The organism is Pectobacterium parvum, assembly GCF_020971565.1.
Taxonomy (GTDB): Bacteria; Pseudomonadota; Gammaproteobacteria; order Enterobacterales; family Enterobacteriaceae; genus Pectobacterium; species Pectobacterium polare.
The window spans coordinates 4,380,924-4,611,609 of the sequence record NZ_CP087392.1; the positions used below are offsets into that span (position 1 = coordinate 4,380,924).

The 230,686-nt window shown below is 51.1% G+C and carries 210 protein-coding genes, 1 tRNA gene, 3 rRNA genes, 1 other RNA gene, 4 pseudogenes, 1 CRISPR repeat array and 1 riboswitch (1 of these 221 running past the window's edge); of the genes and pseudogenes, 99 read left to right on the forward strand and 120 right to left on the reverse strand.

Features of this window, described 5'->3' with window-relative positions:
* The first annotated feature begins 385 nt into the window (after window positions 1–385).
* The 4 genes from mgtA to LOZ86_RS19755 all read left to right on the forward strand — a co-directional run bounded on the left by mgtA (window position 386) and on the right by LOZ86_RS19755 (window position 8,281).
* A complete protein-coding gene (gene mgtA / locus LOZ86_RS19740) occupies window positions 386–3,097 on the forward strand; it encodes a magnesium-translocating P-type ATPase (protein ID WP_039482041.1) in 2,712 nt (903 codons plus the stop codon).
* 438 nt (window positions 3,098–3,535) lie between these two features.
* Window positions 3,536–5,485, forward strand: coding sequence for a methyl-accepting chemotaxis protein (locus LOZ86_RS19745; protein WP_039482045.1), 1,950 nt, complete (start codon window positions 3,536–3,538; stop codon window positions 5,483–5,485).
* Between the two features lie 661 nt (window positions 5,486–6,146).
* Window positions 6,147–6,815 (forward strand): carbonic anhydrase, encoded by a 669-nt coding sequence (locus LOZ86_RS19750; protein ID WP_072012355.1) that lies wholly within the window; start codon window positions 6,147–6,149, stop codon window positions 6,813–6,815.
* On the forward strand, window positions 6,812–8,281 hold the full coding sequence (locus LOZ86_RS19755; protein ID WP_230242656.1) for a SulP family inorganic anion transporter: 1,470 nt from the start codon (window positions 6,812–6,814) through the stop codon (window positions 8,279–8,281). The genes LOZ86_RS19750 and LOZ86_RS19755 overlap by 4 nt, the downstream gene beginning before the upstream one ends.
* Before the next feature lie 49 nt (window positions 8,282–8,330).
* Here the strand turns inward: LOZ86_RS19755 and LOZ86_RS19760 are convergent.
* Window positions 8,331–8,933: pseudogene (locus LOZ86_RS19760) on the reverse strand (DUF1615 family protein); the annotation flags it as partial.
* Here LOZ86_RS19760 and LOZ86_RS19765 point away from each other — a divergent pair.
* A pseudogene (locus tag LOZ86_RS19765) lies at window positions 8,917–9,219 on the forward strand (HNH endonuclease); the annotation flags it as partial. The pseudogenes LOZ86_RS19760 and LOZ86_RS19765 overlap by 17 nt on opposite strands.
* A 25-nt stretch (window positions 9,220–9,244) precedes the next feature.
* Here the strand turns inward: LOZ86_RS19765 and LOZ86_RS19770 are convergent.
* The 3 genes from LOZ86_RS19770 to LOZ86_RS19780 are packed head-to-tail and all read right to left on the reverse strand — an operon-like array spanning window position 9,245 to window position 12,658.
* On the reverse strand, window positions 9,245–10,588 hold the full coding sequence (locus LOZ86_RS19770) for a HEAT repeat domain-containing protein (RefSeq protein WP_039482054.1): 1,344 nt from the start codon (window positions 10,586–10,588) through the stop codon (window positions 9,245–9,247).
* 38 nt (window positions 10,589–10,626) lie between these two features.
* Complete coding sequence (locus LOZ86_RS19775; RefSeq protein ID WP_039482057.1) at window positions 10,627–11,418, reverse strand: nucleotidyltransferase domain-containing protein; 792 nt, start codon at window positions 11,416–11,418, stop codon at window positions 10,627–10,629.
* Window positions 11,419–11,422: 4 nt separating this feature from the next.
* On the reverse strand, window positions 11,423–12,658 hold the full coding sequence (locus LOZ86_RS19780; RefSeq protein WP_106389044.1) for an RtcB family protein: 1,236 nt from the start codon (window positions 12,656–12,658) through the stop codon (window positions 11,423–11,425).
* A 191-nt stretch (window positions 12,659–12,849) separates the two neighbouring features.
* Here LOZ86_RS19780 and rtcR point away from each other — a divergent pair, with 191 nt between their 5' ends.
* Window positions 12,850–14,436 carry an RNA repair transcriptional activator RtcR gene (gene rtcR / locus LOZ86_RS19785; RefSeq protein ID WP_039482060.1) on the forward strand — a complete coding sequence of 529 codons (1,587 nt, stop codon included), beginning with the start codon at window positions 12,850–12,852 and terminating at the stop codon, window positions 14,434–14,436.
* Between the two features lie 228 nt (window positions 14,437–14,664).
* On the opposite strand, the gene LOZ86_RS21370 is transcribed toward rtcR, so the two are convergent.
* The 5 genes from LOZ86_RS21370 to LOZ86_RS19805 all read right to left on the reverse strand — a co-directional run bounded on the left by LOZ86_RS21370 (window position 14,665) and on the right by LOZ86_RS19805 (window position 20,342).
* Complete coding sequence (locus LOZ86_RS21370) at window positions 14,665–14,799, reverse strand: hypothetical protein (protein WP_258210425.1); 135 nt, start codon at window positions 14,797–14,799, stop codon at window positions 14,665–14,667.
* Between the two features lie 60 nt (window positions 14,800–14,859).
* Window positions 14,860–16,473 carry a methyl-accepting chemotaxis protein gene (locus LOZ86_RS19790; RefSeq protein ID WP_039482063.1) on the reverse strand — a complete coding sequence of 538 codons (1,614 nt, stop codon included), beginning with the start codon at window positions 16,471–16,473 and terminating at the stop codon, window positions 14,860–14,862.
* 214 nt (window positions 16,474–16,687) lie between these two features.
* Window positions 16,688–17,767, reverse strand: coding sequence for an alpha/beta fold hydrolase (locus LOZ86_RS19795; RefSeq protein ID WP_039482479.1), 1,080 nt, complete (start codon window positions 17,765–17,767; stop codon window positions 16,688–16,690).
* Between the two features lie 349 nt (window positions 17,768–18,116).
* Window positions 18,117–19,154 (reverse strand): M48 family metallopeptidase, encoded by a 1,038-nt coding sequence (locus LOZ86_RS19800; protein WP_039482066.1) that lies wholly within the window; start codon window positions 19,152–19,154, stop codon window positions 18,117–18,119.
* 9 nt (window positions 19,155–19,163) lie between these two features.
* On the reverse strand, window positions 19,164–20,342 hold the full coding sequence (locus tag LOZ86_RS19805) for a YjgN family protein (RefSeq protein WP_039482069.1): 1,179 nt from the start codon (window positions 20,340–20,342) through the stop codon (window positions 19,164–19,166).
* Window positions 20,343–20,636: 294 nt separating this feature from the next.
* Between LOZ86_RS19805 and LOZ86_RS19810 the strand changes: the two genes are divergently transcribed.
* On the forward strand, window positions 20,637–21,140 hold the full coding sequence (locus LOZ86_RS19810; RefSeq protein WP_039482073.1) for a GNAT family N-acetyltransferase: 504 nt from the start codon (window positions 20,637–20,639) through the stop codon (window positions 21,138–21,140).
* Window positions 21,141–21,241: 101 nt separating this feature from the next.
* Here the strand turns inward: LOZ86_RS19810 and rraB are convergent, their stop codons facing one another.
* The gene (rraB, locus tag LOZ86_RS19815) at window positions 21,242–21,667 is read right to left on the reverse strand and encodes a ribonuclease E inhibitor RraB (RefSeq protein WP_039482075.1); all 426 of its coding nucleotides are present in this window, start codon (window positions 21,665–21,667) and stop codon (window positions 21,242–21,244) included.
* 91 nt (window positions 21,668–21,758) lie between these two features.
* Between rraB and argL the strand changes: the two genes are divergently transcribed.
* Window positions 21,759–21,809 carry a putative translational regulatory protein ArgL gene (argL, locus tag LOZ86_RS21600; protein WP_373425776.1) on the forward strand — a complete coding sequence of 17 codons (51 nt, stop codon included), beginning with the start codon at window positions 21,759–21,761 and terminating at the stop codon, window positions 21,807–21,809.
* Between the two features lie 233 nt (window positions 21,810–22,042).
* Window positions 22,043–23,050, forward strand: coding sequence for an ornithine carbamoyltransferase (gene argF, locus LOZ86_RS19820; RefSeq protein WP_230242658.1), 1,008 nt, complete (start codon window positions 22,043–22,045; stop codon window positions 23,048–23,050).
* 163 nt (window positions 23,051–23,213) lie between these two features.
* On the opposite strand, the gene LOZ86_RS19825 is transcribed toward argF, so the two are convergent.
* The 3 genes from LOZ86_RS19825 to LOZ86_RS19835 form a co-directional block, all read right to left on the reverse strand.
* The gene (locus LOZ86_RS19825) at window positions 23,214–23,879 is read right to left on the reverse strand and encodes a PAS domain-containing protein (RefSeq protein WP_230242660.1); all 666 of its coding nucleotides are present in this window, start codon (window positions 23,877–23,879) and stop codon (window positions 23,214–23,216) included.
* Between the two features lie 4 nt (window positions 23,880–23,883).
* The gene (locus LOZ86_RS19830) at window positions 23,884–24,567 is read right to left on the reverse strand and encodes a helix-turn-helix transcriptional regulator (protein WP_230242662.1); all 684 of its coding nucleotides are present in this window, start codon (window positions 24,565–24,567) and stop codon (window positions 23,884–23,886) included.
* A 295-nt stretch (window positions 24,568–24,862) separates the two neighbouring features.
* Window positions 24,863–25,330, reverse strand: coding sequence for a NanQ anomerase/TabA/YiaL family protein (locus tag LOZ86_RS19835; RefSeq protein ID WP_230242664.1), 468 nt, complete (start codon window positions 25,328–25,330; stop codon window positions 24,863–24,865).
* A gap of 252 nt (window positions 25,331–25,582) precedes the next feature.
* Here LOZ86_RS19835 and LOZ86_RS21375 point away from each other — a divergent pair, with 252 nt between their 5' ends.
* The 6 genes from LOZ86_RS21375 (at window position 25,583) to nrdG (ending at window position 30,766) form a co-directional block, all read left to right on the forward strand.
* On the forward strand, window positions 25,583–25,705 hold the full coding sequence (locus LOZ86_RS21375) for a hypothetical protein (protein WP_258210297.1): 123 nt from the start codon (window positions 25,583–25,585) through the stop codon (window positions 25,703–25,705).
* Window positions 25,706–25,779: 74 nt separating this feature from the next.
* Window positions 25,780–26,715, forward strand: a complete 936-nt coding sequence (gene pyrB / locus LOZ86_RS19840) for an aspartate carbamoyltransferase (protein WP_039482087.1) — start codon at window positions 25,780–25,782, stop codon at window positions 26,713–26,715.
* Between the two features lie 15 nt (window positions 26,716–26,730).
* Window positions 26,731–27,195 (forward strand): aspartate carbamoyltransferase regulatory subunit, encoded by a 465-nt coding sequence (pyrI, locus tag LOZ86_RS19845; protein ID WP_039482089.1) that lies wholly within the window; start codon window positions 26,731–26,733, stop codon window positions 27,193–27,195.
* A 98-nt stretch (window positions 27,196–27,293) separates the two neighbouring features.
* Window positions 27,294–27,680 carry a 2-iminobutanoate/2-iminopropanoate deaminase gene (gene ridA, locus LOZ86_RS19850; protein ID WP_039354809.1) on the forward strand — a complete coding sequence of 129 codons (387 nt, stop codon included), beginning with the start codon at window positions 27,294–27,296 and terminating at the stop codon, window positions 27,678–27,680.
* A 401-nt stretch (window positions 27,681–28,081) separates the two neighbouring features.
* A complete protein-coding gene (gene nrdD, locus LOZ86_RS19855) occupies window positions 28,082–30,220 on the forward strand; it encodes an anaerobic ribonucleoside-triphosphate reductase (RefSeq protein ID WP_111778761.1) in 2,139 nt (712 codons plus the stop codon).
* A gap of 81 nt (window positions 30,221–30,301) precedes the next feature.
* Entirely contained in the window at window positions 30,302–30,766 is a 465-nt protein-coding gene (gene nrdG, locus LOZ86_RS19860) for an anaerobic ribonucleoside-triphosphate reductase-activating protein (protein WP_039482094.1), read from the forward strand.
* Between the two features lie 11 nt (window positions 30,767–30,777).
* Here the strand turns inward: nrdG and LOZ86_RS19865 are convergent, their stop codons facing one another.
* The 3 genes from LOZ86_RS19865 to LOZ86_RS19875 all read right to left on the reverse strand — a co-directional run bounded on the left by LOZ86_RS19865 (window position 30,778) and on the right by LOZ86_RS19875 (window position 32,442).
* Entirely contained in the window at window positions 30,778–31,431 is a 654-nt protein-coding gene (locus LOZ86_RS19865) for a Rossmann-fold NAD(P)-binding domain-containing protein (RefSeq protein ID WP_039482096.1), read from the reverse strand.
* A 93-nt stretch (window positions 31,432–31,524) separates the two neighbouring features.
* Window positions 31,525–31,986 (reverse strand): YhbP family protein, encoded by a 462-nt coding sequence (locus LOZ86_RS19870; protein ID WP_039482099.1) that lies wholly within the window; start codon window positions 31,984–31,986, stop codon window positions 31,525–31,527.
* A 9-nt stretch (window positions 31,987–31,995) separates the two neighbouring features.
* Complete coding sequence (locus LOZ86_RS19875) at window positions 31,996–32,442, reverse strand: winged helix-turn-helix transcriptional regulator (protein WP_039482100.1); 447 nt, start codon at window positions 32,440–32,442, stop codon at window positions 31,996–31,998.
* 153 nt (window positions 32,443–32,595) lie between these two features.
* Here LOZ86_RS19875 and LOZ86_RS19880 point away from each other — a divergent pair, with 153 nt between their 5' ends.
* Together LOZ86_RS19880 and LOZ86_RS19885 are read left to right on the forward strand one after the other, a co-directional pair.
* On the forward strand, window positions 32,596–33,909 hold the full coding sequence (locus LOZ86_RS19880) for an MFS transporter (RefSeq protein WP_225969787.1): 1,314 nt from the start codon (window positions 32,596–32,598) through the stop codon (window positions 33,907–33,909).
* Window positions 33,906–35,258, forward strand: coding sequence for a pyridoxal phosphate-dependent decarboxylase family protein (locus tag LOZ86_RS19885; RefSeq protein ID WP_039512786.1), 1,353 nt, complete (start codon window positions 33,906–33,908; stop codon window positions 35,256–35,258). The genes LOZ86_RS19880 and LOZ86_RS19885 overlap by 4 nt, the downstream gene beginning before the upstream one ends.
* 93 nt (window positions 35,259–35,351) lie before the next feature.
* On the opposite strand, the gene LOZ86_RS19890 is transcribed toward LOZ86_RS19885, so the two are convergent.
* A complete protein-coding gene (locus LOZ86_RS19890; protein WP_010286715.1) occupies window positions 35,352–35,810 on the reverse strand; it encodes a hypothetical protein in 459 nt (152 codons plus the stop codon).
* Between the two features lie 427 nt (window positions 35,811–36,237).
* On the opposite strand from LOZ86_RS19890, the gene LOZ86_RS19895 reads away from it, so the two are divergent.
* Together LOZ86_RS19895 and LOZ86_RS19900 are read left to right on the forward strand one after the other, a co-directional pair.
* Entirely contained in the window at window positions 36,238–36,498 is a 261-nt protein-coding gene (locus LOZ86_RS19895) for a type II toxin-antitoxin system RelE family toxin (RefSeq protein ID WP_039482487.1), read from the forward strand.
* A gap of 73 nt (window positions 36,499–36,571) precedes the next feature.
* Window positions 36,572–36,943, forward strand: coding sequence for a helix-turn-helix domain-containing protein (locus LOZ86_RS19900; RefSeq protein WP_039482489.1), 372 nt, complete (start codon window positions 36,572–36,574; stop codon window positions 36,941–36,943).
* 158 nt (window positions 36,944–37,101) lie between these two features.
* Here the strand turns inward: LOZ86_RS19900 and LOZ86_RS19905 are convergent, their stop codons facing one another.
* The 9 genes from LOZ86_RS19905 to casA all read right to left on the reverse strand — a co-directional run bounded on the left by LOZ86_RS19905 (window position 37,102) and on the right by casA (window position 44,304).
* Complete coding sequence (locus tag LOZ86_RS19905) at window positions 37,102–37,518, reverse strand: helix-turn-helix domain-containing protein (protein WP_039482106.1); 417 nt, start codon at window positions 37,516–37,518, stop codon at window positions 37,102–37,104.
* Window positions 37,515–37,826 (reverse strand): type II toxin-antitoxin system HigB family toxin, encoded by a 312-nt coding sequence (locus LOZ86_RS19910; protein ID WP_039482109.1) that lies wholly within the window; start codon window positions 37,824–37,826, stop codon window positions 37,515–37,517. Before LOZ86_RS19910 ends, LOZ86_RS19905 begins: the two co-directional genes overlap by 4 nt.
* Window positions 37,827–37,921: 95 nt before the next feature.
* A CRISPR array of direct repeats spans window positions 37,922–38,316; the repeat unit is 29 nt; unit sequence CGGTTTATCCCCGCTGGCGCGGGGAACAC.
* Between the two features lie 84 nt (window positions 38,317–38,400).
* Window positions 38,401–38,694, reverse strand: coding sequence for a type I-E CRISPR-associated endoribonuclease Cas2e (gene cas2e, locus LOZ86_RS19915; protein WP_039482111.1), 294 nt, complete (start codon window positions 38,692–38,694; stop codon window positions 38,401–38,403).
* The gene (gene cas1e / locus LOZ86_RS19920) at window positions 38,695–39,615 is read right to left on the reverse strand and encodes a type I-E CRISPR-associated endonuclease Cas1e (protein WP_039482113.1); all 921 of its coding nucleotides are present in this window, start codon (window positions 39,613–39,615) and stop codon (window positions 38,695–38,697) included.
* A 24-nt stretch (window positions 39,616–39,639) separates the two neighbouring features.
* Window positions 39,640–40,287, reverse strand: a complete 648-nt coding sequence (gene cas6e, locus LOZ86_RS19925) for a type I-E CRISPR-associated protein Cas6/Cse3/CasE (protein ID WP_039482116.1) — start codon at window positions 40,285–40,287, stop codon at window positions 39,640–39,642.
* Complete coding sequence (gene cas5e, locus LOZ86_RS19930; protein ID WP_111778762.1) at window positions 40,287–41,021, reverse strand: type I-E CRISPR-associated protein Cas5/CasD; 735 nt, start codon at window positions 41,019–41,021, stop codon at window positions 40,287–40,289. Before cas5e ends, cas6e begins: the two co-directional genes overlap by 1 nt.
* A gap of 9 nt (window positions 41,022–41,030) precedes the next feature.
* Window positions 41,031–42,098, reverse strand: coding sequence for a type I-E CRISPR-associated protein Cas7/Cse4/CasC (cas7e, locus tag LOZ86_RS19935; RefSeq protein ID WP_039482121.1), 1,068 nt, complete (start codon window positions 42,096–42,098; stop codon window positions 41,031–41,033).
* Between the two features lie 3 nt (window positions 42,099–42,101).
* Window positions 42,102–42,749 (reverse strand): type I-E CRISPR-associated protein Cse2/CasB, encoded by a 648-nt coding sequence (gene casB, locus LOZ86_RS19940; protein ID WP_039482124.1) that lies wholly within the window; start codon window positions 42,747–42,749, stop codon window positions 42,102–42,104.
* Window positions 42,742–44,304, reverse strand: a complete 1,563-nt coding sequence (gene casA, locus LOZ86_RS19945) for a type I-E CRISPR-associated protein Cse1/CasA (protein ID WP_039482127.1) — start codon at window positions 44,302–44,304, stop codon at window positions 42,742–42,744. Before casA ends, casB begins: the two co-directional genes overlap by 8 nt.
* 614 nt (window positions 44,305–44,918) lie before the next feature.
* Here casA and LOZ86_RS19950 point away from each other — a divergent pair.
* Both LOZ86_RS19950 and LOZ86_RS19955 read left to right on the forward strand, forming a co-directional pair.
* Window positions 44,919–45,281 carry a type II toxin-antitoxin system HigB family toxin gene (locus LOZ86_RS19950; protein ID WP_039482128.1) on the forward strand — a complete coding sequence of 121 codons (363 nt, stop codon included), beginning with the start codon at window positions 44,919–44,921 and terminating at the stop codon, window positions 45,279–45,281.
* Window positions 45,282–45,284: 3 nt separating this feature from the next.
* Window positions 45,285–45,758 carry a helix-turn-helix domain-containing protein gene (locus LOZ86_RS19955; RefSeq protein ID WP_039482130.1) on the forward strand — a complete coding sequence of 158 codons (474 nt, stop codon included), beginning with the start codon at window positions 45,285–45,287 and terminating at the stop codon, window positions 45,756–45,758.
* On the opposite strand, the gene LOZ86_RS19960 is transcribed toward LOZ86_RS19955, so the two are convergent.
* The 3 genes from LOZ86_RS19960 to LOZ86_RS19970 all read right to left on the reverse strand — a co-directional run bounded on the left by LOZ86_RS19960 (window position 45,748) and on the right by LOZ86_RS19970 (window position 49,406).
* Window positions 45,748–48,465, reverse strand: coding sequence for a CRISPR-associated helicase/endonuclease Cas3 (locus tag LOZ86_RS19960; RefSeq protein WP_052012030.1), 2,718 nt, complete (start codon window positions 48,463–48,465; stop codon window positions 45,748–45,750). The genes LOZ86_RS19955 and LOZ86_RS19960 overlap by 11 nt on opposite strands.
* Before the next feature lie 31 nt (window positions 48,466–48,496).
* Window positions 48,497–49,048 carry a bactofilin family protein gene (locus LOZ86_RS19965; protein WP_039482132.1) on the reverse strand — a complete coding sequence of 184 codons (552 nt, stop codon included), beginning with the start codon at window positions 49,046–49,048 and terminating at the stop codon, window positions 48,497–48,499.
* A gap of 169 nt (window positions 49,049–49,217) precedes the next feature.
* On the reverse strand, window positions 49,218–49,406 hold the full coding sequence (locus tag LOZ86_RS19970; RefSeq protein WP_039482134.1) for a hypothetical protein: 189 nt from the start codon (window positions 49,404–49,406) through the stop codon (window positions 49,218–49,220).
* Window positions 49,407–49,729: 323 nt separating this feature from the next.
* On the opposite strand from LOZ86_RS19970, the gene cscK reads away from it, so the two are divergent.
* From cscK to LOZ86_RS19995, 5 genes are all read left to right on the forward strand, one after another.
* The gene (cscK, locus tag LOZ86_RS19975; protein ID WP_039482136.1) at window positions 49,730–50,653 is read left to right on the forward strand and encodes a fructokinase; all 924 of its coding nucleotides are present in this window, start codon (window positions 49,730–49,732) and stop codon (window positions 50,651–50,653) included.
* A 198-nt stretch (window positions 50,654–50,851) separates the two neighbouring features.
* Complete coding sequence (locus LOZ86_RS19980; protein WP_039462746.1) at window positions 50,852–52,387, forward strand: carbohydrate porin; 1,536 nt, start codon at window positions 50,852–50,854, stop codon at window positions 52,385–52,387.
* Window positions 52,388–52,466: 79 nt separating this feature from the next.
* The gene (locus LOZ86_RS19985; RefSeq protein ID WP_039482139.1) at window positions 52,467–53,837 is read left to right on the forward strand and encodes a sucrose-specific PTS transporter subunit IIBC; all 1,371 of its coding nucleotides are present in this window, start codon (window positions 52,467–52,469) and stop codon (window positions 53,835–53,837) included.
* Window positions 53,837–55,246, forward strand: coding sequence for a glycoside hydrolase family 32 protein (locus LOZ86_RS19990; protein ID WP_039482141.1), 1,410 nt, complete (start codon window positions 53,837–53,839; stop codon window positions 55,244–55,246). Before LOZ86_RS19985 ends, LOZ86_RS19990 begins: the two co-directional genes overlap by 1 nt.
* 30 nt (window positions 55,247–55,276) lie before the next feature.
* Window positions 55,277–56,296 (forward strand): LacI family DNA-binding transcriptional regulator, encoded by a 1,020-nt coding sequence (locus LOZ86_RS19995; protein ID WP_039482144.1) that lies wholly within the window; start codon window positions 55,277–55,279, stop codon window positions 56,294–56,296.
* Between the two features lie 106 nt (window positions 56,297–56,402).
* Here the strand turns inward: LOZ86_RS19995 and exbD are convergent, their stop codons facing one another.
* Together exbD and exbB are read right to left on the reverse strand one after the other, a co-directional pair.
* The gene (gene exbD, locus LOZ86_RS20000; protein WP_010280259.1) at window positions 56,403–56,828 is read right to left on the reverse strand and encodes a TonB system transport protein ExbD; all 426 of its coding nucleotides are present in this window, start codon (window positions 56,826–56,828) and stop codon (window positions 56,403–56,405) included.
* Between the two features lie 2 nt (window positions 56,829–56,830).
* Window positions 56,831–57,841 carry a tol-pal system-associated acyl-CoA thioesterase gene (exbB, locus tag LOZ86_RS20005; protein ID WP_230242666.1) on the reverse strand — a complete coding sequence of 337 codons (1,011 nt, stop codon included), beginning with the start codon at window positions 57,839–57,841 and terminating at the stop codon, window positions 56,831–56,833.
* Between the two features lie 704 nt (window positions 57,842–58,545).
* Between exbB and LOZ86_RS20010 the strand changes: the two genes are divergently transcribed.
* From LOZ86_RS20010 to LOZ86_RS20030, 5 genes are all read left to right on the forward strand, one after another.
* Window positions 58,546–59,523 carry a TRAP transporter substrate-binding protein gene (locus tag LOZ86_RS20010; protein WP_039482146.1) on the forward strand — a complete coding sequence of 326 codons (978 nt, stop codon included), beginning with the start codon at window positions 58,546–58,548 and terminating at the stop codon, window positions 59,521–59,523.
* 238 nt (window positions 59,524–59,761) lie between these two features.
* The gene (locus tag LOZ86_RS20015) at window positions 59,762–60,268 is read left to right on the forward strand and encodes a TRAP transporter small permease (protein ID WP_230242673.1); all 507 of its coding nucleotides are present in this window, start codon (window positions 59,762–59,764) and stop codon (window positions 60,266–60,268) included.
* A 15-nt stretch (window positions 60,269–60,283) separates the two neighbouring features.
* On the forward strand, window positions 60,284–61,576 hold the full coding sequence (locus LOZ86_RS20020; protein ID WP_039482152.1) for a TRAP transporter large permease: 1,293 nt from the start codon (window positions 60,284–60,286) through the stop codon (window positions 61,574–61,576).
* Window positions 61,577–61,956: 380 nt separating this feature from the next.
* Window positions 61,957–63,147 carry a cystathionine beta-lyase gene (gene metC, locus LOZ86_RS20025; protein ID WP_039482155.1) on the forward strand — a complete coding sequence of 397 codons (1,191 nt, stop codon included), beginning with the start codon at window positions 61,957–61,959 and terminating at the stop codon, window positions 63,145–63,147.
* Between the two features lie 464 nt (window positions 63,148–63,611).
* Complete coding sequence (locus tag LOZ86_RS20030; RefSeq protein ID WP_039482158.1) at window positions 63,612–64,271, forward strand: DedA family protein; 660 nt, start codon at window positions 63,612–63,614, stop codon at window positions 64,269–64,271.
* 29 nt (window positions 64,272–64,300) lie between these two features.
* Here LOZ86_RS20030 and LOZ86_RS20035 read toward each other — a convergent pair whose 3' ends face one another.
* Window positions 64,301–65,290, reverse strand: a complete 990-nt coding sequence (locus LOZ86_RS20035) for an AraC family transcriptional regulator (RefSeq protein WP_039482161.1) — start codon at window positions 65,288–65,290, stop codon at window positions 64,301–64,303.
* 232 nt (window positions 65,291–65,522) lie between these two features.
* Between LOZ86_RS20035 and LOZ86_RS20040 the strand changes: the two genes are divergently transcribed.
* The 3 genes from LOZ86_RS20040 to dkgA all read left to right on the forward strand — a co-directional run bounded on the left by LOZ86_RS20040 (window position 65,523) and on the right by dkgA (window position 68,653).
* Complete coding sequence (locus LOZ86_RS20040; protein WP_039482164.1) at window positions 65,523–66,263, forward strand: NADPH-dependent oxidoreductase; 741 nt, start codon at window positions 65,523–65,525, stop codon at window positions 66,261–66,263.
* Between the two features lie 3 nt (window positions 66,264–66,266).
* Complete coding sequence (gene yqhD / locus LOZ86_RS20045) at window positions 66,267–67,430, forward strand: alcohol dehydrogenase (protein WP_039482167.1); 1,164 nt, start codon at window positions 66,267–66,269, stop codon at window positions 67,428–67,430.
* A gap of 395 nt (window positions 67,431–67,825) precedes the next feature.
* A complete protein-coding gene (gene dkgA, locus LOZ86_RS20050) occupies window positions 67,826–68,653 on the forward strand; it encodes a 2,5-didehydrogluconate reductase DkgA (protein ID WP_039482169.1) in 828 nt (275 codons plus the stop codon).
* Between the two features lie 47 nt (window positions 68,654–68,700).
* On the opposite strand, the gene LOZ86_RS20055 is transcribed toward dkgA, so the two are convergent.
* From LOZ86_RS20055 to LOZ86_RS20080, 6 genes are all read right to left on the reverse strand, one after another.
* Window positions 68,701–69,438, reverse strand: a complete 738-nt coding sequence (locus LOZ86_RS20055) for a GntR family transcriptional regulator (RefSeq protein ID WP_039482172.1) — start codon at window positions 69,436–69,438, stop codon at window positions 68,701–68,703.
* Between the two features lie 384 nt (window positions 69,439–69,822).
* The gene (ftsP, locus tag LOZ86_RS20060) at window positions 69,823–71,238 is read right to left on the reverse strand and encodes a cell division protein FtsP (RefSeq protein WP_039482173.1); all 1,416 of its coding nucleotides are present in this window, start codon (window positions 71,236–71,238) and stop codon (window positions 69,823–69,825) included.
* Window positions 71,239–71,340: 102 nt separating this feature from the next.
* Window positions 71,341–72,078 carry a 1-acylglycerol-3-phosphate O-acyltransferase gene (locus LOZ86_RS20065; RefSeq protein ID WP_230242682.1) on the reverse strand — a complete coding sequence of 246 codons (738 nt, stop codon included), beginning with the start codon at window positions 72,076–72,078 and terminating at the stop codon, window positions 71,341–71,343.
* Window positions 72,079–72,228: 150 nt separating this feature from the next.
* The gene (parC, locus tag LOZ86_RS20070; RefSeq protein ID WP_161546688.1) at window positions 72,229–74,499 is read right to left on the reverse strand and encodes a DNA topoisomerase IV subunit A; all 2,271 of its coding nucleotides are present in this window, start codon (window positions 74,497–74,499) and stop codon (window positions 72,229–72,231) included.
* Between the two features lie 278 nt (window positions 74,500–74,777).
* Complete coding sequence (locus LOZ86_RS20075; RefSeq protein ID WP_039482180.1) at window positions 74,778–75,215, reverse strand: SUKH-3 domain-containing protein; 438 nt, start codon at window positions 75,213–75,215, stop codon at window positions 74,778–74,780.
* A 36-nt stretch (window positions 75,216–75,251) separates the two neighbouring features.
* Window positions 75,252–75,902: a hypothetical protein gene (locus LOZ86_RS20080; RefSeq protein WP_039482183.1), complete on the reverse strand. Its 651-nt coding sequence runs from the start codon at window positions 75,900–75,902 to the stop codon at window positions 75,252–75,254.
* A gap of 301 nt (window positions 75,903–76,203) precedes the next feature.
* Here LOZ86_RS20080 and LOZ86_RS20085 point away from each other — a divergent pair, with 301 nt between their 5' ends.
* On the forward strand, window positions 76,204–78,606 hold the full coding sequence (locus LOZ86_RS20085) for a TonB-dependent receptor domain-containing protein (RefSeq protein WP_230242684.1): 2,403 nt from the start codon (window positions 76,204–76,206) through the stop codon (window positions 78,604–78,606).
* Window positions 78,607–78,904: 298 nt separating this feature from the next.
* Here LOZ86_RS20085 and LOZ86_RS20090 read toward each other — a convergent pair whose 3' ends face one another.
* The 12 genes and pseudogenes from LOZ86_RS20090 to LOZ86_RS20145 form a co-directional block, all read right to left on the reverse strand.
* Window positions 78,905–80,125, reverse strand: a complete 1,221-nt coding sequence (locus tag LOZ86_RS20090; protein WP_161546691.1) for a hypothetical protein — start codon at window positions 80,123–80,125, stop codon at window positions 78,905–78,907.
* 884 nt (window positions 80,126–81,009) lie between these two features.
* Window positions 81,010–81,111 (reverse strand): annotated as a pseudogene (locus LOZ86_RS20095) (LysR family transcriptional regulator); the annotation flags it as partial.
* A gap of 15 nt (window positions 81,112–81,126) precedes the next feature.
* On the reverse strand, window positions 81,127–81,690 hold the full coding sequence (locus tag LOZ86_RS20100) for an LOG family protein (RefSeq protein WP_039482188.1): 564 nt from the start codon (window positions 81,688–81,690) through the stop codon (window positions 81,127–81,129).
* Between the two features lie 294 nt (window positions 81,691–81,984).
* The gene (locus LOZ86_RS20105) at window positions 81,985–82,437 is read right to left on the reverse strand and encodes a DMT family transporter (protein ID WP_039482190.1); all 453 of its coding nucleotides are present in this window, start codon (window positions 82,435–82,437) and stop codon (window positions 81,985–81,987) included.
* 300 nt (window positions 82,438–82,737) lie between these two features.
* Window positions 82,738–83,391 carry an orotate phosphoribosyltransferase gene (gene pyrE / locus LOZ86_RS20110; RefSeq protein ID WP_039482192.1) on the reverse strand — a complete coding sequence of 218 codons (654 nt, stop codon included), beginning with the start codon at window positions 83,389–83,391 and terminating at the stop codon, window positions 82,738–82,740.
* On the reverse strand, window positions 83,372–84,427 hold the full coding sequence (locus tag LOZ86_RS20115; protein ID WP_052012032.1) for a quinone-dependent dihydroorotate dehydrogenase: 1,056 nt from the start codon (window positions 84,425–84,427) through the stop codon (window positions 83,372–83,374). The genes pyrE and LOZ86_RS20115 overlap by 20 nt, the downstream gene beginning before the upstream one ends.
* Complete coding sequence (locus LOZ86_RS20120; RefSeq protein WP_039482194.1) at window positions 84,424–85,443, reverse strand: cysteine synthase family protein; 1,020 nt, start codon at window positions 85,441–85,443, stop codon at window positions 84,424–84,426. The genes LOZ86_RS20115 and LOZ86_RS20120 overlap by 4 nt, the downstream gene beginning before the upstream one ends.
* A 12-nt stretch (window positions 85,444–85,455) precedes the next feature.
* Window positions 85,456–86,661: a M24 family metallopeptidase gene (locus LOZ86_RS20125; RefSeq protein WP_039482195.1), complete on the reverse strand. Its 1,206-nt coding sequence runs from the start codon at window positions 86,659–86,661 to the stop codon at window positions 85,456–85,458.
* Window positions 86,651–87,028, reverse strand: a complete 378-nt coding sequence (locus LOZ86_RS20130; protein ID WP_039482197.1) for an NUDIX hydrolase — start codon at window positions 87,026–87,028, stop codon at window positions 86,651–86,653. Before LOZ86_RS20130 ends, LOZ86_RS20125 begins: the two co-directional genes overlap by 11 nt.
* A complete protein-coding gene (locus tag LOZ86_RS20135) occupies window positions 87,012–88,448 on the reverse strand; it encodes a 4-hydroxyphenylacetate 3-hydroxylase family protein (RefSeq protein WP_039482199.1) in 1,437 nt (478 codons plus the stop codon). The genes LOZ86_RS20130 and LOZ86_RS20135 overlap by 17 nt, the downstream gene beginning before the upstream one ends.
* A 13-nt stretch (window positions 88,449–88,461) precedes the next feature.
* The gene (locus LOZ86_RS20140) at window positions 88,462–89,172 is read right to left on the reverse strand and encodes a ferredoxin reductase domain-containing protein (RefSeq protein ID WP_039482201.1); all 711 of its coding nucleotides are present in this window, start codon (window positions 89,170–89,172) and stop codon (window positions 88,462–88,464) included.
* A 531-nt stretch (window positions 89,173–89,703) separates the two neighbouring features.
* On the reverse strand, window positions 89,704–90,444 hold the full coding sequence (locus LOZ86_RS20145) for a 3-oxoacyl-ACP reductase family protein (protein WP_039512766.1): 741 nt from the start codon (window positions 90,442–90,444) through the stop codon (window positions 89,704–89,706).
* Window positions 90,445–90,526: 82 nt separating this feature from the next.
* Here LOZ86_RS20145 and LOZ86_RS20150 point away from each other — a divergent pair, with 82 nt between their 5' ends.
* Window positions 90,527–91,180: a TetR/AcrR family transcriptional regulator gene (locus tag LOZ86_RS20150; protein ID WP_230242685.1), complete on the forward strand. Its 654-nt coding sequence runs from the start codon at window positions 90,527–90,529 to the stop codon at window positions 91,178–91,180.
* A 74-nt stretch (window positions 91,181–91,254) separates the two neighbouring features.
* Here LOZ86_RS20150 and LOZ86_RS20155 read toward each other — a convergent pair whose 3' ends face one another.
* From LOZ86_RS20155 to LOZ86_RS20180, 6 genes are all read right to left on the reverse strand, one after another.
* On the reverse strand, window positions 91,255–92,226 hold the full coding sequence (locus LOZ86_RS20155; RefSeq protein WP_039482210.1) for a quinone oxidoreductase family protein: 972 nt from the start codon (window positions 92,224–92,226) through the stop codon (window positions 91,255–91,257).
* A 65-nt stretch (window positions 92,227–92,291) separates the two neighbouring features.
* Window positions 92,292–92,669: an MBL fold metallo-hydrolase gene (locus tag LOZ86_RS20160; RefSeq protein ID WP_207783030.1), complete on the reverse strand. Its 378-nt coding sequence runs from the start codon at window positions 92,667–92,669 to the stop codon at window positions 92,292–92,294.
* Window positions 92,632–93,417: an MBL fold metallo-hydrolase gene (locus LOZ86_RS20165; protein ID WP_207783029.1), complete on the reverse strand. Its 786-nt coding sequence runs from the start codon at window positions 93,415–93,417 to the stop codon at window positions 92,632–92,634. Before LOZ86_RS20165 ends, LOZ86_RS20160 begins: the two co-directional genes overlap by 38 nt.
* Window positions 93,418–93,532: 115 nt before the next feature.
* Window positions 93,533–94,255 (reverse strand): dihydrofolate reductase family protein, encoded by a 723-nt coding sequence (locus tag LOZ86_RS20170; protein WP_222850893.1) that lies wholly within the window; start codon window positions 94,253–94,255, stop codon window positions 93,533–93,535.
* A gap of 31 nt (window positions 94,256–94,286) precedes the next feature.
* Window positions 94,287–95,507, reverse strand: a complete 1,221-nt coding sequence (locus tag LOZ86_RS20175) for an MFS transporter (RefSeq protein WP_052012033.1) — start codon at window positions 95,505–95,507, stop codon at window positions 94,287–94,289.
* A 372-nt stretch (window positions 95,508–95,879) separates the two neighbouring features.
* Complete coding sequence (locus LOZ86_RS20180) at window positions 95,880–96,131, reverse strand: YdgH/BhsA/McbA-like domain containing protein (RefSeq protein WP_039482212.1); 252 nt, start codon at window positions 96,129–96,131, stop codon at window positions 95,880–95,882.
* Between the two features lie 671 nt (window positions 96,132–96,802).
* On the opposite strand from LOZ86_RS20180, the gene LOZ86_RS20185 reads away from it, so the two are divergent.
* Window positions 96,803–97,702 carry an AraC family transcriptional regulator gene (locus LOZ86_RS20185; protein WP_039482215.1) on the forward strand — a complete coding sequence of 300 codons (900 nt, stop codon included), beginning with the start codon at window positions 96,803–96,805 and terminating at the stop codon, window positions 97,700–97,702.
* A gap of 142 nt (window positions 97,703–97,844) precedes the next feature.
* Window positions 97,845–98,729, forward strand: a complete 885-nt coding sequence (locus LOZ86_RS20190; RefSeq protein WP_095993479.1) for a LysR family transcriptional regulator — start codon at window positions 97,845–97,847, stop codon at window positions 98,727–98,729.
* A gap of 84 nt (window positions 98,730–98,813) precedes the next feature.
* On the opposite strand, the gene LOZ86_RS20195 is transcribed toward LOZ86_RS20190, so the two are convergent.
* The 3 genes from LOZ86_RS20195 to LOZ86_RS20205 all read right to left on the reverse strand — a co-directional run bounded on the left by LOZ86_RS20195 (window position 98,814) and on the right by LOZ86_RS20205 (window position 101,534).
* Window positions 98,814–99,533 carry an NADPH-dependent F420 reductase gene (locus LOZ86_RS20195; RefSeq protein WP_230242687.1) on the reverse strand — a complete coding sequence of 240 codons (720 nt, stop codon included), beginning with the start codon at window positions 99,531–99,533 and terminating at the stop codon, window positions 98,814–98,816.
* Between the two features lie 69 nt (window positions 99,534–99,602).
* The gene (locus LOZ86_RS20200; protein WP_039482223.1) at window positions 99,603–100,049 is read right to left on the reverse strand and encodes a hypothetical protein; all 447 of its coding nucleotides are present in this window, start codon (window positions 100,047–100,049) and stop codon (window positions 99,603–99,605) included.
* A 351-nt stretch (window positions 100,050–100,400) separates the two neighbouring features.
* Window positions 100,401–101,534, reverse strand: coding sequence for an alpha/beta hydrolase (locus tag LOZ86_RS20205; protein WP_039482226.1), 1,134 nt, complete (start codon window positions 101,532–101,534; stop codon window positions 100,401–100,403).
* 633 nt (window positions 101,535–102,167) lie between these two features.
* Here LOZ86_RS20205 and LOZ86_RS20210 point away from each other — a divergent pair.
* On the forward strand, window positions 102,168–102,683 hold the full coding sequence (locus tag LOZ86_RS20210; protein ID WP_106389052.1) for a YbhB/YbcL family Raf kinase inhibitor-like protein: 516 nt from the start codon (window positions 102,168–102,170) through the stop codon (window positions 102,681–102,683).
* Between the two features lie 540 nt (window positions 102,684–103,223).
* Window positions 103,224–104,234, forward strand: a complete 1,011-nt coding sequence (locus LOZ86_RS20215; RefSeq protein ID WP_230242688.1) for an alpha/beta hydrolase — start codon at window positions 103,224–103,226, stop codon at window positions 104,232–104,234.
* A 211-nt stretch (window positions 104,235–104,445) separates the two neighbouring features.
* Here the strand turns inward: LOZ86_RS20215 and parE are convergent, their stop codons facing one another.
* The 5 genes from parE to nudF all read right to left on the reverse strand — a co-directional run bounded on the left by parE (window position 104,446) and on the right by nudF (window position 109,136).
* Window positions 104,446–106,341 carry a DNA topoisomerase IV subunit B gene (parE, locus tag LOZ86_RS20220; RefSeq protein ID WP_039482235.1) on the reverse strand — a complete coding sequence of 632 codons (1,896 nt, stop codon included), beginning with the start codon at window positions 106,339–106,341 and terminating at the stop codon, window positions 104,446–104,448.
* An 86-nt stretch (window positions 106,342–106,427) separates the two neighbouring features.
* Entirely contained in the window at window positions 106,428–107,009 is a 582-nt protein-coding gene (yqiA, locus tag LOZ86_RS20225) for an esterase YqiA (protein ID WP_039482239.1), read from the reverse strand.
* Window positions 107,009–107,836 carry a 3',5'-cyclic-AMP phosphodiesterase gene (gene cpdA, locus LOZ86_RS20230; protein ID WP_039482241.1) on the reverse strand — a complete coding sequence of 276 codons (828 nt, stop codon included), beginning with the start codon at window positions 107,834–107,836 and terminating at the stop codon, window positions 107,009–107,011. The genes yqiA and cpdA overlap by 1 nt, the downstream gene beginning before the upstream one ends.
* Before the next feature lie 231 nt (window positions 107,837–108,067).
* Entirely contained in the window at window positions 108,068–108,499 is a 432-nt protein-coding gene (locus LOZ86_RS20235) for a DUF1249 family protein (RefSeq protein WP_039482244.1), read from the reverse strand.
* 4 nt (window positions 108,500–108,503) lie between these two features.
* Window positions 108,504–109,136 (reverse strand): ADP-ribose diphosphatase, encoded by a 633-nt coding sequence (nudF, locus tag LOZ86_RS20240; RefSeq protein WP_039482247.1) that lies wholly within the window; start codon window positions 109,134–109,136, stop codon window positions 108,504–108,506.
* 336 nt (window positions 109,137–109,472) lie between these two features.
* On the opposite strand from nudF, the gene tolC reads away from it, so the two are divergent.
* The 3 genes from tolC (at window position 109,473) to LOZ86_RS20255 (ending at window position 112,983) form a co-directional block, all read left to right on the forward strand.
* Window positions 109,473–110,867 (forward strand): outer membrane channel protein TolC, encoded by a 1,395-nt coding sequence (gene tolC, locus LOZ86_RS20245; RefSeq protein ID WP_161546700.1) that lies wholly within the window; start codon window positions 109,473–109,475, stop codon window positions 110,865–110,867.
* 269 nt (window positions 110,868–111,136) lie between these two features.
* On the forward strand, window positions 111,137–111,811 hold the full coding sequence (locus LOZ86_RS20250) for a DUF1190 family protein (protein ID WP_230242690.1): 675 nt from the start codon (window positions 111,137–111,139) through the stop codon (window positions 111,809–111,811).
* An 11-nt stretch (window positions 111,812–111,822) separates the two neighbouring features.
* Window positions 111,823–112,983 carry a glutathionylspermidine synthase family protein gene (locus LOZ86_RS20255; protein ID WP_039482257.1) on the forward strand — a complete coding sequence of 387 codons (1,161 nt, stop codon included), beginning with the start codon at window positions 111,823–111,825 and terminating at the stop codon, window positions 112,981–112,983.
* Window positions 112,984–113,168: 185 nt separating this feature from the next.
* Here LOZ86_RS20255 and ygiD read toward each other — a convergent pair whose 3' ends face one another.
* From ygiD to rsmI, 3 genes are all read right to left on the reverse strand, one after another.
* Window positions 113,169–113,954, reverse strand: coding sequence for a 4,5-DOPA-extradiol-dioxygenase (gene ygiD / locus LOZ86_RS20260; protein WP_039482260.1), 786 nt, complete (start codon window positions 113,952–113,954; stop codon window positions 113,169–113,171).
* A gap of 251 nt (window positions 113,955–114,205) precedes the next feature.
* An RNA gene (rnpB, locus tag LOZ86_RS20265) (RNase P RNA component class A) lies at window positions 114,206–114,584 on the reverse strand.
* Between the two features lie 25 nt (window positions 114,585–114,609).
* On the reverse strand, window positions 114,610–115,497 hold the full coding sequence (rsmI, locus tag LOZ86_RS20270) for a 16S rRNA (cytidine(1402)-2'-O)-methyltransferase (RefSeq protein ID WP_230242692.1): 888 nt from the start codon (window positions 115,495–115,497) through the stop codon (window positions 114,610–114,612).
* 61 nt (window positions 115,498–115,558) lie between these two features.
* Here rsmI and LOZ86_RS20275 point away from each other — a divergent pair, with 61 nt between their 5' ends.
* From LOZ86_RS20275 to dolP, 4 genes are all read left to right on the forward strand, one after another.
* Complete coding sequence (locus LOZ86_RS20275; protein WP_039482265.1) at window positions 115,559–117,577, forward strand: penicillin-binding protein activator; 2,019 nt, start codon at window positions 115,559–115,561, stop codon at window positions 117,575–117,577.
* Complete coding sequence (locus LOZ86_RS20280) at window positions 117,574–117,930, forward strand: YraN family protein (RefSeq protein WP_039279491.1); 357 nt, start codon at window positions 117,574–117,576, stop codon at window positions 117,928–117,930. The genes LOZ86_RS20275 and LOZ86_RS20280 overlap by 4 nt, the downstream gene beginning before the upstream one ends.
* Window positions 117,931–118,118: 188 nt before the next feature.
* Entirely contained in the window at window positions 118,119–118,709 is a 591-nt protein-coding gene (gene diaA / locus LOZ86_RS20285) for a DnaA initiator-associating protein DiaA (protein ID WP_005975525.1), read from the forward strand.
* An 11-nt stretch (window positions 118,710–118,720) separates the two neighbouring features.
* On the forward strand, window positions 118,721–119,293 hold the full coding sequence (gene dolP / locus LOZ86_RS20290; protein WP_010296714.1) for a division/outer membrane stress-associated lipid-binding lipoprotein: 573 nt from the start codon (window positions 118,721–118,723) through the stop codon (window positions 119,291–119,293).
* A gap of 125 nt (window positions 119,294–119,418) precedes the next feature.
* On the opposite strand, the gene LOZ86_RS20295 is transcribed toward dolP, so the two are convergent.
* The 5 genes from LOZ86_RS20295 to mnmL all read right to left on the reverse strand — a co-directional run bounded on the left by LOZ86_RS20295 (window position 119,419) and on the right by mnmL (window position 126,110).
* Window positions 119,419–120,714, reverse strand: coding sequence for an alginate lyase family protein (locus LOZ86_RS20295; protein ID WP_039512760.1), 1,296 nt, complete (start codon window positions 120,712–120,714; stop codon window positions 119,419–119,421).
* An 89-nt stretch (window positions 120,715–120,803) separates the two neighbouring features.
* Window positions 120,804–121,538, reverse strand: coding sequence for a monofunctional biosynthetic peptidoglycan transglycosylase (gene mtgA / locus LOZ86_RS20300; RefSeq protein ID WP_039482271.1), 735 nt, complete (start codon window positions 121,536–121,538; stop codon window positions 120,804–120,806).
* Complete coding sequence (gene elbB, locus LOZ86_RS20305) at window positions 121,535–122,188, reverse strand: isoprenoid biosynthesis glyoxalase ElbB (protein WP_039482274.1); 654 nt, start codon at window positions 122,186–122,188, stop codon at window positions 121,535–121,537. The genes mtgA and elbB overlap by 4 nt, the downstream gene beginning before the upstream one ends.
* A 504-nt stretch (window positions 122,189–122,692) precedes the next feature.
* A complete protein-coding gene (arcB, locus tag LOZ86_RS20310) occupies window positions 122,693–125,062 on the reverse strand; it encodes an aerobic respiration two-component sensor histidine kinase ArcB (RefSeq protein WP_230242693.1) in 2,370 nt (789 codons plus the stop codon).
* A gap of 109 nt (window positions 125,063–125,171) precedes the next feature.
* Window positions 125,172–126,110, reverse strand: a complete 939-nt coding sequence (gene mnmL / locus LOZ86_RS20315) for a tRNA modification radical SAM protein MnmL/YtqA (RefSeq protein ID WP_230242695.1) — start codon at window positions 126,108–126,110, stop codon at window positions 125,172–125,174.
* 651 nt (window positions 126,111–126,761) lie between these two features.
* Between mnmL and gltB the strand changes: the two genes are divergently transcribed.
* Together gltB and LOZ86_RS20325 are read left to right on the forward strand one after the other, a co-directional pair.
* Window positions 126,762–131,222, forward strand: a complete 4,461-nt coding sequence (gene gltB / locus LOZ86_RS20320; protein WP_230242697.1) for a glutamate synthase large subunit — start codon at window positions 126,762–126,764, stop codon at window positions 131,220–131,222.
* Window positions 131,223–131,231: 9 nt separating this feature from the next.
* A complete protein-coding gene (locus LOZ86_RS20325; RefSeq protein ID WP_039482283.1) occupies window positions 131,232–132,650 on the forward strand; it encodes a glutamate synthase small subunit in 1,419 nt (472 codons plus the stop codon).
* Between the two features lie 82 nt (window positions 132,651–132,732).
* Here the strand turns inward: LOZ86_RS20325 and LOZ86_RS20330 are convergent, their stop codons facing one another.
* A complete protein-coding gene (locus LOZ86_RS20330) occupies window positions 132,733–133,146 on the reverse strand; it encodes a GFA family protein (protein WP_039482285.1) in 414 nt (137 codons plus the stop codon).
* A 377-nt stretch (window positions 133,147–133,523) separates the two neighbouring features.
* Between LOZ86_RS20330 and LOZ86_RS20335 the strand changes: the two genes are divergently transcribed.
* Window positions 133,524–134,297, forward strand: coding sequence for a (S)-acetoin forming diacetyl reductase (locus LOZ86_RS20335; RefSeq protein WP_039482288.1), 774 nt, complete (start codon window positions 133,524–133,526; stop codon window positions 134,295–134,297).
* Between the two features lie 58 nt (window positions 134,298–134,355).
* Here the strand turns inward: LOZ86_RS20335 and sspB are convergent, their stop codons facing one another.
* The 4 genes from sspB to LOZ86_RS20355 form a co-directional block, all read right to left on the reverse strand.
* Window positions 134,356–134,859: a ClpXP protease specificity-enhancing factor gene (gene sspB, locus LOZ86_RS20340; protein WP_039512754.1), complete on the reverse strand. Its 504-nt coding sequence runs from the start codon at window positions 134,857–134,859 to the stop codon at window positions 134,356–134,358.
* A 5-nt stretch (window positions 134,860–134,864) separates the two neighbouring features.
* Entirely contained in the window at window positions 134,865–135,506 is a 642-nt protein-coding gene (gene sspA, locus LOZ86_RS20345; RefSeq protein ID WP_005975503.1) for a stringent starvation protein SspA, read from the reverse strand.
* Between the two features lie 418 nt (window positions 135,507–135,924).
* The gene (locus LOZ86_RS20350) at window positions 135,925–137,169 is read right to left on the reverse strand and encodes an enolase C-terminal domain-like protein (RefSeq protein WP_039482294.1); all 1,245 of its coding nucleotides are present in this window, start codon (window positions 137,167–137,169) and stop codon (window positions 135,925–135,927) included.
* 337 nt (window positions 137,170–137,506) lie between these two features.
* Entirely contained in the window at window positions 137,507–138,211 is a 705-nt protein-coding gene (locus tag LOZ86_RS20355; protein ID WP_039482295.1) for a FadR/GntR family transcriptional regulator, read from the reverse strand.
* Between the two features lie 180 nt (window positions 138,212–138,391).
* Here LOZ86_RS20355 and LOZ86_RS20360 point away from each other — a divergent pair, with 180 nt between their 5' ends.
* From LOZ86_RS20360 to LOZ86_RS20370, 3 genes are all read left to right on the forward strand, one after another.
* Window positions 138,392–139,165 carry an SDR family oxidoreductase gene (locus LOZ86_RS20360; RefSeq protein WP_010296684.1) on the forward strand — a complete coding sequence of 258 codons (774 nt, stop codon included), beginning with the start codon at window positions 138,392–138,394 and terminating at the stop codon, window positions 139,163–139,165.
* Window positions 139,166–139,273: 108 nt separating this feature from the next.
* Window positions 139,274–140,320, forward strand: coding sequence for an L-idonate 5-dehydrogenase (idnD, locus tag LOZ86_RS20365; RefSeq protein ID WP_039482298.1), 1,047 nt, complete (start codon window positions 139,274–139,276; stop codon window positions 140,318–140,320).
* A 213-nt stretch (window positions 140,321–140,533) separates the two neighbouring features.
* Entirely contained in the window at window positions 140,534–141,862 is a 1,329-nt protein-coding gene (locus LOZ86_RS20370) for an MFS transporter (protein WP_039482301.1), read from the forward strand.
* 168 nt (window positions 141,863–142,030) lie between these two features.
* On the opposite strand, the gene rpsI is transcribed toward LOZ86_RS20370, so the two are convergent.
* The 3 genes from rpsI to zapE form a co-directional block, all read right to left on the reverse strand.
* Window positions 142,031–142,423 (reverse strand): 30S ribosomal protein S9, encoded by a 393-nt coding sequence (gene rpsI / locus LOZ86_RS20375; protein ID WP_010280182.1) that lies wholly within the window; start codon window positions 142,421–142,423, stop codon window positions 142,031–142,033.
* Between the two features lie 15 nt (window positions 142,424–142,438).
* Complete coding sequence (gene rplM / locus LOZ86_RS20380; protein ID WP_005975488.1) at window positions 142,439–142,867, reverse strand: 50S ribosomal protein L13; 429 nt, start codon at window positions 142,865–142,867, stop codon at window positions 142,439–142,441.
* 236 nt (window positions 142,868–143,103) lie between these two features.
* On the reverse strand, window positions 143,104–144,246 hold the full coding sequence (gene zapE / locus LOZ86_RS20385) for a cell division protein ZapE (RefSeq protein ID WP_161546703.1): 1,143 nt from the start codon (window positions 144,244–144,246) through the stop codon (window positions 143,104–143,106).
* A gap of 215 nt (window positions 144,247–144,461) precedes the next feature.
* Between zapE and zapG the strand changes: the two genes are divergently transcribed.
* The 3 genes from zapG to degS all read left to right on the forward strand — a co-directional run bounded on the left by zapG (window position 144,462) and on the right by degS (window position 147,998).
* Window positions 144,462–144,866: a Z-ring associated protein ZapG gene (zapG, locus tag LOZ86_RS20390; protein ID WP_111778773.1), complete on the forward strand. Its 405-nt coding sequence runs from the start codon at window positions 144,462–144,464 to the stop codon at window positions 144,864–144,866.
* Window positions 144,867–145,396: 530 nt separating this feature from the next.
* The gene (gene degQ, locus LOZ86_RS20395; protein WP_039512752.1) at window positions 145,397–146,767 is read left to right on the forward strand and encodes a serine endoprotease DegQ; all 1,371 of its coding nucleotides are present in this window, start codon (window positions 145,397–145,399) and stop codon (window positions 146,765–146,767) included.
* Window positions 146,768–146,903: 136 nt separating this feature from the next.
* On the forward strand, window positions 146,904–147,998 hold the full coding sequence (gene degS, locus LOZ86_RS20400; protein WP_039512751.1) for an outer membrane-stress sensor serine endopeptidase DegS: 1,095 nt from the start codon (window positions 146,904–146,906) through the stop codon (window positions 147,996–147,998).
* A 99-nt stretch (window positions 147,999–148,097) separates the two neighbouring features.
* Here the strand turns inward: degS and murA are convergent, their stop codons facing one another.
* The 7 genes from murA to mlaF form a co-directional block, all read right to left on the reverse strand.
* Window positions 148,098–149,360 carry a UDP-N-acetylglucosamine 1-carboxyvinyltransferase gene (murA, locus tag LOZ86_RS20405; RefSeq protein WP_039512749.1) on the reverse strand — a complete coding sequence of 421 codons (1,263 nt, stop codon included), beginning with the start codon at window positions 149,358–149,360 and terminating at the stop codon, window positions 148,098–148,100.
* A gap of 83 nt (window positions 149,361–149,443) precedes the next feature.
* A complete protein-coding gene (gene ibaG / locus LOZ86_RS20410; protein WP_010280170.1) occupies window positions 149,444–149,698 on the reverse strand; it encodes a BolA family iron metabolism protein IbaG in 255 nt (84 codons plus the stop codon).
* Window positions 149,699–149,832: 134 nt separating this feature from the next.
* Window positions 149,833–150,123, reverse strand: coding sequence for a lipid asymmetry maintenance protein MlaB (mlaB, locus tag LOZ86_RS20415; RefSeq protein WP_039482510.1), 291 nt, complete (start codon window positions 150,121–150,123; stop codon window positions 149,833–149,835).
* A gap of 13 nt (window positions 150,124–150,136) precedes the next feature.
* Window positions 150,137–150,766: a phospholipid-binding protein MlaC gene (gene mlaC, locus LOZ86_RS20420; protein WP_039482310.1), complete on the reverse strand. Its 630-nt coding sequence runs from the start codon at window positions 150,764–150,766 to the stop codon at window positions 150,137–150,139.
* A 12-nt stretch (window positions 150,767–150,778) separates the two neighbouring features.
* Window positions 150,779–151,345, reverse strand: coding sequence for an outer membrane lipid asymmetry maintenance protein MlaD (mlaD, locus tag LOZ86_RS20425; RefSeq protein ID WP_039482312.1), 567 nt, complete (start codon window positions 151,343–151,345; stop codon window positions 150,779–150,781).
* A 4-nt stretch (window positions 151,346–151,349) separates the two neighbouring features.
* Window positions 151,350–152,132, reverse strand: a complete 783-nt coding sequence (gene mlaE, locus LOZ86_RS20430) for a lipid asymmetry maintenance ABC transporter permease subunit MlaE (protein WP_010296655.1) — start codon at window positions 152,130–152,132, stop codon at window positions 151,350–151,352.
* 7 nt (window positions 152,133–152,139) lie between these two features.
* Window positions 152,140–152,952, reverse strand: coding sequence for a phospholipid ABC transporter ATP-binding protein MlaF (gene mlaF / locus LOZ86_RS20435; protein ID WP_039482315.1), 813 nt, complete (start codon window positions 152,950–152,952; stop codon window positions 152,140–152,142).
* A gap of 485 nt (window positions 152,953–153,437) precedes the next feature.
* On the opposite strand from mlaF, the gene LOZ86_RS20440 reads away from it, so the two are divergent.
* From LOZ86_RS20440 to rnk, 12 genes are all read left to right on the forward strand, one after another.
* Window positions 153,438–154,403, forward strand: a complete 966-nt coding sequence (locus LOZ86_RS20440) for a calcium/sodium antiporter (protein WP_039482317.1) — start codon at window positions 153,438–153,440, stop codon at window positions 154,401–154,403.
* A gap of 74 nt (window positions 154,404–154,477) precedes the next feature.
* Window positions 154,478–155,551, forward strand: a complete 1,074-nt coding sequence (kdsD, locus tag LOZ86_RS20445) for an arabinose-5-phosphate isomerase KdsD (protein ID WP_230242700.1) — start codon at window positions 154,478–154,480, stop codon at window positions 155,549–155,551.
* Window positions 155,552–155,570: 19 nt separating this feature from the next.
* Window positions 155,571–156,137, forward strand: a complete 567-nt coding sequence (kdsC, locus tag LOZ86_RS20450) for a 3-deoxy-manno-octulosonate-8-phosphatase KdsC (RefSeq protein WP_230242702.1) — start codon at window positions 155,571–155,573, stop codon at window positions 156,135–156,137.
* Entirely contained in the window at window positions 156,134–156,700 is a 567-nt protein-coding gene (gene lptC, locus LOZ86_RS20455) for an LPS export ABC transporter periplasmic protein LptC (protein WP_039512744.1), read from the forward strand. Before kdsC ends, lptC begins: the two co-directional genes overlap by 4 nt.
* Window positions 156,681–157,253 carry a lipopolysaccharide ABC transporter substrate-binding protein LptA gene (gene lptA / locus LOZ86_RS20460; RefSeq protein WP_039512741.1) on the forward strand — a complete coding sequence of 191 codons (573 nt, stop codon included), beginning with the start codon at window positions 156,681–156,683 and terminating at the stop codon, window positions 157,251–157,253. Before lptC ends, lptA begins: the two co-directional genes overlap by 20 nt.
* 3 nt (window positions 157,254–157,256) lie before the next feature.
* Window positions 157,257–157,982 carry an LPS export ABC transporter ATP-binding protein gene (lptB, locus tag LOZ86_RS20465; protein ID WP_010296638.1) on the forward strand — a complete coding sequence of 242 codons (726 nt, stop codon included), beginning with the start codon at window positions 157,257–157,259 and terminating at the stop codon, window positions 157,980–157,982.
* 49 nt (window positions 157,983–158,031) lie between these two features.
* Complete coding sequence (gene rpoN / locus LOZ86_RS20470; RefSeq protein ID WP_039512739.1) at window positions 158,032–159,465, forward strand: RNA polymerase factor sigma-54; 1,434 nt, start codon at window positions 158,032–158,034, stop codon at window positions 159,463–159,465.
* 23 nt (window positions 159,466–159,488) lie between these two features.
* Window positions 159,489–159,776: a ribosome hibernation promoting factor gene (gene hpf, locus LOZ86_RS20475; RefSeq protein ID WP_010296634.1), complete on the forward strand. Its 288-nt coding sequence runs from the start codon at window positions 159,489–159,491 to the stop codon at window positions 159,774–159,776.
* Window positions 159,777–159,872: 96 nt separating this feature from the next.
* Window positions 159,873–160,346 (forward strand): PTS IIA-like nitrogen regulatory protein PtsN, encoded by a 474-nt coding sequence (ptsN, locus tag LOZ86_RS20480; RefSeq protein WP_039512737.1) that lies wholly within the window; start codon window positions 159,873–159,875, stop codon window positions 160,344–160,346.
* Between the two features lie 154 nt (window positions 160,347–160,500).
* Complete coding sequence (rapZ, locus tag LOZ86_RS20485) at window positions 160,501–161,358, forward strand: RNase adapter RapZ (RefSeq protein ID WP_230242704.1); 858 nt, start codon at window positions 160,501–160,503, stop codon at window positions 161,356–161,358.
* Between the two features lie 31 nt (window positions 161,359–161,389).
* On the forward strand, window positions 161,390–161,662 hold the full coding sequence (gene npr / locus LOZ86_RS20490; protein WP_039512734.1) for a PTS phosphocarrier protein NPr: 273 nt from the start codon (window positions 161,390–161,392) through the stop codon (window positions 161,660–161,662).
* A gap of 171 nt (window positions 161,663–161,833) precedes the next feature.
* Window positions 161,834–162,244 (forward strand): nucleoside diphosphate kinase regulator, encoded by a 411-nt coding sequence (gene rnk / locus LOZ86_RS20495; protein ID WP_039512732.1) that lies wholly within the window; start codon window positions 161,834–161,836, stop codon window positions 162,242–162,244.
* A gap of 64 nt (window positions 162,245–162,308) precedes the next feature.
* Here the strand turns inward: rnk and pmbA are convergent, their stop codons facing one another.
* Window positions 162,309–163,649, reverse strand: a complete 1,341-nt coding sequence (gene pmbA / locus LOZ86_RS20500) for a metalloprotease PmbA (protein WP_039512730.1) — start codon at window positions 163,647–163,649, stop codon at window positions 162,309–162,311.
* Window positions 163,650–164,015: 366 nt separating this feature from the next.
* Between pmbA and yjgA the strand changes: the two genes are divergently transcribed.
* Window positions 164,016–164,567, forward strand: a complete 552-nt coding sequence (gene yjgA / locus LOZ86_RS20505) for a ribosome biogenesis factor YjgA (protein ID WP_039482337.1) — start codon at window positions 164,016–164,018, stop codon at window positions 164,565–164,567.
* A gap of 110 nt (window positions 164,568–164,677) precedes the next feature.
* Here the strand turns inward: yjgA and LOZ86_RS20510 are convergent, their stop codons facing one another.
* The 4 genes from LOZ86_RS20510 to aaeX form a co-directional block, all read right to left on the reverse strand.
* Window positions 164,678–166,132 carry an NAD-dependent succinate-semialdehyde dehydrogenase gene (locus tag LOZ86_RS20510; protein ID WP_039512727.1) on the reverse strand — a complete coding sequence of 485 codons (1,455 nt, stop codon included), beginning with the start codon at window positions 166,130–166,132 and terminating at the stop codon, window positions 164,678–164,680.
* 139 nt (window positions 166,133–166,271) lie between these two features.
* Window positions 166,272–168,260 (reverse strand): p-hydroxybenzoic acid efflux pump subunit AaeB, encoded by a 1,989-nt coding sequence (gene aaeB, locus LOZ86_RS20515; protein ID WP_039482342.1) that lies wholly within the window; start codon window positions 168,258–168,260, stop codon window positions 166,272–166,274.
* Between the two features lie 11 nt (window positions 168,261–168,271).
* On the reverse strand, window positions 168,272–169,237 hold the full coding sequence (aaeA, locus tag LOZ86_RS20520) for a p-hydroxybenzoic acid efflux pump subunit AaeA (RefSeq protein ID WP_039482345.1): 966 nt from the start codon (window positions 169,235–169,237) through the stop codon (window positions 168,272–168,274).
* Between the two features lie 7 nt (window positions 169,238–169,244).
* Window positions 169,245–169,448: a p-hydroxybenzoic acid efflux pump operon protein AaeX gene (gene aaeX, locus LOZ86_RS20525; RefSeq protein ID WP_005975424.1), complete on the reverse strand. Its 204-nt coding sequence runs from the start codon at window positions 169,446–169,448 to the stop codon at window positions 169,245–169,247.
* 334 nt (window positions 169,449–169,782) lie between these two features.
* Here aaeX and aaeR point away from each other — a divergent pair, with 334 nt between their 5' ends.
* The 3 genes from aaeR to LOZ86_RS20540 all read left to right on the forward strand — a co-directional run bounded on the left by aaeR (window position 169,783) and on the right by LOZ86_RS20540 (window position 171,769).
* Window positions 169,783–170,718, forward strand: coding sequence for an HTH-type transcriptional activator AaeR (aaeR, locus tag LOZ86_RS20530; protein ID WP_039482347.1), 936 nt, complete (start codon window positions 169,783–169,785; stop codon window positions 170,716–170,718).
* A 109-nt stretch (window positions 170,719–170,827) separates the two neighbouring features.
* Window positions 170,828–171,166: a hypothetical protein gene (locus LOZ86_RS20535; protein WP_080728041.1), complete on the forward strand. Its 339-nt coding sequence runs from the start codon at window positions 170,828–170,830 to the stop codon at window positions 171,164–171,166.
* Between the two features lie 9 nt (window positions 171,167–171,175).
* Window positions 171,176–171,769 (forward strand): hypothetical protein, encoded by a 594-nt coding sequence (locus tag LOZ86_RS20540; RefSeq protein WP_039482350.1) that lies wholly within the window; start codon window positions 171,176–171,178, stop codon window positions 171,767–171,769.
* Window positions 171,770–171,854: 85 nt separating this feature from the next.
* On the opposite strand, the gene tldD is transcribed toward LOZ86_RS20540, so the two are convergent.
* The 9 genes from tldD to csrD form a co-directional block, all read right to left on the reverse strand.
* Window positions 171,855–173,300, reverse strand: coding sequence for a metalloprotease TldD (tldD, locus tag LOZ86_RS20545; RefSeq protein ID WP_039482353.1), 1,446 nt, complete (start codon window positions 173,298–173,300; stop codon window positions 171,855–171,857).
* 56 nt (window positions 173,301–173,356) lie between these two features.
* The gene (yhdP, locus tag LOZ86_RS20550; RefSeq protein ID WP_039482356.1) at window positions 173,357–177,187 is read right to left on the reverse strand and encodes an AsmA2 domain-containing protein YhdP; all 3,831 of its coding nucleotides are present in this window, start codon (window positions 177,185–177,187) and stop codon (window positions 173,357–173,359) included.
* A gap of 41 nt (window positions 177,188–177,228) precedes the next feature.
* On the reverse strand, window positions 177,229–178,698 hold the full coding sequence (gene rng, locus LOZ86_RS20555; protein WP_039482359.1) for a ribonuclease G: 1,470 nt from the start codon (window positions 178,696–178,698) through the stop codon (window positions 177,229–177,231).
* Window positions 178,688–179,281 carry a Maf family protein gene (locus LOZ86_RS20560; RefSeq protein ID WP_039482362.1) on the reverse strand — a complete coding sequence of 198 codons (594 nt, stop codon included), beginning with the start codon at window positions 179,279–179,281 and terminating at the stop codon, window positions 178,688–178,690. Before LOZ86_RS20560 ends, rng begins: the two co-directional genes overlap by 11 nt.
* 8 nt (window positions 179,282–179,289) lie before the next feature.
* Entirely contained in the window at window positions 179,290–179,778 is a 489-nt protein-coding gene (gene mreD / locus LOZ86_RS20565) for a rod shape-determining protein MreD (RefSeq protein WP_039482366.1), read from the reverse strand.
* Window positions 179,775–180,758, reverse strand: coding sequence for a rod shape-determining protein MreC (gene mreC, locus LOZ86_RS20570; RefSeq protein ID WP_039482369.1), 984 nt, complete (start codon window positions 180,756–180,758; stop codon window positions 179,775–179,777). Before mreC ends, mreD begins: the two co-directional genes overlap by 4 nt.
* A gap of 173 nt (window positions 180,759–180,931) precedes the next feature.
* Window positions 180,932–181,975, reverse strand: coding sequence for a rod shape-determining protein MreB (mreB, locus tag LOZ86_RS20575; protein ID WP_010300322.1), 1,044 nt, complete (start codon window positions 181,973–181,975; stop codon window positions 180,932–180,934).
* Complete coding sequence (locus LOZ86_RS20580; protein ID WP_156890158.1) at window positions 181,968–182,126, reverse strand: hypothetical protein; 159 nt, start codon at window positions 182,124–182,126, stop codon at window positions 181,968–181,970. Before LOZ86_RS20580 ends, mreB begins: the two co-directional genes overlap by 8 nt.
* A gap of 165 nt (window positions 182,127–182,291) precedes the next feature.
* On the reverse strand, window positions 182,292–184,229 hold the full coding sequence (gene csrD, locus LOZ86_RS20585) for an RNase E specificity factor CsrD (RefSeq protein ID WP_039482372.1): 1,938 nt from the start codon (window positions 184,227–184,229) through the stop codon (window positions 182,292–182,294).
* A gap of 164 nt (window positions 184,230–184,393) precedes the next feature.
* Between csrD and acuI the strand changes: the two genes are divergently transcribed.
* The 7 genes from acuI (at window position 184,394) to LOZ86_RS20620 (ending at window position 190,872) form a co-directional block, all read left to right on the forward strand.
* Window positions 184,394–185,371 (forward strand): acrylyl-CoA reductase (NADPH), encoded by a 978-nt coding sequence (gene acuI / locus LOZ86_RS20590; protein WP_039482376.1) that lies wholly within the window; start codon window positions 184,394–184,396, stop codon window positions 185,369–185,371.
* A 379-nt stretch (window positions 185,372–185,750) separates the two neighbouring features.
* Entirely contained in the window at window positions 185,751–186,752 is a 1,002-nt protein-coding gene (gene msrP / locus LOZ86_RS20595; RefSeq protein ID WP_230242706.1) for a protein-methionine-sulfoxide reductase catalytic subunit MsrP, read from the forward strand.
* 47 nt (window positions 186,753–186,799) lie between these two features.
* Complete coding sequence (gene msrQ / locus LOZ86_RS20600; protein ID WP_039482382.1) at window positions 186,800–187,399, forward strand: protein-methionine-sulfoxide reductase heme-binding subunit MsrQ; 600 nt, start codon at window positions 186,800–186,802, stop codon at window positions 187,397–187,399.
* Between the two features lie 254 nt (window positions 187,400–187,653).
* Window positions 187,654–188,106 (forward strand): type II 3-dehydroquinate dehydratase, encoded by a 453-nt coding sequence (gene aroQ, locus LOZ86_RS20605; protein WP_039482384.1) that lies wholly within the window; start codon window positions 187,654–187,656, stop codon window positions 188,104–188,106.
* Between the two features lie 24 nt (window positions 188,107–188,130).
* Window positions 188,131–188,598, forward strand: a complete 468-nt coding sequence (gene accB, locus LOZ86_RS20610; protein ID WP_039482387.1) for an acetyl-CoA carboxylase biotin carboxyl carrier protein — start codon at window positions 188,131–188,133, stop codon at window positions 188,596–188,598.
* 11 nt (window positions 188,599–188,609) lie between these two features.
* Window positions 188,610–189,953 (forward strand): acetyl-CoA carboxylase biotin carboxylase subunit, encoded by a 1,344-nt coding sequence (accC, locus tag LOZ86_RS20615; RefSeq protein WP_039482389.1) that lies wholly within the window; start codon window positions 188,610–188,612, stop codon window positions 189,951–189,953.
* Window positions 189,954–190,110: 157 nt separating this feature from the next.
* Window positions 190,111–190,872 (forward strand): AraC family transcriptional regulator, encoded by a 762-nt coding sequence (locus LOZ86_RS20620; protein ID WP_039482392.1) that lies wholly within the window; start codon window positions 190,111–190,113, stop codon window positions 190,870–190,872.
* Here LOZ86_RS20620 and leuA read toward each other — a convergent pair.
* Both leuA and LOZ86_RS20630 read right to left on the reverse strand, forming a co-directional pair.
* Window positions 190,862–192,532 (reverse strand): 2-isopropylmalate synthase, encoded by a 1,671-nt coding sequence (gene leuA / locus LOZ86_RS20625; RefSeq protein ID WP_039482395.1) that lies wholly within the window; start codon window positions 192,530–192,532, stop codon window positions 190,862–190,864. The two genes, LOZ86_RS20620 and leuA, sit on opposite strands and share 11 nt — an antisense overlap.
* A 470-nt stretch (window positions 192,533–193,002) precedes the next feature.
* The gene (locus LOZ86_RS20630; protein WP_039482399.1) at window positions 193,003–193,431 is read right to left on the reverse strand and encodes a TOBE domain-containing protein; all 429 of its coding nucleotides are present in this window, start codon (window positions 193,429–193,431) and stop codon (window positions 193,003–193,005) included.
* Window positions 193,432–193,958: 527 nt separating this feature from the next.
* On the opposite strand from LOZ86_RS20630, the gene LOZ86_RS20635 reads away from it, so the two are divergent.
* From LOZ86_RS20635 to fis, 6 genes are all read left to right on the forward strand, one after another.
* Window positions 193,959–194,201, forward strand: coding sequence for a YhdT family protein (locus tag LOZ86_RS20635; RefSeq protein ID WP_039482401.1), 243 nt, complete (start codon window positions 193,959–193,961; stop codon window positions 194,199–194,201).
* Window positions 194,191–195,642 carry a sodium/pantothenate symporter gene (gene panF, locus LOZ86_RS20640; RefSeq protein WP_039482403.1) on the forward strand — a complete coding sequence of 484 codons (1,452 nt, stop codon included), beginning with the start codon at window positions 194,191–194,193 and terminating at the stop codon, window positions 195,640–195,642. Before LOZ86_RS20635 ends, panF begins: the two co-directional genes overlap by 11 nt.
* A 17-nt stretch (window positions 195,643–195,659) precedes the next feature.
* Window positions 195,660–196,547, forward strand: coding sequence for a 50S ribosomal protein L11 methyltransferase (prmA, locus tag LOZ86_RS20645; protein WP_230242708.1), 888 nt, complete (start codon window positions 195,660–195,662; stop codon window positions 196,545–196,547).
* Window positions 196,548–196,722: 175 nt separating this feature from the next.
* Window positions 196,723–197,457, forward strand: coding sequence for a carbonic anhydrase (locus tag LOZ86_RS20650; RefSeq protein WP_039482408.1), 735 nt, complete (start codon window positions 196,723–196,725; stop codon window positions 197,455–197,457).
* A 358-nt stretch (window positions 197,458–197,815) separates the two neighbouring features.
* Window positions 197,816–198,781, forward strand: a complete 966-nt coding sequence (gene dusB, locus LOZ86_RS20655) for a tRNA dihydrouridine synthase DusB (RefSeq protein WP_010300275.1) — start codon at window positions 197,816–197,818, stop codon at window positions 198,779–198,781.
* Window positions 198,782–198,804: 23 nt separating this feature from the next.
* On the forward strand, window positions 198,805–199,101 hold the full coding sequence (fis, locus tag LOZ86_RS20660; RefSeq protein ID WP_005975342.1) for a DNA-binding transcriptional regulator Fis: 297 nt from the start codon (window positions 198,805–198,807) through the stop codon (window positions 199,099–199,101).
* A 138-nt stretch (window positions 199,102–199,239) separates the two neighbouring features.
* Here fis and LOZ86_RS20665 read toward each other — a convergent pair whose 3' ends face one another.
* Entirely contained in the window at window positions 199,240–199,431 is a 192-nt protein-coding gene (locus LOZ86_RS20665; protein ID WP_226297028.1) for a hypothetical protein, read from the reverse strand.
* Window positions 199,424–199,612 (reverse strand): host cell division inhibitor Icd-like protein, encoded by a 189-nt coding sequence (locus tag LOZ86_RS20670; protein WP_230242715.1) that lies wholly within the window; start codon window positions 199,610–199,612, stop codon window positions 199,424–199,426. Before LOZ86_RS20670 ends, LOZ86_RS20665 begins: the two co-directional genes overlap by 8 nt.
* Window positions 199,613–199,798: 186 nt before the next feature.
* On the opposite strand from LOZ86_RS20670, the gene LOZ86_RS20675 reads away from it, so the two are divergent.
* The 3 genes from LOZ86_RS20675 (at window position 199,799) to LOZ86_RS20685 (ending at window position 202,166) form a co-directional block, all read left to right on the forward strand.
* Entirely contained in the window at window positions 199,799–199,984 is a 186-nt protein-coding gene (locus LOZ86_RS20675) for a YlcI/YnfO family protein (protein ID WP_039507245.1), read from the forward strand.
* An 846-nt stretch (window positions 199,985–200,830) separates the two neighbouring features.
* A complete protein-coding gene (locus LOZ86_RS20680; RefSeq protein WP_039507244.1) occupies window positions 200,831–201,466 on the forward strand; it encodes a hypothetical protein in 636 nt (211 codons plus the stop codon).
* Entirely contained in the window at window positions 201,459–202,166 is a 708-nt protein-coding gene (locus LOZ86_RS20685; protein WP_039507243.1) for a class I SAM-dependent methyltransferase, read from the forward strand. The genes LOZ86_RS20680 and LOZ86_RS20685 overlap by 8 nt, the downstream gene beginning before the upstream one ends.
* A gap of 149 nt (window positions 202,167–202,315) precedes the next feature.
* On the opposite strand, the gene LOZ86_RS20690 is transcribed toward LOZ86_RS20685, so the two are convergent.
* The 4 genes from LOZ86_RS20690 to LOZ86_RS20705 form a co-directional block, all read right to left on the reverse strand.
* Window positions 202,316–202,720: an ASCH domain-containing protein gene (locus tag LOZ86_RS20690; protein WP_039514218.1), complete on the reverse strand. Its 405-nt coding sequence runs from the start codon at window positions 202,718–202,720 to the stop codon at window positions 202,316–202,318.
* Between the two features lie 24 nt (window positions 202,721–202,744).
* Window positions 202,745–203,890 (reverse strand): endonuclease/exonuclease/phosphatase family protein, encoded by a 1,146-nt coding sequence (locus LOZ86_RS20695; RefSeq protein WP_039482417.1) that lies wholly within the window; start codon window positions 203,888–203,890, stop codon window positions 202,745–202,747.
* Window positions 203,891–204,149: 259 nt separating this feature from the next.
* Window positions 204,150–205,340 (reverse strand): aldo/keto reductase, encoded by a 1,191-nt coding sequence (locus LOZ86_RS20700; RefSeq protein WP_230242717.1) that lies wholly within the window; start codon window positions 205,338–205,340, stop codon window positions 204,150–204,152.
* An 84-nt stretch (window positions 205,341–205,424) separates the two neighbouring features.
* A complete protein-coding gene (locus LOZ86_RS20705; RefSeq protein ID WP_181892579.1) occupies window positions 205,425–205,937 on the reverse strand; it encodes a nuclear transport factor 2 family protein in 513 nt (170 codons plus the stop codon).
* A gap of 136 nt (window positions 205,938–206,073) precedes the next feature.
* Here LOZ86_RS20705 and LOZ86_RS20710 point away from each other — a divergent pair, with 136 nt between their 5' ends.
* From LOZ86_RS20710 to LOZ86_RS20740, 7 genes are all read left to right on the forward strand, one after another.
* A complete protein-coding gene (locus tag LOZ86_RS20710; RefSeq protein ID WP_230242719.1) occupies window positions 206,074–206,472 on the forward strand; it encodes a winged helix-turn-helix transcriptional regulator in 399 nt (132 codons plus the stop codon).
* A 156-nt stretch (window positions 206,473–206,628) separates the two neighbouring features.
* Window positions 206,629–207,396: an amino acid ABC transporter substrate-binding protein gene (locus tag LOZ86_RS20715; RefSeq protein ID WP_039482424.1), complete on the forward strand. Its 768-nt coding sequence runs from the start codon at window positions 206,629–206,631 to the stop codon at window positions 207,394–207,396.
* An 89-nt stretch (window positions 207,397–207,485) separates the two neighbouring features.
* Window positions 207,486–208,151 (forward strand): amino acid ABC transporter permease, encoded by a 666-nt coding sequence (locus LOZ86_RS20720; RefSeq protein ID WP_039482427.1) that lies wholly within the window; start codon window positions 207,486–207,488, stop codon window positions 208,149–208,151.
* Window positions 208,152–208,531: 380 nt separating this feature from the next.
* Window positions 208,532–209,557, forward strand: coding sequence for an amino acid ABC transporter substrate-binding protein (locus LOZ86_RS20725; protein WP_230242720.1), 1,026 nt, complete (start codon window positions 208,532–208,534; stop codon window positions 209,555–209,557).
* A 66-nt stretch (window positions 209,558–209,623) separates the two neighbouring features.
* On the forward strand, window positions 209,624–210,802 hold the full coding sequence (locus LOZ86_RS20730; RefSeq protein WP_039482432.1) for an amino acid ABC transporter permease: 1,179 nt from the start codon (window positions 209,624–209,626) through the stop codon (window positions 210,800–210,802).
* A 9-nt stretch (window positions 210,803–210,811) separates the two neighbouring features.
* Window positions 210,812–211,906, forward strand: coding sequence for an amino acid ABC transporter permease (locus tag LOZ86_RS20735; protein WP_106389046.1), 1,095 nt, complete (start codon window positions 210,812–210,814; stop codon window positions 211,904–211,906).
* Between the two features lie 8 nt (window positions 211,907–211,914).
* On the forward strand, window positions 211,915–212,676 hold the full coding sequence (locus LOZ86_RS20740) for an amino acid ABC transporter ATP-binding protein (protein ID WP_039482435.1): 762 nt from the start codon (window positions 211,915–211,917) through the stop codon (window positions 212,674–212,676).
* Window positions 212,677–212,954: 278 nt separating this feature from the next.
* Here LOZ86_RS20740 and rrf read toward each other — a convergent pair.
* The 6 genes from rrf to btuB form a co-directional block, all read right to left on the reverse strand.
* Window positions 212,955–213,070, reverse strand: a 5S ribosomal RNA gene (rrf, locus tag LOZ86_RS20745).
* A gap of 124 nt (window positions 213,071–213,194) precedes the next feature.
* Window positions 213,195–216,104 (reverse strand): 23S ribosomal RNA (locus LOZ86_RS20750).
* Window positions 216,105–216,336: 232 nt separating this feature from the next.
* Window positions 216,337–216,412, reverse strand: a tRNA-Glu gene (locus LOZ86_RS20755).
* A gap of 141 nt (window positions 216,413–216,553) precedes the next feature.
* Window positions 216,554–218,095: ribosomal RNA gene (locus tag LOZ86_RS20760) — 16S ribosomal RNA — on the reverse strand.
* Together the 16S, 23S and 5S rRNA genes with 1 tRNA gene alongside form the textbook arrangement of a ribosomal RNA operon.
* A 379-nt stretch (window positions 218,096–218,474) precedes the next feature.
* Window positions 218,475–219,335, reverse strand: coding sequence for a glutamate racemase (gene murI / locus LOZ86_RS20765; protein WP_039486835.1), 861 nt, complete (start codon window positions 219,333–219,335; stop codon window positions 218,475–218,477).
* Window positions 219,280–221,157, reverse strand: coding sequence for a TonB-dependent vitamin B12 receptor BtuB (gene btuB, locus LOZ86_RS20770; RefSeq protein ID WP_039486834.1), 1,878 nt, complete (start codon window positions 221,155–221,157; stop codon window positions 219,280–219,282). The genes murI and btuB overlap by 56 nt, the downstream gene beginning before the upstream one ends.
* 66 nt (window positions 221,158–221,223) lie before the next feature.
* Window positions 221,224–221,569: riboswitch (cobalamin riboswitch) on the reverse strand.
* A 133-nt stretch (window positions 221,570–221,702) separates the two neighbouring features.
* On the opposite strand from btuB, the gene trmA reads away from it, so the two are divergent.
* Together trmA and LOZ86_RS20780 are read left to right on the forward strand one after the other, a co-directional pair.
* Entirely contained in the window at window positions 221,703–222,815 is a 1,113-nt protein-coding gene (gene trmA, locus LOZ86_RS20775; protein ID WP_230242722.1) for a tRNA (uridine(54)-C5)-methyltransferase TrmA, read from the forward strand.
* Window positions 222,816–222,933: 118 nt separating this feature from the next.
* Window positions 222,934–224,499 carry a DNA cytosine methyltransferase gene (locus LOZ86_RS20780; protein WP_116587063.1) on the forward strand — a complete coding sequence of 522 codons (1,566 nt, stop codon included), beginning with the start codon at window positions 222,934–222,936 and terminating at the stop codon, window positions 224,497–224,499.
* 65 nt (window positions 224,500–224,564) lie between these two features.
* Here LOZ86_RS20780 and LOZ86_RS20785 read toward each other — a convergent pair whose 3' ends face one another.
* Both LOZ86_RS20785 and LOZ86_RS20790 read right to left on the reverse strand, forming a co-directional pair.
* A complete protein-coding gene (locus tag LOZ86_RS20785; protein WP_116586401.1) occupies window positions 224,565–225,056 on the reverse strand; it encodes a HEPN domain-containing protein in 492 nt (163 codons plus the stop codon).
* Window position 225,057: 1 nt separating this feature from the next.
* Complete coding sequence (locus LOZ86_RS20790) at window positions 225,058–226,632, reverse strand: DUF262 domain-containing protein (protein WP_230242723.1); 1,575 nt, start codon at window positions 226,630–226,632, stop codon at window positions 225,058–225,060.
* A 268-nt stretch (window positions 226,633–226,900) separates the two neighbouring features.
* Between LOZ86_RS20790 and LOZ86_RS20795 the strand changes: the two are divergent.
* Window positions 226,901–227,152: pseudogene (locus LOZ86_RS20795) on the forward strand (tRNA (uridine(54)-C5)-methyltransferase TrmA); the annotation flags it as partial.
* 40 nt (window positions 227,153–227,192) lie between these two features.
* Here LOZ86_RS20795 and LOZ86_RS20800 read toward each other — a convergent pair.
* A complete protein-coding gene (locus LOZ86_RS20800) occupies window positions 227,193–227,579 on the reverse strand; it encodes a YijD family membrane protein (protein WP_039486832.1) in 387 nt (128 codons plus the stop codon).
* Window positions 227,580–227,611: 32 nt separating this feature from the next.
* Window positions 227,612–228,241, reverse strand: a complete 630-nt coding sequence (gene fabR / locus LOZ86_RS20805; RefSeq protein ID WP_039486831.1) for an HTH-type transcriptional repressor FabR — start codon at window positions 228,239–228,241, stop codon at window positions 227,612–227,614.
* Between the two features lie 211 nt (window positions 228,242–228,452).
* On the opposite strand from fabR, the gene sthA reads away from it, so the two are divergent.
* On the forward strand, window positions 228,453–229,859 hold the full coding sequence (gene sthA, locus LOZ86_RS20810) for a Si-specific NAD(P)(+) transhydrogenase (protein WP_012772922.1): 1,407 nt from the start codon (window positions 228,453–228,455) through the stop codon (window positions 229,857–229,859).
* Here sthA and oxyR read toward each other — a convergent pair.
* Window positions 229,851–230,686, reverse strand: partial view of a DNA-binding transcriptional regulator OxyR gene (gene oxyR / locus LOZ86_RS20815; RefSeq protein ID WP_230242725.1) — the 3' portion only. The gene runs 73 nt beyond the window's last position; only the last 836 of its 909 coding nucleotides appear in the window; the start codon falls outside the window, past its right edge — the gene reads right to left on this strand; the stop codon is at window positions 229,851–229,853. The two genes, sthA and oxyR, sit on opposite strands and share 9 nt — an antisense overlap.

The window sequence follows — 230,686 nt, forward strand, 5'->3', positions numbered from 1 at the left end:
AAGTCTCTCGCCTATAACGACACAATACGCCGCAGGGACACCTGCTGTCTCGCCCTGTTTGATTCATGAACAAACGTTGACGTCTGGTTTAGGCAAACAGGGTTATAATAGCAGTACTACACTACGCTGTGTTTCTACGTAATGGGCTTCGTCAGCTGACGACTATTTTTTACATCTCGCCGCACGGCGATAAGGAGACAACATGGACGAGCACCCTCGATGGCCCGGTAAACCGCATCCGTTAGAATAAGGACCGTCTTCTTCCTCGACCTCTCTGTTCTCTCCGTCTGCGCCGTTTACCTCCCTTAATACCTTCATTTTTTTCCGCTTTACGTCCCTTTATCCGGGATGCGCGGCGGACAGGCAACATTAAGAGAGCAGCATCATGACCGATATGATCACGCAAACGGGGTATCGCCGCGCCCGTAAGACACCCACGACCACCTTTGCGATTGCCCGCGAGGCACAAAACAGCCTCGATCAAACACTGGCTAACCTGAACACGCATCTGCACGGCTTAAGCCATGATGACGTCATTGAGCGCCAGCAAATCTATGGCGAAAACCGCGTCGCTCATGAAAAAGCGCCGCACGCGCTGGTGCAATTGGCCGCCGCGTTTAATAACCCGTTTATTTACGTACTGATGGCGCTGGCCGCTATCAGTTTTTTCACCGACTACTGGCTACCGCTGCGCCATAACGAAGAGACATCGCTCACTGGCGTGCTCATCATTCTGGTGATGGTGAGTCTGAGCGGCCTGCTGCGTTTCTGGCAGGAGTTTCGGACCAATAAAGCCGCTGAAGCACTGAAATCGATGGTGCGGACAACGGCCACCGTGCTGCGCCGCCCTCACGCCAGCGCCACTGCCGTCATGCAGGAAATTCCGCTTCAGCAGTTGGTTCCCGGCGATATTTTGACGCTCTCCGCCGGCGATATGGTGCCAGCGGATGTTCGACTGGTGGAATCTCGCGATCTGTTCGTCAGTCAGGCCGTCCTGACCGGTGAGTCGCTGCCGATCGAAAAATACGACGTATTCAGCGATATCAGTGCCAAAGGCTGTCAGCCTGCAAGCTGTGTAGGCGAAAGCGATCTGCTGGCACTCTCCAACGTCTGCCTGATGGGAACCAACATTTCCAGCGGCACGGCAACGGCCATCGTCGTGGCGACCGGCAGCCATACCTACTTTGGATCGCTGGCAAAATCGATTGTCGGCACCCGTTCCCAAACCGCCTTCGATCGCGGCGTGAACAGCGTAAGCTGGCTGCTGATCCGCTTTATGATTGTGATGGTGCCTGTCGTGCTGCTGATTAACGGCTTCACCAAAGGCGACTGGATGGAGGCTAGCCTGTTTGCACTGGCGGTCGCCGTCGGACTGACGCCGGAAATGCTGCCGATGATTGTCTCTTCGAATCTGGCAAAAGGCGCGATCGCCATGGCGCGGCGTAAAGTGGTGGTCAAACGACTGAACGCGATTCAGAACTTTGGCGCAATGGACGTCCTGTGCACCGACAAAACCGGCACGCTGACGCAGGATCGCATCATCCTTGAACATCACCTGAATACGCAGGGTCAAGTCGATGCGAGCGTACTCCAGCTCGCCTGGCTCAACAGTGCGCACCAAAGCGGCATGAAAAACCTGATGGATCAGGCCATCATGCATTTTGGTCGCCATAATCCTGCCATCGCCGCGCTGGGTCGCTATCGCAAAATCGATGAGCTGCCGTTTGATTTTATTCGCCGTCGTCTGTCCATCATCGTTGCCGATGAACACAACCAGCAACGCCTGATTTGCAAAGGCGCGGTAGAAGAAATGCTGGCGGTCGCCACGTACGTGAGTGAAAACGGGCAGCAGTATGAACTGGACGACGAGCGCCGCAGTACGCTGAAAACGCTGGCGGAAAGCTACAACCAACAAGGGTTCCGCGTGCTGATGATCGGCACCCGTGAACTGAGTCCGGTAGGCAGCACGCTGCCGCTGAGCGCCGAGGATGAGCGCGACCTGACAATTTGCGGTCTGCTGACGTTCCTCGATCCACCAAAGGAAAGTGCTTCTGCTGCCATTCGCGCCCTGCATGAAAACGGCGTGACGGTTAAAGTTCTGACGGGCGATAACGCGATTATTACCAGCAAGATCTGCCGCGATGTCGGGCTGGAACCGGGCGAGGTGCTGGAAGGCAACGCTATCGATGCGCTCAGCGATGAACAGCTCGGCGTTCTGGTAGAACAGCGCACCATTTTTGCCCGACTGACCCCGCTACAAAAATCCCGCGTGCTGAAAGCACTACAGGGGAATAGTCATACGGTCGGCTTTTTGGGCGACGGTATCAACGATGCCCCCGCCCTGCGCGATGCCGATATCGGGATTTCTGTCGATACGGGTACAGATATCGCCAAAGAATCGGCCGATATCATTCTGCTGGAAAAGAACCTGATGGTGCTGGAAGAAGGGATCATCAAAGGGCGCGAGACGTTCGGTAATATCATCAAATACCTGAACATGACCGCCAGCTCCAACTTCGGTAACGTGTTTTCCGTGCTGGTCGCCAGCGCCTTTATTCCGTTCCTGCCGATGCTGGCGATCCACCTGCTGATTCAGAACCTGATGTACGACATCTCTCAACTGTCGCTGCCGTGGGACAAAATGGATAAGGAGTTCCTGCGTAAACCGCGTAAATGGGATGCCAAAAATATCGGTCGCTTCATGCTGTGTATCGGGCCGACGTCATCGATTTTTGACATCACCACCTACGCACTGATGTGGTTTGTGTTTGCCGCCAACAGCGTAGAGCATCAGGCCCTGTTTCAGTCAGGCTGGTTCGTTGAGGGGTTGCTGTCGCAAACGCTGGTGGTGCACATGCTGCGTACCCAGAAGATCCCGTTCATTCAGAGTACAGCGGCACTGCCGGTGATGCTGATGACTGGGCTGGTGATGGCGCTGGGTATCTATCTGCCGTTCTCCCCGCTGGGGCCGCTGGTCGGTTTGCAGCCGCTGCCGTGGGAATATTTCCCGTGGCTGGCCGCCACGCTGATTGGCTACTGCACCGTCGCTCAACTGGTCAAACGCGCCTATATTCGCCGCTTCGGCCAATGGTTCTGATCCCTTCTTTATCCCTTCACGGCGGGTGCGCTGTTGCCCGCCAAATCAGGAGCCTCTATGAAACCTTCTCGCCATGCATTCAGGATCGTTGTCTTCTTTCTTGCCCTGATTTCACTGATTAACGTCACGATGCTGCTTACCGTAATTTAGACTGTAAAAATACCGATACAGTGGCAAAAATATATACCACCTTGGATGTAGCATAAGTTAACAATATCATTGCTAAAAAAAGAGAATAAATCACATAATCAATTAAATAATAAGGATTATATCTCATACCACGTAGTGGTAATCAAAATAGACATAGCTTTTTTAAGGGAATCATGGGGTCAGCGCTAAACCATTCCCTTATTAGGCCGAAACTAAAATAAACCCCTGTCTACTTTTGCAAACTGCACATGTCAGGAACGGACTACTTGCAGGCTATGGAGCACACCTATGAAATCCCTTCATCACATCTCGATCCGTAGTAAGTTCATTCTTGCCCTTCTCCCACCCATCCTTGCCCTCCTCTGGTTCAGTTTTTCCGGCGTGATGGAACGCCGCAATACAGAAAATGAAATGATCCGTATGGAGAAACTCATCACGCTGGCGCGCGATGCAGGCGAGTACGCTCACCAGTTACAGCGTGAGCGCGGCTTAAGCGCGGGCTATTTTGGCAGTCAGGGGAAAAATTTTGGCCCAGAGCTCACCACGCAGCGGCAAGCCACCGATCGGGCACAGCAGGTGCTTGAGCAAACCGCCGCAAACCTGAGCCGCGCCGAACTTGGGGATGCCGTCAGCGAAGAACTCGGTCGTGTCACGCAGAAAACACAACAGCTTGGGGAACATCGCCGCAGTGTCGATAGCATATCGATACCCGTCGCCCAAGCCATTGGCTACTATTCCGACTCGGTCAGCAATCTGCTGAATATCGTCGGGGATATGGCCCATCTGGTCAGCGATGGCGGTATCGCCCAGCAGCTGGCGGCCTATTACAACCTGCTGAACGTCAAAGAGCAGGCTGGGCTTGAACGCGCCGTGCTCTCCAACACGTTCTCTGCCAACAGCTTTGCTACTGGTATGTTCGAACGTCTGAACCAGATGGTTGGCCGGGGAGATGCCTACACCACAGCCTATAACATGTTCGCCAATCCCGAGCTGCGCAGGGCTTTTGAACAGGCACTTAGCAATCCTTCTGCACAGAGTGCACTTCAGATGCGCAACAAGGCCATCACCTCTCCTGGCGGCAATTTTGATATCGATGCTACTCAGTGGTTTAACCAACAAACGGCAAAAATCGATGAGTTGAAAAAGGTTGAACAACTCGCCACCAACGACCTGACGGCACAGGTGAATACCTTAGCCGCCGATGCCCGCCAGTCCTGGATTAGCTATCTGGCCGGTGCACTGGTTTCTCTGCTCATGGCACTCGGTCTTGCTTCCATGGTCATGCGCAGCATCAACGAGCAGCTTCAACAAACGCTGACGACCATTCGCGAGATGGGCGGGGATCTTACGCGCCGCCTGCGCGTGCCGGGAACCGACGAACTGTCACAGCTGAATCAGGCGTACAACGCCTCACTGGAAAACATCGCCGATATGGTGGTGAGTATTAAGCGCAGCTCGCAGACGATCGGACAAGCCAGCAGCGAGATCGCCAATGGCAATCAGGATCTGGCGCAGCGTACCGAAGAGCAATCCGCTTCGCTGGTGCAAACCGCCAGCAGCATGGAGGAGATTACCGTTACGGTAAAACAAACCGCTGACTTTGCCGGACAGGCGCGCCAGTTGACGACAGAGGTAGACGATCAGGCTCACCGTGTCGGCACCATTACCGAATCGGCCAGCGGTGCGATGGAAAGAATTCAGGACGCCAGCCAGCGCGTGAACGCCGTAGTGTCCGCCATTGATGCCATTGCCTTTCAAACCAACCTGCTGGCGCTGAACGCGGCGGTTGAGGCCGCACGAGCAGGGCAGCATGGCCGCGGGTTCTCTGTCGTCGCAGCAGAAGTGCGTCAGCTGTCGCAGCGCAGTGCAGACGAAGCGGGCAAAATCCGTGCGCTCATCGCCGACAGCATTGCCAGCGTCAGCGAAGGGACGAAGCTGGTGAACCAATCGAACCGAGGGATTAACGATATCGTCACTGGCACTCGTAAAGTGCGCGATTTGGTCAATGAAATCGCGGTCGCCGCCGATGAGCAATCGCTGGGCATCGCGCAAATTAACGAAGCGCTCAGCCAGTTAGAAATGGTCACGCAGCAGAATGCGACGCTGGTTTCTCAGGCTTCCGTTGCCAGCCAGTTACTGGATGAACAGGCGATTGAAATGGAATCGCTGGTCAGCCGCTTCAAGGTTGAGGACAGCGCACCGCAGCAGACTTTGCGGCAAGCGCTGTTAGCAAGGTAGAGCATAGACCGACAGTAGATACTTTCAGCTCTCTTAGCCGGGCGATAGCCCGGCTCCATCTCATTATTTAGACGATACCCGTCATACTTCGAGTTGCATGTGCGTTGGCTGCGTTCACTCACCCGAATCACTTACCTGAGTAAGCTCATCGGGATTCACTCTCTTGCCGTCTTCCTGAAACTCGAATTATTTAGGGTATATATATTCCGTATTATCCTCATCGCTCCCTCTATTTATTTCCACACTTTATATTGGGTTAATTTGGATAAAATATATTTTATATTTCCAAACATAATAATAATTGGTACCCTCGTCACTTTAATTAACTAATTAAACTGGATGTCGATAACGCATTACTTTATATAAAAAGGTCTGGAAATAAGGATATAAATTGCAATATCAATGCAACATTAAATACCTAACCTCAAAGAAGGTTAAGTAAAATAGTTTTTTCTTATCATAAGAACATTAATCACAACACTTTGTTTTAAAAGAAATTAAATAATCATTTGTTTATATCACCAACAAATCAAAAATATAAGAAAATTCTCAATAAGCGTCAAAATTCAGAAAACACCAGAACTAAATTTAATTATGCCTAACTTAATTAAGTGAAGGCTAATAATTAATGATTCCGTTTTCCTTCCCAACTGGGCGGGAAATATCCCTGTGTTTTCTAAAGAGAGAGTTTAATTTGACGACATTAAAACCCCTATTAGCCAAAAACCGCAGTTGGGCTACGTTGCGTCGCCAACGTCATCCCCACTATTTCAGAAAGCACACGCAGGGCCAGACGCCCCACTCACTCTGGATCGGCTGTTCAGACAGTCGTGTTCCTGCTGAAGTGCTGACGGGTTCTGCGCCCGGCGAGCTTTTTGTTCACCGCAACATCGCGAATATGGTGGTGGCAGACGACGATAACTTCATGAGCGTGCTGCAATATGCCCTCGAATACCTGCATGTTTCACGCATCGTGCTCTGCGGCCACTATGGCTGTGGCGGTGTTCAGGCGGCGGTGAACCTACCCGACATGGGGCTCGCTCAGGAGGATTCCGCCCTTTCCCGCCGCATCACGGATCTTCGTCAGGCGCTTTCTCCGCATATTGCCGCCTCGCAAGATAGCGATGCCGATGAAAGCACGCGCCAGAATCAACTGGTGGAAGCCAACGTGCTGGCACAGTTCGCCCACCTGATCGCCTGTGAACCGGTGCAAAAAGCCTGGCGCAATGGCGTCGAGCTTGATGTTTTCGGCTGTGTCTACGACCTGCATAGCGGTCATCTGAAAGAACTCATCCACCGTCACGCCCAGAAACAGGAGGCATCCCCATGAATCTGAGCACACTCCGACATGATATCCCCGCAGGGCTCGTCGTCTTCCTTGTTGCCCTGCCACTGAGCCTCGGTATCGCGCAGGCCAGTGGTCTTCCTCCTTTTGTCGGTCTGTTGACCGGCGTCGTCGGCGGTATCGTCGTCACCCTGTTCAGTCCATCTCGCTACGCCGTCAGCGGCCCTGCCGCCGGTCTGGTTACTATCGTCTCCGGCTCTATCGCCAGCTTGGGATCGTTTTCAGCCTTGCTATTGGCGATCATGCTCGCAGGCGTACTGCCATGCATTATGGGCCTGCTGCGCGCTGGGCGTTTCATTACGCTTATCCCCGGCACCGTGATTAAAGGCATGCTGTCTGCTATCGGCATCCTGCTGATTATTCAGCAAATCCCGCTTGCCTTCGGCTCGGACGGTGAGGACGACCTGAAATCGTTCTTCGACGCCTCCGAACCTGGATTCTCCGCCAGCGCGCTGACCGTCTGTCTGGTCGGGCTGGCGATTCTTTGGCTCTGGACCACCAAGCCCGTGCAGAAAATCGGCGCATTTAGCTGGCTTCCCGGCCCGCTGGTCGCCGTGCTCTTTGGCGGACTCTTTACCGTCTACGGCGAGCGCCTGTCTACCGAGATGGTCGATAACCTGCCACGTATTGTCCTGCCAGAATTTGGCAGTCTGGAACAGCTGAGGGGAGAGATGACCCGCCCTGACTGGCAGGCGTGGAAGAACCCAGCGGTTTATGTCGTCGCGGTGACCTTAGCGCTGGTGGCTAGCCTGGAAACGTTGTTAAGTCAGGAAGCGCTGAAGAAAATTCGTCCGCAGCACCCCGCGCCTTCGCCGGATAAAGAGATGCGTGCGCAAGGTATCGGGAACATGCTCAGCGGTTTTCTGGGCGGACTGCCAATCACTGCGGTGATCGTGCGCAGCTCCGTCAACGTCAACGCCGGCGCGCGTACCAAATTCTCCATCCTGCTGCACGGCGTGCTGCTACTGCTCTGCGGCCTGTTTATGACCGATTTGCTCAACGTCATCCCGCTTGCCAGTCTGGCCGCCGTGTTGCTGTACACCGGCTATAAGCTGGCTTCTCCGCAACAGTTCCTGCTGCTGTGGCGACAGGGTTTGCAACAGTTCGTGCCTTTCGCTGCGACCGTTATCGGGATCATCGTGTTTGGGATGCTGGCAGGCATCGGGATTGGCATCGTGACCCAGTTGGCCTTCAGCATTTACAAAAGCCACCGCAACGCGATGCAGCTCACGCGCTACGGCGACCACTTTGTCCTGAGCTTTCAGCAGAACCTGACATTTATACACAACCCGCGTCTGCAAGGCCTGCTCAACAAGATCCCCGCCAACAGCGTCGTGATTGTCGAACACGACAATGCCGACTACATCGACCCCGATGTCCGCACGATGCTGGAAGATTTCCGCGAGAACGCGCAAGAACGCGGCATTAAACTCAGCCAGTGGCCGGTTTGACGCACTAATCGCCGCGAATGACAGCAGCGCCCTCGGTGGAGGGCGCTGCCTATTTAGCCCTTGCCAAACACCGCTGGCGACGCTCGTCGACCCGATTGGCAAACCACGCCGTAGTGAGTTTACGGGTGATTTTCGGGCTTTCCAGCGTGATGCTCGGCAGGATGGCGCGCGGCGCCTTCGTACCCGACTTATCCGCCATCGCAAAGACGCGCTCATACAGGCTGGTGTCTTCAAAATCGAGGCTATTGCCTTTCTCCAGCGCACGACGAATGGCGCTGTCACTCATGTCCAACCGTTTCCCCAATGCGCGAACCGCCAGTTCCGTAGCGCTGGCTTTGTCCGAACCGTAGTTGATTAAATCACCGTCCAGCGCCAGCTTGATCCCCGTCAGACGGCTAACGGCACGCTGGAACGCCGCATTTCGGCTGGCATACCATCCTGCGTTAAAATCCGCGAATCGGTATATCGACTGCGGATAATTCGCCGGATAGCCCAACAGGTGTTTGATGCCAAAGTACATCCCACCACGACGGCTAAACACCTCCTGACGAATCGTGCCGTCCACGGTATACGGATAGCCCTTCGCGTTAGCTTCCGCAAACGCGATGCTCACCTGCATCGGCCCGCCGGTATGCACCGGATTGGAAGAACCCGCGCTACTGGTCGCCAGCCATATTCAACCGTGGAAAACGGCAGCAGAACATCGCCTCAATCCCAGCAATGGTCTCTGCCTGTCCAACCTGCACGACAAAGCCTTTGATATGGGACTCATCAGCTTCAACGATTCGCTGGAAATGCTGCTTTCCCCACGCATCAAAAAGCTGAAAAGCGCCATCAGCGACGTCAATTTCGCCCAGTACGAAGGCAAACAAATCCACGTGCCAGACACCTACCCGCCAAACCTGTCGCAGATGGCATACCACCGTGAGCATATTTTTTGGGACAGGGGTAAAAAGCGACAAATCAACTATACAAAAACAGGGCGATATAGGGGCTGTCGCGCGAGATGACATGCGGATTTTCATCAAGCAGCATCCGCAAACGTACCTGCTGTCGCGTATTCGGCAACATGCCCGAACGGTTGAACCGCTGTACCCAGCTCGCCACGCTAGCCTGCGTTAGTGCGGTATTTTCTGACTTAGTGTTATCCAGCAGGAACACCAGCCAATCCCATTTATTCAGCTTGTGTGCTAGAAAGTAGTACACCTCAGCGTGTTCTCTGGAAGACGCGCTGTCCAGACAACATTGAAGCTCAGGCAGCGACAGATAAATGTTCTGCTGGTAAAGCAGCTTCCGCGCCACCTTCGCAATAGCCAGCGAGGGGTGACGCAGAGAGGCCAACAGCCGCTCACGCGCGTCGTCACCCGTACGCAGAATGAGAATGCGCAACGCACTGTAGTAAAGGCTGGGATAGCGCTCGTCCAGATAGCGTTCCGCCAATGCCACAATGCCTTCATAGCGATGTTCATCCAGCCCCCAGAGCGTGATTTTGCGCACTGTAACGGTACTCGCCCGATCCAGTGCCGCAAGATAATGCGCAACCGGATCGTCGTTTCGTTCGCGCAGCAGCGCTGAGGCACGTTGACGCACCAATGCGTTCTTATCAAACAGTAAGGCAATCAGTTGAGGTTCAGGCACGGGGAACGCATTGTCTATAACGTACTGCAACGCAACCTGCTTGATGGGGGCGAACGTGTCTTTCAACAGAATGGTCAACACGTCGTGACCGACATCCTTGTCCGCACTGAGCAGATACCGCGCCGCGATCGCTCTGACTAACGGATCGCGATGCAACATCGCCTGACCAAAGATCTGCTTCAACGGGAATCGCTCACGCTCAGCCAGAATATCCAGTGATAATCGGGCGACGGTTTTGTCTTCCGAACACAACCCCGCGAATAGCGACGGCGCATGCGCTTCCTCGGCCAGAAAGCTGACGATCTCCTCCACCAGCGGCTGATGATCTTCTCGCTGGCACTGCAATAGCCAGAAAATGGCAGGCAAATTGGCGACAAAAGACGCGGTGTTATTCGGCGTTAACAGCAGCCGCACGCTCTGTTTAGCCGCACGACGTACCGGTTCAGCCCAATCATTCACCCGCTCAATCAGCGCTGGCAATGCAGAGAGCTCGTCCATGAAGCCCAGACACAGCACCGCACGCTGCCGAATATGCCCGTTATAGTGACGCGTGAGTGTTATCAGGTGTGACGCCGAACCCAGTGCATCAGCCTGCGCGGGCCGATAATAGTTATCTGGTGAGGCCACCAGCTTTTCCAACTGTTGCAGGAGCAAATTGTACGATGCCATATTCCTTGCCTTCTCTTTTTTCGCTTCCATATCAATGCTTACGCCATCACCGTCCGATACAGCAGTGCATCCAGCATCGTATCGTCAACAGACTGACTGTCTGGTAGCACAACAGGGTTATCAGCATCATTCAGCATTTGCGTGATGAACGCGTGGATCGCCTCTCGGCGCGGGCCATATTCCGCCTCACCCGAACGCTGTTTGATCTCCAGCAACTGATGGATTTCAGCCAGCAGATATGGGTCGTCTACCGTTCCTGCAAGCAACTGTGAAAAACGCATGGGCGGCATACCCTTGCCTGCCTCTATCCAGCGTACCGCCAGCAGCGGACGCAGGACGTAAAAATACTTTTTGAGACGTACCGTTTCGTCTTGCAGATAACCACGAAAATTTTTACGCGCCATCGACAGATAGTGCCAGCGTGCCTTGGACGGTGAGAACCACGTCGGCACCGCTGCCCGCAGTGCGGACGTAGCGTTCAGATCCTCCTGATAGACCACGGGCGAATCCAGCCATTCGATCAGTGTCGGGTTAGCCCGCTTTAGCAAGCAGAGCGCTTTACGCCATTCCCAACCGCAGACGTCCAGCTCATCGTCGATGGGCAGTTCTATCACATCGCGCTGTGCTTCAACGCGCAGATACCACTCCGGCCGATGCACATAGAGGAAGCGTACGTCGTAATCACTATCTGGGGACGCAAATCCCCAGCCACGGCTGCCCGATTCACAGGCATAGAGCACTTTGACCTGATAACGTTCTTCTACATCCTGTAGAACTAATTTTATCCGCGTCCGCATGGCAGCATCGACGCGATAATCGTGTTCCATCATGATCTTACCCTTTCACACACACCACCTGACGCAGCGTGTGCACAATTTCCACCAGCGATGACTGTGCCGCCATCACCTTATCGATATCTTTGTACGCCATCGGGATTTCATCGATAACGTCGCTGTCTTTTCTGCATTCGACGTGTGCAGTCGCGCGAATCTGATCTTCTACCGTGAAGCGTTTTTTCGCGGCGGTACGGCTCATGGTTCTCCCCGCGCCGTGACTACAGGAGCAAAAGCTCTCTTCGTTCCCCAATCCGCGCACGATAAAGCTCTTCGCGCCCATCGACCCCGGAATAATCCCCATCTGACCTTTCTGCGCCGACACCGCCCCTTTACGAGTGATCAGCACCGATTCACCAAAGTGCGTTTCACGCTGCACGTAGTTATGGTGGCAGTTCACGCCTTCCTGCTGGGTGGTAAACGGCTTCGTCACAATACGGGACAGCGCCGCCAGCGTATGCGACATCATCACTTCACGGTTATGACGGGCAAAATCCTGCGCCCAGTCAACTGCTTCAATGTAATCGTCAAAGTGCAGGCTTCCTTCCTCGAAGTACGCCAGATTACGGTCCGGCAGATTCGCAATGTGCTGCTGCATATCTTCCTGCGCCAGCTTGATGAACAGCGAGCCAATCGCGTTCCCCACACCACGCGACCCGCTATGCAACATCACCCACACGCGATCCACTTCATCCAGACAGATTTCGATAAAGTGGTTACCCGTTCCTAGCGTTCCCAGATGCTGATAGTTGTTGGTTTTCAGCAACTGCGGATATTTATCCGTCAAACGTTTAAAACGCGGTTCCAGCAGTGACCAGTGCGCATCCACCGTCTGCGGCGGGTTCTGCCAGGAACCGACATCGCGTTTGAAACGCGTTACGCTACGTCCGTGCGGCACCGCTTGTTCAATCGCGCTACGCAGCCCCAGCAGGTTATCCGGCAGGTCGCTGGCAACCAGTGACGTACGCACCGCGATCATCCCACAGCCGATATCCACACCAACCGCGGCGGGGATAATCGCGCCACGGGTGGGGATCACGCTACCAATCGTCGATCCTTTTCCCAGATGCACATCTGGCATCACCGCCAGATGTTTAAAAATGAACGGCATTTTGGCCGTATTCAACAGTTGGTCACGGGCTTCCGGCTCCACAGGCACACCCTGCGTCCACATTTTTACCGGCGCGCTATTCACTGGTGACATCATGTCGTAAGCCTGCGTTTTCATTTCTTCCATTTTTCATTCTCTTTGTTTGTCATTGTTCACCTGAGATATAGCGAAAGACGTGCCAGCTTTCTGAAAACAACAAAATAAAAATATAATCAATTGATAATTAACAAATAAAAAATTAACCACCTGCGCTAGTAACGAAATAAAAGAACGGGTAAATTTATCCTATAGGATAATAATTTATATAAAGGTATCGCATGAAGCGTCGCGTCGTCATTGGTGTGCTGGGCACCACGCTGGACAAACGGGGTAAACGGGAAAATCGCTGGACGAAATGGCGGCCCACCGTTGGCCTGTGCCAGCAGCCGGATTTTCCAGTCGACCGTCTGGAACTGCTGCACCAGTCACGCAACGAAGGAATGGCACAACAGGTGGCGGAGGATATCGCCGTGGTGTCACCCGCCACGCGGGTCACGCTTCAGGCCGTTGAACTGCGCGACCCGTGGAATCTGGAAGAGGTCTACAGCGCCTTTCTGGACTTTGCGAGCCGCTACCCGTTCGATACCGAGAACGAAGAGTATTTCGTTCACATCACCACCGGCACCCACGTCGTGCAGATTTGCTGGTTCCTGTTAACCGAAGCTCGCTATCTGCCCGCCAAGCTGCTGCAAACTGCACCGGGAGAGAAAACGGATCGACCGGCACCGCAGGGCATCTACTCCGTCATCGATCTGGATCTCAGCCGCTATGCTACCCTCACCAGCCGCTTCCAACATGAGCAGGAGCACTCGGTCTCGTTCCTGAAATCAGGCATCGAGACGCGTAATGCCACGTTCAATACGCTGATCGACCAGATTGAACGCGTCGCACTGCGTTCCACCGCACCGATGCTCTTAACCGGCCCAACCGGTGCGGGGAAATCCTTTCTGGCACAGCGTATCTACCAGCTACGCCAGTCGCGGCATCTGGTTAGCGGTCGGTTTGTTGCGGTTAACTGTGCCACGCTGCGCGGCGACAATGCGATGTCGACACTATTCGGTCACGTCAAAGGCGCGTTTACTGGTGCATTGCAGGCCAGAACCGGACTGCTACGTGAAGCGGACGGCGGGATGCTGTTTCTGGATGAGATCGCCGAACTCGGGCTGGATGAACAGGCCATGCTGCTCAAGGCCATCGAAGAAAAACGCTTTTTGCCCTTTGGCTCAGATAAAGAAGTCAGCAGCGATTTCCAGCTGATCGCTGGCACACACCGCAACCTGCACGAATGGATCGCACAGGGCAAATTTCGTGAAGATCTCTACGCCCGTATCAACATGTGGACTTTCCCTCTACCGGGGCTGGCGGAACGTCGGGAAGATATCGAACCGAACATTGAGTATGAACTCCAGCGCTTCACACGAGATCACCAAACACAGATCCGCTTCGATAAAGACGCCCGACAGCGCTACCTCGCCTTTGCTAGCTCGTCACAGGCAGCATGGCGCGGAAACTTCCGCGAACTCGGTTCCTCCATTGCCCGCATGGCGACACTGGCGGAACAAGGGCGCATCACCGTGGCACTAGCAGAGGAAGAAATCACTCGCCTGCGGGCCAGTTGGCAGAGCAATGCCCCGACAACCGCGCTATCCGAGCTGCCGCCCGAACTCGCCAACATCGACCTCTTCGAACAGCGCCAGCTTGAAACCGTGCTCGACGTCTGTCGCACCTCAAACTCGCTCTCCGAAGCAGGCCGCCGCCTCTTCGCCGTCTCACGCAAGCAAAAACAGAAGCCTAATGATGCCGATCGATTGCGTAAATATCTGGCACGTTTTGGGCTGAGCTGGGAGGGGTTGAAGCGGGTATAAGTGTGAAAGAATATAGCTCTGGGTTGGGTAAAAACAAGCAGATTGATGTGGATGTGAAAGTATCCCAGTAAACCGAATCATTCGCTTTTAGAGATCTTCCGACATACCAATCATTTCCCCCTACAATCCCAACACCAGCCCGCTATAGGCAGCATGAACGTTCTCAGGTAGCAGCGCTTGCGTTTATGGTCAACGATCCAGTTCGTGGCCGATGTTGGTCAGATACCGTTATTTGGGATTTAGTTGGATGAAAATCTCAAACACATGGAGAACGGCTTTCAACTGCGTAAACAGGATAGGATGAACATCCATTTCCAGCGTCAGATGCCGTGGCCACTCCAGTTCCATCAGCACATCGACCAAAGGGAAGTCACCTGTCTTCGCTGCCCACATAACACTAGCGAAAACAGGTGATAAGATCAGTTAACGATTAGCGGGCAGCAGCCGGCGCAAACTGGGCAGCACGTTGTCCATTTCCATGTTTTCTCTTGCGATCTGGAAACGGGAAACGGACTGTTGCAGATTAATAACCTGCTCCTGAAGTGAATTCGCCGAGGTCGCCACTTCTGATACCAAGGACGCATTCTGCTGAGTCACACCATCCATCTGATTGATGGCGATATTGATCTGCGAAATACCGCGGCTCTGCTCGCTGGAAGCCAGCGTGATCTCATCCATGATGTCGACCACTTTTTTCACATCCATCAGCACTTCGTCCATGGTGTTACCCGCAACCTCAACCAGCCCCGCGCCCTTTTCAATACGGCTGAGAGAATCGTCGATCATGGTGCCGATCTCTTTCGCGGCTGTCGCACTGCGCGCAGCCAGCATCCGCACTTCGGAAGCTACCACCGCAAAGCCTTTACCGTATTGACCCGCACGCGCAGATTCCACCGCCGCGTTCAGCGCCAACAGGTTGGTCTGGAAAGCGATGCCGTCGATGACACCAACAATGTCGGAGATCTTGGCAGAACTCTGCTTGATGGAACGCATGGTATCAACCACTTCAGAGACAACGTTCCCGCCGCGAGACGCGGAATTAGAGGCTTTCAGCGCCAGATCGTTGGCTTTACGCGTGTTGTCTTCGTTGTTTTTCACCGTCGACATGATCTGTTCCATGCTTGAAGCGGTTTCATCCAACGAGGCCGCCTGCTGCTCGGTACGGCTGGAGAGATCGATGTTGCCGGAGGCAATTTCCTCGACACCTACGCTGATCGCATCAGTACCGTTACGCACCACACGCACCATATTTTCCAGCCCGTCGCGCATGCGTTGAACCGCGGCAAACAGCAGTGCAATTTCATTTTTTCCGCTGTTATCAATTTGTGCCCGCAGATCGCCTTCGGCGATGCGGTCAAAGACGGAAATAGCCTGATTCAGCGGTTTCACGATCATGTTGGTCACCACAGACCAGGCCAGCACAGCCAGCAGCAACGCACAGGCAATCGCACCGTACAGGATGGTTTCCATCAGCTCGACGCGTCCATTCGAATCCGCGTAGGCTTCATCAATGCTCTTCAGCTTGAAGGCAACCAGCGCTTTAGAGGATTTATCAAACGCGGCATACAGCACCGTCGATTTCCCGGCACGCTGACGATATTCATCCAGATTCCCTGCGTTAAGCGCTGCAAATGCCGGATCGATAAACTCCTGCATCAGCGTATTACGCTTTTCAGCCATGTCCGCAGAAATGACTTTCTCCGCTTCGGACTGCGGGTATTTCAGGTATTCCTGCCACTTTTCACTGGCACCGTCGACCTTGCCTCTGGCACGTCCCAGTGCGACTTTAGCCGCCTCGACGTCCCCTTTCCCCATTAATGATTCGTACAGACGCAAATCCAACCGGCCACGCAACAGCAGTTCGGAGCTGTCATTCAGCGCAACCAGCCCTGGCAGCACTTCCATATCGACACGAGCAAATGATTTATTCCCCGACTGAACGGCAACCAACCCTAACACGCCGACGAAAAGCAGTAACGCCGCTAACGAAAACACCATCATGCTGAGTGCAGTACGGATCTTTATCTTACGAAACATAAATTATCCCTGTGGCCTAAAAATAAGAAAGGATGAGCGCCAGCTCCAGAGCAGAGCCGTTCCGTTATTTACGTAATAGTCGTTATTCATTTTTCCAGACGTGTTAATTCCCACGAACTGAAATAAATTCGTTATAAAACCGTAATAAAAATAAAGAAACGTATAAAAAAGATAATGACCGACAGAAAATAGGTATTCTGTCGGTCAGTAGGATTTATTTTTTATTCTTTTTCTGAGACTGATTCTTTTCTAAGAAACGTTGTAATTCATCTTTATAAAACTTCGCCGACATCATCGTGCCATGCCCACTGGTATCTTTACTGGCAGGAATAAGGAACAACGTCGCCTGCTTAATTTTCTTAAGCTCATTATCCAAGATGCCTGTTTCAATAGGATTACGCTCATCATCCGCAGAGTTAATCACCAGAACAGGCGCCTTAATTTTATTCAGTTCCGGTGCCGCGTTATAATTTGCAGACGAGCCCCAGATATAAATAAAGTCATTCGCATCGCTGGTTGACGGTGCCGCAAGGCGATCTTCTACCAGTTTGTCCGCCTGCGCGCGCGTCGGCGCTTTGCTCTGATACGCCAGCGTGCCGCCGGTGGTAGCAATGCTGAACATAATGTTGGCCGTTTTCAGCGTTGGCGGCTGCTGTGTGTAATCACCGTTATTCCACACCGGATCGTTCTTGATGGATTCAATCAAAATGCGGCGCATCATCCAGTTACGACCAGACAGTTCATTTGGCAGCGACGCCATTGGCACCAGCGCATCCATCATGTCTGGGTATTTTTCACCCCAGAGCCAGGTTTGCATGCCGCCCATGGAATATCCCATCACCAGACGCAGGTGGTTAATGCCCAGCCCTTCTTTGATTAAGCGATATTGTGCCTGCACCATATCGTTATAATCGTACTGCGGGAATTTCATCCGTAAGCCGTCTGACGGTTTGGACGATTTTCCAGAACCAATGCTCTCCGGCATGATAATAAAGTATTTGCTGCTATCCAGCGCCTGACCCGGCCCGAACAGCTCTCCGCCAAAGCCATTGGCTAGCAGTGATTTAATCGGCTGGTTCGTTCCATGTAGCAATAAGATAGCGGGCTTGGTTTTATCACCGATCGTGTAGTAGTGAATACGCAGATCTTTTAATTTTTCGCCGCTGTTGAAGGTAAATTCTGGCGCAATCCAGTCGCCTTCTTTGGGCTCTGGGAAATTGGCCTGTGCATGCGTTAATGGTGACAGCATTAACAGAAATGCGCCCACCACCCCTGATAGAATTCGATTAATCATAAATAACTCGTCGGTAATCATGAAGTCATGAAGCCGCGATTTTAATGTCTATTAGGAAAAATCCCAATAAACATAAGCGGACTAATAATAAAAAGAGATTATTCTCTGATTTTTTTATTTATCGCGAGAGATTCTACAGATAGTTTTTAATAGGATGATATTTAACGCATTCCTGTTAATCGTCCGGCTACGTAGCTCATGCTTTTCACTCGACATTCGCGTTTATAAAAACAGCAAAGTGCATTTTTTTTGCTCAAAAACCTAATCAGAAAGAGATCGTGTGCGGTGACACCGCACACGATTAACACAAGGCAGGGTTAGATCGGAGGTGAGAATCGAGAACTGAGGATTAGTGCTTATTCATCTCGCTTTCAATGGCTCTCAGCCGCTCATCCATATCCGGGTGCGTACTCAGCCAGTCCGGTAAATCCAGCGAATCAATTTCATCCTGACTGCGGTCGTTAGCGATCAAGGCCCGGTACATTGCCTGCATCGACTGAAGCGAACGCCCTTGCTGCTGCATTTCTGCTATTGCCCATGCGTCGGCTTCCCGTTCCATATCGCGGGAAAACTGCATCTCGTTGATAAAAGCGGCAGACTGCAACAAGGTATCCCCGACTCCGCTGACATCTCCCGTCATCCACATGAAGGTCAGCGATACCAACGATGAACGCACCACCATGCGCATTGGGTGGCGATAGGCGTGGTGTCCCATTTCATGCAGCATCACTGCGGCCAGCTCGTTGTCACTTTTCGCCAGCTTCACCAGATCGTCACTGATAATCAGCGTGCCATCTGCCAGCATAAAAGCATTCGGCCCGATAGGCGCGGACATGATCTCCAGGCGCAGTGGCGTTTTGTCTTCCCGCATATCAGCGGGCATGACCTGTTGAAACAGCGCTTGCATCGCCTGCTGGCGCTCAACAGGCAATTTAGAAGGCTTAAAATCACTGTGCCGTAACAGCTTTAGCGTATTTTGTCCCAGTTGCTGTTCGATAGCGCTAGGCATCCGTAGCGCCAGCGCAGAACTTGCCCACGGCAGTACCACGTAAACGTAGTTTATGACGAGTAAGATTGTGGCGAGTAGCGTGAGAATGACGCCACGCTTATGGCGTTCCAAACGATGGACAAGCCCCGGGCGACGTCGTGCGGAATACCACGCGCGAAAAGTAGGATCGTCGGCAGGAACAAAGCGACCGCCGTCAGGAAATGTGAGCGTTAGAGGAATCGAGCCCAGCGCATCGGAAACCGTGACCTGCTCCAACGCAAATGTCGTATTCGATGACTCGGTGTTCAGCACCATCATCGAACCGTTGTCCGATAAATGAAGAGAAGCGGCCACGCGGGCCGCCAATCCGGGGTATTGATAATGCCCCTTAATATTCATATTCCTGCCTTAGAGACCGACACCCAAATCGAGCGCCTGCACGGCTTCTTCTGCCAGTGCGCTGTTTGCTGTGTCCTGATGAGCCTGAACATGCAGCAGTTCCAGATCGCCTTCAACCGCTGTCGCATTCGCGATATAGCGTGCGTGACGAATCTCTGCCACCGGTGCAGCCCAACCCAAAGAGAAAATAGTGATCAGGCTATTGGTTATCAGCAGCCCCATGTAAGACATTGTTTGCATGGAAGAGTGCAATTTCACACCCCCATTCAGCGACGTCTGGTTAAACAGATAATTACGCTGTGCGACAACCAGATAACTGCTGGAAACCAGCACACCCAGCAGCGCCACAACGAACATCATGATCAGATTGAAGACGTTGCTCAGCAGCATCATGGCAATGGTTTCAGAATCTGCGCCCATCATAATGATCTGATACAGCGTGAAAAAGAACGACCCCATGAATGACAGCGCGGCGATCAAGAAAGGAACAAAAATCAGCAGGCTAATCAGGGCGAATTTAATAAATGCCGCTTTCGTCAACTCCGCTTTAAACGCCGTTTTGCCGAAGAACAGGTTATTAACATAGAAATCAAGCTGCATCATTTTCATGATGCCATTCACCGCAGCAAACCCAGGAACCACTAGCGCCAGCACGATGAGTGTAATGAGAATCGGGCTATCGCTCTGCATACCGATTATCATCGCAACCGCTAAAACAGCATAAAAAGCCAACAGCAGCAGAATAGGACAAAGCAGCAGCACCCAATACGCGCGACCTGTCTGGCAATGATAATTAAAGCGAATACCACGATAGCTGGACATAATAGCGTCATAACGCCAGTTGCGGATCACGATAATCGGAATCAATGCCGCAAATGCCAGCGCGATAACCGTGCCAAGCACGGGTGAAAAACTCAATATGATATAAAACAGAATGATCCCAGCGATAACCAGCAAACGCCCTTTGAGAATCTGAATCGGGTCCGCATGGTAATCAAAACGGTCACCGTTAATTTCCGTGTTACCGTAAAAATAACGGCGGCGGCGCACTGTCGCCCAGGCAGAATAAATACCTAAGGTGATTATCGTTAATAACGCATTCACCAGCCAAATTGCAAAATATTCCCCAGCCTTACCATGAAACTGCACGCGATGCTGCGCGCTATTTTTTGAAGTATTGATAGTCATAGACCTTTCATCCTAAAAGAAATAAGCCTTATAAACGCTTCATTCGACACGTTATTGGCATACAAAAAGCGGCTTATTTAAGCATGTCCTGTTAATGACAACAATAAAAGTTAACAGCAATTAAACAAGTTCATATATTTATGAATTACAAGGAATAGAGAAACTCATAGAGAAATCGCCCCCGACAACGTGAAGTATGACGGGTATAGACGTTGCATCAATGTGGTCTGAAATGGTATTACAATCGGCTAGGAACATTCCCCCTCGTAAACCGTAAGAACAAGAGTACGTATTATGACAACCGCGACCTCCGCCAATCTTCAGGTACGCCCAATTACCGCGCAGGACGATGCCGCTATCGCTCAGGTCATCCGTCAGGTTTCAGCTGAATTTGGTTTGACAGCCGATAAAGGCTATACCGTTTCCGATCCGAATTTGGATGCGCTATTTGCCCTGTATAACCAGTCGAAAAGCGCCTACTGGGTGGTTGAATATGACGGCCGTGTGGTTGGCGGTGGCGGCATTGCCCCGCTGGTCGCAGGCGAAGAAGATGTGTGTGAATTACAGAAAATGTATTTCTTACCCGTCGTGCGGGGCAAAGGGCTGGCACGTCAGTTGGCGATACAAGCGCTTGATTTTGCTCGTCAGCACGGCTTTCGCCGCTGCTATCTGGAAACAACCGGACACCTGACCAGCGCGATCCGACTGTATGAGTCGCTGGGCTTCGAGTCGATTCCCCACGCAATGGGCAACACGGGCCACACCGACTGTGAAGTGACGATGTTGAAGGCACTGTAATAGGCTTAAGGTGCAGTCACCGCGCGGGTCATACAGAGTAAAAAAACGCCGCGGGGTGTTCCTGCGGCATTCAGTGAGGCGTGTTCTTCGAGATTAATGACTTAGTGCCGCTTGCCGTCATCATCTTCGTCAAAAAAATCTTCATCATCCCCGTCTTCTTCACCTTCACCATCTGGATCTTCGAAGTAGGTACCCCAACCGTCGTAATTCACGCCGTGGCGTTCTGCCAGCGCCAGCAGCTGTTCTACCTGCGTGTCGATCAGTTCCGCCTTCAGCGCAACTTCACTGATGGCATCGCAGCACATCAGCAACACGCCATCTTCCACTTCCAGTTCTTCTGCATCCGTCACTTCATAACCCAGCTTGAAGGCTTCTACAGCGACTTTTTCCAACACTTCAAACTTCTCAGCAGAGAAATGGTGTTCAATGGTATAGAGCGCTTCAGGATCGCTGCCATCATCCAGCAGTTCTTCAATGATCAGGCGTGTCTCTTCCCGTTGCTCTTCCAGTAATTCGCGGTTTGCCATGCCTCAGTCCTCATTAAACGACGTAATATTACTTATTGTCCCACAGCCCTGCGGCTTGCTCCACCACAAAGTTTGATATCACTACTTGAATTTGAATAATTACACATATAAAGTGAATTTTAATTCAATAGATAGTTTTTAATCCAATAAATATGCCCTAGATAATTCGAGTTGCAGGACAAAATGTTAACGTTTTGAACAACATAAAGCGTTGGCCCTTTAGGGCGAGGCACATTTACGGGCCTCGTAACGCGGCAATCGCACGAATCCTCAGGAGCTTACTCAAGTAAGTGACTGAGGTGAGTAAGAGAAGCCAACGCACATGCAGCTTGAAGTATGACGGGGATAGTGTTGAGCCACATGGAGAGGTACATCATGCAACCGTTCTATAAGCGTCACTTTTTAAGGTTAATGGATTTTACACCCGCAGAAATTGCCAATCTTTTAGCCCTGTCAACGAAGCTGAAAGCCGATAAAAAAAACGGGACAGAAGCCCGCCGTCTGCAAGGTAAAAACATCGCACTCATCTTCGAAAAAGATTCGACTCGTACTCGCTGCTCTTTCGAAGTTGCTGCATACGATCAGGGCGCGCAAGTGACCTATCTCGGCCCAAGCGGCAGCCAAATCGGCCATAAAGAATCCATCAAGGATACTGCACGCGTGCTGGGAAGAATGTACGACGGCATTCAATATCGCGGCTATGGTCAGCAAATTGTCGAAACGCTGGCGCAATACGCGGGCGTCCCGGTCTGGAACGGGCTGACGAACGAATTCCACCCTACTCAGCTGCTGGCGGATCTGCTGACGATGCAGGAACATTTGCCGGGTAAATCGCTGTCAGAAATGACGCTCGTCTATGTCGGTGATGCACGCAATAACATGGGTAACACCATGCTGGAAGCAGCGGCACTGACCGGGCTGGATTTACGTCTTATTGCGCCAAAAGCCTGCTGGCCGGATGCCGGGCTGGTGGCTGAATGTCAGGCCGCCGCAGAGCAAACCGGTGGCAGCATCACGCTGACGGAAGATATCGCCACGGGCGTCGCGGACGCAGATTTTGTTTATACCGACGTCTGGGTTTCCATGGGGGAACCGAAAGAGACCTGGAAAGAGCGTATTGCGCTGTTGAAACCCTATCAGGTGAACATGGCGATGATCGCTGCAACGGGTAATCCGCAGGTGAAGTTCCTGCATTGTCTGCCCGCGTTCCACGACGATCAGACGACGATAGGCCAACAAATGGCGGAGCAGTACGGTCTGCACGGCGGAATGGAAGTCACGGATGAGGTCTTTGAATCCGCACACAGCATCGTGTTCGATCAGGCGGAAAATCGCATGCACACCATCAAAGCGGTGATGGTCGCCACGCTGGTACAGGATTAATATTTAGCCTGCCTTTGATGTGTTTTAAAAACAGATCAGAGGTGGACAGTTGGATCGTCCAACTGATCCTTAACGAATAGGCATGAGGCAAAGAGCTGGATCTTTAGTTCGGCTTAACGCCTCTTCCCGTCATTTTGACATGAGAGGCTCGAACCACAGTCCCTCAGGTAATCGACACATGCCCTTTTATCAGAAAAAAAGGGGGAATGTAGTTATCCCATCCTTTTTGGTTGCAGTGTTCGATCAGGGTGGCGCTGTTTGTCACACCTGTTTTATCACAGCAACGCGTTATCCTGTTACGAAGCGCTGAAGAACTGATGCCGAGTATGTCCGGGATACGGTTCTGCTTCACCCCGCTCTGCAGCAAAAGAACGACCTCCCACTCTTTGTCTGTAAAAATATTTGCCGGTCGGGTGAACACAACGGGCTTCCTTTCGCATGGCATAAGAAAAGTTGAAAAGTAAACATTGGTGATTTCTATGTAAGTGCAAACAATCCCTTCATTGCCATCATTGAGCCGCCAAGGACGCTTCTCCACCAGAAAAGACCGGAGTCTATTCCGTCTTCCGTAATCAAATGTTTTGAGGACAATACTCATTTCATTTGTGGTCAATATTTTTTGGTCGTCATACAGTATATGGCCGTAGTGCTCGCTGATATCGGGCGTTAAGTCAGTGTCGAGACAGCCTAAAAGGCTACTTTCTGTTACGCCAAAATACTGACATACAATCTTATTGCCATAAACATACTGGGAGTTGCAGTCCTTTATGGCCCAGCCAAACAAAGAGTTATCAAAATAATACTCAACAGGAGTCAAATCTGGGTCCATCAGGTTAGCCTCTGATAATGAGATGTCCTTTTTTCAGAAAGAACTGCGGGATGTAGTTATCAAGTCGGTTATCTCTACAGTATTCCTTTAGGCCTGATTGTGAATTCAAGCCTGTTTTTCTGTAGCAGCTTCGGAGTCTGCTGTTAACGGCATCGACGGTGATTGAGAGGATACTGCTTATATCTTTAAGCATCATCCCACAGACCAGCAGGTAAATAATCTCCCATTCCTTCTCGGTAAATATTTTAGAGGAGGGCTCGAAGGTGGAGTGTTGAATTATTGTTCCATTTAGCAAAGAGGTCGGTGTGATGATCCTAACATGTCTGACGCTGATAACTGTGCCTACACAGTTGCGATGCTCATCATAGATTGGCTCCTGAACATTGTAGGCAGGTTGCATTATTTTTTCCGTGCCTTGAATATGCGTTGTAATGGCTCTCACCGCCTTACCGGTACGCTCTATCTCTCGTTCCTGCTGATTAAAAATGTCTGAAAATTCGGCGACAGGAACAGGGATATCCCTAATGTTCAAGCCTTCATAATCATAACGAGTCGATATGGTTTGCCAGGTTTTAAAGGTGTTATTGACATAAACAAAACGGGAGTTTGTGTCTTTTACTGCCCAGCCGACGAGAGGATCGCTTTCAAACATTGCGATTAATCTGTCAGGTAATGTAATTTGTTTCATCAGCGTATCCCTACATTAAAATTACCCTACATAAAATATGCCGTACCTGATATACGCCTGTTTATAAAAACTAAAATAGAATAAAAAGTCTGCGACAGGCCAATGCCAAGGAAAACATCCTACATAATTTAAATTAATAATATACCTATAATCGAAAGGTCATTAGATTTTCTAGCAAGAAAATTATTTTCTGAATAATGCCAGTCAGTTAAGCAACTGACTGGCATTTTATCGTCATAGAACAATGACGAATTGCTGAATGAATAGATGTTGCCTGTCATTGTTCACAGAAATCTTACACCACCAGCGACGCGTCGATTTTCACTACGGCTTTGCGCACGTGTGCAGGTTCGCCAACGGCACACAGCGGCTTGTGCACTTCCCCCGGGAAGAAGACGACAAAATCCCCTTCCTGCATCACAAACTGTTTTTCCTGCTCGCCAGCAGGCAGGAAAGCAATGTCTTTATCCGCCAGCCAATCGGTATCCGGCTTGCCCGCAGGCAGGTTACTGAACGTCATCCCTTCCACACCGGACAGCACGATCTGAATGTCCAGATATTTGGCGTGATACTCGGCACGGCGTTTTTCCAGCAGATCGGTGCTGTCGTTGGAGATCAACACAAACACGCTGTTGCCTTCGATATCATGCTTGCCCAGCGGCGTGTCTGCCGTAATATTTTGCTTTACGTATTCAATCGCTTCGCGCAGTTTGGCTGGCAGATAAGGAGCCAGTTCAAGGTGGTGGACGTTGCCAGTAATCATAAAAACCCTCGTTGATATAAAAATGAAACCCTGTTTTACAATCCTTATACTCTCCAAATGTGACGCCCGCCAGCGTGTTAATACGAAAAAGTGAACTGCCCACCACTCTTCTCTATCGGCCTTCTCCCGCCCACGAGCATTATGCATACAGCACGCGACCCGCAACCGATTGCGATGCGTAAAAAACCACGTTTTCTGCTTGAAATAGCCTAATCGGCGCGTATAATTCCCGACAGTTTGCTGGGAGGGTTTATGTACCGTTACACCAAAAAATCCGCTGCTTATGTTGGTTCTCAACCACAACTGCCATCCGGCAGCCAGCCAGCGTTTTCCTTTCCGTTGCTCAATGATTCAATGAAGAAAGCCCCTCAATGAGGGGCTTTTTTTTGGCCCACAATCCGGGCAGCCAGATACGATATTTCCTGTTTACTCGTTAGGAGAAAGACAACATGGTCAATCCGCTCTATCAAAAACATATTATTTCGATCAACGACCTCAGCCGGGAAGATTTGGAACTGGCGCTGAATGTAGCTACCAGCCTAAAAGCCAAGCCTCAGCCTGAGTTGTTGAAACATAAAGTGATTGCCAGTTGCTTCTTCGAGGCCTCCACCCGGACACGTTTATCCTTTGAAACCGCGATGTATCGCCTCGGCGCCTCCGTCGTCGGTTTCGCTGACAGCAACAACACATCGCTGGGGAAAAAGGGCGAAACGCTGGCCGACACCATTTCCGTCATCAGCCAATACGTGGATGCTATCGTAATGCGTCATCCGCAGGAAGGCGCTTCCCGCCTGGCGATCGAGTTCTCCGGCGGTATTCCGATTCTGAACGCCGGTGACGGTGCGAACCAACACCCGACGCAGACGCTGCTCGATTTGTTCACAATTCAGGAAACGCAGGGCCGACTGAACAACATCAATATCGCGATGGTCGGTGATTTGAAATATGGCCGCACCGTGCATTCACTCACGCAGGCGTTGGCGAAGTTTGAAGGCAACCGCTTCTACTTCATCGCCCCGGACGCGCTGGCGATGCCGGACTACATTCTGAGCATGCTGAAAGAGAAGAATATTGCTTACAGCCTGCACAACAGCATTGATGAGGTCGTCGGCGAGCTTGATATTCTGTACATGACGCGCGTGCAGAAAGAGCGTCTGGATCCGTCCGAATACATCAACATCAAATCCCAGTTTGTCCTGCGCGCCGCCGACCTGCACAGCGCCCGCCCGAATCTGAAAGTGCTGCACCCGCTGCCGCGCGTTGATGAGATCACCATTGATGTGGATGCCACGCCTTACGCCTATTATTTCCAACAGGCGGGCAACGGTATTTACGCTCGTCAGGCGCTGCTGGCGCTGGTCCTGAATCGCGAACTGGTTCTGTAAGAGGAAGAAGCCATCATGACACACGATAATAAATTACAGGTTGAAGCGATCAAACGTGGCACGGTGATCGACCACATTCCCGCACAGGTGGGTTTTAAGCTGTTGACGCTATTTAAACTGACCGCGACAGACCAGCGCATCACCATCGGCCTGAATTTGCCGTCCAACCACCTTGGACGCAAAGATCTGATCAAGATCGAGAACATTTTCCTGACCGAGCAGCAGGCGAATCAGCTGGCGATCTACGCACCGCAGGCTACCGTCAATCAGATTGATGACTATGACGTCGTACGCAAGCTGGTGCCGACGCTACCAGACCACATTACTGGCGTGCTCACCTGTCCGAACAGCAACTGCATCAGCCGCAGCGAGCCGGTTTCATCGTCATTCAGCGTGAAGCAGCGCGACGGCGACGTGCACCTGAAGTGTAAGTACTGCGAGAAAGAATTTGAGCGTCAGGCTGTACTGCAAGATCGCTAGTTTTCTGCATTGCCCCGCAATGGACATTGCCTGTGGCGGGGCTTTTTTGAATAATGGCGGCGTCCGCGTTCCTTTTACGCCCCCATCAAGGAGATACCATGTCACGCATTATCAGCACTGAGCACGCCCCAGCCGCCATTGGCCCTTATGTTCAGGGCGTCGACCTTGGCAGCATGATCTTCACATCCGGCCAGATCCCCGTGAACCCGAAAAGCGGTCTGGTGGCAGATAACATCACCGCTCAGACGCGTCAGTCACTGGAAAACGTTCAGGCGATCGTGGAAGCTGCTGGCCTGAAAGTTTCCGATATCGTGAAAATGACCGTATTCGTGAAAGACCTGCACGATTTCGCTCTGGTCAACACCGCGTATGAAGCCTTCTTCAACGAACATAGCGCACCGTTCCCGGCTCGCTCTTGCGTTGAAGTCGCACGCCTGCCAAAAGACGTGAAGATCGAGATCGAAGCGATCGCCGTTCGTCGCTAAATATCGCTGCAATATCCCCAAAAAGCGCACAGTAACCGGTGCGCTTTTTTTTCTGTTCTTTCTTTCACCACAACAACATTATTGACATTCCCAGCACACATCACGGTCAAAAAACAAACAAATTTCCGCCAAGCCGCGCGTAGCAAGCCTTCCCACTCTCATCGCCTTTTTTGACTATTTTTTGTTCAGGCTCAAATTCCCCGCGACATGAGGATTTCTTTGCTCTACATCAATTTTACAGCGATAAAAGCGCAAACACCCCTACGCAATTTCAATATATAGTGCCTATCCTGTAAACATGAACTACATATAGTGTTTATCCACAGTATCATCCACAGACCCCTGTAACCCTTGTCAGTTACGGTTTTCGCCTGTGGATAACCTTTCCAGAGGAAGAAAACGTGAAACCAGTAGTGATTAAACGGGACGGTTGCCAGGTGCCTTTTGATGAAGTGCGTATCAAAGAGGCGGTCGAACGCGCGGCACATGCGGCTGGTGTCAATGATGCAGACTACTGCGCAACTGTGGCCTGTGCGGTCGCTCAACAAATGCAGGATAAATCGCGCGTAGATATCCGCGATATTCAGGATGCGGTCGAAAACCTGCTGATGTCCGGCAATTACAAAAAGCTGGCGCGTACCTACATCGAATACCGCCATGACCGCGATATTGCGCGTGAACGCCACGGTCGTCTGAATCAGGAAATTCGCGGTCTGGTTGAGCAGAGCAACATGGCGCTGCTGAACGAGAACGCCAACAAAGACAGTAAAGTGATTCCCACCCAGCGCGATCTGCTGGCTGGTATTGTCGCCAAGCATTACGCCAAACAGTACATCCTGCCGCGTGATGTGGTATTGGCGCACGAGCGCGGTGAGATTCACTACCACGACCTCGACTACTCGCCTTTTTTCCCCATGTTTAACTGCATGCTGATCGACCTGGATGGCATGCTGACCAACGGCTTCAAAATGGGGAATGCGGAGATTGAGCCACCGAAATCGATCTCAACCGCTACCGCCGTCACCGCGCAGATTATCGCGCAGGTCGCCAGCCACATTTATGGCGGCACCACGATTAACCGTATTGATGAGATTCTGGCGCCGTTCGTCACCGCCAGCCATGCGAAACATAAATCCGTGGCAGAAGAGTGGCTGATTCCCGATGCAGAAAACTATGCCTTAACCCGCACGGAAAAAGAGTGCTACGACGCCTTCCAGTCACTGGAATACGAAGTCAACACGCTGCACACCGCTAACGGCCAGACCCCGTTCGTGACCTTTGGCTTCGGGCTCGGCATCAGTTGGGAATCGCGTCTGATTCAAGAATCGATCCTGCGCAACCGCATTGCCGGACTGGGTAAAAACCACAAAACGGCGGTATTCCCGAAACTGGTCTTTGCTATCCGCGACGGTCTGAACCACAAAGCGGGCGATCCGAATTACGATATCAAACAGCTCGCGCTGGAGTGCGCCAGCAAGCGTATGTACCCAGATATCCTGAACTACGATCAGGTCGTAAGCGTCACCGGTTCATTTAAAACCCCAATGGGCTGCCGCAGCTTCCTCGGCGTTTATGAAGAAGATGGCCAGCAGATTCACGACGGCCGCAATAACCTGGGCGTAATCAGCCTGAACCTGCCGCGCATCGCGCTGGAGGCAGAAGGCAGCGAAACCCGCTTCTGGACGCTGCTCGACCAACGTCTGGTGCTGGCGAAGAAAGCACTGATGACGCGCATTGCGCGGCTAGAAAGCGTAAAAGCTCGCGTCGCGCCCATCCTGTATATGGAAGGGGCTTGCGGCGTGCGCTTAAAAGCAGACGACAGCATTGCGGACATCTTCAAGAACGGACGCGCTTCGATTTCGCTGGGCTATATCGGCCTGCATGAGACGATTAATGCACTCTTCGGTAGCCAAACGCACGTGTTTGATGACGAAGTGCTGCGTGCCAAAGCCGTGGCTGTCATTGCCCGCCTGAAAGCCGCCACCGAGCAGTGGAAAGACGAAACGGGTTATGGCTTCAGCCTGTACAGCACGCCGAGTGAAAACCTGTGTGACCGCTTCTGCCGTCTGGATACCGCCGAGTTTGGCGTTGTGCAAGGCGTGACGGACAAAGGGTATTACACCAACAGCTTCCACCTCGATGTGGAGAAGAAGGTGAACCCTTACCAGAAAATTGACTTCGAGCTGCCCTATCCGCCGCTGGCTAACGGAGGATTCATTTGCTATGGAGAATACCCGAACCTGCAACACAACCTCAAAGCGCTGGAAGACGTGTGGGATTACAGCTACAGCCGTGTGCCTTACTACGGCACCAACACGCCGATCGACGAATGCTATGAGTGTGGCTTCACCGGTGAATTCGAGTGCACCAGCAAAGGCTTTACCTGCCCGAAATGCGGCAACCACGATTCAGCCCGCGTTTCCGTCACACGCCGTGTGTGCGGCTACCTCGGTAGCCCAGATGCACGCCCGTTCAACGCCGGTAAGCAGGAAGAAGTGAAGCGTCGAATCAAGCATTTAGGCAACGGTCAACTGGGGTGATCCCTTCTGGGCCGCAGCAATGCGGCCCACCTTTCGCGGCACCGTCAACACGCGCCCGCTTCATAACATGGGCTCTACCGTATGAATTACCACCAGTATTATCCCGTTGATGTCGTCAACGGCCCCGGCACCCGCTGCACGCTGTTTGTCGCTGGCTGCGTGCACGAGTGTGTGGGGTGCTACAACAAAAGCACCTGGCGACTCAACTCCGGTCAGCCGTTTACACAGGAACAGGAAGACCGGATCATTGCCGATCTTCAGGATACAATCATCCCTCGACAGGGAATGTCGCTGTCTGGCGGCGATCCGCTCCATCCACAGAATGTGCCTGACATCCTGCGGCTGGTCGAACGGATACGCACGGAATGTCCGGGCAAAGATATCTGGGTCTGGACAGGCTACCTGCTGGCGGAACTTACGCGAGAACAACAGCGGGTGGTCGATCTCATCAACGTCTTAGTCGATGGGAAATTTGTGCAAGACCTGAAAGATCCCGCACTGATTTGGCGTGGCAGCAGTAATCAGGTTGTCCACCGCCTGCGTTGATCGGCAAGAGGCTACTGAAGTGCCTGCAGCTTACCCAGTGAACGTAATTGATCAGATTCCAGCACGGTGACCCGCGCTTTGGGTTCGGGCGAGAACGCCTGATTCAGCAACGCCTGCGCGACCGTTTTCCCCTCAATGGCTCGCCATTTTGCTGGGAACAGACGAAACAGCGGGGCGGCCAGACTTTCTAGCAGACGGCTATCTTCTCTTTCCCCTAGCAGCATTGACGGCTGTGCCAATGTCAGATGCTGCCAGCCTTGCTGACGCAGCGATTTTTCCGCTTCCCCCTTCACCCGTGAGTAGAAAAAAGGCGATGTTGCATTTGCACTCAGCGAACTGACGACCAAAAGGTGTGTCGCCCCTAGCGCCAGTGCCACTTTTGATCCTTCCACCACCAGCGTGTAATCCACATAGCGGAACGCGCGCTTACTCCCCGCCGTCTTGAGCGTCGATCCCAGACAGCAAAATGCGATATCAACAGGATCGGTCAATTGTGCCAGAGCGGCTGACAGATCGGGATCGTACGGATTGACCACCTTCTCCGACGGTGCCAGCGGTTTACGGGTTGGCGCATAGATCGTCTCAACCCGATTATTGGTTTTCAACAACTGTAATAACTCATGTCCCACTAACCCCGTTGCACCTAATAACAGTACTCGGCTCATCGGTTTCCCCCTTGGTCAACGTCTTTCGCTATCCCATCTTTTTACGTTTCTGTTCTTCTCTGTGACGACAATTCTCTCTGAAAAACGTCAGCTTTAGCGAACCTGACTGTCACGCTGCCAGTGACGCTTCTGACCAAAGCCCAGCGTATTGTCCGTCATTTTGATTTCTGTCAGATCGAGCCGCCAGATCGGTGCTTGCGATGCCCGGGCAATAGGGAAACGCGCGTTGTAACGTGCTCTGGCCTGCTGCGCTTCATCTCCCTGCAACTGTACCGCCTGCGCCCGAAACTGCACGCCCTTAATCAGCATCACGCTTTTCGGCTGGCCGCTCACCGTACCGGCCACCTGCGGCAGCCTTGCCATTATCTCACCGTGGCGCGTCTGCAACTCCGTCATGAGATAGAAGGCTATCAGTTGATCGTCATAAGTATAGAAGCAACTCGCACACCATAATTCCGAATTTTCACCCGCGCATAACGTCAGTACGTGCAACTTCTTCAAATAGCGGGAGATTGCTTCAAGATCGCTGCCTGTTTCTCTCAGTTCTTTCTGCATTACGCTGCCTCAATCCACTTTCTGAACGAACGTATCCTGCCCGACCAACAGTTGGCCTTGTGCAGAATGCGGCAGCATGGTTTGCAGAGGCTGGCCGGTGTGTTTATCCAATAGCAGGGAGTGAGGTTCTCCCTCCGCAAACAACTGCTGTTCCCCCCACTGGCGTAGCGCCACAACGAGCGGGAATAGCTGTTCGCCTTTTGGCGTCAGGACATATTCCTGATAGGCCGAGCTTTCGGAAACGGGCTGAACGGACAGAATGCCTTCCTCAACCAAGGTGCGCAGACGATCGGTAAGAATATTTTTGGCAACGCCCAAACTGCGCTGAAAATCGCCGAAACGGCGGCGATTGTCGAAGGCATCGCGGATAATCAGCAACGCCCAGCGATCGCCAACTACATCCAGCGCGCGAGCAACGGGACACGCATCCTCTTTCAAACTTTTGCGCTTCACCATGAATACTTCCTCCCCTTTTTCCTGTTCATCCTGCCTGCCTTACCCACAGGCTGAAAACTGATCGCACAATTTTTGGTTGCATAATAAAACCAGAGTATTTATGCTTCAAGTGGTTTTATTTTGAAACCAAATTAAGCAATAAAAGCCAATACCATGAAAACAAGCCCTATTCATACCACGCCATCTGTTATCGAAGGCGATCTTTACAGCACTCCTTGCAGCACGCAGACAGTATTACCGCGCGCGTTAGTTTTGCTGTTTGCCTGTGCCAGCGCCCTCAGCGTCGCCAATGTGTATTACGCACAGCCGCTGTTGGATGCATTATCGGTAAATTTTCACATCAGTATCGCTGCCGTTGGCGGCGTGATGACCGCAACACAGCTTGGCTGTGCGCTGGCGTTAATTCTGCTGGTGCCGCTGGGTGATATCCTCAATCGGCGCTATTTGATACTCGCCCAGTTGGCTGCGCTCATCATGGCGCTGGTCGCCGTTGGGCTATCCACTACGCCTCTGTCTTTATTGATCGGCATGCTGGCCGTGGGCATGCTCGGTACGGCAATGACGCAGGGGCTGATTGCTTATGCCGCGACCGCTGCCGCACCGCAGGAGCGCGGACGCGTTGTGGGTGCGGCACAGGGCGGCGTGGTGATTGGGCTGTTGCTGGCGCGCGTGCTGTCCGGCTTCATCGCCGATCTAGCAGGCTGGCGCAGCGTATACTTTTTCTCTGCGCTGCTGATGCTCCTGCTTGCCGTGCTTTTATGGCGAACACTGCCGCATCAGCCGCTTGCCCAGCAGCGTCCGCGCTATTCCGCGTTGCTGCTTTCTATGCTGACCCTGTTGCGTAAAGAGCGGGTGTTGCAAATACGCGGCATCATCGCTTTACTGATGTTTGCTGCCCTAAGCATTTTCTGGAGCGCACTGGTTCTTCCACTGAGTCGTGAGCCTTATTTCTTCTCTCATACGGTGATCGGCGCATTCGGTTTGGTCGGTATTCTCGGCGCGCTGGCGGCAGTGAAAGCGGGATCGCTGGCCGATAAAGGCCGTGAACAGTGGGTCAGCGGCATCGCCCTGTTACTGTTGCTGGCATCGTGGCTACCGCTATGGTTAGCGCCCTATTCTCTCTTCGCGTTGGTAGTCGGCATCATCGTTCTCGATCTGGGCGGGCAAGCCATTCACGTCACCAACCAAAGCATGATTTTCAAGACGCATCCTGATGCGCACAGCCGTCTGGTTGGCTGTTATATGCTGTTTTATAGCATCGGCAGCGGGCTTGGCGCGATGGCAACGACAGCGACGTATGACGCTGCGGGCTGGTCAGGCGTATGCATTCTTGGCGCAGCCGTCAGCCTGACAGCGCTGCTTTTCTGGAAAATGACGCTGCATGCTTCAGCGCCGCCACGCCATAGTGATAGCGGAACAACGCTTCTTGATAACAACACAATCCGATTGATAAGGGAAAAAGCATGAGCGAACTGACGTTACTGGCTGATGCCGACGAGCGCGGCCGACGTTATCTGGCTGAGACTGCACAGCGTCGGGTTTTCCCCGATGCCGATGCCCTCGCAGCGCTGGCACGTTTTGATGAAGCACTACCGCAACAGGGCTTCTCGCCCGAAAGCACACTGACGCTGCTGGATGAGGTCGGCTCACCGACCACCACCGCCTCCAATGGCCCGAACTATTTCGGCTTTGTTATCGGCGCCTCATTGCCGGTCGCCGCCGCTTCCGAGCGATTAATGATCGCCTGGGATCAGTGCGCGTCCACCTTTGATAACTCGCCGGTATCCGCCACGCTGGAACGCCTCGCCAGCCGCTGGGTGCTCGATGCTCTGAACTTACCCAAAGACAGCGCCGTGGGTTTCGGTACCAGCGCCACCGCCTGCACGCTTTCCTGTCTGGCCGCTGCGCGTCGTGCTCTGCTAGCAAAACAGGGCTGGGATTTTGACAACGATGGACTGATCGGCGCACCTGAAATTAAGGTCGTGATTTCGGAACTGACGCACATCACCGTGAAGAAAGCGCTGCGCGTACTCGGCTTTGGGCTACGCCATTTACTTATCGCGCCCGTGAATGCGTTTGGGCAGATCGATGTGTCGCAGCTTCCTCCGCTGGACGATCGCACCATTCTTTGTTTGCAAGCGGGCGAGGTCAACACGGGCGAGTTCGATGACTTTGCGCAGATCATTCCCGTCGCGAAAGCGGCAGGTGCCTGGGTTCACGTTGATGGCGCATTCGGACTGTGGGCCAGAGCCTCATCCCACGCGGCGCTCACCGACGGCATAGATCTGGCCGATAGCTGGACAACCGATGCGCATAAGTGGCTGAACACGCCCTACGACTGTGCGATGGCGATTTGCCGCAATGCGGACATGCTGGCGGAAGCGATGAACGCAGATGCGGTTTACTCTAGTGCGGCGCGAGATGCACAGAAGAACCTGACGCTCGAGTTTTCCCGTCGTCCGCGCGGCATTCCGGTGTGGGCAGCACTGCGTACGCTGGGGCGCGACGGCGTAGCAAAGATGGTCGAACGACACTGCCGGCAGGCAACCTTCATCGCCGACGGCCTGCGCCATGCGGGATTTGAGATACTGAATCGGGTTGTGCTTAATCAGGTTCTGCTGCGGGGGGAAACCGACGGCCAAACAGCGGCGATACGAGAAGCGTTACAGGCGTCGGGCAAAGCATGGTTTGGAGGCACCGTCTGGCAGGGGCGTCCGGCATTGCGCATCAGCGTGTCATCCTGGCGCACTCAGGACGACAACGTACAGGCGCTAATCACGCTGCTGACGGAAATCAAAGCTCAGACCCAACGCTGAGCGAAGCCTAAACAGTGAGTGCGGTATAAAACGACTATCCCCGCAAGCGCGGGGATAGAGAAACGTCATCAGACTACGGTGCGTCGGAATACGCTAGACGTAAACGCTAATACTGGAAACCTGTCCCTGAAAGCGGTTCAGCGCTTCGGCGGCACGCTGCAAGCTTTCGGTATTCTGCACTTCGCTACGGGATGATGCACCCGCGACACCTTGCTGAATGGTGTCGAAAACATTAATCGGCTGGAACACATTGGAAGGCGGAATACTTCCCCCTTCGGCTCTCGGCGACGAGACAAAACCCAACAGCGCGGAACCTTCTTCACGCCCCAACCGCCCACTGCTGACAAGGCCTTCAACCGTTTCATACAGCTCGGCTGGGCTAATGCGGGTGAAATCATACCGCGTCGTCTCACCGGCAGGAACAGCACCGCTACCCGCCTGATAAGACTGAAGCTGTTCGGACAGCGCCGCTTTCTCGGCATGCTCTGTGGAACGCTTCGCCATCACCTGCTGGCTGGCAAAAACGGACGACTCTGCGGCTTCAACTTTCATATCACCTCCTTACGGTAACGTATGGAAGACAAAAATCATTGGCATAGCACCTCACCGTGACGGTGGGTGCAAAAATGGTGTGCTTTAATACTGACACGCAATCCCTCATCGCGCCAGCCAGAAGCGAGATTTGCTCCCCTTGGCGCAGGGGGTATTTAGACCAACATGCAACAAGGGGTATAAGCCCAGTTTATCCCCGCTGGTGCGGGGAGGACATCAACATAATCATTAATATCAACAGCTAAATCGGTTTATCCCCGCGTACACCGGGGAAGATTCGCATTGCCACACATAACAGAATTGCGCAAACACAGTTTATCCCTAGAGGTAGTGTAGACCAATAAATAAAAAATAAGAAAAACGAAAATTATTTTTAAATTGTCTTATGATTAACTTATATCAGGGAAGGGTTTCGTTTGAGGGATTCATGACTAAGGTTAGTTGGTCAAAACGGGCATTAAAACAACTCGGCACAATTGACACCAGATATCGAAAACGAATCAAAGACAAAGTGAGCGAGCTTAGTACATTTCCAGATGTGAATTTGGATCTGAAAAAACTCGAATCGTCTGGCAAACAATATCGGCTACGAGTTGGCGATTACCGCATTATCTTCGAACTCATCAACGGCGAACCACAAGTGTGCGAGATACTTGAAGTCAAGCGAAGGACAACAACGACATACTGAGGAAGAAAGCGCACCTCTCGTTACACCACAACTGATTTTTACCCATCACAAGAAAATGTTGGAGCAATACACTATGAGCATACAAGTCATTCGGGATAAAAGTGGTAAACCTGAATATGCTGTTGTTCCGTATGAGTTATATCAGAAGCTTATCGAAAACGCTGACGATCCCGCTCTTTATGAGAGCATTCCCTACGCTCACAGCGAAGAGGATGATGTCTCCATTCCTCATGAAGTAGTTAGCATTCACATTGATCAAGAAGTCAGCTTACAGGCAGCCTGGAGAATTTTTAGGGGTTTCTCGCAGCAAGAGGTTGCAACCGCACTTGGCATTACCCAAGCCGCCGTCTCTCAGCTTGAATCCTCAGATTCAAGGCCGCAGAAACGCACCCGAAAAAAGCTGGCTAAGCTGTACAACTGTGAACCAGAACAGCTAATCCTTTAGCCGTTTCCACGTACTAGGGTTTACCCCCGCTGGCGTGGGGAACACTTCTTCGCTAGGCGGCGCAGGTCATCCCAGCGCGGTTTATCCCCGCAGGCCGGGGAACGCTTTATAGCGCGGCGCATTATGCTGCCCTTAGCAAGAATCGCTTAACAGTCGTATCAATCAACAAAAGCACTCACGGGAATATTGAATCGTTTAGCAAGCGCTCTCATGTGATCCAGCGTTAGAGTGCGCTCACCTTTTAGAATGCGGGATACCAGAGACTTTTTACCAATCTCAGCTTCAAAATCACTCTGCGTTAGCTGATGCTGATCCATAAGGACGCGCAGTAAAGCGATACCTGCTGGGAGTGCTTTAACACGTTCGTTGAAGGCTGCAAACTCCGGCGCATCATCTTCGTATTTGTCAATTTTGGCAGTCAGCATATCGATTAGCGGACTGTCAGGTTCACTCTCGATCAGGTATTCGGTTAGTTTCAGCGCATCCTCATAATCCTTACGAGAGGCGCTGCCTCCGAGGAATGGTACGATACTCGTCAGGTTGTTAGCTGCCTTGATGGCGTCTGCGTACATCATTCTTTATTCCTCCGGTAATACTCTGTCAGCCTATCGTACTCTGCATGGGATGTGATGTGCTTGATGAAGATTTTCCCTCGCTCAAAATCAGCAAAAAACATCACTCGAAGATGCCCGCCACCAATATCAATAACCCACCATTTTTCCCGATATTTCATCCTATCTAGACTGGGGAAGCGTTTTTTCATATCGTCCGGCGTTGCATACATTTCGCGTTTGATAACCCGATATAGGTCATCAAGTGCTGCCGCCTGATTCGGAAACTGAGTGGTTGCAGTGTCGAAAGGTGCCCGCGAAATAACATGCATTCTGATGCCTTCCCTAGTATTTCCAAATTGGAAACACCATGCCATAAACAGAACAAGTTGACAATATGGAAATATGTGTAATTTACATTTCACATCAGTTTATCCCCGCTAACGCGGGGAACACTTAGCTGTTGCCGTTTTAGTAAGGTAGTCATTCGGTTTATCCCCTCTGGCGCGGGGAACACTAGCTGAACGACATAAGCGCTCTCATCCCGAGCGGTTTATCCCCGCTGGCGCGGGGAACACTACTCGTGATGCATTGAGTGAGTATTTGCGGACGGTTTATCCCCGCTGGCGCGGGGAACACTCGTTGGCTTGGAGGGTAATATGCGACTGTCCCGGTTTATCCCCGCTGGCGCGGGGAACACGGGAATACTCTTGATATCAATGGATTGCCAGACGGTTTATCCCCGCTGGCGCGGGGAACACGCTTACCGCCATTTCCAGCATAGCCATTTGTTCGGTTTATCCCCGCTGGCGCGGGGAACACTCTAAAGATAGAGAGTTGTTTTATAATACTTTTTTCGGCATAAAAAATTCTACCGATTTTCCCATGTTGTTAAAGATCGCTAACTTATTGATTTTCAATAGGTGAAAAAGAGACTAACCGGAGACCATCCAGATCTACCGGCATTCGGCGGTTTTCGCCCCAGGTTTGGAACTCAAAGCCGGATTCCGTATTCGTCGCCCATGCCATCACCACGTTGCCCTGTTCTGCCAGTTCGATAATCTGCTGCCAGACCATCTCCCTCACCCGCTGTGAAGTGTCACCGACATACACGCCTGCGCGGATTTCCAATAACCACACCGCCAGCCTGCCGCGCAGGCGCGGCGGGACATTTTCCGTCACAACCACCAGCATGCTCATTTAACCCTGCCCTCGGTGGCCGCTGTCACCAAACGGTTTCGGTTCTGGGATCGCCGGTGGCTGGGCATCATCCGGCGGGAGCGGTGGCGTAATACCCCCCGCAGACAAGACTTCCTCAATCAGGGGAATCAATTTACTCAGCGTTTTCTGGCTACGGAAAATATCACGGCAAGCAAGCCGCACTTCACGATCCGGCTCAGCAGGGTTGCGGGCTGCAATTTCAAAGGCTTTTGCCACCACACCCTCGAATTTGATGATGTCAGCAATGTCGTAAACAAAAGAAAGCGGTTTGCCGCTATGGACAAACCCGATCGCTGGCGCATAGCCCGCCGCCAGCACGGCCGCTTCCGTAATGCCATACAGGCAGGATGTCGCCGCGCTAATGCACTGGTTGACCTTGTCGCCTCGTTCCCAGTCTTTCGGATCGTAACGTCGGCCATTCCATTTCACGCCATACTGCTGCGCCAACAGCGTATACGTTTGGCGCACGCGGGCACCTTCAATTCCCCTGAGCTGATCGACCGAACGGCGGCTCGGCGCAGGTTCACCAAAGCGTAGCTCAAACATTTTGCGCACCACTTTAAGGCGCAGTTCCTCATCCAATGCCAGCTTGGCCTGATAGAGCAATTTATCTGACCGCGCGCCGCCGGGCTGGCCAGACGCATACAGCCGTACACCCGCTTCGCCGACCCACACCAGCAGCGTCCCGACCGTCGCAGCAAGCCGCACGGCAGCATGAGAAACCCGTGTGCCAGGCTCCAGCATGATGCAGGCAACCGACCCCACGGGAATATGCGTGCGCACGCCGGTTTTATCCACCAGCACAAACGCACCGTCAATGACATCAACCTGCCCGTATTGCAGAAAGATGAGTGAAACCCGATCCTTGAGCGGGATCGGATTAAGCGGAACATACATCATCAACTCTCCCTGTAGCGGGGCAGGCTACGCCCGTTTCAGTAGCAGCAGGCCGCACCCCAATGCTTTGCTTTTTCCTAACCCGTGTCGAGCCGCCGTCGCAAAGCGTTCAGCATCCGTAATGTGGAGCACTCCGTCATAATCCACACTGCTAAACATAATCACCGCCGACTGGCCAGGCTTGTTTAGGCGGTGACGTTGATAGCCATCGATCCGACACGACGACACCGCAAAGCCCGCATTTTCCCCTTGACGCACCAGCCAGTCATGAGCACGCTGCTGTTGATGCTGCCACAGTTCTCCACCGGATAGCCCAGCCGCTTTCGCCTGATGACGCGCATCCATCAGCACATCGCTACGCTTGCCGTCCCGCGTGACCACCGGATTCGCTCGCAGTGAAAACGCCAGTGTCATGCCGTTATGCCATTGCGGTTGATACGGTTTGGTTTCTACCTGAAACAGGTTGTGATCCGCCAGCGGAGCCTGTTCGGAGAGCAGGTAAAACAAGCTTTTGGTCTCATGCGCTTCTTCACGGAACAAAAATGACCGCTGTGGCTGTTCGGGGAAGAGCTGCCAGAGCCACTGGTGGCTGGCATAGCCCCCTGCGTGCAGCCGCTTTTCCGCCATTGCGCGCGGCAACACATTGGTTTTCAGTGTTATTCTGGAAAAATACATCATTCCTCTCCCTTTTCACTGCCGACATATTGCACGCGGGAAGTGAATTGCCAGCGCCGTCGGTCGGCGGGCTGATCGTTCCGTGAGATGCGGGATTGCGCCGTTAGCCCCGTGTCGCTTTCCTGTTCCCAGTAGCACACGCCTTCGGCACGACCGATCGTCTCTAATGCGAGGTCGTTCAGTGCTGGTGTTTGCTTCGCTAATTGCCACACCTCAGCCAGCGTGCCAGCAAACAGGTGTGGTGCCAGCGGCAGCGCAGGCGGACAGCTTTTACGTCCGAAATAGAGCGTAAACACCGGTGATAACAACGCATCCCGCAGCGCACTTAACGAGTAAGGCGCATCCGGCGTGGCGCTAATGGCGATGTGGTAATAGGCATCACAGCGGTATTCGCGTGAGGTCAACATGGTTTCGAGCGATTGCCCCGCCTCTGGCCGCAGTTCATCACGCCTTGTGTAGCGCGGCACTTTGCGGTTTTCTTTCGGCATCTGCACCGTGTGGTAGTCATTCAACCAGGTTTCACGATCGGAAAGCGGCCGTACCGCCACGTGATAATGCTGGTTGAAAACCGTCAGCGCAGCTCGATCGTCACGCCGGATCCCAAGCGCGGCTGCCAGCAGCCCCAGTAACGCCGAACGACTGGGCACCGTAGAGGTATGACGCACTTCGCCAACCGCAACTTCCCCCCACGACACCAGCGGAGCATAGATCTGGAAGACCAGATAGTTATCCATATCGCGCTCCTACTGGCTGATAAAATCCAGTAACCCTTGCAGTGAACCGCCCTCACTTTCAGCTTCCACGTTCAGCTCATAGGAAGGAACGCTGCCCGCAGAGGCGTACACCCGATCAAATTTGGTTTTTTGTTTACGCAGCAGTTCGATGGCGTAATTGACCTGATCGTCATTGCGGATAGGTTTGAAAAACGCGACCGACAAGGTACGCGGCTGATCGCTTCCCTTTTCTGCCAGTGCATAGGTTGCCAGCGCTCGGCTAGCAAAGCTGTTCTGCTTGCCACCCGGCGACACGGTCAGCGCCGTTTCCGTCAGCGCACGCAGGGTACGCGCCACCAACTCTTCATCGTTATTCAGGTTTTCCAGCAGCAAATCGCGGTTAATGCAGACATAGTGATAGAACAGCGCCGAGGCAAAGCTCTGTTCGCCCATATGCGCCGATCCGCTGTCGGCTGACGTATTCAGGTCATCCACCGCCGTGAAGAAATCGTCTTCGATGGTGACGGCACTCACGCCCAGCGCATGCGCCACCTGACAGGCCGCTTCGACATTGAATTCTGGCTCGGCGGCCAGCATCCTGCCAAACAGCGCGATATCAACGCTGGCGGCGTCCTTACGCAGTAGCTTTAGCTCTTCGCTATTCGGCTTACGTGATTCTGCGATCAGGCAAGCAACCAGTTGATCGATCAGCGCCCTTTCCTGCACGCTGAAATGAGCAAGCTGTTCGATATCGTATTTTTCCTGCGGGTCTTTACTGCCTTTTTCTTCTTTTTTCGGTTTACCGAACTGCTCAGCAATGCTCTTCGCCGCCTCATCGGCCAGCTTTTCACTCATACCGCCAGCAATCAGCGCCGCATAGATATCACGTCCAATGCGACGACTGCGGGTGCCGATATGGCCGTCCATTGCGGATTCAAACACCTCAGAGGTACGCCATGCACGCTTCAGGCTTTGCGAGGACACCCGCAAACGCTCAACGCCGCCAACGATTGCCGTTTTCGGACGACCCGCATCATCACGGTTCAGGTTGGAAGACGGATAAGCGGTTAAAAAATGAAGCTGGATAAAAGTGGTCATCAGTTATTCCTTGTCTGAAGCTGTCGTTGACGTTTCTGTCGTTAACATTGCGGTAGTGTCTGGCTCATCGGCGGTGATGTTTTGTGAGGCCTGCGCATACTCGCATGCCCAGCGCACGGCGTTGCGTCGTAAAGGGTGAAGCGTCGGCGCACGGTTTTCCTGCCGCGCCTGCCACTCGTCCGCCCACAGGAAAATACCGTCCGCTAGTGAAGGGAGATTCACGCCCGCCTCACCGCGTATTTGCACCGCACGGAAAAGCTGGCGATACAGTTCTTCTGGCGTTTGCGCCCGCTGTAGCCGTTCAAAGCGAAGAGGGGAGAGAAACGGACGGTCGCCGCCCTGTTTTTCACCGAGCTGTGCAGCAAAGCTGGTCTTCAACGTGTTTTTCGCCGCATGTGCCGCGACGGAAACAAAAATCGCCAGCGCCACGATGCGGTGTTCCTCTTCCAGCCGCGCCGCCAGCTTCCCGGCCAGATCGTGATATCCCTGACAGGTCAGCACGCCATAAGGCCGAGTGGCACGGCGCAGTTCAGCACGCCGCGCCCGTCCGTTACTGGTGGTGTTATGGCGGTTTTGCAAAGCCTCAAACCAGCGATTAATTTTGTCTTCATCATCTTTGCCGATGACCAAAAGATCAGCCGTGTTAGCCATCCACTGCCTCCTGCATTTGTTTAATGGTTTCTGCCGCTTTTTGCTTATAGAAAAACGCGCTCAGCTTTTTCCGCGTTCCCGCCGCCTTAACCAGATCGCGGTGTTCGTCTGGGTTGCTAAACACGCGGGCATCGTAGTTCTCCAACAGGTAGCGATAGAGCGCCTGCCGCCACGTTTTCAGCGCCGTTGCGGGAGCGTCACCCTGCGCCAGCGACTGGCACAGCCGCCTAAAATTGGATTCCGTTTCCTGCCAGAATGCGACATCAATGGCGCTGAAATCCCCTTTTGCGTCCTTAGGGCGTGAAAACCAGGCTTCTTTAATCATCTGACGCAGCAGCGTGGCACTGTCTCGCGCCAGTTCCACCGCCAGTTGCAAATGATCTTTATATTCACGCAGCGCAAGGGGATCATCACGAAAACGAGCCGAGGCAAACAACTGTGGAACGTGGTGCTCATACCAGCAACGCGCCTTCATGTTGTCCATATCATAGCCAAAGCACCACAGCCCAGACTCTCTACGCAGTTCATCTCGCCGGGCATTGTGGTGCACGACCGTCGCGGGAAAGGTGCTATTGAGCTTATCTTCGCCCTGCATCAGCAACCCCAGCCAGTCACGATACGCCAGCCCGCCCGGCTGCCCTTTCACCGACAGAAAAGGGGCATCGCCTTTCAGCGCATGACGATAGGGAGTAAGCGGGTGCCGCCAACTGTCGTACTGGATGCCGTAGTTTTTGGTGCGATACTGCGTGAGCAATGTGGTCGATTCCGTACCGCACAAATCGCATTCACCCGCCTGTAACGTGGTGAAATCCAGCTCAATGCGGCGCGGCATGCCCCAATAGGCTTGCAGCCGATGCGCATTTTCCGGCGTCACGGGCGGGTGAACGCCATCACTGGTAGGCGTAGCGGCTAACCACGGGAACACCGTGGCATCGGGTTTCCCCTTGGGCATTACCTCTTGCGTCACGACATTCATCCAGAGCTTTTTCCACAGCGGCAGACCGGTTTCTTCCGGCATGAGCAGCGTGGTGATCGGCCCGCCACCGCGCATCCCAGTGCGATGCCCTTGCCCGCCAGATGGCGCATTGGTTTGCAACGTGAACAGCGCCATTGCCGCACAGTGCGGGCACATCGCACTGACCGTGCCGCGCTTGATGAAGTGATCTTTATTCAGCTTGAGCGTGTTGCCGCCGGGGGCATCGATCAGCAGTCCGGAAATTGGCGTCGGGTCGCTGTCGAGCGTGGCAAAATCCTGCATAAACGCGGGCTTCTGTGCGCCAAACTGCATCGCCGGTGCCAGCGTGGCTAACGCTTGCGAAAAGTCGGGGCCAAGCCCGTTCTCCCAAATCTCTCTCCAGTCATCGTCATCGGCGGGGGCATAGGCGGTTTGCAGCAGGCCGATAAGAAGTTGATAGCCCGCGCCCTGCAAATCGGCACGCGACCAGGCGAGATCGATAATATTGTCGTCGGGGAGCTGCTGCGGGGAAATGTTACCCATCCTGCCATCCGCAAAGACGGCGGGCAGCCAAGGTTCTTCAATCAATGAAAAAAACATCGTACCTCCTGTGTGTGCCGCATCCCTGCGGCAATCCTGATTAAGGCTGGTTCTACCGTCTCTTTTTTAACGCATTCAGCCCGCGATGCCAGAGAGATGGCTCACGTTTGTGGCTGAGGGTAAATACGGACTCGCATTCGTTTGCTGTATGTCAAAATAGTGAACATTTCGTGCACCACTATTTCACTATTCTTAAGCCACTTCATCGCACGAAACCAGCATATTCCTTGCAAATAACTAACCGATAAACACCCCAATTACGGCAATGCTCGCAAAAGCCTCAATCAGTATGACAAGGGTGGGAACTCCTGTTTGCCTACTTCCAACGTCTGGCGATATAGTTGCCTCGCTGCCGCAAGCCCGACTACTGGGCGTGAGAATCCGAATGACTTCAAAGCGACAACGGACACGTTACGCGTAGCATCAGCCAATCGTTAAGCGATTGTCAGATTCACTCAGCAAGCGCTATTTAATTGGCACAAATCACAGGGAATAGCAGAAAAAGATCTTCTGCAAAAAGAGATATTTTGTATGTTAACAGAGCGCTCTGTGGGGTACCGAATACGCCGTATTTTTGCAATTATCGCAATTTGCGATATTATTAGGGAGCAAGAATGAGAGTCATCTCAGCCAAGGCCATCACCGACGCGATGAAAAAGCATGCGAAATGGAAAGTTGGTTTGAAGTTATGGCTGGATGTTTTTGACAAGCCATCACTGCGGTTTGAATCCTACGAACAGTTATGTCATGTATGGCGAAATACATCTTGCTGGAATGTCGATCGCATACCTTTCGCATTGCTAGAAAACGAAAGCCGCAAAGGACCACTTGATATATATGTATTTGATATTAATGGTAACAGTTGCAGAATCATAGCATGGTTAAACCCTAATACGGGTTCTTTGTATGTGAAAGACGTGTGCTCTCACGCCGAGTACGATAAGTGGTGGAAAGCTCAAACGAAGACAAAAAGGTGAATTATGCGAAATACATCTCTGGGTTCTAACAGTTCTGTAGGAATCAGTGGGCTCATCGAAAATTTACCTCTTCTGCTTCAGGAAGCCTCTGAGCAGCTTAACAGTCTGTCTGTTTTGCTCTCTGCCTGTATGGAACCTATTGAAGACGATAACGATCTTCAGGAAAGAATGGAGTGTATCAATCAACTTTACCTCTACTCTTCTGATGTCAATCATATTCCAGCCACTTTCGCAGAGCTAATCGCAGACAGAGTCTATGAATATGAAAAGAAAAATCGGGATGTACCCCACGTCAGTCAGGCTGAAGCCTTAGCTTTTTTTATTGAAGAAAGAGGGCTGAAACAGTCAGATTTGAAGCAAATTGCAACGCAAAGCGTCATTTCCGACATTATTAACGGTAAGCGAACCATGACATTGCAGCAAGTTAAGGATTTTTCTCGCTATTTTAATGTGCCTATAGAGACATTTATCGACTGAGCATCAGCCCCACCCGCTCGCTATAAAACGCGTGGGTTTCACCCCGATTCAGCAGCAGCACTTCGGCCTGTGGACGGTGTAATTGCTGCTGAAACTGCTCCAGCGCGTCACCTTCCAGTATCGGTAATCCGGTTTTACGCTTCTGCCACAAGCTTAACCGAACCTGCACGCGGCTCTGCTCCCAGGCGAAGGTGTCCGATGTGGCGTAAGGCTGCGGGAGTTCGTCGTCGTTTTCCACTTTCCACGCCAGATACAGATCCAGCGTTTCCTCTCCTATACGAGTGGAGATCTCCACGTCATCATCCCAGCCAGACCCGCTGGATTGAGCACAGTAACCGTGTACCAACGCCAGCGCAGACTGTAGTGCGAAAGAACGCTGGCCGTAGTTTTTCCCCAGAACCGTGCAGGCTATCGCTTCCAAGGCCGGAGGCACCGCGATCTGCTCTTCATACACGCTGTTGATCAGCAGCCGCGCCGCTTCCGGCATTTTTATCGCACCGTGTTCGCGTAATATCGCCTGCGTGCGCCACAGTGCAGCATGATCGGGGTAAACGTAGCCGCTGTTGCGCAGTTCATCGCCCAACCAATCGGCTTCCGCTTCCGGCTGCCAGACCGGTGCCATAATGTGCAGCACCGCCGCCGGGCGTTCATCCGTCAGCGGCGCAGTATCCGTCTCGGTTTTACGACGCCCGTCGAGAAACCGAATATGCCGCTGTAGCCGTCCCGCACGCTGAATCAGCAGATCGATAGGCGCGAGATCGCTAATCATGTTATCAACATCAATATCCAGCGACTGCTCGACAACCTGCGTAGCAATCAGCACCTTGCCAGCACGTTGTTCCGGCGTGCTGTCTTTGCCAAACCACGCCAGCGCCTGTTCCTCAATCGCCATGCGATCGCAAAAGGCAAAACGGCTGTGGAACAGCAACATATTTTCCTCAGCAATACCCGCCTCAATGAGTTGGCGATACACGGCGATGGCATCATCTACCGTATTCCTAATCCAACAGATCGATTGCCCCGCGGCCACGGCAGCCTTCACGCGTTCAATACCCTGCAACCGTTCCGTCAACCAGCTAATCTTGACCTCGCGTCGCACTTCCGCCCGCGTTTCGAGCGCCGTTTCCCGTAGTCCTTCACGCGTTAACTGCGTCATCCACGGATAAGTCGCCTCGGGATCGGGCTGTGCGGCTTCACACGCTATTCCCTGCGCGAACGCCCACGTCAGCTTTTCCCGCAGGCTAAGCGGCAGCGTCGCGGTGAGGATAATAATGCTGCCCCCCTGCTGCGCATGAAAACCAATCAATAGCTCGATCAACTTACTCATGTAGGCGTCATACGCATGTACTTCATCCAGAATCAGCAGCTTGTTTTGTAGCCCCAACACACGCAGCGACTGGTGGCGAAATGGCATCACCGCCATCAGCGCCTGATCGAGCGTACCCACGCCGATATCTGCCAGCAGCGCTTTCTTACGTGAGTCCGCAAACCAGATGTTGCAGTCTTTGCTGGCAGCATTTTCTTCCTTGTCATACTGCGCCTGCCCCTGACTGTCGCCTTCCCACAGCGATTGCATAAAAGCTGATGACATATGCCGCGCCCCGTGCGCCAGCATCAGCGAAGGGTTGTGCTCTGGTGAATATAATGCACGGTAGGCTTCGACAAGCCGCAGATACATCGCATTCGCCGTCGCCATTGTCGGCAGGCCGACATAAATACCGCTCGCTTTTTGCTGCGTCATCAGCCGATGCGCCAGTATCATTGCCGCTTCCGTTTTCCCCGCGCCAGTTACGTCTTCCAGAATGAAAAGTTGCGGCCCGTCAGCGGAGATATCAGCTTCCAATGCTTGCTGTTGCAGCGGCGTTGGCCGTTGGATAAACGGAAAGAGCTGTGGGATAGAATGAAAAGGGGCAGGAGATGGGGTTCGTGGCAAACGCGAGATGACCTTTTCTGCCGTCGGCAGCGCGTGTTCGTGCCAGTAGGTTTCAAGCGGCATCGGCGTGCTGCAATAATGGAAATCTTGCTGGCGTGAACCCAGCCAATCCGCCAGTACGGTCAACCCCGCCAGCGCCCAGCTTTGCTGCTTCAGCCTGTTTCGCCAGCCTTTATCAGCGAAACAGGCTGGGAACGTAGACGCTTCAGGAAAGCACGTTTCTAGATCATGCAGGTAATGTTCTACCGCCAGATAATCATCACGATGAAAAGCCAGGCTGCCGTTGCACGCCGCCGCTGGTTTGCCGTGGTGTCCGGTAACGATATTCAGCCAGATCCCCAGCGTATCTTTCACTACCGAAGTGGGCTTTTTCGTCCCTAAAGGAAATAAACTGGGAATGTCATCACGCATCGTCCATAGCCAGAAGCCCAGATCGTCATGCCTGACCCTCCCAGACTGCCCCGAATGCGGGACTAACGGGGAATCAGGATTAGCATATTTTCCCTGAAAACCACGGGCAAACTTTCCGATATCGTGCCAAGCCAGAAAATACGCAAACCATGCAGCGACATCATCATCGCCAGATGCCAGTTCACGCAGCACATGGTTAGCCTGAAAATAGTTTCCCTTTAATAAGAAATAACCACAGGCCGCCACATCCAAACCGTGATAAGGCAGAAGATGATAATCATCCCCCTCCAGCGCATCCGCCGATCTTTTTGCTTTTCCCCAATACTGGAAATAGCGCCGGTCGATGATGTCTTCCTTGCCCATAGGTTTTACCTGTCAGAATGACCTTACGACCTCACGCTGTTGGCGCATTGCTCGCTAGCGCGACGACGTTCTCTTGCTCTGCGGGGGCTTTGCCGGGTTTCTCTTTTTTCTTTTCCACGTAGGTCAGTTTTTCCTGGCTCTGCGTTGGCGGGGTCAGCGGGTGGGATTGTCCGGTGAAGACGCCGCCTTTTTCGATGGAGAGCTCATCGGTGAAAATGTCGCCGAATACTTTTCCCTGCGCCAGGATGGCTACGACGCTGGCGGCTATGCGTCCTTCTACGCGACCGTTGATGACGATCTGTTGCGATTTCATTTCGCCGTTGATCTGACCGGTGTGCTCCACTTTAATCGTGTTATCACACTGCACATCGCCTTCTACCCGGCCTTCAACGGTAATGTTGCCATCCACGGCCAGAGAGCCCGTCATACGCGCCCCCTGAGAAATGAAGGTGTCTTTTTTCACGCGCACAGGGTTCACTGAATTAATCAACTCGTTCGATGGGCTGATAGCGGGAGCGCTGTTTATTTCACTGCGCTCTTGCGGTTCTTTGGCGTCTTTTTTATTTTTATCAAATGAAAACATCGTGTTATTCCTTTTAACAGTATAGAAAAATACGATCACGGCACCTGAAGCTACAATGGCTGCCACTCCCTGACCGTAATAGTGAAGAGGAAATTCGCTATAAATATCAATTAACCAGACGATAACCAATAAAGCCCATGTCGCCCATATTCCCCAAAGCAGGTTATAATTACGCACGATCGGAACGCCGATTAAATTCAATTTCCAGGGTGGAAATATCAGGAATAGTAATACGAAGCGCTTTACGTCCCCCTTCCAGATAGCGTATGTCGATCTGAACATCAGCACGATCACCGACGTGCTGTTTAACCACCATTTTTAATTCATCCAACATGTCATCCAAGATTTTATGAGCCATGCCATTCTCTCCTTCTTGGTATCTTCCTTGTGACAGCCACGCTGTACTGCCAAACGACATAAAGAGTATCGGGCAAAAGTGTATTTTATTTAGCCCGCACGTTCAAAAACTCGATCTTGTTCACTTTCCTTTTTCTACGCCTTTATGTCAAAAAAACATGATTATCCATACAGTTAACAGGATTCTGTAACCCACTATCTCACCCCTCTGTTCGTCCTTTTTCTGTTAATCATCCAGCGGACGTTTTCATAATGAGATTGCACAGCTAAACCGATTCTTCTATTTTAGCAAACAGTCTAATAATCATTGATAAGAGTAACGTTATGGCAAACAGAATTTGGGTCATGGGCGACGCGGTTGTCGATCTCATCCCGGAAGATACGGAACGCTATCTGAAATGCCCTGGCGGCGCGCCCGCCAATGTGGCGGTCGGCATTGCCAGACTCGGGGGAAACAGCGCCTTTGTGGGTCGCGTCGGCGACGATGTTTTTGGCCATTTTCTAAAAACGGTGCTGGAACAGGAAAGCGTTGATACCCGCTACATGGCACACGACAGGCTCCATCGAACCTCAACCGTGGTCGTGAGCCTCGATGAAACAGGGGAACGCACCTTCACGTTCATGGTTCGCCCGAGTGCCGATCTGTTTTTACAGCCGGAAGACCTGCCGGTGTTCAATCAGAGAGAATGGCTGCACCTCTGTTCCATTGCACTCTCGCAGGAGCCCTCACGCAGTACCGCGTTTGCGGCGATGCAGCAGGTGAAAGCCGCACAGGGATGGATCAGCTTCGACCCGAATATCCGTGACGATCTCTGGCAAAGCGAGCAGGAACTGCGCGACTGTCTGACACAGGCGCTGATGCTGGCCGACGTGGTGAAGCTATCGCGTGAAGAACTGGCCTTTCTCTGCTCAACACCGGATGTTGAAGCGGGGATTCAGCAGTTTATGCAGCGCTACCCTACCCAACTCTTGCTGGTGACGCTGGGTAGCGAAGGCGTCTGGCTGCACGATCGCCACCAGCTACGGCACTTTGCCGCGCCATCGGTGACACCCGTCGATACCACTGGCGCGGGGGATGCCTTCGTCGCCGGTTTACTGCACGGCCTGGCGCAGTATGACGACCTGTCACAGCCGCTAAGCTGGGACCCGATTATCGCGCAGGCGCAGCGGTGCGGTGCACTGGCCACCACGGCAAAAGGCGCGATGACCGCACTCCCCTATGCGCAGCAGTTGCACGCCCTCCCGTAAACAAGCCCTAATCCCCTCGTTTGATACGGTTACCGCCCGGTTTTGTAGTCAGGATCACAGTTACAGAATCGGGCGAGTGAAATGTCTTGCTAACCCTTCTGCTGGCTTTTATTTTCCTCATGAAAAACCGGTTTAGCAATTTAGCTAAACATGAAAAATCCAAAAACAATAAATCTCCTTCACGACGAGAACGAAAAAATGAAGCCAAGCCACCTTGCTGTGACGATAGGATTATTACTTTCCTCCCCGTTTTATGTTTCCGCTGCCAACACCGACAGTATTGAAGCCCGCCTGAACGCAATGGAACAGCGTTTGCAACAGGCTGAAGCCCGTGCTCAGGCCGCCGAAGCCAGAGCTAATGCCGCTGAAAAGCAAACCCAGCAGTTAGCCACCCGCACGACCCAAACCGAACAAAAAACCCAGCAGGTGGAACAGCGTACAACGGCGCTGGCCAAGCAGAAGTCGTTCGCTGATGGATTTGAATTCCACGGCTACGCGCGTTCTGGCTTGTCGATCAATGATTCTGCCACCAGTTCCAAAACCGATATCGGGCCGGGCATGTCCCCTGCCGGTCAGACTGGCGGACATATTGGTCGTTTAGGCAATGAAGACGACACCTACGTCGAGATCAAACTGGAGCACAAACAGAAGCTGGATAACGGCGCAACCACCCGCTTCAAAGTGATGATGGCGGACGGTCAACGCAGCTATAACGATTGGACGGCGGCTACCAGCGACCTGAACATTCGTGAAGCGTTCGTCGAGCTGGGTTCACTGCCAACCTTCACCGGTGCCTTTAAGGACACCACGCTGTGGGCGGGTAAACGTTTCGATCGCGATAACTTCGATATTCACTGGCTGGACAGCGACGTGGTCTTCCTCGCGGGCACCGGCGGCGGGATCTATGACGTGAAATGGGCGGATAGCGCCAAGAGTAACTTCTCGCTGTATGGCCGCAGCCTCGGCGAAATTACCTCGCTGGATAACGACATCAAAAACTACGTCTTTACCGCTAACAACTACGTCGGGCCATTCCAGTTCATGCTGAGCGGATTAACTGCGAAGAACAACGATGTAAAAGAAAACACCGGAACAAGCCGCGATAACACTGTCGTCACCAACACCAACGCGGGCGACAAAGGCTATCACGCGATGGTGGCTTACCACGGCGACAGCTTCTACGGCTTACGCGACGGGACATCGAAAACCGCGATCCTCTACGGTCACGGACTGGGCGGCGAAGTGAAGAACATCGGCGCCGATGGCAACCTGACCAACGATGCCAACACCTGGCGCTTTGCGACCTACGGCACAACGGCGCTGAACAAGACCTGGAGCTTCGCACCGTCCATTCTGGCGCAAACCAGCAAAGACCGTTACGTCAGCGGGGATAGCTACGAATGGGTGACGTTTAATGCGCGCCTGATTCAGGAAATCACCGAAAACTTTGCACTGGCCTATGAAGGCAGCTATCAATACATGGACCTCGATCCGCGCGGTTATCGGAGCCTGAATCAGGTTAGCGGCGGCTTCTACAAGCTGACCTTTGCACCAACGTTCAAGGTCGGCGATATCGGTAACTTCTTTAGCCGCCCTGAGCTGCGCGTGTTTGCCAGCTACATGGACTGGGATAAACGACTGGATAACTACTCCAGTGAAGATACGTTTGGCTCCACCGGCTTTAAAGCAGGCGGCGAATGGAACTTCGGTATCCAGATGGAAACCTGGTTCTGATAATGGCCTAAACTTAGCGTCGATTACGCGCTAATCGACGCCAAAGAAACAGCATATCCTATTGAAAAAGAGGAATAACATGGATATCAACGCTACTGCCGCCGCGCTCATCCCCCTTCTCGGCGGGAAAGAGAACATCGCCAGTGCTGCTCACTGTGCGACTCGTCTGCGTCTGGTGCTGAATGATGACAGCCTGGCTGACAAGAAAGCGATCGAGAACGTCGACGGCGTTAAAGGCTGCTTCCAGAACGCCGGACAAATGCAGATCATTTTCGGCACAGGGCTGGTTAACAAGGTGTATGCCGAGTTCATCAAAGCGGCAGGCATCAGTGAATCGAGCAAATCCGAAGCCGCCTCCATTGCCGCGAAAAAGCTAAACCCGCTGCAACGTCTGGCGCGCCTGTTATCGAACATCTTCGTCCCTATCATGCCGGCGATTATCGCGTCCGGCCTGCTGATGGGGCTGCTCGGTATGATCAAGACCTACGGCTGGGTCGATTCCAGCAGCGCGATCTTTGTCATGCTGGATATGTTCAGCTCCGCTGCATTTATTATCCTGCCTGTTCTGATCGGCTTTACCGCCGCGCGGGAATTCGGCGGTAACCCTTATCTGGGCGCGACACTGGGCGGTATCCTGACGCATCCAGCGTTGACCAACGCCTGGGGCGTCGCCGGTGGTTTCCAGACCATGCACTTCTTCGGTATGGACATCGCCATGATCGGCTATCAGGGCACCGTGTTTCCGGTTCTGCTGGCTGTCTGGTTCATGAGCATCGTGGAAAAACGCCTGCGTAAGGTCGTACCAGACGCACTGGACATCATCATCACGCCGTTCCTGACCGTCATCATTTCCGGCTTTGTCGCCATGCTGCTCATCGGCCCGGCTGGACGTGCGCTGGGCGATGGTATTTCTCTGGTTCTCAGCACATTGATTGCTCACGCAGGATGGATTGCTGGTTTGCTGTTCGGCGGCCTCTACTCCGTTATCGTGATCACTGGCGTCCATCACAGCTTCCATGCCATTGAAGCCGGACTGCTTGGCAACCCGAACATCGGCGTCAACTTCCTGCTGCCGATTTGGGCGATGGCGAACGTGGCGCAGGGCGGCGCGTGTCTGGCGGTATACTTCAAAACGCGTGATGCCAAAACCCGAGCGATTGCCGTTCCTGCCGGGCTTTCCTGTCTGTTAGGCATCACAGAGGCAGCGATATTTGGTATCAACCTGCGCTTCATTAAACCGTTCCTGGCGGCGCTGGCAGGCGGTGCACTCGGTGGCGCATGGGTGGTCTTCAATCACGTCAATATGACGGCCGTCGGGCTGACCGGTTTTCCGGGACTGGCGATTGTGCAAGGGGGCTCGATGCTTAACTACCTGATTGGGATGTTAATTGCGTTCGGTGCCGCCTTTACCACTTCCTTATTGCTGAAATATAAAACGGATAGCGAATAATGAAGGAAGTCCACTTACTAAAGCGCATGGCGCACGCCCTGATGTCAGGCCATTCACGGAAACAGGAAGATCCGTATCGCCCGGAATGGCATCTGTCTCCGAACGTTGGTCTGCTCAACGATCCGAACGGATTTATTCATCACAACGGGCGTTACCATCTGTTTTATCAGTGGAATCCTTTAGCCTGTGCCCACGGAGCGAAATTCTGGGGGCACTGGAGTTCCGCCGATCTGGTGAACTGGACGCATGAACCCGTCGCGCTAGTACCGAGCGAAAGCTATGAAAGCCACGGCTGCTACTCCGGTTCTGCCGTGGTGGATCATGGCGCGATTACGCTGATTTACACTGGTAACGTGAAATACGATGACGGCTCACGCACCGCGTTTCAGTGCCTCGCCCGTGAGAACCCTAACGGTGAATATGACAAGCTGGGAGCGGTTCTGACGCTCCCCGACGGCTACACCGGCCACGTTCGCGATCCCAAAGTATGGCGTCATGACGACCACTGGTACATGGTGCTCGGCGCACAGGATCTCGATCTGCAAGGTAAAGTGTTGCTCTACCGTTCTGCCGATCTGCTGGCGTGGGAAAAGATCGGTGAGATCGCCGGTTCCCGTTTGGGCGGGCTCGGTGATTTTGGCTATATGTGGGAGTGCCCGGACCTGTTCCCGTTGGATGGCAAAGACGTACTGATTTGCTGCCCGCAGGGCGTTCCCACCGAAGAAGAGCGCTACCTGAATACCTTTCAGGCTGGCTATTTCATCGGCTCACTCAATTACGAAAACGGCGCTTACCCGCATCAGGATTTCCACGAACTGGATCTCGGCTTCGAGTTTTACGCTCCACAAACCACGCTGAGTGAAGACGGGCGACGCCTGCTGTTCGGCTGGATGTCTATTCCTGACGACAATGAATTTTTTGAACCGACGATCGAACACGGCTGGATCCATACCATGACCTGCCCGCGTGAACTCACGCTGCATGACGATCGCGTTTATCAACGTCCCGCGCGCGAGTTGCAGCAACTGCGCGGACTGCATTACACCTGGCAGGGTGCCGCAGACTACGCCTCTCCGCTTGACGCGAGCAGCGCGGAAATCCTCATCACCGTTCAGGGGGAATTCCAGCTCAACCTCGCTTCCCAGTTGGTTCTTTGTTGGGACGGTGAACGCGTCACGCTGAGCCGCCGTAACCGTCGCACCGGCGAGCCCGAGCATCGCTACTGGCGCGGCGACCTGAGCCAGTTGCAGATCCTGTGCGATCGTTCCAGCGTTGAAGTTTTTATCAACGACGGCGAAGCCGTGATGTCTGCACGCTATTTCCCAGAAAGCGAGGCAGTCATCACGTTCAGCGGCTCTGGGCGATTAACGCTACAGCACTGGCTGTTAGCGCCATGCGTGATAGAATAACTTTCCTTTTTTCTGATAGCAGACCTCGCGGTGAAACCGACTAAACGCATAACAATCAGTGACATCGCCGCGCTGGCCGGTGTATCAAAATCCACCGCCAGTCTGGTACTCAACGGACGTAGCAAAGAGTTTCGCGTTTCTGATGAAACCCGCGACCGCATTTTAGCCGTCGCGCACGAACAACGTTATCAACCCAGTATTCACGCCCGTTCGCTGCGTTCCTCACGCAGCAACACGCTGGGGCTGGTGGTGCCAGAAATGACCAACTACGGCTTTGCCGTGATTTCCCGCGAGTTGGAAATGCTGTGCCGTGAAGCGGGGCTACAACTGCTGATTGCCTGCACAGACGAAAACGCCAGTCAGGAGATGATGGCGGTCAACAGTCTGGTGCAGCGTCAGGTCGATGGCCTGATTGTCGCTTCCAGTCTGTTAAGCGATATCGAATATCAGAAAATTAATCAGCAGTTGCCCGTCGTACAATTTGACCGGGTAATTGGTGACTCCACACTGCCGATGGTCATTTCCGAAGCGGTAGAATCCACGGCGGAAATGGTCGAGCGTATTGCCCGCCAGCATCGTGATGAGTTCTATTTCCTCGGCGGCCAGCCGCGAATTTCCCCGACGCGCCACCGTCTGGAAGGTTTCCAACTTGGGCTGGCACGTGCAGGTATCGACTGCAAGCCGGAGTGGATTCTTCACGGCAGCTATCACCCCAGCGCGGGTTATGAAATGTTTGCCCAGCTGTGTGCAACGCTGGGTCGTCCGCCAAAAGCGCTATTTGTTGCCGCCTGTGGCCTGATGGAAGGCGTGCTGCGTTATATGAACCAGCATAACCTGATGGAAAGCGGCATCCGTCTGTGCTGTTTTGACGATCACTATCTGTTTGATTGCTTACCGCTGAAGATCGATACCGTGGCGCAGGATTGTGAGAATCTGGCACGTAACAGCTTTGAAATGATTACGAGTTTAATTGCGCAGCAGCCACTTGAAGAAGATCGACGCTATATCCCGACGCGTATTCACTGGCGCCATCCTGAGTCACGGGCGTAGGCCAAAGCGCCCTGCCATCATCTGGACGTAAATCTGTAGACATAAAAAAAGGAACGCGGTTTGAACGTTCACCCCGCATTCCTTCTTACAACACAACCGCCAGCAGTTATTTAGCGGCAGCGGTTTCCGCACCAACCAAACCCACCTTAAGGTAGCCCGCTTTACGCAGTGAATCCATCACGCTCATGATGGTTTCATAATCGACGCTTTTATCGGCCTGAAAGAAGATGGTCGTTTCTTTGTTGGCGCTGGTTTTCGCATCCAGCACCTGCGCTAGCGACTGCTCACTAACCACCTCTTCTCCCAGGAACATTTGCTTATCCGCTTTTACTGTCAGGTAGAGCGGTTTTTCCGGTCGCGGCTGCGGTGCTGCCGATGACGCGGGCAGATCGACACGAATGTCCACCGTCGCCAGCGGGGCCGCTACCATGAAGATAATCAGCAGAACCAGCATGACGTCAATGAACGGCGTGACGTTAATGTCATGCATTTCACCGTCATCACTCACGTCCTCCTTCAAATGCATCGCCATGATTAACCCACCCGCAGTTTATGCGCTGCTGAAGACGCCCGGTTATCGTTGCTGGCAGCCACATCGAGATCGCGACTTTGCAGCAGCAGTACTTGTGCAGCGACATCGCCGACCATCGCTTTGTAGCCAGCAATCGAGCGCGCAAAGACGTTATAGATGACCACCGCAGGAATCGCAGCAACCAGACCAATCGCCGTCGCCAGCAAAGCTTCTGCGATCCCCGGTGCGACCACCGCCAAGTTGGTGGTTTGCGTCTGTGCGATACCGATGAAGCTGTTCATGATGCCCCAGACCGTACCAAACAACCCCACGAACGGTGCAACCGCGCCGACCGTGGCCAGATAGCCGTTGCCACGCCCCATGTGGCGCCCGGTAGCCGCCACGCGACGTTCCAGACGAAACGCGGTGCGCTCTTTAATTCCGTTGTTGTCATCGGAACGTGCGGAAAGCTCCAGTTCGTTCTGCGCATCGACCAGCAGTTGCTGTGCAACGCTGCCTGCTTTGAACGCGTCCGCCGTTTCCAGCGCGTCGTCCAACGTTTTCGCCTGTTCCAACGCCAGATACTCACGGCGCAGGCGACGTTTCGCGCCAGACATCTCAACGCTTTTACTGAAGAAGATCGCCCAGGTAATTACAGAGGCCAGCAGCAAACCGATCATTACCGTTTTCACCACGGCATCCGCGTGCTGGTACATACCCCAGACGGACAAATCGGTTTTCATCAGGTTATTGGTGCCCGGTGCCGCACTGGCAGGCAGCGTGAGTGCTGATGTCGGGGCTTGTGCATCGGTCGTCACAGGAGCGGAAGGCGACGCAGCAGCAGGCTGTGCGGCTGGTGCTGCATTCTGTGTCGACAACGGCGTCGTTGCCGGAGCCGCAAACGCATTTCCACTTAGTCCCGCCGTACACAGCAGGATAACCAGCACGCTACGGGAAAATGCGCTGAACGCGCCACGTTTTTTTTGCCAGGTTGATAACACCTGTTGAGTTGTATTACTGACAGCCGTCTTCACGCTGTGCCTCCACCATTCGTTCTGTACAATCATCTGTTCTGTACAATCATCTGTTCTGTACAATATCCGCACATATTCGCAGGTATAATGCCGCAATAACGCAGCCTGAAATAATACCAAACCCTGAACGAATTGATAGTCGTTCTCATTATTATTTACATCAGATAACGCACTTTCCTTGCGTTTTGACAGGATTTCAGAGGGTATTGCTCGCACACTGGCAGGAAAAGCATAAGAACGACAAGAAAAGTAGCATTCAGGAATATATCAGGCAGGGGATCCCCACTAAAAAACGGTGCGATATCCAAGATTTTTATGATCGGCTTTTGTGATCAACATTAAGTTATCACACCATTTCATGATGGCTGGCGATAAGTTTACCGAAATAAATAGATACATATGCACATAATAAGATAAATAAAAACACCAAGTTACGTATATTCCTATAAGTCAAATAGGAATAAATTCCATATAAAACAGCATTTCATATTAGCTTTTTCTTTTGTGACACGAGTCATTCTACGAAGTTGTATAATAGGTTAGCTTAACTCGCAGAGAATACTGACACACGCCACAATAATACGTAATAGGCGGTCGTCTTCTCATCATTAAACCCATTCTTCATTACGCTATTTTTCATGGGTTTATATTTTAAAATCACCATTTGATTATCGATAATGTCACCCACCTCTGGAGATAATTCAATGAAGCTGTCGAAAACATTGATCGGCGTTTGTCTGGGTTCTACTGCGCTCCTGATGAGCCAAGCGATTCAGGCACAACAAATTAAAGCCTCTGATGTTCACCCTGAAGGATATCCTAATGTCGTCGCCGTTCAGAAAATGGGAGAAAAATTAAAAGCCGCCACAAATGGCAGGCTGGAAATTAAAACCTTCCCCGGCGGGGTATTGGGTGATGAAAAACAAATGATTGAGCAGGCACAGCTCGGCGCGATTGATATTATCCGTGTATCAATGACGCCTGTTGCCGCTATTTTACCGGAAATAGAAGTCTTCACGCTGCCCTATATTTTCCGTGATGAAGATCATCTGCATAAAGTGCTGGATGGAAAAATCGGTCAGGAAATTGGTGACAAGATTACTCATAGCAGTAAATCAAAATTGATTTTTCTGGGCTGGATGGACGCGGGAACGCGTAACTTAATCACCAAACAACCGGTGGTGAAACCAGAAGACCTCAAGGGCATGAAAATTCGCGTACAGGGTAGCCCGGTCGCACTGGCAACGCTAAAAGCGATGGGGGCCAACTCGATTGCCATGGGCGTCAGCGAAGTCTTCAGCGGTATGCAAACCGGCGTGATTGACGGCACCGAAAATAACCCACCAACGTTTGTCGCACACAACTACCTGCCTGTCGTGAAAAACTATACCTGGAGCCGCCACTTCATTATTCCTGAGCTGTTCCTGTATTCCAAAACCAAATGGGACAAACTTTCTAAAGAGGATCAGGATCTTATCCTGAAACTGGCGAAAGAAGCGCAACAAGAACAGCGCGTGCTGTGGAATGAATATACTCAGCAATCTCTGGATAAAATGAAAGCCGGTGGCGTTCAGTTCCATGAAATTGATACCGAGTACTATTTCAAAGCCACGCAGCCCGTCCGCGATCAGTTTGGTGCCAAATATCAGGATCTGATTAAAGCCGTCGCTGACGTCCAATAATCAGTACCTCATCTCAGCGGATAAATAGCCTGCTATTTATCCGCCACCATTAATATACCCTAAATAATTCGAGTTTCAGGAAGGCGGCAAGAGAGTGAATCCCGATGAGCTTACTCAGGTAAGTGATTCGGGTGAGTGAACGCAGCCAACGCACATGCAACTTGAATGATGACGGGATAACCTGATATCAACAACGATCCTTTGCTTATCACCCAGCGAAGTGAGTATAGGTGGACAAATGGCACAGTCTTATCTTTCCAGCATGGATGTACTCTATCGTATTGCCATGTGGGTTTCTGGTCTGGCGTTATTAATTATGACGCTTGTTATTCCTGTCGGCATATTCGCACGCTATGTCTTAAATGCCGCATTATCCTGGCCAGAACCCATTTCTATTATTTGTATGGTGACGTTTACTTTTGTCGGCGCCGCAGTCAGTTACCGTTCCAACTCACATATTGCCGTCAGTATGTTGACCGACAGATTGCCAGAGGCCGGTAAGAAGGTTTGCGTTCATCTGGCGAATCTCCTGATGCTGTTAATCAGCCTGTTTATTCTCTATTACAGCACCGTGCTCTGCATGGACTTATGGGAACAGCCCGTCGCGGAGTTTCCATTATTAACCGCAGGTGAAAGTTATTTGCCGCTGCCTATTGGCTCATTAATCACCGTGCTGTTCATCATCGAAAAAATGTTCTTCGGCCCGCAGGATAAACGCCCTGTGGTAATGCTTGGCAGTGCTTAATTCGGAGCCAATACCATGGATGCATTTATTCTTATTGCCACACTGGCCGTGCTGCTGGCGGTCGGCGTTCCCGTCGCCTACGCGGTAGGGCTGAGCGCGATTGCTGGCGCGTTCTGGATCGATCTGCCGCTTGAGGCCGTCATGATTCAGATTACCAACGGCGTGAACAAATTTTCGCTGCTCGCCATTCCCTTCTTTATTCTGGCTGGTGCCATTATGGCCGAAGGCGGCATCGCCCGTCGGCTGGTCAGCTTCGCGTATATTTTTGTCGGCTTTATCCGCGGCGGCTTATCGCTGGTTAACATCGTCGCCTCGACGTTTTTTGGTGCGATATCCGGCTCTTCCGTGGCAGACACCGCCTCTATCGGTTCGGTGATGATCCCAGAAATGGAGAAGAAAGGTTATCCGCGCGACTTCTCCGCCGCCGTCACCGCCAGCGGCTCTGTGCAGGCAATTTTGACACCGCCGAGCCACAACTCCGTGATCTACTCGCTGGCAACCGGCGGTACGGTTTCTATTGCTTCGCTGTTCATTGCGGGGATCCTGCCTGGCCTGCTGCTCAGCCTAACGCTGATGGTGATGTGCGTCGGCTTCGCACATCGTCGGGGCTATCCAAAAGGCGAACGCGTACCGTTCCGTCAGGCGCTGAAAATCTTTGTCGATACCCTGTGGGGATTGATGACGGTGGTCATCATCATGGGCGGGATTCTGTCCGGCATTTTCACCGCAACTGAGTCTGCGGCCATCGCCTGCCTATGGTCCTTCTTCGTGACCATGTTTATCTACAAAGACTATAAGTGGTCAGAGCTGCCCAAGCTGATGTACCGCACGGTAAAAACCGTCACGATCGTGATGATCCTGATCGGCTTCGCCGCCGCGTTCGGTGCCATCATGACCTACATGCAGCTGCCGAGCCGCATTACCGAGTTTTTCACCTCCATTTCGGATAACAAGTACGTCATCCTGATGTGGATTAACATCATGCTGCTGCTACTTGGCACGCTGATGGACATGGCACCGCTGATCCTGATCCTGACTCCCGTTTTGCTGCCCGTCGCCCTCTCGCTCGGCATCGATCCAGTGCATTTCGGCATGATCATGCTGGTGAACCTTGGGATCGGCCTGATTACACCGCCGGTGGGGTCGGTGCTTTTCGTCGCCAGTGCGGTGAGTAAGCAGAAGATAGAACAGGTGGTTAAAGCGATGCTGCCCTTCTACTGCGCGCTCTTCTTTGTGCTGATGCTGGTCACCTATATTCCAGCTATCTCGCTCTGGCTGCCTAAGTTCTTTGGCGTCCATACGGGTTAACACGCTCCAATTGCACTAATGTTGGTAACTTAAGTATGTATTTAGGGGGAAACACGGTGATGAGGTTCCCGCAGGGATGCCTCGCACCGTGGTAACCCCCGGTATCTCGATCTTTAAACGATCGGCATTGCGCTATGTTTTTTGGATTGTCGCGAATAACATGGCGCTTCTTGCGTTCTTCCTGAAATGTTTTCATCTACATCCCATCTTATCCTACTTAAGCCCACACGCCGTCCAAGCCGTGATAACGTAGACCTCATCAATCGAACGCTTATAAATCCAATCATGCCCCGCCCCACCATTCCCTCCGCGTTCGCCGTTGGGAATCGTCGGCGTAGTGAGTCATCCGGCAGAACTGAACAGAAAAGGTGATAGTGGTTATGACAAGCAAAAAAACGGCAACAGCGTTAGTCGCCGCAGGACGCAGCAAGAAATTCACCCACGGCTCCGTCAACCCTGTTATTCAGCGCGCGTCCTCTCTGGTATTCGATACCGTGCAGGATAAAAAAAACGCCACGATTAACCGAGCAAAGGGGGCGCTGTTCTATGGTCGCCGCGGTACGCTGACCCACTTTTCGCTGCAGGAAGCGATGGTTGAACTGGAAGGCGGCGCGGGCTGCGTGTTGTACCCGTGCGGTGCAGCAGCTATCTCTAACGCCATTCTTTCTTTCGTCTCAGCAGGCGATCATGTGCTGGTGACCGGTTCGGCCTATGAACCCACGCAGGATTTCTGTAATAAAGTCCTCAGCAAGATGAACGTCAGCACCACCTACTTTAACCCGCTGATCGGTGCCGATATTGCCGAGCTGATCCAGCCTAATACCAAAGTGGTCTTTCTCGAATCGCCCGGATCCATCACGATGGAAGTACACGATGTACCAGCCATCGTACAAGCCGTGCGCCGCATCAACCCCGACATTATTATCATGATTGATAATACCTGGGCGGCAGGCATTTTATTCAGAGCATTCGACTTTGATATTGATATCTCCATTCAGTCTGCCACCAAATATATCGTTGGCCATTCCGATGCCATGATAGGCACAGCGGTCGCTAATGAACGCTGCTGGGCACAGCTGCGTGAACACTCTTACCTGATGGGACAAATGGTTGATGCCGATACCGCCTATGTCGCCAGCCGTGGCCTGCGCACATTGGGCGTTAGACTCAAACAGCATCAGGAAAGCAGCATCCGCATTGCGAAATGGCTGTCGGAGCAACCCGAAGTCGCGGTGGTTAACCACCCTGCTTTACCAGAATGCAAAGGGCATGAATTCTACGTACGCGACTTTAAGGGCTGCAACGGCTTGTTCTCCTTCGTGTTGAAAGAGAAATTGAGCAAAGAAGCATTGGCGCACTATCTGGACAATTTTGAGCACTTCAGCATGGCGTACTCCTGGGGCGGCTTTGAGTCGCTGATCCTGGCGAATCAGCCGGAAGATCTGGCCGCCATCCGCCCTGCTGGCGGCGTGGATTTTACCGGCACTCTTATTCGGTTACATATTGGACTTGAAGACAGTGACGATCTGATCGACGATCTGGCCGCGGGTTTCAGCAGGCTGAGCGCTTAGTCTGGCAAGGTCTCAGCGAGTTCAGCTTCGCCAAACGACAGGAAACAAAATATATACCCTAAATAATTCGAGTTGCAGGAAGGCGGCAAGAGAGAGAATCCCGATGAGCTTACTCAGGTAAGTGATTCGGGTGAATGAACGTAGCCAACGCACATGCGGCTTGAAGTATGACGGGTATGGCAGGAAACAAAATATAGGAAGTGTGACGGCCATAAAACCGCCGCGTCTTGATTTCCCCTGCGGCGCGCTGGGGAATGCGTTATGATAATAATGAGTCAACGCTTACCAAAAAACGGCGTTACCTTAACAAAAATTAAGCATTAAGCCCTGTCGCATTCTCATTATGCGGCAAGGCGTTTTGCCCATACCGATTTTAGGGCTTGATAAGCAGTAGATTTCAGGTAGCCCAGCGTCCCACGCCGCAGCCTGAGAGATAGTGAATATCGTCACTGGCGGGAAGTAATATGAGTGTGGTTCACGACATTATTCAGGCGCTCTGGCAGCAGGATTTTAGTGCACTGGCCGATCCCCACGTTGTTTGGGTGGTTTACGGCATTCTGTTCACGACACTGTTTCTGGAGAACGGCCTGCTCCCTGCCTCTTTTCTGCCCGGCGATAGCCTGTTGCTGCTCACTGGCGCCATGATTGCCAAAGGCGTAATGAGCTTTTTCCCTACCATGATTCTGCTCACCATCGCCGCCAGCCTGGGTTGCTGGCTCAGCTACCTTCAAGGGCGCTGGCTGAGTGATACGCGCTTGGTAAAAGGCTGGCTGTTGCAGCTTCCCGCCCATTACCACCAGCGTGCTCATAACTTGTTCCACCGCCACGGCCTGATGGCGCTGCTGGTTGGCCGCTTTTTAGCGTTTATCCGCACGCTGCTGCCAACGATGGCGGGCATTTCCGGGTTAAACAATACGCGCTTTCAGATTTTCAACTGGCTCAGTGGGCTGCTGTGGGTCGGGGGGATTGTCACGCTCGGCTATGCGCTCAGCCACATTCCACTGGTCAAACGCTATGAAGATCAGGTGATGACCGCACTGATCCTGCTCCCGATTATTTTGCTGGTTAGCGGCCTGATCGGCATGGCTGTCATGGTGTGGCGCAAAAAACGTGCGGTCGCCTAGTCAGGCAACGGCACGCTTTCTTCACGTCTTCAGCTTTCCTCAACCGCCAGGTTACTGGCCTTTACTCTCGTGACTTCACCGCTCGGCGTCGCGCCGAAATAGCGCTTAAATTCCCGGCTAAACTGCGACACGCTCTCATACCCGACGCGAGCCGCCGCAACGCCCGCTCTCAGCCCCTCGCTGATCATCAGCACACGCGCTTTATGCAAACGATAGGATTTCAGGTACTGCAACGGTGATGTGTTGGTGACGGCTTTGAAGTTATGATGAAACGCCGAGACGCTCATGTTCACCTCAGCCGCCAGCTGTTCCACATTCAGGCTATCGGCATAGTGGTTTTCAATACGTCGCAGAGATTTGGCTATCTGGCTGAAGTGCGTATGCCGATTCACCAGCGCCTGTAACGCCGCACCGCGTTCGCCACAAAGCATATGATAGATAATCTCGCGCACAATCGCTGGGCCCAGCACGCGGGCATCACGCGGGTTATTCATCGCATCCAGCAGCCGTTCAACGGCACACAGAATCTCATCGGTCAACGGCACGCTGTTCACTCCACACGTGCAGGAACAGGGGCGGATCGCACTGTCATCATCACCGATATCGATCAGCAAATCCTGAAGCATCTGGATATCAATACGGATCGCCATCCCCACCAGCGGGTGTTCAACGCTGGCTATCGTTTCGCATTCGAACGGCAGCGGCACGGTCATCAACAGGTAGTTTTCCGGGTCATACTGGAACGTTTTCCCGCCCAGATAACCAATCTTTTGACCCTGAAAAATGATGACGATCGTCGGCTCATACATCACCGGCACACGAGGATGGTGCTGTTCCGTATACAGAATTCTGACCTGCGGCACGAGTGAAGGCGTAGCCCAGCTTTTGGTTGAACAGCGTATCGCCTGCTGCACAATACGCTGCCGCACCGTCTGTTCTGCCTGTTGCTGTGCTGTTGGTTCCTGAACAAGCCGATCGCCTTGGCTTGCCGTCGACATGCCTTGGCTGTCCGTCAACATGCATTGGGTTTGCGTCAAAATAGTGTTCTCTCGCTACGGGTTCGCTTTTCCTGTCCGAAGCTTCTCTCCTGACAGAAGAAACAAAATGACATATCTGCGAACTATTATCACCCTTTTCTCCTATATTTTGGAGAAATAGGCAATAACCAAACAGAAATGTGCATTGAACGTCTTACGTAGGTTGATGACAATACTGAGCATACCGCCATCCTCTCATCCCACGGGAAAAGACATGAATAAAACGATTGAGCTGTTCACCTCACACCGCAGTGAACGTAGCTATCTTGATAAAGCGATTCCCGATGATGTGCTGGATGCCATTATTCAGTCCGCACATCTGGCACCGACGTCCGTGAACTCTCAGCAGGTCTCGCTTATCGTCACCCGCGACCCGGAACGCAAAGCACGCATTGCCGAATTGGCTGGCGGCCAGCCGTGGATTGCTCAGGCACCGGTCTTCATTACCGTGGTGCTGGATATGCATAAAACGCAGGTCGGGATTGCCATGAGCGACAAACAGCAGCACGCCCATGAAAGCCTCGAAAGCCTGATTTCTGGCACAACGGATGTCGGTGTCGCGCTCGGCACGCTGATGGCTGCCGCACGCTCGTTTGGGCTGGGCATCGTCCCAATTGGCGGTATTCGTCGCGAACCACAGGCGATGATCGACTTTCTGGAACTGCCTGAACTGACGTTCCCCGTTGCAGGCGTCGCCATCGGCTATGTGGACACCCCCGCGCATCAGAAACCGCGCCTGCCGCTGAATTCCTTCCGCCATGATGAAACCTATCACCAGGACGTTCTGCCTGCAGCGATTGAGCAATATAACCAAACGCTGGTGGCACACTGGCAGCAAACCAGCCGCACAGACGGCGACAACTGGGGTGATAACACCGCCAGCTACTATCAGCACATTTATTTCCCGAAAGTCTTACCCGCGATCCTCCAACAGGGCTTTAAACTGGACAAATAACCTATGCTAAATTTCACACTCCATACCCCTACCAAGATTTTGTTTGGCGAAGGCCAGATTGCTGAATTAGGCAAAGAAATTCCTGCCGATGCCCGTATTCTCATCACCTACGGCGGCGGCAGCGTGAAGCACAATGGCGTGCTGGATCAGGTCTATCGCGCCTTAGAAGGCCGCAATGTCCGTGAGTTTTCCGGCATTGAACCGAACCCGACTTACGAAACGCTGATGAAAGCCGTCGAGGTTGTCCGAGCGGAGAAGATTGACTTCCTGCTGGCAGTTGGCGGTGGCTCTGTGGTTGATGGCACGAAATTTATCGCTGCCGCCGCAGACTATCAGGCAGCACAAGACCCGTGGCATATTCTGCAAACCGGTGGCGCGGAAATCGATCGCGGCGTTGCGATGGCGGCTGTGCTCACCCTGCCAGCGACCGGTTCGGAATCCAACAACGGCGCGGTTATCACTCGGAAATCGACCAACGATAAGCTCGCTTTCCGCTCACGCCACACGCAGCCGCTTTTCGCCGTGCTCGATCCGGTCGTGACGTACACCCTGCCCGCTCGCCAGATCGCGAACGGTGTGGTCGATGCCTTCGTTCACACCGTTGAGCAATACCTGACGTATTCCGTGGATGCCAAAGTACAGGACCGTTTTGCGGAAGGTTTACTGCTGACGCTGGTTGAAGAAGGCCCGCGCGCACTGGCTGAACCGGAGAACTACAAGGTCAGAGCCAATGTGATGTGGAGCGCCACCATGGCGTTGAACGGCCTGATTGGCGCAGGCGTGCCGCAGGACTGGTCAACCCACATGCTGGGGCACGAATTAACGGCGCTGCACGGCCTCGACCATGCTCAGACGCTGGCTATCGTTCTGCCCGCCATGCTGACGGCAAGAAAAGCCCAGAAGCGCGACAAACTGCTGCAATACGCTGAGCGCGTCTGGAACCTGCGTGACGGTAGCGAAGATCAGCGCATCGACGGCGCGATTGCCGCTACACGTGACTTCTTCGAGACAATGGGCGTACCGACCCGCCTGTCTGACTATCAGTTGGATGGCAGTTCCATTCCGACGCTGGTTGCCAAACTCAGCGAGCACGGCCTGACTGCGCTGGGCGAGCATCGCGACATCACGCTGGAAGAAAGCCAGAAGATTTACGAGGCAGCACGTTAAGCGCCTCTGACCCAAATCATTCGAGTGACAGGAGAAAACGCTATCGTTTAAATCATATCTATACTCTAAATAATTCAAGTTTCAGGAAGGCGGCAAGCGAGGGAATCCCGATGAGCTTACTCAAGTAAGTGATTCGGGTGAGTGAACGCAGCCAACGCACATGCAACTTGAAGTATGACGAGTATATACCCTCAATGCTGTGTCTGTTAAAGGGAGCCAATCGGCTCCCTTTATCATCATGCAATGTATAGCCGACGAATTTTTCTACTAGAATGAAATCATATGCCTGTTCCTGCGAGGGATCACGTGGCCCTATGCCCGTGATATGAACAGGTCGCCCATCCAGTTAACCCTATGATACTTTTATGGATTAACGGATATAAAAGGAGAATGAGATGACGCAACCGAAAGTTAAGCTGGCGGACGGCAATATCATGCCCCAGTTGGGCCTTGGTGTCTGGCGAGCAAGCAGTGAGGACACGGTGATCGCCGTGACTGAAGCATTGTCCATCGGTTATCGGGCGATCGATACCGCCGCGATTTATAAGAACGAGGAGGCCGTTGGTCAGGCACTGAGTTCCGCGAACCTGCCGCGTGAAGAGGTGTTCATCACCACTAAGCTCTGGAATGGCGATCACACCGATCCCCAAAAAGCACTAGAAAAGAGCCTGAGAAAACTTCGGTTAGATTATATCGATCTCTATCTGATTCACTGGCCACTCCCGCAACAGAACACCTTCGTGGATGCCTGGCGCGGACTCATCAAACTCCAGGAACAGGGTCTGGCGAAAAGTATCGGCGTCAGTAATTTCCATATTCACCATTTACAGCGGCTAAAAGAAGAAACAGGCGTATTGCCGGTCATCGATCAGGTCGAGCTACACCCTCTTCTTCAGCAAAGACAGCTCCACGCCTGGAATGCTACCCACCATATCCAGACAGAATCCTGGAGCCCGCTGGCGCAGGGCGGCGAAGGCGTCTTCGACCATCCGATTATCCGTAAATTGGCGACAAAATACGGCAAAACGCCGGCACAGATCGTGATCCGCTGGCATCTGGACAGTGGGCTAGTGGTGATTCCTAAATCGGTCACGCCGTCGCGTATCAAGGAAAACTTCGAGGTGTTTGATTTCCGTCTGGATAAAGACGAGCTCAGTGAAATTGCCAAGCTGGACTGCGGGAAACGTCTGGGATCAGACCCTGACGAACCGAGAAACGACTAATCCACCTTCGATGCCAGCCTGCACCGGGCTGGCATTTTTCTTCTCATCTAATCAGCAAACTGAATCTCATACACATCACTACGGCAATGTGCTTCGCTGTATTCCAGCAGTTCACCTCGTTCGTTATACACATGCAGTTCGCAATACAACGCTGGAGCCTCCGCCGCAATACCAAGAAGCGCAGCGATTTCTGCCGTACAGGCAATCGCTTTGAAACGATAGCGTTTTTTGTCCGGTGTGATGCCACGCGTCATCCAATACTGATAGAGAGACTGCTCAAGCGCTTCGGGATCAGGTAGGAACTCTTGCGGTATCCAGGTGGTTTCCAGCGAAACGGGTTCGCCATTGCTGAGCCGGACGCGTCGCAGATAGGTGACGGACTCGCCTTCCGGCAGAGACATTTTCGCGGCAATGGCAGCAGGGGGAACCTGTATTGCTTTTTCTAACCAGAGGCTGCCAGCGACGCCGCCTTGTTTCAATATCAGCGCGGTGAACCCTTCATCCTCGGCGCTCAACGCGTAGTTAAGCCGTTGAGCCACGCGGGTTCCCACCCCTTGCTGGCGCACAATCAGCCCTTTTTCTTCCAGCAGTGACAGGGAACGGGAAACCGTTACGCGCGATAATCCCAACTGCTGCGCAATCAGTCTTTCGGCGGGTAAGAACTGGCCGGATAACGTCTTACGACGGCTGATTTCTGATTCAAGCAACGACGCGAGCTGCATGTAGCGAGGCGCCGACGGCGCTCCAGCCAGCTGATCTCTGACCCAAAGCAGTAATTCCCGCATAGTGCAGCCCTTTTAGTGACGCAGCGTTCTGGCTACGTACAGGTTAAAACAGAAAGTGAACCTGATTTCATGGCGAAACGAAACGTTCGGGCTCTGACATTGTTGTAATAAAAAATGTTCTTTTAGCACGAATCAGACCCGAAACAGCACGCAACGCAAAACGCAATTCACCCTTAATTAATAGCAACATCAATATATAAGGTATCGTCCGCACGGCTTCGCATCTTTAATTTTGGTTTGTCTGAATAGAGGTGGATCACATTAAGAAACAGATAAGTCTCGGAAGCGTTGCCGTCTGACGAGCGAGCGGCGCATCAGACGGGGCAGCCGTCACCTTTGTCACGGCGGAGAGGTCACGCGGAGAAGCTGGCAGTATAGGTTGGTTTACATCGCAGACTGTACGATGAGCTGTCCCGTCGAGCCGCGGTCGGCCAGTTCCAACGTCTGGCTGTAATACAGGAAAGGGAACGCCAGTGAGGAAGGCTGCGTGAAATAAACCAGCAGCTCGACATCGTTATCCACCCACACCGTATCTTTCCAGCCGCTGTCTTCCACCGCTGGTGGTCTACCATTCGCGCTGCGCACCAGAAACTTGACGCCCTGAATGTGGAAAGCCTGCGCCGTGTCGGCGTGGATAATCCAGCGCTCACAGCGGCCAAGCTGGGTTTGTACATCGGCACGCGTCATGTCCCACATCGCGCCGTTGATGCCGGGCAGACTGTCACCCAGACGGAATTCGCGCGTACGGCTGATGCTGCCTTCAATGATGTTGTCAGCCAGCAAACGCATCGGCAGGTTATCCGTGACTAATGGCAACAGTCCCGTCGGCTTCAGCGTAAGTATTTGAGTCGAAATCAGGATGCTGGAAGGCTCAAACAGCCCGCGCAGACGATCCATAATCCCAGCCGACTCACCTGCCGTCAGCGTGACTTCTTCGCCTTGCGACATGTCGACCAGAATTTCGCGCCGTTCGCCGGGCGCGAGAGAAAGCTGGTTCACCGCCATCGGTGCCGGCAGCAACCCTTGATCGCTGGCGATCACATGCATCGCTCGCCCATCGCTCAGTCGCATCACGTAACGCCGGGAGTTCGACGCGTTCAGCAATCTCAGGCGAACCCAGCCACGGGACACTTCAACAAAGGGATTTTGCACGCCGTTGACCAGCAGCGAGTCGCCCACAAATCCACCGTTAGAAGGCGGGTTGTAGAGAGGGACACCAAAGTTATCCAGTCGTTTATCCTGAATAATCAACGGGAAATCATCGACACCGTAGTGATTGGGAAGCGGTAGGGATTTACTGGTGCTGTCTTCCACCAGCCATAGCCCAGCCAGCCCGTTATAGATATGCGGGGCCATGCGGTTCGGCGTATTCGCATGATACCAGCAGGTCGCCGCGGGCTGACGAACGGGCAACACCGGTGACCAGTCGTTTCCTGGAGAAATAATACGAGCCGCGCCACCCATCAGCGGCCCCGGCACCTGCAACCCGCCGATCGTCATCGCGACAGGCTCATTCAGGCGGTTACTGTAAATCAGCTTAACGTCGTCGCCGTCATACACTCGCACCGTCGGCCCTAAATAGCGGCCATTGATTCCCCAAATGGAGGTCTTACGGTCACCGGAGAATGCCCAATGGGCACGCTGCATGGTCAGAAAAAGAGGCTGGCCTCGGCGCGACTCCAGTAATGGCGGTATCGGCAATGCGCCGGGATTCCCACTGGCTTTGGCTGCCAGTGGCGTCATACCCGCACATAACGCAATGCCCGATGCCTGAATAAACTGACGTCGGCTGAGTGACATAATGACTCCGTAAATCCAATAAACCGTAAGCAAAGTTTATCTTCCGATTCGTTCTTGAATAGACAATCGGAAGAAATAATCGAGTAACTCGATGGGATAATTTTATTTTTTGTCTGCTGCTTCGCGCGCCGCGACTTCCGCATCCAGTTCCGCAATCTTGGCAGCCATCACATCATGGCAATGTGCAGCCAGCTCGCGAACCTGCTCTTTGGTATATGCGCTGGTATCGATGGGTGGCAACATTTCTACGATAACGAGTCCGTTATTCCAGCGGTTCAACTTCACCTTATTGCTGGTTGTAGAAACGCAAATCGGCACAACCGGCACGTCTGCGCTAATCGCAGCATGAAAGGCACCGGTTTTGAAGGGCATCAGGCCGCGTCCACGGCTGCGCGTACCTTCGGGGAACATCCAGATAGACGTGTTGCGTTCTTTAATATGCTTCACAACCTGGGCAATAGTGCCATGCGCTTTAGCGCGGTTTTCACGGTCAATCAGCAAGTTACCCGTCAGCCAATACAGTGGCCCGAAGAACGGGATCCACAGCAGGCTTTTCTTGCCTACGGTAACGGTACGGGGCTGAACCGCGCTAGATACCGTGACCATATCGTAGTTGTTCTGATGATTCGCGATATAGATGCAGTTGCCGTAATGCGCAGCTTCTTCCGGTATCCGCATTTCTACTTTCAGGCCAAACACCACGGACAAGCGACCAAAAAGATGGCCGAAGGTCGCGACATGGCGGGGATTTCGAGGGCTGAACAGGCAGTAAAACAAGCCAAAAATACAGATCAAAATCGAAAATATAATGACAATAAAAAAACGCAAAATGGATAACATAGCAACCTCATTAGCCGACAGCCGCCGCTAGTATAGCGATTCCGCGCTAAAACACACGGTGATTCAATTTGCGGCGGGATGGCAACTGGAAACTCAAGAAAGGCGGTATGACACCGCCTTTCTCAACATGCACAAGACAATACGGAGGCGTTATTCTTCGCTGCTGCCGGTGCTAATTTGCTGCGGTGCATCCACCTCAATTCGGTCGATGCGCTGTAGCCCACGCAGCAACGTGCCTTTCCGCCCACGCTCGCCCTGATACTTCTGAAGCTCGTTTGGACGCAGCACCAGCTTACGCTTACCGAAGTACAGCGTGACTGACGCCTGTGGTGGCAGCAGATACAGCCAGGTCAGACGGTCTTTGCCTTCCGCAAAATCAGCCGAGGAGATAGATACGATCTTGTTGCCTTTTCCTTTCGACAGCTGTGGCAGATCGGAGACAGGGAACAGCAGCATTCTGCCTGCGGCGGTGATCGCCATCAGCAGGTTGTCGTTGCCGTTAATCTCGATTGGTGCCAGCGCCTTCGCGTTATCCGGCAGCGTAATAATCGCTTTACCCGCGCGGTTACGCGCGACCAGATCGTTGAAGGTACACACGAAGCCGTAGCCCGCATCGGATGCCATCAGCAGCGGCTGATCGTCTGCGGCCATCAGCACCTGCTCAATCGTCGCGCCCGGCGGCAGCGTGAGTTTGCCCGTCAGCGGCTCACCCTGACCGCGTGCAGAAGGCAGCGTGATCGGATCCAGCGCATAGCTGCGGCCGGTGGAGTCAATGAACACCACGGGCTGATTGCTCTTGCCTTTCGCGGCGGCGCGGAAGCTATCGCCCGCTTTATAACTCAGTCCGGCAGGATCGATGTCATGCCCTTTCGCGCTGCGTACCCAGCCCATTTCTGACAGCACAATGGTAACCGGTTCGGACGGCACAAAGTCGTGCTCGCTCATCGCTTTCGCTTCGCCACGCTCACGCAGCGGCGAACGACGATCGTCACCATAGGCTTGCGCATCGGACTGAATTTCTTTCTTAATCAGGTTGCTGAGCTTACGGTCTGACGCCAACAGTGCTTGAAGCTGATCGCGCTCTTTTGCCAGATCGCCCTGCTCACCACGAATTTTCACCTCTTCCAGCTTGGCCAAATGACGTAATTTCAGCTCAAGGATCGCTTCGGCCTGTGTTTCACTCAGGCTGAACTGACGCATTAGAACGGGCTTCGGCTCATCTTCCGTACGGATGATATGAATGACTTCATCAATATTCAGGAACGCAACCAGCAAGCCTTCAAGGATATGCAGGCGCTTGAGCACTTTTTCCAGACGGTAGTTCAGGCGACGACACACGGTGTCGCGACGGAAGACCAGCCATTCGCTCAGGATCTCGGCCAGCCCTTTCACGCTAGGACGACCATCCAGACCGATCATGTTCATGTTAACGCGATAGCTTTTTTCCAGATCGGTCGTGGCGAACAGGTGGTTCATCACCTGATCCATATCGATCCGGTTCGAGCGCGGCACCAGCACCAAACGGGTTGGATTCTCGTGATCGGATTCATCACGCAGGTCTTCGACCATCGGCAGCTTCTTCGCACGCATCTGGCTAGCAATCTGCTCCAGCACTTTGGCACCAGAAACCTGATGTGGCAGCGCGGTAATCACGACATCACCGTCTTCTTTCTTCCACACCGCGCGCATACGCACGGAACCACGACCATTCTGGTAGAGTTTGCGCACTTCATCGCGTGGCGTGATGATTTCAGCTTCCGTCGGGAAATCCGGCCCTTGAACATGCTGCAATAACTCTTCCAGCGAGGCCTTCGGGTTTTCCAGCAGCATCACGGCGGCGGCAGCGACTTCACGCACGTTGTGCGGCGGTATGTCCGTGGCCATGCCGACGGCGATCCCGGTGGTGCCGTTCAGCAGAATGTTCGGCAGACGCGCAGGCAGCATCTTCGGCTCTTGCATCGTGCCGTCAAAGTTCGGGGTGTAATCGACCGTGCCCTGCCCGAGTTCGGACAGCAGCAGTTCCGCATATTTAGACAGCCGCGATTCGGTATAACGCATGGCGGCGAAGGATTTCGGATCGTCCGGCGCACCCCAGTTCCCCTGACCATCCACCAGCGGATAGCGATAAGAGAACGGCTGCGCCATCAGCACCATCGCTTCATAGCAGGCGCTGTCGCCATGCGGGTGGTATTTACCCAGCACGTCACCCACGGTACGGGCAGATTTTTTAAACTTGGCGCTGGCATTCAATCCCAGCTCGGACATCGCATACACGATGCGACGCTGCACAGGCTTCAGGCCATCGCCAATGAACGGCAATGCCCTGTCCATGATGACGTACATGGAATAATTTAGGTATGCATTTTCGGTAAACGTGCGCAGCGCAAGGCTTTCTGCGCCGTCATGAGTCATCTCACTCATTTATCTCACTTCCCTCACATCGCGGCGCGATGGTTACGCTTTCCGGCACGCCATAGCGGCGGTATGTTTGGCGGGAATAGTACCTTATCTGATGAGGTGATGTCACAGGGAACCATTCTCAGCCAATCACGCTACAGGGAACGCTGTCGTCTCAGAAAATCATCACACCGGACGATGATCGGTGTGAATCCGACAGCTGCCGGAGAAAGTCGTTAGCGGTAGCGATGAACGCTCGGATGATCGGCGGTAATCGTTTCACCATAGATGGAAATTGACGGCTAGTCTGGCCGCCGCATCTCTTTCCCCCTGCGGCCAAGCAGAATACGTTCAACGGCGACACCGAAAGACGCGCCTTCAAACCAGAATGAATCATCTACAAAGCTCATGCCGTAGCAGACTCCCACGTTATCCATCAGCAGAGCACCGTGCGCATGATGGGTTTCGCCGACAAGAATCAACGTTGTGTCCAGAATACGTTGCCATTCCAGCAGCGTTTCATCCTGCTGCAAACCTTCCTTGCCGCCAAAAGCGATATCGCTGGTGGCACACTCTTCTCCTGCATCGCACTCCCCCACCGTCAGCCCGCTGAACGCGAGCAGGATGGCAGAGGCCGGATGATGCTCAGGCACAAACGGCGGAACTGATTGCGCTTCAGTACGCGGCCAGCCTGCCGCGTGAAACAGTGGAAGAACGGATTCGGGGATTTCAATCGACATCGTTAGTCATCTCGTCATTGTGGTAAAAGAATAAAGTCAGCGTTGATTTTTCAGCCGATGACGAATAGCGCGTATTGTACTCGTCCTTATCGTTTCATACGGTGAAACCAGATCGCGATGGTTTGACAACCGTTCCAGAGACGATGAATCGCCAACGCCACGGAGCGCACAGAATATCAGGAAGGTCTGGTGTTCCGACGTTGCCAGCGGTAACAGCCGCATCAGGAAAGCGCGCACCGCCGCGGCCTGCTCGTCCGTCGCCGCAATGCCGTCTTTGATGCTCAGGAGTAAGTTAAAGGTAGAAGTAAGACGCCATGCCGTTTCGGGCGCTAACTCAGGTGCCTGCATGACGCCAGCAAAGAAAGCCATCAATGCATTCACCGCCGCGTGTGATCGAAGCTCTTCAAGCAGGCCAATCACATACGCGGCATTGTCAGGTTCGGCCGCCAAGACGCCGAGAGCGTCAGTTCCTTCTTCTGCATAAGCGCCTGCAATTTCAGCCCATTTCGCTAACGGAACAACATGTGTGCCGTCGGGCAAATAGGGTGAGTGAGACCAGCCAAATTCATCGGACAGCCGATTAAGTTCATCGCGTAACCCTGGCAAACGCGCTTTTGCTGCGGCAAGAATATGCTCAACCTCAAGCGTGTTACGCCGAGCCTTCGACCTAAGTGCAGAGATTTTCATCTATATAAATACCCTATCAACCCTCAGAGCAGTCAGTTTCGTAAGTCGGTAATGTCATTACGCCTCATTAATGCATAGTCCGTCGCTTCCGCTTTGATAGCAAACATACCGTTTCATTAAGAATTATTCATCATCGTTGCAACATCAGATGATAATGCTTAGCATATTGATAATAATTATCATTACCACATGATAGTTAATGTTATTTGCCGTTTTGCATTTCCCTTGCAGACGTTAGCGACCAGCACGCCATGTTTCCCCAACGCCGCTGGCCAGAACAACCTTATAGCAGAGTATCATTATGTTAATTAACAATAATTTAAATAAAATTCTTCTCACCGGCATCTTGACTGGCGTCGCGCTGAACAGCATGGCAGCGGATAGCACCACAGGCAACAACGCACTCAACGTGAAGAACCAAGACGATTCGGCGGCGAAAACGGGACAGACTGACGATGTGATGACGGTTCACTCGCCAAAAATCGAGAAAAAAGCCGGTTCAAGTACAACGCTGACTGCCGCAGATATGCAAAGAGAAGGTGGCAACAATTTCGGCACGATCATGCGTTATCAACCTCTGGTGAGCGCAACCGGGTCCAGCGGCGGCAGTAATACAGGGAAAAGCGGCTTCGACCGCGGCGGTTACACGGGCTACAACATTCGCGGCATTGAAAGCAACCGTGTCGCGATCGATACCGATGGTATCGCCCTGCCCAATGCCACGGGCCGCAGCTACGCCAGCCGTGCCGGATTCAATACCTTCGGGATGGGACGCGACTATATCGACCCTTATATCTACAGCAGCGTCGATATTGAGTCGGGCGTTACCTCCGCAGAAAATACGGTCAACGCACTCGGAGGCAGCGTCTCCTTTCGCCCCAAATCTGCCGATGACTACCTGAAAGCAGGCAAGCAGGACTACTTCGGTTTTCAGAGCGACTACGACTCCGCCAACCACGGTTGGCACAATGGCATCACGGCAGCAGGCGGTGATGACGACCTGCGCGGTGTGGTCGTATTTAGCCGCCGTGACGGCCAGCAAACGCGTAATAACAGCGACGAGATCGCCGCTTACCCCGCCAACTGGCACTCTAACGCTATTTTAGCGTCCGGCATTTGGCAGGCTAACGACGAGCATCAGCTCACCGGTACGCTGGATTATTACCATAAAACCAACCACACCCATTATGACTATTGGGGTAGTCTGCCAAGCGGCAACAACACCATTTACGGCACGGCGCAACAAAGCAGCCAGACACGCCGTTGGACCGCCAGCCTGAAAGATCGCTGGAGGCCCGTTAACAACACGTTGGTCGATTTGGTTGATAGCCGCATTTACTTCCAAAACAGCGAATCACACGACAATACCTGGCTGCCCGCAACCACAGGGATGGCAGCGGCAGATAGCCACCGGGTCTATTCCGATTACAATGTCACCACCTATGGATTCGATACCCATATGGTGAAAAGCTGGGATCGCCACGAGTTCAGCTGGGGCCTTAACGCCAGCCAAAGCAAAACAGAGCGTCCGTTCAGGCAGTCGCCTAATCAAACGGGTGCCAACAACATCATGCAGCCAGAAGCCGACAGCAACAGCTATACCGTTGGAGGCTTTGTGCAGGATACCGCTACGTGGGATCTGGCGGGGCACGCCTTCTCGGTTGTCCCTGCCGTGCGCGCCATCCATCAGCGTACCAAACCGGCTAATACGGCTCGCCTGAGCGGTGACGGCAGTGTCATCAGTGAATCCGATGTCAACAGACTGTACGGCAAAGCCAACAGTGATACGCAAGTTCTGCCGTCTCTGAGCTTCCTTTACGACATCACGCCGACGCTGACGACCTATGTGCAGTACCGCCGTGGCGCACAGTTCCCGGATGCCAGCCAGCTTTATGGCAGCACCAACCTGGATTCCAACTTTGCGGGGCCGTTCCAGTATGCCTTTATCGGCAATAGCGACCTCAAAACGGAAACCAGCAACAACGTAGAGTGGGGATTAAAAGGAGAAGCGACGGAGGGGATCACCTTCCGCACGGCGCTGTTCTACAACACGTATAAGAACTTTATCGCCAATACCCGCTACCGCCGTAGTGCTAACCCCGATAAATTTACCAATGTTCCAAGTAATATCAGTACGATATATCAGGCAGAAAACCGCGATAAGGCTTATATCTACGGCGGCGAAATCAGCAGCAAAATACAGCTAGGCACCTGGTTCCCAGCGGTCGATGGGCTCAGCACCACGCTGGCGTTTGGCTACACCAAGGGCCAATCGCAATCGCGCTACCTCGGCGACCGCTATGTCGATCTCGACAGCGTCGCGCCAATGAAAGCCGTGATAGGTATCGCCTACGACGATCCTGCTCAGCGCTACGGTGCTGCTCTGACGTCGACCTTCCAGAAAGGGAAACAGGCGAAGGATACCAGCCGCGAAAGCTATACCAATGCTGGCAACGCGGTCGCCACCTCGAATACCGAATATATGCGGATTCCCGGCTATGGCATGGTTGACCTGACTGCCTACTATCGCATTAGCAAGAACGTGAAAGTCAACGGTGGCGTGTATAACCTGACTGACCGTAAGTATTGGGATTATCTCAGCAGCCGTCAGATTGAAACCAACGATCGGCAAGGGCAGTACGACCGCGCCCTCTCCGTGCAACCTGGCCGTTCCTTCCAGTTGGGCGTGAACGTGGATTTCTAATCCGTATCACTCACTATTCAATGAAAAAGGCGATGCACCATTCAGGCAAGAATGTATGCTACGCCTTTCCTGCCTGAGTGATTGCGATATGGAATTTGCTGAAGCCTCCCTTTTGTTGAGAATATTTATCCAAACAAAAAGGTCGGTGCAGGAGTCATCTTAATCACCGATGATGATCGGTGCCTCACGCGACTGGAACAGCAACTTGTCGTGGATGATGGGAAGACTGATGCGCTGCTCAATAATACTTGGCCTTCCTGATACTCGAATTATCTCGAGTACATATCATGTTGTGCAGTTAATAGGGCAGGGGTAACGCTCTGTCAACCTTCGTGACTTCCTCTAACGTGACATCGTAAGTATTTGATAATGTCTTGCTGGATACGGCTGTAACCTTGAAATGCGCCAGCGGGGAATACAGTCTTTCTCCCTCATAATTATCAAATGCCAGACCACCAGGGAGGCATAACCCTTTGCTGCTATTACCTTGCACCTTGAATATGACTTTTACATCATCCTTGCTGCAGTTTGCAAAATGGCTGGCAACACTTATATCTCTGGATGTGGAGAGGAATTGCCCAAGGTTATACACGGTTTCAGTTTTGTTACGTTTATCGGTATTAAATCGTGAAATTAACGCGTTAATACCGCTCTGTGTCATTCCTTGCCCACGGTAAGTTGTTATATTTTTTTGTGTCGGGGTATACCATTCTTTAGCACCCGTTTTCACCAGTTCGCTCAACTCGCTACAATTTACCTTGATAACCGATTTAAGCGCTTTATTGCCACTGCTAAAAATCTCATAACCATGAATCCTGCGGTACTCTTCAACAACTGCACTTCCGCACACTTTCCCCCCAGAGGGAGTGTTGCCAAATTGATAGCGAGCCTCAGCGTTGATCGCTTTGCATCCCGCGCAGCTTTGATAGATCATGGAAAAATTTTGTCGAGCTTTGAGGCTTTTTTCATCAGCCTTTTTCGCATCGATTTCAATTTTAACAAGCTTGTCTATCTCTCGCGCTACAGCATATATTTCCGCTTCAATGCTAACAATTTTCTTCTCATACTCGCCAGTCTCTATTTCTAGCCCATGAATCTCACTTGAGGCGCTATCAATTCTTGTCTGTAGCGTTTTTATCATCTCTCCAGCAGATACTGTACTCCCTTTAGAATTGATACTTTTGACTGCGGCCTCACGCTCAGCCTGATAACGGCCACCATGAAGCATATTTTTTAAAAAATTACTCGCCTGACCGTATTTGAAACGATCATTTTTCAGGCGCACAGTGGCATTATCACCATGTTTTTCTGAGACTGACTGAAGATTTTCAATTAATAACTTATTGTTTTTGATATGATTTTTTTGCGCGTCAATATAGTTATATATCTTGACTGAACGATTTATAATACATGATGATTCTTTCAATAAATTACTGTTAATTTTGCTTAATTTCGCACGTTCCTGTCGTATGCCACATATCGATACCGAAGAATCATATCTAATAGAATCTACTGACATTTATTTATTATGACCATGTAAAAAGATTGCTATAAATTGAGATTTTTTCATATTTCAAGGTGGTAAACTATCAAGAAACGATTCTGAGTAAGAAATAACAAGCTACAGAAAGAAACTGAGAGGAGATATTTTACCAGAGGAAAATTTTAACAGAAAATTACGGAGATAGGCTCAATGCCTCAAGGTTATACATCAAAAAACAAGTGCCATTTGGCAATATATGTTGATGCCCTAGATAATTATAACTTCAAGACAAAACATTAGCATTTTGAACAACGCAGAGCATTGGCCATTCAAGAATAGGCTCATTTATGAGCCTCGTAACACGACAAGGAAAGAGAAAGATAAATTAATCGGAAAGAAAAATAAATATATCACAAGATAGAAAATATTTAACACTCTGCTGATATTCCTGACCTATTTAACAAGAAAAACCTTCGACACCAATACTATTTATTAACCAAAAATAACAGAGTTGAAAGCTATCTATTAATTATTTTAATAATGGATATTACCTAAATAACTTCGCGCATTGATGCTTCACTTCTCATCTGACGAGGCCAGAGCTGGCGGTGTGCCTCCTTCAACAAGTGTAGCTATATTATGCAAAGCTATTTAGATAAACCAGCATATCCACAATTACGCCAACTCCCGCAAACTCAATGGCTCTGTGCCAGTCAAACAGAAAGCCTAATCAGTCACTTATCCCTGTATCTGTTGCATTGTACCCGCAATATCGTGGCTTATGTCGAACAGAGCTTGGCTATCCGGTTCAGTATTCCCATAATGAGCACGTTGTAAGTATTACTATAACGGCGACGCCCCCCAGCACCAGCGGCACAATGACACACTGAATAAATGCCGAGGCCAAATGGCTCCCAGCGAATACTGGATGTGGTTTGCCCAAGCTGTTCCCCCGCCGCCGAGATCGAACCGGAGTCGATCACCACCACAAAAGCCCGAAGCTCCTCAAGCGTGACTTTCATAGGCGAATATACCAACTAGCGCTGCCATTTCGGCTTTGGCGGGATATAGGATAACGTTTTCTGAAGAAGATCTTCGGGATCATGTGAAACAATCAGCATCTCGGAGTATTCCTGCTTCATGAAACCCTTGCTGATCATCTTATCGATGAAGGCTAACAATTCATCGTAATAGCCGTTTATATTTAGAAAGGCACAGGGTTTATTGTGCAAGCCAAGTTGCGCCCATGTCCAGACCTCAAAAATCTCCTCTAATGTGCCCGCCCCCCCAGGTAAAGCGATAAAAATATCAGCATGATCTGCCATTAGTGATTTTCTAGCATGCATATCTTTAACGACTTTGAGTTCATGCACTTCACGGTGAGCCAGCTCATGATCAACTAAGGATTGAGGCATGACACCGATAACATGAACACCTGAAGATATCGCTGCGTCGGCGAGTGTTCCCATCAGTCCAACCCGCCCACCACCATAAACCAAGTCAACCTTTTCCCGCGCCATTGCTAAAGCCAGACTTTCAGTTTTTCTTATGTACTCAGGATCGGTTCCATGACTGGAACCGCAGAAAACAGCTGCACGCATATTAGACCTTATTTCATAGTGATTATTATTCTGCTAACAATATTATTCATTAACATCCAAAGCTTATTATAACCCTTTATATACCCAAAATAATTCGAGTTGCGTGACAAAACGTGAGCGTTTTGAACAACGCCCTGCGTTGGTCCTTTAGGACAAGGCCGTATGGCCTTGTAACGCGGCAACCGCGCGAGTCTCCGGGAACTTACTCAGATAAGTGGTTCGGGTGACAAATCTGCCAGGAGCAGATTTGAACGCAGCCAACGCACAAGCAGCTTGAAGTATGACGGATATAAATCAACTAGTTTTTAAATTAACACACAATACTCCAGATAAAACTAATAATACGCCAATGAGCCGCATTGGCGAAATATCTCTTATAGGTAGTCCGAGAAGCCCAAATTTATCCAGCAATAAAGACATCAATATCTGTCCAAAAATGACAATAGAAATCATGGCAGCAATACCCAATCTGGGGGCAAGGAATGTCGTACCAAAAACAAAAAATGCGCCCAAAACCCCTCCTGATAGTAACCCTATGTTGCTATGGCGTAATTGAATCAACTGATTCAAACGTTCTCCCGATGCCGCGCATAGAAAGAACAGACATAGCATACCAACAATAAATGAAACTAACGAGGCAAGCATCGTACTACCACCCAGTATAGATTTCAGTTGATTATTGACAGCCGATTGAGTCGCTATAGCAATACCTACGCTTACCGCTAAAAAGTAATAAATAAAATTCAAGGTAGCTCCTGCTAATTATATTAGATATTTATTTCGCCTTAGACCCTAGCGTTAAATTTAAAATAAGCAGCTATAACAAGGTGCTTGGGCGAAATGGGTGAACCAGTCATTAGCTATCCTAGTTGGATAAAGGAAGTACCCCTTACCCAACCGAATAGGTTTCTACTGGCAACACGGCTTTCCAGAATGATTCTTGTAGTATGTTCAGATAAATAGTTAGCATTATCTGTATTCAATTATCGCCGATTTTTAACCCATTAAAGCTCGATATCGTAAATTCTGGAGTTCCTTTTCAGAATATCAACACTTAGCACCATATTTATTGAGGTAGATCTGGATAGCATCGATTTTTTCTTGCTGCTGACCATGTTTCTGTAAACAACGGATAACGTGTTGAATGGTAGTGATAGAAAAAATAGTCAACCCTAAGCGTTCTATAGCAGCTTGTAATGCTGACTTCTCCGTATCCAGAGCGCATTCCTGACGATCTAATGCAACGAGATAAGCCAAAGGCTGTCCCCCTTGCGAATGGATTATCTCTATTGTGTCATCGATTGTCATTCCAGAAGTGATGACATCATCAACAATCATTACACTGGCGTTTGACAATTTCTCACCCACCAGAAGACCCCCATCACCATATGACTTCACTTCTTTTCTATTAAAGGAATACTTAACTTCATAATCGAAGTCACGTTGTAAAGCCAGAGCCGTCGCGACGCCCAACGGAATGCCTTTATACGCAGGCCCAAAAACTATATCGGGGCTTAAATCATTTTCCATAATGAATCGCGCATAGAAATGCGCAGTTTTATTTAACAGACTAGCGCAGGATAATTTTCCAAAGTTAAAAAAATAAGGACTGATTCTAGATGACTTAAGTTTAAACTCACCGAATTCTATTACCTGACTATCAATTAAAAACTGCGCAAACTCATCCTGAGTGTTTTTCATAATATGACCCTATTACTTGACTGACCGTTTGGAATCCATCCTGCTTCATAAGATACTCGATTTCAGATAGCATCTTCGGCAAAATGGCTGGACCTTCATAGATGAAGGCGGTGTATATTTGGCAAAGACTTGCGCCTAAACAAAGACGTCTATACGCTTCCGCGCCACTATCAATGCCACCTGAAGCTATAATAGGTTTGTTGTGACCTATCACATTAAAAACCCTCATAAGCATATCACGCGATCTTTCCTGTAATGGCTTACCAGACATACCGCCAGTTTGTAACAGTGGAGGAATCGCTGAAAAGTTATGCCTGCTAACGGTTGTATTACTCACAATGAGCCCATCAACTAAAGAGCCAGCCAGATAAGTCAGCAAGTTGGCTTCATCATGCGGATTCATATCGGGAGAAATTTTGATGAGAATCGGACAATCAATCCCTCTCTCCAACCTCAACCGATGTAATCTCTCTAACAGTGGATCAATAGTTTCAGCATGTTGTAAATCCCTTAACCCTGGGGTATTAGGCGAAGACAGGTTTATCGTTAAATAGTCGGCATACTCTATTAACTTCTCCGCAGCGCACATGAAATCGTCAAGATAATCTACAGAGTCCTTATTTTTTCCAATATTAACACCTAAAATAACGTCTTTTTTATTCTTGGCTAAACGCTGCTGGGCATATAACATGCCTTTAGAATTAAAACCATAACGGTTGATGATGGCGCCAATATCTTTCAAGCGAAATAAACGCGGACGAGGATTACCTGGCTGGGGCTTCGGCGTTATTGAGCCAACCTCAACAAAACTGAAGCCTAATTTACCCAGAGAATTATAAATCTCGGCATCTTTATCAAAGCCAGCACCAATACCTAAAGGATGAACGAATTTCTTATTCCATATTGTCTGAGAAACGCCATCAGGTATAGTGATACGGTTTTCAAATGGAAAATGACTCAAGCTAAAAACAGCAAGATGATGCGCAGTTTCTGATGGTAGTCGGAGTAATGTTTTTCGACAAAGTTCGAGAATCATTTTTCGGTTACCAGATTATCCTGAAATTCATTAAAACTGATTTTTATTTCATTTTTTAATTGTTCAGCTGTCAGCAAATTTACATTTTTAGCGTCAAGCCAAGAATCATCATAGAATTGCTCAAGATAATTCACACCAGAATCTGGCGCAATTGCCATAACCGAATTAATTTCAGGAAGCTGTAAAGCCATCAATGCTGAAAATATAACCACACCAGAAGAACCACCCAGCATAAGTCCGACATCTTTTGCGAGTAATCGGCATAATGATATTGCGTTTTGATCGCTAACACTGTGGAGAAAATCAAATAAATCCAGATCGGTGTTATCCGCTCGCCAGCTTAATCCCAGTCCGTTTAATAAGTAAGGATGGAAAGTTTTCCCAAAGATTGCCGATCCTGCGACATCACATGCCATAAATCGAACATGAGGATGAACAGCCTTTACTCCTCTGGTAATTCCACCAAAATGTCCTCCTGTACTCACTGAACCAACCAACATATCTACAGAGATTTCAAGGAATTCTCTTGCCGTGACTGCTTCATGAAATTCAGGGTTATCTGGATTATCATATTGGTTGGTCCAATATGCACCGGGATGCTGATTCAGTAACGCTTTAACTCTCTCAATTCTGGCCTTTTGATATCCACCAGAGGCATCAGGAGTATCGACAACTTCAACTTTAGCGCCAAAAGCGGTAAACCAATTAAGTGAATTCTTGCTAACTTTCGGATCGACAACAATGATGAGATGAAACCCCATGCTGGCGCTGAGCATGGCAAGAGATTTTCCCAAATTGCCCGACGTTGATTCAATGACAATACCACCAGGACGCAATTTACCGCTTTCGAATGCTTTATTAATCAATCCCAATGCAGTACGGTCTTTTATGCTGAAATTTGGATTGAACTGTTCAAGTTTAATCAAAAGCTTTTTATTTTTTGGAACTAAAGGATGTTCAAGAGAAAAAACGGGGGTATTTCCAATCAGTTCACTAACATTAGTCACTGTATACATATTCATATTTCCTTATAGAATTTTGAAGTTAGGTGCTGGGTTAGAAGTTAAAAAACGGTTGCCAGAAACGCCGACCAAAAGCGGATCTTCTATATGTAAGGCACCCATTCCAAACTCGTAGTAAGGTGTTTCAACTGATAAAACCATTCCTTCTTGTATGATATTTTCGTCAGAGGGGCTTAATATTGGGAATTCATAGGGTTCTAAACCAATTGCATGCCCAACATGATGGCGACGATATTCAGAAAAACCGGAACGGTGTACAACATCCATAATATGGAAAAACACTTGCTTTCCTGTTTTCCCAGGCCGAATAAAATCAAGTGCCGATAACATTCCATTTTGCAGTGCCTGATAGCGCTTTTGTATAAAGGGCTCAACACGTTCGATTGCATATACACGTGCGATATCGGACCAATATCCTTGATAAACGGCGTCAGAATCAAACCAAAGAAGATCTCCTGATTCGAGACACAAGTTTTCATTTTGTCGCCTCTGCCCACCGACTGCCGCTCGACCCACTTTAAGCATCGTCAAGGAAGGAAAAGCCCCTCTTTTTACAAGCGCCTGATTAAACCAACTTGCTATTTCAGCCTCATTAGAGCCTCTACGGACTAACTTTATCGCCTCATAAATTGCCGCTTCATTAATCAAGGCCGACTTTGTCAGCATATCGACTTCTTTTGGTGTTTTACGCCCCCTTGTCTGACGTATGCCCTTAGATACACCGCACCATTTAATACCGGGAAAGTTATTTTTAAGATAGTCCAAGGTCTGTAGTGACATACCATCTTCATCAAACCCGATACTGTTTATGTCACCATAATCCCGTATTTTGTGAATCAGCGTTTTTAAGGCTTCAGCAGATGATGCTTTAGATAACTCGACATTACTAAGCTTCAGGAGTGCAGCTTCATCTTCGCTTAAGCAGGTTTGACCATCATATTCACGATAAAATGTCCCGTAAGGCTGAACATGTTGGACGGGAACATCCGCATCAAGCACCTGATCTATTTCGCCAATCGAATGCACGATGCTTACAGTATCAATGTCATACCGATGAAGTAATGCGTAGCATTGCCCATGATAGGGATTCAACGTTTTAATAACAGGTGAAAAACCCGTGAAATAGTGAACATTTTCTTTACTTGATCCGATTAATAAATCTATTTTTTCCCGTTCAAAAAGATCTCGGACTTGAGCCGTATCATAAGCCATTGTTAATAACCTTGAGCGTTTTCACGACAGCCGGAGCCATGAGCTCTGTGTCAGAAAGAGAAAACCATCCCAACTCACTGATTTCAGCACATGGGGTGATTGACGGTAAAAATGAGATGGTAAAAATGGACAGATGAACGCTATCGCTACCATCATGATTTGGTCCGGTTACCGTGGTCAAAAACGTCAATTCGGATGCAGGAACAGTTAATCCGAGTTCCTCTTCAAGTTCTCGTATTAATGTTTCTTTAGGATTTTCACCCGGAGATATTTTTCCACCAGGAAAATACCACACCGTATTATCCCGAACACGAACCAACAACACTTTGCTTTTCTTGATATATGCCAAGCTAGCACAATGAATCATGATAAATTCTCTTGATATTATCGAGATGCTTAAACAACTCACCTTTCGGGTAATTTGAATAATGCATTGCAGCTATTCTTATAGGATCACCTGCATGATATTTTTCATATACCATTTGCCTTTGTCCAAAACCATCGCCACTAAGATCCCAGGCTAAGTTTAGGAGAAAGCACCTATCTTCAGCACTTATATTTTTATTTCTTAGCGCTTCCTTAAGAATAGGTCCATTTTTATTTTCAAAATCCCCGTGATGAGGGACAGCAAGCATTGAACCAGCAGAGAGAGATTGAATGATATTCACCATCCGATGATACCACTTAGGAAAATGGTATCGGATAGCTTGAATAGCATGAATACTAGGATTTAAAAGGTCGTTTTCTAAGGTTGCATCTTCTTCAGCCAACAAGATCGCACCACGGACTAACTCCAGACTTGAGGTCATCTCTCCGAGTTGTTCTTGGACATTCAAGAAACTACCCAAGCCCATTTTATTAGCCAGTTCAATTGCAACACCGGTTAATAATTCAGCTTTGGCAAGCCCTCGAACAATTCCCTGATGCCCGTTATGGTTTCGGATTCTTGTCTTGTCATAAAATGAATTCGATTTTTCTACATCTCTGAAGACAAATACATCACTCCACGGAATAAATACATCCTCGAAAACCATATACGCATCCGATTCATCAAAAAGATTTGAAATTGGATGGTCTAACAGATTGTAACCATTATGGTTCAGAGGCTTTCGACAAATGAGCTTCACGCCCGATGCCGTAACCGGTACAGCAAATGCGAGGGCAAAATCCTCATCACCAGAGATCAGCCCAGGCATATTAAAGACTAGAAGCTCATCGGCAATTGGAGCCAACGTCACTATCATTTTAGCACCGCGGACAGTCATTCCTTTTGAATCATGGGAAATAGACCTAACCCCACAGTATTTGTTTTCTTGTAACCCTAACTGAATACCCCTATCAATTTGAGGATTAATTGCGCCATGGCCTACGAACAAATTTTCATTTCGGCATCGATCATAGTATTTGACTGCATTACTAGAAAAATCAGCGTATTGGCCTGCTCCAAGTACATGGGAGTTTGTTGCCATAGCAGCTAAAGCACTATTGATAAAGTCCGGTGTTCTTCCCAACATACCAAATGATAAATCGGCAATGGCTTTATAACTTTTTCGCTTTCTCGCTAATTCCTCTCTGGTTTTAGGAGCAAGCGTACTGATGTGATAATTTTTACCATTCTCTTCATAAGTGAACAGTTCAGGCTGCGATTCCTGAAGTTGATAGAATTCTGCAATACTATCGATTGCACCTTGAAATGATGGTTCAGTAGATACGTCAGATATCAATTTAGAATCAATATAAACCTGTCGCGGACTTTTCAATCTGTGTAAATAATCTTCCTTTAACATAAAAACATCCTAGTTAGCAATTGTCTGAAATAATCCTTCCTTCATTAACCCCTAGGGTATGAAGTTCATTTTTTATCAACTTGAAGAAATCCTTACCACTTCCGATGTAGAAATTAGATAAAGAGAAGTGAGACTGACTAATTGTTTCGACTGTTTTTTTTACAAATGATATGTCGCGACCTGCGTAACTACTGTACATCGTTCTGAAATGGAAATTTTCATTTGAGTCGAACAATTCATGAATATCTTTGCCAGTAAAATAATTAGCACCTTTATCATTTATATAAATCAATGATGTGGGTTGTTCACTGTAATGCTTCGCCAGATACTGAATGATACCTCTGACATAGCTATAGCCAGTATCACATGCGATTAACACGTTACCATAATCAGATTGCCGCCAATGCGCCTTCCCTAATGGTAATGAAATAGCGATGCTATTCCCAGATTGTATTTCTAGGATAATTCGGTGTGATACTGAGAGTAACTCATTAAATCCTATGATTAACTCAATGCTTATCTCATCATCTTTGTCCTTAGATTTATGCCAAGAGGATATAGAAAAACATCTTTCGAGTTCACTTCCACAACTTAATTTTACATATTGACCAGGTAAATAATGATAGGATGCTATACGAATTTTAACCAGATAAGTCTTTTCGTTTAAGTCCTTCACTTCGATCTGGCAGGGTTTAATAATTATTTGTTGACTAAGAAAGGACATAGTTTAAGTACTTTACCATTTTCAAATTAATAACCAAGCCAATTATTATAAATAGAATTAATTAAATATTATCACCACCTCACTTCCTTGTCGCATTGAATTAAAACTCATAAAACATATTTATAAATTAAAAACCAACTTAAGTGAATCAAATTTAATTGATTAAAAAGATAAGAAGCTCACGTTTTTTTTAAAAAAAAATGTAATTAATCATATTTAATGTGATTAATGTCACATTAAATAAAAAATTTAGTTATCTTTTTGATTCAAGAGATTGAGATCAATAAAATCCATATCCATCGAATGGTTTTACATCATACAGCCGCACTGACTCCCAAGTGGTTGCGGCGCTCTTCCGAGCGTTTCTTCACCAGAAGCATATCCATCATCGCCGTCGATTCGGTATTCACCAAACGTTATCGTGTACTCGCATCATACCGCAGCCACCTGTAAATGACCGCCACCGTCTGAACATCGTCCTACCGAAGCGGCTTATCCACCTCGGCAAGATGAAACAGGATAAAGATCGCGTTAGGCGTTAGACCCGCCATCCACTGTGATCCCAGTTCCCGTAATTTGTCGGGCTGCCGGACTCGCCAGAAACGCGACGGCTGCCGCAATGTCTTCAGGTTTGCCATAATGTCCCAGCGCGATCGACGAACGCTGCGCCTCCGAATGCTCGCCGTCAGCTGGGTTCATATCGGTATCGGTTGATCCCGGATGCACCAGATTCACGGTGATACCATTCGGCCCCAGCTCACGCGCCAGCCCGCGGGTGAAAGACAGTAGCGCCGATTTAGACATCGCGTAGACCGACATGCCCGGCATCGGAACACGCTCGGCGACACTCGATCCTATCGAGATAATACGGCCTCCCTGACCTAAATGCGGGATGGCCGCTTGCGATGCCAGCAACACGGCACGCACATTCACGTTCAGCGTGTCGTCAATATCCGCCAGGCTCAGCTGAGACAGCATGCCGCCGCGGGCAATCCCCGCGTTATTGACGAGAATATCCAGACCGCCCAGCGCGTCTGCTGCTTCGTTCACCGAACACACAACGGCTTCGGCGTCCGCGCTGTCGGCCTTTATCGCAAAGGCGCGACGGCCTTTGGCTTCAATCGCCCGCACTACCTCCAATGCCCGTGCCTCAGAGTTCTGGTAGGTGATCGCCACATCTGCGCCTTTTTCCGCCAGTTCAAGCGCAATGGCCGCACCAATGCCGCGAGATGCGCCAGTCACCAGCGCTTTTTTATCTGTAAGTTCGGTCATCGTTTACCCTATTTTGTAGTGATTGATATATAATGTTATAAACGCCCTCTGGGTAACCGTCAATCCATTTATGTAACGAACGATGCAGAATTCATTTACTCCTAAAAACGTAGCAACGGAACGTCCTGCCAAAGGGCGACCACGGGCGTTCGATCGCGAAAAAGCGCTGGAAAAGGCAACACACCTTTTCTGGCACAAGGGCTTTTCAGCTACCTCGATGTCCGATCTCACTGCCGCCATGGGAATCGGATCGCCCAGCCTGTATGCCGCGTTTGGGTCGAAAGAGGAGCTGTACGCCGAAGCACTTCGCTACTATGCCGAACACTACGGCCCGCGCGTTTGGGCGGGTTTCGAGAGCGCCCAGACGGCTCGTGATGCCGTTCAGGCCTACCTGATGGATTCAGCCGCAGCGCTTACCGGAGCAAACACTTCAGACGATCCTCCCGGCTGTATGCTGGTGCTGTCCGCCGTCGGCGAAGAGGGAAATTCTACCCTTGGCGCTATCGTGCGGGACGCGCGCGCGCAGGCGCTGAAAAAGCTAGAAGTACGCTTTGCACAAGCCGTGTCTGAGGGGGAATTGGACGCCGCGCTAAACGTTAACGGGCTGGCGCGTTATGTTCTCGCGATACAGGGCGGAATGGTGCTGCAATCACGCGATGGCACCAGCCGTTCGGAACTTGAGAATATCGTTCAATACGCCCTGTCAGGATGGTATGCGCAGACCACGAAAGGTTGAAAAACTGAACAGTGGCGGTTGAAAATGTCACGCCTTAGCCTGTTTCAGGCTAAGGACGATGACTCATCAATGCATTACGGAATGAGTACCATGGTTCGTGTGGCAGAACGAGATTCAAGCTGGCGGTGCGCTTCTTCTGCGCTTTCCAGTGGCAGTTCCAACGGGGGCTCGATTTTAACGCCGCCGGATGCCATTACCTCAAACAGTGCGCGGCTCATAGCAATCACATCCTCACGTTCATGTAGGTACTGAGTTAGCCTCGGCCATGTGGCATAAAGTGACCCTTTTTCAGCCAGAATGCGGATATCAAAAGGGGGAATCGCGCCAGATGCCATTCCGTAGCTAACGAAGTATCCAAACGGGCGCAGGCAGTCAAGAGAACCGGGGAAGGTTGCCTTGCCGACGCCGTCATAGACGACATCACAGCCTTTACCGCCGGTAATATCCTTCACTCTCTCGACGAAATTCTCTTCGTTATAATTGATAACGTGGTCGCATCCGTTACGTCGGGCGATAGCGGCTTTTTCAGCCGTGCCCACCGTGCCGATGACGGTAGCACCGAGCTGTTTAACCCACTGACTCAGAATGGAGCCCACGCCACCCGCTACGGCATGAATCATAACGGTCTGCCCCGGTTTCACCCTGAACGCTCTGTGGCTCAAAAAGTGGGCGGTCAGCCCTTTGAGCATCGACGCCGCCGCCGTGACATAACTCACTGAATCAGGCAGATGAACGACAAAATGTTCAGGAACGATGCTCATCTCTGCGTAGGCACCGAGGGTTTCTACATAGGCAATGCGGTCGCCGGGTTTAAAGTCGGTCACGCCAACACCGACGTCAACGATTTCACCTGCTGCCTCTTTTCCTGGTACAAAAGGGAATGAGGCTGGCGGGAATACGCCGCTTCGGGAATAGATATCCGTAAAATTGACCCCCACCGCCCTATTTCTGACGAGAATTTCGCCAGCCCCCGGTTTACCCAAACTCATATTCTCTGGAGTAAGAACGTCGGGGCCGCCAGTTTGATGTATGCATATCGCTTTCATTAATTCCTCCTTTTCTCTTTTAGCAAAAGTAATAGGAGCGTGAAGCACGCCCCTTGGTTAGCGAATTAATTAATCCCTTCCCACCAGGCACCGAATTTCTGCTGTGTATTATCAAGCTCAATCGGCTCACCGATTTTTGGCGTCAGAAGCTGATAATTTTTTCCTTTGCTGACCGCAGTAATACGCTTGAAGGGATCGTCCCAAGGGTGACTTGCAAGCGCAAAGCGCCCGACGTGAGCAGGAAGCAGAGATTTCGTATTTAATTCGAGGGCAACGCGCGAGGCTTCTTCTGGAGTCATGTGAATATACGGCCACAGTGGATCATATTGCCCCATATCGAGAGCAACCAGATCAAAGTGTTTAAAGCGAGCCGCGATGTCCTGATAGTGAGGACCATATCCGCTATCACCACTTAACAGTGGTGCGCTTGCTGCCGGATTCAATCACATACCCTGTCCACAGTGTTTTATTGGCTGTCAGCGCTCGACCAGAATAGTGACGAGCTGGGATTGAATAAAATGTCAGTTCAGATTGAGTGTTGAGCGCATCATTCCAGTCCAACTCATAAATATTTGCCTCTGAATATCCCCAACGAACAAAATCCTGGCCGACGCCCAGTCCAGTAATCACGCGGTCTACCTTGCTTTTAAGCTGGCTGATCGTTGGGTAATCGAGGTGATCATAGTGGTCATGCGTAATGAGCAGATAATCAATATCCGGCATATCCTCGACACTGTAGAGCGTTGTTCCCGTGAATGCCGCACCACCCAATGCAACCGGAGAGGCCCGTTCACTGAAGACCGGATCCACCAGCATGCGCTTGCCGTCTAACTGAATGAAATAAGACGAATGCCCCAACCAGATGACCGTGTCCGTATTTCTATTGAGATTTTTCAGATCCGTTTTCACAACGGGCAATGGTGTTTCTGGAGCAAGCCGAGATGTTTTGGCAAACAGATAGCTAATATTAACGGTAAGGAAATTATTTCCTTCTGAAAACATCGGCGTATTGATCTGATTTCTAAACTCACCATTAACATAATTGGCTGATTTTTCAATTCGCTCAAGGCGGGCGCCTTCGGGTTGCTCACCAAAAACCGGAGTTCTGAGGAAGAAAAACACCGATATCGTAATGATCAGAACTAACAGAATAATTACGGAAATTAATTTTCTTTTTTTAATAACCATCATATTTACAACCTACAGAGATAAAGGAAAGGTAATAATAAAATGCCTGACTCGGTAAACAGGCCCACCGATTAACTCACGGTGAGCCTTCGGAAAAATCATGAAAAATGGATCGGTTTTATTCTCTTTCGAATGCATAACGAAGCCATACGATGCCCTCATCCAGTATTTCACTGGACAGTAGGCGTAAAGAAACGCCTTTTGCTGGCTTTTCACCTTCTTCACCAAGGTAGTGAAAAATACTTGGCGCACTCGCCAATCCATCAATCCCCGGATAAATAAGCAGACTCAGTTCATCAATCAGTCCTGCTTTAAGGAAAGTACCATTGGTCATTCCACCGCCTTCAAGCAGGAGGGTCTCAATGCCGAAATCTTTATTCAGCGTTTCCATTGCCTGATGGAGATCCGCCCCATCATCTCCGGCAAAAAGATAGGAAACGCCTTCTTCACGTAGCTCAGATAGATAAGAATCAGAGACATTATTGCTGAGCACTGCGACGAAATGCTCATCACCACGATGTGATTTACCGTAATGCAGTTTGCCGTGTGGGTCGATGGCAACGGCGATACTGCGGCCATTGCGGTGACCAATGAACGTATGGCGCATATCCGTTGCAGCCGGGTAAGCTATTCCGCGTTTCCCTTTTGCCATCGGCTCCATACTCTTGCGGCCAACCACCCATCCTTGCGCCTCCAAACGAGAGGCGACGGTTTCATAGGTTGAGCTGACAATATTACGATCTGTCCCTTTTGCGGGTGCTGTCCATCGCTCGACCTGTAATCGGCCATCGACTGAACTGATCATATGGCAAATAATTTTAGGTCTCATACGGGTGTGCATATCTTTAAACTCCTGACGCTAAATCCAGACATTATTTATATTCAACGACCGATATATTCATTTTCACGCTGTTATTTTTTGTCAGCCACGCAAAATAAGCAGAGCCAAGCAGTAAAATCAGGCCGAATGCGAAAGGGCTCCACCACCCCACCGAATCGAAAAGCACACCGCCCAGACCGGCACCTAATGTGATGGCGGCCTGAATCACGGCCACCATCAGGCCACCACCTGCCTCTGCATCATGAGGGAGTACCTTACTCAACCACAGCCCCCAGACGATAGGCATCGGTGTGGCAATCAATCCCCACAGAGCAAGGAAGATGCTGACAGCCATAAATGAGGTTCCCATTTCGATCAGCAGCCCAGCAATAACGGCCATGAACAACGGAATGGCAATCAGATACGCAAAGAGTCGGCGTTGCAGTAAATGTCCAATAAACCAGGTGCCAATCAGCCCAAATCCACCGAGTGCCAATAACAGCAACGATAACTGTGTGACAGAAATCTGCGTAATCTCCTCCAGAAACGGTCGAAGATAGGTGAACACCGCAAACTGCCCCATAAAGAAGAACATAATGCCCGTCATGCCCAGCGACACCTGTGGAATACGCAGAAGGCGAAAGGGGTTAACCGATACGTTGTTATCTTTATTACCCGGCATAGAGGGAATACTGCGCCACTGCCAGATAAACGCGATTACGGCCAGAGGGACGACAATAAAAAACGACCCACGCCAGCCAATGTACTGACCGAGGAAACTTCCGAGCGGTGCCGCTATCGTCGCAGCCAAGGCATTTCCGCCGTTAATCAACGCGAGCCCCTTTGCCACAGCATGAGTGGGAACAAGGCGCATTACCGTCGCCGTAGACATCGACCAGAATCCCCCAATCGCCACGCCCAGCAACGCTCGTCCCGACATAAACATCACGCCATTCGACGCAAACGTGACAATCAAACCTGAGAGAGTAAGAAGGAAGGTAAAGCCGATCAGCACTTTTTTACGATCCAGATGACCGGTCAACGGGGTATTCAGCAGGCTCGTAATAACGGCAAAGAAACCGGAAACAGAAATAGCCTGACCCGCCTGTCCCTGGCTAATCGCCAGATCCTGAGCGATCGGCGTAAGGAGGCTGACGGGCATAAATTCAGAGGCGATAAGTACAACCACGCCCAGCGCCATTGAAAACACTGCCCCCCATGCTGGGTGATGAGTTGGCCTGCCTGATGTTGTTGTCTTATTTAATGCATTCATTACGTCGTTCCATTTTCAAACTATGTGCAAATAGTAATTGACCAAGCGAGCGTTGATTAGATAAGGCAATTTCCATGTGCTTGTGAAAAAAATTCAGCAATACGAAAAAGCCAGATATCGAGCGAGTAATCACATCACGCACCTGTCGCCAGAGGCATGCTTGCCTCTCTATGGATAACGGATTGCTGCACGTTGGGGGGATAATGAGGGGAGGAAGGAAAACGCAATTCGGATGATTTCTACTCGTAAAAGATAAAAAGTCAGCCCGGTTTTTATTGCCGGACGACTTTTTAAAATTACGACATCAGTAATGTCATGCATATATTTTTTTCCTTGCCAGGAAAATGGGGCGTATACGTTATATTGCGACTTTTATTTATAAATCTTTGCAGTACCGGTGAGAAAGTCATTACCGCTGATAGAGACGACTTTAAATGACTTCGCTCCCAGTCTTCCCGCTTTTTCCTGTAGTAATTGCGTTACATCATCAACCGATGATCCACCCGCTACGCGGATAAGCGTATGATTTTCATTATGGTTCACAGTAGACACTTCCTGTGCAGCCAGAACGCTGCCAGAGAAAGGCAGGATGAAAAGCGCAGTCAGAATCATTTTCTTAAACATAAAAATTACCTCATAAAGTAGGGAAGGGAATGAACTATATTGCGAGAGGTAATTTATCAAGCACGCTTTCTCTGATAAACAGGGTTTTAATAAATGGGCTTTTGAGAAAATTTCATTAATCGTTATGCCAAAAATCTGAACAGCACAATCTTGAATCCTATCGGCGTAAATTAGGCTTATTTTTGTCAGCATTCCACAATAATGATTAATGAATTGTCAGGAATATAAAGTTATGTAAAGCACCACGATAGATAAAAACCTGAATGATGTAAAGAACGCTGTGATGTAAAAAAAACAGAACCACGCCCAACGTCTTATAATAAAAACCATGCATAAAAAAAGGCCGCATAAGCGGCCAAAGAGACACAGTTGTGGGTATGAATAAGAGGGAAAACGCTTACTATGATGATTGCTCTTTCAAAGCGCGGGCCTTATGAGAAACCCACCACTTTATTTCAGGACAGCATGCACAGTAACGGGCACAGTAAAATCATTTCGATCCCCTACAGATACGTACAAGCCACATTGACTATAATCTAACGATTAAAGATTTTCAGATAACACATTACTCTGGAATTCTTGCCTGATTGTATGAATTGTTGATGGGTAGAATAGGCGGGTCAACTTGGGCGGAGTATTATGATGGCTGATGAGAGGGAGGAAAATAGGCTATGTCAGAGAAACCCGAAATAATGCGATGCGATGATCTTGCAGAGATCATCAGTAGATATTTGGCCGAGGAAGGCGATATCGACACTGGCATCGCGGAATTGTCCTTGTTTCGCCGCAATATCCCTGAACAGCCGTCATTCTGTATGGTAGAACCGAGCATCATACTTGTCGTGCAGGGGACGAAGCAGATTATTGCGGGCGGCGATACCTACCGATATGACCCTTCGCGCTTCCTTCTGACATCGCTGGATCTTCCCGCTACCTCGCAGGCAATAACGGCGAGCCCAGACGTCCCTTGTCTTGGCCTGATGCTCAAACTGGATATGCAGATGATTTCTGAAATTATCTGGGTCAATGGCGATCTCATCACCAAAAGGAGTCAGACGCCTAAAGGGATCGAAACGGGCCTGGTAACGCCTACCCTCCTTGATTCATTCCGCCGCCTGCTTGCGCTGCTTGATGAACCAGAGGCGATTCCTGTTCTCGCCCCTTTACTGAAAAAGGAAATTCATTACCGGCTGATTAAAAGCGATCAGGCGCAAAGGCTGTGTGAAATAGCGTCTATTGAATCACATGGGTATCGCATCGCTAAAGCCATTGACTGGATGAAACTGAATTATACCAGCGCAATAAAAATCGATGAGCTTGCCGCCAAAGCCCAGATGAGCCGACCCAGCTTTCACCACCACTTTAAGCAACTGACCTCGATGAGCCCCATTCAGTACCAGAAATGGCTCAGGCTTAATGAAGCGAAGCGTTTGATGTTAAATGAGCGCCTTGATGCCGCCACCACATCCTACCGTGTCGGTTACGAAAGCCCGTCTCAGTTCAGCCGTGAGTACAATCGGTTATTTGGCTCACCCCCCAAAAAGGACATTAATAGCCTCAAGGGTAAATAAGCCAGGGTGAAATGCATTTGTCAGCCCTGATCGTTTTTCTTTAGTAATGGGGTCAAACGTGCTGGCCAACTAAGGGATTTTTATCACTTTGGGTAAGGCTTGTTTATTTGTGAAAAATATTCGGTGATGAGGTTTCATAAGCATGAATGACATTCTGGCCTTCCTTGCAGTCGCAAAAGAACAAAGTTTTACCCGTGCTGCTACCCGGCTCGGCGTCAGCCCTTCAGCACTCAGCCATACCATCCGTAATCTGGAAGAGAGGCTTGGGGTACGTTTACTGACCCGCACCACCCGTAATGTGGCCCCGACTGAAGCAGGGGAACGGCTAATGACATCCGTAGGGCCGCTCTTTGACCAAATCGGGGCGGAAATAGAGAAAATTGGCGAACTGAGAGATAAGCCAGCAGGAACGATTAAAATCACCTGTTCTGATGATGCTGCCGAACAAATTCTACGTGCGGCGCTGCCCGCTTTTTTTGAAGAATATCCTGATATCAATGTGGAAATCAGCATTGATTATGGCTTCACAAATATTGTCGAGCAGCGTTTTGATGCGGGGATTCGAATGGGGGAATCCGTCAGCAGGGATATGATTGCAGTAAGGCTGGGCCCAGACTGGCGACTGTCCGTTATCGGTTCACCCGCCTATTTCAAAAAGAACCCTGTCCCCATTCACCCTCACGATTTAACCACGCACAAATGCATCAATATACGCCATTCGTTTGGCGGCAGTCTTTATGCCTGGGAGTTTGAAAAAGAGGGGCGGAGTATGGCCGTCCGGGTAAACGGGCAACTGACCGCTAACAGCAATATTCATATCCTGAACGGTGCGCTTGATGGGATCGGCCTTGCCTATATTCCCGATTTTATGGCTCAGCCTTACATTGAAGATGGCCGCCTCATTGAAGTCCTGACAGACTGGTGCCCTTATTTTTCCGGCTTCCATCTCTACTATCCCAATCGGCGCAATGCTTCCCCTGCATTCTCGGCCTTTGTGGCTGCGATAAGATACAAGGGAAAGAAATAAGCCATGGTATGTGGCCGATACCGTCATTCAAACGGAACGGTCGGCCATTTCCTCTTTGGCGCTCTGGCACCGAGAGATAGCGAATTAGCGTGCAGGTAAATTCAACATCTTACGCAGCGTTGCTTCATCCGTGTCTGCCTCATCGATAGGCGTGCCATCTTCAAAGACGCGTGAAGATGCCAGGTTACCCGTAATGACCGGAGCACTTCCCGCATCGCGTACCAGTTGTGCGGCAACATCCAGTGCTTCGGTATCATCACTCGCAATCGGGATCGCGAGCGTCGTGCGGCGACCGTTTGCCGAAGCATCAATTGCCGTCGCATTCACCGCACTGAAAGCACGAACTAAACGTACACCGGGAAGCAGCCGTGCAGAAGTCGCCCCCACCCCCTCCCGACTCGCCGCCCTCATCAAATCCCCCTCGCGGAACGCCGTTGGGTTACTCGCATCGAGCACAATTTTTCCGCGGAGCTCTTCCTGCAAATCCCGACCAATACCCGGCAGCGCCGAGTAAGGCAGAGCAACCAGGATAACGTCTCCGAAGCTTGCCGCCTCTTTTGGCGTACCGACTGAAGCCCGTGGGCCAAGGGCTTCAGTCATAGAACGCAACTCTTCTGGATGGCGACTGGCGAACATCACTTCATGTCCAGACTTCACCCATGCACGGCCGACTGCGCCCCCCAAGCTTCCTGAACCGATTACGCCGATACGAATTTTTTGCGTTTCTGCAAAAGCGCTAATCGTCGTCAATGATGCGACAACCATCACCGCTGTGCACAACACGGCGCGTATAGAAAATTTCATCGTTTTTTCCTTCTAGAAAAGTATTTCGATTAACTGACGTATGCCATTCATACCGTCATCGGATTACTGCTACGTATTCACCGGAGGCGAACTTTCTGTCATCGAGACGCCTGTGGCAGAGCGTTCCTGCGCTTTTTCCTGTTGAACATGTGCCCGGCCAACCCAAACCTGATGCGCCTCTGAACTACTCGTCATAAGGACGATAAAAATAACTAAATTTGCGGCAAAAAATCGATACGCGATCGCAATAAAGCGTTCTCTCGAATAGCGCCGTACGATATATCCATAAATAGGGCTAACGAGCAGCATAACAATCAAGGTGCCAGTAAACAGCCAGGGTAGATTACTGACGCCACCGGTCACCCCCAATTCATCCCGAATAGGCCGTAAGACATAGTAAGCGAGAAATAAAGCAATGATATAAATAAGCGACCAGCCTACTAAAGATGCTTCTTCAGGCCTTATGCCCGTTAGCCGTTGCAAAGGGCCTGGAATAACTTGCCTCTCTTTATACATTTTCTCTTAAACCCTCGTAAATCTTGCGCCTAACTATCGATGGATAATCGTCATGAAAGCCGCAGAAGTACGGCCTGGTGTTTTTATATTGATGGATGAATTGATCTATAACTAGTGGGTGAATTTTTAATGAGTTTGTGAGAAAAACTCAGCAATCTCTCATACAGGGAAAAGGGGAATCCGCGATTAAAAAATTATCCCTTGGTTTGTCTGAAAACTATGCGCGATAAATTTTTAAGGCACTCTGATATACTAAAAAAAATATGCTGAATGACGACGTCACATTGGTGGAAAAAAGAAAAGGTCATCTGGCAGATTGCAGAATGTGCATCCAGATGACCTTTATTGGCCTTATTTCAGATTCTTGCTAAAGAAGTCAGTGATCTTATCAAACGGGATCTTGTCCATGCGGTCGTAAAGATCGACATGGTTAGCATCCTTGATAATCACAAGCTCTTTCGGCTCAGCTGCGGCTTTATAAGCGTCTTCAGTGAAATAGCGAGAGTGTGCTTTATCACCAACAATAAACAGAATTGGACGCGGCGAAATTTCTTTGATGTACGTGAGCAGCGGCATATTCATGAACGCCATCGGGCTGGTGCCGGTGAATGCGCCCGAAGAGGCCACTGAGTTCTTATGGAAGCCACGCGGCGTGCGGTAGTATTCGAAGAATTCTTCGGTGACCGGATTCGGGTTTGCCGGCAACGTCTCTGGAAGGATTCGTTTGGCGATCTCGACATTGCCGTTCGCATCAACATAGAAGTCGTGAGCACCTGGAGCTGGCGTACCACGCTCGGCGTCCGTCCAGCGCTGCTCGCTCAGACGGGTCAGGATCTTAGTCCGGTTCTCCAGCGACAGACTGTCTTCAAAACCCTTACCCATCAGGCGCGACATGTCGTACATGGTGGCGGTGACGACCGCTTTAACACGCTTGTCGACAGCCACGGCATTGAGGGCCATACCACCGAAGCCGCAGATACCAATGACGCCGATGCGGTTGCGATCAACCGCAGGGTGCAGGCCAAGGTAGTCCACTGCGGCCATGAAGTCCTCGGTATTGATCTCAGGGGACGCCACGTTACGAGGTTCACCACTGCTCTCACCCGTATAGGACGGATCAAATGCGAGGGTAACAAAGCCACGCTCAGCCATAGTTTGTGCGTACAGACCAGAAGATTGTTCTTTAACCGCGCCAAAAGGGCCGCTCACGGCAATCGCAGCAAATTTTTTGTTACCACGATTTTTCGGGAGATACAGATCGGCGGCCAGAGTAATGCCGTAGCGATTCTTGAAAGTGACTTTCTGATGGTCGACCTTCGTGCTCTGCGGGAAGGTTTTATCCCATTCTTGGGTCAGTTGTATGGTTTGTCCCTTGTCATTAGCAGGATTACTTTCTGCCAAAGCGGGATGCGCACTGACAAACATCGCGGTACAGGCCATGATGGCACCGCGAATAAATTGTTTGCGAGAAAGCAGATGGCTCATTGAATCTACTCCTTAATTTATATGTTAAAAATCGAGCAACGACAGTGCATTTTTCAGAATCAATCGCCCTACTTCCTGAAGGAGAATATCGCGATGCCAAAAAACGCCTATTGCTTGGTATATTCACAACAGGTATTGACCGAGCGACAATGTTTCGTCTTGGTCGGATTAAAGAAAATAAAACGTTTCATGCCACGTGCCTTCGTCATTAACTACAAATCACGTAACAGCTATTCCCCTAACGCCCCTTCTTGTAAGAAATAACTGAGGGTATAGAGAAAGTGATTACGGGTAAGAGGGAAAAACCCAAATGGATTTACCTTACCCATCGACATTCTTCCCTATCTGTCCTCAGCATCGATATACAAATTATCTCGATTTATTGCCTTATAATCTGAGAGTGTAGATTTTTGGGAAGTAAAAATAGCGCGTTTCAGATTTAGACAATCAGGCAAGTATTCAAGGGAATTGTGTTATTCCATCGTCGAGTGATGGCCTGATGATAGGCAAGGTTACCTGTGCCTATCTGCCACCTGTAAGCAGTCACCGTCTTGCTCGGGGGGAGAAGAAATCATTCAACTTTTTAGGGGAGTAAATATAGTGATAAAGCGTTCTCTACTTTTGTCATTGCTTATGGCTTCAACCGTCGTACATGCTCAGGAATTTCAGGTTAAGAGTAATGATATAAAACAAGGAGAGGAGATAGGGAATACTTTTATTCAAAACGGATCCGGCTGTTTTGGAAAAGATATATCACCTCAACTCTCCTGGTCAGGAGAGCCCGCAGAGACGAAAAGCTTTGCGATTACGGTGTATGACCCTGACGCCCCAACGGGGAGTGGATGGTGGCATTGGACGATGGTGAATATCCCTAAAAATGTCCACAGCCTCGAAAGAGATGCAGGAAACAGAAATGGAAAAAATATTCCTGCCGGTGCCGTTCAGGGGCGTACCGATTTTGGTAGTCCTGGCTATGGTGGTCCTTGCCCTCCAGCAGGAGACAAAACACACAGCTACCACTTCAAAGTCTGGGCGCTTAAGGTCGATAAACTGCCAATTGATGAACAATCCAGTGGTGCATTGGTTGGTTATATGTTGAATACGAACAAGTTAGCCGAAGCAGAATTAGTCGCTCATTCAACGCGATAAGAGAATGGATGACTATGCGCAGCGGATGACATCTACCATACGCTGCGCGTACCGTTATTCAGCGAGTAGCATCAACATCACGTTAAATTCCCTCTCATAAAATATTTATAAATCAAATACATTACCAACCTAGCGATGATTTAATTTTTCACTCTCTGAAAAATGATTACTGAATTTAATTCAGTGGCCTTTCAAATGAGGGCGCATTTATCACCATATTCTTTTCGGGTAGCATTTCTCTCATGGCATGACTTATCTAAAAGATAGGTAGAGAACCAGAAATATTATTTCCCCCACAAGGAACGTTTTCAATAAATAACCCAATGGCGCAGAGACGCTGACCGGAAAACCGATTTATATAATCTATCGGAAAACAATAACGGGTAATAAACAACATCGAAAGCAATTCAATAAGCTTTGGGATTTATTGCAAAAATAGGTCAATCCACGTCTGTAGAATAATCTGGATTAGAGCTTCAGGTTATAGGGATTCCTGACATATTTGCGCAAACTCAACCTTTAAACGAAGCAGGTGAAATTATGCAATTAACGCAAGAATGGGATAAAACCTTTCCTAAAAGTGATAACGTTGACCATGAAAAAGTCACGTTCAGAAACCGCTATGGGATTACCCTTGCCGCGGACCTTTATCAGCCAAAAGATCGCAACAAAGCGAAGCTTCCCGCCATTGTATTCAGCGGGCCTTTCGGTGCGGTTAAAGAACAAGCCTCTGGTTTGTATGCGCAGACGCTTGCCGAACGTGGATTCGTTACGCTGGCGTTTGACCCTTCTTTCACGGGCGAAAGCGCTGGCAATGTAAGAGATACGGCATCACCGGAGATTTTTACAGAAGATTTCAGTGCCGCTGTCGATTTCATTGGCCTTCTGCCTTCCGTTGACCGTAACCGCATCGGTGCTATGGCAATCTGTGGTCTCAGTGGTATGGCGATTACCGCAGCATCCAGCGACTCTCGCATCAAGGCCGTCGCCACGGCGTCCATGTACGATATGTCACGCAGCATGAGCCGTAGCTATCGTGACAGTTACACACCTGAGCAACGTAATAAGGTCATTGACTACATTAGCCAGCAGCGTTGGGTTGATGCGGAAAATGGCACCTTTTCCCGTGGTTACCACGAGGTTCCCTTCGATGCTAATGGCGATATTATTACGAGCGAGCGCCTTTTTCCCGAGAGCCTTCCACAGGATGCTAACCCGATTGTCGTCAGTTTTTACGACTACTACTGTAAGCCACGCGGTTTTCACTCTCGCTCAATTAACTCTACTACCGCGTGGACCGCGACCACACCGATGCCTTTCTTTAGTTTCCCGCTAATGGGAAATATTGACAGGGTAGCCCCCCGACCTGTGATGCTGGTCGCTGGCGAAAACGCGCACTCGCTGTATTACTCAGAGGATGTTTACCAGGCGGCCAGTCATCCCAAGGAATTGGTTATTGTGCCAAATGCAGATCATGTTGATTTGTATGACAATACAGACAAAATTCCTTTCGACCGTCTTGAGACGTTTTTCAAAGATAACTTGAAGTAGCGCAATGGCAGGCCTCAGACAAGCTCCGGTCAGAGGTCTGCATCTCATAAGTACCAACCGTCGTAGCCAGATGAACGACAACAATACCCGTTATCTTCCCGTAGATAGCAGAATGTAGGCACAGGCATGGATTTGAGGCGGGGCGGGAAATTGTTTTCCCACCACCGAATTACATGGTGGGAAAACGAGAGTTTTCGCTATTGAGCGGCGGTTAGACCTCGATCTCTGCCTTATCGCCCTTCTCTTGCAGCCAGTTGCGGCGATCTTCAGAACGCTTCTTCGCTAGCAGCATATCCATCATCGCCATCGTCTGATCCATATCTTCTTCACTGATGGTCAACTGCACCAGACGGCGAGTGTTAGGATCCAGCGTGGTTTCACGCAGCTGTAGCGGGTTCATTTCACCCAGACCTTTAAAGCGCTGCACGTTCGGCTTACCTCTCTTGCGCTTAAGCTGCTCCAGCACGCCCGCTTTTTCCTCTTCGTCCAGAGCGTAGTAAACCTCTTTGCCCAGATCGATACGGTACAGCGGCGGCATGGCGACATAAACGTGCCCGCCCTGAACCAGCGCCCGGAAATGGCGGACAAACAGCGCGCACAGCAGCGTCGCAATGTGCAGACCATCGGAGTCCGCATCCGCCAGAATACAGATCTTGCCGTAACGCAGTTGGCTGAGATCGGCGCTGTCAGGATCGATACCGATCGCGACTGAAATATCGTGTACTTCCTGCGACGCCAGCACCTCATCGGAGGAGACTTCCCAGGTATTCAGGATCTTACCTTTCAGCGGCATGATCGCCTGAAATTCACGCTCGCGCGCCTGCTTCGCCGATCCGCCCGCCGAATCCCCTTCCACCAGGAACAGTTCCGTCCGGTTGAGATCCTGCGAGGTACAATCGGCCAGTTTGCCAGGCAACGCCGGCCCGCTGGTCAGCTTTTTACGCACCACTTTTTTGGCGGCACGCATACGGCGCTGCGCGCTGGAAATCGCTAACTCGGCCAGCTGTTCCGCTGCCTGCACGTTCTGGTTCAGCCACAGGCTGAAGGCATCTTTCACGACGCCGGACACAAACGCGGCGCACTGACGAGAAGAGAGGCGTTCTTTCGTCTGCCCGGCAAACTGCGGTTCCTGCATTTTGACCGACAGCACGTAAGCACAGCGTTCCCAGATGTCATCCGCACTCAGCTTCACGCCGCGCGGCAGAATATTGCGGAATTCGCAGAATTCACGCATCGCATCCAGCAACCCCTGACGCAGGCCGTTAACGTGTGTCCCGCCCATTGGCGTTGGGATGAGGTTAACGTAGCTTTCCGTCAGCAGCTCACCGCCTTCCGGCAGCCAGAGCAGCGCCCAGTCCACGGCTTCAGTATCGCCAGTAATCGACCCCAGAAACGGTTTTTCCGGCAGCGTGATCAGGCCATTTATCGCCTCGCACAGGTAGTCATTCAGGCCATCCTGATAGCACCAGCGCTGCTCGGTGTTGTTAACTTTATCTTTGAAGATGATTTCCACACCGGGACATAAGACCGCTTTGGCCTTCAGCAGGTGCGTCAAACGAGATACGGAAAAACGAGGGCTGTCGAAGAACTTCTCATCCGGCCAGAAATGCACGCGCGTTCCGGTATTACGACGTCCACAGGTGCCGGTTACAGTCAGTTCCTGCACTTTGTCGCCGTTTTCAAACGCGATGTCATGCACCTGACCATCGCGCTTCACGGTGACTTCAACACGGGTAGACAGGGCGTTCACCACGGAAATCCCTACGCCGTGCAAGCCGCCTGAGAACTGGTAGTTTTTACCGGAAAACTTGCCGCCTGCGTGCAGACGACACAGGATCAGCTCAACGGCGGGTACGCCTTCTTCCGGGTGGATATCCACCGGCATCCCACGACCGTCATCAATCACTTCCAGCGACTGATCGGCGTGTAGAATCACATCAATTCGGCGTGCATGGCCCGCCAGCGCTTCATCAACGCTGTTATCTATGACCTCTTGTCCCAGATGGTTAGGACGCGTGGTATCGGTGTACATTCCCGGACGACGGCGCACCGGTTCCAGTCCGCTGAGTACTTCAATCGCATCAGCGTTATAACTTGATTGAGCCATAGTTTGCGTTAATTCTTTGAGTTCAGTGAATGGTGTTTAACGAACCGCTTTCGGCGATTCGTTTTTCAATGCCTATGTGTGGCGATTCAGTCTGTCGTGAGCCCTAAAAAATTCACAATCGGTGTGAAAAAGCGCTCAAATCCGACAAAGGCATGATTGCCCTCTGACTCCACAGTTTGACGGCAGGCCGTGTAATACGCGACTGCCTGACGATAGTCCAGAACCTCATCCCCTGTCTGCAACAGCAGCCAGAGCAAATCCGGCGATTCCAGTCGGTCAACCTGCATGACCTTCAGATCGTAAACGTGCCGAGACTCTAGCACATATTGTTCACCGGTGTAGGGGTTCTGATATTCGCCGAGATGGTCCAGCAACAGTTCAAACGGCTTCACCGCTGGGTTCACCACCACGGCTGGCAGCATAAAACACTGGGATAGCCAGGTGGCATAATAACCACCGAGGGAAGAGCCAACAATGCCCACCGGACGACCGGCCCGCTCCATAATCAGCGATTCCATCATCTCAGCCGCCTCCGACGGATACGGTGGGATCTGTGGAATCACCATGTCAATTTCAGGGTGCCGCTCTGCCAGCCACGTTTGCAGAGCCGTCGCTTTCGCCGACTGTGGCGTACTGTTGAAGCCGTGCAGATAAAGAAGCGTTGGCATTAGTAACCGTCCGAATCCATGTCAGGCAGGAATTCGCTGCCTGAGAGACGATAGACCTCGGTTTCCAGACGGCCATCCGGCAGCAGGTCCAGATAGCGCCAGCCCGGTGCCACGTCATCAATAGTGAAGTTAGTGCAGTGCGGTTTGAACTGTACGCAGGTCGACGGCGTGGCCAGCAAGCGGCGACCATGCCAGTCAAAATCCATCTCCTGATGAATATGACCACACAGCACGGTGTTCACCTGTGGATAGCGCTCCAGTACCGTAGACAGATTATGCGCGTTACGCAGGCTGTGCTGATCGAGCCAGGTACAGCCGGAAGGATGCGGATGATGGTGCAGCAGCAACAGCGTAAAACGTTCAGGCTGACTTTTCAGGCTACGCTCCAGCCATTCAAGCTGGTATTCGCTCAATTCACCGTGTGGGACGCCAAATACCTGGCTGTCCAATAAAATGATCTGCCACTTGTCGCCCAGCAGCACATGCTTGGACGGCGCAATACCGGCGTCAGCCAGCGCATCAACCATCGCCGGTTGGAAATCGTGGTTACCGGGAAGCCATACGCAAGGTGCAGGGATCTGCGCAATTCCGCGCGAGAAATGATGATAGGCTTGCAGCGTGTGATCCTGTGCCAAATCGCCCGTCGCAACGATCAAATCAAACGTATCCTGCCGAGCCTTGATGGCATTCAGCACAGCGTGATAGCTACGATAGGTGTTGATACCCAGCAAGGTTTCATGCTCGCCCGCAAAAAGATGGGTATCTGTTATTTGTAAAATCCTGACTCTGGCGCCACTCGCCACAGGCAGTGTCAACAGGCTTTCCAAATGGTGTCCTTGGTTACGTAAATCTGTCTCTACCCGTCATCTTTCAAATTGCAGAATATACCCCTCGTACTTCAAGCTGCATGTGCGTTGGCTTTCCTCGCTCACCCCAGTCACTTACTTGTGTAAGCTCCCGGGGATTCACTGTGTCGCTGCCTTCCTGCAACTCGAATTATTTAAGGTATACGTTGGTTTCCCTTATGGCTCGACTGCCACCGCCCTGCGTCTTGAAATCTATTGGGTATCAAAAACCGGTATCGACATCGAACCATACGCCAAACAATACTTTAGCCAATCAGCAAGAAACTGATTAATTTGATGCTTTTCGTCACGTTGATGTAACTTCTTATTAGGATAATCATAACGTGCTTTGAAGCGAAAGATCTGCTGGCTGGCACACACTTCCGCAACCAACGCATCATGATACAACCTAACGCTCATCATTGGCAGGCTCCAGTAGCTGACAGTGGGCGCTGTCTGCTTAATTTCCACCAATGAGGTATAGCGAGTAGATTCAAGAATCGTCAGTTGATAGACCGCATTATTGACGTGATAAACCGCGATTTCGCCGACTTCATCATTTTTTGGCAGCAAACGCCGCAATTGCATGAAGTTGGTTTCACATAGCCTCATCATGGCTGGGAAATCCGGAGTATAACGTTTCATAAATTCAATCCACCCACTCACGTTTCAGTTCTTCATGGTGCAATGCCAACCATTGCAAGGCAATGACAGATGCGGCGTTATCAACAATCCCTTCTTCAACCCATTGATAACTTTGTTGACGGCTCACCACGTGTACGCGGATATCTTCATTTTCTTCCGCCAGGCCGTGAATCCCTTTCGCCGTGCGGGTATCCACTTCACCCACCATCACCGCCAGACGTTCGCTGGTGCCGCCGGGGCTGGCAAGATAGTTGATTATCGGTCGGCAGCGGCCAACCCTTAATCCGGCTTCTTCCTCTGCTTCGCGCCGCGCCACCTCTTCGTGGCTTTCTCCTGGCTCAATCATGCCAGCCACCAGCTCAAACAGCCAGGGAGAAGCGCTGGTGTCATAGGCAGCGATACGAATTTGTTCTATTAATACCACTTCATCACGCACCGGATCGTAAGGCAGCAACACTACGGCATGACCGCGTTCTAAAATCTCGCGGCTGACTTCACCGCTCATGCCGCCATTAAACAGGCGATGACGGAAACGGTAACGCTCCAGCGAAAAAAAACCATCGTACAACGTTTCACGTGCAATAATTTCTACATCATCTTTGGTGAAAGTAACCGGACCGGATACGGAAGACGCCATGGCTGCACTCCTGTAACAAGTATTAATGGAATCCGGTATTGTATGGCGGAATCCGCTGTCATTATACTCATCATTGTTTTTGAACGTTTATTAGGCGCGACGTCAGCGAAGTGGGGTTATATCCGTCCATCGCATCACTTTTCGGTATCTGACTGAATAGCAAAACGTCGCACTGAATCATCCAACGGGTCAATTTACCTGACCATTTGGACATATTCCGCTGAAAGATGGCACGTTCAGCTACCTTATCCTATTGGCAGATTCTGATAGAATCGACAATTATTCGTCTACAGACAGCGCTACCATAGCGAGATTGCTGCACAACAAGGAATGCAAATGAAGAAATTGCTCCCTCTTCTTATTGGTCTGAGCCTGGGCGGTTTTAGCGCCATGAGTCAGGCGGAAAACCTGTTACAAGTCTACCAGCAGGCAAAAAGTACCAACCCTGATTTACGCAGCTCTGCGGCAACCCGCGACGCCGCGTTTGAAAAAATCAACGAATCACGTAGCCCGTTACTGCCTCAGCTCGGTTTAGGCGCTGACTATACCTATAACAAAGGCTACCGTGACAACAAAGACGTCAACAGCAACGCCAAGAGTGCCTCACTGCAATTGACTCAGACCTTGTTCGACATGTCCAAATGGCGTGCGCTGACGTTGCAGGAAAAACAAGCGGGTATTGAAGACGTTACCTATCAGACCGCTCAGCAAAACCTGATGCTGAACACGGCAACCGCCTATTTCAACGTCCTGCGTGCTATTGACTCGCTGTCCTACATCAATGCACAGAAGCAGGCAATTTATCGCCAGTTGGATCAAACGACACAGCGCTTCAACGTCGGTCTGGTTGCGATTACCGACGTCCAGAACGCCCGTTCACAGTATGACAGCGTGCTGGCAAACGAAGTGCTGGCTCGTAATACGCTGGATAACGCGCTGGAATCGCTGCGTCAGATTACCGGCAACTTCTACCCACAGCTGGCCGGTCTGAACATCGAACGCTTCTCTACCCAGAAACCTGAAGCGGTTAACAACCTGCTGAAAGAAGCCGAAAACCGCAACCTGAACCTGTTATCCGCACGTTTGAGCCAGGATTTGGCACGTGAGCAGATTCGCTCCGCCGAAACAGGCTATATGCCGACGTTGGATCTCACGGCATCGACGGGCGTGACTGATACCCGCTATTCCGGCTCACGGACGAATAACAGCAACTCGTTTAACGATTCAGACGCCGGGCAACACCGAGTGGGAATCAACTTCACTCTGCCGCTTTACAGCGGTGGTGCCACCAACTCTCAGGTGAAGCAGGCACAGCACAGCTATGTCAGCTCCAGTGAACTGCTGGAAAGCGCACACCGTTCTGTTATCCAGATAGTACGTTCATCGTTTAACAATATTTCTGCGTCCATCAGCAGCATCAACGCTTACAAACAGGCAGAAGTGTCTGCACAAAGCTCTCTGGATGCAATGGAAGCCGGTTATCAGGTAGGAACACGCACCATCGTTGACGTGCTGAATGCCACCACCACGCTGTATAACGCCAAACAGCAGCTCTCTAGCGCTCGTTATGATTACCTGATCAATCAGTTAAACATTAAGTCCGCGCAAGGCACGCTGAGCGAAACCGATCTGCAAGCGCTGAATGCGTCACTGGGTCAACCGGTTTCAACCACGCCAGCCGTAACCGACAACACCGCTCCGCAGGCCACTACCGCCTCGGCGCAGCGTTAATCGGTAGCTGCGTTTACAAACATCAGATACAGGGGAACCACGGTTCCCCTTTTTATACCCGCACTTTTTCCACAAAATAACGCGATAGCACCAGAACACTGAAACCGCCTTCTTTCGCTATAAAGCGAAACGTTGCACAACAGAATGTATAGCAACGTAAAGACACCTTCAGTTACGCCTATTGCCGCTTTAAATTCAAGCAACGTTCCCCTATTCTTAGGCACACTTATTTGTTATTAGCCGTGATGCTTTGCTCTGGGATAAACACGATGAAACGTACAAAAAATATTAATCAGGAAACGTTCCGCAAGGAATGGCGAACGCACCGTCTGGCACCTGTTGCTTTGGCCGTCAGCGCCGTATTTTTCCTCGCGAGCTGCGAACAAACCGATGAAACCGTCTCCCTCTACCAAAATGCGGATGATTGTTCGTCAGCTAACCCGTCAATGGCTGCCCAGTGCACCACTGCATACAATAATGCGTTAAAAGAAGCAGAAAAAACGGCACCAAAATATGCGACAAAAGAAGACTGCGTAGCGGAATTTGGCGAAGCGCAGTGTACCCAAACGCCAGCACCAGCACAGGCCGGTATGGCAGCAGAATCTCAGCAGGGCGGCGGTATGTCCTGGATGCCATTGATGGCCGGTTACATGAGGGGCCGAATGATGGGTGGCGGTGCTGGTTTCGCACAGCAGCCGCTGTTCAGTCCAAAAACGCCAGCCAGCCCAGCAAATAGCCAGTTCGTTGATTCCACCGGTAAAAACTACGGCAACGCGACAACAGGCCGCACGATGACCGTGCCTAAAACTGCACTGGCACCGAAGCCTGCAACCACCTCGACCATCACGCGTGGTGGCTTTGGTGAAACCGTCGCGAAGCAAAACAGCATGCAGCGCAGTAGCGCCAGTTCAAGTTCCAGCTCTTCCCGTAGCATGGGCGGCTGAGGACGTATTAGATGAAGCGGATAGATATTACAGCGCGTCCTGACTGGCAGGAAAAAGCCACCGAGTTTGGTTTTCGTTTCCACACCATGTACGGCGAACCCTACTGGAGCGAAGAGGCTTACTACCAGTTCACGCTTGCCCAGATCGAAGAGCTAGAAGAAGCCACAGCAGAACTGCACCAGATGTGTCTGCAAGTAGTAGAAAAAGTCGTCAACAGCGACGTGCTGCTCGCCAAATTCCGTATTCCCAAACACACCTGGGAATTCGTCAGACATTCATGGCGCACCAATCAGCCTTCGTTGTATTCACGCCTCGATCTGGCGTATGACGGTAAATCCCCAGCCAAGCTGCTGGAAAACAATGCGGATACGCCGACGTCGCTGTACGAAGCAGCCTTTTTCCAATGGCTCTGGCTGGAAGATCAAATCAACGCCGGCAATTTGCCGCAGAATTCAGACCAGTACAACAGCATTCAGGAAAAGCTGATCGAACGCTTTGAAGAGCTAAAGCTCAATCACGGCTTCGGTTTGTTGCACTTCGCCTGCTGTCAGGATACGGAAGAAGATCGCGGTACGGTACAATACCTTCAGGATTGCGCGCTGGAAGCCGGTCTGCCGAGCGAGTTTTTGTACATTGAGGAAATCGGCCTCGGTGAGAAAGGCCAGTTTACCGATCCTGAAAATCAGGTAATTAGTAATCTGTTCAAGCTGTATCCGTGGGAGTTCATGCTGCGCGAAGTGTTTTCCACCAAGCTGGAAGATGCGGGCGTGCGCTGGTTGGAACCAGCCTGGAAAAGCATCATTTCTAATAAAGCACTGCTGCCGATGCTGTGGGAAATGTTCCCAAATCACCCCAACCTGCTTCCTGCCTATTTCGCAGAAGATGAACATCCTGAGCTGGACAGCTACGTCATTAAGCCGCTGTTTTCACGCGAAGGGGCGAACATCCAGATCGTCGAAAATGGCAAAGAGATTGCGTCAGCCGACGGCCCTTACGGCGAAGAAGGCATGATCGTCCAGCAATACCATCAACTGCCGAAATTCGGCGACAGCTATACGCTGATTGGTAGCTGGCTGGTGAACGATCAACCTTGTGGTATCGGCGTACGTGAAGATCGCGCCCTGATCACTCAGGATCTCTCGCGCTTCTATCCGCATACCATTCTGGATTAAGCAGTAAAATATACTCTAAATAATTCGAGTTACATGGCGGCGGCAAGCAAAGGCATCCCGATGAGCTTACTCAGGTAAGTGATTTGGGTGACGAAGCGCAGCCAACATACATGTAGCTTGAAGTATGACGAGTATATAAGGCACGGTGAAAACCGTGCCTCATCATTTCTGCTGCAAAAAGCGGATTACCCCACCTGCACCGACAGCATACTCAGCGATCCCATTTCAAGCCCATCGACCGGAATACTGATTGCCTCTTTGCCGTCCCAGCTTCCCAGCACATAGAGCAACGGGAAATAGTGATCGGGCGTCGGGTTGGATAATGCGGCACCTTCGTGTTGCATAAAATTAACCAGCGGATGATCGTCTCCCTGATAAGCCAGGTTATCACGCACAAATTGATTGAATGAAACAGCCCACGGATACGGCTCCGCGTTGCCGTCCCATTTCACCATCCGCAGGTTATGCACGACGTTACCACTGGCCACAATCATGAAACCTTCATCACGCAGGGCTGCCAGTTTGCGCCCTAATTCGTAGTGGTACGCGGCAGGCTGCGTACCGTCCACACTCAGTTGCACAACGGGAATATCCGCATCGGGATACATCTTGATCAGCACGCCCCAAGAGCCGTGATCCAAACCCCATTGGCTTTGATCGGCAGTAACAGGATACGGCACCAGCACCTGCTGGATTCTCGCCGCCAACTCAGGCGAACCGGGTGCCGGATACTGGGTATCAAACAGCGCCTGCGGGAAACCACCAAAGTCATGGATGGTGCGTGGGTTTTCCATCGCCGTCACGGCCGTGCCCCGGGTATACCAGTGGGCGGAAACCGCGATAATCGCCTTCGGACGCGGCAGCGTCTCACCCAGCGTTTGCCATGCCTGAGTATACACATTGCTTTCCAACACGTTCATCGGGCTACCGTGGCCGAGGAACAATGCAGGCATCCGGGAAGTGTTGTTCATAGTCATATCCTCTGAAAGATGTCAGCGAGCGTGCAGTCACACGCGATGGCCTTACTTTACGCGCTTTATGACACAGAAAAAGTCAGAGTTATGTGATGGAGAACATCAATTAATTTGAAAGTTATGGCATACATGGCAGGATGAAGGAAAAAGCCTCCCGCCGAAGCGGCGGTTTCATAATGAAGAACGTTGACCGTTAAGCCGCTTTCTTTCATAAAAAGCAAAACCCCGCCGAAGCGGGGTTTTATGATGAAGGGAGTTGACCGTTAAGCCGGGTTCTGTCGTGGACAGTCATTCATCTAGGCCAGCAATCACTCACTGGCTCAAGCAGCCTACCCGGGTTCAGTACGGGCCGTACCATGTGAACCCCTATTTGGCCTTGCTCCGGGTGGAGTTTACCGTGCCACGAACTGTTGCCAGTCGCGCGGTGCGCTCTTACCGCACCCTTTCACCCTTACCTGATCCCACTTGCGCGGGCCATCGGCGGTTTGCTCTCTGTTGCACTAGTCGTAGGCTTGCGCCTCCCAGGCGTTACCTGGCACCCTGCCCTATGGAGCCCGGACTTTCCTCCCCTCCACCTGTCTCCCCCGAAAGGGACGGCAGTGAAGCGGCGACTGTCTGGTCAACTCCGGCGCGGATGATAGGGCAAATCGCCCTACTTGTCATCCTCCGATTCACCGCTATCACCTTCTTGCTCCAGCCCAGAGCGGTAAAGCGCATTTTTCTTCACGCCGTGAATCTCTGCTGCCAGCGCCGCCGCTTTCTTCAGCGGTAGCTCGGCACGCAATAGCGTCAGCGTGCGCAGCGCTTCCGCCGACAGTACGCTGTCATCAACCTGATGCCCTTCCACAATCAGCACCATTTCCCCTTTGCGCCGATTTTCATCTTCTTTCACCCAGGCCAGCAGTTCGCCTACGGGCGCACCGTGAATCGATTCCCAGGTTTTGGTGATTTCGCGCGCTAACACCACGTAGCGCCCAGCGCCCAGCACCTCGCTGATATCCTGCAGGCTGTCCAAAAGACGATGTGTAGATTCGTAGAAAATCAGCGTGCGGGTTTCTTCCCCTAGCTCACGCAGCTTATCTTTGCGCCCTTTGGTTTTGGCGGGCAGAAAACCTTCATAGCAAAAACGGTCAGACGGCAGACCGGACGCGGAGAGCGCCGCTATCGCCGCGCAAGCGCCCGGCAGCGGTACCACGCGAACGCCCGCTTCACGGCAGCGTCGAACCAAATGGTAGCCAGGGTCGTTAATCAGCGGCGTGCCCGCATCTGAAACCAGCGCGATGCTTTGTCCTGACTGCAATTTAGCCAGCAACACATCCGCTTTTTGTTGTTCGTTGTGATCGTGTAATGCGAACAGTCGCGCATTAATCGCAAAATGTTGTAACAGCAGACCGGTATGGCGGGTATCCTCTGCGGCGATCAGATCAACGCTCGCCAATACCGCCAGCGCACGCTGCGTGATGTCGCCCAGATTGCCGATTGGCGTGGGGACAATGTAGAGGGTAGATGCAGAAATGTCTGCTTGTTGGTCTTGATTCATTGTTTCATCCGGGTTGCCGATTTAATATTGAGCATCTTTAAAAAAAATCACTGGATACAGTATGCTTCCCTTTCATTTCGTCCGTACCCAGGCAGGGCGTGTTATCCCTGTTTTGTTAGCGGCACTATTTCTCGCAGGCTGTCCAAGTCATGCACCGCAGAGCCCACCACCCGAGGTTCAGGGCAAAGCTGACGCATCATCCGATTATTATCTGCAACAGATGCAGCAAAGTAGCGATAATAACAAGGCTGACTGGCAATTACTTGCTATTCGTTCCCTGTTACAGGAAGGGAAAGCTCCTCAGGCAAGCCAGCAGTTCAATACGCTGCCAGAAAAATTGAACGCCGCGCAAAAGCAAGAACAGCAGTTACTCAGTGCGGAACTGTCCGTCGCCCAAAACAATATGGATGCGGCTAAAGCAGCGCTGAGCCAGCTTGATGTGGGCGCACTTTCCGATCAGCAGAAGCAGCGTTACTACCAGACGCAAATCAAAACAGCACAAGGTCGTCCTTCCATTGAGCTGCTGCGGGCCTATATCGCTCAAGAGCCGCTGCTGAAAGGCGACGAGCATCAGATGAATCTCGATCAGACCTGGCTGGCATTGACGCAAATGTCACCGCAGGAGTCGAACTCGCTGCTGATTAATGCGAATGAAAATGTGCTGCAAGGTTGGGTTGATCTGCTGAATAACTATCAGGATAACCGGACTTCTCCCGATCAGTTAAAGAGCGCAATTCAGGATTGGCAAACTCGCTATCCGCACCATCCTGCTGCAAAAACGCTGCCTACGCAGTTGAATCAGGTCATTAACTACCAGCAGTCATCGGTGAACAGCATTGCATTGCTGTTGCCACTCAATGGTCAGGCGCAGGTTTTCGCCAATGCCATCCAGCAAGGCTTTAACGCGGCAAAGAACGGTCAGATAGCCACCGCAGCCGTATCTGCCCCTGTCGCACCGTCAGCAGACGCCACGCAAGCTGAACCGGTCACACCATCGGCAGAGGGTCAGAATACCCAATCGCCCGCGCCGTACAGCGATCAGGCAGTAGCCTCCCCGACGCCTGCACCGGAAGCACAGGCGACAAGCGCTGGGCTGTCCAGCTCGCTCCCGGTCAAAGTGTATGACACGTCTTCACAACCGCTGGCGAATATTCTCACCCAGGCACAGCAAGATGGTGCCTCGCTGGTCATCGGTCCGCTGCTGAAAAATGAAGTGGATCAGTTGGCGAACAGCCAGTCACCGCTGAATATTTTGGCGTTGAACCAGCCGGAACACATCGAAAATAGCCCTAACATTTGCTATTTCGCCCTCTCTCCAGAAGATGAAGCCCGAGACGCGGCAAAATTTATCCATCAGCAGGGTAAACAGCAGCCGCTGGTCTTAGCCCCTCGTGGTGCACTGGGTGACCGTATCATTAATGCATTCGCTCAGGCCTGGAACCAGCAAAGCGGCACCAGCGCTCTGCAACAGCGCTTTGGCAACACGGCAGAGTTAAAACAGGCCATCAATAGCGGCGCGGGCTTAAGCCTGAGCGGTCAGCCTGTTAACGTGTCGCAGCAGCAGGCACAGTCTGGCACCACCATCGGCGGTTTAACCATTCCTTCTCAGGTTCAACCTACGTCCAGCTCGTCCGTCAGCGGTAATATCGATGCGGTCTATATCATCGCAACGCCAGACGAGCTGGCGCTGATTAAGCCGATGATTGATATGCGCACCACGTCACGCGCACGTCCGGCGCTCTACGCCAGCTCACGTAGCTTCCAGGCCGGATTGGGCCCTGACTTCCGCCTCGAAATGGAAGGGTTGCAGTTCAGCGATATTCCGCTGTTGGCTGGTGCGAACCCAGCGCTGATGCAACAAGTCAGCAGCCAGTTTAAAAACGATTACTCGTTAGTCCGCCTGTATGCGATGGGGATGGATGCCTGGACGCTCGCCAGCCACTTTGGTGAAATGCGCCAGATTCCGGGCCACCAGATTCCTGGGGCAACAGGCATGCTGAGTTCAGGGCCGGATTGCACCATCAATCGACAGCTAACCTGGCAGCAATATCGTCAGGGCCAACTGGTACCCGTTCTCTGAATCAGCGAGCAGCTGGCGCAGTTTACGAACAACAGGCCCGGCGTTATCTTGAACGCGCGGGCCTGACCTTCACCGCGGCGAATGTTACGCTACGCGGCGGTGAACTGGATTTGATCATGCGAGATCGACATATTTGGGTGTTTGTCGAGGTTCGCTATCGACGCAACGCCCATTTTGGTGATGCCGCAGCCAGCGTCACCCGACGCAAACAGCAGCGGTTGTTGCATGCCGCCGCCGTGTGGTTGGCACAGCGAGGTGCCAGCTTTGACACGGTGGATTGCCGTTTTGACGTGCTGGCAATTACAGGCGAACAGTTCGACTGGCTCCCTAACGCCTTTGCCGCACAGGGCTAACATTTTTATACTCTAAATAATTCGAGTTTCAGGAAGGCGGCAAGAAAAGGAATCCCGATGAGCTTACTCCAGTAAGTGATTCGGGTGACTGAACGCAGCCAACGTACATGCAACTCGAAGTATGACGGGTATACCACTCAGGGATATCTTATCCTTGATGGACTTCAATTTACGTAGGTTAATTCAACGTGCTGGATAGAATAAAAGTTTGTTTTACCGAGAGTATTCAAACGCAGATTGCAGCGGCAGAAGCCTTGCCAGACGCCATTTCGCGCGGCGCGATTGCGATGGTGCAGTCTCTGCTAAACGGCAACAAAATTCTGTGCTGCGGTAACGGAACATCAGCAGCCAATTCGCAGCATTTTGCCGCCAGCATGATTAACCGCTTTGAAGCAGAGCGCCCAAGCTTACCGGCTATCGCACTTAATGCGGATAATGTGGTCTTAACTGCGATAGCCAATGACCGTTTGCATGAAGAGGTCTATGCCAAACAAGTCAGAGCGTTAGGTCAGGCTGGCGACGTACTACTGGCAATTTCAACCCGTGGTAACAGTCGCGATATTGTTAAAGCCGTAGAGTCTGCTGTTACCCGCGACATGACGATTGTCGCTCTGACCGGCTACGATGGCGGAGAACTGGCCGGGCTGCTCGGGCCACAGGATGTGGAGATTCGCATCCCGTCACACCGCAGCGCCCGTATTCAGGAAATGCACATGCTGACAGTAAATTGCCTGTGCGATTTAATTGATAACACACTTTTTCCACACCAGAACGATTGAAGGAGCACTACATGAGGATAAGTTCTGCATTTGCCGTGCTGTCTATCGCCCTGCTGCTACAAGGCTGTGTCGGGGTTGTTGCTGTTGGCAGTGCTGTGGCAACCAAAACGGCCACGGACCCGCGTACCGTAGGCACGCAGGTTGACGATGGCACACTGGAAGTCCGCGTGACGAATGCAATCAGCAAAGACGAGCAACTGAAAAAAGAGGCCCGTATCGTTGCAACAGCTTATCAGGGGAAAGTATTGTTAACAGGGCAAGCACCGAGCACAGAAATGGCAAGCCGGGCTAAGCAAATCGCCCTCGGCGTGGAAGGTGCAGCCGAAGTCTACAACGAAATACGCCAAGGCACGCCGGTTTCAATGGGAACCGCCTCCATGGATACCTGGATCACCACCAAAGTGCGCTCACAGATCCTGGCAAGCGACACGGTTAAATCCTCTAACGTCAAAGTCACAACGGAAAACGGCGAAGTCTTCCTGTTAGGTCTGGTGACACAGCGTGAAGGCACCTCCGCCGCAGAAATCGCCAGTAAAGTTGGCGGCGTGAAGCATGTAACGACGGCCTTCACCTACCTGCAATAACGCGCTTTTTTCTTTAAAAAACAAAAAACCGCTGATGACGACATCAGCGGTTTTTTTATCTCTGCGCTTTTTATCCCAGTTCAGGGACGTATATCTTTGCCCGATGAGACCGGGGCTCAAGAAAATTATGGCGTAACAGAATTAAGCAGCCAGAGCGCACGGCGGGTTTCAACGCTGATATGACTCGGTTCTTTATCACGCACGCCAGCCTCACCGGTAAGCAATTCCGCAAAGCCCGCCTGCTTGATTTGCGCCTGGTAACGCGGCGTTTTCAAGCCACGTTCTGCCTGTAATAGCAGCGGGATAAGGCGGCTGCTTTGCCTGTCCATCGTCTTGCGCGGCCACGCTTTATTTTCATCCAGATACGGTGCCATAAAATCCAGCGCCTTTATCACACTGCTTCCCGTTGGCGTTTGGTACTGCCAGATATTCTCGCCGACGCGGGAAGCCAGCATCGCCATATCCGTTACCGCCTGAAGGTTGAAGTAGCTGTAATGGAAAGAACGGGTACGCGCCAGCTCTTCCGGCTGGGCGCCATCTGGTTGCAGTTGGTGATCCAATTTCTCCCGCTGCAATTGCGCCATGGACTTCACCACGTCGATTTTCCCCAGATACCAGGCGATCCCCGCAACCTGTACGGTATACCAGCTACCGTGGTTGTTCTGGGCCGTTGCCTCTTTTTTCCCCAGATTGCTGGTTTGCAGCCAGTGCAGGTAATCGCTCATCCATTTCTGCATCTGCTGTTCATCCTGCGTCGTCCAGCCCGGAGCGTGACGCAGCATAATCAGCGAATCGACAATGCGGGTGGAAAAATAGCGCCCGTCCAGCACGCCTGAGCCCCTTCCTAGCGCGATGCCCGGCACACCCTGCGCAAAGTCGAGGTTAGGGTTCATGCGCGTAGCGGGGTCAATAAACCAGGTACGGATCATCGACATGGCTTTATCGGCATAAACCTGTTTGCCAGAGAAATACCACGCCAGCGTCAACGCCTGCGTTTGGGCAGTAAATTTCGCCAGCCGAACGCCGTCAGTCTCTTCATCCTTGCTGGCAGGGTTTACCTGCCCATCACGACGAATCCAAGGCAAACCATCAGCTTTGTCGGGATCGGGCCACCAGTAGGCGCTGAGGCTCAAATAATCATGCTTTGAACCACTGGGTGGCGTGGATTTCTTTTTCGTCACGCTAGGGTTATCACTTTTCAGTGCGCGATCGGCTTCCGAAATAAGCTGCTCGTACGCCATTCGCGTCTGCGGCTTTTCCGTTTTCTGCTGTAGCTGCTGTTTTACCGAGGATAGCTGAGGCTGCTGCAAGAAGGCGTAGGGATTATCGGGGGATGACGCTTTAGGCTCCGCATCCGCACGGGCAACAGAAGCCACACAACACAACGCAACCAGTAAACCTGACCAATAACGTAACCGCATACTTTCTCCTGATGTCGAAAACACGACCGTTAACGCGAAAATTTCTCGGTATAGTAAACGAACAAGGCGACTTAATTCAGATTGTTACCTCACAACAGATCGTTATCTCGCAAAAACGCGTCGCCGCCCATCTGTCTCATTTGGCGCAAAATCCACTGCTGACGTTGAATAACATAGCCGGAGGGCGCATTCGCACGAAAGCGAATGGGGTTCGGCAGCACCGCCGCCAGTAGGGCTGATTCGCTTGCCGTCAGCCTGCTAGCGGGCTTGTTGAAATAACGCCTGGCAGCCGCTTCCACGCCAAAAATCCCGGGGCCAAATTCGGCGATATTCAGATACACGGTCAGAATCCGCCGTTTCGTCCAGACCAGCTCAACCCCGGTGGTAATACCCGCCTCAAGCCCCTTGCGCACCCAGCTACGTCCATCCCACAGAAACAGATTTTTCACCATCTGCTGCGACAGCGTAGAGGCACCGCGAATCCGCTGCGTGTTGCGCTCGTTGTGCTTCAGTGCATGACCAATCGCATCAAGATCGAAACCCCAATGCTGAGGGAATTTTTGATCTTCTGCTGCCATCACCGCCAGCGCCATTTCCGGGGCGATCGCCTCCATCGCCACCCAGTCAGAATGGGCAACATAGGAAAACTCGCCTTTCAGCCATGCGCTAATCTGCCTGTCGACCATCACCGCAGAGAACGGCACGGGCAGGAAGGAAAACAGCAGGATGCCAGCCAACCACGCACCGATGACAACCAACACACTCCGAACAATCAGGCGCTTCAGCCACGTGAATAAGCCTCCACGCCCTCGGTTCCACCTCATTCGGTGAGATCCAATACGCGAGCAACGAGCTTATCAATGCCTTGTGCCGCTTCGCTGATGGAGTTAGCCAGCATATAGGCCGGTGTCGTCACGATTTTATGCTCCTCATCAACCACGATATCATCGACCGGACAAACCACGTGGATACCGCCCATTTCTTCGACGGCCTCAGCGGTATCAATATCGTTACCAATGGTTACGCGAACAGGTACACCCAAAATCGTCGGCAGCAGTGCGGGTGAGATGCAAATAAAACCAATTGGTTTATTTTGCTTATAAATTTCCTGTGTGAGCAATTGCAGCGTTTCATCAATCTGACACGCCGTTCCCTGCGTAGCGAAGTCACTTAAATTTTTCGCAGCGCCAAAACCACCCGGCACAATCAGCGCATCTAAATCTTGTGCATCTGCTGCAGAAAGCGGTTGGATTTTTCCTCTGGCGATCCGTGCTGATTCTGCTAAAACGTTGCGATTCTCACCAGTTACGTCACCCGTCAGGTGATTAACCACCTGTAATTGTGGTTTATCTGGCGCAAAGCAAACGGCTTGCGCGCCTGCGCGATCCAGCGCAAGTAACGTCAACACGGCTTCATGAATCTCGGAACCGTCATAAACACCACAGCCACTAAGGACAATGCCGACTCGTTTCATCATCTTTTCCTTCATTTCATTACATCAACTAATTGATTTTTTAATTGACAAACACTAATCTACATCACACATTTTAATGATTCTTGTAACAAAGATTTCTACATTTGCTATTTTGTTGCTTGATGAAGATGTACAGTAGCTAGGTTTTAGTCGCTGTTGTAAGTTGTAGTCGTTAAGAACGTTTGCCGTTATGGTAGAGCAGTTCTAGTAGAAACATAGTTAAGACACGAATATCCGCACTTGCGAGTTTACAAACCCTGAGATCTAAATGCAGGTGCATGTTTTCCCTGGTGTTGGCGCATAATTCGCGCACCCCGGCTTCGGCCGGGGTCATTTTTTTCTACCGTATGAAAACGTGCAAAGTCCTCGAATCCCCCAACTCTCTTCAATCGTAACCCCCTCTCAATCTGACGCCGTTTTGCATTTTTTGCATGATATGCGTGAGAAGAGAAAAATTTTCTAACCGTTTTGCTCGCCACGTCCTTGTGGCCGCAACAGACCGTATCAGGATTCTTTTTCTGCTTTTGCTACCCAATCACGCAGTACCTGAACGTCATGGCGCCAGTCGTGCTTAAGCTCATCAACCCATTCCTGCACGTTATCCCACCATGCCGGTAGCGATGAGGTCTGAATCTGCTGGGCAACTTGCTGCAAATGTCGTAGCCCAACGGAGCCCGCCGCCCCTTTGATTTTGTGACCTTCTTCCGTAATACCTTTCTCATCGCGCGCCGTCATGTTGGAATCCAGAATCGCCAGATAGCCCGGCATCATCTGTTCAAACATCTCCAGACTCTGGTGAATCAATTTCGGCCCCACCAAATCCAGATACTGTTCCAGCATTGGGATATCCAGCAGATCTTCTTCTGCATTTGCCATTTCATCCTCCGCCTCAACCACTGGTTCTTCTGTCCACACCGAGTGCGTATCCCAGAATTGTTTGATGACAGCCGTCAGCGCAGGCACCGACAGCGGTTTGCTCAGCACGTCATCCATACCCGCATCCAGATATTCGCGTTTATCTTTCAGCACGTTCGCCGTCAGCGCCACCAAAGGCGGCATACTACGTTTGCCATAGCGTGAACGCAGCTGACGCGCCACATCCAGCCCGGTCATATCTGGCAGTTGGATATCGAGCAGTACCAGATCGAACTCATCGGGATCGAACATATCCAGCGCTTCCTGCCCGGTCATGGCGACATCCACACTGTTCCCCAGTTTTTCCAGTACCGAGCGCGCGACCACCACGTTGAGTTCGATATCTTCCACCAGCAGAACATGCAGCGCCGGTAGTGGCAAATCATCGTCGTCGTCCAGACCGCTTCCCACTTCATCGACACTCGGTGCCGTCACCGTCAGGGTGAAGCAGGAACCCTTGCCTTGCGTGCTGGAAACCTGAATATCGCCCCCCATGTTCTGTGCCAGACGCTTCGACACCGCCAGACCGATTCCCGTGCCCGTTGCGGGCTTCCCGCCGTGCTGGTCTTTGACCTGATAATACATGGCGAAGATTTTTTCCAGCTCATCCGCCGGAATACCCCTCCCGGAATCTTCCACTTCAAAGCGCAGGCGATCGCCCTTTTCATGCCAGACGCGCACCACAATTTCGCCCTTTTTGCCGTTCTCACCCTTCGGCGTGAATTTCACCGCGTTGCTGAGCAGGTTCCACAGAATCTGCCGCAGGCGCGTTCCGTCAGTAATGACTTTCTGCGGCAGAGGCTGATGCTGGTCCATAATCAGCTTCAGGCCTTTCGGTTCCGCCAGCAGGCCACCGAGATTTTCCAGATCCACCAGAAAACCGGTGAAATCGATCGGCTGGTTATCCAGTTGCACCTTGCGGCGCTCCTGTTTGTCCATCTCAATCACGTCGTTAAAGATATTGCCCAGCGTAATCGCGCTGACGTGGATGGTTTTCAGGTATTTTTGCTGTTCAGGGTCAAGTTGCGTATCCAGCAGGATGCGACTTAACCCGACAATGCCATTAAGCGGCGTACGAAGCTCGTGGCTGATTGTTGAGATAAAAGTGGTCTTCTCCCTACTGGCGTTCTCTAACGCGTCCTGGTAACGCTTACGCTCCGTTATATCGCGTCCAAATCCCATCAGCCCGTGACGTTTGCCCATCCGGTCATAAAACGGCACTTTGCGCAGCTCAAAACAGGCTTTACGGCCATCGGGATAAACCAGCCACTGTTCATAGGTCAGAGAAACGTTGTGACGGAACACTTTTTCGTCCGTCTCCATCACTTTCTCGGCAATATCGGGGGCGTAAACATCCTGTGGCGTCAGGCCAATGAGCTGCTTCTGGCTTTTGCCCACCAGCAGCTCCATCGCACGGTTGCAGCCGGAAAATTCTTTATCTTCGTTACGGTAGTAAACCAAATCTGGCGAGGCATCGAGGAACGAGCGCAGCAGCGCAGATTGCTGCTCCAGCTCAATCTGCGCCTGTTCGCGGCGGGACATCTCTTCTTTGAGTCGGCTCATCACCAGCACGCGCGCATCTTCCGCTTTGATACGGTCGGCGATTTCCTGATTGAGTTGCGCGATATTCTCCTGAAGCTGCGCATTCAGCTCCAGATCCCGGTGGCGCATCTCTTCCAGCTTCGCCACCAGCTTCGCCAGCCGCTGACGCGACTCCTCGAGCTGTTCCACCACCACGGAGAGAAAATAAACGGCCCAGGGCGTAATCAACAGCCCGAAGAAAATGGAGCGGACAACGTCGATATTTTCGACTTCCCCACTGAGCAACAGGGTGACCGCCATTTGCACCACCATCGCCAGCAGCACCAATACCGAGGCCAGCAGCAGTGAAAAACGGACAAGCCCCAGTTTTACCATTAAATCAACATAGTACTGCGCCAACAGACGAATTTGCTTCATAGCGATTTCCCTTAGTCACCCACCCGCGCATCATAACGTAAAATGGCGACATATACGGTGCCGCCACGCAGATTCACGGCACGAAATATCGGCGTCTACCGCCCATGTATTATGACGCATCAAACCCCTCGTAACGGTAAGGTGTACCCAGCGCGGAACCCTGTACGCCATGCGTTTGCAGATAGCGATCCAGTTCCACCATGCCCGTCCAGCGGTTTTCACACCAGAGCGGTGCCAGCAGGGTCGGGCGGCGAGCGCTGGCGGAAATGCGGTGATAAATCACATCCGGCGGCGTATGGCGAATCATCTCTCCCGCCGTCTCCACGTAGCGATCCAGCGCCAGTTCGGGCAGCCTTCCCGCTTGCCAGGCCTTCGCCATCGTGCTGCCTTCCACGATATGGAGAGGATGCAGCTTAATGCCCTCTACACCGGTTTCAACCACCTGCTCCAGCGTCGATAAGCAGCGCTGGGCGTCTTCTCCCGGTAAACCGACAATCAGATGACTACACACTTTCAGACCGCGATCACGCGCGCGGCGAGTGGTTTCCTGATAACAGGCGAAGTCATGCCCGCGATTAATCCGGTGCAGCGTTTTGTCGCATGCGCTTTGCAGCCCCAGTTCCAGCCAGACCTCGTAGCCTTGTTCATGATAGCGGGACAGCAAATCCAGCACCGCATCGGGCACGCAGTCGGGGCGGGTGCCCACGCAAATCCCCACCATTTCGGCCTGCTTCAACGCTTCCTGATACATGCTTTCCAGCACCTGAACCTCGGCATAGGTGCTGGTATACGCCTGAAAATACGCCAGATAGCGTTTAGCTCGGTTCACCTTTCCCGCCTGCGCTTCCAACTGCTGCGCGATGCTGCGTTGCTGCATCTGCTCATCGGCAAACGAGGCCACATTACAGAACGTGCAACCGCCCCGCCCCAGCGTGCCATCACGGTTTGGACAGTTAAACCCACCGTGCAGCGTCAGCTTGTGGATCTTCTCGCCATAGCGACGTTGAAGATTTCCGCCAAACATATTGATTAATTTTTGCAATTGCATATTCTAGCCTGCTCCCTTGAGGAACAGCAGACTACCTTTCTCTCGCTCCCTTCGCGATGACCGCGATCAATCACACACATCCCAATGAAATGAATTTTTATTCGCTTTTAGTGAAAATAAACTCACGTCGGTGCTAATTAATTTTTCTTATCCCGCATGCTCGCTTAATGAAAAGATGAAGCAATACTTAAAAATAGTTTCATAAAATCTAAAAGTAGCCATATACAGCATAATATGCTGCGACGTAGAAATAACATAGCACGGAGAAGGGTTCTCACGCTTTTGTATAGTGATACAGCTCACACTTCAATTAAACCCTATATTCATTTACCGAGATAGTTTTTCTAAAAAAATCATTATCTTTCATAGGTATAATTAAAAATTATCGCTTATCAGCACATTTTACACTGGTATTTGACCTGAACAGGCTTTCTCGCTAATTTGGGGATCCGCTGGAAGCTTTCCTGACGGGCACACGACTCGTCATATTTATGCAGTAAATGAAGACTCCCTCTAAAAACAAGTCATTTACCACTTGTGAGACCGTCACGAGAGGCCGAAGAAGAGAGCGTAATACTAGCCGCTCAACGCCACGGTGCTTTCTCGCAGTAGGTTGTGAGAGTCACACAGAGCCTGGGGAGGTTCACTAACATGTTGTACGATGCATCCCAAGAGAGAGATAACTGTGGTTTCGGATTAATCGCCCATATAGAAGGTGAGCCGAGCCATAAAGTAGTGCGTACTGCTATTCACGCACTCGCACGCATGCAGCACCGTGGCGCAATCCTTGCTGACGGCAAGACTGGCGACGGCTGCGGTTTATTACTTCAGAAGCCCGATCGTTTCTTTCGTCTGGTGGCGGAAGAGCACGGCTGGCGTTTAGCCAAAAACTACGCCGTTGGCATGATGTTTCTCAATCAGGACGAAGAACTGGCTCGCGCCACACGTCGGATTGTAGAAGAAGAGTTGCAGAACGAAACGCTGTCCGTACTGGGCTGGCGTGAAGTTCCAACCAACCCGGATGTACTGGGGGAAATTGCCCTGTCATCCATGCCGCGTATTGAGCAAATTTTCGTTAACGCCCCGGCTGGCTGGCGTCAGCGTGATATGGAACGTCGCCTGTTCATGGCGCGTCGTCGTATCGAAAAGCGCATTGAAGATAAAGAGTTCTACGTTTGTAGCTTCTCCAATCTGGTCACGATCTATAAAGGTCTGTGCATGCCAGCGGATCTGCCACGCTTCTACCTCGATCTGGCCGATCTGCGTCTGGAATCGGCAATTTGCCTGTTCCACCAACGCTTCTCAACCAACACCGTTCCACGCTGGCCACTGGCTCAGCCGTTCCGCTATCTGGCGCACAACGGCGAGATCAACACCATCGCGGGTAACCGCCAGTGGGCACGCGCGCGTGCTTACAAGTTCAAAACGCCGCTGATCCCAGATTTGCAGGATGCCGCGCCGTTCGTCAACGAAACTGGCTCTGACTCCAGTTCACTGGATAACATGCTGGAACTGTTCCTGAGCGGTGGGATGGATATCATCCGTGCCATGCGCCTGCTGGTTCCGCCAGCCTGGCAGAACAACCCGGATATGGATCCTGAGCTGCGCGCCTTCTTCGACTTTAACTCCATGCACATGGAGCCGTGGGATGGCCCGGCCGGTATCGTGATGTCCGACGGGCGCTATGCTGCCTGTAACCTGGATCGTAACGGCCTGCGCCCTGCGCGCTACGTCATCACCAAAGACAAGCTGATCACCTGTGCCTCTGAAGTCGGTATTTGGGATTATCAGCCGGATGAAGTGGTTGAAAAAGGCCGCGTAGGCCCGGGCGAACTGATGGTGATCGACACACGCAGCGGCCGTATCCTGCACTCTGCCGAAACCGATGACGACTTGAAAAGCCGCCACCCTTACAAAGAGTGGATGGAGAAAAACGTTAAGCGTCTGGTGCCGTTTGAAGAGCTGCCAGATGAGCAGGTTGGCAGTCGTGAATTCGACGATGAGCTGCTGGAGACCTTCCAGAAACAGTACGGTTACAGCAGCGAAGAGCTGGATCAGGTCATCCGTGTACTGGGCGAGAACGGTCAGGAAGCGACTGGTTCGCTGGGTGACGATACGCCGTTTGCCGTGCTGTCCAGCCGTCCACGCATCATTTATGACTACTTCCGTCAGCAGTTCGCGCAGGTGACCAACCCGCCGATCGATCCGCTGCGTGAAGCCCATGTGATGTCGCTGGCGACCAGCATTGGCCGCGAGATGAACGTGTTCTGTGAAGCAGAAGGTCAGGCTCACCGTCTGAGCTTTAAATCACCGATCCTGCTTTACTCCGACTTCACCCAGTTGACGTCGCAGGATGAACTGCACTATCGCGCCGACACGCTGGATCTGACGTTTGATCCGTCGCAGCAAACGCTGCAACAGACAATCGAGAAACTATGTGACGAAGCAGAAAGCAAAGTCAGAGACGGTGCCGTTCTGCTGGTGCTCTCCGACCGTGGCATTAGCGAATCACGCTTGCCTGTCCCTGCGCCGATGGCCGTGGGTGCCGTTCAGCGCCGTCTGGTCGAAAAGAGCCTGCGCTGTGATGCCAACATCATTGTCGAAACCGCCAGCGCACGCGACCCACACCACTTTGCCGTGCTGTTAGGCTTTGGTGCGACGGCTATCTATCCTTACCTCGCCTACGAAACGCTGGCGCGGATGGTCGATAACCACACCATCGACAAACCTTATCGTGCCGTGATGCTGAACTACCGTAACGGCATCAATAAAGGCCTGTACAAGATTATGTCCAAAATGGGCATCTCGACGATTGCCTCTTATCGCTGTTCCAAGCTGTTTGAAGCTGTGGGCCTGCATAAAGATGTGTCGACGCAATGCTTCCTGGGCGTCGTCAGCCGCATCGGCGGTGCAAACTACAGCGACTTCGAACAGGATCTGTTGAACCTGTCCAAGCGTGCCTGGCTGAAACGCAAAACACTGGAACAGGGCGGCCTGCTGAAATTTGTTCACGGCGGCGAATACCATGCCTACAACCCGGATGTCGTCACCACGCTGCAAACCGCGGTGAAAACTGGGGAGTACAGCGATTACGAGCAATACGCCAAACTGGTTAACGAGCGTCCAGCTGCGACCTTACGCGACCTGCTGGCACTGAAACCGCAAGAAGGTGCGGCTATCGCGATCGACAGCGTCGAACCGGCTTCTGAAATGTTCAAACGCTTCGATACCGCGGCCATGTCCATCGGCGCACTGAGCCCCGAAGCCCATGAATCGCTGGCTGAAGCGATGAACGGATTGGGCGGTTTCTCCAACTCCGGTGAAGGCGGCGAAGATCCAGCGCGTTACGGCACCAATAAAGTGTCCCGTATCAAGCAGGTAGCTTCTGGTCGCTTTGGTGTGACGCCAGCCTATCTGGTTAACGCCGATGTGATTCAGATTAAAGTGGCTCAGGGCGCGAAGCCGGGCGAAGGCGGTCAGTTACCGGGTGATAAAGTCACGCCGTACATTGCTCGTCTGCGTTATTCCGTGCCGGGCGTGACGCTGATTTCACCACCGCCGCACCACGATATTTACTCTATCGAAGATCTGGCACAGCTGATTTTCGATCTGAAGCAGGTCAACCCGAAAGCGATGATTTCGGTAAAACTGGTGTCCGAACCGGGCGTTGGTACTATCGCTACGGGCGTTGCCAAAGCGTACGCCGATTTGATCACCATCGCCGGTTACGACGGTGGTACTGGTGCCAGCCCGCTGTCCTCCGTGAAATACGCAGGTTGCCCGTGGGAACTGGGTCTGGTTGAAACGCAACAGGCTCTGGTCTCCAACGGCCTGCGCCACAAAATCCGCCTTCAGGTGGATGGTGGCTTGAAAACCGGTCTGGATATCGTCAAAGCGGCGATTCTGGGCGCAGAAAGCTTCGGCTTTGGCACCGGACCGATGGTGGCGCTGGGCTGTAAATACCTGCGTATCTGTCACCTGAATAACTGTGCAACAGGCGTTGCAACGCAGGATGAGAAGCTGCGCCGCGATCACTACCACGGCCTGCCTGAGCGTGTAACCAACTACTTCCACTTCATCGCGCATGAAACTCGCGTGCTGATGGCAGAATTAGGCGTCAGCCGTCTGGTAGACCTGATTGGTCGTACCGATTTGCTGGTCGAACTGGACGGTTTCACTGCGAAACAGAACAAGCTGGATCTGTCGCCGCTGCTGCACGCTGCACAGCCTCAGCCGGGCAAAGCGCTGTACTGCACTGAAAGCAATCTGTCGTTCGATAAAGGCTTGTTGAACAAAGAGTTGCTAGCACAGGCACAGCCGCACCTTGATGCGAAACAGGGCAAAGCGCTCTACTTCGATATCCGCAACACCGATCGCTCCGTCGGCGCGACGCTGTCCGGTGCAATTGCCGAGAAACATGGCGATCAAGGGCTGGCTGGCGATCCGATTAGAGCTTACTTCTCCGGTACGGCAGGACAGAGCTTTGGCGTCTGGAACGCAGGCGGCCTAGAACTGAAATTAACCGGCGATGCCAACGACTACGTGGGCAAAGGCATGGCAGGCGGCAGCATCTCCGTGCGTCCTCCAGTAGGTTCTGCCTTCCGCAGCCACGAAGCCAGCATCATCGGTAACACCTGCCTCTACGGCGCTACCGGCGGTAAGCTGTTTGCCGCGGGCCGTGCAGGTGAGCGTTTCGCCGTACGTAACTCCGGCTGTATCACCGTGGTAGAAGGCATCGGCGATAACGGCTGTGAATACATGACGGGCGGTATCGTCTGCGTGCTAGGCCGTACTGGCGTGAACTTTGGCGCAGGGATGACCGGTGGATTCGCCTACGTGCTGGATGAAGACGGTGAATTCCGCAAACGCGTTAACCCGGAACTGGTGGAAGTGCTGGATGTCGAAGAACTGGCTATTCATGAAGAACATCTGCGTGGCCTGATCACCGAGCACGTACAGAATACCGGTTCACACCGCGGAGAAGAGATCCTCGCTAACTGGCCGACCTGGGCACCGAAATTTGCTCTGGTGAAACCGAAGTCAAGTGATGTGAAGGCATTGTTGGGTCACCGTAGTCGTTCCGCAGCCGAGCTGCGGGTTCAAGCGCAGTAAGAGGTCATCATGAGTCAGAATGTTTACCAGTTTATCGACTTACAGCGCGTTGATCCGCCCAAGAAGCCGCTGAAGATTCGTAAAATTGAATTTGTTGAGATCTACGAGCCGTTCTCAGAAAGCCAGTCCAAAGCCCAGGCAGACCGCTGCCTGGCGTGCGGAAACCCTTACTGTGAGTGGAAGTGTCCGGTACATAACTACATCCCGAACTGGCTGAAGCTGGCGAACGAAGGCCGCATTATTGAAGCGGCTGAGTTATCGCACCAGACCAACAGCCTGCCGGAAGTCTGCGGTCGCGTATGCCCGCAGGACCGTCTGTGCGAAGGGTCTTGTACGCTGAATGATGAATTTGGCGCGGTCACCATCGGCAACATCGAACGCTATATCAATGATAAAGCGATAGAGATGGGCTGGAAGCCAAGCGTTGCCAACGTCAAACCGACCGGCAAACGCGTCGCCATCATTGGCGCGGGTCCGGCAGGGCTGGCGTGTGCCGACGTGCTGGCACGCAGTGGCGTACAGGCTGTCGTGTTCGATCGTCACCCTGAGATCGGTGGCCTGCTGACCTTCGGTATCCCTTCTTTCAAGCTGGAAAAAGAAGTGATGGTGAAACGTCGTGAGATCTTCACCGAGATGGGTATCGAATTCCGTCTGAATACCGAAGTCGGCAAAGACGTGCAGATGAAAGCGCTGCTGGACGAGTACGATGCGGTATTCCTCGGCGTCGGCACCTATCAGTCTATGCGTGGCGGATTGGATAATGAAGACGCTCAGGGTGTCTACGATGCGCTGCCGTTCCTGATCGCTAACACCAAGCAGCTGATGGGCTTTGAAGCCGCAGTAGACGAGCCTTACATCAGCATGCAAGGTAAACGCGTTGTGGTGCTGGGCGGTGGTGACACCGCGATGGACTGCGTGCGTACATCGATTCGTCAGGGCGCAACGCACGTTACCTGTGCCTATCGTCGTGATGAAGAGAACATGCCGGGTTCTAAACGCGAAGTGAAAAACGCGCGTGAAGAAGGCGTCGAGTTCAAATTCAACCTGCAACCGTTAAGCGTCGAGATCAATGGCGCGGGCAAAGTGTGTGGCGTGAAAATGGCGCGTACCGCACTGGGCGTACCGGATGCCAACGGGCGTCGTCGTCCTGAAATCGTAGAGGGTTCCGAGCACGTTCTGGAAGCCGATGCGGTCATCATGGCGTTTGGCTTCCGTCCGCACAAAATGGCGTGGCTGGCAGAACATGACGTCAAGCTGGACGATCAAGGTCGCATTGTCGCACCAGAAAGTTGCGATAACGCGTTCCAGACCAGTAACCCGAAAATTTTTGCGGGTGGCGATGCAGTACGCGGTTCCGATCTGGTGGTTACGGCCATCGCAGAAGGTCGTAAAGCCGCTGACGGTATCATGAACTATCTGGAAGTATAGAAACACATCTCGTCTCTTGAGGGCAGCGCTAGCTGCCCTTTTCTTTTTCAGCCTTCACCCGATTCAGTCTTTATTTGAATACTCAATCTTTACCTGAATACAGGTCTATCACATCCTGTTCCGTCAGCATCGGTGTTTTCTCAGCAAGCGAGTAGTAGCTCGGTTTCTTATCAATATAAATCTGCGATACCAACGTTTTATTGGTCTCGTCAGCAAAAAGCCCCGCCGGAATATGATAAGTACCACCGCTACGCAGCCGATAGAACAGGTGCGTTCCACATACGCGGCAAAAACCGCGCTCGGCCCATTCCGATGACTGCCAGACCGTAATATTTTCCTCACCCTCGATGGCAATCGCCGGATCCGTACATTCAATAGCCATGAGCGGACCACCGCCCCACGTCTGGCACATTCCACAGTGGCAGGCATCGACCTGACTCACCGAATACGCCGTGGAAATCGTCACGCCACCACATAAACAACGACCTTGATGCATTGCTCACTCTCCTGAGTTTTCGTTCTGGAATCGCAATACCCCATAAAAAGGGTATTACCGCCAGTTTCGGTTATAGCATAGGTTATATACGCGCTTTTTCTTATTCTCAGGAAGTTGGACAATGTTCAACGTTCAATCGATATTCCCCTAAGGCCGCAGCAAGAAAATGAAATAAGTCGCACCGTAGCAATCGATGGCCAACGTACTCCACTTATTTCCTCGGAATATCACACCAGACAGGCTAATAAAAACTTCATCTTTCCACTGGGTTATAAAGAACCTTTCGTAATAAATCCTGCAATATCACGCTAAAGACCTACACTTACCTCCGGCATTAATTTGTCTTTATTGAGATTGGATTTCATTAAGGAGGAAATATGACAGTCGAAGTGGCTCTTGTAACAGGAGCCGGTCAAGGTATTGGCCGCGCTATTGCTCTCAGACTGGCGGCAGACGGTTTTGCCGTCGCCATCGTGGACTATAACCAAGAAACCGCACACAGCGTCGCGCAGGAAATCGAAAAATCCGGCGGGCAGGCCATCGCACTACAGGCGGACGTCGCGGATCGTGAGGCGGTTTTCGCTGCGGTTGCCGCAACCAAAAAGCGCTTTGGTGACTTTAACGTCATCGTCAATAACGCTGGTGTAGCACCTTCAACCCTGATTGAAGACATCATGCCAGACGTTGTCGATCGCGTTTATAACATCAACGTCAAAGGCGTTATCTGGGGGATTCAGGCTGCGCTCGATGCCTTCAAATCTCTGGGTCACGGCGGCAAAATTATCAATGCCTGTTCGCAGGCTGGGCATGTAGGCAACCCTGAACTCGCCGTCTACAGCTCAAGTAAATTCGCGGTTCGTGGCTTAACGCAAACGGCCGCCCGCGATTTAGCGCCGCTGGGCATCACGGTCAATGGTTACTGTCCGGGTATCGTAAAAACGCCAATGTGGGATGAAATTGATCGGAAGATCTCCGAATCCGCAGGGAAACCGCGTGGCTATGCGACGGAAGAGTTCGCCAAACGCATCACGCTGGGCCGCCTTTCCGAGCCGGAAGATGTCGCTGCCTGCGTGTCCTATCTGGCCAGCCACGATTCCGACTATATGACGGGACAATCGCTATTGATTGATGGCGGAATGGTGTTCAATTAACCGTATAGTCAGCGAATAACGGGAATAAGAAAGGGCACCACAAGGGTGCCCTTAAACATTACTTCACGACCCGTAGCGACGGTCGGCCACCTTTAGGCGGCGGTGGTGGTTCATTATCAGAACCCGAGCCATCGTCAGGCGCTTCAGAATCAGATGAGCTATCGACAATCGACATGATCGTCCCTGAAGCGGGTGCGCCTTCCTGAAAGTCTTTATATTCACCTACAGATTCGTAAGCAGGTTCGGACTCAAACATCGTTCCAGCACCGTTCTCACGTGCATAAATCGCCATGACGGCCGCCATCGGCACATAAACCTGACGTGGTACGCCGCCAAAACGGGCATTGAAACGAACGCTGTCATCAGCTAACTCAAGGCCGCCAACAGCGCGTGGTGCGATATTCAGCACGATCTGGCCGTCACGGGCGAACTCCATCGGCACCATAACATCCGGCAGAGTGACATCTACCACCAGATGAGGCGTTAATTGGTTATCCAGCAACCAATCATAAAAAGCCCGTAATAAATACGGACGACGCGGAGACAGTTGAGACAACGCCATACGGTTTAACCTCGGGTTTGCAAACGCATTTCACGTTCCACTTCCGTCAGGGAAGCCAGGAACGCATCACGCTCAAAGACGCGAGTCATGTAGCCTTTCAGCTCTTTCGCGCCCGAACCACTCAGTTCAATACCTAACTGCGGCAGACGCCACAGCAGCGGAGCCAGATAGCAATCCACCAGGCTGAACTCTTCGCTCATGAAGTAAGGCGCTTCATTGAACACAGGGGCAATGGCCAGCAGTTCTTCACGCAATTGCTTACGTGCTGCGTCCGCTTCCTGAGCGCTACCGTGCGTAATTTTCTTCAGCAAAGAATACCAGTCGCTCTCAATGCGGTGCATCATCAGGCGGCTGTTACCGCGCGCAACCGGATAGACAGGCATTAACGGCGGATGAGGAAAACGTTCATCCAGATACTCCATGATAATACGGGATTCATAGAGCGTCAGTTCGCGATCGACCAGCGTTGGCACGGAACCGTAAGGATTGAGGTCAATAAGATCCTGAGGCAGATTATCCATGTCTACCTGCTCAATCTCGACACTCACACCCTTTTCCGCCAATACGATGCGGACCTGATGGCTAAAAATGTCGGATGGACCAGAAAACAGCGTCATTACCGAACGTTTGTTGGCAGCGACAGCCATGAAAACCTCCAAGTTTATCGAGAAAATATGGCGAATAACCGCGCAGTCAGTAACCTGCAAACCGCTATTCGAAATGCTGCTTGCCAATGTGTGTAAACGTCACCGGACAAAATCCGGCTGTTTTAAACCGCTACACGATAGCTTACACACAGGCACAAAATCGGCGGATAGCTTATCAGATTTTGTTCGTTTTGTGGGGATATAAGCGGATAATCTTATTTAACAAAATGATAAGTAAGAGTTTTTTTATTAAATACAAATTTTTCATCTGCAATAGCGAAGGCCAAGCAACGCCGCCAGAGAATAATCAATCCCCGGTATTGGCCTGCGTTGAAGCGTCAAACGCCTAGAAGCCGACGAGGGCCGTCGGCTTCTAAGTAATCGAAATTAAAGCAAATTGATGCCGTTAAGCCGATGATTAAGGTCGTGCCGCAGTGCCATCTGGCAAGCGTGCATTCGTCCATGACGGCAATCCGCCTTCAACAGGGAATTGCTTCGCTTTGTGCTCATCGATATCAATTCCTAATCCTGGCTTATCGTTCAGGTACGCGTATCCGCCTTCAATATCCGGGCAGCCAGGGAAAACGTCCCGTAGAGCCTCATTCATCGGCGTATATTCTTGAATACCCAGATTAGTAATACTCATATCAATGTGCATATTCGCGACTACGCCAATAGGGGAAATATCACCCGGGCCATGCCAGGCGGTTCTCACGCCATGAAACTCGGCAAGTGTCGCCAGTTTTTTGGCTGGTGTAATCCCACCGATCATACTGATATGGCAGCGAATAAAATCAATCAGATGATTGGTTATCAGGTGTTTGTATTCGGCAACATGAACAAACAGTTCTCCCATCGCGATTGGGGTGGATGTTTGTTGGCGCATCACGCTAAGGAAATCAACATTCTCTGGCGCGACGGGGTCTTCAAGATAAAAGAGCTTGTAATCTTCCAGAGACTTCGCCATTTGCAACGCGGTAACCGGCGATACCCGTTCATGAACATCATGAATAAATTCAACATCAAACCCAATCTTATTGCGCAGATGATCGAAAAAGGCCGGAATGCTTCTGGCATAAGCATCAGGGTCGAAATAAATACCGGGCGTCTTCGTTCTTGGTGAGCGCTTCGGCGTGATATTGGCTTTATCCAACTGAGTGGCAATCAGTTTGAGGTCTTCCGTCCCCGCTCCACCGTACATGCCCATCTGACAACGAACATACTGGTACCCTTCTTCCATTGCCGCACGGATGTTATCTTCCGCCGCAACCGCATCCGCACCATCGCAATGACGATAAAGCGGAATACCGTCACGGCATTTGCCGCCCAGCAATTCATAGACCGGCAGGTTAGCGACTTTGCCCTTGATATCCCACAGCGCCATATCGATAGCCGAGATCGCATTGTTCATCACCGGCCCATTTCGCCAATAGCCGCTCACGACAGCAGACTGCCAGATATCTTCAATACGAGAAGGATCTTTCCCGATCAGGAAAGGCTTCATGTACTCATTAATGGCCGCTTCAACCGCGAAAATACGTTGGGTAAAGGTCGCACATCCCAAACCGTATAAGCCGTCCTGATTGGTTTCGACCTTGACGACCACCAGATCAATGCCACCCGGTGCCGTTAGAATAGTCTTTACGTTTGTTACCTTTATCATTCAAAAACTCCTGTGATAGCCACAATCAGATTATGTAGAATCTCATTTGTTGTATGACATCATATCTCTTGAGGTATTACTATCAAAAGAAAAAAATAAAAGCAACTTATATCGAAGAGAAAACAGGGAAGTACAGCGGGCTGAAGGGGATGTCACTAAAGGTAATAATTTTAATAAATTAGATAAATAGTGGGTCACTACGGGCACATTTCAGATACAAAAATATCGCGAAGTAATATCAATTTCCGATGCTGTAAAGCAAGCACCGGCAGGCCGTTACTGACATACGAATAAAAGAAGCGGTAAGCGGCCTGAGAAATAGGGCGATATTTACGCGTTAGTTATTATCAAGGTTGTTAATCATAACAATGTTACATTCCATTGCCTGATCCAGACATAGCTTAGCGGTTTCAATATCACGGTTTTTGATCGCCATAAAAATTTTGATATGCGCGTCAATACTATCTAACGTGATGCCTAATACACGGTTTAACTCTTCCAGATAGAAATAGTACATACCTTTCACATACTTAATGGCATGTGAAAACACTTTATTGTGCGCCGCATTGATAATCGCCATGTGGAAATCCAGGTCGGCCTGAGAGTATTTTTTATAGTCGTTTTTGTTGACCAGCATTCGGTTAAGTGCATCTTCTATAAGAGCAATATCTTCATCCGTTGCATTTTTTGCCGCCAGCTCGATGCACTTAAATTCCACCGTTTGCCGAAACACCATCATGTCCATGAATTCACCTTTCGTCAGGTGAAGAATCGGCTTGTCATTCGCCTGCATACGGAAGCTTTCAAGTTCATTTGAAACAAAAGAACCTCGACCATGTTTGGTATAGATGATTCCCAGGTTCCTCAATTTTTGAACCGCACTGCGAATACTCGTTCTACTTACTTCAAAAGCTTCACTTAATTCAAACTCAGACGGTAATTTCTCACCCTGTTTCCACTCGCCGCTGAGTATCTTTTTCTGCATCTTCTGATAGACGGCTTCAGCAATATTATTTCTTGGTATTGATTCTATATTGTCCATAACGCCTCAAATCAATTATTGGAATCATGATCACAAAAAAACGCTTTGACTGTTGATTGAAGTATAACAAAGGGACACCATCACTTCCACTCGTTAGTTGTATGACGACATGATGTATGACAATACTACCTCTTAAAAAATAACCTATTCACCGCTCAATAATCAGTTAAGGAGTTGATAATGGATGCCGCAAAACTATTTGATCTATCAGGGAAAACTGCACTCATTACCGGTTCTGCAAGAGGCCTCGGCTTTTCCTATGCAGAAGGACTCGCATCAGCGGGTGCCGCCATTGTACTCAGCGACATCAGAGAGGAAACGCTGAACGAGGCGGTACAAAAGCTAACGGCAAAGGGCTATAACGCCAAAGGTTACGTGATTGATGTCTCAAAAGAAGACCAGATCGTCAATGCATTCAACCTGATGGATGCCGCTGGTATAGAAATCGACATTGTGATTAATAACGCAGGGATCCAGCATCGTCAACCGTTAGTCGACCTCGCGCTACAGGACTGGCAGCGCGTCATGGACATTCACCTGACAGGGACATTCCTCGTATCCCGCGAGGCTGCAATCCGCATGATAAAACGCGGTCGTGGCGGCAAATTTATCAATATCTGTTCACTGACCAGTGAACAAGCACGTCCTACCGTCGCACCTTATACCGCCGCTAAAGGCGGAATCAAAATGTTGACGCGCTCCATGTCGGCGGAATGGGCAGAATATAACATTCAAGCGAACGCAATCGGCCCCGGCTACATCCTGACCGACATGAATGAAGCCTTGATTAAAGATGTTGAGTTCGATAAGTGGGTCAAAAGTAGCAACCCAACTAAACGCTGGGGAAAAACCGAAGAACTTATCGGTACGGCTATTTTCCTGTCTGCTGATGCATCGAATTATATCAATGGTCAGGTCATCTATGTCGATGGCGGATGGTTAGCAGTACTCTGATTCTCAGGAATCGATATTCGTCAGGATGATTGATAAGTCAACGTGTGGTTTTAATTCTCTCCACCGCGACAAAGGAAAACCACACTATATTATTTTAGAGGTATCAAGATGAAACAAGATACGCTTACCTTTGATGCATGTATTGTCCATGGAAAAAAAGACGTAAAAGTAGAAAGTCGTGAGCTGACTTATACCGAAAATGATATTGTCGTTAACGTTGAGTGCGGTGGTATTTGTGGTTCAGACATTCATTATTATCATGAAGGCCATGCTGGTTTATCTGTAATAAAACATCCCATGGTCATTGGTCACGAATTCGTTGGCAGAATTCATCAGGCACCTGCCAATAGCCAATTAAAAGTCGGCCAAAAAGTGGCGATCAATCCTTCCCAGCCTTGCAACAAATGTGAGTATTGTCTGGAAGGCAAGCAGAACGAATGCCCCAGTATGCGATTCATGGGAAGCGCCCAATTTAATCCGCACGTACACGGCGGTTTTGCTCAATATGTCACGGTTTCCGCACAGCAGTGCTATCCCTATGACGAAAATGTCCCTTCGCAAATTATGGCACTTGCGGAACCAACGGCGGTTGTTATTCATGCCATCAACGTCGCAGGCAGCCTAGTCGGTAAAAAAGTTCTGGTCATCGGTGCGGGTCCTATTGGTGCTTTGACGATTGCCGCAGCGAAAGCCTCAGGCGCCGTAGAGATTGTTGCATCCGACATCAGTGAACGGTGCAGAAACATCGCGCTGGAAATGGGAGCCGATGCCTCCGTCAATCCGCTTGATGAAAGTGCAATGGAAATCTATAACCAAAATAAAGGCTACTTTGATGTGACATTCGAGGCCAGCGGTGCGCCTGCGGCAATCGCCTCATCGGTCTTTGCGACGCGCCCTAATGGTTTGATTGTACAAATTGGTATGGGACCAAGCCCTGTTCAATATCCTGTTGCACAAATGCTAGTAAAAGAACTCACGTGGAAAGGATCATTCCGATTCATTAATGAGTTTGCTACTGCGGTTAAATGGCTGGAGAAAGGTATTATAAATCCACAACCTATTATCTCCGCTGAATATTCTTATCATGATGTTGAAGATGCATTAATTGCTGCGAGTGATAAAAATATTTCCTCAAAAGTACTCGTTAAATTTTAATAAAGACATCACCTTTAATTTTAAATCGGAAGAATACGGCAAAGGAATGCTGACAATACGCTGTTGACCAAAAATCAAGATGTGGTGTTTTTCTTATTCTTCTACCGACTAATTATTTCCACACCTTGTCTGGAAATGATTTTTCGTGTGTGCCACCAGGTATTTATACCTCACCACATATTGAATTAAATCTAATAATCATATGGTGACACTATGAACTCATCTCCAGTTAAAGTTAAAAGAAGCACCTCCGATCTTGCCAGGGCATCCGTTTCTGGCTGGCTCGGTACCACACTAGAATTCATGGATTTCCAGCTCTATTCTCTTGGTGCCGCACTGGTCTTCCATGAAATTTTCTTCCCTGAACAATCGGCTGCTATGGCATTAATTCTCGCGATGGGAACCTACGGTGCAGGATACATTGCCCGTATTGTCGGTGCCGTCTTCTTCGGGAAAATGGGAGATAGAGTAGGCAGGAAAAAGGTCCTGTTTATTACCATTGCATTAATGGGTGTTTGTACCACATTAATAGGCGCACTCCCGACTTACCAGCAGGTTGGTATTCTGGCACCGATTCTATTGGTATTGCTCAGAGTGATTCAGGGACTGGGTGCCGGTGCAGAGATCTCTGGTGCCAGTACCATGCTGGCAGAATATGCGCCTAAGGGTAAAAAAGGCATTATTGCCTCGCTGGTTGCAATGGGAACCAACTGCGGAACCTTGAGTGCAACGGCCATTTGGGCTGCGATGTTTTACCTCTTTAGCAATGAAGAAATCATTGATTGGGCGTGGCGTCTTCCCTTCCTTGCGAGTTTCGTGGTGATGGGGTTTGCTATCTGGTTACGTCTGAATCTGAAAGAAAGCCCAGTATTTGAAGGGGTACAGGAAACAAAAGAAGTCGCCCACCAGCCCACTCCTTTTTGGTCTTTGCTAAAAGGGAAAGCGTTTTGGATTGCAACAGGCCTTCGCTTCGGACAGGCGGGGAACTCGGGCATTATCCAGACTTTCCTGGCTGGCTACATGGTACAAACGCTACTCTTTAACAAGGCCGTTCCAACCGATGCCATCATGATTAGTTCAGTCATCGGCTTTCTGACAATCCCATTGCTGGGGTGGCTATCAGATAGAATCGGACGCCGCATTCCTTATATTATCCTGACGCTGGGCTCTATTCTTCTCGCTTATCCGATGATTTCAATCATTGTGAATAAAGAGCAGGCAGTTGCCACGATAACGGTATGCTTAATCCTCATTCATAACATCGCAGTGTTGGGGCAAGCCGCTATCGAAGGGATCACGATGGCAGAGATGTTCGGTTCAAAAAACCGCTTCTCCCAAATGGCAATTTCCAAAGAAATCGGTGGGTTATTCGCTACCGGGCTCGGTCCTTTGTTAGCGGGTATTTTTTGCCAAATAACGGGGTCGTGGTATCCCATCGTTGTGATGCTAATTTGCTACTCCTGCATTGGCTTGCTATCCGCCCTTTTGATGCCAGAAGTCAAAGATCGCGATCTGCATGATGTAAGAAACGCAACGGAATAGCAGACACCATCGCAGTAAAGGTAAACGCTAAATTCTAAATGCAAAAGACCACCTCAATAGGTGGTCTTTTGCATTGGTAGCCTAGCCTAAAGCGCGGCTGAGACATAAAAAAACCCGGTGACCAGCACCGGGTTTTTTGCATTGATTTCGCTGCAAAGCAGCCAGAAATTAACGCTTGGAGAACTGAGGACGACGACGTGCTTTACGCAGGCCGACTTTCTTACGTTCAACCTGACGAGCATCACGAGTAACGAAACCAGCTTTACGCAGTTCGCTACGCAGAGACTCATCATACTCCATCAGAGCGCGGGTGATACCGTGACGGATCGCACCAGCCTGACCAGAGATACCACCACCTTTAACGGTGATGTACAGATCAAATTTACCAACCATGTCGACCAGTTCAAGCGGCTGACGAACTACCATGCGGGCAGTTTCGCGACCGAAGTACTGTTCCAGACTACGCTGGTTGATAACGATGTTACCGTTGCCCGGTTTGATGAACACGCGAGCGGCGGAGCTTTTGCGGCGACCAGTGCCGTAGTATTGATTTTCAGCCATTGCCTATAATCCCGATTAAATGTCCAGAACTTGCGGTTGCTGTGCCGCGTGATTGTGCTCGGTGCCCGCGTAAACTTTCAGTTTACGGAACATAGCACGACCCAACGGGCCCTTCGGCAGCATGCCTTTAACCGCGATTTCAATCACACGCTCAGGACGGCGGGCAATCATCTCTTCAAAGGTCGCTTGTTTAATACCACCGATGTGACCGGTGTGATGATAATAAATCTTGTCAGTACGCTTGTTGCCAGTTACAGCAACTTTGTCAGCGTTCAGAACGATGATGTAATCACCCGTATCAACGTGCGGGGTATATTCCGCTTTATGCTTGCCGCGCAGACGACGAGCCAGTTCAGTAGCGAGACGGCCTAAAGTTTTACCGTTCGCATCAACAACGTACCAGTCACGTTTTACGGTCTCTGGTTTAGCTGTAAAAGTTTTCATTAAAAGCTTACCCAATAATTAGTTACACGTTGGTGAACACCCGAACGCTCGAAAACAGTTGAGGCTCACACGACCATCAAGTCCAGCAAACCTACCCCTTCGAATAGCCATTGCCGGCACTATAAAGTTTTTGGGAAAAAAACTTTGTTGTAACGTGGGGTCGCAAGATTATAGAGAAGTCATTCTTAAAAATCGACCCTTTTTCACTCGAAAATGACGAAAAGCCATCGTCTGCGTTACGCCAAATGGGGTTGACGCAAATACTCTTCGCTTTGCATTTCCTGCAAACGGGATAAACAACGCTGATATTCAAATTTCAGGTGTTCTCCCTGATAGATTTCAAACATCGATGCCTGCGCAGAAATAATCAATTTGATACGGCGATCGTAGCACTCGTCCACCAGCGCCAGAAAACGGCGGGCGGTGTTCTCTTCCTTCGTTTCCATCACCGTCACATTGTGCAACAGCATTGTGTGGTAGAGACGCGACAGTGCGATGTAATCATTCTGGCTACGTGCTTCAGTACACAGCGTGTGGAAATCGACCGCCAATACGCCGTCGCTCACGCCAAGTGTCGATAACGGACGATGATTGATCTCCAGCACTGGCCCTGGCGTCTGCCACTGTTTCCCGGTCAGGCGGGTAAACATCTGCTGCATCGCAGCATCCGTTTCTTCATTCAGCGGCGAGAGATAAAGGTGTGCCTGCGTCAGCGTACGCAGACGATAATCGATACCCGCATCGACATTACGCACTTCACAATACTGCTTAATCAGCTCAATCGCAGGCAGAAAACGCGCGCGTTGCAGCCCATTACGGTAGAGATCGTCTGGCGGAATATTCGACGTCGCCACCAGCGCAATGCCGCGAGCAAACAGCGCACGCAGCAGTTCAGCCAGCAGCATCGCATCGGTAATATCAGAGACGAAAAACTCATCGAAGCACAGCACATCCGTTTCGGCTTTAAAACCGTCGGCCACTTTCTCCAGCGGATTTTCCTGCCCTTGATACTGGTTCAGTTCTTCATGCACACGCAGCATAAAACGATGGAAGTGCAGACGCATCTTGCGCTCAGCGGGCAGACTGTGGAAGAACATATCCATCAGCCAGGTTTTCCCCCTCCCGACGCCGCCCCACATGTACAGCCCTTGAACTGGCGCAGATTCACGTTTATCACGCCGCCCCAGCCAGCTACGCCATTTCCCCACGCGTTCAGATGTCCCAGCAGCAGCACGCTCGCCTAGTGCCTGATGTATCGCGTCCAGACGCACAACGGTTTGCCGCTGCACCTCATCCGGCTGATATTCACCCGCGGCAAGCGCCTGCTGATAGCGTGCCAAGGGTGTTGTTTGCTGCCGTGTTTTCTGTGGAGTAGCCATCGCAATCCCTGAGAAAAAAGTTAGTTGTATTTTGCTGTGTGTTGCCGTCGATTTAAGCCGTAATCGTCGCAGTTAACAACCTTGATGTCTGCGATAGGTCAACATTCCTTTCCGTCATCGAGTATCAGGATTCCACTCAGGCAAGGTTAGCGGTTATAGTGACTATTATTAAGTGAAAAACCCTACGGGACAACGACGTCAAAATAGGAGCGATTATGACTTGGGAGTATGCGCTGATAGGTTTAGTTGTCGGTATTATTGTTGGTGCTGTCGCCATGCGCTTTGGTAACCGTAAGTTACGGCAACAGCAGGTATTGCAAAATGAGCTGGAGAAAAGCAAAACCGAACTGGAAGACTATCGTCAGGAATTGGTGGGTCACTTCGCCCGTAGTGCGGAGTTGTTGGATAACATGGCGGATGATTATCGTCAGCTTTATCAGCACATGGCGAAAAGCTCCAGTAGCCTGTTGCCCCATGTTCCCGGCCAGGATAATCCGTTTAAATATCGTCTGACCGAGTCAGAAGCGGATAATGACCAAGCTCCGGTGAACATGCCGCCACGTGATTATTCCGATGGTGCATCAGGCCTGCTGCGGAGCGAACGCCCGATTCGCAAATAATATCAACTAATTATGCCCTAAATAATTCGGACTGTAGGAAGGCCGCACAAGAGAGGGTCAAATTCGTCGGGAACGAATTTGACCAGCCAACGGCTTGCCTCCGGTGAGAGACAGGATGTCTCTCCCTCATCCCGATGAGCTTACCCAAGTAAGTGATTCGGGTGACAAATCTGCCTGGAGCAGATTTGAACGCTGCTTGCAGCGGCCCCAACGGGGCGAGGCTCATGGATGAGCCGAGTAACGGACGCAGCCAACACACCTACAGCTTGAAGTATGACGGGTATAACGTGAGGTTTTCTGGCCTCACGTTTTCCCTTCTCTTGTTCTACGCTTAAAGCGCTTGTACGTTTAAGACACGCGCCGCAGGCTGTCATCGCTAGATAACTCACTGTATAAAAGCGATAGTTACAATCTGCTGACGAAACAGCAGTGAACTTTACACATTGATCGCCAGTCTGACTCTTCACCGTGTCTTTAAGTTTATATATGATCGTTTTATTCATCCGCAGGCCGTGAGAGAGTTAATAACAATGAAAGAAACATCATTATTATTTAGTGCACTGGCAATGAGTATTGGTTTGACCCTGTCCACGCTTCCCGCAGCGAATGCTGCGCTGCCTGCCGTGGTTCAAGGCCAACAGACGCCAAGCCTGGCCCCGATGCTGGAAAAAGTCTTGCCAGCCGTCGTCAGCGTGCACGTTGAAGGTACACAGGTACAGCGCCAGCGCGTACCAGAAGAGTTCAAATTCTTCTTTGGTCCGAACTTCCCAACAGACAAACAAAATACTCGTCCGTTTGAAGGGCTAGGCTCCGGCGTCATTATTGATGCAGCAAAAGGTTATGTGCTCACCAACAATCACGTCATCAATAACGCCGATAAAATCCGCGTCCAGCTCAATGACGGACGTGAGTATGAGGCAAAGCTGATTGGTCGTGACGAGCAGACCGATATCGCCCTGCTACAGCTGAATAATGCCAAAAATCTGGTCTCTGTAAAAATGGCCGACTCCGATCAACTGCGCGTTGGTGATTTCGCCGTTGCCGTAGGTAACCCATTCGGCCTTGGTCAAACCGCAACGTCCGGTATTATCTCCGCGCTGGGACGTAGCGGCCTGAATCTTGAAGGGTTGGAAAACTTCATCCAGACCGATGCGTCCATCAACCGCGGTAACTCCGGCGGTGCGTTGGTTAACCTCAACGGTGAACTGATCGGTATCAATACGGCTATCCTCGCACCGGGTGGCGGGAACATCGGCATCGGCTTCGCTATACCCAGCAACATGGCGCAGAACCTAGCGCAGCAGCTGGTTGAATTTGGCGAGGTCAAGCGCGGGCTACTGGGTATTAAAGGTAGCGAAATGACGTCTGAGATGGCGAAAGCCTTCAACGTCGATGCACAGCGCGGTGCTTTCGTCAGCGAAGTCTTACCGAAATCTGCCGCAGCCAAAGCCGGTATCAAGGCAGGCGACGTGTTGACGACGTTAGATGGTAAACCGATCAGCAGCTTTGCAGAACTGAGAGCCAAAGTTGGGACTACTGCGCCGGGCAAGACCGTGAAAATCGGCCTGCTGCGTGATGGTAAACCGCAGGAAGTGTCCGTCGTGCTGGATAACAGCTCATCGGCTTCAACCAGCGCCGAAACGCTTTCACCGTCATTACAGGGTGCCTCTCTGACAAATGGCCAATTGAAAGACGGCAGCAAAGGCGTGCAGATTGATAACGTCGCCAAAGACACCCCAGCCGCCCAGGTTGGTCTGCAAAAAGGCGATATCATCATCGGCGTAAACCGCGAGCGTATTGAAAACATCACGCAACTACGCAAACTGCTGGAAGCGAAACCTTCCGTTCTGGCACTGAATATCGTCCGGGGCGAAGAAACGATTTATCTGCTGCTACGTTAATTACTTGCCGTCTTTTTCGGCAGCTTAACTGGCCAGAACATCGCTGATGTTAAAAAATCGGACACCGAGCCATGCGGTGTCCGAACTTCTCATGATATCCTCCCGTTATCTCCTCTTTCCACAGTAAATCACGGCCATGCTCGCTAAGTTATTACGTTCAGCACTCTTTGGTGCCCTCGTCGCCGGTATTATTCTGGCCGTACTGCCCTTTGTCGGGTCTGGCACGTCGTTTCTGAAAGGCAATGATAAAAATAATGGTTCGCCCATAAGCTACCATCAGGGTGTCAGCCATGCGGCTCCTGCTGTGGTGAACGTTTATAACCGGGTTGCCAAGGAGGGTAAACCCAACGAAGTCGCTATTCATCCTCTCGGCTCCGGCGTCATCATGAATGAAAAAGGGTACATTTTAACCAACAAGCATGTGATTAATAACGTGCAACAAATCCAGATAGAGCTATCAGACGGCAGGCTGTACGAAGCCCGCGTGATCGGTTCCGATAGCCTGACCGACCTAGCCGTGTTGCAAATTGATGGCGTCAATCTGCCCGTTATTCCCATGAATCCAGACCGTATACCGCACGTCGGCGATATCGTGATGGCGATCGGCAACCCTTATAATCTGGGGCAAACCGTCACGCAGGGCGTCATCAGCGCCACGGGTCGCGTCAGCCTCAGCGCTTATGGGCAACAAAGAAGCCAGGTAGGACGCCAGAACTTGCTGCAAACCGATGCATCGATTAACCACGGAAATTCCGGCGGTGCGCTGGTCAACACGCTCGGTGAACTGGTCGGTATTAATACCCTTTCTTTTGATAAAAGCAGCAATGGTGAAACACCAGAAGGCATTAGCTTCGCGATACCTGTGGCACTAGCCACCAAGGTGATGGGCAAACTCATCCGCGATGGTCGCGTAGTGCGTGGCTATATTGGCGTCAACGGTGTGCAGATCGAGAACATTGAAAACAGCACGTTGACCAACAATCGTGATGCACAGGATAGATTGAGCGGTATTCTTGTTCAGACTATCGACCTAGATGGACCGGCGGATAAAGCGGGTATTCGTGTCGAAGACGTCATCGTTAGCGTGAACAATAAGCCTGCACGCTCGATTATTGAAACCATGGAGCAGGTTTCGGAAATACGCCCCGGCACCGTCATTCCAGTCGCGATTGTGCGTGATAAAAAGCAAATCACGCTACAGATGACGATTCAGGAATTTCCCCCCCAATAACAGTATGTAGGATCAGTCGAAAGGGTCACATCGGCAGGTAAACAAGAAACCGGGTGGGAACCCACCCAGTTGACGGAATCTAATTCAGCTGAAACCCGCTTACTCGCGCTCTTTAACGCGCTCGATGTTCGCACCTAATCCACGCAGCTTGTCTTCGATGCGGTCATAGCCACGATCGATATGATAAATACGATCGACTATCGTCACACCTTCTGCGATACAGCCCGCTAATACCAGACTGGCTGACGCACGTAAGTCGGTCGCCATCACCTGCGCACCAGACAGCTTATCAACGCCGTGGCAAATTACCGTATTGCTCTCAATTTCCGCCTGTGCGCCCATACGGATAAGCTCAGGCACGTGCATGAAGCGGTTTTCGAAGATGGTTTCGGTAATCACGCCCGTCCCTTCCGCAACCAGATTCAGCAGGCTGAACTGCGCCTGCATATCGGTCGGGAACCCCGGATGCGGCGACGTGCGAACGGTAACCGCTTTTGGACGCTTACCGTGCATATCCAGACTGATCCAGTCTTCGCCAATTTCGATCTCCGCGCCCGCTTCGCGCAGCTTCGCCAATACCGCATCCAACGTATCAGGACGGGTATTGCGACAGATAATCTGACCGCGAGATACCGCAGCCGCGACCAGGAATGTCCCAGTTTCAATACGGTCAGGCACCACGCGGTAGACACCGCCGCCCAGACGCGCAACGCCTTCAATGGTGATTTTATCCGTACCTGCACCGCTGATTTTCGCACCCAGCGTATTCAGGAAGTTTGCCGTATCGACAATCTCTGGTTCACGCGCCGCGTTCTCAATAATCGTGGTGCCTTCTGCCAGCGTTGCCGCGCTCATGATGGTGACCGTGGCACCTACGCTCACTTTATCCATCACGATGTGCGCACCTTTCAGGCGGCCATCAACCGTCGCTTTGACATAGCCTTCTTCCAGTACGATCTGCGCACCGAGCTGCTCAAGGCCGTAAATGTGCAAATCTACCGGGCGCGCGCCAATCGCACAGCCGCCGGGCAGCGAGACCTGACCTTGACCAAAACGCGCCACCAGCGGCCCTAAAGCCCAAATAGAGGCGCGCATGGTTTTCACCAGATCGTACGGCGCACAGAACACGTTTACATCGCTGGCATCCACATGGACGGAACCGTTACGCTCAACGCGCGCACCCAACTGACCCAGCAGCTTCATGGTGGTATCAATATCGCGTAGTTTCGGTACGTTCTGAATTTCTACCGGCTCTTCTGCGAGTAACGCAGCGAACAGGATGGGCAACGCAGCATTCTTGGCGCCGGAAATGGTCACTTCCCCCGCTAAGCGGGTTGGGCCCTGAACACGAAATTTATCCATAGTCTTTGTATCTCGATGTCTTAATTCAATATGTCGTCACACTGATATCAGCAGTTTATTCCCACTCGTACGGGGAATAATACTTAGAAGCCGTTCAGTTTACGGTCGCGTTGCCACTCTTCCGGCGTGTAAGCCTTGATCGACAGCGCATGAATACGGTTATCCGCGATGTACTCCATCAGCGGCGCATAAACAGCCTGCTGTTTTTTTACTCGGCTCATTCCAGCAAAAAGTCCGCCCACTACGATGACCTGAAAATGGCTGCCATCACCAGAAACATGGGCTTCTTCCAGTGCCAATGCGTTCATCAGCACGTCTTTAATTTCGTTATTTTCCATCGCTCTCGATTTCTATGTCAGGGGGAGATGATTTACAGGGAGGTATCTTAGATGAATATGGCGCTATCTTAAACAAAGAATGCGCCCCTTCAGACGATGCCTAAAGGGGCGAATCTAGTAACCCGCGTTACGGTTTAAGACACAGGAATGATTTCATTCAGGTTATAGAGCGCAATGAGCGTTTTTAGCCGATCGCTGGCACCGACAATCGCTATCTCTCCGCCTGAAGATGGCTGCTGATAAACGTGCATCAGCAATGCTAACCCGGCAGAATCAACGCGATTTAATCCAGACACATCCAGCGTGGTTTTACCCGCCAGCAACGATTCACGCTGCTGCCAGAACGGTAACAGCGTTTCACGATCCAGATCGCCCGTTAACGCCAGCGTGGAGTCCTGCGCTTGCCAGTTCAATGCGTTCACCATGTTCACACCCAAATTACTTTTTCTGATCCAACGTGATGGTCTGCTTCGCCGAGGATTCCAGTTGTTTAGTCAGGCCATCCACGCCGTTCTGACGCAATATTGCCGCCCACTCGTTCTGCTTGGTGGTGATCATACTGACACCTTCGGCAATCATGTCGTATGCCTGCCAGTTACCGGTTTTACTGTTTTTACGCCATTGGAAATCGAGACGTATCGGAGGACGGCCGCCGTTATCAGTGATGGTGACGCGAATGGAAACGATATCGGCATTGCCCAGCGGCTGTTCAGGAGCGATCTGATAAGACTGCCCGTTATACATCGCCAACGCCTGTCCGTAAGCCTGCTCCAGATAAGCTTCAAACGCTTTGAAATAGGCATCACGCTGAGCCGGTGTCGAATCTTTGTAGTAACGGCCCAGAACCAGCGCACCGGCGTATCTCACCTGAACATATGGCAGCAGCTCTTCACGTACGACCGTACGCAAATAATCAGGATTTTGTTTGATTTTTGGCTGTTCATTCTTTAAACGATCAAAAGTTTTTTCCGCCGCTTCATTCATTAAACGATAGGGATTCGTTTGATCCACCGCGTTGGCTAATGGCGCGACCACCAGTAAAGCCACCATCAGTAAACGTTTAAACATGCAGATATCCTCTTATGGATGTGAAGGAACAGGTTCGTTGTTGTGTTCAGGGGTTGCCGCAGGATTGGCACCCGGCTCCGAACCCGATTGACCGGCATTATCTTCGCTATTGCTACCGCTCTTATATAGGAATTGGCCGATGAGGTCTTCAAGCACCATCGCTGATTTGGTGTCCTGAATCACACCACCGTCTTTCAGGATCGCGGTGCCCATTTCCTCATCTTCAAACCCAATGTTCAGTGCCAGATACTGTTCGCCCAGCAAGCCAGAGGTACGAATGGCCAGAGAACTGGTATCAGGAATATGATCGTAGCGCTGCTGAATATCCATTGCCACACGCGGCAGGTACGTTTTCTCGTCCAGCGAAATATCCGCTACGCGGCCAACAACCACGCCGCCAATTCTGATCGGAGAACGCGCCTTCAGCCCGCCAATGTTGTCAAACGTCGCATACAGGCGGTACGTCGGCTCGTTACCAATCGATTTGAGATCGGCGACTTTCAGACATAAAAAGAGGATAGCAGCCAGCGCGATCAACATAAACACACCAACCCAGACTTCAGTTTTCTTTGTTTGCATCGACTCAGTTCCCAAACATCAGTGCTGTCAGCACAAAATCCAATCCCAGTACCGCTAACGACGAGTGCACGACGGTTCGGGTCGTTGCACGGCTGATCCCTTCAGACGTCGGGATCGCGTCATAGCCGTTAAACAGTGCAATCCAGGTCACGGTAATCGCAAATACGATACTTTTAATCACGCAGTTCAAGACATCCTGACGCCAGTCAACTGCGCCCTGCATGGCAGACCAGAAGAACCCGCTGTCGATGCCTTTCCAGTCCACACCGACCAGCGCGCCACCCCAAATGCCCACGGCGACAAAAATCACCGCCAGCAGCGGCATGCTGATTAACCCCGCCCAGAAACGCGGCGCGACCACGCGGCGCAGCGGATCAACCGCCATCATCTCCATACTGGAGAGCTGTTCCGTTGCCTTCATCAGGCCAATTTCCGCCGTCAGCGCGGAACCCGCACGTCCGGCGAACAACAATGCCGTCACCACCGGACCAAGTTCACGCAGCAGTGACAGCGCCACCATCATGCCCAAGCTGGCCTCGGCGCTGTAAGTCGTCAGGATGAGATAGCCCTGTAACCCCAGCACCATGCCGATAAACAGGCCGGAAACCATGATGATCAGCAGCGACTGCACGCCAACGCTGTAAAGCTGTTTTACCAACAGCGGCCACTGTTTTCTGAATTCGGGTTTACCCACCAGAGCATTAAACAGCATCAGCCCGGCGCGCCCAAACGAGGCACTGGTGGAGATTCCCTGACGCCCCAACGACGCCAACGTCCGTAATAACATGACTGCGTTAACCCCCTGAACCTAGCAGCGACGCTTTATAGTCACCAGCCGGAAAACGGAAAGGCACTGGCCCGTCGGCGATACCATCCAGGAACTGACGAACCTGCGGGTCATTGTTCGCCCTCAGTTGATCCGCTGTCCCTTCCCCCACCACCCGCTTGTCGGCCACGATATACGCGTAATCGGCGATGCTCATCACCTCCGGCACATCGTGAGAAACCACAATGCAGGTCACGCCCAAAGCATGATTCAACTCATCGATGAGTTTCACCAGTATTCCCAGTGTGATCGGGTCTTGCCCAACAAAAGGCTCATCAAACATAATCAGTTCGGGGTCAAGTGCAATCGCTCTCGCCAGCGCCGCGCGCCGCGCCATGCCGCCGGAAAGCTCCGCAGGCATCAGTTCCGCCGCACCGCGTAGACCTACCGCTTCCAGCTTCATCATGACGATGCTACGCAACAGCGATTCCGGCAGTTGAGTATGTTCACGCAGCGGCCAGGCGACATTATCAAACACGTTCAAATCGGTGAATAACGCCCCAGACTGAAACAACATGCTCATTTTCTTGCGCGCGTTATACAGCTCGCTGCGCGACAGTGTCGGGATATTCTCGCCATCAAACCAAATTTCGCCGCTGTCTGGCGGTAGCTGTCCGCCAATCAGGCGCAGCAGCGTAGTTTTACCGATACCGGAAGGCCCCATAATCGCAGTGACCTTGCCTTTAGGCACATTCAGCGTGATGTCTGTAAAAATCTCTCGTTCTCCGCGCCGAAAGCTAAGACCACGGATCTCGACCAGATTAGTTGCCTCATGGTTCATTATTTCCATTCCTTACCCATCAGTACGCTCATAAAGAGGTCTTTCACTCCAGCCTAACGGCTGGCTTTCATCAAGGTGCGAGTTTTACAAAAACTTACCGTAAGTTCTTGTCCAAAATGGCGGCACAAACCGTTACTGGGTTTTACTTATCGCGACAGGTTTTACTTTTTCGCCAAGCACCGTCAGAATTAGCACTCATCACAGAAAAATGCTTTTTGTGCGAAAATCGTCCAGAAATACTGACTTATTCGACAACAGGCCGGTGATTATACACTAAATAATTCGAGTTGCAGGAAGGCGGCGACGCAGCGACAAACTCGTCAAAGACGAATTTGAGCAGCCAAAGGCTGACCTCTGGTGAGAGACAATATGTCTCTCATTCATCCCCGGGAGCTTACATCAGTAAGTGACTGGGGTGAGAGAGAAAAGCCAACGCACATGCAGCTTGAAGTATGATGGGTATATATCCTATTAAAGGACGCTGCATGCTTTTTGCAACACTACTCTTGTTCGTTGGTTTGCTATTACTGGTTTACGGTGCCGATCGTCTTGTCTATGGTGCCGCCGTGCTTGCGCGTTCTCTTGGCTTACCTCCTTTCGTCATTGGCATCACTATTGTCGGCTTTGGCACCTCGCTACCCGAGCTGATTGTTTCGGTTACTGCTGCCTTAAACGATCAACGCGACATGGCCGTTGGTAATGTTCTGGGCTCCAATATCACCAATATTTTACTCATTCTCGGCAGCGCGGCACTCATTCGCCCGCTAACGGTACATTCGGCCATCCTGCGCCGGGAATTACCGCTCATGTTGTCCGTCACTTTATTGTGTGGTGTTTTACTGCATGATAGCTACCTGAGCCGTGCCGACGGCATAATGCTGCTCTTGGCCGCCATTCTGTGTCTGGTGTTGATACTTCGCATGGCACAACAGGCGCAGCGAGAAGGCGGCGATAGCCTGACGCGCGAACAGCTGGCGGAACTCCCGCAGGATGACAGCAGCCAGATGGTCGCCGTGTTGTGGCTGATTCTCGGTATGATTATTTTACCCATGGCCGCCCGCATGGTGGTGGATAACGCCACCGTCATTGCACGCTACTTCGATGTCAGCGAGTTGACCATCGGGCTGACCATATTGGCGATTGGCACCAGCCTGCCTGAGCTTGCTACCGCCATCGTCGGGACGTTGAAGAAAGAAGATGACATTGCGCTGGGCAACCTGATTGGCTCGAACATTTTTAATATCGCGATTGTTCTGGGCGTACCTGCTCTGTTCTCGCCAGGCGCACTGAACCCTCAGGTTTTTCAGCGCGACTATTGGGTCATGCTGGCGGCAAGCGTGCTATTAACCGCACTGTGCCTCAGCAAAAAACGCCGTATAGGACAGGGCCCTGGCGCATTATTATGTTGCGCATTTATCGCCTATCTGACGGCCCTATTTTGCTTTTCATAAGCAGTTTTGTTTTTCATAAGAAGTTTTGTTTTTCATAAGACGCTCTGTTTTTCATCATAATCAGGACTATTGGTATGTCACAGTTTGAACAAGATGCGCATCTAAAACAGCAGTCTGACCGTGCACTATCCGATCATGCATCACAAGCCGATCACTCGCGACAAAAGGCTCATGAACTACCCGCGGATTTCGATTTCCAGCAGGCCGGCAAGCAGGTACTGAGTATCGAACGCGATGGGCTTGCGCAATTAGATCAATACATTGACGACAATTTTACCCTCGCCTGCAAAAAGATATTTCACTGCGAAGGCAAAGTGGTGGTAATGGGAATGGGCAAATCCGGCCATATCGGCTGCAAAATTGCCGCGACCTTCGCCAGCACCGGCACACCTGCTTTTTTTGTTCATCCCGGCGAAGCCAGCCACGGTGACCTCGGCATGGTGACGCCACACGATATCGTGATCGCCATTTCCAACTCTGGCGAGTCCCATGAAATTCTGTCGCTGATTCCCGTTCTGAAACGCCAGAAAGTATTCCTGATCTGCATGACCAGCGCACCGGAAAGTATAATGGGGAAAACAGCGGATATTCACCTGTGTGTTCATGTCCCACAGGAAGCCTGCCCGCTCGGTCTGGCGCCCACCACCAGCACTACTGCAACGCTGGTCATGGGAGATGCGCTGGCCGTAGCCTTGTTACAGGCGCGCGGCTTTACCGCAGAAGATTTCGCCCTTTCTCACCCTGGTGGCGCACTCGGCCGCAAACTTTTACTGCGCGTCAGCGATATCATGCATTCGGGCGATGAGATTCCCCATGTCCCACACGATGCCTCATTACGTGATGCGCTGGTGGAAATTACGCGCAAAAATCTGGGTATGACGGTAATCTGCGAGGCGGATATGAAAATTCAGGGCATCTTTACCGATGGTGACCTGCGCCGTATCTTCGACATGAATATTGACTTGAACAGCGCGCGCATTGCTGATGTGATGACCGCGGGCGGCATCCGGGTCGCACCGCAAACGCTGGCGGTGGATGCACTTAACCTGATGCAGTCGCGCCACATCACCTCCGTGCTGGTGGCAGAAAACGATCGTCTGGTCGGGATCGTCCATATGCACGATATGCTGCGGGCTGGCGTGGTTTAAAAAGAAAGGATAATAGTGAATGAGTGAAGTCAGGGCGCAAACCGATACCTGCTATGGGTCTGTCGATCAACAGGTACTGGATAAAGCCCGTGAGGTTCGCCTGTTAATCTGCGACGTTGACGGCGTGATGTCCGATGGTCTGATTTATAGGGGTAATCACGGCGAAGAGCTGAAAGCCTTTAACGTCCGCGACGGTTATGGTATTCGCTGCTTGCTGACATCCGATATTGAGGTTGCCATCATTACCGGGCGTTCAGCAAAATTGCTGGAAGATCGGTGTAAAACGCTGGGCATTAACCATCTTTATCAGGGGCAATCGGATAAGGTTTTGGCCTTCAACGATCTGTTGGATAAACTGTCAGTAACGGCAAATCAGGTCGCGTATATCGGCGACGATATGATCGACTGGCCAGTGATGGCACAGGTCGGGCTGAGCGTTGCCGTGGCTGATGCCCATCCGCTGTTATTGCCGCGCGCAGATTATGTCACCCGCATTGCGGGAGGCCGCGGCGCAGTACGTGAGCTGTGTGATTTGATTCTGTTCTCGCAGGACAAGCTGGAGCATGCCAAAGGGTTGTCAATATGAGTAAAACCAAGCGTTGGCTCACCGCTTTTCTGGCTCTGTTGGTGCTTATCCTCATCGGCTGGAATATTGCGGATGAGGACACGGTAACAGCACCGGATGCAAACGACCCCGCCGTGCCAGTTTATACCAGCGAAAAGACCAACACGCAGGTATACAGCCCCGCCGGTAAGCTGAGCTACAGACTGATTTCGGAAAAAGCGGAGTATTTCAACGACGAACAGTTGAGCTGGTTTACCACGCCTGTTGCCACGTTGTTCAATGAACAGGGTACGGCAACCTGGTCAGTACGCGCCGATCGCGCCAAGCTGACAAAAGACAAGATGCTCTATTTGTACGGCAACGTCGAGGTGAATAGCCTGACGAAAGACGCACAGCTTCAGCGCATCACAACGAATAATGCCCAGGTGAATCTGGTAACGCAGGACGTCTCCTCCGATGATGAAGTCACCCTGTACGGTGCCAGCTTTACCTCAAGCGGAATGAAAATGCGCGGGAATCTGCGTAACAAAACGGCCGAGTTGATCGAAAAGGTAAAAACCTCTTATGAAATCCAAAACCAATAATCTGATGCGTAACACCCTGATCGCCAGCTCGCTGTTCGCCGTCAGCGTTTCCGCCGTTGCCGTCACTGGCGATAGCAACCAACCTATTCACATTGATTCAGCACAGCAATCTCTGGACATGCAGGGCAATACGGTGACGTTCACCGGCAATGTTGTCGTAAAACAAGGGACGATTGAGGTGAAAGCCGATAAGGTCGTCGTGACGCGTCCACAAGGCACGCAAGGCAGTGAAGTGGTGGAAGGTTACGGCAACCCCGTGACGTTCTACCAGATGCAGGACAATGGCAAGCCGGTGAAAGGTCACGCACAGAAAATCCGCTACGAGCTGGCCAAAGACTTTCTGGTACTCACAGGCAATGCTTATCTGGAACAGCAGGACAGCAATGTCAAAGGCGATCGCATCACTTATCTGGTGAAACAGCAGCAGATGGAAGCGACCAGCGATAAAGGAAAACGCGTGACGACGGTGTTGGTTCCTTCTCAGCTTCAGGAGAAAGAGAACAAGAGCCAGCCTTCTCGTTCTCAGCAACCGCAACCACGGGTCACCGAATAAGTTATGGCAACATTAACCGCAGAAAATCTAGCCAAGGCGTACAAAGGCCGTAAGGTCGTAGAAAACGTCAGCCTCACCGTTAATTCTGGTGAAATCGTCGGCCTGCTCGGGCCGAACGGTGCTGGCAAAACGACAACGTTCTACATGGTGGTGGGCATCGTCCCGCGTGATGAAGGACGCATCGTCATTGACGACGATGACATCAGCCTGCTTCCTTTGCACGAACGTGCGCTGCGCGGCATCGGCTATCTGCCGCAGGAAGCCTCTATCTTCCGTCGCTTAAGCGTGTATGACAATCTGATGGCGGTGTTACAGATCCGTAAAGATCTGACGACCGAACAGCAGGAAGATCGTGCCAATGAGCTAATGGAAGAATTCCATATTATTCATTTGCGCGATAGTCTGGGACAATCGCTGTCCGGTGGAGAAAGACGCCGCGTAGAGATTGCGCGTGCGCTGGCAGCGAATCCGAAGTTCATCCTGCTGGATGAACCGTTTGCGGGCGTAGACCCGATCTCCGTACTGGATATTAAAAAAATCATTGAGCATCTGCGTGACAGCGGGCTTGGCGTGTTGATTACCGATCATAACGTCCGCGAAACGCTTGATGTCTGTGAACGAGCCTACATCGTGAGTCAGGGTAACCTGATCGCCCACGGTTCACCGACCGATATTCTGGCCGATGAACAGGTAAAACGCGTGTATCTGGGCGAAGGCTTCCGACTCTGATAGGGTAATATTTTATCTTTGCAGTACTTATGGGACGTTAGCGCGATTTATGAAGCAAGGTTTGCAACTCAGGCTTAGCCAGCAACTGGCCATGACTCCACAGCTCCAACAGGCGATCCGTCTGTTGCAACTGTCCACGCTTGAATTGCAACAGGAGATTCAACTGGCGTTAGAAAGTAATCCGTTGCTCGAACAAACGGATCAGCACGACGAAATCGAGTCATTTGAAAAGGCAGACAGCGATTCACTGGATACCGGTGAAGCTCTTGAACAAAGGGATATGCCGGAAGAATTGCCGCTTGATGCCACCTGGGATGAAATCTACTCCGCAGGCACGCCGTCAGGCACCGGCACCGACTATCGCGATGAAGAGCTGCCGATTTATCAAGGCGAAACCACGCAAACGCTTCAGGACTACCTGATGTGGCAGGTTGAGCTGACGCCGTTTTCAGACACCGACGCCGCCATCGCGACCTCTATCGTCGATGCCGTGGACAACACTGGCTACCTGACCGTGCCGCTGGAAGACATTCTTGACAGCATCGGTGATGACGACGTGACGCTGGAAGAAGTCGAAGCCGTACTCAAACGCGTGCAGCGCTTCGATCCCGTTGGCGTCGCCGCTCGCGATCTGCGCGATTGCCTGCTGGTGCAGCTTTCCCAATTCGCCGACAGCACGCCACGTCTGGCTGAAGCTCGTCTGATCGTCAGCGATCATCTCGATCTGTTAGCCAACCATGATTTCCGCAGTCTGATCCGTGTAACGCGCCTGAAAGAAGACGTGCTGAAAGAAGCACTGGCGCTGATCCAGTCGCTCGATCCCCGCCCTGGGCAGTCGATCAACACGGGTGAATCCGAATACGTCATCCCTGACGTGCTGGTTCGTAAAGTTCAGGGAATCTGGTCCGTTGAACTGAACACTGACAGCGTTCCCCGCTTGCAGATTAACCAGCAATACGCTGCGCTGGGTAACAGCGCGCGCAACGACAGCGACGGACAGTTTATCCGCAGCAATCTGCAAGAAGCGCGCTGGCTCATCAAAAGCCTGGAAAGTCGCAACGACACACTACTGAAAGTGACTCGCTGCATCGTCGAGCAACAGCAGGATTTCTTCGAGCAGGGTGAAGAATTCATGAAACCCATGGTACTGGCAGACATCGCGCAGGCAGTGGATATGCATGAATCCACCATCTCACGCGTGACGACACAAAAGTTCCTGCACAGCCCACGTGGCATTTTTGAACTAAAATATTTCTTCTCCAGCCACGTTAATACCGATAGCGGCGGAGAAGCGTCGTCAACGGCAATCCGCGCGCTGGTGAAGAAGCTTATCGCGGCGGAAAACCCCGTGAAACCACTAAGCGATAGCAAGCTGACGGCGCTGCTCTCCGATCAGGGCATCATCGTGGCGCGTCGAACCGTGGCAAAATACCGAGAGTCTTTATCTATCCCACCATCGAATCAGCGTAAACAACTGGTTTGATCTCAACAGAGAAGGAAGACACTATGCAGCTCAACATTACCGGACACCACATCGATATCACTGAACCACTGCGTGATTTTGTGAATGGCAAGTTTGCCAAATTAGAGCAGTATTTTGACCGGATTAATCAGGTCAATGTGGTATTGAGAGTGGAAAAAGTTCAGCAAATTGCCGAGGCCACGCTCCACGTTAATGGCGGCGAGCTGCATGCAACCTCAGAGGCGGCAGATATGTACGCCGCGATAGATTTATTGATTGATAAGCTGGCGAGACAGCTCAATAAGCATAAAGATAAACTTAAGCAGCACTAATTTTCTCCTTTGCCGTTTGGCAAAGGAACAAACTCGGCCCATCCATCGGGTGGGTCGGGATCACCAGAAGTGAAAGCGTCGTTAAGTGAAAATAAAATGAACCACGATCCCGTATTGCAGCTCAGCACCGTATTACGTCCTGAGTGCACCCGAAGCACCGTCCACTGCCAGAGTAAGAAACGGGCATTGGAAATTATCAGCGAGCTGGCCGCAAAGCAGCTTAACATTCCTTCGCAGATTATTTTTGATGCCATCCTCACCCGCGAACGCATGGGCAGCACGGGAATCGGCGGCGGCATTGCCATTCCTCACGGTAAGCTGGAAGACGATAATGCGCTGGGTGCCATCGGTGTTTTCATCCAGTTAGAGCAACCGATCGCTTTCGATGCTATTGATAATCAGGCCGTTGATCTGCTTTTTGCCTTGCTGGTTCCGGCGGAACAATGTAAAACCCATTTGCATACCCTATCGCTTGTTGCCAAGCGACTGGCGGATAAAACGGTTTGCCGACGCCTACGCGCGGCGCAAAGCGATGAAGAGCTGTACCTGATTATGACGGAAGCGGGTTAAACCAGACGATCGTCATACTCACGATGACGGGCTATTCGCAGTAGAACGAGAGAATACTTGCAATCCGTGCGCTAAGCCGTCATTTTTTAGCGATACATCATAAAAATCATGGCAATGAAAATTCGCCATCACGTTGCCAGAGGGGAGTCGTCAGATGGTACTGATGATTGTCAGCGGTCGCTCAGGTTCAGGGAAATCTGTCGCCCTGCGCGCACAGGAAGATATGGGGTTCTACTGCGTAGATAACCTGCCAGTGGTTCTACTGCCAGAACTGGCTAATACGCTTGCGGCGCGTAACATTTCCGCAGCGGTCAGCATTGACGTGCGCAATATGCCGGAATCCCCAGAGATCTTCGAGCATGCCATGGAGCAACTGCCACCCAGCTTCTCGCCTCAATTGCTGTTTCTGGATGCCGATCGCAATACGTTGATCCGCCGCTATAGCGATACCCGTCGCCTGCACCCGCTGTCCAGCAAGAATCTGTCGCTGGAAAGCGCTATTGATGAAGAAAGCGACCTGCTGGAACCACTACGTTCACGCGCCGATCTGATTATCGATACCTCAGAGATGTCGGTGCACGAACTGGCTGAGATGCTGCGTACTCGACTGCTCGGCAAGCGGGAACGCGAACTCACGATGGTGTTCGAATCATTCGGATTCAAGCATGGCATTCCTATCGATGCGGATTATGTCTTTGACGTGCGCTTCCTGCCAAACCCACACTGGGATCCGAAACTGCGCCCGATGACCGGTCTGGATAAGCCCGTCGCCTCATTCCTCGACAGACATACCGAAGTTCACAACTTCATCTACCAGACACGCAGCTATCTGGAACTGTGGCTGCCGATGCTGGAAACCAATAATCGTAGCTATCTGACTGTTGCCATTGGCTGTACCGGCGGTAAACACCGTTCCGTCTACGTTGCTGAACAGCTGGCAGACTACTTCCGCTCACGCGGTAAGAACGTACAGTCGCGCCACCGTACGCTGGAAAAACGTAAACCCTCATAATATTCAGCAAGACAGTGCAGCCAGGTACCCCATGACAGTCCAGCAAACGGTTGAAATAAAAAACAAGCTGGGCATGCACGCTCGCCCAGCGATGAAGTTGTTCGAGCTGGTGCAGAGCTTTGATGCAGAAGTGATACTGCGCAATGACAGCGGCACCGAAGCCGAAGCCAGCAGCGTGATTGCCATGCTGATGCTGGATTCCGCCAAAGGGCGTCTCATCGAGGTAGAAGCCACTGGTCCGGATGAAGCACAGGCGCTTACCGCCGTCATCGAGCTGTTCGAAGCCGGGTTCGACGAGGACTAGCTATTTCCTTAGCCAGCTATCTGCCAGCCTTCGTGACAAGGATCGCTTCACTTTCCCTTCCGAACCTCCTACTATCTACCTATATAAATCATAATATTTTCTTATACCCCCTGCTCCTTTGGGCGCGGGGGTTATTTTTATATCATCTGAAAATACCAACTGGAGAGGAGTATGACGAAACCTAACCTGACAATCAGTGAATTGGATGCGGAACGTCTGGATATGTTATTGGAGCAGCCCGCCTTTGCGGACAGCGATATCGCACAGGCGTTGAATGAGGAGCTGGATCGGGCAGACATTCTGCCTGCGGCATCGATTCCCTCACATGTCGTCACCATGAATAGTCGGGTGCGTTTCCGCGATCTGAATACCAACGAAGAGCACATCCGCACGCTGGTTTATCCAGCCGCAGTGAAGGACAGCAAAGAACCGCTGTCGGTGATGGCTCCGCTGGGTGCGGCACTATTGGGAATGCATGTGGGAAATTCGATCACCTGGCAATTGCCAAACGGTGAAGAAACGCGAATTGAAGTACTAGAACTACTCTATCAGCCAGAAGCTGCGGGCGAGTACCACCGCTAAGTCAGAGATAGAGTAACAGCCGTCGGACACTGCCGACGGCGACGGTTACTCACGAAGAGCAGGCTTATTCCCCTGCGATCTTCATCGCTGGCAGCAGAACGGAACCACATTGGATATTGCTTCGGGTTTCGATATCATTCCCCACCGTCACAATATTACGCAGCATGTCTTTCAGGTTACCCGCGATCGTAATCTCGCTGACCGGATATTGAATTTCGCCGTTTTCGACCCAGAAGCCGGATGCTCCACGGGAATAGTCACCCGTCACACCGCTTACCCCCTGCCCCATCAGTTCGGTCACCAGCAGGCCTTTGCCCATCTGTTTCAACATACCGTTGAAATCCAGACCCTGTCCGGCAATCCGCCAGTTATGAATACCACCCGCATGGCCGGTACTCTGCATGCCCAGCTTACGCGCGGAGTAGCTTGTCATGAGCCAAGTCTGCAACACGCCCGCCTTCACAATGTCACGCGCCTGCGTCCGTACGCCTTCGCTGTCGAACGGCGTAGAAGCCAGCCCTTTGAGCAAGTGCGGTTGCTCCTCAATCGTTAGCCACTCCGGCAGAATCTGCTGACCGAGCTTATCCAGCAGGAAGGTCGATTTACGATAAACGCTGCCGCCGCTGATGGCGCCAACCAAATGGCCAAACAGGCCCGTCGCCACCTCCGCAGAAAACATCACCGGTGCCTGCATGGTGGGCAGTTTACGCGGTGACAAGCGGGATAATGTGCGGCGCGCGCACTCTTCGCCCACCCATTCCGGGCTGCGCAAGTCATCCAACGCACGGCCGACGCTATAGGCATAATCCCGCTCCATATCGCCATTCACTTCGGCAATCACACAGCTGGACATGGAGTGACGGCTAGAGCAGTAGCTTTTCAGTAGGCCGTGGCTATTGCCGAACACCTTCACACCGTAGTGGCTGTTAAAACTGCCACCTTCGGTGTTAGTGATGCGCTTGTCTGCCTGTAATGCGGCCTGCTCTGCGCGAGCGGCTAATTCAATGCCGCGATCCGCATCCAGCTCGGTCGGATGGAACAGATCCAGATCCGGCGTGTCGAACGCCAGAAGATCCCGATCCGCCGGACCAGCAAAAGGATCGACAGAGGTATAACGCGCAATATCCAGCGCGGCCTGTACGGTACGGGCTATCGCATCCGGGCTGAGATCGGTAGACGATGCGCTGCCTTTACGCTGTTGGTGATAAACCGTAATGCCCAACGCGCCATCGCTGTTGAATTCAACATTTTCAACCTCACCATAACGGGTACTGACGCTAATGCCCGTCGTTTTTGACACCGCGACTTCTGCCGCATCAGAACCGGCACGCGCCAGTTCCAGCGCCTGAGCAACCGCGAGCTCCAGCGCTTTACGCTGCTCTGCAACCTGAGTAGTTATCGTCATTGTTCTGCCATAATGAGTGGAAGAAAGCTCACCATCATCCCCACTCGAAAAATAGGAGTGGAGAGAAATACGCTCTAAATAATTCAAGTTTCAGGAAGGCGGCAAGCGAAGGAATCCCGATGAGCTTACTCAAGTAAGTGATTCGGGTGACTGAACGCAGCCAACGCACATGCAACTTGAAGTATGACGAGCATAAAATGGTGTAGCATAATGCTTTCTAGTCTAACAGGATCTACGGACAATTTCGCCCAAAGCCCAAACCTGTTAGTATCAGCCTCTTTTTTCTGGTGGGCACGCTGTTCACCATCCCGGAGCCGCTACACGTAGCGTTACGAATTGCTCCTGGACACTTTTTAGGAGCCAACCATGAAGCAAAAATACGAAGACTGGCTGAACGACGCCCCCGATAACCAAGAAGACGACGAAGATGATGAAATTATCTGGGTCAGCAAAAGTGAAATAAAGCGCGATGCCGAAGCGCTGAAAGATCTCGGCGCGGAACTGGTCGAGCTGGGCAAGAACGCCCTGGAGAAGATCCCGTTGGACGATGATCTGCGTGCGGCAGTGGAACTGGCGCAGCGAATCAAGAAAGAAGGCCGCCGCCGTCAGCTACAGCTGATTGGTAAAATGCTGCGCGCCCGCGATCCAGAGCCGATCCAAACCGCGCTGGATAAGCTGAACAACCGTCATAATCAGCAGGTGGCGTTATTCCATAAACTGGAACAGCTGCGTGACCGTCTGATTGAAGAAGGTGACGATGTGGTTCCTGATATTCTGGCGCTGTATCCTCACGCTGACCGTCAGCAGTTGCGTTCTCTGGTGCGTAATGCGCAGAAAGAGAAAGCGACGAATAAGCCGCCGAAATCCGCCCGCCAGATCTTCCAGTATCTGCGCGAACTGGCTGAAACCACAGACTAACGGCGATCGTGGGATGAGGAGTCTGACTCACTCATCCCATGTATTACTCTATTGTCTTACCGGTATTCAATCGGATTCACGACCAATTCCGAGCACAACATCCATTCAGATCACAACCCGCCCAAATGCCAGGTTTTCACTTCCAGAAACTCGTCCAGCCCTAAAACAGAGCCTTCGCGGCCTAATCCTGACTCTTTCACACCGCCGAAGGGGGCCAACTCGGTTGAAACCGCGCACTCGTTAATGCCAATCATGCCGCTCTCCAACGCTTCTGCCACGCGGAACACTCGCTGCAAATTCTGGCTGTAGAAGTAAGCCGCCAGACCAAACGGCGTATTGTTGGCGCGCTGAATCACTTCTTCTTCCGTTTTGAAACGGAAACAGGGAGCAATCGGGCCAAACGTTTCTTCCTGCGCCAGTAACATCGCTTCGTTGGCATCAACAATCACCGTCGGCTCAAAGAAGCTGTGGCCCAGCTTGTGCCGTTTACCACCGACAAGCGTCTTACCCCCCTTTTTCACCGCGTCATTGACGTGCTTTTCCACCTTCTCGACAGCAGCATCGTCAATCAGCGGGCCGAGCACGACGCCGTCATCCATACCGTTGCCGACCTTCAGATTCTTCACTTCTTCCGCGAGCAGAGAGACAAACTCATCGTAGACGCCGTCCTGAATATAAAACCGGTTGGCGCTAACACAGACCTGACCTGCGTTACGGAAACGGTTAGCTATCGCGCCTTTCACTGCGGCCTGAATATCTGCGTCATCAAACACGATATAAGGCGCGTTGCCGCCCAGCTCCATCGACACTTTCTTCATGGTCTCTGCGGCATTACGCACCAGCGTTTTCCCTACTTCTGTCGAGCCGGTGAAGGAAATTTTGCGCACTTTATCGCTCGCCATGACGGTATCGCTGATCGCCTGCGTGTCGCCCGCCACGCCGTTGAGTACACCATCCGGCACACCTGCCTGCTGTGCCAGCGCCAACAACGCAAACGCAGACAGCGGTGTGTTGTTCGCGGGTTTGATAACACCGGTACATCCCGCGGCCAGGGCTGGCCCCAGCTTCCGCGTCAGCATCGCCAGCGGGAAATTCCACGGCGTAATGGCGACAACGACCCCAACGGGTTCACGCGTGGCGTAAATCTTCGATCCGAGCTTAGCAGGCGGAATAATCTCACCGTTCGCCCGCTTGCCCTGCTCAGCAAACCACTGAATGAAATTCGCCGCGTAAACAACTTCGCCTTCGGCTTCCTGCACGGGTTTGCCCTGCTCGGCGGTCATCAACTCCGCCAGATAGCGTTTATTTTCCAGAATCAGCTCGTACCAGCGATACAGAATTTCAGAACGCTCCTTCGCGGTTTTACGCTTCCAAGCAGGAAAGGCGGCATAGGCGGCGTCAATCGCCGCCTGCGCCTCTTTCTTTCCCGCTTTCGCCACGCTGGCAATCGACTCGCCCGTCGCCGGATTCACGACCTCGAAGGTCGCGCCGCTCTGCTGCCATTTCCCCGCAGCAAAGTAGCCCGTTTTAAACAGTTCATGATCCTGCAAATTTTGTCCTGACATCGTATTACCTCCTGAAAAGGGTCATATTCCATGACGTTATGAGTGAAGCTATAGATAATTCAGTATAGAAGTGATGGGCAAGGGCTGCGGTACTCTCGGATTAATCGTCAGAGTTACCGCTTCACCTCGCCCACTGAGATTAGTTGCTCAGCGCATGCTGATAATCACGCAGGATCCCGGTCAATCGCCCGACAGGCGCTGTTACGCTCGGCGGTAGCTGCTGTTCTGTCAGCATCTGCTGATAGCGTTCAAGCTCGTCCAACAGCTGCGTGAAATAGCGGCTGCGCGTGCTATCGCGTCGGGCCGAAATCACCTGCTCCGCCGTTGCACGAATCTGGCGATGAAAGGCAGACAGCGCCGCATTTTGTGGAATATCCAGCGTTCTCAGGCGCTGGTGCATGATGATTAGCCACAGTGCGAGGCGATACTTGGCAATATCGTCAGGGAAGCGGCTCAGCAGCAGAAACAGCTGTTGATACAGCGCTGGCAGGTGGTTTTCCTTACGCCGCGCCGTGTTGGTCGTCAGCGCCGAGACCGCGCCATACACAAAGCGGTTCAGCAGCGTTCTCCCCGTGTGTGCCTTGGTGTTATCCCGGATCAACAGGATCACCATCAACGCCAGAAAACAGCCGATGATCTGGCCGATCGCGCTGTCCAGAAACTGACTGACGTTGAACGTCATCGGGTTATCCAACACCAGAATATTGATCGTACTGGCCAAGGCACCCAGTGAGCCGAGTCGACGTTTTTGTACTTCAAGCCCAAGAAAGAAAGCCATTGCCCCCAGACTCAGGCACAGCAGCAGCATACTTTGCTGCGTTGACGGCATGATAAACATGAACATCACCGCACCCAGCGGCAGCGCGTAGATCGTCCCGAAAAGAAAATCCTTCGCCATCATCTGCGGGTTCGGCAACCGCATGGCAAGCGACGTCACCACCGCAATCATCACCATACACACGCTGCCAGAGGTCCAGCCAGTGCTCAGCCAGAACAGACAGCCCAGCGCCGTTGCCACGCCAGTGCGTAAGCCATTAATCATGGCGTGATGCGTTTCAGCTGATGGCACTTTAATTTCCACCTCGCTGTTCAGCACATCAGCTTCAATCGTATTGATACGCCCGTTGGTCTGCACGCCCTTCGCCAACAGCAGGTAGCGCGTCGCCGCGCCGACCCAACTGATCAGCATCGGCGGCACGTCACGGCTGTCCGCCGCAATCAGGTGGCGCAATGCTTTCACACGGCAATGCACATCGCGAAACGACTCAACAGGCTGATCCAACACTTGTTTCAGGCTGCTTTTTACGGGAGTCGGGGCGTCCTGCAAAATCAGGTAGGTTTCACACGCCTGTGTAATCATCGTGAGCGATTGCGTATGCAGCGACGTTAAGCGGCGATTGCTGTTCTGCCAGCGCGAGGACTCCAGCATCAGGCTGCTGTGCATGCCGTTCAGCGCGGTTGTTTTGCGTACCAGCGCGTGCCATGCCTTGTCTATTGCGTCTTTCTCCGCCCCGCTCATGCAGAGTTGCAGTAACCGATACTGATCCACCAATAGTTCGCCGATACTGCGGTCAACATCCTGCTTGATCGAGCGCGGTGAGAACAGCAAATCCGCCAGAATCGCACAGACAATGCCCAACACAATCTCGCTACAGCGTTCCACGGCAAACTGCGGCGTCAGCAGCGGTGTCCCCTGCGTCGACACAATAATAATCAGCGCGGTATAGCCCGCCAGCCCAAACACATAGGCGTTTTCGACTTTAACCAGCGAGGAAACCCAAGTGCAGAGGCCAGCCCAAATGCAGCACAGCATCAACATCACAACCGGTGCGCGAACGGTAGCGATAATGATGACAAGTGCGCCGATACAACCGATAAAGGTGCCGACAACACGTAGCATGCCACGATGGCGAATGGCGCCAGAAAATGGCTCACCGCCTGCGGCGAATGCAGGGCCAGCAGCGACGATCGCCGCCGTCAGCACCGACCAGCGCGGCGTTTCCAACTGGAGATGGAAGCCCAGAAACAGGGACAGCACAATCGCGAAGCTCAGTTTGAAAGCGAAGCGAAGGCGCGCAAACTTTGGCGTCGTAAAAAACATAGAGCCTGTTAGCGACGGAGTTTTCATCATCGCCTCACTTAGCCGAACTCACGCAGGCGATAAAGGAGACGGATAAGCGGCGACGGCTCTTTATCATTGTTGACCTGCTCACCGGTGATCACTACGGTGGCCGTGGTGCCAGCCGGGTAGAGGTCGCCCATTTGGCGATCGAGGCGAATTTTTACCGGCACACGCTGCGCCAGACGCACCCATTCCAGATTGGAATCCACGTTGGCCAGGCCTTTACTGTTCGCGCTGTTACTGTTGTTATTCACCCCAGCCGCCACGCTATCGACCGTGCCATAAAATATCTTTTCGCTACCCAGCGGCGTAATCTCCACCCGGTAGCCACGACGCACGCCTTCAAGCTTGGTTTCTTCCATGTACGCCAGCAGGTAGAACGAATCCTTCTTCACCAGCGCCACCGCCGTGTTACCGCGCTCAATGAACTCACCGCTTTGCACATGCAGGTTGGTCACCCAGCCGTCGGCAGGGGCACGTACCACGGTGCGTTCCAGCTCCAGTTGCGCCAATGACAATACCGCCTGCGCTTTAGCAAGCTGGTGCGTGGCAGTTTCCAATGCGTTACTGGACTGATCGATATTTTCCTGTGACATCGCACTAATGCCCAGTCGCGCCCGGCGTCCTGATTCCCGACGTTTTTCCGTCGCCAGCGCCTGATAATAGGCAACATCCGCTTCCGCCTGCGCCACGGCCTGATGGTAGCGCGGCTGGTCGATGACAAACAGCACGTCCCCTTTGTTCACCAGCTGATTATCCGTAACGCGAACATCGCTCAATAACCCGCTGACGTCCGGCGCAATCGCCACGACATCCGCCGTAAATTTGGCATCGCGCGTCCAGGGTGATTCGGTATAGAACGCCCAAACACGAAAAATCGCCACAATGGCACACAGCACAATCACCAGTGTGATGACCACGCGGCTCAGTTTTTTGATCAGCACGGCCTGCTGTCTAAACAAGGGTAAAAAGAAAGCTTTCACAGACACCTCACAGACCGTAACGGAACAATAAATAAAACAGACAGCAGAACAGCGCACTATTAAACAGCGCAGGATGCCAGACGAAGTCATAGATACCCGTCGGTTGCAGCAGGCGGTTCACGACAAAAAACAGGGTCAGCGATACCAGCAAGACAAAAAATACCGGGGGAAATGACAGCCCAAACAGCACCATAACCGGGAGTGAACTCATCCTCTTTTCCTTTTTCTATTAGAGAGCGGTAACGAGCAGGTGCGCTACCGGGTGGTAAATTATGTCGTCTGGCACGGCCTTTCAGCACCGACAACAAAGCCTCATCCCGCAGGCGGGTAGCCAACGGATGGGATAGCGTTAAACTGATGAATAGCGATGTCAGCAGGGGCTGACTAACGATGGGAAATCAGCGTATTACTCTAATTGGGTAAATAAACACAATCATTGAATGGCTCTGTTCTGCCCAGAACCACCGGATAGGCTATATTATGGATGCTTATTATCACCTTATCTACATAGCGTGATCTAAATCACTTTTAAGCCAGAGTGAATAATGGAAAGACTAAAGAGTATGTCGGTGTTTGCCCGCGTGGTGGAATTTGGTTCTTTTACCGCCGCGGCCCGTCAGTTGCAGATGAGCGTATCCGCCGTCAGCCAGACCGTTACCAAGCTTGAAGATGAGCTACAGATTAAGCTGCTTAATCGCAGTACGCGCAGCATTGGTTTGACGGAAGCGGGGAAAATCTATTACCACGGCTGTCGCCGCATGCTGCATGAGGCGCATGAGGTCCATGAGCAGCTTTACGCCTTCAACAACACGCCGATCGGCACGCTGCGCATCGGCAGTTCTTCCACTATGGCGCAGAATGTGTTGTCCACCATGACTGCCGCGATGCTGAAGGAATATCCTGGTTTATCCGTCAACCTGGTCACCGGGATTCCCGCTCCCGATCTGATTGCAGACGGGCTGGATATCGTTATCCGCGTCGGTGCACTACAGGATTCCAGCCTGTTCTCGAAACGATTAGGCTCGATGCCGATGGTGGTCTGTGCCGCAAAAAGCTATCTGGCACAGCACGGCACGCCGGATAAACCGGCAGATATGGTGAATTTTTCCTGGTTGGAATACAGCGTACGTCCCGACAGCGAATTCGAGCTGATCGCCCCGGAAGGCATTTCGACCCGCGTCACACCACAAGGGCGCTTTGTCACTAACGACCCACAAACGCTGGTGCGCTGGCTCAAGACGGGTGCGGGCATCGCGTACATTCCGCTTATGTGGGTTGTGGACGAAATCAATCGCGGCGAAATCGAGATTCTGTTCAACCGCTACCACTCCGACCCGCGCCCGGTCTACGCGCTCTACACCCGCAAAGACAACCTGCCGCTGAAAGTACAAGTCTGCATTAACTACATGACGGAATACTTCAAAAACGTCGCCCTGACGTATCAGGGCTATCGGCAGAATCATAGCGAGGAAAAAAAGTAGGTTTTGCAAAGAGGAAAATGCGAGGCGTTTCCCTCTTTCATACAAAACACATCCCGATCCCACCATCCTTGCGCTATATCTCTTCTTTCGTTCAGGAAAGTAAAATCACATGGATAACGTACGAATAAATTCGTACAATATAGGTGAAGGGATGGGATTCAAGGATGCCAAAAAGCAGCTTATTGTCTGTTTGCAGTCAGGTAATGTGCTGCATGAAGCCAGAGGGAATATCAGCACGAAGAATTTTCTGGTAACCGGACAAACATCAATAACAGAACTCATTGATATTATTTATCAATCTGCCGGGCCATCCTACTCCTCTTCACCCCATCATTTTGCAGCGCATATTGATGTTCATATCATCCGTTGCCGCCATCGGGGAATACCGTGGTATATCAAATGGTATTTTACCGAGCCGGATTGTGTCTTTATTAGCGTCCACCATTGAGGCGATGACATGAAAATTTTCAAAGTCGGCGATACACAGGCCGCTCTCTGTAACACATGCCAGTCACTTGAAACCGCGACGTTTCAGCTTAAAGACGTCCCGTTCAGCGATAACAGCGGCGTGGTGAGACAAGTTTTGGTTGGCGTTTGCGAACGCTGCGGAAATGTTGCCATCATCCCTCATCAGTCTACCCCCATGATTAAGAAAGCACTGGATGTGCAGCGTAAAGCGCTGGAAAGTCGAGTGCCCGCGCACATGATAGACATCCTGAATCTGGCAAGTTGCGAATTAGGTGGGGAGCCTGATTTTATTCCCACGCTGATGAAATATTATCTGCACACACTGGCGGCTGACCACGCAGCGGCAAAAGATATTCCACGTTTTCTACAAAGTGATTTGGCAAAAGGAAAATCCGAGAAACGTCTTTCACTTAAAGGCAGGCATGTCTCGGCAGATATTGATGCACTAAAAACCGCGACAAATATCTCCAGCACAACAGATCTGTTAAAAGGCATTGTTCTCAAGATTAAGGAAGACGTTTTGGTACAGCGGGATGAAATACACATCAAGCAGCTCAAATCGATTATTGCCGCGGTGTCCTGATTTTTTGCTCCGCTACATAACAATCCCAGAAAAAACCGCGCTCATAAAGCGCGGTCTTAAAGGGAACTCAGGATATCAGCACGAATTACGCGGTGCCGCCGACGGTTAGGCTTTCCAGCTTCAACGTAGGCTGACCCACGCCGACAGGCAGACTTTGCCCTTCTTTGCCGCACACGCCGACGCCGTTATCCAGCGCCAGATCGTTGCCGACCATCGAGATCTGCTGCATCGCTTCAATGCCGGAGCCAATCAACGTTGCACCTTTGACTGGCGTGGTGATTCGACCTTTTTCGATCAGGTATGCTTCGGATGTCGAGAAGACGAACTTGCCAGAGGTGATATCGACCTGACCGCCGCCAAAGTTTGGCGCATACAGGCCATATTCGACGCTGGAGATGATCTCTTCAGGCGTGGATTTCCCGGCCAGCATATAGGTGTTCGTCATACGCGGCATCGGCAGATGCGCATAAGATTCGCGGCGACCGTTGCCCGTTGGCGCAACCCCCATCAGACGAGCATTCATCTTGTCCTGCATGTAGCCTTTCAGAATACCGTTTTCAATCAGGACATTGTATTGCCCCGGAACGCCTTCATCGTCCATCGAGAGCGAGCCGCGACGTCCGGTCAGCGTGCCGTCATCCACCACCGTACACAGCTCTGACGCAACGAGTTTCCCCATCTGCCCGCTGAATACTGATGTACCGCGACGGTTAAAATCACCTTCCAGACCATGACCAACCGCTTCATGCAGCAGTACGCCCGGCCAACCAGCTCCCAACACCACAGGCATCGGCCCAGCAGGTGCAGCCACCGCCGACAGGTTAACCAGCGCCATCCGCACGGCTTCTTTCGCCCAGGCGTCGATGCGCGCTTCGCCGTCAGCCACTTCCCAGAAATAGTCATAGCCGCCACGCATGCCGCCGCCGCTGGAACCACGTTCACGTTTGCCCTCAGATTCAACCAGCACGCTGATCGACAGACGAACCAATGGGCGCACATCCGCCGCCAGCGTACCGTCTGTTGCCGCTACCAGCACCAGCTCATACACGCCGGTCAGACTGGCAGACACTTCCTGTACGCGCGCATCTGCGGCACGTGCAACCGTGTCGGCACGCTGCAACAGCGCAATTTTGTCCTCACGCGTCAGGCTATCCAGCGGGTTCAACGTTGGATAAAGCGCATGATGCGATACCGCTCCCAACGTGTGCGCAGTCCCTGTGCCCTGTTCCCGCACAATGCTGCGTGCAGCCTGTGCGCTCTGGTGCAATGCGTTCAGCGTGATCTGATCGGCATAAGCAAACCCGGTCTTTTCACCGTCAATCGCACGGATACCCACGCCCTGATCGATATTGTAAGAACCGTCTTTAATGATGCGATCTTCCAGTACCCAGGACTCATGGTAGCTGGACTGGAAATAGAGATCGGCATAGTCCAGTCGACGCTCATTAAGCGACCCCAGCACTGCGGCGAGATCGTCAAGATTCAATTTATTGGCGGTGAGTAACTGCTCACTGACAAACGAAAGGCTCATAGTTTTTCACTCTTTATCAGATAATCGGCTGAGTACGCTGCGCTGCCCCAACGGCATTATTCGCCTTTCTTCTTGTTCGGCTCACGCAGCACTTCCTGAATCTTTGGCTGATCGAGGCTACCGGAAATCTGGTAGCGAATCAGCGAAATCTTGTTCCATAGCGGTGCCAGCACTTTACTGGCAGCAAACACCGCGGCCCCGACAACCGGGTTAACGGCAAATGCGGTCGCCACCCCCACCGTCGCGGAAATTTCTGGGGCGATAACCGCTTCCATATTGACCTGTCGCTTAGCGAGGTCGAGATCGCCTTTTATCGCGATATCGGCCTCCAGCCCGTCGACCAACATATCATCAGTATGCAACACGCCGTCTTTAATCCATGCCGTGTTGCGAATCGAGTCGAAGTAAAATCCACGGCCAAACGTATCACTAAAATCGAACCGCAGCTTACGCATCAACGCATCAAAGCTCAATAAACGCAGCAATTGACCAGCCTGACCCGCGTCGACCTCGGCAATTTCACCTTTACCAATGCGCGTGTGCAATATTCCGCTCAGGCTGGCAATATCCGGCGCCCAAGGCGTACCACGCCAGTACAGATCGTAGTCCACATCGAAAGAACCGGCTTTCAGCGGTGAATCAACGCCAAACCAGTTAGCATTCTGCTCCAAGCTATCACCTGTCAGCCGGCCTTTTAACGCCGTCCGCACGCCTTCCGCGTTTTCCTGCCAGGAACCGTTTACCGTCAGACGGGCTTTGCCCGTATCAATCATACCGTCTGCCAGCGTTAATTTTTCCTTTTCTGGCAGCAGCGTTCCCTGAATACGACCCATATTCTGCCCGATAATCCAGCACTGGCGACAGTTAACCGCCAGCGACGGCCAGTCTTCAAAGCTGATGCTCGGGTCATTCAGCGGTGATTTTTTCTCTGCTAATGCCACTGGGTTGGTCGCTTCATTCCCTTTCCACTGAGGATTGTAGTAGAGATAATTGATGTCGCTGCGCCACATGCCACGATTGGGTATCTCAACCGTTCCGTCAATTTCGCGTCCTTTTGCCTGCACTTCACTGCCAGCAAGCGTATTTTTACGCGTGATTTCCAGATCGTGCCACTGCTGCCCCAGCAGTTGCAGCTCAGGCGTCCGCAGCGTCACAGCTTCTGGAAAACGAAGCGTACTGTGCGCTTTTTTCCCTTCCACCGGTGCCGAAGCACGCAGCGAAGGCAGAAGCCCCAGCCAGCTTTCAGCATCCAGTGGCGGAAGATCGAGCACCAGCGAGGAATCCTCTGGCAATGCAGGCGCCACCGTTGCCCCGTTCTGCCAGCTTGCCCGCGCCAGCGTCACCGTGTCGCCTTTCAGCAGCCATTGGCTATTGAAGTGGTTATCTTTGCCCAACCGTCCCTGCATCGCGAAACCATTCAGGTCACCGCTGGCTTTTACCTCCAGCGGCAGGCTCTCGCCAGCGGGTTTACTTAGCGGGTTAGGTAAGTGACTACTTACTTTATTTAAATCAGCCTGTACATCAACAGCATACGTTGTTTTACCGGAATGCGGCAGGTTGACGGCTACCGTACTTTTCCAGCCAGCCGTGCCGGACAGGGCTTTGCTTGCCGATGCCGGTAAACCGGGCAAGAGCGCAGGCTGCCAGTCTCCCTGCAAGCCAACATTCACCAGAAAAGCCTTCGCTTGCTCTTCCGTCGTGAAATTGACCGCCATCGGCTGGTTCATCCAGTTCGCCTGAAGCGTGTCACTGCGTAAGTTGCCGTTTTCATAGCGGAACTTACCGGTCAGATTCTTAATCGTGGTATCCAGCGGCTTGATGTAGAGGCTGTTATTGTTCAGTGCGATATCACCACTGGCGCGGACGTCGTCACCGGCAAGCGGGATATCCAGATGCAGTGTGCCTTTCACCGGCCCACCAATTTTTAGCTCATCCAATGCCGTACCCAGCGAGGATTTCAGCGGCGTCTGATGAAAATAGTTCCCCACTTCAGGCCCCGGACCGTCCAGTTCGCCATCGACCAGCAGCATCTCTTTTTCATAATCGGGAATGACCGCGCTAATGTTTTTGCCTTCCACCTTGCCCAGCCAGACTTGCGGTGCAAACATCCACAGGCCGTTGTTGGCAAAATCCAGATTGATATCCAGCGGCGTCAGCGCAGGCCAGCCCGGCTGAAATTCGAAGGTGGCCTCTTTAACCGGCACCCAGACTTCAAACTGGCCTTCGTTATGCGTATACGGGAAATGCTGCGGATTGCCAGCAAAGATCAGCGTGGCGTTATCGACACGGCCGCCTTTCAGCGCACCGCTCAGATAGTCCACCAGCTCGGTGCCCATAAACAGTTCAGGATAATAGCGCCAGGCATCTGCCGCATCGGTCAGCCGAATGCCTGCCAGAATATCCAGCTTCGGTTCCTGCTTGGCGGGCTGTTCATAGCGGAAATCGCCGTTAGCCCATAGCGATTTGGCCTGCACGTCCAGCCCGTGGCTCCAGAGCGCCAGACCCTGTGCATCATTACGCCAGTCAATCGTGCCGCTGGCCTGTTTGATTTCCAGCGGCGCGCGGAACATATCAACATAGGGCAACGTGCTCTGCTTTAACGCGATGCTGACCTGACCACGTTCGGCACTGCCACGAGCAGAACCAGAGAAATGATCGACCCCCGGCAGCAATTTCCACTGCTTCCAGCTCACATCCTGCCAGTTGGCCTGAAAGCGGCTTCGCTCCGGCTGTTGCAGCGGGATATCGACGGCAACGGTATTCAAGGTGCCCGTCGGTTGCAGGTCATCCCAGCGCGCTTTCAATTCTGGCGTCGTCCCTGACAGCAGTGGAAGCAGCGTGCTTACTCGCTCCAATGCCACGTTGCTGGCTCGAACGCGCAGCGCTTCCTGCCGATCGGGCCCTAACATGTGTTCATTCTTTGGCAGCCAGAGCGCGGAGAGCCGGCCTTTCGGCCAGGCGATGCCATCCGTTGCCACATTCAATTCAGGCACATCCACCTGCCAGCCATTTTCCTGACGGCCAATGTGCAGCGTCATGTCATCCACATTCAGGCGATGCGCATCGCTGCCTTCACCCCAGCCTGCCGTTCCGTGATTGAGGAATACATCACCGCTGTGGATGTCGCCGTCACGGACGTTCAACCAGGCTGCCAGACTAAAATCGGCACTTTCCAGCCCAGTCGTGTTTTTCATCCAGCGGCTGAGCCAGGGCTTCATATCGATATTGTCAGCCTGCAAGTAGAACGTGCCGTTGCTGAGCAGTCCCTGATCGTCGTGCAAGTCCATACGCATCTGCACGACGCCGTGCTGACCATTAAAACTCGACAGGCTGATTAAGCCTTCCGCCCGGTGACGCTTCTCGGAATTCAGCCAGGTCAGTTGAGGAATGCTCAGTTCCGCACGGGAACCGGCAGGGGTAAGAAAGGTAATCTGGCTATCACGCAGGTCAAAGTGGTCAAACTGGCGCAGGAAAAGATCGCTGACCTTCCCTGACTCCATCAGTTTGCTATCCTGCTGCTGCCCGGTAAATTGGCTATTAATATCCAGTTTTAGCTGGTGAAACGTGAGATCGCGAAACTGCCAGCGCCCGTGCAGCAGCGACTGCCACACATCCAGCGCCAGCGTAATGCGGTCAACCTGCCAGTCCGATTCCGGCAGGGACGTGCGAAGCTTTTCAATTTCCAGCGTGGGGCCAAAGGACTCCCAGCGTCCCGTCATCGAGCCGATTTCTAACGGAACACCGGCAGCAGACTGCGCCCAGGCCACCAGCTGTGGCCGGAAGTGATCGAGCTGTGGCAGCACCAGTCTTAAGCCGCTGACTAACAGCGCTACCATCACGACAAGAGTGGCACCCGTGATGATGAGTATTCCGGGCAGTCGCCTCACTAATTTCTCCTTCTTTCGTCGCCGACGACGAGCGCACGAATTTACATCATGACGACGTCAAACTGCTCCTGGCTATACAGGGGTTCGATTTGTACTTTGACCTGTTTGCCGACGAAAATTTCGACCTCAGCTAACGCGTGCGATTCTTCACTTCTCAGCGCTTCCCCGACTGCCGGTGAGGCATAGACCAGGAAACGATCGGTGTCATAAGCGTGGTGGACACGCACGATTTCACGCATGATTTCATAGCAGACGCTTTCTACCGTCTTCACCGTGCCACGACCATGACACGTCGGGCATTCATGACACAGCACGTGTTCGATACTCTCACGCGTGCGTTTGCGCGTCATCTCCACTAATCCTAGTTGAGAGAAGCCGCTAATACTGGTTTTAACCCGATCTTTACTCAGCGCCTGCTCCAGAGAATGCAGCACACGCCGACGGTGATCTTCATTATTCATATCGATGAAGTCGATAATGATGATACCGCCGAGGTTACGCAGACGCAGCTGTCGTGCAATCGCCTGCGTCGCTTCCGTGTTGGTATTGAAAATGGTTTCATCCAGATTGCGGTGGCCGACGAATGCCCCTGTGTTGATGTCGACGGTCGTCATTGCTTCTGTCTGATCGATGATCAAATAGCCGCCGGATTTCAGTTCAACCTTTCTGTCCAGCGAACGCTGGATTTCATTTTCCACGTCAAACAGGTCAAAAATCGGCTGTTTACCCGCGTAGTGTTCGAGTTTGCGGGTCATCTCTGGAATGTATTCGGCGGTAAATTCCAGTAGCGCTTCATACGTCAGTCGGGAATCAATCCGAATGCGATCCAGCGCAGCGCCAGCAAAATCACGCAAAATCCGCCGAGCAAGCGCCACTTCACCGTAGAGCTTACATTTGGTCTGGTTGCGCTTTTTACGCTCCATCACCTTGACCCACAGACGCTTCAGGAACGCTGCATCCTGTGAAAGCTCTTCTTCACCGACGCCTTCCGCTGCGGTACGAATGATGAAACCACCGTCATCATCACAATACTCTGCGACCGTTTTCTTTAAGCGCTCGCGTTCCGCTTCGCTCTCAATCCGCTGTGACACGCCGACGTGCGATGCCCCGGGCATAAACACCAGATAGCGCGATGGCAGCGTGATATCGGTCGTCAGACGTGCGCCTTTGGTTCCCAGTGGATCTTTGACCACCTGCACCATGAGATCCTGACCCTGACGAACCAGTTCGGCGATATCGCGGACATGAAAATTCTTCTGTTCGTCACCGGCAACGCATTCGGTGTGCGGCATAATATCGGACGCGTGCAGGAATGCCGCTTTATCCAGACCGATGTCCACAAACGCCGCCTGCATGCCCGGCAGGACGCGACTCACGCGGCCTTTATAAATGTTACCGACAATGCCGCGTTTCGCATCACGCTCAATGTGGATTTCTTGCAGAATACCGCCATCGATATAGGCAACGCGCGTTTCTGACGGTGTAACGTTTACCAGTAACTCAGCAGTCATGTTTTCCTCTTGCACTCCGCAACGCAGCAAAATTACTGAATAGCTCATGGGTTTCTACCAGCGGCAACCCAACCACCGCGTAATAGCTCCCATTAAGCGACCGGACAAAGCATCCACCTTTGCCCTGAATACCGTAGGCCCCGGCTTTATCCATCGGTTCGCCGCTGGCGATATACCGTTCGATATCCTGCTGCGAAAGCGGGCGAAAGACGACATCGGTTGTCACCAGACAGCTCAAGACATCATCTTTATCTGCCAGCGCAACGGCCGTCATCACCTGATGTGGTTTTCCGGACAGCTGACTCAGCATTTCTGCCGCATGCGCTTCATTCTGTGGTTTTTCCAATACCTGACCGTTCAGTACCACAATGGTGTCTGCACCCAGAACCGGTAAATCAGACGGTGCCGCCACGACACCCGCAGCCGCTTTCTCATGTGCCAGACGTCGGACATAAACTTCCGCCGCTTCTTCCGGTAACCGTTGTTCTTCCACCGCGACATTCAGTACAGAAAAAGGAATATCGAGCTGCGTGAGCAGTTCGCGACGGCGGGGAGAAGCGGAAGCCAGATAAAGCTGAGTCATGAATCACCTTATTGCACAGTAAACTGACGACGAATTTTACGCATCAGCAGGAACAGCCACGGCCAGAGTACGCCATCAACGACGCTATTCCAGAGTGTTTCTGGTCGGAAAGAGACATTAATAACTAAAAATTCTGCCCAGAATACCGTGAGGTCCATCACTAGCGACAATAGCATGACAATTAATGCCTGCTGCCATAACGCCATATTTCGGAATAGCTGGAATTTAAAGGCGACCAGATAAGCAACAATGCTCAGCGCCAGCGCCCGTACTCCCAGTGTAGACCCAAGAATCAGGTCCATAATCAGACCTAATATAAATCCTGTGCCGACATTCACCCGATGTGGCAATGCCATCACCCAGTAAATGAGAAACAGCGTCAGCCAAGAAGGGCGAAACATGTAGATTTCATCCGGCCACGGCATAATCTGCAAAACCATGGCGATCAGAAAAGAAAGCCAGATAATCCAGTTGCCATGCCTGCGATAACGGTTCATTGGCGGCCTCTCTGCGGCTCGGCGGTGGGCACAGCGGTATCAGGAGGAAGCGGCGGCCCCATATCGTCAGGCGACGGTAAAACCTGCGGCATCATCTGCATCAGACGCTCATTGGCAACCCGATGTACTTCCGCTGGCGGCAGTGCCGTATTGGAGTTGTTTTCCACGCCCCACAGTAAGAGCAGATAGCGCAGGCGCTGTAGCCCGGCGGTCGGGCGAGCCTGAATAATCGTATAGGCTCGCTGTGTATCGGCCTTGACCGATGACACGACACCAACGGGATACCCTTCGGGGAAACGACCGCCCAGACCCGATGTAACCAGTACGTCACCCACTCGGATGTCGGTATTGTTAGGCAAGTGTTCGAGTTGCAGATCGTCGGCGCAGCCATTGCCGGCGGCAATCACGCGGATATCATTGCGTAGCACCTGAATCGGCAACGCGTGGGAAACATCACAAATCAACAAAACCCGGCTGGTAAACTGACCAACCGCCACAACCTGACCCACCACGCCTTTATCGCTGATGACCGGTTGCCCTTCATACACACCGTTCGCCTGACCTTTATCAATCACCACCTGATCGCTGTAAGGGTCGGTTCCCGCGGACATCACCTGCGTCACCATTTTCTGCTCATCCTGACGCAGCGGCGAGCCGAGCAGTTCACGTAAGCGCGCATTTTCCTGCTTGAACTGGCCTAGCAGTAACAGGTCACTGTTTTTCATCAACAGTTCCTGACGCAGCGCGGTATTTTCAAGGCCTAATTGCTCACGGGTTGCCAGTGAGGCAGACATATTGTCCAGAACTTGACGAGGCCCATTCGCCAGAAAATAGAATGGACTGACGGTGGTGTCCATGTACGTTCTGATTTTGACGAACGAACCGAGCCGACTGTCCGCAACGATCACGACAATCGCGGTAACGACAGCAAGAAAAAGTCGTAATTGCAGGGAAGGCCCCCTGCTAAAAAGCGGCTTCATAAAATTTGCGTATTCCTCGACAGCAACCTCAAATCGCACCTGGCGATTTTTAACGTCACAAAGCGGCACCCCAGAGGGCGAATTTCATTGCTCAGGCAAATAAAAAAGGGGTAACCACGAGAGATGAAAAACGCAGGCGTTCATCCATCCGGTCCCCCCTTTTCCAGACAGGATTACTCCTCGCTGAACAAATCGCCACCGTGCATGTCGATCATTTCCAGCGCCTTGCCACCACCACGGGCAACACAGGTCAGCGGATCTTCAGCCACCACAACCGGAATACCGGTTTCTTCCATCAGCAAACGATCCAGGTTACGCAGCAGCGCACCGCCGCCGGTTAACACCATACCGCGCTCGGAAATATCGGAAGCCAGTTCCGGTGGACACTGTTCCAACGCCGCCATGACTGCGCTGACGATACCCGTCAACGGCTCTTGCAGCGCTTCCAGAATTTCGTTGGAGTTCAGCGTGAACCCACGCGGTACACCTTCTGCAAGGTTACGGCCGCGCACTTCAATCTCAAGCACTTCATCGCCCGGATAAGCGGAGCCGATTTCATGCTTGATACGTTCTGCCGTCGCTTCACCAATCAGTGAACCATAGTTACGACGAACGTAGTTGATGATCGCTTCATCAAAGCGGTCACCACCAATACGTACAGAAGAGGAGTACACCACGCCGTTAAGCGAGATCACCGCAACTTCGGTAGTACCACCACCGATATCTACAACCATGGAACCGGTCGCTTCGGATACTGGCATGCCAGCACCAATCGCAGCCGCCATCGGCTCTTCGATCAGGAACACTTCACGGGCACCGGCACCCAGCGCGGATTCGCGAATGGCACGACGCTCAACCTGCGTTGCGCCAACCGGCACACATACCAGCACGCGCGGGCTTGGACGCATAAAGCTGTCGCTATGCACTTGCTTGATGAAGTGCTGCAACATTTTTTCTGTGACCTGGAAATCGGCAATCACACCGTCTTTCATCGGGCGAATCGCCACGATATTCCCAGGCGTTCTACCTAGCATCTGCTTAGCGTCATGGCCGACTGCTGCCACGCTCTTTTGAGAACCCGCACGATCCTGACGAATCGCAACCACAGAGGGTTCATTCAGTATGATGCCCTGCCCTTTAACATAAATCAGGGTATTGGCGGTACCCAGGTCGATGGACAAGTCGTTGGAAAACATGCCACGAAATTTCTTAAACATAACTAAAGGATAATCCTGCAAGCTGGGGGCGAAAAATAAATCCGCCTACTTTACCAACCACACGAAGCAGCGACAAGGCACGAAAAGGCTCTGCTTCGGTGAAAAATGAGTCTGCGTTGCGCACGTCGGCGTCAGGGAGAAGGCACAACATGCTTTCTCCTCAGGCGGCAAGGCATCTTACCACTGTCCACCCGACAGAATTGCGCTAACACAGGACATAAAATCTAACATTTAATCGGATTGCCGCTAACGTAAGCACACACTAACCGATTTAACAACCGCCTCATTCTACGTCAATTTGAACGGGACGTTTATATTAAACACGATGCCGCGGTGAATATTTTTTCAGCTCATCCGTTATAGGGACTGATGCGGCAAAAAAATCGCCTTGCCCACCATAAACGCCCTTACCCAACAGCATCCGCCACTCCTCTTTGGTTCGCACACCAGCGGCAAACACCCGCGTTTGCGTGCCTTTACAGGCCTCGGTCAGGCTTTGTACAAACAGCTGATTTTCCGGGCGGCGCTCAAGACTGCGAACCAAACCGGGATGAAGCTTGATGATCTCCACGGAGAGTGACTTGATATACGTCGTACTGACTAGCGTTAAACCCGCCTGCGTGACCGCCAGGCGACAGCCTAATCCCAGGATCAAATTGAGAACCGGGCGCAGGCGGCCGATATATTGACAGACATCCGCCTCTGCAAGTTCAAATAAAATGCACTGACGCTGCGTTTTCGGACATTGCAGCAATATTTCTCTTAGCCAGCGCAGGAAAGGCTTTTGCAAAAGTGAGTCCACACTTACCGGCAAAGCCAGTGTTTCTCCGGGCCAGTTCGCTGACAAATCAATAATTCGAGCCACAAGCTGCCGATCATAGCTAGCTGCCAGCCCCAGCTGTTGAACCAGCGGCATATACTCCGCCGCCAGCAGTTCCTGTTCTCCGTCATAAATCCGGCTCATCATTTCGCGATGATGTACCACGCCCTCTTTTGTCACCGCAGGCTTCTGATACAGCCGTGGGCCACCGCGTGCCAGCGTTTGTTCCAGCAACGTACGCCATTTCACGCTGCCGCGCCCTTTGTCAGGCACCTGCCTGTCAAACACGCACCAGCTGTTACCGCCCTGCAACACCGCATTGCGCGTCGCGTCCTCCACACTTTCCATCACCTGCTCGGCGCTTTGCCCGCCGCGATAGGCACAAATACCCATGCGGAGAACCTCCTCGCGATCGATCAACGGGCAGGCGGGAAGAATATCGATAGACTTCACCAACTGCGTGGCAATTGCAGTGGCTTCCTTTAGCGTGCTGTGGGGGAGTAATACGGTGAAATCGCTGCTGAAATAACGCGCCAGCAGCGCAGAGGGATAACGCATGACAAACGTCGATAGCAGGTTGACCAGCGTGAAACGGTATTCCTGAAGCGCATTGGTATAGCCGTGCGTTTCTTGCAAGGTTTCAAAATCAGGTACGCGAATCATCATGACAACGCCGTGCGTCCCCACCTCTTCGCCATCTTCCAGTTGTGTGGTCAACTGATTATCAAAAAACAAACGATTACTCAGCCCAGTTTCAGCATCCTGCGCGGCGAAAGCACGGATTAACGTATCAACCCGTCCACGCTCCTCACGCGCTTCCACTAAATCAGACAGCAGCTGGTCGAGCGCCCCGCTGGTCTTGACCGGCCATTCACGTACCGACCCCTGCATAACCGATTCCCGCTCGCCCTTGAGAATACGCTGTGCGCGTTTTTCCAATTCTTCCTGTCCAGCAGCCTGCCGGCGCAGCCAGCGAATGGAGAAATACAGCATCAGGAGCATCAGACCCGCGGCCAGCAATACCGATAACGTCGACACCACGAACCGCGGTAAACCAATCAGCGGGTCGACATATTTTAAGGCGATCGTCATGTTCAAATGATGCATCAGCGGAAATTCGACCTCATGATAGAGGTGCGTGCGTTCCCAACCGGCCTCGGGCAGCTGTATTGAATAGAGGGTCGAATCGTTATCCTGAATATCCAACGCCACAATGCCTGCCGTCTTCATCATTCCCGGCAGCCAATAGTGGATATTTTCGGGCGATTGCACTAATAACGCTTGATCGATACTGGCCGTGACCTCGCGTAGCTGCTGCTCAGTTCGCAACTGGCTATAATAACAGAGGCTAAATATGCTACTGAAAAGCATAAGAAAAATAGCGAGAACCGTCAGCAATACTATGAGTATCGAGAACCTGGTCGTAAATCCCATCCCTGCGTCCTATTCCAAATAATTGTCATTTCTGCGAGTTTGTTGTTTTTTATCAGTTCGCATAGGCCAGCTACAACGCATAGTACCAATACTAACGAAGGTAGCTGTAATAACTATAGTCGTTAATGACTTCCCCATTTTCATCCTGCTACAGGAGATAGCCCATGCAGGCTTTAGTTCTTGAACAGTCAGACGGACTGACCCACGCTCAGACTCGCGAGATTGACGCGGAGCAGCTTCCCGCCGGGGATGTGACTGTTGATATCAGTTGGTCCGGTATTAATTATAAAGATGCGCTTGCCATTACTGGCAAAGGCAAAATTATTCGTAACTTCCCGATGGTTCCTGGGATCGACTTCGTAGGTACAGTACGCCACAGCGACAGCGATCGATTTAGCGTCGGCCAACCCGTCATCCTGACCGGTTGGGGCGTAGGTGAAAACCACTGGGGCGGCTTGGCGCAACAAGCGCGCGTGAAGAGCGATTGGCTGGTTCCGCTACCCGTGTCGCTGGATGCGCGTAAAGCGATGATTCTTGGCACGGCTGGCTTTACTGCGATGCTGTGCGTGATGGCGCTGGAAGACGGTGGCATCACCCCAGACAGCGGCGACATTATTGTAACGGGTGCCAGCGGCGGCGTCGGCAGCACGGCAGTCGCCCTGCTTGCAGAACTAGGTTATCAGGTGACAGCCGTCAGCGGCCGTGCTGACAACACCGATTACCTGAAAAAACTGGGTGCCAAACAGGTGCTGGACCGCAGCGAATTCAGCGGAAGCCCTCGTCCGCTGGAGAAACAACGTTGGGCTGGCGCGGTGGATACCGTCGGCGATAACGTGTTGGCGACGCTGCTGGCGCAGATGGATTACAACGCGACAGTCGCCGCATGCGGTCTGGCTGGCGGTGTTGCGCTGCCAACGACCGTGATGCCATTTATTTTACGCAATGTTCGCCTGCAAGGCGTGGATTCCGTAATGGCACCGCTGGCTCGCCGTCAGCAAGCGTGGGAGCGTCTGGCTGCTATTCTGCCTGAATCGTTCTATCAGCAGGTCACGCAGGAAATCGGGTTGGAAGACGTCCCTGCTGTCGCTGCCGCCCTGTTGGAAAACAAAGTCACTGGCCGCACGCTGGTGAAAATCAGCTAACGTCTTTTGTTGACGTATTAATTTGCGGAACGAAAACGGTGATAATGGAATAGAAGAGTAAAGCGTCCGCGACAGGGACAAAGGCGTCAGGAACGCCTTTAAACGTCGCTTGCGACGGCCCTGAAAGGGTGAATCTCAGGGATGAGATTCATATCTGCGCGGCTCGAGCGTACATGGATGTATTTACAGCGTCTTTACGATCTATCCATTATCATCGCCCAACGCATTATCAGTAATCTTGAACGCTGTTACACCCTGCAAAAAAGTATTTCACCTCTCCTCTCGCGGTTTCTACCGCACTTCATCTATAACTAAGTGAACGGTAACCACTAAGTACGCCACTTTACGTCAACAATAATAATGACTGGCGGGAGTTCACATGCACAAACATCGCAAGCTCACAGAAGCCGACGTTACCCCGGAATCCCTCTTCTATCAGCGTCGGCGCGTATTAAAAGCGCTGGGTATTTCCTCTGCGGCGCTCGCGCTGCCATTTTCTGCACAGGCTGACCTGCTGGCCTGGTTTAAAGGCGGTGATAAACCCAAAGCGCCGCCGGGTAAACCGCTCACGTTTAGCCAACCCACCGACTGGAAACTCGATCTGCCGCTCACGCCGGAAGATAAGGTCACGAGGTATAACAACTTCTATGAATTTGGGTTGGATAAAGCCGATCCAGCAGCGAATGCCGGCGGGTTAAAAACCGAAGGCTGGACCGTCAAAATAGACGGCGATGTCGCCAAACCTCTCACGCTGGATATCGACGATTTGCTAAAACGCTTTCCGCTGGAAGAGCGGATCTACCGTTTCCGCTGCGTCGAAGCGTGGTCGATGGTGATTCCGTGGGTCGGGTTTGAGTTAGCCAAGCTGATTAAATTCGCCGAACCTACCAGCAACGCGCGCTACGTAGCATTTCAGACGCTTTACGACCCGGAACAGATGCCGGGGCAAAAAGATCGTTTCATGGGCGGCGGGCTAGACTATCCCTATGTCGAAGGGCTACGGCTCGATGAAGCCATGAATCCTCTGGCGCTGCTGGCCGTCGGGGTTTACGGCAAGACGTTACCGCCGCAGAACGGTGCCCCCATCCGGTTAGTCACACCGTGGAAATACGGCTTCAAGAACATCAAATCTATCGTGCATATCCGGCTCACCCGCGAGCAGCCACCGTGCACATGGAATCTGGCGGCCTCGGATGAATATGGTTTCTATGCCAACGTTAACCCGCATGTGGATCACCCGCGCTGGTCGCAGGCGACGGAACGCGTCATCGGTTCCGGCGGGCTACTTAACGTTGAGCGCCAACCCACGCTGTTGTTCAACGGCTATGCCGATCAGGTCGCCTCGCTGTATCGCGGTCTGAATCTGCGCGACAATTTTTAGCTAACTTCTAGCCATCGCCGCCTGTCAGGATAGGAATCCACATCAGCATGAGACTGACGTTACAACACATTACCCGGTTAAAAGTGCTACTCCATCTGGCTGGTTTTCTGCCGCTGCTGTGGCTGATATTGTCAGTTGACCAAGGGTGGTTCAGCGCTGACCCGGCCAAAGATATCCAGCACTTTACCGGCAGAATGGCGCTGAAATTGCTGCTAGCGACGCTGTTAGTTACGCCATTAGCGCGCTACGGCAAACAGCCGCTGCTCATTCGCTGCCGACGCCTTCTCGGGCTGTGGTGCTTTTTCTGGGCGACGTTACATCTGGTGAGCTATGCGATGCTGGAGTTAGGTCTGGATCATCTGGCACTGCTGGGCAAAGAGCTGATATCCCGACCGTATTTAACGCTGGGGATCGTAAGCTGGCTGATTTTGCTGGCGCTAGCGGTGACGTCGCCACAGATAATGATGCGCAAGTTGGGATCGCAATGGCAAAAACTGCATAATTTCGTCTATTTAGTCGCCATCCTTGCGCCTATCCACTATCTTTGGTCAGTTAAAACGCTCTCCCCACAGCCTATTTTGTATGCGCTCGCGGCGCTGATACTGCTGCTGTTTCGTTATAAGAAATTTCGCCAATGGTGGCGCTAAACGCCGCAGCAACACAGGAAAAGCGGGTGATGGGCGACAGTGAGATTCACGCCTTCTCACGGCTTGGCGCAGGAATATCTCCGCTGATAAGACCAGTATTTAGCTGCGAATTGCCACGATATGGTTATAATGCACGACTTTAATTTCTCGGGCCGGACAATTTGCGTCACGAAAGGTGACAAACGAATAGCTTCGCGCTATTTTGTGCGACACTGTTTTTGCAATCTTGGTCAATCGCGGGAGATAGCAGCACAATGGCAGAAAAGTTTCACATTTTGCTCTTGAATGGTCCAAACCTGAATCTGCTAGGAACCCGAGAGCCCGACAAATACGGTAGTACGACGTTAGCAGACATTGTCAGCGAACTGGAAACACAGGCGCAGGCATTGAACGTGAAGTTTTCCCATCTGCAATCCAATGCGGAACATGTTCTGATCGATACCCTCCATCAGGCCAGAGGAAACACAGACTTCATTCTGATTAACCCAGCGGCATTTACCCACACCAGCGTTGCGCTGCGTGATGCCCTGCTGGCGGTCGCGATTCCGTTTATCGAAATTCATCTGTCCAACGTGCACGCACGTGAGCCTTTTCGTCATCATTCCTATCTTTCTGATGTTGCGGTAGGCGTGATATGTGGCCTGGGGGCAGATGGTTATCAGTATGCTTTACAGACGGCGGTAAAACGCCTGTCAACTTCCAATTAAACAAAAGAGTACGGAACCACATCCATGGATATTCGTAAAATCAAAAAACTGATCGAACTGGTTGAAGAGTCCGGCATCGCCGAACTGGAAATTTCTGAAGGTGAAGAATCAGTACGTATCAGTCGTGCCCCAGCAGCGGTTAACTACCCGATGATGCAACAGGCTTACGCTACGCCAATGATGCAGCCACAGCCTGCTCTGGCTGCCGCCGTTGCACCAGCGCCAGTGGAAGCAGTTGCAGCACCGGCTGCCATCAGTGGACACATCGTTCGTTCTCCAATGGTTGGAACCTTCTACCGCACCCCAAGCCCGGATGCTAAAGCCTTCGTGGAAGTGGGTCAGCACGTCAATGTCGGCGATACCCTGTGCATCGTCGAAGCGATGAAAATGATGAACCAGATCGAAGCCGACAAATCAGGCGTGGTGAAAGCCATCCTGGTCGAAAACGGTCAGCCGGTTGAATTTGACGAGCCACTGGTTGTCATCGAATAACGAGGCTTATCATGCTAGATAAAATCGTTATCGCTAACCGCGGAGAGATTGCGCTGCGTATTTTGCGTGCCTGTAAAGAACTGGGCATCAAAACCGTCGCCGTTCACTCCAGTGCGGACCGCGATTTGAAACACGTATTGCTGGCGGACGAAACCGTGTGTATCGGCCCGGCTCCGTCAACAAAAAGCTATCTGAATATCCCAGCGATTATTTCCGCTGCGGAAATCACGGGGGCCGTCGCGATTCACCCTGGCTACGGTTTCCTGTCCGAAAATGCGGATTTTGCCGAGCAAGTTGAACGCTCCGGCTTTATTTTCATCGGCCCGAAAGCCGACACGATTCGCCTGATGGGCGATAAAGTGTCTGCCATCACCGCCATGAAAAAAGCGGGTGTTCCAACCGTACCAGGCTCTGATGGCCCTCTGACCGACGACATGGACGCTAACCGTGTTCATGCAAAACGCATCGGCTATCCGGTCATCATCAAAGCCTCTGGCGGCGGCGGCGGTCGTGGTATGCGCGTCGTGCGCAGCGACAAAGAGCTGGAACAATCCATCAACATGACCCGTGCGGAAGCCAAAGCGGCTTTCAACAACGACATGGTTTACATGGAAAAATATCTGGAAAACCCACGTCACGTGGAAATTCAGATTCTGGCTGATGGTCAGGGCCACGCCGTCTATCTGGCCGAGCGTGACTGTTCCATGCAGCGCCGCCACCAGAAAGTGGTGGAAGAAGCGCCAGCACCGGGCATTACGGACGAACTGCGTCGCAATATCGGCGATCGCTGCGCCAAAGCCTGTATCGATATCAACTATCGTGGTGCAGGTACGTTTGAGTTCCTGTACGAAAACGGTGAGTTCTACTTCATTGAAATGAACACCCGTATTCAGGTGGAACATCCGGTAACCGAAATGATTACCGGCGTGGATCTGATCAAAGAGCAGCTGCGCATCGCTGCCGGTCAGCCGCTGTCCATCAAGCAGAAAGACGTCAAGGTTCGCGGCCATGCGGTGGAATGCCGTATCAATGCGGAAGACCCGAACTCGTTCCTGCCAAGCCCAGGTAAAATCACGCGTTTCCACGCGCCGGGTGGCTTTGGTGTCCGTTGGGAATCGCATATTTACGCCGGTTATACCGTACCGCCGTATTACGATTCCATGATCGGCAAGCTGATCACCTACGGTGAAACGCGCGAAATCGCGATTTCCCGTATGAAGAACGCGCTGGCCGAACTGATCATCGATGGCATCAAAACCAACATCGAACTTCAGATGAAGATCATGAGCGACGAAAACTTCCAGAGAGGTGGTACGAACATCCACTATCTGGAGAAGAAACTCGGCTTGCAGTAAATACTGCCCAATCGAGTCAAAAGGCCAGCTTATGCTGGCCTTTGTTATTTAGGCCTTCGAGTCGTCATGCCGCTCGCAAACACTGACTAGCACAAGCAGCCCGCGAGTAAACGAGGTAGGATATCTCATCTTTTTAGGATGAGAGGGTGGGTGCGGAGTGACAAAACAATCCGATTTTGATTTCTCGTGCAGACCATTAATTCCGTACGCACACAACTATAATCACGGGGATTATGAGAGCTGGCACACTCACCGTTGCGCCCAGTTAATTCATACGCTTAGCGGGGTTATTCGGGTTGAAACCCAACAGGGAATCTGGGTGGTTCCTCCCTCGCGTGGGGTATGGATACCCGCAGATATTCCACATGCCTTACATATTGTGGGTGAAGTTAAGGCCAGAGTGCTTTTTGTCGAACCGCTGGCCAGAGCAGACCTCCCTGTTATCTGTCAGGTCGTGGGGATAACGCCTTTATTACGCGAACTCATCATCAATGTCCTGACACTTCCCGCGAATTATGAACTGGGAAGTCGGACCGAACGTATTTATGAACTCATCCTTGATGAAATACGTTTGATGAATACGCTTCCTTTTTGTCTTCCTGAGCCGATTTCTGAGCGTCTGAAATTATTGTGTCATACCGTCCGTCAGGCCCCCTATGAAGTTTGGACCGTTGCCAAGGCTGCCGAGCAAGTCAACGTCAGCGTAAGAACACTCAGCCGACATTTTTATCAGCAAACTGGCATGCAATTCAGTGAGTGGGTTCGTCGCGCGCGTTTGCTGATTGCGCTAACGCGTCTGGCACAGGGCGAACAAGTCACCCGAGTGGCGCTTGATTTAGGCTACGCCAACCCGGGAGCCTTCAGTGCCATGTTTCGCAGAGTCATGGGCGTGACACCCGGCAATTACTTCAACCCCTAATCAAGCGCTCTGCAGCATTCAGCATCGCTTGCAAAGAGGCTCGGGTAACATCGCTGTCAATGCTGACACCCCATGCACATTCACCCGTATGGTTCTGACAGCACACATAAGCCACAGAACGGCTGTCACTACGCTGACCTAACGTGTGTTCCTGATAGCTCACAATATTAAGGTCTGCTTTCACCTCTCGGCAAAGTGCCGTCATTCCCGCAGAGAGAAAACCGTTTCCTGCGCCCTTCAAATTCAATTTTTTCTCACGGAAAATGATTTCAGCTGAAAGCGTTGTGTTCTGCCCAAGCTGATTATCGCAGGTATATTTAGTTAACCGAATCGGCGGTAATTCGACTAAACCGTAGGCCTCACGAAAGAGTATCCAGACAGCCATCTGCGACATTTCTTTCCCCTCAGATTCAGACGCGTTCTGTACCAGCAGACTGAATGCCTTCTGAAGTTGACGAGGCAGGATGAGGCCATGGTTTTGCTCAAGCAGCCAGGCAGCACCGCTTTTTCCTGACTGGCTGTTTACGCGGATAACGGCCTCGTAACTGCAACCGATGTCTTCAGGATCGAGCGGAAGATAGGGAATTTCCCATAATGGCGAGGCCGAATGCTGTCGTGCTGCAAACCCTTTTTTAATCGCATCTTGATGCGACCCGGAAAAAGCCGTAAAAGCGAGTTCTCCGGCATAAGGATGGCGTGGCGCGACGGGGAGTTGATTACACTCCTCAACCACTTCCACCACCTTCTTCATGTGGCTGAAATCAAGTTCAGGGGAGATTCCCTGCGTGTAAAGATTAAGCGCCAGAGTTACTAAATCGACATTGCCGGTCCGTTCTCCATTGCCAAACAGGCAGCCTTCCACTCTTTCAGCGCCAGCCAGTAACGCAAGTTCAGCGCAGGCAATGCCTGTGCCACGGTCATTATGCGGATGCACACTGATACAGACCTTATCCCTACGGGAAAAATGTCGGCAAAAATACTCTATCTGATCGGCATACACATTGGGCGTGTTGACCTCAACAGTCGCTGGAAGGTTGATGATCATGGGACGGCACGCATCAGGTTCCCAGACATCGGCGACAGCCTCGCAAATCTGAAGCGCGAAATCAGGCTCGGTAAAGCAGAACGTTTCTGGCGAATATTGAAAGGTCCAGTCCGTCTCCTGCGCCTCAGCACATAACCGACGGATCTGCTTCGTTGCATTGACCGCAAGCTGAATAATTTCATCGCGTGTCTGACGGAACACCACATCCCTGAAAATCGGCGCAGTCGCGTTATATAAGTGAAGGGTTGCGCGATGTACGCCACTCAGCGATTCAAAGGTACGCGCAATCAAATCTTCTCGTGCCTGCGTTAAAACCTGAATTGTCACATTCTGCGGAATACGCTTTTCTTCAATCAATAAGCGAACAAAATTAAAATCAGTTTGTGAAGCAGACGGAAAAGCGACTTCAATCTCTCTGAATCCGCAGGCAATCAGCAGATCCCAAAATTTCAGTTTACGCATTTCATTCATCGGCTCAGCAAGCGCCTGATTACCGTCCCGTAAATCGGTGGAAAGCCAACGTGGAGGTTGGATTAATGTATTGTCGGGCCATTGCCGATCTTTTAGGTCAATCGGTGGATGCGCTTTGTATTTCGATGAAGGGTTATTCAACATGATCGGGCTCCTTTTAATGGAACCCCAGTGTTATCCAGAGAGCCATGAGCACGCTCATCTGGAGGTGACAACTGATGACGCAAAAGTGACAATCATTAAACCGTTCGGCTCCTTTGCTGCATTTTTCCCTCGAAAAAACCGTCACACTCACTCCCTGTTGGCGCTCGTGGTAAAACGTTCTCTCGCCAAATAATGCGTACATTGCAACTGGCATTCGCTGAGAGACAGAGCGTCTCTCATTTCATCCCGATGAGCTTATTTAAATAAGTCATTCTGAGAGTGACGAATCATCCAGATCACATTTCCAGTGATACCTGACGTGGGTCATTTGAACAGCAAAATAAGGGATATTTTACGCGGGGATACATCAGAAGGGAGAACGCATTTACGATAAAAAATAAGCCGATAAACCCGTATAAGTCGGTCGTTTATCGGCTGGGCGCGGTATCATTCGCTAAAGAAATCGGCAATTATTTCCGGGTAGCCAGAATAATACTGGATGCTTTAACCAGAGCGATTAATTCGCTGCCCACCTCAATGTTCATCTCTTCCAGACTTTCATTGGTAACGGTTGAGGTCAGCGTTAACCCACCAGCAGTCACCAGTTGTACTGTCGAGTTGACGGCACCTTTCGTAACAGAACTCACCTTACCGTGAAACTGATTGCGGGCAGCAAAATTCAAACCACATTCGGCGGATGCCAGAATGACCCAAGGGGCCTTCACCAACGCAATGGCTGGTTTGCCAACGGCAAGGTCCATAGACTGACAGCTGGCTCGTGTAATCACCGTCGTTAACTTATCCCCACTTTCCAGGGTCAATGCGACTTCATTGTTTACCGCACCTTCAACAATGGAAGACACAACACCCGAAAGCTGATTTCTTGCTGAAACTGACATAACGACTCCTTTGGTTCATTTTTAACATAAAGTAACGACTAAATAATCCAGACAGCAGGAAGTCGCGATACGATAATTACCTGATGCACAACAGAGCCAATATCGTTGGCGCTATTATTACTTTCCTTTCATATCGCAACTATTCCACTCAGGAATAACTGACGATAAATAATAGCCTCATAGTAAACGTTCTCTTGAGAAAATTATGCGATGTGACGTCCATCATTCGCCAATTACCTCAAGATCAATAAATCAAGATACTCATTTAGTATTGTTTTATGGCGAGATAGATTTTATTTCCGTCTTGCTCTGTTGCTCACCAGACCGAAATAGACCCGTCGTACTTCCTTTTTAACACCTATCGCAAAGCAGGCTTTTTCTGCCAGAGAATGCGTACCCCGCGACAGGCTTTTACGCTGATGGCGTAATTCTTACTAGTCAATTGGCCCACATGCCGTAAAATTCCCGCTTTCGTCATCACGACGTTCATAACAATACCCATTCCCCCATTTACGGTGGAGCAGAACATGGATACACGCTTTCCTCAGGCGCACAAAGAGGCCCGCTGGGCTTTTGGCCTGACGCTGGTTTATTTATTGGCCTGGGTGCTTGCCGCCTATTTGCCTGATAACACACAAGGGATCACCGGCCTTCCACACTGGTTTGAGATGGCCTGCCTGCTGCTGCCGCTCGTGTTTACGCTGCTGTGCTGGCTGATGGTGCGCGTCATTTTCCGCGATATCTCACTGGAGAGTGACGATGCAAATTGAAATTTTATTGCCGCTGATTGGCTATCTGCTGCTGGTGTTCGGGCTGTCGGTCTATGCGTACCGTCGCCGTCAGGCGGGTAACTTTCTTAACGAGTATTTCCTCGGCGGCCGCTCAATGGGCGGGTTTGTTCTGGCGATGACGCTGATCGGCACTTACGTCAGCGCCAGCTCTTTTATCGGCGGGCCGGGTGCCGCGTATAAATATGGGCTGGGCTGGGTGCTGCTTTCGATGATCCAGCTCCCTACCATGCTGCTATCGCTCGGGATTTTGGGGAAAAAATTCGCCATTTTGGCGCGACGCTACAACGCCATCACGCTGAACGACATGCTGTACGCCCGCTATAACAGCCCACTGCTGGTGTGGTTTGCCAGTATCAGCCTGCTGGTCGCGTTTATCGGCGCTATGGCCGTGCAATTCATCGGCGGCGCACGCCTGCTGGAAACTGCGGCGAACATTCCTTACGACATCGGCCTGCTGATTTTCGGCGTCACTATTGCGCTGTACACCACGTTTGGCGGCTTCCGCGCCAGCGTGCTCAATGATGCAATGCAGGGCATCGTGATGCTGATCGGCACCGTCATCCTGCTGGTGGGCGTGATCTATGCCGCCGGCGGCCTGCATAGCGCAGTGGATAAGCTGCAACAGATTGATCCGATGCTGGTGTCGCCGCAGGGCAGCAACGGTATTCTGTCGATGCCGTTTATGGCTTCATTCTGGGTGCTGGTCTGCTTCGGCGTCATCGGCCTGCCAAACACCGCCGTGCGCTGTATCTCTTATCGCGACAGCAAAGCGCTGCACCGCGGAATTATCATCGGCACGATCGTCATCGGCATTCTGATGCTAGGCATGCATCTGGCTGGTGCGCTGGGCCGCGCAGTGATGCCAGATCTGACGATTCCCGATCAGGTGTTACCGGCGCTGATGGTCACCGTACTACCGCCGCTGGCCGCTGGGATCTTTCTCGCTGCGCCAATGGCCGCTATCATGTCCAACATTAATGCGCATCTGCTTCAGGCCTCCGCCACGATCGTCAAAGATCTCTATCTCAGCGTACGTCCGCAGCAGATCCATAACGAACGTCGCATCAAGATCCTGTCCAGCATGACCACCCTGCTGTTGGGCCTGCTGGTGCTGCTGGCCTCCTTACGGCCACCGGATATGATCATCTGGCTGAACCTGCTGGCGTTTGGCGGGCTGGAAGCGGTGTTCCTGTGGCCGCTGGTGCTGGGTCTGTATTGGGAACGCGCGAATGCAGCGGGCGCGCTTAGCGCCATGTTCACCGGGGCGATTTGCTATACCTTACTGGCTAGCTTCAATCTTCAGCTGGCTGGATATCACCCGATTGTGCCATCGCTGTTACTCAGCCTGATGGCGTTTATTATTGGCAACCGCTTTGGTCATAACCCACCAGCGTCGGTTGCCGCTTCATCTTCACTTTAAATGTAATAGAGACTGCTATGCCGTGGATTCAACTAAAAATAAACACCTCAGGAAAGGTTGCTGAACAACTGGGTGACGTCATGATGGAAAGCGGTGCGGTATCCGTTACGTTTCAGGATACGCACGATACCCCCGTGTTCGAGCCGCTGCCGGGCGAGACCCGCCTGTGGGGCGATACCGACGCGATTGCGCTGTACGATGCCGAAACCGATATGAATGTGGTTATCGCGATGCTGGAGCAAGAGCCGCTGCTGGGCGTTGGTTTTAAACACAAAATCGAACAGCTGGAAGACAAAGACTGGGAACGCGAGTGGATGGATAACTTCCACCCGATGCAGTTCGGCAAACGTCTTTGGATTTGCCCAAGCTGGCGTGACATTCCTGACCCAACGGCCGTCAACGTGATGCTCGATCCCGGTCTGGCATTTGGCACCGGCACCAATCCAACGACCGCACTGTGCCTGCAATGGCTCGACGGGCTGGATCTGGAAGGGAAAACCATCATCGATTTCGGCTGCGGTTCCGGCATTCTGGCGATTGCCGCCCTGAAACTGGGTGCAGCACGCGCCATCGGGATTGATATCGATCCGCAGGCAATTCAGGCCAGCCGCGATAACGCGCAGCGCAACGGTGTTTCCGAGCGTCTTGAGCTTTATCTGCCGAAAGACCAGCCTACCGACCTGTCTGCCGATGTCGTCGTTGCCAACATCCTTGCTGGCCCGCTGCGCGAACTGGCTCCGCTGATTAGCGATTTGCCAAAAGCAGGCGGTCACCTCGGCCTGTCCGGTGTACTGGCCACGCAGGCTGAAGGCGTCGCAGAAGCGTACGCAGACAAGTTCACGCTTGACCCAGTAGCTGAACGCGAAGAGTGGTGCCGCATTACCGGCCAACGCCGCACATCGTAATCACGTTACCCCGCTAGTCCCGCCCACCGTATATGCAACGGTGGGCACCTTTCTTCCTGCTATATCTCACGATTGATCCCAATAAACAGGCGTATTATTCGGCTCGGCAAGCGACTGGACGTCACCTGCGCCCGGCGCTTAACGATGCCATATCATTATTTTCAAGGGATGAAAAATGAAAGGTAAACTCTCTATCGTATTGATGTTATCCGCCTGCTCTTCCGCCTTGGCAGCCGATCCGGTGCACTGGGGCTACGAAGGCAACGGCGATCCGGCACACTGGGGAAAATTGTCTCCAGACTTCTCGCTATGTGAAACCGGTAAAAATCAATCTCCCATCAATATCCGGCAAGCGCTGGATGCCCAGCACGACCCTTTACAGCTGGCTTTCCAGTCTGGGACACAGCAAATTATCAACAACGGGCATACCGTTCAGGTTAACGTTGGCTCGGGGAATACGCTGGTATTGGATAACGAGACATTCACCTTGCAGCAGTTTCACTTTCACGCACCGAGCGAGAATGAAATTGATGGTAAGCAGTTCCCGCTGGAAGGCCATTTTGTCTATAAAGACGCCGCTGGCGCGCTCACCGTTATTGCGCTGATGTTTCAGGAAGGAGAGGCCAATCTGCCGTTAGCCACGACCTGGCAGCAGATTCCGGCTCAGGTTAATCAGACAGAGGACGTGCGCACGCCGATCGCGATTCAGAGCCTATTACCGACATCATTAAACTACTATCGGTTTAGCGGGTCGCTCACTACGCCACCTTGCTCAGAAGGCATTCGCTGGCTCGTACTGGATCACCCCGTCACTGCCTCTGCCGATCAGATAAACCAGTTCCGCTCGGTCATGCATCACGCCAATAACCGCCCCACACAGCCGCTTAATGGCCGAGTCATCATCCATTAAGCCACTCCGCGAGGCTGGTCAGACTGTTCTGTCGGCCAGCCTCAGGTCAATCAGCACCCTTTTTTGCCATATTAACCAACGCATTTCACTGATAAAGCATTGATAGCCTGCTGTATCTTCACCAAAAATGACCGCGCTTGCAGATAAAATTCTGTAAACAGATGATTATTTTCCAGCACAAAAAATCGACATAAAAATATAACTAATTGTTAAATATGAATAATATTTTTATACGGCTTTATGAAGTGCATTTTCATTGATCGATAGCCGTAAATTGGTCAAAGTTTGGCCTTTCATCTGACGTAAAAAATGCGTAATATACGCGCCCTTGCAGGCACAGTATGGTCAATTTTTGTCTATGCACATTGGACAATTTCAGCTTAGTAATCGCTTGATAGCAGCCCCAATGGCTGGTATTAGCGATCGCCCATTTAGAGCACTCTGTCATGCGATGGGCGCTGGAATGACCGTGTCTGAAATGCTTTCTTCCAACCCGGAAGTGTGGCGTTCAGACAAGTCGCGTTTGCGAATGGTTCATAGCGATGAACCGGGTATCAGAGCCGTGCAGATTGCCGGTTGTGACCCCGATGAGATGGCGGCGGCAGCGAGAATCAACGCTGATTCCGGCGCACAGATCATCGACATCAATATGGGCTGCCCAGCGAAGAAGGTGAACCGCAAGATGGCAGGATCTGCGTTGTTGCAGTATCCGGATTTGGTCAAACAAATCCTCTCTACGGTAGTGAAAGCGGTAGACGTACCGGTAACACTGAAAATCCGAACCGGTTGGGCACCAGAGCACCGCAACTGTGTAGAAATTGCCAAATTGGCTGAAGACTGTGGGATTCAGGCGTTAACCATTCACGGACGCACGCGTGCGTGCCTGTTCAATGGTTTCGCCGAATACGACAGCATTCGGGCAGTTAAGCAGGCCGTTTCCATTCCTATTATTGCGAATGGCGACATTACAGACCCGCATAAAGCCAGAGCGGTTCTTGACTACACTGGGGCTGACGCCCTGATGATAGGACGAGCCGCTCAGGGAAGACCCTGGATCTTTCGGGAAATCCAGCATTATCTGGACACAGGGGAGTTGCTGGCACCAATGCCGTTGGCAGAGGTTAAGCGCTTGTTGATCGAGCACATACGGGAATTGCACGACTTTTATGGTCCAGGCAAGGGATTTCGTATCGCTCGTAAGCACGTATCCTGGTATCTCCAGGAGCATGCCCCAAACGACCAGTTTAGGCGCACATTCAACGCCATTGAGGATGCCAGCGAGCAGCTGGAGGCGTTGAAGGCATATTTTGAAAATCTTGCGTAAACAGAAAAAGAGCTGACAGAACTATGTTCGAACAACGCGTGAATTCTGACGTACTGACCGTTTCCACTGTAAACTCTCAGGCTCAGGTAACCCAAAAACCCCTGCGCGACTCGGTTAAACAGGCACTGAAGAACTATTTTGCTCAATTGAACGGTCAGGATGTAAGTGACCTGTATGAGCTGGTACTGGCTGAAGTTGAACAGCCACTGTTGGACATGGTGATGCAATACACCCGCGGTAACCAAACCCGCGCCGCCCTGATGATGGGCATCAACCGCGGTACTCTGCGTAAGAAATTGAAAAAATACGGCATGAACTGATACTAATCAGTTAAGCATTTGAAAAAAGGCGCTTTACCTCTTGGGTTAAGCGCCTTTTTCTTTGCCCTCAATTAAGGTAGCAACGGCCTTAACGTGGACGGTCTGAGCGGTGGCATCTGCGAGATGGGGAATCCGCTATTAATGGCTCATACCCTCTTGTTGATCCGTTTCCGACGCGTGAAAGAGTCGGTGCAGGTTGTCTAACCGCTCTGCTAACACGAACGTTAAAATCTCTTTCGATTCTGGATGGTTCAATTCAACAATCGCATAAGCCAGCGCACGACACTGATCGAGTGCTTCTTCTGGCTCTAACGGCGTGTTATCAAACATGGCGAACCTCCTGAATGGGCAGGCGACCTGCGAAGACCATGACATGACCATCAGGGGAATGCTCTCGCGCCTGATGTTCTGTGGTAGCGATAATATGGACCACGGATTGGGACGATGCACCCAGAGCAAGAAAGCGATACTGAAATTCGGGGCGAGTTTGGGTAAACTGGATATCAGCCATAGTGTTAGCTCCTATAACATTGTGGTTAGAGGCCCGGTTAGTGCTCCAACACTGCCGAGCTTCGCATTTTATAGGTGAATCGCACCTATGCAGCTAACACTACTCCCAAGTGAATCGCACCTCAAGGTGTTTTTTAGAATTATTTTTACGTATACTGAATCGCACTTAGTACATGGAGATCCAGCAATGGCAACGGGTTCAATTAACAACAAATCACAGCAGTTGAATGCAAGGTTCCCGCACGATGTTGTTGCTGAAATGGAAAGCAGCCTTGAAGATGGCGAAACAAAGGCGCAATTCATCATCACCGCAGTAAAAGGTGAGATCAAACGCCGCCAGCGCAAGCAGCCTAAAGATGGGTCCAGAGACTGAAGGTTGTTGCGGGTAGTGTAGGCTGTTCTGATTCAGGTTTAATCTGGCTGTTAGGTCAGGTGCTGGCAATATCCAAACTCGCCTTTCTTTTGTCAGTTTAATCGCAAAATTGCTGGCTAAATTCACAGTAGTGCTGACTGAATAACAATTAGCACACATCAGGCACTACCTGTACGGATTTTATTTTAGTTATTTCAAACATAATCTCTTGAAATAGAAGTACATTAACGTTATTTTGTTATGATTAAGCTCATAGAAGAAGACAGAGAAATTCTCGCCTTACAGGCATGGTTCCTTCTATTAAACCTTTTCTGAGCAATTTCATATACAATGCCTGAAGCTACTATTTTACCGATGCCTACACTTGCAGTGTGAAGTCTCATCTCCACTAACAGGTATTAGTTAACGTAATATCTGCGACCGCTTTGCCTATTTCATCGGGCCACAGTTAGCAAAAGACAGCGTAGCCAACTATTACGCAGACATTGAATAAAATAGAAAGAAGCGAGTGAAGTAAAAACTATCATCAATGAGTTTCAAGTGGTATAGATAGCTACTTATCTGATTGTCTAGTGCCGTGATAAACTATCAGTCCGCGAGGCAATCTCATTGTCGCTGAAGTGAAGAAAGCTTTGCGCTAAATAGAGAGAATTAAGATGGTTCACCATGAGCATGCTTGTGGCTATGTAGTCAGGGGATTTATGGAAATTCGCTGGAAAACAGAAATATACAACACTGCGGCATCTTAATAAATACCATAATAGCAATGAGAGATTATTAAAAATTGACATAGGCACTACCTAATATCTGAAAAATTTCGAGCATCGATAAAATTAAAGGATAGAAATGCAAAGCTTAGTAAAATATACACTTTATTTATTTTTATGGATCACTGGGCTAACTGCAGTCATGACACTTTCGGGAATTGCTTATGCTTGGTTTTTTTCAGAACCGAAAGAACTTGCACATTTAGAACTACTAATTGGCTCAGTGATTATTGAAGTAATAGCTGTAATTGTGATGCTTGCAAAAAAAGGAATGAAATACCTTCCAGATACACAAACAGATAAAGCACCCAATGACACGCTAAAATTCATGGCAGATTTCATTTCCACCGGAACTAGTGCAACAGTTGTAAGTAATAGAGTTTCATGGCTTGCTGGAAACGATAATCTGATATCTATTCTTCAATCCAAGATTGAGAACGGGACGCGTATTGAAATTATTACACCGAAGGAAGTTCCTGAATTACTTAAGCAAAACCTCACCGGAGCTTCTTTTATCGTCACAAAAGAGAATACCTCACCAGAAGCAAGGTTTACTTTAGTAAATGGGGACCGTAGTGGTGCTGAAAAACTTGCTATTGCGAGAGGAGTTCACCCTGACCATGAAATAACCATTTTTGACAATAACTCAGGCCCTCAAATAATTGCAATGGCAAAGGACATCATTAGAAAATCAAAGGAGCTAGCAAATGCCTAATAGATGGAATAACGTAGCAAAAATACGTAGACATCAAATTGAATCTGGTTCTGACTTGACATTCAATAAGGTTTTTAGACCTCTAATTATAAAGTGCATTCAAAGTTTATCTCCGAAAAATATTCTTGAAGTTGGCGCAGGAACTGGGCACCTATCTAAGGATTTATCCAATCTAGGTCTGACCGTAACTGCTATCGAACCATCTTTAGGGATGTATGAAGTAGCACGAGATGTGTTGTCTCCCACTGATGTAAAATTGATTAATTGTACATCATTAGAATTAGGGAAAGACATCATTTACGATATAGCTTTTTCACATTTAGTCGCACACGTCGTTGATGACTTAACAGTTTTTTTTGAGTCAATTGGTCAGCACTTAGATCGGGGCGGTTATTTTATTTTTTCCATTCCGCACCCTTGCTTTTATAACGAATATAAGAATTTCCTTGGGGATGATTACAATTATATGATACAAATGAAAAAGAATGTGTCATTTACTATTACTAAAGATTCAGAAAATATAATAAGTGGCGTTCCTTATCATCACCGCCCTTTATCTGAATACTTTAATAAGCTGGTGGCAACAGGGTTTTCAATTTACGGTTTTGATGAAATTTATCCAAGTGATGAAATACAAGCCATGTATGGAACAAAGTGGGAGTCACCTCGTTACTGCGTTTTCACATGCAAAAAACTCTAACGCAACACTACTGTCGGACAATTTAGCGCTACAGTCATAATTTTCCGTACTACAGGCGTTTAAAATCTGCAATTCGCTCTCACCCGACAGTGAAATTTAGCCACACATTCCCACAAAACACAGTCGGGTTTATCAGCAGCTAACCCAAATCAAAAGACCTCAACCAGCTCAAACTCTTCAAACACCAGCAGCATATCTGGGGCGAAAGAGCCTCCTCTTTCAAAAAACGCCTGATGCGCTTGCTGCCAGAAAGCCAGGCTTTTGTCGCCTTCGCCCTCTTTCGCCGCCATCTCCGCCGTCACATCACAGTAGCGCACCAGCGTTAACGAGCGCGTCTGGATGACGCAGGAAGGCTGCCCAGCGCCGTCCAGAACGATGTTGTAATCGCCTACCTGCGGCGTTTCTTCATTTTTGAACATGTGATACGAACTACAGGTTGCCGTTTTATGCCCTGCCCGCACCAGTTGCAAAAGCTCATCCGCCAGCTCGGGGCTGTCGCCGAACGACCAGCGCAGCGCGTCTGGGTACTTCTCCAATCCTTGTTTATGACTCATCATCTTTCTCTTCTTATACGGCTATCAGGTAATATCCACTTCCACCCAGAGCGCGGCATGGTCGGACGCCGCTGTGTCCCATGATGTCACTTCTGGTAGTGGCGTAACGGGTTCCGCACCCTCTTTGGCGGCAATTTTGTCGATATTATAAATACCCCGACGTTCGATTCCCCACGCCACCACCGCCTGATGCAGCGGTGCAGATAGGAAAATGTAGTCCAACTGATTTAACCGTGCACCTTTCTTTCCGCCAGCGAAATAGTAGGTGTAGCGCTCTTTTTCCGGGCGTTCAGGGTCGATAACCGGGTGTAAATCTGACAGAGAAAACAGCGGAGCCAAACTGTGCCAGGGATTTGACGAATCCTCGTTCAAATCACCGAGAATGACCACGTAGTCCTTCTTGAGATCGTAAGTCTGTTGGACAATCTCCGCGACGCGTTCGGCCTGATCGCGGCGCTTCTCCGCCCCACGCTGCCGCTCTTCTTCCGTTTGACCACTCTGGCTTTTGAAATGGTTACACAGAATATAAATCGGCTGTTTAAGGCCAGCATCCAGCGTGACCTCAAGGCAATCACGGCTAAAGACGGGATCGAAGCGCTTTCCAGCATCAAAAATATGCGTGCGGAGCTGGGCAATCCGATAACGCGTCAGGCAGGCAACATCAATGCCGCGTGGGTCATTCGGGCTGTCGATCATCACGAACTGGCTGAATTTATGTTCCCCCAGCACCTGATTGTTGAAATCACGCAGGACATCCATGTTTTCGACTTCAACGGCGCACAGGATGTCGGCGTTAAGCAGGGAGATAATCTTGCCCGTATTCTTACGTTGCTGACTGCTGAACTCCTGCGCCTTAAAGACGATTTCGCCGATCCAATCCCCGCGACCACGGCAGCTTTTATTGATCCTAAATCCGGTGCCAGCGTCCTCTTTTTTCCATCGCCCCAGCGTGCCTGCATCGGTGCGAATATCAATATAAGGGTGCAGTGCGATAGACAAGCGGAACACCTGATCTTTCAGGGCATCACCGTATTGGGGCTGTTCGAGAAGGTGCTGAAGCTGCCTGACCTGTTGCAATAAGGCATCAATTTGCTGGGAATCAGGGAGGTTGAGAATCGCGGTACGGTGGAACAGGTTCTCAACGTTATAGCTGGCGATGCGGATTTTCATTGTTGTCTCCTTAACGGATAACGACAGAAGCAATAGTCCTCTTTAAGAGTAGGCTTCTATTGTGACAACCACGCTAGGGTGTTTATCTTTAAACCGTTACATCACAGCGTAGAAAGTAAAAATACGTGATGATAAAACCCACCATATAGAACGGTGGTAATAGGTAATTGCCCTGGTGAAGGCGCATTGTTCAACGACCCTATTATCACCGTTTGTATTCAACAAACCCAATGCGACGATCTGATGCTTCTTATCAAAATCAGGTGGGTATCGGCGCATCGGCCGTGATTAACTTCTGTTCCCTGAGCTCGTCCCAAAAGCCTTTTGGAATACTTACTTTCATCGACTGGATATTGGCTTCGACCTGCCCTGGAGCACGAGCACCAGGAATAATGGCCGATACGATTGACGGTGCAGCAGCAAATTGAAGCGCCGCAGTACGAATATCAATACCGTGCCGATCCGCGATAGAGGCTAAACGAGCCCGCTTCTCAACGACGCCAGGAGGAAGATCATTGCTGAAGTGGTAACGATTTCTCCCCCCCAGAAAACCGTCGTTAAGCGGCGTACCAACCGTCACCGTAATGCCTTTTTTCGCCAAAGCCGGAAACGTTTTAGTCAGTGTTTCCTGATGGTCGATAATACTGTACTGGCAGGCAAGTAAAACAATATCCGGTGTTGGCCCCTTGTCCAACGTCGCCGCCATCACGGCAGCGTCACCGCGGTTGATACCGAACCCCCAGGCTTTGATGAGCCCTTCCGAACGCATCCGTTCCAGCTCAGCCATCGCACCGTTACGCGCAATCTCAAATGATGTCGTCCACGGCGTAGGCAACTCGGTATTATCCGGGCTGAGATCGTGGATGTAGACGATATCAATACTGGACAACCCTAACCGTTGCAGACTGTCCTCAACAGAGCGTCGGGCGCCTGCCGCGGTATAATCATACTCATAAGAAAAGTTGAGTTTGTCCGCCCATAGTGAATCAGGCAGCGGCGTTCGACTGGGATGAAAAATACGCCCCACTTTTGTAGAAACAAGGTATTGATCGCGCGGCTTGTCACGCAGGAACCTCCCGAGCCGATGTTCGGAAAGGCCGTGACCGTAGAAAGGTGAAGTATCGTAGTAGCGAACACCGCCGTCCCACGCGGCTTGTAGCGTAGAGTGTGCCTGCTCATCACTGATAGGGGCGAAAATATTGCCAATCTGTGTGCCCCCCAGACCGAAGCGGAAAGGTGTCCGATAACGGATATCCTTCGTTGCAGGGGCATTGAGTGGTAATGCCGTACCTGTAACCCTGCCACGCGTCGGCAACACCGTTCCCTGCACCGTCAGGGGTTGAAAAGCTGAAATAACCCCATTCGCATTATCCGTTTGAGCAAACGCACGCCCTGTTGCCACAAGAGCGGCACTTCCAGCAGCCAGCTTCAGAAAATTTCTGCGTTCCATACTGAATACCTCTTCGTCGATGCCTATTGATGATTGATTGCGCGATACCCACGACAGAAAAACTGCGTAAGACTGCCTTTTCATTCAACGTAAATCAGGGGCTTCTCCCAGTAACGCCGGATCCCAATGCTCTACCGCTTTACCGTCTTTAATACGCCACGTGTCATACCATGTTGTGGTATAGGAACCCCCTGCGACTTTCGGGTCACGAACGGTGCGCGGATAAAGCACCGTAACCAGATCGCCTTCCGCTACCACGGCAATGATTTTCATATTTAGCCGTTCAGGGAGCGGCTGAGGCTTAACCTTGAGCACCTTGGTAAAGTAATCAACAACCGCGTCACGACCGCTCTGTGCATTCGGGTTATGTTGTAAGTATTCAGCAGACAGGAGCTCATCGGCTTTCTCCCAATGGCCTGCGTCAAGCAACTCGCGGAGGATATGGTAAACCACCTGCTTGTTTGCGTTTAGTGCTGGGTCTGGACTGGTAAACAACGCCTCAGGGTTACGGGAAACAGACGCTGGTGTTTGAGCGTATACGGAGCCGATCGTTAGGCTTAATCCCAGTGTTGCCGTCAGGAACAGCGTCTTTATCATAAAAATCACCTTGCTATTTAGTGGTAGGGAATCGGTGGTATCAGGAAATAACATTGGGGATAATTACGGTGTAGTTAACTTTTTTACAAGTACGCACCAAAAAGTTAGTGTGATATGACTGAATCAGGAGAGACACATGACGACAGAATCCTCACCATGTTTTACCTGCGCTGACGTTATGGCGGAAGCGTGCCCATCACGAACCAGTCTGCGTGATGTGACGAGCCGCTGGGGGGTATTAGTGCTGTTGGCACTACGTGAGCGCACCTATCGATTCAGTGAACTACGGCGAACAGTGGGCGGCGTTAGCGAAAAGATGCTGGCGCAAACGCTACAAACGCTGGAGCATGACGGTTTTGTTTTGCGCGTATCACATCCCGTTATCCCGCCGCATGTCGATTACTCGTTAACGCCAATGGGCAGAGAAGTGAGCAAACTTGTCGAGGGGCTGGCCCTATGGATAGAGGGCAATCTCCCCTCCATTTTACAGGCCCAAAACACCTCAAATGAGGCGGATAGTCTGTTCACGCAGTAAGGTGAGCAACATCGCCAAAACGACGCAAAGCCACTATATTCACTTCTGATATAAACCATCACACAACGTGATTTATAAACAGATGTTTTGTCGCGTAGATTCTTTATTAACAAAAGTTATAAGCGCATCACTGCACACCACTCACAGGAATTCATAATGAAAAAAATACGTTTTGCTTTACTGACCAGCGCCCTGCTTGCTACCAGCGTATTCGCTCATGCAGATGACCTTAGCGCCATCAAGTCCGCAGGGGTTATCAAGATCGGCACGGAAGGCACCTACGCGCCTTATACCTATCATGATAAATCAGGCCAGCTGGTTGGCTTCGATGTGGATATTGGCCGTGCGGTGGCAGAAAAGCTCGGCGTGAAAGCCGAGTTTATTGAAGGACGTTGGGACGGGTTAATCGCCGGTATTGATGCCAAGCGCTACGATGTGGTCATCAATCAGGTTGGCGTAACCAAGGAGCGTCAGGCCAAGTATGATTTCTCCAAGCCTTATATCGATTCCAAAGCGGTGCTGGTTGTCCGTGGCGATAACACCACCATCAAAGATTTTAGCGATCTGAAAGGCAAAAAATCTGCCCAGAGCCTGACCAGTAATTACTCTAAGCAAGCCACCAGCTACGGTGCGGACATTGTGCCGACGGACGGTTTTAACCAGTCTCTGGATCTTGTGCTCAGCGGCCGTGCCGACGCCACGTTAAACGACAATCTGTCATTCCTGGATTTCAAAAAGCAGAAACCGGATGCCAACGTGAAGATTGCGGCAACCTCAAAAGACGGTGAACCTTCCGCGATTCTGGTGCGTAAAAATCAGGAACCACTGGTGGAAGCATTGAATAAAGCTCTGGATGAAATTAAAGCAGACGGCACCTATAAAACGATATCTGTGCGATACTTCGGGGAGGATGTTTCTCAATAATCGCACTGTTATCAGAGCGCGTTGTCCTCAATATGATGGTCATCAGCGCGCTCTGTGATTAGCGCATACCGTTATCGGAGCTCGTTTTCATGCCGCCTTGGCTACAACTCATGGCAGACTCCTTCTGGAGTCTGCTGTCTGCAGGACTTAAATTTACCGTCCCTCTGGCTATTCTGTCTTTCATCTTTGGCTTAAGCCTCGGCATTATCACCGCGCTGGTTCGCCTTTATGGCCCAAAGCCGCTGAAATGGCTGGGTGATTTCTACGTTTGGGTTATCCGTGGCACACCGTTACTGGTGCAGCTTTTCCTGATTTTTTATGGGCTACCCAGCGCGGGCATCACTCTGGATGCCTTCCCTGCCGCACTCATTGGTTTCACCATCAGCGTGGGTGCCTATAGCTCGGAGATCGTGCGCGGAGCCATCTTGTCTGTCCCGAAAGGCCAATGGAATGCCGCCTATTCTCTCGGCATGAATGGAAAGCAGGCGATTCGCTGGGTGATCTTCCCGCAGTCCGTTTTCGTGTCGCTGCCACCGCTCTCCAATACGTTTATTTCCTTAATCAAGGATACGTCGCTGGCCGCCGTCATCACCGTGCCAGAGATGTTTTTATCTGCCCAACGTATCGTTTCCGTTACCTATGAACCCTTGATTCTGTACGTCGAGGCTGCGCTGATTTACCTGATGTTTAGCACCGTGCTAAGCCAGCTACAGGTAAAGCTCGAAAAGTATTATCAGCGCCACATCACGCACTAGCACCTCCCGCATCAGCCCACGCCATCCGCTGGGCTGATGACACTACCGCGTTCCCGACCTCTCCCTGCTCAACGGGCAATCCCATCGCTGGCAAGCCTGAGATGCCTCACGATCTCCATTTTGACGCACTAAAACAGGGCGCATCGGCCTCTTTGCATTTGTCACGGTGCGTACATACCCAATTAGAATTACCTACTTAGATCTATAAGCATTCCTTTTCGTCTTCATTATCAAGCAAATATAAAATTGGCATTTTATTTGCTTTGCTCTGCTCTGCTCACGTCGGCATACCGACAGACAGGTATGGTGCACCTCATTGTGCACCGCAACACAACTGTGTACTGCAACAACAGCAGATAACTCTAGACGCTAGGATGATTATGAAAAGAATAGTGATTTCTACTCTGGTTGCTGGCGCGTCACTCTTTGCCGCAATCAATCAAGCCCATGCGGGTGCAACGCTGGACGCCATTCAGAAGAAAGGATTTGTGCAATGCGGTATCAGTGATGGCTTGCCCGGCTTTTCCTATGCGGACGCCAGCGGCAAATACTCCGGTATTGATGTTGACGTGTGCCGCGGCCTTGCCGCCGCCGTATTCGGCGATGCCAATAAAGTTAAATACACACCGCTGACGGCAAAAGAACGCTTCACTGCGCTGCAATCCGCCGAAGTCGATGTGCTATCACGTAACACCACCTGGACGTCTTCCCGTGACAGCGGCATGGGCATGCTCTTTACCGGCGTGACCTACTACGACGGCATCGGTTTCCTAACGCACAACAAAGCGGGCTTAACCAGCGCCAAAGAGCTGGACGGCGCAACCGTCTGCATTCAGGCGGGTACGGATACCGAACTGAACGTCGCTGACTATTTCAAAACCCCTAAAATGCAGTACACCCCCGTCACGTTCGACCGCTCTGATGAAAGCGCCAAAGCGCTGGAGTCTGGCCGTTGCGATACGCTGGCATCAGACCAGTCACAGCTGTACGCACTGCGTATCAAGCTGAGCAAACCTGCTGAATTCATCGTCCTGCCAGAAGTGATTTCCAAAGAGCCGCTGGGTCCAGTGGTACGCCGTGGTGATGAAGAGTGGTTCGCGATCGTACGCTGGACGCTGTTCGCCATGCTGAATGCTGAAGAGATGGGTGTAACCTCGAAAAACGTCGACCAGTTGGCAGCAAAACCCACGACGCCAGATATGTCCCACTTGCTGGGTCACGAAGGCAGCTACGGTAAAGATCTCAAATTACCGAATGATTGGGCCTTCAAAATCATCAAACAGGTCGGTAACTACGGCGAAATCTTTGAACGTAATGTCGGTATAGGCAGCGAGTTGAAAATTAAGCGCGGCCTGAACGAACTGTGGAACAAAGGCGGTCTCCAGTACGCGCCAGCGGTACGTTAATTATCAGAAAACCCCGGGCGCAGTGGATTGCTGCGCCCCTCAGTACCCCCGTTTCGAGGTTCAAGCATGCTACAACGCCCAACCGTAAAAGGTGATTTATCACTGACTAATCCAGCGGTGCGCGCCTGGCTGTATCAAATTGTCGTTGTTATCGCTGTATTGGCTGTCGCAGCCTACCTGTTGCACAACACCGTGACCAATCTGGCACAAAGGGGCATTACCTCTGGCTTCGATTTTCTAAATAAAAGCGCCGGCTTTGGCATCGTCCAGCACCTGATTGACTATCAACAAGGCGACACCTACGCCCGCGTTTTTCTTGTTGGGCTATTCAACACGCTGCTGGTTTCGGCGTTGTGTATCGTGTTTGCGTCGATTCTCGGCTTCACTGTTGGCCTGGCACGACTGTCTGACAACTGGCTGCTACGAAAAATATCCAACATTTACATTGAGATATTCCGTAACATTCCGCCGTTGTTGCAGATCTTTTTTTGGTATTTTGCCGTACTGCGGAATCTACCGGGGCCACGCCAGTCAATTAGCGCGTTTGATGTCGCCTTCCTCAGCAACCGGGGTTTTTATCTGCCATCTCCTGAAATGGGGCCGGGCGCCGCGGCATTTTTTCTTTCTCTGCTGATCGTATCGGTCGTGACATGGCGCGTATTTCGACGTAACCAGCGCTATCACGCCTTAACCGGCCAACCGCGCAAAACCTGGCCGCTGACGTTAGGCCTGTTACTTGTGCTGTACGCACTCAGCCACCTGATTTTTGGCCCCGCCTTTCACTGGAATATGCCGGAATTAAAGGGATTTAACTTTCGCGGCGGCATGGTGCTGATCCCTGAGCTGGCGGCGTTAACCGTCGCTCTGTCGGTCTACACGTCATCATTTATTGCCGAGATCATTCGTTCAGGCATTCAATCGGTTTCCCACAGTCAACACGAAGCCGCGCGTTCTCTCGGCTTACCGAATCCCGTTACGCTACGCAAAGTGATCCTTCCACAGGCTCTGCGCATCATCATTCCTCCACTGACCAGCCAGTACCTCAATATTGTGAAGAACTCGTCGCTGGCTGCCGCCATTGGCTATCCCGATATGGTGTCGCTGTTCGCAGGAACCGTGCTGAATCAGACCGGTCAGGCTATTGAAACCATCGCCATTACCATGTCGGTTTACCTCATTATCAGCCTGCTGATCTCGCTGCTGATGAATCTGTATAACCGCAAAATCGCGTTAGTCGAACGCTAAGAGGACGTCATGACGATGAACCATTATACGCAAGGCCGTCAGTCCCCTCTGTTCAAAGCGATGCAGTGGGCACGGCGTAATCTCTTCTCCAGTATCGGCAATAGCCTGTTAACACTGTTTTGCCTCTGGCTATTGTGGATTGCCATACCACCGCTGCTCAACTGGACGATCTTTCAGGCGAACTGGATCGGCACAACTCGTAATGACTGTACGCGTGATGGTGCCTGCTGGGTCTTCATTCACGCCAGATTTGGTCATTTCATGTATGGGTTGTATCCAGCGGCGGAAGTCTGGCGCATCAACTTCGCACTCGCCATCGGGTTACTCAGCATTCTGCCGATGTTCCTGAAAAGTATCCCCTATCGCGGACGCTATCTTGCCGTCTGGGCAGTGACTTATCCGCTTATCGCCTGGTGGTTGCTTTACGGCGGCGTTGGCGGACTGAGTAGAGTAGAAACCTATCAGTGGGGCGGCTTAACTTTAACGCTGATCATCGCTGCCGTGGGTATCGCGGGAGCACTACCACTTGGTATCTTGCTCGCATTAGGCCGCCGTTCCACGCTGCCGATTGTCCGTATGCTTTCCATCGTGTTTATCGAGTTCTGGCGTGGTGTACCGTTAATCACCGTACTTTTTATGTCATCCGTTATGCTGCCGCTGTTTTTAACGGAAGGCACCACGATCGATAAACTGCTAAGGGCATTAGTCGGCGTTATTTTATTCCAGTCCGCTTATGTCGCAGAAGTGGTTCGCGGTGGCTTACAGGCGCTGCCGAAAGGACAGTATGAAGCCGCTGAATCTCTGGGTTTAGGCTATTGGCGCATGCAGGGGCTGGTCATCCTCCCGCAAGCGCTAAAAATGGTTATCCCAGGTCTGGTGAATACCATTATTTCTCTCTTTAAAGACACCAGTCTGGTGATCATCATCGGCCTTTTCGATCTCTTCAGCAGTATCCAACAGGCAACGGTCGACCCCACTTGGCTGGGCATGTCGACGGAAGGCTATGTCTTTGCCGCAATGGTCTATTGGATTTTCTGTTTCAGCATGTCGCGCTATAGCCAACATCTGGAAAATCGTTTTAACACCGGACACAAGTCACACTGAGGCCATCCATGAATCAGACTGCATTAACTCAATCAACCGATCACATGATTACCTTAGAGAATGTGAATAAGTGGTACGGGCAATTTCATGTGCTTAAAGACATCAATCTGCAGGTCAGGCAAGGGGAACGAATTGTACTGTGCGGCCCTTCCGGCTCGGGGAAGTCAACCACCATACGCTGTATTAATCATCTTGAAGAACATCAGGCAGGGCGGATTGTCGTTGATGGTATCGAAGTGAATAATGATTTACGCAACATCGAAAAAATTCGTACTGAAGTCGGCATGGTTTTTCAGCATTTCAATCTTTTCCCGCACTTAACTGTGTTGCAGAACTGCACACTAGCACCGTCCTGGGTACGTCACACGCCGAAAAAAGAAGCGGAAGAGTTGGCAATGCACTATCTGGAACGCGTGCGTATTGCCGCACATGCGCATAAATTTCCGGGTCAGCTATCTGGAGGCCAGCAGCAACGTGTGGCCATCGCCCGTTCACTGTGCATGAAGCCCAAGATTATGTTGTTTGACGAGCCAACGTCTGCGCTGGATCCTGAAATGGTAAAAGAAGTATTAGATACGATGCTTGGGCTGGCTCAGGATGGAATGACGATGCTTTGCGTCACGCATGAAATGGGATTCGCGAGAACCGTCGCTGATCGGGTGATCTTTATGGATCAAGGTGAGATCGTAGAACAAGCTCCACCGGATATCTTCTTCTCCAGCCCTCGTTCAGAGCGTACTCAGGCATTTCTCTCACAAATCCTGCACTAATCTGAAGCATCCTGCCTGCGTGTCCTACGCAGGCCTTCCCCAACTCGGCCATTATGATGGATCTTACAGCTCGCGTTATCGCATAACTAACGCAAACTGGATCAGGTAGGAAGGTTCCTGCCCCTAAAAACATTCTCATCTTCCATGGCTGTCATGGTTATCTGCCAGATACGCTGCAATAAATACACAGCGAGCAAATCTTTGCAGCTCAGCTAACACCAAAATTCACCATAGCAAAAAGCCCCTGTCTTTCGACAGGGGCTTTCCACTTATTTGATGCCTGGCAGTTCCCTACTCTCACATGGGGAGACCCCACACTACCATCGGCGCTACGGCGTTTCACTTCTGAGTTCGGCATGGGGTCAGGTGGGACCACCGCGCTATCGCCGCCAGGCAAATTCTGTTTCATTCCAACCGTTATACCTCACTTTTCAGTGTGCACAACCATCAGAACCAATCTTTGAACAAGCTGATTATCAAAATCTCTTTGAGTCGTCTCAAAACACCTTCGGTGTTGTAAGGTTAAGCCTCTCGGGTCATTAGTACTGGTTAGCTCAACGTATCGCTACGCTTACACACCCAGCCTATCTACGTCGTCGTCTTCAACGGCCCTTCAGGGGCATCTAGTGCCCAGGGAAGACTCATCTCGAGGCAAGTTTCCCGCTTAGATGCTTTCAGCGGTTATCTCTTCCGCACTTAGCTACCGGGCAATGCAATTGGCATCACAACCCGAACACCAGTGGTGCGTTCACTCCGGTCCTCTCGTACTAGGAGCAACCCCTCTCAATCTTCCAACGCCCACGGCAGATAGGGACCGAACTGTCTCACGACGTTCTAAACCCAGCTCGCGTACCACTTTAAATGGCGAACAGCCATACCCTTGGGACCTACTTCAGCCCCAGGATGTGATGAGCCGACATCGAGGTGCCAAACACCGCCGTCGATATGAACTCTTGGGCGGTATCAGCCTGTTATCCCCGGAGTACCTTTTATCCGTTGAGCGATGGCCCTTCCATTCAGAACCACCGGATCACTAAGACCTGCTTTCGCACCTGCTCGAGCTGTCACTCTCGCAGTCAAGCTAGCTTATGCCTTTGCACTAACCTCCTGATGTCCGACCAGGATTAGCTAACCTTCGTGCTCCTCCGTTACGCTTTGGGAGGAGACCGCCCCAGTCAAACTACCCACCAGACACTGTCCGCAACCCGGATTACGGGCCTACGTTAGAACATCAAACATTAAAGGGTGGTATTTCAAGGTTGGCTCCACGCAGACTGGCGTCCACGCTTCAAAGCCTCCCACCTATCCTACACATCAAGGCTCAAGGTTCAGTGTCAAGCTATAGTAAAGGTTCACGGGGTCTTTCCGTCTTGCCGCGGGTACACTGCATCTTCACAGCGAGTTCAATTTCACTGAGTCTCGGGTGGAGACAGCCTGGCCATCATTACGCCATTCGTGCAGGTCGGAACTTACCCGACAAGGAATTTCGCTACCTTAGGACCGTTATAGTTACGGCCGCCGTTTACCGGGGCTTCGATCAAGAGCTTCGCCTTGCGGCTGACCCCATCAATTAACCTTCCGGCACCGGGCAGGCGTCACACCGTATACGTCCACTTTCGTGTTTGCACAGTGCTGTGTTTTTATTAAACAGTTGCAGCCAGCTGGTATCTTCGACTGATTTCAGCTCCGTGAGCAAGTCACTTCACCTACCATCAGCGTGCCTTCTCCCGAAGTTACGGCACCATTTTGCCTAGTTCCTTCACCCGAGTTCTCTCAAGCGCCTGAGTATTCTCTACCTGACCACCTGTGTCGGTTTGGGGTACGATTTAATGTTACCTGGAGCTTAGAGGCTTTTCCTGGAAGCGTAGCATCGGTTACTTCATCACCGTAGTGACTCGTCATCACGCCTCAGTGTTAATGATGACCCGGATTTACCAAAGTCATCCACCTTCACGCTTAAACCGGGACAACCGTCGCCCGGATAACCTAGCTTTCTCCGTCCCCCCTTCGCAGTAACACCAAGTACAGGAATATTAACCTGTTTCCCATCGACTACGCTTTTCAGCCTCGCCTTAGGGGTCGACTCACCCTGCCCCGATTAACGTTGGACAGGAACCCTTGGTCTTCCGGCGTGCGGGTTTTTCACCCGCATTATCGTTACTTATGTCAGCATTCGCACTTCTGATACCTCCAGCAGCCCTCACAGGCCACCTTCGACGGCTTACAGAACGCTCCCCTACCCAACAACACCTAAGTGTCGCTGCCGCAGCTTCGGTGCATGGTTTAGCCCCGTTACATCTTCCGCGCAGGCCGACTCGACCAGTGAGCTATTACGCTTTCTTTAAATGATGGCTGCTTCTAAGCCAACATCCTGGCTGTCTGTGCCTTCCCACATCGTTTCCCACTTAACCATGACTTTGGGACCTTAGCTGGCGGTCTGGGTTGTTTCCCTCTTCACGACGAACGTTAGCACCCGCCGTGTGTCTCCCGTGATAACATTCTTCGGTATTCGTAGTTTGCATCGGGTTGGTAAGTCGGGATGACCCCCTAGCCGAAACAGTGCTCTACCCCCGAAGATGAATTCACGAGGCGCTACCTAAATAGCTTTCGGGGAGAACCAGCTATCTCCCGGTTTGATTGGCCTTTCACCCCCAGCCACAAGTCATCCGCTAATTTTTCAACATTAGTCGGTTCGGTCCTCCAGTTAGTGTTACCCAACCTTCAACCTGCCCATGGCTAGATCACCGGGTTTCGGGTCTATACCCTGCAACTTAACGCCCAGTTAAGACTCGGTTTCCCTACGGCTCCCCTATACGGTTAACCTTGCTACAGAATATAAGTCGCTGACCCATTATACAAAAGGTACGCAGTCACCCTGATTAATCAAGGCTCCCACTGCTTGTACGTACACGGTTTCAGGTTCTATTTCACTCCCCTCGCCGGGGTTCTTTTCGCCTTTCCCTCACGGTACTGGTTCACTATCGGTCAGTCAGGAGTATTTAGCCTTGGAGGATGGTCCCCACATATTCAGACAGGATGTCACGTGTCCCGCCCTACTCATCGAACTCACAATCTGTGCATTTTTGTGTACGGGACTATCACCCTTTACTGTGCGACTTTCCAGACGCTTCCACTAACACACAAACTGATTCAGGTTCTGGGCTCCTCCCCGTTCGCTCGCCGCTACTAGGGGAATCTCGGTTGATTTCTTTTCCTCGGGGTACTGAGATGTTTCAGTTCCCCCGGTTCGCCTCATTACGCTATGTATTCACGTAATGATAGTGTGTCGAAACACACTGGGTTTCCCCATTCGGGTATCGTCGGGTATAACGCTTCATATCAGCTTACCGACGCTTATCGCAGATTAGCACGCCCTTCATCGCCTCTGACTGCCTAGGCATCCACCGTGTACGCTTAGTCGCTTAACCTCACAACCCGAAGGTGTCTTTGATTAATCAAAGTCACTGTCGTGCTGCGATTATTTGAGAGACTCATTGACACACTGACACGCCATTCATACCCGTAGGCATCAATGCATGTTCAGCTGTCATGTTTCAATTTTCAGCTTGTTCCAGATTGTTAAAGAGCAATATCGTAAACATGACTCCGAAGAATCATCTTTAAGATATTCGTGATAATGTCTTTCACTCATTATCGGATTGGCGTCCCCAAGGGGATTCGAACCCCTGTTACAGCCGTGAAAGGGCAGTGTCCTAGGCCTCTAGACGATGGTGACACGAAAAATCCGTACCGGATCATAAACCCGGCACTTTCGCGTCAGTATGAGTCTACACTCATGACATCAACAGGTGCGCTTGCTCAGTATTTTCATCAGACAATCTGTGTGAGCACTTCACTTAACACACATCTTTTTTGGTAAGGAGGTGATCCAACCGCAGGTTCCCCTACGGTTACCTTGTTACGACTTCACCCCAGTCATGAATCACAAAGTGGTAAGCGCCCTCCCGAAGGTTAAGCTACCTACTTCTTTTGCAACCCACTCCCATGGTGTGACGGGCGGTGTGTACAAGGCCCGGGAACGTATTCACCGTAGCATTCTGATCTACGATTACTAGCGATTCCGACTTCATGGAGTCGAGTTGCAGACTCCAATCCGGACTACGACGTACTTTATGAGGTCCGCTTACTCTCGCGAGGTCGCTTCTCTTTGTATACGCCATTGTAGCACGTGTGTAGCCCTACTCGTAAGGGCCATGATGACTTGACGTCATCCCCACCTTCCTCCGGTTTATCACCGGCAGTCTCCTTTGAGTTCCCGACCGAATCGCTGGCAACAAAGGATAAGGGTTGCGCTCGTTGCGGGACTTAACCCAACATTTCACAACACGAGCTGACGACAGCCATGCAGCACCTGTCTCAGAGTTCCCGAAGGCACTAAGCTATCTCTAGCAAATTCTCTGGATGTCAAGAGTAGGTAAGGTTCTTCGCGTTGCATCGAATTAAACCACATGCTCCACCGCTTGTGCGGGCCCCCGTCAATTCATTTGAGTTTTAACCTTGCGGCCGTACTCCCCAGGCGGTCGACTTAACGCGTTAGCTCCGGAAGCCACGCCTCAAGGGCACAACCTCCAAGTCGACATCGTTTACAGCGTGGACTACCAGGGTATCTAATCCTGTTTGCTCCCCACGCTTTCGCACCTGAGCGTCAGTCTTTGTCCAGGGGGCCGCCTTCGCCACCGGTATTCCTCCAGATCTCTACGCATTTCACCGCTACACCTGGAATTCTACCCCCCTCTACAAGACTCTAGCCTGTCAGTTTTGAATGCAGTTCCCAGGTTAAGCCCGGGGATTTCACATCCAACTTAACAGACCGCCTGCGTGCGCTTTACGCCCAGTCATTCCGATTAACGCTTGCACCCTCCGTATTACCGCGGCTGCTGGCACGGAGTTAGCCGGTGCTTCTTCTGCGGGTAACGTCAATCGATAAGGTTATTAACCTTACCGCCTTCCTCCCCGCTGAAAGTGCTTTACAACCCGAAGGCCTTCTTCACACACGCGGCATGGCTGCATCAGGCTTGCGCCCATTGTGCAATATTCCCCACTGCTGCCTCCCGTAGGAGTCTGGACCGTGTCTCAGTTCCAGTGTGGCTGGTCATCCTCTCAGACCAGCTAGGGATCGTCGCCTAGGTGAGCCATTACCTCACCTACTAGCTAATCCCATCTGGGCACATCTGATGGCGAGAGGCCCGAAGGTCCCCCTCTTTGCTCTTGCGAGGTTATGCGGTATTAGCTACCGTTTCCAGTAGTTATCCCCCTCCATCAGGCAGTTTCCCAGACATTACTCACCCGTCCGCCGCTCGTCACCCAGAGAGCAAGCTCTCCTGTGCTACCGCTCGACTTGCATGTGTTAGGCCTGCCGCCAGCGTTCAATCTGAGCCATGATCAAACTCTTCAATTTAAGATTTGTTTGATTTGCTTCTACTCGAGAAGCGATGCTCAAAGAATTAGTAACTGTTCATTCGTAATGAATTTCACTGTTGTTCACTCTTCAAGACTTTTTATATCGTTTAAGATACGGTCTTGTGAGTGCCCACACAGATTGTCTGATTAAATTGTTAAAGAGCAGTGCCACTTCATCGGTGGCGCGGGGTGCATATACTATGCTTTTCCGCTGTGAAGTCAAGTCATTACTGACTGCTTCGTTGAATCTTTTTGCTGTCACCACAACCGCGTGTCGCTGTTGCCGTGTCAGTGGATGCGCATTATAGGGACTTCTCGCACGCTGACAAGCGCTAAATGCAAAAAAGTTATCGTTTGTCTACTATTTACCCACAAGGCTATGAAAGTGGCAGTTTTTCCAGCGAATTGAAGCCATAACGCTGCAATATTGGCCACAGCGTAGCGACTTTAGGTGTAATCGCTAGGCAGTAAACCAGGTTCTTATCTGTCGAAAGTGGAGGATTATCCAGATTAGCAATCAGCCATGCTGTTCTTTTAGCTATAGCAGCACCAGAATCCACAAGACGCGTACCATCTGGCAAGGCCATTTTCAGTTCTTCTGCTAATAATGGAAAATGCGTACACCCAAGCACGACCGTATCTGGCGGTTCCGGTAAACGCAGCCAAGGCCGCAAAATTTTTTGCAATTCGGAAATAGAGATCATCTCCCCCTGCAATTTCGCTTCTGCTAACTCGACCAGCTCTGACGATCCCAATGACAAAATCTGGCAATCCGTCGCAAAACGGGCAATCAGTTCGTGCGTGTATGGGCGTTGAACCGTTGCGCGCGTCGCCAATAGGCCAACAACACCGTTGCGGGTCAGCTTAGCCGCCGGTTTAACCGCTGGGACGACACCCACGACAGGGAAAGTAAAGCGCTCACGCAGAGCAGGAAGGGAAATCGTACTCGCCGTATTGCAGGCAATCACAACTAATGCAAGCTGATGGCGTTGTTGAACTGCGTTAACAATCTCAACCACGCGCTCGATAATGAACTGCTGTGATTTCTCACCATAGGGAAACGCTTCATTATCGAATGCGTATATATAGTGAAGATCCGGCAAGAGCTGCCGGATTTCGTCATAAACAGACAGCCCGCCTACGCCTGAATCGAAGACCAGAACCGTAGGACGGGATGGCAGGTTAGAAGGTATAGCTTCCGGTGAGATAGTATTCTCGCCCTGCCGTGCGGTAGCCATATGCCGTCTCATAATCTTTATCAAACAGGTTGGCGATTCTACCACGAACTGTCAGATGAGAGGTGATCGGATATGAGGCAACGAGATCCCAAGTACTATATCCGCCAAGCTTGACAGGCTGAGAGGGGAAAACATCAAAATTAGTATCAGAACGAGCGCCTTGATAAAGCCACGTCAACGACACATTTACATTATTTTCCAATGTCGTAGAAAGCTCATACTTCGCTTTCTTATGGGCACGACGCGCTAAAGCTTTATCTGCCGTTTTATCCTTAGCATCCAAATATTCCAGAGTCACCTGATGCGACAACCACCATGTATCATAGGCCGCGGTAAACTCAGCCCCGGTCATTACCGCTTTACCGATATTATCGTATGTGCCCGTTGAGAAGTTAATCGCACGGTAGTTAATGAGGTCATTAACCTCATTACGGTAACCAGAAACCCGCCAATTTACTGGACCACTTAAGCCTTCTACGCCAATTTCCCACTGCTTACTTTCTTCGGGTGATAAATTGGGATTCCCCTGCGAGTATGCTGTGTCATATATCTTGTCAAACGTTGGCGCTTTAAATGCCGTACCGTAAGAACCTACAATTCGATAACCGTCAACAAATTCCCATGCAGCACCGGTTTGCCACGTACCATACCGACCATATTGTTGATTATCATCACCACGTACAGCACCCTCTAAGGTAACAGAGCCAAACTGTTGCTGAGTGGTCAGGTATATCCCTGTATTATCGCGGCTTTGGGCGTTCGTATACGCAGACATCCCTCCCGCTTCAGCGCGCTCATTGCGCCAATCTGCCCCCAGACTTAAGCTACCATTTCCAACACTGAAGACATTACCCCATTGCAGGTTGCGTTGCTCAATTTGCGTAATTGTTCCGTTATATTTTCCGGTAGCATCGTTAAAATTAAGATCATCATAGGTTTGGTAGCTAGCTATTAATTGACTAGAATATATCCCTTCGTTGAATTTCAGCCCCGCATCATAGTTTCGAGTATTCAAATAGCGCTTATCACTGCTACCGCTAAAAATGGCGTCATAATCCGTATTGTTATCATATCCATAAGTACGGAAAAAGCCGGAAGTACTTTCAGAAAAGCGCTGTTCCAATGCTCCCCAAAAAGATTTGCTGCGATAACCATCATTGTCTCTGTCAGTCGGCAAAGACGAGGAAGGATAAACATTATATCCGTGGGTCGCTTCATAGCTTCCTGCAACGCTTACTACTGTATTGTCACTCACATGACCGCGTACTGAGCCATCATAGTTTTGATAGGCATGCGAGCCGTAACCAGCATTTAGCACTCCACCATCTTGGGCACGTTCAGTAATAATGTTAATAACCCCGCCGATAGCGTCAGAACCATAAACGGCTGAACGAGGACCGCGAATATATTCAATACGCTGCACCAGCGACATTGGTATCTGACTGAAGTCAACACTGCCAGAGACTCCGGCAGAGGCAAGACGAACGCCATCAACCAGCACCAATACATGGCTCGCACTTCCGCCACGGATAAACACTGATCCAAGCTGCCCACGGCCACCATTCTCAGCAATATCTACACCCGGCAAACGACGCATCACATCATTGAGCGACTTCGCCTGCCAGCGATCGATATCAGCTCGAGTTACGATACTGTTTGCCGCCAGCACCGACGAAACCGGCTGTGCGAAACGATTTGCTGTGACTACCATGTCATCGGCATTTTTTTCCGATGACGAATTTGGAGATGAACTGTTTTCCTGCGCCCAGCCAGAAAATGCCGTGACAGAAAGCGCCGTCAGCAGCGAAATTTTTTTAATCATTGTTAAAGCATCCGAGAAATAATAAGGATGCCGCAGGCTCTGTTAATAGCACGCGATATGCAGAACCAATTGCGACGTATTCCGGCAGGTCTTCGGGCTTGGATGCCGTTGTGACCACAAACCGTCAACGACAGTAGGAGGTACAACGAAAGCGATGACTTCCCATCTATACCCGTCATACTTCAAGTTGCATGTGCGTTGGCTACGTTCACTCACCCGAATCACTTACTTGTGTAAGCTCATCGGGATTCCCTCGCTTGCCGCCTTCCTGCAACTCGAATTATTTAGGGTACATAACAGTGTCTGCATAATAATGCTATCGCCGGGGCTTTCCTTACCGCTGCGCGTCAGCTCCAGATTTACACTGGATTCCCTTTTGACTTGTGATACAAGGCCGGACGCTCATCCTACAATCGCGAATTGTGGAAGTCTAGACTTCTATATCACTACAGGATAATAACGTAACAAAACTGGACTTCCTGGGCAGATTCCCTACAATTCCCGGCCAATAACACCCTTTTAGACGCTGTTCAGACGAGAAAACCATGACGCCAGAAATCCTGCCCATCGAACAATACGACGACCAGCTTGCAGAGAAAACCGAGCGTCTACGTGGAATGATGGCACCTTTCAATGCACCGGAGCCTGTCGTCTTCCGTTCTCCCGTCAGCCACTATCGGATGCGCGCCGAATTCCGTATCTGGCACGATGGCGACGAGCTTTACCACATCATGTTTGACCAGCAAACCAAACAGCGCATTCGGGTCGATCGCTTTCCGGCAGCCAGTGAACTGATCAACCGCCTGATGCCGGAACTGCTTGCCGCCATTCAGCCTGATCCCGTTCTGCGCCGTAAGCTGTTCCAGATAGATTATCTGTCCACCCTGAGCGGCGAAGTGATCGTTTCTCTGCTGTATCACCGCGCACTGGATGAGGAGTGGCAGGAACATGCCCGTGCGCTGCGCGATAGCCTGATAGCGCAGGGGTTCCGTCTACAGCTGATTGGTCGCGCGGCGAAAACTAAAATCTGCCTCGATCGCGATTATGTCGATGAATGTCTGCCGGTTGCAGGTCGGGATATGATTTACCGACAGGTAGAAAACAGCTTCACGCAGCCGAATGCGGCAATCAATATTCAGATGCTGGAATGGGCGCTGGATGCGACGGCGGGATCAACAGGGGATTTGTTGGAACTGTATTGCGGTAACGGCAATTTTTCACTCGCGCTGGCAAGAAACTTCGAACGCGTGCTGGCGACTGAAATCGCCAAACCATCCGTCGCGGCAGCACAATATAATATCGCGGCGAATCAGATAGAGAACGTGCAGATTATCCGTATGGCGGCAGAAGAATTTACGCAGGCTATGCAGGGCGTGCGTCAGTTTAACCGCTTACAGGGTATCGATCTAACGAGCTACCAGTGCGAGACCATTTTTGTTGACCCGCCGCGCAGCGGACTGGATGACGAAACGGTGAAGCTGGTACAGGCGTATCCACGCATTCTTTATATTTCCTGCAACCCAGAAACGCTGAGCAACAACCTGCAAACGCTATCGGAAACCCACGACATTCGCCGTCTGGCGCTGTTCGACCAATTCCCTTACACCCATCATATGGAGTGTGGCGTACTGTTGGAACGCAAGACCTCTTCTCATTGATCTCTGATTTATTCTGGCATCAGTATTGGACAGAGATTAAGTCGATAAGATTATCCTGGACCTTAGATACCAAATGTTTTAGAATTTCAATATTATTATTGTACAAGTGAGTATAGATTTGAATCATATTGAGCTGTTTTCTGGCTGTGGTGGATTGTCTCTAGGCTTAGCTAAGGCTGGATTTGAGCTTACGTTTGCTAATGAACTATCACCAATGGCAGCCGAAACATTTTCTTATAATTTACTAGGCGAAGATTTAGATTCACTTGCCAAGCAAAGTAAAAAAAGCAAAAAAACGTTTTGGATAAGTAGTCAATATCCAGACTTAACCAACCGACTTCGCGAAAACCCATTTGAGTACCCAGAGCTAGATACAGGGTTCACAGACATACCTGACGAATACCAAGAACTACAAGGAAGCCTTTTGGTAGGGAATATCATTCATCTAAATCAACTTTTAGAATCTAAACCTCAGTTGCTAGGGGAGATAAAAAGTGGATTCGGCAACAATGGCGTCGATCTTATTTCAGGGGGACCACCTTGCCAAAGTTTCAGTTTAGCAGGATTAAGAAAAAAGGATTGTGATAAAAATTTATTGCCTTGGGAGTTCGCAAAATTCGTAGGGATGATACAGCCTAAACTAGCAGTACTCGAAAATGTTTCTGGCATACTAAGACCGTTCAATGAAGATGGAGAAAAGTATTACGCTTGGTTTGAAGTAGCCAAAGGTTTTGCGGAACAGGGCTATATACCACTATGCCTACACGTCAATGCCCGTTTGGCTGGAGTTCCCCAAAATAGACCTCGCTTCATAATGATTGCAATTAGAGAAGATATATTCGTCAACATATCTTCATCTCTAAACGAGAATGAGAAAAAATTACTAGCCCCTTGTGCTGCTCTATTTGAAAAAATCAGAAAGGATGCACAAGTTTATATAAAAGATTACCACTGTTATGACGTTAATATTGACAAAGATCTTGAGTTATTTCGTAACTCTTTTCTTTCCCCTCTCGTTGATAATAAAGAAATATCAGTAAAAATGGCTATTCACGATTTGTGCTTCTCAAAAAAAAATAAAAAAACCCAATTTGTTAATAAATTAAATAGTGAATTTGAGAATATTTTGGGTAAAAAAACATCAATACCTAATCACTTACCAAGAAAAAATAGTGCATTGGTTAAGAGAAGGTTTCGAGTTTATCAGGTGCTACAGAGAAGTAGCCAAGAATCCAGAAAACAAGTTTTTAGTATTTTAAAAGCAGAAACAACCTATCTAAGCGAGCCAGCTTGGAAGGAATTAAAGCATCATAAATTTTTGTCTCTAGAAGGTAAAAACGTAAAATTTAACACGAAGGAAGAGTTTACTAATTACTTAAAGAAACATTCAACTAAGAAAAGAAGCCAACGTGCACTAGATGAAAACAAACCGGCTCCAGCTGCGCTGTCGATACCTGATGACGCATGCCACTACGATTCTGAAGAGCTACGAACTCTTACAGTCAGAGAAATGGCGAGAATACAATCGTTTCCTGATGCGTTCACTTTTCGTTCCAAAGTAACGACTGGTGGTGCAATGAGGCGCTATGAAGTACCACAGTACACTCAAGTTGGTAATGCCGTTCCCCCGCTATTAGGTTTAAAGTTAGGAAATTGCATTTCCATGTTACTCAATAAAAATTAAATTTAAAAAAATCAAGCACTTAAGTCCAAACCCTGAGGATGTAAGTGCTCTGATAGAATCATTAGTTATGATTTAATTAAGGTATCGATAAACGTAACTAAATCACTAACAGTAGAAAATGCTTTACGAACAGAAACAAGAGTAACACCATTTGTTTTAGATTCTTGTCCATGTGCAATACTATTTCGCCAACTGACTATTGAATTTATATCATTTTTTCTATCATCGTTATCCTTTACCCAATCAAGAAACGCGTCGCTCCAAGTGGAGTTAAACTGTCCTAAGATGGCATTAATATTGTCAGTATTCATATTTTTTGAAATAGGCCACGTTTTTTCTACATATCTATATATCTGCTTCCTAGAACCTTGTGATGCATATTGTAGTAATAGCTCCTTTATAGCTTGCTCTAGATAGCCAGAAACCAAAACAGCCAAATATTTAGCATTATGAGCCTGTGCCTCAGGACTACCATCCTCTGTCACGTATGAATTAAGCAAACTATCTATTCTACTTTTATACTTATCGTGACTATTATGGCGAGAGTAACCTGACATACTATGCCCCTACAAATATCTTAATTGCAACATTAATCCTATTAATCACATTCTCTGTGTCATTAACAAATTCCTCAGTTGAGTTAATATATTTCTCATCTGAAATTAGTTTTTCTACATGGTTATTTAAAACTTCTTCGTTCAAATCCACCTCGTTTTTAAGGGCTTTCGCAACCCCAACCATAATAGAATCAAACTTTGACAGAAGAAAAGTACCTCCTTTTTTAAAAATTTTTGAGTCAAAACGACTTAAAATACCTGTTGTTTCTTCAAAAAGACCCTCTAATTCATCTAGCTTATCTTTAGCCATATTTCTATTTTTTTCCATATATCTATCTAGAAAACTAGGCATCGGGGCTTTATAATTTTGATAATCCTCGTATAGAGCCATAAATCTTAAAATTGTCTCAATATCCTTGTAACGACTATGTTTAGGACCAAACAAATCTCTCCAGTGAGATATATCATTCAGCTTATGCAAAAGACTATCAAGATCTCCATAAAAAATACAAGACCTAACCTCTTGAGGCTGAAGTGGTGTTCCGCTGGTATTCAATCTCCTAAAAATTTGTATTACAGCATCGTTATATTCATATCCATAATCAGGGCTATCCGATGAAGGGTCTGGGCGAATAACAATACTGTGAAGAACTGAATCACTTAAAGTTCTAACGTCAGCATCATCAAGAATTCTTGATTTTGGAGATTTCGCCACATCAGCGTTAAAATAACAGCCACGAAGATCCTCATGAATCTTTTTACTATTTGAAATAGAGAAATCACCTGCTAAATATCTTTGAAGTGTTTTTAATCTTTGCTGGCCATCAATAATATTCAGCGTTTTTGAGTCACGATCCTGAGCAAGAAAAATATTTGGAACTGGTAGACCAAGAATTAAAGATTCAATAAATCTTGATTGCTCAGTTAAACTCCATACGAAGCCTCGTTGAAAACCAGGTAGTTTAATATCCCCACGGTTTAACCGTTTTACAAGCCCTTCAACATCACTGTCCCATCCATAACTAGATACCTCAAATCGGGATGGCATATCGCGTTCACTACTGTCATCATTTTCGACTTTAGTATCTTCACCAGAACCGACAACCCCAATCAACTCATCTGAGTCAACGCTAATTCGCTCTACGATTTCAGAAAAATCGGAGCCATCAGATGTATCCAGCGGCTGACCATCAGATAGGTTCAGCAGTATAAGATTTCTATTTTCGATAAACATGGCAAATGCTTGACCATCAGTCGCAAAATGGTTAAACCGCCCTGGCCAAAAACGAGTATCCCCTCGAGTGTTTGCTTTATATAAAGAAGATTTTGTTTCCTCACGCGTTCCATTACTTAAAACAATACATGGAAGCATTACTTTATACTCACTACCTGATTTTTGAGAATCATAATCATGGATTTGTTTGTTTTTTAACAACTGTATGATCGGTGATGTAGCATCTAAAATGCTTTTCGTAAGACCTGTACCTGTTACAAAAAGCAACTCAAAATCGATGCCTAATTCTCTTAAAACTTGTACTTTATCGGATTCATCTTGTGTTAATTCTCTTGTATTCATATGTTAAACCTAAATAAAATTTAATAATTACCTTAAAAAATATCAATATATTTTATCACTGATATTTTTCAGTAACCCACGAGAAATATATAATAACGTACCACCAAAAGCATTCATATTCCTTGCACTCTAAAAAAATTTTAAGAAAATGTCATCAATGTGGATATCCATAAATGATTACGGTAGGTGCCTGAAATGACCTCTGCACCTATACGCCATGTATATATTGATCAAATTGCCGTTGAAAACGGGGGAACCCGCCTACAGCGGTATCGATCTGACAAGCTACCAGTGCGAAACCATTTTTGTTGACCCGCCGCGCAGCGGACTGGATGACGAAACGGTGAAGCTGGTACAGGCGTATCCACGCATTCTTTATATTTCCTGCAACCCAGAAACGCTGAGCAACAACCTGCAAACGCTATCGGAAACCCACGACATTCGCCGTCTGGCGCTGTTCGACCAATTCCCTTACACCCATCATATGGAGTGTGGCGTACTGTTGGAAAAACGTCAGTAACGCACACAATCTGGCGGGTCACCCCGCCAGCATCTACCCGCTACAGCGTCTCGCTTTCTTCTGCGGATACGGAATCCGTCTCTTTTCTGCGGCGTAGCTTCAGGCCAATCCAGAAAACCAACACCACGCACAGGATTGAAGGAATAAAGTTCGATCCAATGGCGGGATATTCAACGCGCACAATGGCGCTGTAAATCAGTAATCCCAGCAGAAAACTGGCCGCCGCCAGCATCGGAATACCTTCCGGCATACTGTGGTGCAAATAACGTTGATGCAGGCAGTAAATGGATAATATCAGCGCAATCAGGGGAAAAATCGAGAATGGTACAATGCTGCTGAACAGGGCGGCGAATGCGCCGTTTACGGATAAGCCCGCAATCAACGCCAGCACCAGCGTACCTTTTTCTTGATGAGGTTTTTCTGTCATGGTTTCTCCCTTCTCATGTTGGTATTGAGGATTTATGGCACGGTAAAGCTACTATCGTGTTCTTTTCTGTACCAGTAATAAGCACCTTTGGCGATCATCCGCAGTTGCAGTACTAACCGCTCTTCCAGCTGTTTACGCTGTTCCAGAGAAACATCCAGGGCTTCCGCCCCCGCGCTGAAAACAATGGTCACCATCGCTTCCGACTGCGCTTCCGCGAAACTGCGGGGAATATGATTTTCCACCTCAAGATAATCCGCCAGTTCAGCGATAAAATGCTGAATCTCCCGCGCGACCGCCGCACGGAACGCTGCCGACGTCCCTGAGCGCTCACGCAGCAAGAGCCGGAACGCATTAGGATTATTGCCGATAAATTCCATGAAGGTGGAAACTGACGTCCTGATGATGCTACCGGTTTTGGCGATACGCTGCCGAGCCTGCCGCATTAACTGGCGCAACATCAGCCCGCTTTCGTCAACCATTGTCAGCCCCAGCTCATCCACGTCACGAAAATGACGATAGAAAGACGTCGGCGCGATACCCGCTTCGCGAGCAACTTCACGCAGACTCAGGCTGGCAAAACTCCGCTCAGCGCTTAACTGGCTAAATGCAGCTTCAATAAGGGAACGACGAGTCCGTTCTTTTTGTTGTGCTCTGACACCCATTATGCTGCCCAAATGATCTACTCCCCTTTCCAGAGGGGCACTATAGCAAACTTTATTGTCCGCAGAATGAGACAAAGTTTGCCATATTAAGAATGTGAGAATCTGTTTCCATAGTAAAGGCAGGGATGATTGGGTTCTACCGCAGTCGATGTTACAATGCGCAATGTTACAATCGCGTTATTAATTTGTATAAAAACAGGTTTAACCTACCATGACTCTAGAACATCAATTCGATTACGATGCCATCGTTATTGGTTCCGGTCCCGGCGGTGAAGGTGCAGCAATGGGATTGGCCAAGCACGGCGCCAAAATTGCGGTGATTGAACGCCACTACAATGTCGGCGGCGGCTGTACCCACTGGGGTACGATTCCTTCTAAAGCCCTCCGCCACGCCGTCAGCCGTATTATCGAGTTCAATCAAAACCCCCTCTACAGTGACAACTCCCGCATTATTCGCTCCTCATTTTCCGACATCCTGCGCCACGCCGACAGCGTCATTGGTCAGCAAACCCGTATGCGACAAGGATTCTATGAGCGTAATCAGTGTGAGTTGTTTTCTGGTGAAGCCAGCTTCATCGATGCACATACGATTGCCGTTCATTACCCAGACAATACCCATGAAACGCTGACCGCCGCGAATATCATTATCGCGACCGGTTCACGTCCGTATCATCCGGCAGAAGTCGACTTCAACCACCCACGCATTTATGACAGCGATTCGATTCTGCAACTCGACCACGAGCCTCAGCACGTCATCATTTATGGCGCGGGCGTTATCGGCTGCGAATACGCCTCTATCTTTCGCGGCCTGAGCGTGAAGGTCGATTTAATCAATACCCGCGATAGGCTGCTGGCCTTTCTCGATCAGGAAATGTCGGATGCCCTGTCTTACCATTTCTGGAACAACGGCGTGGTGATTCGCCACAACGAAGAGTTCGAGAGTATTGAAGGGCTGTCTGACGGCGTTATCGTTAATCTGAAGTCAGGCAAAAAGATGAAGGCAGACTGCCTGCTTTATGCCAACGGACGCACGGGTAACACGGAAACGCTGGGGCTGGAGAATATTGGCCTGAGCACCGACAGTCGCGGCCAGCTCAAGGTCAATAGCATGTACCAGACGGCGCTGGCGCATATTTATGCCATCGGCGATGTCATTGGCTATCCGAGCCTGGCATCAGCAGCGTACGATCAGGGTCGGCTTGCCGCACAGGCGATTATCAAAGGCGATGCCAGCGCGCATCTGATCGAAGATATCCCAACCGGCATTTATACCATCCCGGAAATCAGCTCCGTGGGGAAAACCGAGCAAGAGCTCACCGCGATGAAAGTGCCTTATGAAGTCGGGCGGGCACAGTTCAAACATCTGGCACGGGCGCAAATTGTTGGGATGAATGTGGGGAGCTTGAAGATTCTGTTTCACCGTGAAACGAAACAGATTCTGGGAATTCACTGCTTTGGTGAGCGCGCCGCTGAGATTATCCACATCGGGCAGGCCATCATGGAACAGAAAGGTGAAGGTAATACTATCGAATATTTCGTTAATACCACCTTCAACTATCCAACCATGGCAGAAGCGTACCGTGTAGCGGCGCTGAATGGGCTTAACCGCTTATTTTGACAGGGTTTCCATATAGCCCTGCATATGCTCGCGGATGGTATCAGCAAGTTGCTCATAACGTCCGCGCAGCGGTGAACCGGGGCGATACACCAGTGCGATAGTACGCTTGGGCTCCGGTTTATAGCACGGCAAATAGCAGACGCCATCGCGTTCGCGTTCTCGCGGAACAGACAATGCTGGCAGCAGCGTAATACCGCTTCCGGCTGCGACCATGTTGCGCAGCGTCTCCAGACTAGTCGCCCGGAAATGCGTATCTTCATCCGCCCCCGCCTGAAAACAGAAGCCCATCGCCTGATCGCGCAGGCAGTGGCCGTCTTCCAGCATCAGCAGTTTTTCACCCGCGAGATCGGACATCGCCACACGTTCACGGTTCGCCCAAGGGTGATCCTGATAAATCGCCAGCTTCATCGGCTCGTCGAAGAGGGGAACTTCAATAAAGGCTTCAGACTCTTTCACCATCGCCAGAATGGCGCAGTCCAGTTTGCCGCTGTCCAACTGGGCCAGCAACTGAGGGGTCTGCGCTTCGTGCAGGTACATTTCGAGTTTGGGAAACGTGCGATGCAGCATCGGAATGATTTGCGGCAGCAGATAAGGCCCTACGGTGGGGATCAGGCCAATGTGCAGCGGCCCGGACATGGTTTCACCCTGCTGGCTCGCCATCTCTTTTAATACTTTGACCTCGCGTAATACCGTTCTTGCTTGCTCGACCAGCAGCAGCCCAGCCTGCGTAAACAAGACCTTACGACTGGTTCGTTCCAGCAGCATCACGCCGAGTTCATCTTCCAGTTTACGAATCTGTCCACTGAGTGTTGGCTGACTCACATGGC

Bases quoted from the DNA above. Each gene is read 5' to 3' on its own strand.
- LOZ86_RS19835 (WP_230242664.1), bottom strand. From the start codon at position 25,330: ATGATTACTGGCAACGTCCACCACCTTGAACTGGCTCCTTATCTGCCA.
- LOZ86_RS19910 (WP_039482109.1), bottom strand. From the start codon at position 37,826: ATGCATGTTATTTCGCGGGCACCTTTCGACACTGCAACCACTCAGTTT.
- parC (WP_161546688.1), bottom strand. From the start codon at position 74,499: ATGAGTGAGATGACTCATGACGGCGCAGAAAGCCTTGCGCTGCGCACG.
- mlaD (WP_039482312.1), bottom strand. From the start codon at position 151,345: ATGCAAACAAAGAAAACTGAAGTCTGGGTTGGTGTGTTTATGTTGATC.
- LOZ86_RS19805 (WP_039482069.1), bottom strand. From the start codon at position 20,342: ATGACTATCAATACTTCAAAAAATAGCGCGCAGCATCGCGTGCAGTTT.
- LOZ86_RS20370 (WP_039482301.1), top strand. From the start codon at position 140,534: ATGAACTCATCTCCAGTTAAAGTTAAAAGAAGCACCTCCGATCTTGCC.
- kdsD (WP_230242700.1), top strand. From the start codon at position 154,478: ATGTCACAGTTTGAACAAGATGCGCATCTAAAACAGCAGTCTGACCGT.
- fabR (WP_039486831.1), bottom strand. From the start codon at position 228,241: ATGGGTGTCAGAGCACAACAAAAAGAACGGACTCGTCGTTCCCTTATT.
- metC (WP_039482155.1), top strand. From the start codon at position 61,957: ATGACAAGCAAAAAAACGGCAACAGCGTTAGTCGCCGCAGGACGCAGC.
- ptsN (WP_039512737.1), top strand. From the start codon at position 159,873: ATGAACCACGATCCCGTATTGCAGCTCAGCACCGTATTACGTCCTGAG.
- sspB (WP_039512754.1), bottom strand. From the start codon at position 134,859: ATGGCGTTGTCTCAACTGTCTCCGCGTCGTCCGTATTTATTACGGGCT.
- LOZ86_RS20355 (WP_039482295.1), bottom strand. From the start codon at position 138,211: ATGGACAATATAGAATCAATACCAAGAAATAATATTGCTGAAGCCGTC.
- LOZ86_RS20680 (WP_039507244.1), top strand. From the start codon at position 200,831: ATGCAAAGCTTAGTAAAATATACACTTTATTTATTTTTATGGATCACT.
- casB (WP_039482124.1), bottom strand. From the start codon at position 42,749: ATGGCTAACACGGCTGATCTTTTGGTCATCGGCAAAGATGATGAAGAC.
- prmA (WP_230242708.1), top strand. From the start codon at position 195,660: ATGCCGTGGATTCAACTAAAAATAAACACCTCAGGAAAGGTTGCTGAA.
- LOZ86_RS20335 (WP_039482288.1), top strand. From the start codon at position 133,524: ATGACAGTCGAAGTGGCTCTTGTAACAGGAGCCGGTCAAGGTATTGGC.
- tolC (WP_161546700.1), top strand. From the start codon at position 109,473: ATGAAGAAATTGCTCCCTCTTCTTATTGGTCTGAGCCTGGGCGGTTTT.
- LOZ86_RS19900 (WP_039482489.1), top strand. From the start codon at position 36,572: ATGAGCATACAAGTCATTCGGGATAAAAGTGGTAAACCTGAATATGCT.
- casA (WP_039482127.1), bottom strand. From the start codon at position 44,304: ATGTTTTTTTCATTGATTGAAGAACCTTGGCTGCCCGCCGTCTTTGCG.
- dusB (WP_010300275.1), top strand. From the start codon at position 197,816: ATGCACATTGGACAATTTCAGCTTAGTAATCGCTTGATAGCAGCCCCA.
- LOZ86_RS20790 (WP_230242723.1), bottom strand. From the start codon at position 226,632: ATGAATACAAGAGAATTAACACAAGATGAATCCGATAAAGTACAAGTT.
- LOZ86_RS20170 (WP_222850893.1), bottom strand. From the start codon at position 94,255: ATGCACACCCGTATGAGACCTAAAATTATTTGCCATATGATCAGTTCA.
- npr (WP_039512734.1), top strand. From the start codon at position 161,390: ATGACAGTCCAGCAAACGGTTGAAATAAAAAACAAGCTGGGCATGCAC.
- LOZ86_RS19955 (WP_039482130.1), top strand. From the start codon at position 45,285: ATGCGAAATACATCTCTGGGTTCTAACAGTTCTGTAGGAATCAGTGGG.
- aaeX (WP_005975424.1), bottom strand. From the start codon at position 169,448: ATGAGTTCACTCCCGGTTATGGTGCTGTTTGGGCTGTCATTTCCCCCG.
- LOZ86_RS20190 (WP_095993479.1), top strand. From the start codon at position 97,845: ATGAATGACATTCTGGCCTTCCTTGCAGTCGCAAAAGAACAAAGTTTT.
- LOZ86_RS20010 (WP_039482146.1), top strand. From the start codon at position 58,546: ATGAAGCTGTCGAAAACATTGATCGGCGTTTGTCTGGGTTCTACTGCG.
- LOZ86_RS20675 (WP_039507245.1), top strand. From the start codon at position 199,799: ATGGCAACGGGTTCAATTAACAACAAATCACAGCAGTTGAATGCAAGG.
- LOZ86_RS20720 (WP_039482427.1), top strand. From the start codon at position 207,486: ATGCCGCCTTGGCTACAACTCATGGCAGACTCCTTCTGGAGTCTGCTG.
- LOZ86_RS19905 (WP_039482106.1), bottom strand. From the start codon at position 37,518: ATGATGTACGCAGACGCCATCAAGGCAGCTAACAACCTGACGAGTATC.
- LOZ86_RS19790 (WP_039482063.1), bottom strand. From the start codon at position 16,473: ATGTTTCGTAAGATAAAGATCCGTACTGCACTCAGCATGATGGTGTTT.
- murI (WP_039486835.1), bottom strand. From the start codon at position 219,335: ATGGCTACCGCACGGCAGGGCGAGAATACTATCTCACCGGAAGCTATA.
- yjgA (WP_039482337.1), top strand. From the start codon at position 164,016: ATGAAGCAAAAATACGAAGACTGGCTGAACGACGCCCCCGATAACCAA.
- pyrB (WP_039482087.1), top strand. From the start codon at position 25,780: ATGGTCAATCCGCTCTATCAAAAACATATTATTTCGATCAACGACCTC.
- idnD (WP_039482298.1), top strand. From the start codon at position 139,274: ATGAAACAAGATACGCTTACCTTTGATGCATGTATTGTCCATGGAAAA.
- LOZ86_RS20360 (WP_010296684.1), top strand. From the start codon at position 138,392: ATGGATGCCGCAAAACTATTTGATCTATCAGGGAAAACTGCACTCATT.
- LOZ86_RS20255 (WP_039482257.1), top strand. From the start codon at position 111,823: ATGAAGCGGATAGATATTACAGCGCGTCCTGACTGGCAGGAAAAAGCC.
- LOZ86_RS19780 (WP_106389044.1), bottom strand. From the start codon at position 12,658: ATGGAAGAAATGAAAACGCAGGCTTACGACATGATGTCACCAGTGAAT.
- ibaG (WP_010280170.1), bottom strand. From the start codon at position 149,698: ATGGAAAATAACGAAATTAAAGACGTGCTGATGAACGCATTGGCACTG.
- LOZ86_RS19960 (WP_052012030.1), bottom strand. From the start codon at position 48,465: ATGGGCAAGGAAGACATCATCGACCGGCGCTATTTCCAGTATTGGGGA.
- LOZ86_RS20650 (WP_039482408.1), top strand. From the start codon at position 196,723: ATGAAAGGTAAACTCTCTATCGTATTGATGTTATCCGCCTGCTCTTCC.
- mgtA (WP_039482041.1), top strand. From the start codon at position 386: ATGACCGATATGATCACGCAAACGGGGTATCGCCGCGCCCGTAAGACA.
- yqiA (WP_039482239.1), bottom strand. From the start codon at position 107,009: ATGCCAACGCTTCTTTATCTGCACGGCTTCAACAGTACGCCACAGTCG.
- lptA (WP_039512741.1), top strand. From the start codon at position 156,681: ATGAAATCCAAAACCAATAATCTGATGCGTAACACCCTGATCGCCAGC.
- LOZ86_RS19745 (WP_039482045.1), top strand. From the start codon at position 3,536: ATGAAATCCCTTCATCACATCTCGATCCGTAGTAAGTTCATTCTTGCC.
- cas7e (WP_039482121.1), bottom strand. From the start codon at position 42,098: ATGACCACTTTTATCCAGCTTCATTTTTTAACCGCTTATCCGTCTTCC.
- degS (WP_039512751.1), top strand. From the start codon at position 146,904: ATGCTCGCTAAGTTATTACGTTCAGCACTCTTTGGTGCCCTCGTCGCC.
- LOZ86_RS20725 (WP_230242720.1), top strand. From the start codon at position 208,532: ATGAAAAGAATAGTGATTTCTACTCTGGTTGCTGGCGCGTCACTCTTT.
- murA (WP_039512749.1), bottom strand. From the start codon at position 149,360: ATGGATAAATTTCGTGTTCAGGGCCCAACCCGCTTAGCGGGGGAAGTG.
- aaeR (WP_039482347.1), top strand. From the start codon at position 169,783: ATGGAAAGACTAAAGAGTATGTCGGTGTTTGCCCGCGTGGTGGAATTT.
- LOZ86_RS19880 (WP_225969787.1), top strand. From the start codon at position 32,596: ATGAAAACAAGCCCTATTCATACCACGCCATCTGTTATCGAAGGCGAT.
- LOZ86_RS19870 (WP_039482099.1), bottom strand. From the start codon at position 31,986: ATGCAGAAAGAACTGAGAGAAACAGGCAGCGATCTTGAAGCAATCTCC.
- LOZ86_RS20150 (WP_230242685.1), top strand. From the start codon at position 90,527: ATGCAGAATTCATTTACTCCTAAAAACGTAGCAACGGAACGTCCTGCC.
- LOZ86_RS21375 (WP_258210297.1), top strand. From the start codon at position 25,583: ATGTACCGTTACACCAAAAAATCCGCTGCTTATGTTGGTTCTCAACCA.
- LOZ86_RS20670 (WP_230242715.1), bottom strand. From the start codon at position 199,612: ATGGCTGATATCCAGTTTACCCAAACTCGCCCCGAATTTCAGTATCGC.
- pyrI (WP_039482089.1), top strand. From the start codon at position 26,731: ATGACACACGATAATAAATTACAGGTTGAAGCGATCAAACGTGGCACG.
- LOZ86_RS20325 (WP_039482283.1), top strand. From the start codon at position 131,232: ATGAGTCAGAATGTTTACCAGTTTATCGACTTACAGCGCGTTGATCCG.
- LOZ86_RS20275 (WP_039482265.1), top strand. From the start codon at position 115,559: ATGCTTCCCTTTCATTTCGTCCGTACCCAGGCAGGGCGTGTTATCCCT.
- LOZ86_RS20035 (WP_039482161.1), bottom strand. From the start codon at position 65,290: ATGTTGACGGACAGCCAAGGCATGTCGACGGCAAGCCAAGGCGATCGG.
- sthA (WP_012772922.1), top strand. From the start codon at position 228,453: ATGACTCTAGAACATCAATTCGATTACGATGCCATCGTTATTGGTTCC.
- rtcR (WP_039482060.1), top strand. From the start codon at position 12,850: ATGAAGCGTCGCGTCGTCATTGGTGTGCTGGGCACCACGCTGGACAAA.
- LOZ86_RS20350 (WP_039482294.1), bottom strand. From the start codon at position 137,169: ATGATAAAGGTAACAAACGTAAAGACTATTCTAACGGCACCGGGTGGC.
- LOZ86_RS20685 (WP_039507243.1), top strand. From the start codon at position 201,459: ATGCCTAATAGATGGAATAACGTAGCAAAAATACGTAGACATCAAATT.
- LOZ86_RS20560 (WP_039482362.1), bottom strand. From the start codon at position 179,281: ATGACTCAGCTTTATCTGGCTTCCGCTTCTCCCCGCCGTCGCGAACTG.
- LOZ86_RS20210 (WP_106389052.1), top strand. From the start codon at position 102,168: ATGGCTTCAACCGTCGTACATGCTCAGGAATTTCAGGTTAAGAGTAAT.
- LOZ86_RS20785 (WP_116586401.1), bottom strand. From the start codon at position 225,056: ATGTCAGGTTACTCTCGCCATAATAGTCACGATAAGTATAAAAGTAGA.
- LOZ86_RS20580 (WP_156890158.1), bottom strand. From the start codon at position 182,126: ATGTTGTGCCTTCTCCCTGACGCCGACGTGCGCAACGCAGACTCATTT.
- rnk (WP_039512732.1), top strand. From the start codon at position 161,834: ATGACGAAACCTAACCTGACAATCAGTGAATTGGATGCGGAACGTCTG.
- LOZ86_RS20535 (WP_080728041.1), top strand. From the start codon at position 170,828: ATGGATAACGTACGAATAAATTCGTACAATATAGGTGAAGGGATGGGA.
- LOZ86_RS20020 (WP_039482152.1), top strand. From the start codon at position 60,284: ATGGATGCATTTATTCTTATTGCCACACTGGCCGTGCTGCTGGCGGTC.
- zapG (WP_111778773.1), top strand. From the start codon at position 144,462: ATGACTTGGGAGTATGCGCTGATAGGTTTAGTTGTCGGTATTATTGTT.
- LOZ86_RS20705 (WP_181892579.1), bottom strand. From the start codon at position 205,937: ATGATAAAGACGCTGTTCCTGACGGCAACACTGGGATTAAGCCTAACG.
- zapE (WP_161546703.1), bottom strand. From the start codon at position 144,246: ATGGCTACTCCACAGAAAACACGGCAGCAAACAACACCCTTGGCACGC.
- LOZ86_RS20135 (WP_039482199.1), bottom strand. From the start codon at position 88,448: ATGTTAAAGGAAGATTATTTACACAGATTGAAAAGTCCGCGACAGGTT.
- acuI (WP_039482376.1), top strand. From the start codon at position 184,394: ATGCAGGCTTTAGTTCTTGAACAGTCAGACGGACTGACCCACGCTCAG.
- ridA (WP_039354809.1), top strand. From the start codon at position 27,294: ATGTCACGCATTATCAGCACTGAGCACGCCCCAGCCGCCATTGGCCCT.
- LOZ86_RS20510 (WP_039512727.1), bottom strand. From the start codon at position 166,132: ATGTCAGGACAAAATTTGCAGGATCATGAACTGTTTAAAACGGGCTAC.
- LOZ86_RS20250 (WP_230242690.1), top strand. From the start codon at position 111,137: ATGAAACGTACAAAAAATATTAATCAGGAAACGTTCCGCAAGGAATGG.
- btuB (WP_039486834.1), bottom strand. From the start codon at position 221,157: ATGATTAAAAAAATTTCGCTGCTGACGGCGCTTTCTGTCACGGCATTT.
- LOZ86_RS20180 (WP_039482212.1), bottom strand. From the start codon at position 96,131: ATGTTTAAGAAAATGATTCTGACTGCGCTTTTCATCCTGCCTTTCTCT.
- LOZ86_RS19990 (WP_039482141.1), top strand. From the start codon at position 53,837: ATGAAGGAAGTCCACTTACTAAAGCGCATGGCGCACGCCCTGATGTCA.
- LOZ86_RS20630 (WP_039482399.1), bottom strand. From the start codon at position 193,431: ATGTCAGTTTCAGCAAGAAATCAGCTTTCGGGTGTTGTGTCTTCCATT.
- LOZ86_RS20740 (WP_039482435.1), top strand. From the start codon at position 211,915: ATGAATCAGACTGCATTAACTCAATCAACCGATCACATGATTACCTTA.
- LOZ86_RS19825 (WP_230242660.1), bottom strand. From the start codon at position 23,879: ATGGACCCAGATTTGACTCCTGTTGAGTATTATTTTGATAACTCTTTG.
- mlaE (WP_010296655.1), bottom strand. From the start codon at position 152,132: ATGTTATTACGGACGTTGGCGTCGTTGGGGCGTCAGGGAATCTCCACC.
- LOZ86_RS20695 (WP_039482417.1), bottom strand. From the start codon at position 203,890: ATGAAAATCCGCATCGCCAGCTATAACGTTGAGAACCTGTTCCACCGT.
- LOZ86_RS20205 (WP_039482226.1), bottom strand. From the start codon at position 101,534: ATGAGCCATCTGCTTTCTCGCAAACAATTTATTCGCGGTGCCATCATG.
- LOZ86_RS20665 (WP_226297028.1), bottom strand. From the start codon at position 199,431: ATGTTTGATAACACGCCGTTAGAGCCAGAAGAAGCACTCGATCAGTGT.
- leuA (WP_039482395.1), bottom strand. From the start codon at position 192,532: ATGTTGAATAACCCTTCATCGAAATACAAAGCGCATCCACCGATTGAC.
- aroQ (WP_039482384.1), top strand. From the start codon at position 187,654: ATGGCAGAAAAGTTTCACATTTTGCTCTTGAATGGTCCAAACCTGAAT.
- dolP (WP_010296714.1), top strand. From the start codon at position 118,721: ATGAGGATAAGTTCTGCATTTGCCGTGCTGTCTATCGCCCTGCTGCTA.
- LOZ86_RS20080 (WP_039482183.1), bottom strand. From the start codon at position 75,902: ATGAAAATCTCTGCACTTAGGTCGAAGGCTCGGCGTAACACGCTTGAG.
- LOZ86_RS19965 (WP_039482132.1), bottom strand. From the start codon at position 49,048: ATGTTTTCATTTGATAAAAATAAAAAAGACGCCAAAGAACCGCAAGAG.
- arcB (WP_230242693.1), bottom strand. From the start codon at position 125,062: ATGAAGCAAATTCGTCTGTTGGCGCAGTACTATGTTGATTTAATGGTA.
- mtgA (WP_039482271.1), bottom strand. From the start codon at position 121,538: ATGAGGTGGAACCGAGGGCGTGGAGGCTTATTCACGTGGCTGAAGCGC.
- LOZ86_RS20125 (WP_039482195.1), bottom strand. From the start codon at position 86,661: ATGGCTTATGATACGGCTCAAGTCCGAGATCTTTTTGAACGGGAAAAA.
- LOZ86_RS20200 (WP_039482223.1), bottom strand. From the start codon at position 100,049: ATGTATAAAGAGAGGCAAGTTATTCCAGGCCCTTTGCAACGGCTAACG.
- gltB (WP_230242697.1), top strand. From the start codon at position 126,762: ATGTTGTACGATGCATCCCAAGAGAGAGATAACTGTGGTTTCGGATTA.
- LOZ86_RS20165 (WP_207783029.1), bottom strand. From the start codon at position 93,417: ATGATGGTTATTAAAAAAAGAAAATTAATTTCCGTAATTATTCTGTTA.
- pmbA (WP_039512730.1), bottom strand. From the start codon at position 163,649: ATGACGATAACTACTCAGGTTGCAGAGCAGCGTAAAGCGCTGGAGCTC.
- msrQ (WP_039482382.1), top strand. From the start codon at position 186,800: ATGAGACTGACGTTACAACACATTACCCGGTTAAAAGTGCTACTCCAT.
- LOZ86_RS20295 (WP_039512760.1), bottom strand. From the start codon at position 120,714: ATGCGGTTACGTTATTGGTCAGGTTTACTGGTTGCGTTGTGTTGTGTG.
- LOZ86_RS20330 (WP_039482285.1), bottom strand. From the start codon at position 133,146: ATGCATCAAGGTCGTTGTTTATGTGGTGGCGTGACGATTTCCACGGCG.
- rpoN (WP_039512739.1), top strand. From the start codon at position 158,032: ATGAAGCAAGGTTTGCAACTCAGGCTTAGCCAGCAACTGGCCATGACT.
- LOZ86_RS20100 (WP_039482188.1), bottom strand. From the start codon at position 81,690: ATGCGTGCAGCTGTTTTCTGCGGTTCCAGTCATGGAACCGATCCTGAG.
- accB (WP_039482387.1), top strand. From the start codon at position 188,131: ATGGATATTCGTAAAATCAAAAAACTGATCGAACTGGTTGAAGAGTCC.
- LOZ86_RS19895 (WP_039482487.1), top strand. From the start codon at position 36,238: ATGACTAAGGTTAGTTGGTCAAAACGGGCATTAAAACAACTCGGCACA.
- LOZ86_RS20065 (WP_230242682.1), bottom strand. From the start codon at position 72,078: ATGTTATCCATTTTGCGTTTTTTTATTGTCATTATATTTTCGATTTTG.
- mlaC (WP_039482310.1), bottom strand. From the start codon at position 150,766: ATGTTTAAACGTTTACTGATGGTGGCTTTACTGGTGGTCGCGCCATTA.
- fis (WP_005975342.1), top strand. From the start codon at position 198,805: ATGTTCGAACAACGCGTGAATTCTGACGTACTGACCGTTTCCACTGTA.
- LOZ86_RS20730 (WP_039482432.1), top strand. From the start codon at position 209,624: ATGCTACAACGCCCAACCGTAAAAGGTGATTTATCACTGACTAATCCA.
- LOZ86_RS20130 (WP_039482197.1), bottom strand. From the start codon at position 87,028: ATGATTCATTGTGCTAGCTTGGCATATATCAAGAAAAGCAAAGTGTTG.
- lptC (WP_039512744.1), top strand. From the start codon at position 156,134: ATGAGTAAAACCAAGCGTTGGCTCACCGCTTTTCTGGCTCTGTTGGTG.
- parE (WP_039482235.1), bottom strand. From the start codon at position 106,341: ATGGCTCAATCAAGTTATAACGCTGATGCGATTGAAGTACTCAGCGGA.
- trmA (WP_230242722.1), top strand. From the start codon at position 221,703: ATGACGCCAGAAATCCTGCCCATCGAACAATACGACGACCAGCTTGCA.
- cas2e (WP_039482111.1), bottom strand. From the start codon at position 38,694: ATGAGCATGCTGGTGGTTGTGACGGAAAATGTCCCGCCGCGCCTGCGC.
- LOZ86_RS20700 (WP_230242717.1), bottom strand. From the start codon at position 205,340: ATGGAACGCAGAAATTTTCTGAAGCTGGCTGCTGGAAGTGCCGCTCTT.
- csrD (WP_039482372.1), bottom strand. From the start codon at position 184,229: ATGGGATTTACGACCAGGTTCTCGATACTCATAGTATTGCTGACGGTT.
- LOZ86_RS20710 (WP_230242719.1), top strand. From the start codon at position 206,074: ATGACGACAGAATCCTCACCATGTTTTACCTGCGCTGACGTTATGGCG.
- LOZ86_RS20235 (WP_039482244.1), bottom strand. From the start codon at position 108,499: ATGAAACGTTATACTCCGGATTTCCCAGCCATGATGAGGCTATGTGAA.
- LOZ86_RS20075 (WP_039482180.1), bottom strand. From the start codon at position 75,215: ATGTCGATTGAAATCCCCGAATCCGTTCTTCCACTGTTTCACGCGGCA.
- LOZ86_RS20115 (WP_052012032.1), bottom strand. From the start codon at position 84,427: ATGATTCTCGAACTTTGTCGAAAAACATTACTCCGACTACCATCAGAA.
- cscK (WP_039482136.1), top strand. From the start codon at position 49,730: ATGGCAAACAGAATTTGGGTCATGGGCGACGCGGTTGTCGATCTCATC.
- degQ (WP_039512752.1), top strand. From the start codon at position 145,397: ATGAAAGAAACATCATTATTATTTAGTGCACTGGCAATGAGTATTGGT.
- LOZ86_RS19885 (WP_039512786.1), top strand. From the start codon at position 33,906: ATGAGCGAACTGACGTTACTGGCTGATGCCGACGAGCGCGGCCGACGT.
- pyrE (WP_039482192.1), bottom strand. From the start codon at position 83,391: ATGAAAAACACTCAGGATGAGTTTGCGCAGTTTTTAATTGATAGTCAG.
- LOZ86_RS20030 (WP_039482158.1), top strand. From the start codon at position 63,612: ATGAGTGTGGTTCACGACATTATTCAGGCGCTCTGGCAGCAGGATTTT.
- LOZ86_RS19970 (WP_039482134.1), bottom strand. From the start codon at position 49,406: ATGGCTCATAAAATCTTGGATGACATGTTGGATGAATTAAAAATGGTG.
- cas5e (WP_111778762.1), bottom strand. From the start codon at position 41,021: ATGGATAACTATCTGGTCTTCCAGATCTATGCTCCGCTGGTGTCGTGG.
- LOZ86_RS19810 (WP_039482073.1), top strand. From the start codon at position 20,637: ATGACAACCGCGACCTCCGCCAATCTTCAGGTACGCCCAATTACCGCG.
- LOZ86_RS20085 (WP_230242684.1), top strand. From the start codon at position 76,204: ATGTTAATTAACAATAATTTAAATAAAATTCTTCTCACCGGCATCTTG.
- LOZ86_RS19890 (WP_010286715.1), bottom strand. From the start codon at position 35,810: ATGAAAGTTGAAGCCGCAGAGTCGTCCGTTTTTGCCAGCCAGCAGGTG.
- LOZ86_RS20800 (WP_039486832.1), bottom strand. From the start codon at position 227,579: ATGACAGAAAAACCTCATCAAGAAAAAGGTACGCTGGTGCTGGCGTTG.
- LOZ86_RS20015 (WP_230242673.1), top strand. From the start codon at position 59,762: ATGGCACAGTCTTATCTTTCCAGCATGGATGTACTCTATCGTATTGCC.
- lptB (WP_010296638.1), top strand. From the start codon at position 157,257: ATGGCAACATTAACCGCAGAAAATCTAGCCAAGGCGTACAAAGGCCGT.
- LOZ86_RS19755 (WP_230242656.1), top strand. From the start codon at position 6,812: ATGAATCTGAGCACACTCCGACATGATATCCCCGCAGGGCTCGTCGTC.
- LOZ86_RS19980 (WP_039462746.1), top strand. From the start codon at position 50,852: ATGAAGCCAAGCCACCTTGCTGTGACGATAGGATTATTACTTTCCTCC.
- rpsI (WP_010280182.1), bottom strand. From the start codon at position 142,423: ATGGCTGAAAATCAATACTACGGCACTGGTCGCCGCAAAAGCTCCGCC.
- LOZ86_RS20155 (WP_039482210.1), bottom strand. From the start codon at position 92,226: ATGAAAGCGATATGCATACATCAAACTGGCGGCCCCGACGTTCTTACT.
- LOZ86_RS20055 (WP_039482172.1), bottom strand. From the start codon at position 69,438: ATGCGGGAATTACTGCTTTGGGTCAGAGATCAGCTGGCTGGAGCGCCG.
- LOZ86_RS20145 (WP_039512766.1), bottom strand. From the start codon at position 90,444: ATGACCGAACTTACAGATAAAAAAGCGCTGGTGACTGGCGCATCTCGC.
- LOZ86_RS19770 (WP_039482054.1), bottom strand. From the start codon at position 10,588: ATGGCATCGTACAATTTGCTCCTGCAACAGTTGGAAAAGCTGGTGGCC.
- LOZ86_RS19775 (WP_039482057.1), bottom strand. From the start codon at position 11,418: ATGATGGAACACGATTATCGCGTCGATGCTGCCATGCGGACGCGGATA.
- LOZ86_RS19865 (WP_039482096.1), bottom strand. From the start codon at position 31,431: ATGAGCCGAGTACTGTTATTAGGTGCAACGGGGTTAGTGGGACATGAG.
- mreB (WP_010300322.1), bottom strand. From the start codon at position 181,975: ATGTTTAAGAAATTTCGTGGCATGTTTTCCAACGACTTGTCCATCGAC.
- LOZ86_RS20735 (WP_106389046.1), top strand. From the start codon at position 210,812: ATGACGATGAACCATTATACGCAAGGCCGTCAGTCCCCTCTGTTCAAA.
- cas1e (WP_039482113.1), bottom strand. From the start codon at position 39,615: ATGATGTATGTTCCGCTTAATCCGATCCCGCTCAAGGATCGGGTTTCA.
- mlaF (WP_039482315.1), bottom strand. From the start codon at position 152,952: ATGAACCATGAGGCAACTAATCTGGTCGAGATCCGTGGTCTTAGCTTT.
- LOZ86_RS20440 (WP_039482317.1), top strand. From the start codon at position 153,438: ATGCTTTTTGCAACACTACTCTTGTTCGTTGGTTTGCTATTACTGGTT.
- mreC (WP_039482369.1), bottom strand. From the start codon at position 180,758: ATGAAGCCGCTTTTTAGCAGGGGGCCTTCCCTGCAATTACGACTTTTT.
- rapZ (WP_230242704.1), top strand. From the start codon at position 160,501: ATGGTACTGATGATTGTCAGCGGTCGCTCAGGTTCAGGGAAATCTGTC.
- mnmL (WP_230242695.1), bottom strand. From the start codon at position 126,110: ATGCAATTGCAAAAATTAATCAATATGTTTGGCGGAAATCTTCAACGT.
- LOZ86_RS20175 (WP_052012033.1), bottom strand. From the start codon at position 95,507: ATGAATGCATTAAATAAGACAACAACATCAGGCAGGCCAACTCATCAC.
- LOZ86_RS19830 (WP_230242662.1), bottom strand. From the start codon at position 24,567: ATGAAACAAATTACATTACCTGACAGATTAATCGCAATGTTTGAAAGC.
- rsmI (WP_230242692.1), bottom strand. From the start codon at position 115,497: ATGAATCAAGACCAACAAGCAGACATTTCTGCATCTACCCTCTACATT.
- rng (WP_039482359.1), bottom strand. From the start codon at position 178,698: ATGACTGCTGAGTTACTGGTAAACGTTACACCGTCAGAAACGCGCGTT.
- yqhD (WP_039482167.1), top strand. From the start codon at position 66,267: ATGCTAAATTTCACACTCCATACCCCTACCAAGATTTTGTTTGGCGAA.
- LOZ86_RS20185 (WP_039482215.1), top strand. From the start codon at position 96,803: ATGTCAGAGAAACCCGAAATAATGCGATGCGATGATCTTGCAGAGATC.
- nudF (WP_039482247.1), bottom strand. From the start codon at position 109,136: ATGGCGTCTTCCGTATCCGGTCCGGTTACTTTCACCAAAGATGATGTA.
- mreD (WP_039482366.1), bottom strand. From the start codon at position 179,778: ATGAACCGTTATCGCAGGCATGGCAACTGGATTATCTGGCTTTCTTTT.
- LOZ86_RS20215 (WP_230242688.1), top strand. From the start codon at position 103,224: ATGCAATTAACGCAAGAATGGGATAAAACCTTTCCTAAAAGTGATAAC.
- LOZ86_RS20195 (WP_230242687.1), bottom strand. From the start codon at position 99,533: ATGAAATTTTCTATACGCGCCGTGTTGTGCACAGCGGTGATGGTTGTC.
- msrP (WP_230242706.1), top strand. From the start codon at position 185,751: ATGCACAAACATCGCAAGCTCACAGAAGCCGACGTTACCCCGGAATCC.
- ygiD (WP_039482260.1), bottom strand. From the start codon at position 113,954: ATGAACAACACTTCCCGGATGCCTGCATTGTTCCTCGGCCACGGTAGC.
- LOZ86_RS20690 (WP_039514218.1), bottom strand. From the start codon at position 202,720: ATGAGTCATAAACAAGGATTGGAGAAGTACCCAGACGCGCTGCGCTGG.
- LOZ86_RS20040 (WP_039482164.1), top strand. From the start codon at position 65,523: ATGAATAAAACGATTGAGCTGTTCACCTCACACCGCAGTGAACGTAGC.
- LOZ86_RS20090 (WP_161546691.1), bottom strand. From the start codon at position 80,125: ATGTCAGTAGATTCTATTAGATATGATTCTTCGGTATCGATATGTGGC.
- LOZ86_RS20635 (WP_039482401.1), top strand. From the start codon at position 193,959: ATGGATACACGCTTTCCTCAGGCGCACAAAGAGGCCCGCTGGGCTTTT.
- exbD (WP_010280259.1), bottom strand. From the start codon at position 56,828: ATGGCGATGCATTTGAAGGAGGACGTGAGTGATGACGGTGAAATGCAT.
- nrdG (WP_039482094.1), top strand. From the start codon at position 30,302: ATGAATTACCACCAGTATTATCCCGTTGATGTCGTCAACGGCCCCGGC.
- dkgA (WP_039482169.1), top strand. From the start codon at position 67,826: ATGACGCAACCGAAAGTTAAGCTGGCGGACGGCAATATCATGCCCCAG.
- LOZ86_RS19800 (WP_039482066.1), bottom strand. From the start codon at position 19,154: ATGAATATTAAGGGGCATTATCAATACCCCGGATTGGCGGCCCGCGTG.
- accC (WP_039482389.1), top strand. From the start codon at position 188,610: ATGCTAGATAAAATCGTTATCGCTAACCGCGGAGAGATTGCGCTGCGT.
- ftsP (WP_039482173.1), bottom strand. From the start codon at position 71,238: ATGTCACTCAGCCGACGTCAGTTTATTCAGGCATCGGGCATTGCGTTA.
- LOZ86_RS19795 (WP_039482479.1), bottom strand. From the start codon at position 17,767: ATGATTAATCGAATTCTATCAGGGGTGGTGGGCGCATTTCTGTTAATG.
- sspA (WP_005975503.1), bottom strand. From the start codon at position 135,506: ATGGCTGTCGCTGCCAACAAACGTTCGGTAATGACGCTGTTTTCTGGT.
- hpf (WP_010296634.1), top strand. From the start codon at position 159,489: ATGCAGCTCAACATTACCGGACACCACATCGATATCACTGAACCACTG.
- LOZ86_RS20715 (WP_039482424.1), top strand. From the start codon at position 206,629: ATGAAAAAAATACGTTTTGCTTTACTGACCAGCGCCCTGCTTGCTACC.
- LOZ86_RS20120 (WP_039482194.1), bottom strand. From the start codon at position 85,443: ATGTATACAGTGACTAATGTTAGTGAACTGATTGGAAATACCCCCGTT.
- elbB (WP_039482274.1), bottom strand. From the start codon at position 122,188: ATGAAACGAGTCGGCATTGTCCTTAGTGGCTGTGGTGTTTATGACGGT.
- panF (WP_039482403.1), top strand. From the start codon at position 194,191: ATGCAAATTGAAATTTTATTGCCGCTGATTGGCTATCTGCTGCTGGTG.
- LOZ86_RS19875 (WP_039482100.1), bottom strand. From the start codon at position 32,442: ATGGTGAAGCGCAAAAGTTTGAAAGAGGATGCGTGTCCCGTTGCTCGC.
- aaeB (WP_039482342.1), bottom strand. From the start codon at position 168,260: ATGAAAACTCCGTCGCTAACAGGCTCTATGTTTTTTACGACGCCAAAG.
- cas6e (WP_039482116.1), bottom strand. From the start codon at position 40,287: ATGTATTTTTCCAGAATAACACTGAAAACCAATGTGTTGCCGCGCGCA.
- tldD (WP_039482353.1), bottom strand. From the start codon at position 173,300: ATGAGCCTTTCGTTTGTCAGTGAGCAGTTACTCACCGCCAATAAATTG.
- mlaB (WP_039482510.1), bottom strand. From the start codon at position 150,123: ATGGTGAACGCATTGAACTGGCAAGCGCAGGACTCCACGCTGGCGTTA.
- rraB (WP_039482075.1), bottom strand. From the start codon at position 21,667: ATGGCAAACCGCGAATTACTGGAAGAGCAACGGGAAGAGACACGCCTG.
- rplM (WP_005975488.1), bottom strand. From the start codon at position 142,867: ATGAAAACTTTTACAGCTAAACCAGAGACCGTAAAACGTGACTGGTAC.
- LOZ86_RS19950 (WP_039482128.1), top strand. From the start codon at position 44,919: ATGAGAGTCATCTCAGCCAAGGCCATCACCGACGCGATGAAAAAGCAT.
- argF (WP_230242658.1), top strand. From the start codon at position 22,043: ATGCAACCGTTCTATAAGCGTCACTTTTTAAGGTTAATGGATTTTACA.
- kdsC (WP_230242702.1), top strand. From the start codon at position 155,571: ATGAGTGAAGTCAGGGCGCAAACCGATACCTGCTATGGGTCTGTCGAT.
- LOZ86_RS20540 (WP_039482350.1), top strand. From the start codon at position 171,176: ATGAAAATTTTCAAAGTCGGCGATACACAGGCCGCTCTCTGTAACACA.
- LOZ86_RS20140 (WP_039482201.1), bottom strand. From the start codon at position 89,172: ATGTCCTTTCTTAGTCAACAAATAATTATTAAACCCTGCCAGATCGAA.
- LOZ86_RS19985 (WP_039482139.1), top strand. From the start codon at position 52,467: ATGGATATCAACGCTACTGCCGCCGCGCTCATCCCCCTTCTCGGCGGG.